At 48.4% G+C, this 185,558-nt stretch carries 164 protein-coding genes, 7 pseudogenes and 1 other annotated feature (1 of these 172 only partly in view); of the genes and pseudogenes, 132 read left to right on the forward strand and 39 right to left on the reverse strand.

Features of this window, described 5'->3' with window-relative positions:
* Together FPZ49_RS03375 and FPZ49_RS03380 are read right to left on the reverse strand one after the other, a co-directional pair.
* A protein-coding gene (locus FPZ49_RS03375) for an alpha-amylase family protein (RefSeq protein ID WP_186445582.1) crosses the window boundary here: on the reverse strand, nucleotides 1-452 show its start. 1,597 nt of this gene lie to the left of the window's left edge; the window shows 452 of its 2,049 coding nt (coding positions 1-452); its start codon is at nucleotides 450-452; its stop codon lies off the left edge, out of view.
* A 20-nt stretch (nucleotides 453-472) separates the two neighbouring features.
* Entirely contained in the window at nucleotides 473-1,189 is a 717-nt protein-coding gene (locus FPZ49_RS03380) for a cyclase family protein (protein WP_144843183.1), read from the reverse strand.
* Between the two features lie 369 nt (nucleotides 1,190-1,558).
* Here FPZ49_RS03380 and FPZ49_RS03385 point away from each other — a divergent pair, with 369 nt between their 5' ends.
* The 15 genes from FPZ49_RS03385 to FPZ49_RS03455 all read left to right on the forward strand — a co-directional run bounded on the left by FPZ49_RS03385 (nucleotide 1,559) and on the right by FPZ49_RS03455 (nucleotide 24,827).
* Entirely contained in the window at nucleotides 1,559-2,440 is an 882-nt protein-coding gene (locus FPZ49_RS03385; protein WP_144843185.1) for an NAD(P)-dependent oxidoreductase, read from the forward strand.
* A 146-nt stretch (nucleotides 2,441-2,586) separates the two neighbouring features.
* Complete coding sequence (gene yicI, locus FPZ49_RS03390; protein WP_144843187.1) at nucleotides 2,587-4,917, forward strand: alpha-xylosidase; 2,331 nt, start codon at nucleotides 2,587-2,589, stop codon at nucleotides 4,915-4,917.
* Between the two features lie 292 nt (nucleotides 4,918-5,209).
* A complete protein-coding gene (locus FPZ49_RS03395) occupies nucleotides 5,210-7,216 on the forward strand; it encodes a family 10 glycosylhydrolase (protein ID WP_144843189.1) in 2,007 nt (668 codons plus the stop codon).
* Between the two features lie 63 nt (nucleotides 7,217-7,279).
* Nucleotides 7,280-8,203, forward strand: coding sequence for an ABC transporter permease (locus tag FPZ49_RS03400; protein ID WP_315899158.1), 924 nt, complete (start codon nucleotides 7,280-7,282; stop codon nucleotides 8,201-8,203).
* Between the two features lie 15 nt (nucleotides 8,204-8,218).
* The gene (locus FPZ49_RS03405; RefSeq protein ID WP_144843193.1) at nucleotides 8,219-9,100 is read left to right on the forward strand and encodes a carbohydrate ABC transporter permease; all 882 of its coding nucleotides are present in this window, start codon (nucleotides 8,219-8,221) and stop codon (nucleotides 9,098-9,100) included.
* Between the two features lie 113 nt (nucleotides 9,101-9,213).
* Entirely contained in the window at nucleotides 9,214-10,761 is a 1,548-nt protein-coding gene (locus tag FPZ49_RS03410) for an extracellular solute-binding protein (RefSeq protein ID WP_144843195.1), read from the forward strand.
* Nucleotides 10,762-10,781: 20 nt separating this feature from the next.
* Nucleotides 10,782-12,809 carry a hypothetical protein gene (locus tag FPZ49_RS03415; RefSeq protein WP_144843197.1) on the forward strand — a complete coding sequence of 676 codons (2,028 nt, stop codon included), beginning with the start codon at nucleotides 10,782-10,784 and terminating at the stop codon, nucleotides 12,807-12,809.
* A gap of 159 nt (nucleotides 12,810-12,968) precedes the next feature.
* The gene (locus FPZ49_RS03420; RefSeq protein WP_144843199.1) at nucleotides 12,969-15,284 is read left to right on the forward strand and encodes a helix-turn-helix domain-containing protein; all 2,316 of its coding nucleotides are present in this window, start codon (nucleotides 12,969-12,971) and stop codon (nucleotides 15,282-15,284) included.
* A 98-nt stretch (nucleotides 15,285-15,382) separates the two neighbouring features.
* Complete coding sequence (locus FPZ49_RS03425) at nucleotides 15,383-17,098, forward strand: sensor histidine kinase (protein ID WP_186445583.1); 1,716 nt, start codon at nucleotides 15,383-15,385, stop codon at nucleotides 17,096-17,098.
* A gap of 116 nt (nucleotides 17,099-17,214) precedes the next feature.
* Nucleotides 17,215-18,183, forward strand: a complete 969-nt coding sequence (locus FPZ49_RS03430) for an ABC transporter permease (RefSeq protein WP_144843203.1) — start codon at nucleotides 17,215-17,217, stop codon at nucleotides 18,181-18,183.
* Nucleotides 18,184-18,212: 29 nt separating this feature from the next.
* Complete coding sequence (locus FPZ49_RS03435) at nucleotides 18,213-19,082, forward strand: carbohydrate ABC transporter permease (protein ID WP_144843206.1); 870 nt, start codon at nucleotides 18,213-18,215, stop codon at nucleotides 19,080-19,082.
* A 41-nt stretch (nucleotides 19,083-19,123) separates the two neighbouring features.
* Complete coding sequence (locus tag FPZ49_RS03440; RefSeq protein WP_144843209.1) at nucleotides 19,124-20,677, forward strand: extracellular solute-binding protein; 1,554 nt, start codon at nucleotides 19,124-19,126, stop codon at nucleotides 20,675-20,677.
* Between the two features lie 26 nt (nucleotides 20,678-20,703).
* Entirely contained in the window at nucleotides 20,704-21,993 is a 1,290-nt protein-coding gene (locus FPZ49_RS03445) for a hypothetical protein (RefSeq protein WP_144843212.1), read from the forward strand.
* An 84-nt stretch (nucleotides 21,994-22,077) separates the two neighbouring features.
* Nucleotides 22,078-23,538: a response regulator transcription factor gene (locus tag FPZ49_RS03450; protein WP_144843215.1), complete on the forward strand. Its 1,461-nt coding sequence runs from the start codon at nucleotides 22,078-22,080 to the stop codon at nucleotides 23,536-23,538.
* Nucleotides 23,539-23,552: 14 nt separating this feature from the next.
* Nucleotides 23,553-24,827 (forward strand): hypothetical protein, encoded by a 1,275-nt coding sequence (locus FPZ49_RS03455; protein WP_144843218.1) that lies wholly within the window; start codon nucleotides 23,553-23,555, stop codon nucleotides 24,825-24,827.
* A gap of 91 nt (nucleotides 24,828-24,918) precedes the next feature.
* On the opposite strand, the gene FPZ49_RS03460 is transcribed toward FPZ49_RS03455, so the two are convergent.
* Nucleotides 24,919-25,248 (reverse strand): nuclear transport factor 2 family protein, encoded by a 330-nt coding sequence (locus FPZ49_RS03460; RefSeq protein ID WP_144843221.1) that lies wholly within the window; start codon nucleotides 25,246-25,248, stop codon nucleotides 24,919-24,921.
* 178 nt (nucleotides 25,249-25,426) lie between these two features.
* On the opposite strand from FPZ49_RS03460, the gene FPZ49_RS03465 reads away from it, so the two are divergent.
* Nucleotides 25,427-26,389: a DMT family transporter gene (locus FPZ49_RS03465; RefSeq protein WP_144843224.1), complete on the forward strand. Its 963-nt coding sequence runs from the start codon at nucleotides 25,427-25,429 to the stop codon at nucleotides 26,387-26,389.
* A gap of 124 nt (nucleotides 26,390-26,513) precedes the next feature.
* Nucleotides 26,514-27,860: a sulfatase family protein gene (locus tag FPZ49_RS03470; RefSeq protein WP_144843227.1), complete on the forward strand. Its 1,347-nt coding sequence runs from the start codon at nucleotides 26,514-26,516 to the stop codon at nucleotides 27,858-27,860.
* Here the strand turns inward: FPZ49_RS03470 and FPZ49_RS03475 are convergent.
* Complete coding sequence (locus tag FPZ49_RS03475) at nucleotides 27,838-28,629, reverse strand: helix-turn-helix domain-containing protein (protein ID WP_144843230.1); 792 nt, start codon at nucleotides 28,627-28,629, stop codon at nucleotides 27,838-27,840. The genes FPZ49_RS03470 and FPZ49_RS03475 overlap by 23 nt on opposite strands.
* 142 nt (nucleotides 28,630-28,771) lie before the next feature.
* Here FPZ49_RS03475 and FPZ49_RS03480 point away from each other — a divergent pair, with 142 nt between their 5' ends.
* The 10 genes from FPZ49_RS03480 (at nucleotide 28,772) to FPZ49_RS03525 (ending at nucleotide 41,357) form a co-directional block, all read left to right on the forward strand.
* The gene (locus FPZ49_RS03480) at nucleotides 28,772-30,238 is read left to right on the forward strand and encodes a sulfatase family protein (RefSeq protein WP_144843232.1); all 1,467 of its coding nucleotides are present in this window, start codon (nucleotides 28,772-28,774) and stop codon (nucleotides 30,236-30,238) included.
* 102 nt (nucleotides 30,239-30,340) lie between these two features.
* Nucleotides 30,341-31,738 carry a sulfatase family protein gene (locus FPZ49_RS03485; protein WP_144843235.1) on the forward strand — a complete coding sequence of 466 codons (1,398 nt, stop codon included), beginning with the start codon at nucleotides 30,341-30,343 and terminating at the stop codon, nucleotides 31,736-31,738.
* Between the two features lie 48 nt (nucleotides 31,739-31,786).
* Complete coding sequence (locus FPZ49_RS03490; protein WP_144843238.1) at nucleotides 31,787-32,806, forward strand: response regulator; 1,020 nt, start codon at nucleotides 31,787-31,789, stop codon at nucleotides 32,804-32,806.
* A complete protein-coding gene (locus FPZ49_RS03495) occupies nucleotides 32,803-34,656 on the forward strand; it encodes a cache domain-containing sensor histidine kinase (protein WP_144843241.1) in 1,854 nt (617 codons plus the stop codon). The genes FPZ49_RS03490 and FPZ49_RS03495 overlap by 4 nt, the downstream gene beginning before the upstream one ends.
* A gap of 50 nt (nucleotides 34,657-34,706) precedes the next feature.
* The gene (locus tag FPZ49_RS03500; RefSeq protein ID WP_186445584.1) at nucleotides 34,707-36,260 is read left to right on the forward strand and encodes an extracellular solute-binding protein; all 1,554 of its coding nucleotides are present in this window, start codon (nucleotides 34,707-34,709) and stop codon (nucleotides 36,258-36,260) included.
* 72 nt (nucleotides 36,261-36,332) lie between these two features.
* Nucleotides 36,333-37,307: an ABC transporter permease gene (locus FPZ49_RS03505; RefSeq protein WP_222429855.1), complete on the forward strand. Its 975-nt coding sequence runs from the start codon at nucleotides 36,333-36,335 to the stop codon at nucleotides 37,305-37,307.
* A gap of 56 nt (nucleotides 37,308-37,363) precedes the next feature.
* Complete coding sequence (locus FPZ49_RS03510; protein WP_144843652.1) at nucleotides 37,364-38,188, forward strand: carbohydrate ABC transporter permease; 825 nt, start codon at nucleotides 37,364-37,366, stop codon at nucleotides 38,186-38,188.
* A gap of 36 nt (nucleotides 38,189-38,224) precedes the next feature.
* Entirely contained in the window at nucleotides 38,225-39,709 is a 1,485-nt protein-coding gene (locus FPZ49_RS03515) for a sulfatase family protein (RefSeq protein ID WP_144843247.1), read from the forward strand.
* Between the two features lie 18 nt (nucleotides 39,710-39,727).
* A complete protein-coding gene (locus FPZ49_RS03520; protein WP_186445585.1) occupies nucleotides 39,728-40,735 on the forward strand; it encodes a Gfo/Idh/MocA family protein in 1,008 nt (335 codons plus the stop codon).
* Between the two features lie 97 nt (nucleotides 40,736-40,832).
* Nucleotides 40,833-41,357 carry an NUDIX hydrolase gene (locus FPZ49_RS03525; RefSeq protein ID WP_144843253.1) on the forward strand — a complete coding sequence of 175 codons (525 nt, stop codon included), beginning with the start codon at nucleotides 40,833-40,835 and terminating at the stop codon, nucleotides 41,355-41,357.
* On the opposite strand, the gene FPZ49_RS03530 is transcribed toward FPZ49_RS03525, so the two are convergent.
* Nucleotides 41,340-42,395 (reverse strand): substrate-binding domain-containing protein, encoded by a 1,056-nt coding sequence (locus tag FPZ49_RS03530; protein ID WP_144843255.1) that lies wholly within the window; start codon nucleotides 42,393-42,395, stop codon nucleotides 41,340-41,342. The genes FPZ49_RS03525 and FPZ49_RS03530 overlap by 18 nt on opposite strands.
* A 212-nt stretch (nucleotides 42,396-42,607) precedes the next feature.
* Here FPZ49_RS03530 and FPZ49_RS03535 point away from each other — a divergent pair, with 212 nt between their 5' ends.
* The 10 genes from FPZ49_RS03535 (at nucleotide 42,608) to FPZ49_RS03580 (ending at nucleotide 52,599) form a co-directional block, all read left to right on the forward strand.
* Nucleotides 42,608-43,879, forward strand: coding sequence for a Gfo/Idh/MocA family protein (locus tag FPZ49_RS03535; protein WP_144843258.1), 1,272 nt, complete (start codon nucleotides 42,608-42,610; stop codon nucleotides 43,877-43,879).
* 16 nt (nucleotides 43,880-43,895) lie between these two features.
* Complete coding sequence (locus tag FPZ49_RS03540) at nucleotides 43,896-44,885, forward strand: ROK family protein (RefSeq protein WP_186445586.1); 990 nt, start codon at nucleotides 43,896-43,898, stop codon at nucleotides 44,883-44,885.
* Between the two features lie 27 nt (nucleotides 44,886-44,912).
* Nucleotides 44,913-46,064 carry an N-acetylglucosamine-6-phosphate deacetylase gene (nagA, locus tag FPZ49_RS03545; protein WP_144843264.1) on the forward strand — a complete coding sequence of 384 codons (1,152 nt, stop codon included), beginning with the start codon at nucleotides 44,913-44,915 and terminating at the stop codon, nucleotides 46,062-46,064.
* A gap of 48 nt (nucleotides 46,065-46,112) precedes the next feature.
* Nucleotides 46,113-47,357 carry a Gfo/Idh/MocA family protein gene (locus FPZ49_RS03550; RefSeq protein WP_144843267.1) on the forward strand — a complete coding sequence of 415 codons (1,245 nt, stop codon included), beginning with the start codon at nucleotides 46,113-46,115 and terminating at the stop codon, nucleotides 47,355-47,357.
* A gap of 27 nt (nucleotides 47,358-47,384) precedes the next feature.
* A complete protein-coding gene (locus tag FPZ49_RS03555) occupies nucleotides 47,385-48,662 on the forward strand; it encodes an ABC transporter substrate-binding protein (RefSeq protein ID WP_144843270.1) in 1,278 nt (425 codons plus the stop codon).
* A gap of 183 nt (nucleotides 48,663-48,845) precedes the next feature.
* Nucleotides 48,846-49,730: a carbohydrate ABC transporter permease gene (locus FPZ49_RS03560; RefSeq protein ID WP_261381233.1), complete on the forward strand. Its 885-nt coding sequence runs from the start codon at nucleotides 48,846-48,848 to the stop codon at nucleotides 49,728-49,730.
* Between the two features lie 71 nt (nucleotides 49,731-49,801).
* Nucleotides 49,802-50,635, forward strand: a complete 834-nt coding sequence (locus tag FPZ49_RS03565; protein ID WP_144843273.1) for a carbohydrate ABC transporter permease — start codon at nucleotides 49,802-49,804, stop codon at nucleotides 50,633-50,635.
* A 197-nt stretch (nucleotides 50,636-50,832) separates the two neighbouring features.
* Entirely contained in the window at nucleotides 50,833-51,306 is a 474-nt protein-coding gene (locus FPZ49_RS03570; protein ID WP_144843276.1) for an MgtC/SapB family protein, read from the forward strand.
* A 25-nt stretch (nucleotides 51,307-51,331) separates the two neighbouring features.
* Nucleotides 51,332-52,201: a sugar phosphate isomerase/epimerase family protein gene (locus FPZ49_RS03575; RefSeq protein WP_186445587.1), complete on the forward strand. Its 870-nt coding sequence runs from the start codon at nucleotides 51,332-51,334 to the stop codon at nucleotides 52,199-52,201.
* A gap of 146 nt (nucleotides 52,202-52,347) precedes the next feature.
* Nucleotides 52,348-52,599 carry a YolD-like family protein gene (locus FPZ49_RS03580; protein WP_144843282.1) on the forward strand — a complete coding sequence of 84 codons (252 nt, stop codon included), beginning with the start codon at nucleotides 52,348-52,350 and terminating at the stop codon, nucleotides 52,597-52,599.
* Between the two features lie 47 nt (nucleotides 52,600-52,646).
* Here FPZ49_RS03580 and FPZ49_RS03585 read toward each other — a convergent pair.
* The 4 genes and pseudogenes from FPZ49_RS03585 to FPZ49_RS03600 form a co-directional block, all read right to left on the reverse strand.
* Nucleotides 52,647-52,777: pseudogene (locus tag FPZ49_RS03585) on the reverse strand (SDR family NAD(P)-dependent oxidoreductase); the annotation flags it as partial.
* A complete protein-coding gene (locus FPZ49_RS03590; RefSeq protein WP_144843285.1) occupies nucleotides 52,777-53,316 on the reverse strand; it encodes an NAD(P)H-dependent oxidoreductase in 540 nt (179 codons plus the stop codon). The gene FPZ49_RS03590 and the pseudogene FPZ49_RS03585, both read right to left, overlap by 1 nt.
* A gap of 101 nt (nucleotides 53,317-53,417) precedes the next feature.
* Nucleotides 53,418-53,690, reverse strand: a complete 273-nt coding sequence (locus FPZ49_RS03595) for a hypothetical protein (RefSeq protein WP_144843288.1) — start codon at nucleotides 53,688-53,690, stop codon at nucleotides 53,418-53,420.
* 92 nt (nucleotides 53,691-53,782) lie between these two features.
* The gene (locus tag FPZ49_RS03600; protein WP_144843291.1) at nucleotides 53,783-54,217 is read right to left on the reverse strand and encodes a MarR family winged helix-turn-helix transcriptional regulator; all 435 of its coding nucleotides are present in this window, start codon (nucleotides 54,215-54,217) and stop codon (nucleotides 53,783-53,785) included.
* A gap of 192 nt (nucleotides 54,218-54,409) precedes the next feature.
* On the opposite strand from FPZ49_RS03600, the gene FPZ49_RS03605 reads away from it, so the two are divergent.
* The 7 genes and pseudogenes from FPZ49_RS03605 (at nucleotide 54,410) to FPZ49_RS37245 (ending at nucleotide 61,571) form a co-directional block, all read left to right on the forward strand.
* On the forward strand, nucleotides 54,410-55,420 hold the full coding sequence (locus FPZ49_RS03605; RefSeq protein ID WP_144843294.1) for a LacI family DNA-binding transcriptional regulator: 1,011 nt from the start codon (nucleotides 54,410-54,412) through the stop codon (nucleotides 55,418-55,420).
* 133 nt (nucleotides 55,421-55,553) lie between these two features.
* Complete coding sequence (gene hisD, locus FPZ49_RS03610; RefSeq protein WP_144843297.1) at nucleotides 55,554-56,843, forward strand: histidinol dehydrogenase; 1,290 nt, start codon at nucleotides 55,554-55,556, stop codon at nucleotides 56,841-56,843.
* 359 nt (nucleotides 56,844-57,202) lie between these two features.
* Nucleotides 57,203-57,886, forward strand: coding sequence for a YjjG family noncanonical pyrimidine nucleotidase (locus FPZ49_RS03615; protein WP_144843325.1), 684 nt, complete (start codon nucleotides 57,203-57,205; stop codon nucleotides 57,884-57,886).
* Nucleotides 57,887-58,045: 159 nt separating this feature from the next.
* Nucleotides 58,046-58,310: a binding site (T-box leader), on the forward strand.
* An 81-nt stretch (nucleotides 58,311-58,391) separates the two neighbouring features.
* A complete protein-coding gene (gene leuA, locus FPZ49_RS03620) occupies nucleotides 58,392-60,059 on the forward strand; it encodes a 2-isopropylmalate synthase (protein ID WP_144843328.1) in 1,668 nt (555 codons plus the stop codon).
* A gap of 67 nt (nucleotides 60,060-60,126) precedes the next feature.
* A pseudogene (locus tag FPZ49_RS37400) lies at nucleotides 60,127-60,249 on the forward strand (GNAT family N-acetyltransferase); the annotation flags it as partial.
* Between the two features lie 159 nt (nucleotides 60,250-60,408).
* Nucleotides 60,409-60,804 (forward strand): MerR family transcriptional regulator, encoded by a 396-nt coding sequence (locus tag FPZ49_RS03630; protein ID WP_144843331.1) that lies wholly within the window; start codon nucleotides 60,409-60,411, stop codon nucleotides 60,802-60,804.
* Nucleotides 60,801-61,571 (forward strand): carboxymuconolactone decarboxylase family protein, encoded by a 771-nt coding sequence (locus FPZ49_RS37245; protein ID WP_186445588.1) that lies wholly within the window; start codon nucleotides 60,801-60,803, stop codon nucleotides 61,569-61,571. The genes FPZ49_RS03630 and FPZ49_RS37245 overlap by 4 nt, the downstream gene beginning before the upstream one ends.
* A gap of 306 nt (nucleotides 61,572-61,877) precedes the next feature.
* Here FPZ49_RS37245 and FPZ49_RS03640 read toward each other — a convergent pair whose 3' ends face one another.
* Nucleotides 61,878-62,342, reverse strand: coding sequence for a RidA family protein (locus tag FPZ49_RS03640; RefSeq protein WP_144843337.1), 465 nt, complete (start codon nucleotides 62,340-62,342; stop codon nucleotides 61,878-61,880).
* Between the two features lie 34 nt (nucleotides 62,343-62,376).
* Nucleotides 62,377-63,513, reverse strand: a complete 1,137-nt coding sequence (locus tag FPZ49_RS03645) for an alanine racemase (protein ID WP_144843340.1) — start codon at nucleotides 63,511-63,513, stop codon at nucleotides 62,377-62,379.
* Between the two features lie 331 nt (nucleotides 63,514-63,844).
* Here FPZ49_RS03645 and FPZ49_RS03650 point away from each other — a divergent pair, with 331 nt between their 5' ends.
* Nucleotides 63,845-64,888 (forward strand): acyltransferase, encoded by a 1,044-nt coding sequence (locus FPZ49_RS03650; protein ID WP_144843343.1) that lies wholly within the window; start codon nucleotides 63,845-63,847, stop codon nucleotides 64,886-64,888.
* Here the strand turns inward: FPZ49_RS03650 and FPZ49_RS37405 are convergent.
* Nucleotides 64,872-65,039: a DUF3973 domain-containing protein gene (locus FPZ49_RS37405; protein ID WP_186445589.1), complete on the reverse strand. Its 168-nt coding sequence runs from the start codon at nucleotides 65,037-65,039 to the stop codon at nucleotides 64,872-64,874. The two genes, FPZ49_RS03650 and FPZ49_RS37405, sit on opposite strands and share 17 nt — an antisense overlap.
* Before the next feature lie 133 nt (nucleotides 65,040-65,172).
* Between FPZ49_RS37405 and FPZ49_RS03655 the strand changes: the two are divergent.
* A pseudogene (locus tag FPZ49_RS03655) lies at nucleotides 65,173-65,394 on the forward strand (DapH/DapD/GlmU-related protein); the annotation flags it as partial.
* 54 nt (nucleotides 65,395-65,448) lie between these two features.
* On the opposite strand, the gene FPZ49_RS03660 reads toward FPZ49_RS03655, so the two are convergent.
* The gene (locus FPZ49_RS03660) at nucleotides 65,449-66,942 is read right to left on the reverse strand and encodes a peptide MFS transporter (protein ID WP_144843346.1); all 1,494 of its coding nucleotides are present in this window, start codon (nucleotides 66,940-66,942) and stop codon (nucleotides 65,449-65,451) included.
* 174 nt (nucleotides 66,943-67,116) lie between these two features.
* On the opposite strand from FPZ49_RS03660, the gene FPZ49_RS03665 reads away from it, so the two are divergent.
* From FPZ49_RS03665 to FPZ49_RS03680, 4 genes and pseudogenes are all read left to right on the forward strand, one after another.
* Nucleotides 67,117-68,487, forward strand: a complete 1,371-nt coding sequence (locus FPZ49_RS03665) for a TrkH family potassium uptake protein (protein ID WP_144843349.1) — start codon at nucleotides 67,117-67,119, stop codon at nucleotides 68,485-68,487.
* Between the two features lie 149 nt (nucleotides 68,488-68,636).
* Nucleotides 68,637-69,551, forward strand: a complete 915-nt coding sequence (locus tag FPZ49_RS03670; RefSeq protein WP_144843352.1) for a cation diffusion facilitator family transporter — start codon at nucleotides 68,637-68,639, stop codon at nucleotides 69,549-69,551.
* Between the two features lie 295 nt (nucleotides 69,552-69,846).
* Entirely contained in the window at nucleotides 69,847-70,914 is a 1,068-nt protein-coding gene (gene nagZ / locus FPZ49_RS03675) for a beta-N-acetylhexosaminidase (protein ID WP_261381226.1), read from the forward strand.
* Between the two features lie 61 nt (nucleotides 70,915-70,975).
* A pseudogene (locus FPZ49_RS03680) lies at nucleotides 70,976-71,850 on the forward strand (SDR family oxidoreductase).
* Nucleotides 71,851-71,891: 41 nt separating this feature from the next.
* On the opposite strand, the gene thiM reads toward FPZ49_RS03680, so the two are convergent.
* Complete coding sequence (gene thiM, locus FPZ49_RS03685) at nucleotides 71,892-72,692, reverse strand: hydroxyethylthiazole kinase (RefSeq protein WP_144843358.1); 801 nt, start codon at nucleotides 72,690-72,692, stop codon at nucleotides 71,892-71,894.
* A 204-nt stretch (nucleotides 72,693-72,896) separates the two neighbouring features.
* Between thiM and FPZ49_RS03690 the strand changes: the two genes are divergently transcribed.
* From FPZ49_RS03690 to FPZ49_RS03720, 7 genes are all read left to right on the forward strand, one after another.
* Nucleotides 72,897-73,361, forward strand: a complete 465-nt coding sequence (locus tag FPZ49_RS03690) for a phage tail protein (RefSeq protein ID WP_144843361.1) — start codon at nucleotides 72,897-72,899, stop codon at nucleotides 73,359-73,361.
* Between the two features lie 264 nt (nucleotides 73,362-73,625).
* Complete coding sequence (gene ppsA / locus FPZ49_RS03695; protein WP_144843364.1) at nucleotides 73,626-76,226, forward strand: phosphoenolpyruvate synthase; 2,601 nt, start codon at nucleotides 73,626-73,628, stop codon at nucleotides 76,224-76,226.
* A 46-nt stretch (nucleotides 76,227-76,272) separates the two neighbouring features.
* A complete protein-coding gene (locus FPZ49_RS03700; RefSeq protein WP_144843366.1) occupies nucleotides 76,273-77,208 on the forward strand; it encodes a phosphotransferase family protein in 936 nt (311 codons plus the stop codon).
* 164 nt (nucleotides 77,209-77,372) lie between these two features.
* Nucleotides 77,373-77,807 carry a hypothetical protein gene (locus FPZ49_RS03705; protein ID WP_144843369.1) on the forward strand — a complete coding sequence of 145 codons (435 nt, stop codon included), beginning with the start codon at nucleotides 77,373-77,375 and terminating at the stop codon, nucleotides 77,805-77,807.
* 364 nt (nucleotides 77,808-78,171) lie between these two features.
* A complete protein-coding gene (locus FPZ49_RS03710; RefSeq protein ID WP_144843372.1) occupies nucleotides 78,172-78,651 on the forward strand; it encodes a DUF2975 domain-containing protein in 480 nt (159 codons plus the stop codon).
* 10 nt (nucleotides 78,652-78,661) lie between these two features.
* Nucleotides 78,662-78,880: a helix-turn-helix domain-containing protein gene (locus tag FPZ49_RS03715; protein ID WP_144843375.1), complete on the forward strand. Its 219-nt coding sequence runs from the start codon at nucleotides 78,662-78,664 to the stop codon at nucleotides 78,878-78,880.
* 280 nt (nucleotides 78,881-79,160) lie between these two features.
* Nucleotides 79,161-79,859, forward strand: a complete 699-nt coding sequence (locus FPZ49_RS03720; protein ID WP_144843378.1) for a DUF7002 family protein — start codon at nucleotides 79,161-79,163, stop codon at nucleotides 79,857-79,859.
* 217 nt (nucleotides 79,860-80,076) lie between these two features.
* Here FPZ49_RS03720 and FPZ49_RS03725 read toward each other — a convergent pair whose 3' ends face one another.
* A complete protein-coding gene (locus FPZ49_RS03725) occupies nucleotides 80,077-80,445 on the reverse strand; it encodes a hypothetical protein (protein WP_261381227.1) in 369 nt (122 codons plus the stop codon).
* A gap of 201 nt (nucleotides 80,446-80,646) precedes the next feature.
* Between FPZ49_RS03725 and FPZ49_RS03730 the strand changes: the two genes are divergently transcribed.
* From FPZ49_RS03730 to FPZ49_RS35335, 6 genes are all read left to right on the forward strand, one after another.
* Nucleotides 80,647-82,173 (forward strand): NAD(P)H-hydrate dehydratase, encoded by a 1,527-nt coding sequence (locus FPZ49_RS03730; protein ID WP_144843384.1) that lies wholly within the window; start codon nucleotides 80,647-80,649, stop codon nucleotides 82,171-82,173.
* Nucleotides 82,174-82,317: 144 nt separating this feature from the next.
* Nucleotides 82,318-83,691, forward strand: a complete 1,374-nt coding sequence (locus FPZ49_RS03735) for a spore germination protein (RefSeq protein ID WP_391563802.1) — start codon at nucleotides 82,318-82,320, stop codon at nucleotides 83,689-83,691.
* Nucleotides 83,688-84,851: a Ger(x)C family spore germination protein gene (locus FPZ49_RS03740; RefSeq protein ID WP_144843386.1), complete on the forward strand. Its 1,164-nt coding sequence runs from the start codon at nucleotides 83,688-83,690 to the stop codon at nucleotides 84,849-84,851. The genes FPZ49_RS03735 and FPZ49_RS03740 overlap by 4 nt, the downstream gene beginning before the upstream one ends.
* Nucleotides 84,848-85,945, forward strand: a complete 1,098-nt coding sequence (locus tag FPZ49_RS03745) for a GerAB/ArcD/ProY family transporter (protein ID WP_186445590.1) — start codon at nucleotides 84,848-84,850, stop codon at nucleotides 85,943-85,945. Before FPZ49_RS03740 ends, FPZ49_RS03745 begins: the two co-directional genes overlap by 4 nt.
* A 155-nt stretch (nucleotides 85,946-86,100) precedes the next feature.
* Complete coding sequence (locus FPZ49_RS03750; protein ID WP_144843392.1) at nucleotides 86,101-88,056, forward strand: GTP-binding protein; 1,956 nt, start codon at nucleotides 86,101-86,103, stop codon at nucleotides 88,054-88,056.
* Between the two features lie 37 nt (nucleotides 88,057-88,093).
* Nucleotides 88,094-88,231, forward strand: a complete 138-nt coding sequence (locus FPZ49_RS35335) for a hypothetical protein (protein WP_186445591.1) — start codon at nucleotides 88,094-88,096, stop codon at nucleotides 88,229-88,231.
* Nucleotides 88,232-88,314: 83 nt separating this feature from the next.
* Here the strand turns inward: FPZ49_RS35335 and FPZ49_RS36335 are convergent, their stop codons facing one another.
* The 3 genes from FPZ49_RS36335 to FPZ49_RS03760 are packed head-to-tail and all read right to left on the reverse strand — an operon-like array spanning nucleotide 88,315 to nucleotide 90,308.
* Entirely contained in the window at nucleotides 88,315-88,941 is a 627-nt protein-coding gene (locus FPZ49_RS36335) for an MFS transporter (protein WP_222429856.1), read from the reverse strand.
* Nucleotides 88,860-89,702 carry an MFS transporter gene (locus tag FPZ49_RS36340; protein ID WP_222429857.1) on the reverse strand — a complete coding sequence of 281 codons (843 nt, stop codon included), beginning with the start codon at nucleotides 89,700-89,702 and terminating at the stop codon, nucleotides 88,860-88,862. Before FPZ49_RS36340 ends, FPZ49_RS36335 begins: the two co-directional genes overlap by 82 nt.
* A gap of 33 nt (nucleotides 89,703-89,735) precedes the next feature.
* On the reverse strand, nucleotides 89,736-90,308 hold the full coding sequence (locus tag FPZ49_RS03760; RefSeq protein ID WP_144843395.1) for a cysteine hydrolase family protein: 573 nt from the start codon (nucleotides 90,306-90,308) through the stop codon (nucleotides 89,736-89,738).
* Nucleotides 90,309-90,424: 116 nt separating this feature from the next.
* Here FPZ49_RS03760 and FPZ49_RS03765 point away from each other — a divergent pair, with 116 nt between their 5' ends.
* On the forward strand, nucleotides 90,425-91,045 hold the full coding sequence (locus FPZ49_RS03765; RefSeq protein ID WP_144843398.1) for a TetR/AcrR family transcriptional regulator: 621 nt from the start codon (nucleotides 90,425-90,427) through the stop codon (nucleotides 91,043-91,045).
* Between the two features lie 59 nt (nucleotides 91,046-91,104).
* Here FPZ49_RS03765 and FPZ49_RS37410 read toward each other — a convergent pair whose 3' ends face one another.
* On the reverse strand, nucleotides 91,105-91,332 hold the full coding sequence (locus tag FPZ49_RS37410; RefSeq protein WP_391563803.1) for a TetR family transcriptional regulator C-terminal domain-containing protein: 228 nt from the start codon (nucleotides 91,330-91,332) through the stop codon (nucleotides 91,105-91,107).
* A gap of 109 nt (nucleotides 91,333-91,441) precedes the next feature.
* Between FPZ49_RS37410 and FPZ49_RS03770 the strand changes: the two genes are divergently transcribed.
* The 3 genes from FPZ49_RS03770 to FPZ49_RS03780 all read left to right on the forward strand — a co-directional run bounded on the left by FPZ49_RS03770 (nucleotide 91,442) and on the right by FPZ49_RS03780 (nucleotide 94,323).
* Nucleotides 91,442-92,863 (forward strand): PAS domain-containing sensor histidine kinase, encoded by a 1,422-nt coding sequence (locus FPZ49_RS03770; RefSeq protein WP_144843401.1) that lies wholly within the window; start codon nucleotides 91,442-91,444, stop codon nucleotides 92,861-92,863.
* A 56-nt stretch (nucleotides 92,864-92,919) separates the two neighbouring features.
* Nucleotides 92,920-93,246 (forward strand): hypothetical protein, encoded by a 327-nt coding sequence (locus FPZ49_RS03775; RefSeq protein ID WP_144843403.1) that lies wholly within the window; start codon nucleotides 92,920-92,922, stop codon nucleotides 93,244-93,246.
* 177 nt (nucleotides 93,247-93,423) lie between these two features.
* Nucleotides 93,424-94,323, forward strand: coding sequence for a polysaccharide deacetylase family protein (locus tag FPZ49_RS03780; RefSeq protein ID WP_144843406.1), 900 nt, complete (start codon nucleotides 93,424-93,426; stop codon nucleotides 94,321-94,323).
* A gap of 98 nt (nucleotides 94,324-94,421) precedes the next feature.
* Here the strand turns inward: FPZ49_RS03780 and FPZ49_RS03785 are convergent, their stop codons facing one another.
* Both FPZ49_RS03785 and FPZ49_RS03790 read right to left on the reverse strand, forming a co-directional pair.
* Complete coding sequence (locus FPZ49_RS03785) at nucleotides 94,422-95,465, reverse strand: aromatic ring-hydroxylating oxygenase subunit alpha (RefSeq protein ID WP_144843409.1); 1,044 nt, start codon at nucleotides 95,463-95,465, stop codon at nucleotides 94,422-94,424.
* A 239-nt stretch (nucleotides 95,466-95,704) separates the two neighbouring features.
* The gene (locus FPZ49_RS03790; protein ID WP_186445593.1) at nucleotides 95,705-97,210 is read right to left on the reverse strand and encodes a sulfatase family protein; all 1,506 of its coding nucleotides are present in this window, start codon (nucleotides 97,208-97,210) and stop codon (nucleotides 95,705-95,707) included.
* Between the two features lie 242 nt (nucleotides 97,211-97,452).
* Between FPZ49_RS03790 and FPZ49_RS03795 the strand changes: the two genes are divergently transcribed.
* The gene (locus tag FPZ49_RS03795) at nucleotides 97,453-98,850 is read left to right on the forward strand and encodes an MATE family efflux transporter (protein ID WP_144843415.1); all 1,398 of its coding nucleotides are present in this window, start codon (nucleotides 97,453-97,455) and stop codon (nucleotides 98,848-98,850) included.
* Between the two features lie 374 nt (nucleotides 98,851-99,224).
* Here the strand turns inward: FPZ49_RS03795 and FPZ49_RS35350 are convergent, their stop codons facing one another.
* Nucleotides 99,225-99,371 carry a hypothetical protein gene (locus tag FPZ49_RS35350; RefSeq protein ID WP_186445595.1) on the reverse strand — a complete coding sequence of 49 codons (147 nt, stop codon included), beginning with the start codon at nucleotides 99,369-99,371 and terminating at the stop codon, nucleotides 99,225-99,227.
* A gap of 203 nt (nucleotides 99,372-99,574) precedes the next feature.
* Here FPZ49_RS35350 and FPZ49_RS03800 point away from each other — a divergent pair, with 203 nt between their 5' ends.
* From FPZ49_RS03800 to FPZ49_RS03840, 8 genes and pseudogenes are all read left to right on the forward strand, one after another.
* On the forward strand, nucleotides 99,575-100,426 hold the full coding sequence (locus tag FPZ49_RS03800) for an aldo/keto reductase (RefSeq protein ID WP_186445596.1): 852 nt from the start codon (nucleotides 99,575-99,577) through the stop codon (nucleotides 100,424-100,426).
* 443 nt (nucleotides 100,427-100,869) lie between these two features.
* Nucleotides 100,870-100,998: pseudogene (locus FPZ49_RS03805) on the forward strand (VOC family protein); the annotation flags it as partial.
* A gap of 653 nt (nucleotides 100,999-101,651) precedes the next feature.
* A complete protein-coding gene (locus FPZ49_RS03810) occupies nucleotides 101,652-102,143 on the forward strand; it encodes a CBO0543 family protein (RefSeq protein WP_144843421.1) in 492 nt (163 codons plus the stop codon).
* An 80-nt stretch (nucleotides 102,144-102,223) separates the two neighbouring features.
* A pseudogene (locus FPZ49_RS03815) lies at nucleotides 102,224-102,454 on the forward strand (SDR family oxidoreductase); the annotation flags it as partial.
* A gap of 129 nt (nucleotides 102,455-102,583) precedes the next feature.
* Nucleotides 102,584-102,943 (forward strand): DoxX family protein, encoded by a 360-nt coding sequence (locus tag FPZ49_RS03820; RefSeq protein WP_144843424.1) that lies wholly within the window; start codon nucleotides 102,584-102,586, stop codon nucleotides 102,941-102,943.
* A 142-nt stretch (nucleotides 102,944-103,085) separates the two neighbouring features.
* Complete coding sequence (locus tag FPZ49_RS03825) at nucleotides 103,086-104,093, forward strand: hydroxyacid dehydrogenase (protein WP_144843427.1); 1,008 nt, start codon at nucleotides 103,086-103,088, stop codon at nucleotides 104,091-104,093.
* Nucleotides 104,094-104,367: 274 nt separating this feature from the next.
* On the forward strand, nucleotides 104,368-105,294 hold the full coding sequence (locus FPZ49_RS03835) for an AEC family transporter (protein ID WP_144843433.1): 927 nt from the start codon (nucleotides 104,368-104,370) through the stop codon (nucleotides 105,292-105,294).
* Nucleotides 105,295-105,343: 49 nt separating this feature from the next.
* Nucleotides 105,344-106,159 carry a polysaccharide lyase family 7 protein gene (locus tag FPZ49_RS03840; RefSeq protein WP_144843436.1) on the forward strand — a complete coding sequence of 272 codons (816 nt, stop codon included), beginning with the start codon at nucleotides 105,344-105,346 and terminating at the stop codon, nucleotides 106,157-106,159.
* 68 nt (nucleotides 106,160-106,227) lie between these two features.
* On the opposite strand, the gene FPZ49_RS03845 is transcribed toward FPZ49_RS03840, so the two are convergent.
* Nucleotides 106,228-107,136, reverse strand: coding sequence for a helix-turn-helix domain-containing protein (locus FPZ49_RS03845; protein ID WP_144843438.1), 909 nt, complete (start codon nucleotides 107,134-107,136; stop codon nucleotides 106,228-106,230).
* A gap of 231 nt (nucleotides 107,137-107,367) precedes the next feature.
* Here FPZ49_RS03845 and FPZ49_RS03850 point away from each other — a divergent pair, with 231 nt between their 5' ends.
* The 8 genes from FPZ49_RS03850 (at nucleotide 107,368) to FPZ49_RS03885 (ending at nucleotide 115,869) form a co-directional block, all read left to right on the forward strand.
* Nucleotides 107,368-108,060, forward strand: a complete 693-nt coding sequence (locus FPZ49_RS03850) for a GntR family transcriptional regulator (RefSeq protein ID WP_144843441.1) — start codon at nucleotides 107,368-107,370, stop codon at nucleotides 108,058-108,060.
* A 13-nt stretch (nucleotides 108,061-108,073) separates the two neighbouring features.
* The gene (locus tag FPZ49_RS03855) at nucleotides 108,074-109,234 is read left to right on the forward strand and encodes a Gfo/Idh/MocA family protein (protein WP_144843444.1); all 1,161 of its coding nucleotides are present in this window, start codon (nucleotides 108,074-108,076) and stop codon (nucleotides 109,232-109,234) included.
* A gap of 23 nt (nucleotides 109,235-109,257) precedes the next feature.
* Complete coding sequence (locus FPZ49_RS03860) at nucleotides 109,258-110,337, forward strand: Gfo/Idh/MocA family protein (protein ID WP_144843447.1); 1,080 nt, start codon at nucleotides 109,258-109,260, stop codon at nucleotides 110,335-110,337.
* A gap of 23 nt (nucleotides 110,338-110,360) precedes the next feature.
* Nucleotides 110,361-111,461, forward strand: coding sequence for a mannonate dehydratase (gene uxuA / locus FPZ49_RS03865; RefSeq protein WP_144843450.1), 1,101 nt, complete (start codon nucleotides 110,361-110,363; stop codon nucleotides 111,459-111,461).
* A complete protein-coding gene (locus tag FPZ49_RS03870) occupies nucleotides 111,437-112,285 on the forward strand; it encodes an SDR family oxidoreductase (RefSeq protein WP_144843453.1) in 849 nt (282 codons plus the stop codon). Before uxuA ends, FPZ49_RS03870 begins: the two co-directional genes overlap by 25 nt.
* A gap of 39 nt (nucleotides 112,286-112,324) precedes the next feature.
* A complete protein-coding gene (locus FPZ49_RS03875) occupies nucleotides 112,325-113,284 on the forward strand; it encodes an ABC transporter permease (RefSeq protein WP_144843661.1) in 960 nt (319 codons plus the stop codon).
* Nucleotides 113,285-113,296: 12 nt separating this feature from the next.
* Entirely contained in the window at nucleotides 113,297-114,157 is an 861-nt protein-coding gene (locus tag FPZ49_RS03880) for a carbohydrate ABC transporter permease (protein WP_144843457.1), read from the forward strand.
* Between the two features lie 95 nt (nucleotides 114,158-114,252).
* Nucleotides 114,253-115,869 (forward strand): extracellular solute-binding protein, encoded by a 1,617-nt coding sequence (locus FPZ49_RS03885; protein ID WP_261381229.1) that lies wholly within the window; start codon nucleotides 114,253-114,255, stop codon nucleotides 115,867-115,869.
* A 100-nt stretch (nucleotides 115,870-115,969) separates the two neighbouring features.
* On the opposite strand, the gene FPZ49_RS03890 is transcribed toward FPZ49_RS03885, so the two are convergent.
* Nucleotides 115,970-117,058, reverse strand: coding sequence for a Gfo/Idh/MocA family protein (locus FPZ49_RS03890; RefSeq protein WP_144843463.1), 1,089 nt, complete (start codon nucleotides 117,056-117,058; stop codon nucleotides 115,970-115,972).
* Between the two features lie 175 nt (nucleotides 117,059-117,233).
* Entirely contained in the window at nucleotides 117,234-118,472 is a 1,239-nt protein-coding gene (locus FPZ49_RS03895) for a multidrug effflux MFS transporter (RefSeq protein ID WP_144843466.1), read from the reverse strand.
* Nucleotides 118,473-118,766: 294 nt separating this feature from the next.
* On the opposite strand from FPZ49_RS03895, the gene FPZ49_RS03900 reads away from it, so the two are divergent.
* From FPZ49_RS03900 to FPZ49_RS03910, 3 genes are read left to right on the forward strand one after another with little or no spacing between them, the layout of a single operon-like run.
* Entirely contained in the window at nucleotides 118,767-119,483 is a 717-nt protein-coding gene (locus tag FPZ49_RS03900) for a (Fe-S)-binding protein (RefSeq protein ID WP_144843469.1), read from the forward strand.
* Nucleotides 119,484-119,496: 13 nt separating this feature from the next.
* Nucleotides 119,497-120,921 carry a LutB/LldF family L-lactate oxidation iron-sulfur protein gene (locus FPZ49_RS03905; RefSeq protein WP_144843472.1) on the forward strand — a complete coding sequence of 475 codons (1,425 nt, stop codon included), beginning with the start codon at nucleotides 119,497-119,499 and terminating at the stop codon, nucleotides 120,919-120,921.
* Between the two features lie 2 nt (nucleotides 120,922-120,923).
* Nucleotides 120,924-121,634, forward strand: coding sequence for a LutC/YkgG family protein (locus FPZ49_RS03910; protein WP_144843475.1), 711 nt, complete (start codon nucleotides 120,924-120,926; stop codon nucleotides 121,632-121,634).
* A gap of 75 nt (nucleotides 121,635-121,709) precedes the next feature.
* On the opposite strand, the gene FPZ49_RS03915 is transcribed toward FPZ49_RS03910, so the two are convergent.
* On the reverse strand, nucleotides 121,710-121,919 hold the full coding sequence (locus FPZ49_RS03915; RefSeq protein ID WP_144843478.1) for an alpha/beta-type small acid-soluble spore protein: 210 nt from the start codon (nucleotides 121,917-121,919) through the stop codon (nucleotides 121,710-121,712).
* Between the two features lie 237 nt (nucleotides 121,920-122,156).
* Nucleotides 122,157-122,774, reverse strand: coding sequence for a nitroreductase family protein (locus FPZ49_RS03920; RefSeq protein ID WP_144843480.1), 618 nt, complete (start codon nucleotides 122,772-122,774; stop codon nucleotides 122,157-122,159).
* Nucleotides 122,775-122,998: 224 nt separating this feature from the next.
* Here FPZ49_RS03920 and FPZ49_RS03925 point away from each other — a divergent pair, with 224 nt between their 5' ends.
* Both FPZ49_RS03925 and FPZ49_RS03930 read left to right on the forward strand, forming a co-directional pair.
* On the forward strand, nucleotides 122,999-123,586 hold the full coding sequence (locus tag FPZ49_RS03925) for a DUF421 domain-containing protein (protein ID WP_144843483.1): 588 nt from the start codon (nucleotides 122,999-123,001) through the stop codon (nucleotides 123,584-123,586).
* A gap of 76 nt (nucleotides 123,587-123,662) precedes the next feature.
* Nucleotides 123,663-124,550 carry a fructose bisphosphate aldolase gene (locus tag FPZ49_RS03930; protein WP_144843486.1) on the forward strand — a complete coding sequence of 296 codons (888 nt, stop codon included), beginning with the start codon at nucleotides 123,663-123,665 and terminating at the stop codon, nucleotides 124,548-124,550.
* Between the two features lie 73 nt (nucleotides 124,551-124,623).
* Here FPZ49_RS03930 and FPZ49_RS03935 read toward each other — a convergent pair whose 3' ends face one another.
* Entirely contained in the window at nucleotides 124,624-125,535 is a 912-nt protein-coding gene (locus FPZ49_RS03935; protein ID WP_144843489.1) for a hypothetical protein, read from the reverse strand.
* 115 nt (nucleotides 125,536-125,650) lie between these two features.
* Nucleotides 125,651-126,439: a phytanoyl-CoA dioxygenase family protein gene (locus FPZ49_RS03940; protein ID WP_186445597.1), complete on the reverse strand. Its 789-nt coding sequence runs from the start codon at nucleotides 126,437-126,439 to the stop codon at nucleotides 125,651-125,653.
* 175 nt (nucleotides 126,440-126,614) lie between these two features.
* Between FPZ49_RS03940 and FPZ49_RS03945 the strand changes: the two genes are divergently transcribed.
* Nucleotides 126,615-127,376, forward strand: a complete 762-nt coding sequence (locus FPZ49_RS03945) for a helix-turn-helix domain-containing protein (RefSeq protein ID WP_222429858.1) — start codon at nucleotides 126,615-126,617, stop codon at nucleotides 127,374-127,376.
* Between the two features lie 153 nt (nucleotides 127,377-127,529).
* A complete protein-coding gene (locus FPZ49_RS03950) occupies nucleotides 127,530-129,590 on the forward strand; it encodes a family 10 glycosylhydrolase (protein WP_222429859.1) in 2,061 nt (686 codons plus the stop codon).
* Nucleotides 129,591-129,644: 54 nt separating this feature from the next.
* Here the strand turns inward: FPZ49_RS03950 and FPZ49_RS03955 are convergent, their stop codons facing one another.
* A complete protein-coding gene (locus FPZ49_RS03955) occupies nucleotides 129,645-130,016 on the reverse strand; it encodes a GerAB/ArcD/ProY family transporter (RefSeq protein ID WP_144843500.1) in 372 nt (123 codons plus the stop codon).
* A gap of 147 nt (nucleotides 130,017-130,163) precedes the next feature.
* On the opposite strand from FPZ49_RS03955, the pseudogene FPZ49_RS37415 reads away from it, so the two are divergent.
* The 10 genes and pseudogenes from FPZ49_RS37415 to FPZ49_RS04005 all read left to right on the forward strand — a co-directional run bounded on the left by FPZ49_RS37415 (nucleotide 130,164) and on the right by FPZ49_RS04005 (nucleotide 142,197).
* Nucleotides 130,164-131,040: pseudogene (locus FPZ49_RS37415) on the forward strand (aldo/keto reductase).
* A 157-nt stretch (nucleotides 131,041-131,197) separates the two neighbouring features.
* A complete protein-coding gene (locus FPZ49_RS03965; protein WP_144843503.1) occupies nucleotides 131,198-132,364 on the forward strand; it encodes a murein hydrolase activator EnvC family protein in 1,167 nt (388 codons plus the stop codon).
* A gap of 170 nt (nucleotides 132,365-132,534) precedes the next feature.
* Nucleotides 132,535-133,329, forward strand: a complete 795-nt coding sequence (locus FPZ49_RS03970) for an SDR family NAD(P)-dependent oxidoreductase (protein ID WP_144843506.1) — start codon at nucleotides 132,535-132,537, stop codon at nucleotides 133,327-133,329.
* Between the two features lie 18 nt (nucleotides 133,330-133,347).
* A complete protein-coding gene (locus tag FPZ49_RS03975) occupies nucleotides 133,348-134,124 on the forward strand; it encodes an SDR family oxidoreductase (protein ID WP_144843509.1) in 777 nt (258 codons plus the stop codon).
* A gap of 46 nt (nucleotides 134,125-134,170) precedes the next feature.
* Nucleotides 134,171-135,166, forward strand: a complete 996-nt coding sequence (locus tag FPZ49_RS03980) for a zinc-dependent alcohol dehydrogenase (protein ID WP_144843512.1) — start codon at nucleotides 134,171-134,173, stop codon at nucleotides 135,164-135,166.
* A gap of 49 nt (nucleotides 135,167-135,215) precedes the next feature.
* Nucleotides 135,216-136,730, forward strand: coding sequence for a sulfatase family protein (locus FPZ49_RS03985; RefSeq protein WP_144843515.1), 1,515 nt, complete (start codon nucleotides 135,216-135,218; stop codon nucleotides 136,728-136,730).
* A 200-nt stretch (nucleotides 136,731-136,930) separates the two neighbouring features.
* A complete protein-coding gene (locus FPZ49_RS03990) occupies nucleotides 136,931-138,265 on the forward strand; it encodes an ABC transporter substrate-binding protein (protein ID WP_144843518.1) in 1,335 nt (444 codons plus the stop codon).
* A gap of 114 nt (nucleotides 138,266-138,379) precedes the next feature.
* Nucleotides 138,380-139,279, forward strand: coding sequence for a carbohydrate ABC transporter permease (locus FPZ49_RS03995; protein WP_144843521.1), 900 nt, complete (start codon nucleotides 138,380-138,382; stop codon nucleotides 139,277-139,279).
* Nucleotides 139,280-139,325: 46 nt separating this feature from the next.
* The gene (locus tag FPZ49_RS04000; RefSeq protein ID WP_391563804.1) at nucleotides 139,326-140,126 is read left to right on the forward strand and encodes a carbohydrate ABC transporter permease; all 801 of its coding nucleotides are present in this window, start codon (nucleotides 139,326-139,328) and stop codon (nucleotides 140,124-140,126) included.
* A gap of 610 nt (nucleotides 140,127-140,736) precedes the next feature.
* Nucleotides 140,737-142,197 (forward strand): sulfatase family protein, encoded by a 1,461-nt coding sequence (locus FPZ49_RS04005; RefSeq protein ID WP_144843527.1) that lies wholly within the window; start codon nucleotides 140,737-140,739, stop codon nucleotides 142,195-142,197.
* A 99-nt stretch (nucleotides 142,198-142,296) separates the two neighbouring features.
* Here FPZ49_RS04005 and FPZ49_RS04010 read toward each other — a convergent pair whose 3' ends face one another.
* Nucleotides 142,297-142,782, reverse strand: a complete 486-nt coding sequence (locus FPZ49_RS04010; RefSeq protein WP_144843530.1) for a hypothetical protein — start codon at nucleotides 142,780-142,782, stop codon at nucleotides 142,297-142,299.
* Between the two features lie 218 nt (nucleotides 142,783-143,000).
* On the opposite strand from FPZ49_RS04010, the gene FPZ49_RS04015 reads away from it, so the two are divergent.
* The 8 genes from FPZ49_RS04015 to FPZ49_RS04050 all read left to right on the forward strand — a co-directional run bounded on the left by FPZ49_RS04015 (nucleotide 143,001) and on the right by FPZ49_RS04050 (nucleotide 151,864).
* Nucleotides 143,001-143,453: a VOC family protein gene (locus FPZ49_RS04015; RefSeq protein ID WP_144843534.1), complete on the forward strand. Its 453-nt coding sequence runs from the start codon at nucleotides 143,001-143,003 to the stop codon at nucleotides 143,451-143,453.
* Nucleotides 143,454-143,582: 129 nt separating this feature from the next.
* Nucleotides 143,583-144,905 (forward strand): MATE family efflux transporter, encoded by a 1,323-nt coding sequence (locus FPZ49_RS04020; protein WP_144843537.1) that lies wholly within the window; start codon nucleotides 143,583-143,585, stop codon nucleotides 144,903-144,905.
* 86 nt (nucleotides 144,906-144,991) lie between these two features.
* The gene (locus FPZ49_RS04025) at nucleotides 144,992-146,179 is read left to right on the forward strand and encodes a cation:proton antiporter (RefSeq protein WP_186445600.1); all 1,188 of its coding nucleotides are present in this window, start codon (nucleotides 144,992-144,994) and stop codon (nucleotides 146,177-146,179) included.
* 333 nt (nucleotides 146,180-146,512) lie between these two features.
* Nucleotides 146,513-147,079, forward strand: coding sequence for an alpha/beta hydrolase family protein (locus FPZ49_RS04030; protein ID WP_144843543.1), 567 nt, complete (start codon nucleotides 146,513-146,515; stop codon nucleotides 147,077-147,079).
* A complete protein-coding gene (locus FPZ49_RS04035; protein WP_144843546.1) occupies nucleotides 147,072-147,521 on the forward strand; it encodes an alpha/beta hydrolase family protein in 450 nt (149 codons plus the stop codon). The genes FPZ49_RS04030 and FPZ49_RS04035 overlap by 8 nt, the downstream gene beginning before the upstream one ends.
* A gap of 148 nt (nucleotides 147,522-147,669) precedes the next feature.
* Nucleotides 147,670-148,989, forward strand: coding sequence for a phytoene desaturase family protein (locus tag FPZ49_RS04040; protein WP_222429862.1), 1,320 nt, complete (start codon nucleotides 147,670-147,672; stop codon nucleotides 148,987-148,989).
* Nucleotides 148,979-149,890, forward strand: a complete 912-nt coding sequence (locus FPZ49_RS04045; RefSeq protein ID WP_144843552.1) for an RNA polymerase sigma-70 factor — start codon at nucleotides 148,979-148,981, stop codon at nucleotides 149,888-149,890. The genes FPZ49_RS04040 and FPZ49_RS04045 overlap by 11 nt, the downstream gene beginning before the upstream one ends.
* A gap of 309 nt (nucleotides 149,891-150,199) precedes the next feature.
* Nucleotides 150,200-151,864, forward strand: coding sequence for a CehA/McbA family metallohydrolase (locus FPZ49_RS04050; RefSeq protein WP_144843555.1), 1,665 nt, complete (start codon nucleotides 150,200-150,202; stop codon nucleotides 151,862-151,864).
* 574 nt (nucleotides 151,865-152,438) lie between these two features.
* Here FPZ49_RS04050 and FPZ49_RS04055 read toward each other — a convergent pair.
* From FPZ49_RS04055 to FPZ49_RS04065, 3 genes are read right to left on the reverse strand one after another with little or no spacing between them, the layout of a single operon-like run.
* Nucleotides 152,439-153,539 (reverse strand): GerAB/ArcD/ProY family transporter, encoded by a 1,101-nt coding sequence (locus tag FPZ49_RS04055; protein ID WP_186445602.1) that lies wholly within the window; start codon nucleotides 153,537-153,539, stop codon nucleotides 152,439-152,441.
* Nucleotides 153,523-154,632: a Ger(x)C family spore germination protein gene (locus tag FPZ49_RS04060; protein WP_144843561.1), complete on the reverse strand. Its 1,110-nt coding sequence runs from the start codon at nucleotides 154,630-154,632 to the stop codon at nucleotides 153,523-153,525. The genes FPZ49_RS04055 and FPZ49_RS04060 overlap by 17 nt, the downstream gene beginning before the upstream one ends.
* Nucleotides 154,625-156,082 (reverse strand): spore germination protein, encoded by a 1,458-nt coding sequence (locus tag FPZ49_RS04065; protein WP_261381236.1) that lies wholly within the window; start codon nucleotides 156,080-156,082, stop codon nucleotides 154,625-154,627. Before FPZ49_RS04065 ends, FPZ49_RS04060 begins: the two co-directional genes overlap by 8 nt.
* Before the next feature lie 236 nt (nucleotides 156,083-156,318).
* Between FPZ49_RS04065 and FPZ49_RS04070 the strand changes: the two genes are divergently transcribed.
* The 8 genes from FPZ49_RS04070 (at nucleotide 156,319) to FPZ49_RS04105 (ending at nucleotide 164,341) form a co-directional block, all read left to right on the forward strand.
* Nucleotides 156,319-156,774, forward strand: a complete 456-nt coding sequence (locus FPZ49_RS04070; protein WP_144843566.1) for a MarR family winged helix-turn-helix transcriptional regulator — start codon at nucleotides 156,319-156,321, stop codon at nucleotides 156,772-156,774.
* Between the two features lie 106 nt (nucleotides 156,775-156,880).
* A complete protein-coding gene (locus tag FPZ49_RS04075; protein ID WP_144843569.1) occupies nucleotides 156,881-157,834 on the forward strand; it encodes a ring-cleaving dioxygenase in 954 nt (317 codons plus the stop codon).
* Complete coding sequence (locus tag FPZ49_RS04080) at nucleotides 157,831-158,439, forward strand: alpha/beta hydrolase (RefSeq protein WP_144843572.1); 609 nt, start codon at nucleotides 157,831-157,833, stop codon at nucleotides 158,437-158,439. The genes FPZ49_RS04075 and FPZ49_RS04080 overlap by 4 nt, the downstream gene beginning before the upstream one ends.
* Nucleotides 158,440-158,477: 38 nt before the next feature.
* Nucleotides 158,478-159,089, forward strand: coding sequence for a flavin reductase family protein (locus tag FPZ49_RS04085; RefSeq protein WP_144843664.1), 612 nt, complete (start codon nucleotides 158,478-158,480; stop codon nucleotides 159,087-159,089).
* A 260-nt stretch (nucleotides 159,090-159,349) separates the two neighbouring features.
* A complete protein-coding gene (locus tag FPZ49_RS04090) occupies nucleotides 159,350-160,477 on the forward strand; it encodes an NADH:flavin oxidoreductase (protein ID WP_144843575.1) in 1,128 nt (375 codons plus the stop codon).
* 303 nt (nucleotides 160,478-160,780) lie between these two features.
* A complete protein-coding gene (locus FPZ49_RS04095) occupies nucleotides 160,781-162,190 on the forward strand; it encodes an FAD-dependent oxidoreductase (RefSeq protein ID WP_144843578.1) in 1,410 nt (469 codons plus the stop codon).
* Nucleotides 162,191-162,239: 49 nt separating this feature from the next.
* On the forward strand, nucleotides 162,240-163,652 hold the full coding sequence (locus FPZ49_RS04100) for a hypothetical protein (protein WP_144843581.1): 1,413 nt from the start codon (nucleotides 162,240-162,242) through the stop codon (nucleotides 163,650-163,652).
* 107 nt (nucleotides 163,653-163,759) lie between these two features.
* Entirely contained in the window at nucleotides 163,760-164,341 is a 582-nt protein-coding gene (locus FPZ49_RS04105) for a histidine phosphatase family protein (RefSeq protein WP_144843584.1), read from the forward strand.
* Between the two features lie 17 nt (nucleotides 164,342-164,358).
* Here the strand turns inward: FPZ49_RS04105 and FPZ49_RS04110 are convergent, their stop codons facing one another.
* Entirely contained in the window at nucleotides 164,359-165,177 is an 819-nt protein-coding gene (locus tag FPZ49_RS04110) for a helix-turn-helix domain-containing protein (RefSeq protein ID WP_144843587.1), read from the reverse strand.
* 151 nt (nucleotides 165,178-165,328) lie between these two features.
* On the opposite strand from FPZ49_RS04110, the gene FPZ49_RS04115 reads away from it, so the two are divergent.
* The 13 genes from FPZ49_RS04115 to FPZ49_RS04175 all read left to right on the forward strand — a co-directional run bounded on the left by FPZ49_RS04115 (nucleotide 165,329) and on the right by FPZ49_RS04175 (nucleotide 177,300).
* Nucleotides 165,329-166,636, forward strand: a complete 1,308-nt coding sequence (locus tag FPZ49_RS04115; RefSeq protein ID WP_144843590.1) for an ABC transporter substrate-binding protein — start codon at nucleotides 165,329-165,331, stop codon at nucleotides 166,634-166,636.
* Nucleotides 166,637-166,708: 72 nt separating this feature from the next.
* Complete coding sequence (locus FPZ49_RS04120) at nucleotides 166,709-167,593, forward strand: sugar phosphate isomerase/epimerase family protein (protein ID WP_144843593.1); 885 nt, start codon at nucleotides 166,709-166,711, stop codon at nucleotides 167,591-167,593.
* Between the two features lie 109 nt (nucleotides 167,594-167,702).
* The gene (locus FPZ49_RS04125) at nucleotides 167,703-168,476 is read left to right on the forward strand and encodes a Cof-type HAD-IIB family hydrolase (protein WP_144843597.1); all 774 of its coding nucleotides are present in this window, start codon (nucleotides 167,703-167,705) and stop codon (nucleotides 168,474-168,476) included.
* Between the two features lie 160 nt (nucleotides 168,477-168,636).
* The gene (locus FPZ49_RS04130) at nucleotides 168,637-169,245 is read left to right on the forward strand and encodes a DUF1349 domain-containing protein (RefSeq protein ID WP_144843601.1); all 609 of its coding nucleotides are present in this window, start codon (nucleotides 168,637-168,639) and stop codon (nucleotides 169,243-169,245) included.
* A gap of 106 nt (nucleotides 169,246-169,351) precedes the next feature.
* Nucleotides 169,352-170,359: a DUF3231 family protein gene (locus FPZ49_RS04135; protein ID WP_144843604.1), complete on the forward strand. Its 1,008-nt coding sequence runs from the start codon at nucleotides 169,352-169,354 to the stop codon at nucleotides 170,357-170,359.
* Between the two features lie 351 nt (nucleotides 170,360-170,710).
* On the forward strand, nucleotides 170,711-171,943 hold the full coding sequence (locus FPZ49_RS04140) for a serine hydrolase domain-containing protein (RefSeq protein WP_144843667.1): 1,233 nt from the start codon (nucleotides 170,711-170,713) through the stop codon (nucleotides 171,941-171,943).
* A gap of 249 nt (nucleotides 171,944-172,192) precedes the next feature.
* The gene (locus FPZ49_RS04145; RefSeq protein ID WP_261381230.1) at nucleotides 172,193-173,218 is read left to right on the forward strand and encodes a DUF3231 family protein; all 1,026 of its coding nucleotides are present in this window, start codon (nucleotides 172,193-172,195) and stop codon (nucleotides 173,216-173,218) included.
* Between the two features lie 29 nt (nucleotides 173,219-173,247).
* Nucleotides 173,248-173,664, forward strand: a complete 417-nt coding sequence (locus FPZ49_RS04150) for a hypothetical protein (protein WP_315899157.1) — start codon at nucleotides 173,248-173,250, stop codon at nucleotides 173,662-173,664.
* A gap of 759 nt (nucleotides 173,665-174,423) precedes the next feature.
* Nucleotides 174,424-174,876 (forward strand): MarR family winged helix-turn-helix transcriptional regulator, encoded by a 453-nt coding sequence (locus FPZ49_RS04155; protein ID WP_144843611.1) that lies wholly within the window; start codon nucleotides 174,424-174,426, stop codon nucleotides 174,874-174,876.
* A gap of 25 nt (nucleotides 174,877-174,901) precedes the next feature.
* A complete protein-coding gene (locus FPZ49_RS04160; protein ID WP_144843614.1) occupies nucleotides 174,902-175,420 on the forward strand; it encodes a GNAT family N-acetyltransferase in 519 nt (172 codons plus the stop codon).
* Between the two features lie 73 nt (nucleotides 175,421-175,493).
* Complete coding sequence (locus FPZ49_RS04165; RefSeq protein ID WP_144843617.1) at nucleotides 175,494-176,105, forward strand: FMN-binding negative transcriptional regulator; 612 nt, start codon at nucleotides 175,494-175,496, stop codon at nucleotides 176,103-176,105.
* A 194-nt stretch (nucleotides 176,106-176,299) separates the two neighbouring features.
* Nucleotides 176,300-176,716 (forward strand): hypothetical protein, encoded by a 417-nt coding sequence (locus FPZ49_RS04170; RefSeq protein ID WP_144843621.1) that lies wholly within the window; start codon nucleotides 176,300-176,302, stop codon nucleotides 176,714-176,716.
* 137 nt (nucleotides 176,717-176,853) lie between these two features.
* Nucleotides 176,854-177,300 (forward strand): cell wall hydrolase, encoded by a 447-nt coding sequence (locus tag FPZ49_RS04175; protein WP_144843624.1) that lies wholly within the window; start codon nucleotides 176,854-176,856, stop codon nucleotides 177,298-177,300.
* Between the two features lie 491 nt (nucleotides 177,301-177,791).
* On the opposite strand, the gene FPZ49_RS04180 is transcribed toward FPZ49_RS04175, so the two are convergent.
* The 3 genes from FPZ49_RS04180 to FPZ49_RS04190 all read right to left on the reverse strand — a co-directional run bounded on the left by FPZ49_RS04180 (nucleotide 177,792) and on the right by FPZ49_RS04190 (nucleotide 181,890).
* On the reverse strand, nucleotides 177,792-179,762 hold the full coding sequence (locus FPZ49_RS04180) for a glycoside hydrolase family 127 protein (protein ID WP_391563801.1): 1,971 nt from the start codon (nucleotides 179,760-179,762) through the stop codon (nucleotides 177,792-177,794).
* A 303-nt stretch (nucleotides 179,763-180,065) separates the two neighbouring features.
* The gene (locus FPZ49_RS04185; RefSeq protein WP_144843627.1) at nucleotides 180,066-181,121 is read right to left on the reverse strand and encodes an SGNH/GDSL hydrolase family protein; all 1,056 of its coding nucleotides are present in this window, start codon (nucleotides 181,119-181,121) and stop codon (nucleotides 180,066-180,068) included.
* A 163-nt stretch (nucleotides 181,122-181,284) separates the two neighbouring features.
* On the reverse strand, nucleotides 181,285-181,890 hold the full coding sequence (locus tag FPZ49_RS04190) for a class I SAM-dependent methyltransferase (RefSeq protein WP_144843630.1): 606 nt from the start codon (nucleotides 181,888-181,890) through the stop codon (nucleotides 181,285-181,287).
* A gap of 345 nt (nucleotides 181,891-182,235) precedes the next feature.
* Here FPZ49_RS04190 and FPZ49_RS04195 point away from each other — a divergent pair, with 345 nt between their 5' ends.
* Nucleotides 182,236-182,517, forward strand: a complete 282-nt coding sequence (locus FPZ49_RS04195; RefSeq protein ID WP_261381231.1) for a hypothetical protein — start codon at nucleotides 182,236-182,238, stop codon at nucleotides 182,515-182,517.
* Nucleotides 182,518-182,617: 100 nt separating this feature from the next.
* A complete protein-coding gene (locus FPZ49_RS04200; RefSeq protein WP_144843635.1) occupies nucleotides 182,618-183,757 on the forward strand; it encodes a M20 metallopeptidase family protein in 1,140 nt (379 codons plus the stop codon).
* Nucleotides 183,758-183,965: 208 nt separating this feature from the next.
* Here the strand turns inward: FPZ49_RS04200 and FPZ49_RS04205 are convergent, their stop codons facing one another.
* Nucleotides 183,966-185,063, reverse strand: a complete 1,098-nt coding sequence (locus tag FPZ49_RS04205) for an S-layer homology domain-containing protein (protein ID WP_144843638.1) — start codon at nucleotides 185,061-185,063, stop codon at nucleotides 183,966-183,968.
* Nucleotides 185,064-185,558 lie beyond the last annotated feature (495 nt).

Genomic DNA, 185,558 nt, shown 5'->3' on the forward strand with positions numbered 1-185,558 from the left:
ATAAACACTCCGTCAATCGGGTATCTGGAGGCGGCTTCGGTCATCATTTGGATCGAATAGTCCTGCTGATAAAAGCCGTTGAGGCACGTATGTACTTGCCCGTTGTAGTTGACGATGCCGCCCTCCAGGCTGCGGTACAGCCATTCGGGATGAGACAGCGCAATCGCCTCGTTTAACCGGCTAAAATCAAAGCGGGCGATTACGCGCATGCCCTCGGCGTGGGCACGCTGCAGGATCTCGCCGACGAAGTCGTTCACCAGCAGCGGGTTCCGATATTGAAAGGCCAGCTCGGTCGGATAGTTCGCTACTATCCCGCCTACATTGAGCAGCAGCACATCCGCCGCGAAGGGCTTCAAGCTGCCGATGAATTCGTCCGGATCGGTCTGGACGTCAATTTCCCGCAGGTTCGTTTGAATAAGACGCATCGGCTTTTCCAGCCACCATTTGTTCATCTCGGAGCACCTCGTTGGGTTCATTTGAATGCCAAAGCACGAATAGGGGAGCCGGAGCCCTCCTTAATTTTTAGCGGGAAGGCAAAGACGAAGGATTCGCCTAATATTTGCTCCAACCGAGTTAGGTTCTCGATGATGTTGACTCCGTTGCCCAGGAGCGCATAATGCGCGGGTGTACCGCTTGCAAAGGAGCTATCGATCGCCAGCGTATCGCAGCCGACCGCCTTCACGCGTTTGCCGGCCAAGTATTCCGCAGCTTCGCCGCCAAGCCCTGGCCAGCTTTTGGTATATGGGTGGTCCACCGTGCGTGGTGTCCAATAGCGGTCCCAGCCGAACCGGAGCAGTACGATGTCACCGGTCTCGATTGAGCCGTTCTGCTGCTCCCACGTGACGATTTCCTCTAGGGAGACGGTATCCTTTGCCTCGTAATGCGAAAAATCCAGCGTCAGCGCGCGGCCAAAAAATTGGGTAATCTCCGTTTCCGCCATATAGCGGTGTGCGGGATGTCCCTCTTGGATAAAATGGGCGGTGGCATCCATATGGGTGCCGGTGTGCTCGTTCAGGATCAGCTGGTAGACGAGCGCACGGCTGCCTTGATCGAAGTGGTCCCACAAGGTGTGAAAATACCGGGAGTGCGTCGGATAGGAGGGCATATTCTCCTCGAGCGTATGGGACAGGTCGATCACTTGCAGATCGTTTAACAGTGCAGACAGCATTTTGGCAGAGGATAAGGACATGGTTGTTACTCTCCCTTCGTGTAAAGGTCTTTCACCGTAAGCAGATTCACCATCGGCTCGCCGCTGTGATACGCTTGCACGGTATGAGTTTCTTTTTGCGGCGTCTTGCTTAAACACACTCCTTCGGATGTTTTCGATCAGGGAATAGACCTTCCATCTTCCAATATTAACAAACCAAGCTCATTGGCATATATAGACAATTCTTGATCTCACACTGTAGCTATGAAAATTCGCAGCCGGATATCGGACTATTTTTGACTAACCCTCCTTACGCAAAAAATGTCTCTACACTGCTTGTTCCGGGCATGGTTTAATCGATAAACGGAGTATGATCATTCCATGAATTGAAGTATTGGAGGAGAAACGAGAATGGCATTGAAACCAGGCGTTAGTGAGATCGGTTTTATCGGAATCGGCGTGATGGGGAAAAGCATGGCCAAGCACATTTTGGATGCGGGGTACAAGCTGCATATTTATACCCGAACACAGGGGAAGGCGGCTGAATTGATCAGCCAGGGGGCGGTTTGGCATGAAACCCCGGCCCAGTTGGCTGCATCCTGCGATGCTGTCATAACGATGGTCGGATACCCCAAGGACGTGGAGGAAATCTATTTCGGGGAACAGGGACTGCTTGCGAATGCCAAGGAAGGCGCTTACCTGATCGACATGACCACTTCGAGCCCCCTGCTTGCAAAGCGGATTGACGAGGCTGCGATCCAACAAGGGCTTCATTCGCTGGATGCACCGGTATCTGGCGGGGATGTGGGAGCTCGCGAAGGCAGGCTTTCCATTATGGTGGGTGGCAGCGTAGAGGATTTTGAAGCGGTACGTCCGATATTCGAGCTTCTTGGCACGAATATCGTAAGGCAGGGGCAAGCTGGCGCTGGTCAGCATACGAAAATGTGCAATCAGATCGCCATTGCTTCCAATATGATGGGGGTATGCGAAGCACTGGCTTATGCGAAAGCCTCCGGCTTGGATCCGGAAACGGTGCTGACCAGTATCGGAACGGGCGCGGCGGGCAGCTGGTCGTTAAGCAATCTGGCTCCGCGCATTATCGCAGGCAATTTCGAGCCGGGCTTCTATGTGAAGCATTTCATCAAAGATATGGGCATCGCCCTTGACGCCGCCCAAGAGATGGGGCAGGACCTGCCGGGGTTAAAGCTGGCGGAATCGTTATACCGGCGCTTGGCGGACCTGGGTTACGCTGAAAAAGGCACACAAGCGTTGTACAAGCTGTTACAGCCGTAATGCGGCACCAAGTAAGCAAAAAGAACCGTTCGGGCGTATGGTTGCGCTTCGGACGGTTTTTGTTTGAAGTTTAATCCGTTGCAGGAAAGACCAAAATATGGATGCAGACCATCTCATAAATAATCCATGAAACTGAGGGATCATCATTGAAGTTTACGGACGGGTACTGGCAAGTACGAAAAGGTGTCGATATTCAATATCCGATGGATGTGAGGGACATCCAAATTAGCAGTGATCTAGTCAAGGTGTACGCTGCGACAAGACCGATTAAGCGAAAAGGGGATACGCTGAACGGAGCATTGCTGACGGCTGGGCTAAGCTCGCCGATCCCGAATGTGATTCGCGTCCGTTGGGCGCATCATACGGGTCATGCTAGAATTGGCCCGGAGTTCAGTATTCATGTGGAGCAAGGCATGAAGCTAACCATTGATCGAACGGAGGAGGGGGTGAAGCTGCAGAGCGGGGAGCTCTCCGCCGTCGTGCGCAAATCGCCTTCCTGGGGACTTGAATTCGTATATCAAGGCAGAAGGTTGACGGGAACGGTCAACAAAGGTGCGGCTTATATCAAAGATGCGGATGGAACACCCTATTTTCGGGAGATGCTGGATCTTGGCATTGGCGAACAAATCTACGGCTTAGGCGAGCGGTTTACCCCTTTTGTGAAAAACGGTCAGACGGTCGATCTCTGGAATGAGGATGGAGGAACGAGCAGCGAGCAGGCTTATAAAAATGTACCCTTTTATTTGTCGAGCCTGGGTTACGGCGTCTTCGTCAATCATCCGGAGCGAGTATCGTATGAAATCGCCTCTGAGGTCGTGTCCAAGGTCGGCTTCAGTGTGCCGGGGGAGTGTCTGGATTATTTTATTATCGGCGGGGATACCTTGAAGGATGTGCTCGACAACTACACGAAGCTTACAGGAAGACCTGCGCTTCCACCGGCGTGGTCGTTCGGACTTTGGCTGACAACCTCCTTCACTACCGATTACGACGAGGCGACCGTGACCGGCTTCATCGAAGGCATGGCGGTGCGCCAGATTCCGCTGCATGTGTTCCATTTTGACTGCTTCTGGATGAAGGAGTATCAGTGGTGTGACTTTGAATGGGATGCGGACATGTTTCCGGATCCCGAAGGGATGCTGCGCCGCTTAAAGGAGCGAGACTTGCGTATTTGCGTTTGGATCAATTCGTATATTGCCCAGAAATCGCCTCTGTTTGAGGAAGGGGCAAGAAACGGATACCTGGTGATGGCCAAGGATGGAGGCGTTTGGCAATGGGATCTTTGGCAGGCCGGGATGGGGCTGGTAGACTTTACGAACCCTGCTGCGGTCCAATGGTACCAGAGCAAGCTGAAGCGACTAATGGATATGGGCGTCGACTGCTTCAAAACGGATTTTGGCGAACGCATTCCAACCGATGTCGTGTACTATGACGGCTCGGACCCGTACAAAATGCATAACTATTATACTCACTTATATAATAGGGCGGTATTTGAAGTGCTAGAGCAGCATCGCGGCAAAAATGAAGCTATGCTTTTCGCGCGGTCTGCTACCGCTGGAGGCCAAATGTATCCCGTTCACTGGGGAGGCGACTGCTCCGCGAACTACGATTCCATGGCGGAAACGCTGCGAGGCGGACTCTCGCTCGGGCTGTCCGGCTTTGGCTTCTGGAGTCATGATATCAGCGGGTTCGAACGGACGGCGCCGCCGGACATCTATAAGCGCTGGGTCGCCTTCGGGATGCTATCCTCGCATAGCCGCTTGCACGGCAATGAGTCGTATCGGGTGCCTTGGCTGTTTGACGAGGAAGCGGTGGATGTTCTGCGCTATTTCACGCAGCTTAAATGCCGCCTGATGCCCTATCTGTTCAGCCATGCCGTTGAAGCAGCACAGAAAGGGCTCCCCCTGATGCGAGCCATGGTGTTAGAATTTGCTGCCGATCCGACGTGCCACTATCTGGACCGCCAATATATGCTAGGGGAGAGGCTTCTGGTTGCGCCAATCTTTAATAAAGAAGGAACGGTCTCTTATTACGTGCCAGAGGGACGCTGGACGAACCTCCTGAACGGCGAACCAGTTAACGGGGGCAAATGGCACCAGGAGAAGCACGGCTACTTGACACTGCCGCTGCTGGTCAGGCCGAACTCCTTGATCGCTATTGGCAGCAATCCAGAGCGTCCGGATTACGATTTTGCGGATCAAGTCGCCTTCCATCTGTTCGAACTCGAGGACGGGGCGACAGCTGCCAGTGTGGTGCATAACTTGGATGGCCAGCCGGTGCTTCGAGCCAAGGCAGTGCGTACGGGAACGACGATCGAATTGAACGCAGCCGGTGCCGAGAAGGCTTGGCACATCGTATTGCGGGGCGTGCACAAGGTAGCAGCGATTCGAGGTGGAGAGGCGACAGACAGACAGGAAGGTGTTAGAATCACACCTTGGGCTGGCTCAGCTACAATCACTGTTGAACTGACCGCACCATAACGACCAAGACATAGAAAGACGACCGAACAGTGCAAAGACACTAGAACCGGTCGTCTTTTTTCTTGTCGCCGAATGAAGCGCTGGACGGACAATTATCGTACACGCCTCGGAGTGAAATGTCCGGTATTCCGTTGACGTAGCGCCATTCGCCAACTGTCATCCGTGGATCGGGTCAAAATTTGCTTGTCTTTCGCGCCCGAGCACAACGCAAATATTGTCTGTATTTTGCCATTGGGCCGCTCGCTATAATTTGACCTGAAGACGACGAAAACGAAAGCGGGAGGAATTGAGGATGAACTGGTGGGACGGCAACAACCTTCGACTGATTCAAAATAACCTCAGAGAGATCGACGCCGATATGAATGTCGACCGGGAGCTTGACCGGCTGCAGGAATTCGGTGCCAACACGTGGATGATCAATGCAGGGGGCATTTTTGCTTTTTATCCAAGCCGGCTGGGGTACCAGTATGTAACGCCATATCTGAAAAAGGATTTGCTGCGCGAAGCGGTGGACAAGGCTCATGCCCGCGGGATTAAGCTGATTGCCCGGTTCGATTTCAGCAAGGCGCATGAGAGCATCTTTGCAAAGCGACCTGAATGGTTTTACCGGAGCAAAGAAGGCACGGAAGTCAATTACTATGGCATCGTGCACACCTGCATTAACGGATACTACCAGCAGGAGTATTCGCTTCAGATGATTGAGGAAGTGCTGACGAATTACGAAGTGGACGGTATTTTCTTCAATATGTTCGGGTACACCCATTTCGACTACAGCGGCAACCGTTATGGTCCTTGCCACTGCGATAGCTGCCAAGCGCGTTTTCGCTCGATGTACGGGAAGGAGCTGCCGGAAAAAGAGGGCGATCCATCGTATGCTGACTATCAGGAGTTTAAGGCTGCGACGACAGCCGAGCTGCTGAAACGGGTGCGTGAGGTCGTGAAGCGGCTTAGGCCGGAAGTGGCGATCAGCACTTATTTTACCGAAGGGATCGACATCGTGCGGGAGGAGTCCAACACCGCCTTGAAACGACCGCATCCGGTGTGGCTGTACTCCGCTTCGGAGAACGTCAAGGCGGTGGAGGATTCCTGGGACGACAAGCTGATTAGCAACTGCTGTATCAATGCGATCGATTTAACCTACCGGTTCAACGCGGTGTCGAAGCACGAGGTGGAAATTCGACTGTACGAAAGCATCGCCAGCGGCTCGGGGCTCGATTTTTGCATCATCGGCACGTTCGAAGGGTATCCGGATCGTGACAATTTCGATGCAGTAAGAAACGCGTTCCGCTTCCATCGGGAGCATGAACGGCACTTCGGGCATTTCCGTTCCATGGCCGACGTGATTCTAGTCAAGCCGGACGGCCCAGGAGCAGTCGGGCTGCAAGAATATCATGGCCTGTTCAAAATGCTCAAAGAAAGCCACATCCTGTTTGATGTGGTCGTTCAATCCCAGCTGCCGGCGAAGGCGGAGAGCCTGTCCGGCAAAAAGCTGCTGCTGCTCCCCGGTAACGTCCGCTTCAATGAACCGCAGCTCGAGGCGCTGAAGAAGCTCCATGAGCAGCACGGAGCGGCACTACTCGCCACCGGACATGCGTTGACAGGGGACGAGCGAAGCCGAAAGGCGCTCGGGGACATGTTCCGCACGGAAATCACCGGTTCCCTGACCGACACGTATGCCGCGTATGTTAAGGTGGACGATAAAAAGCGGTTTGCGAGCTTGGGTGACCGGGATTGGGTCGTCGTCAGCGGGACGTTTGATTTTACGAACCCGGATAAGGATAATCGGAAGCTGCTGCCGCTGATCTCGCCAGCCTCGTTCGGTCCGCCGGAAAGAGCGTACGGCCATGAGATTTCCGCTTATTATGGCGTTAGCGTGACCCCTTCAGGAGCTGCGTATATGCCTTGGGAGCCCGGCACGTTGTATTACAAGCACGGCTATGAGGACCATAAGCGCCTCGTAACCGGCCTGATCGGGCACCTGTTGGAAGAAGGTTCAAGCGGCGCGGCAAACCGGCTTCAGCTTCAGACCAATGCGCCGTCCTCCGTGGAGTTGTTTTTCGATCAGGTCGACGAAGGCTATTTGCTCCAGCTGCTGAACCTGTCGGGCTTTAACGGGGTCACTTATGCGGAGCCGATTCCCATGCATGAGATCCGCATCACCTTGAGCGGAATTCCGATTGTTAGTGCTGCAAGCTTGAAAGGCAGCACTGACCTTAGTCTTGGTCGGGACGGCGAAGCCTATATCCTGGAAGTGTCCCCACTGCAAAGCTATGAAGCTATTCTAATAAAATCTACCTGAGGAAGGGAAAGGAGCAGCATCTGAATGTCCCAAGTGACCGCATTACCTGACGCCTCCCTCACCATGCCAGCGAAAAAGTCCCGTTCTCGGCTTTGGATCAGTGTTAAGCAGTACAAAACGATCTATTTGTTGGCTTTGCCGGGTATTCTTTATTTCATTCTGTTTAAATTTGTACCGATGTGGGGGCTGCTGCTTGCCTTTAAGCAGTATAATCCGTACGCCGGCTTCTCTGGCAGTGAATGGGTTGGCTTCAAGTATTTCCACGAGCTGTTTACCGACCGAAACTTTTATATTATGCTGAGAAACACGTTTGCGATCAATTTGTTCAGCCTTGCGTTCATGTTTCCGGTGCCGATTTTGCTCGCCCTAATGCTCAATGAGATCCGGCACGAGGTCTTCAAACGGGTGAACCAGTCGATTGTCTATGTGCCACACTTTTTGTCGTGGGTCGTCGTGGTCAGTATGACGCATTTCATTTTATCGTCAGAAGTCGGTATTATTAACAAAGTATTGATGCAGCTCGGCTTCGAGCGGATCGCCTTCTTATCGAACCCGAACTATTTCTGGGGCCTGATCACTGCGCAGAGCATGTGGAAGGAAGCAGGGTGGGGGACGATTATCTTCCTCGCAGCGATTGCCGGTGTCGATCCTCAGCGCTACGAGGCAGCTGTTGTAGACGGAGCAGGACGTTGGCGGCAAATTTGGCACATTACGCTGCCGGCCATCCGTCCGACCATCATCATTTTGCTCATCCTGCGGCTCGGTCATATGGCCGACGTCGGCTTCGAGCAGCTGCTGCTCATGATGAATCCACTCGTCAATTCGGTAGCCGAGGTATTCGACACCTACGCCTATAGTATCGGCATTTTGAAAGGGCAGGTCAGCGTCGGCATTACGGTCGGCATGTTTAAAGGCGTTGTCGGACTCGTGCTGGTACTGATGTCCAATTATGTGGTCAAAAAAATGGGTCAGGAAGGCATTTACTAAGGAGGAGGGCCGCCCGTGAGCTTTGTCGCTACCAAGAAACTAACTGCGTTCGACTATGTCAACTACACTTTATTGGCACTCATATCGTTGATCAGCATTTTTCCGTTTATCTATGTGTTCAGCGTCTCCTTCACCGATCCGAAGGCGTACATCCCGCTGAAATTTTATTTGGTCCCTGACCAATGGTCGCTGTCCGCGTACAAGTATATTTTGTCGACGAACAGCTTCATGAACGCGTTAAAAAGCACTGTATTCGTCACGCTGGTGGGGACCGTGCTCAACATCATCGTCTCCTTCACCTTCGCCTACGCGCTGACCAAAAAAGGGCTGCCCGGCCGCCCGGTTATGCTGGGGGCCGTCATCTTCACGCTCGTGTTCAACGCAGGCATCCTGCCGAGCTACCTGCTCGTAAAGCAGCTGGGGCTGCTGAATTCGTACTGGGCTCTTATCTGGCCAAGCTTGACCAGTGCCTGGAGCCTGATCGTCATCAAGAGCTTCTTGGAATCGCTTCCGGCCGAACTGGAGGACTCCGCCCGGATTGACGGCTGCTCCGATCTAGGGGTATTCCTACGGATTGTCATTCCGCTGTCTATGCCAGCCATCGCGGCGTTTACGCTGTTTTTTGCCGTATCGCATTGGAACACGTATTTTAACGCGCTCATTTATTTAAGTGATTCGAAAAAGTGGACGCTGCAGGTGCTCGTCAAAACGCTCGTCATCGATTCCGATTCGACCGGCGTCGGTCAGGCAGGGGCCGGTGGAGATGACCGGATTGTGCCGCAGGAAACGATTCGCATGGCTTCCATCATGCTCGCAATGGCGCCGATCCTGGCGGTGTATCCGTTTCTGCAGAAGCATTTTGCCAAAGGAGTCATGTTGGGCTCGATCAAGGGCTGATGTGAGCAGGACAAAATATGTGTTCTACCTCGCAAGCATGAATTGTCTCTTTTACGCCGTTTGTCGGTAAGCTACGATCATTACGAAATCAACCATTTCAAGGAGGAAGTTCTATGAAGAAGACGCTTTCAGGGTGGGCATCGGCTAGTTTGACCGTAGTCGTAGCCGCGTCTATGGTCGCTGGATGCTCAACCGGAGGTCAGGAGGCCGGCAAGACAGCAGCTCAGCAGCAGCAGGGGGATTCAAACAAAGACGCCAAGCCATTAACGATCAAAATGTTCGCCGGGCTCTATAACGATGTGCCGGACATGAACAACGCGTACTGGAGTGAATGGCAGAAGCGGACGAACACGAAGCTGGATGTAGAATGGGTGCCTGACGGAGACCTGAATACGAAGCTCGATTTGCTGCTCGCATCGGGAGATCTGCCGGAGGTGCTGGCCTCGCCTACGTCCACCCGGCCAACACTGCTCAACGCGATTAAAAACGGTGCGTTCTGGGATTTGACGCCGTTCCTCGGCGACTTCAGCCAATATCCGAATCTCAAGAACAACATGGCGAAGGACGCATTCAAATACTTAAGCATGGACGGCAAAATTTACGCGGTGCCGCGTTCCCGTTCCCGAATCGATCCCGGCATCAAGATCCGCAAGGACTGGCTGGACAAGTTGAGCATTCCGGTGCCAACAACGCTTGACGAATACGCAGCGGCATTGAAGAAAATTGTGAACAGCGATCCAGACGGAAATGGCAAAAACGACACGCTCGGCCTGATCGGTCACGCTGTCATTGTCAATGACGGTGATGAAAGCTTCGCCGCCGGCTTCGGTGCACTCGATCCAACCTATAATGCCGAAGGCGGTCTGCTGCACTGGCAATTGACGCCGCAATATGCCGACATGGTGGGCTGGTTCCGCGGTCTGTATCAGGATGGCGTTTTGCCCAAGGAATTTGCGGTCATGAAGAAAACACAGGCTGAAGAGCTGTACAAAACGGGCCGTGCGGCGTCTTATGTGCGCAGCGTTTGGTGGGACGACGAATGGGAGAAATCGAATGCTAAGACGCAGCCGGGTGCGAAAATTCTCAATCTTCAGCTGAAAGGTCCGAAAGGCGATGCTGTGGCGCTGCAAACTGGTGTGTCCGGCGGCTACTACATTTCGAAGAAGGTTCCCGAGGCGAAGGTCAAGCAGCTGCTCAAGTATTTCGAATACACGGCCTCCAATGAAATTACCGATTTCGCTTATTACGGGCTGGAAGGCGTGCACTACAAGCTGGTCGACGGTCAAAAGGTGCTGACCGATCAAGGGGTCAAGGAAGTCAACACGACGAGCAAAGGTGCGGGCGTGCTTGCTTATGCGAAGTGGGGCAAGGTAGAAAGCGCTGGCGGCACGAAAGCGTTCAACGACGCCAAGAAGAAAGAAGTGGAAAAATTCGACGAAATCGGCAAGGTCAATCCGTTTGCCTACACTACTTCGGACACCTGGAACAGCACTTGGCCTAAATATGAGAATGAATGGAAATCGATGGTGACCAAAGCGATCGTAGGCCAAGTGTCCATGGACGAATATAAAGCGTATGTCGATAAAATTGTCAATCTGCCGGAAATGAAAACCGCATTTAAGGAATTCGCAACGGCCTATAAAGGGTTTGGTGGTAAATAAAGCGGGGGAGGGAATCAAACATGGCATTGTCTAAGAGACTCTGGTGGCAAAAACCGCTGCGGGTGATCCAGCCGAACCTGCAGGTGAGAGACACGGACCGCATCGATCCCGAACGGCTTGCGCAGCAAATTAAGGATATGGGCGGCAATACGATGGTCTTTAACGTCGGAGGCATCTATGCATGGTATCCGACCGAAGTGCCGTACCATACGGTGAACGAGTTTTTGCCTAAAGATTTCGATTTACTGCAGGAAGTGATCCGTGCTTGTCATCAGCAAGATATCCGCTTTATCGCCCGTTTCGACTTCAGCAAGGCGGCGGACACGACGTTCTTGCAGCGCCCGCAATGGTTCGTTCGCGATGCGGAAGGGGAACCGCACATCCTAGGGGCGAAACGGCCGGGCGACTGGTCGCTGCTGATGTCCACATGCATCAACGGAGCCTACCGCAATGAAGCGGTGGCAGCTCCAGTGCTGCAGGAGGTCATTCGCCGCTATGACATCGATGGTATTTTCTTCAACGCTCCTGGCTTTGTCCCATGCAGCTGCGAGGGCTGCCGCAGAAAATACAAAGCCGTATACGGTTTGGAGCTGCCAAAGGAGAAAGCCGGCTATGAGCCGGACTGGGCATCCAGGTGTATGCGCGATAATATGGACTTGCTATACGGGCTGATCAAGGAAGAAAAGCCCGATATGCCAATGATTTTGTATTACAATCTGTACCGCGACAACATTTTTGACCGTGCCGAAACGACGGATATGCTCTGTACAGAGCCGCAGGATATTTTATCGCTCGGTCATCATCATATCCCTGAATTCTGGAAGCCGGCACTCAGCATTAAGCTTGGCCGATCGCTGCCGGACCGTCCGGTCCCGTTCGGTATCGTGCATTCTAGCCCAGGGATGGACTGGCGTCATACGGGGCTTCCGCCGGCGGAATACCGGTTCTGGCTGTCGCAAATTCCGGCACACGGAGGGAGCATCTGGCATTCGCTGACCGGTGTGCCGGATACGATCGGTGACAAGCGCATCCTTGAAATTGTTGGTGAGTTCAACCAGCAAGTGGCCAAGGTCGATCCTTACATGGATGGGGCAGAGCCGCGCTCGGAGGTTGCGCTCATGTGGACGGCGGATGCGTCCAGCGAAGGCTGGGCCGACGGGCTGATTAACAAGCAGCTGTTATTCGACGTGCTGCTGACGGAGCAGGCGGTGCCGGAGCGGCTCGCGCGCTACAAGGTGCTTATAATTCCTGAAGGGATGAAATATACGGATGAATTTACGGCAAGCCTCTGCGGTTTTGTGCGCCAAGGCGGTCATGTCGTGGCCGAAGGCAGCCTGCCGCAGCGTTCGGAGCTCTTAGAGCTGTTCGCGATTTCTCCAGAACTGTATACGAGCGAGCCGCTGGTCGCGTCCTACCTGCGATTCGAGGGCGAAGCCAATCCGCTGCAAAAAGGGCTGGAATCGACGGAGCTGATCGCTCACCGCGGCCGCGTCGTCTATTGCCAGCCGGAGGGCTCCGGCGCCGAGCTGCTCGCCACGCTGGTTCCGCCGTTCTCGCCGCTGGAAAGCGTCGGAGCTCCGCCGGAGCGGGCATCGCTGCCGGTCAGCCGCACCGATCTGCCGCTTGCTCTGCTAAGCCGGCAAGGGGAAGGAACGGCACTATATCTGCCGTTCTCGCTCAGCCAGCTGATCAATGAATTTAAGCTGTTCGAGCACTATCAGCTGCTGGGCAACGCCATAGAGCTCGGGCTCGGCGTAGGTCCGGAGCTGAAGGTGACGAACTACCAAGGCTTGCAGGTCACCCAGTTTGCCACGGACAAACACCGATTGGTTCACCTTGTCAACGGAGCCGGCCGCCGGCCGCTGTCGAGAAGTCTCCCGCTGCATCAAATTGAGGTCGAGCTGCGCGTCCCTGACAATGTGAAGGTCAAGCGGGTACATCAAATTATTTCCGATTCCCCGCTGGAATACCAGCTGAAGGAAGGTAGACTTTTCTTGACCGTGCCGCGGCTTGAGGTCTGGGAATGCTTGCTAGTAGAGTGGGAATAAACGAATAGCAGGTCCGTTAATTACAGACATTTTTTGGCTTGCCGTCATGCTGACAGGCAGAGCAAGAAATGTCTGTTTTTTGTCTGCGCAAATTTCGGTACAATGTGGCTATAGCAGCAAGTCATAATTTCCCATCTCGTTATACGAAGGAGACGTACCATGAGAAACGGTTTTACCTGGCTAACCCGTATTTTGACTTCCTTTTTTCCCAGGGCGAACTATTTGAAACGGCTGATCTGGTTCGGCTGTTTATCTGTGTCCATCCCCGTCGTACTCGCAGGATCCACATATTATCATTTTTCTATGAAGGAACTAACTCAGCAAATTACGGAAAACAACCAGGCATCGCTCGTACTGCTGAAGGATCGGATGGAGAACGTCCTGTTCAACATCGAGAATGATTCCTTGAAAATCGCGGTCCATCCGTCCATCAAGGAAAATTTAGGCCGCAGCGGCTTTAGTACCGACTTCATTACTCAGATGTCCATCTTGGATGCCCTGACATTACATAAGAACGCGAACAGCATGATCAGCGAGATCATTTTTTATGATAAAAAGGAACAGTTTGTGCTGTCCAATGATTACGGCTATAGTCCGATTGATCGATTCGGGTATAAGCAGGACATTGAGGCCGCTATGAGTCAGAAGGAAACGGTCAAGTGGACGTATCTCCCTAGAAGCAGCGGAGAAGGGGATATCTCGTTCGTCCGTTTGCTGAATGCGGGTGAAACGCAGGGCGTGGTCATCATTAACGTCAAAGAGAAAACGCTGCGAAGCACGCTGGTCAACTACTCGACCAACTCGAAAAATCAAGCCTTGGCCGTGCTCGACTCCTCAGGCCGCATTCTGCTGCATTCGACGGACCGGAAGCTGCTGGGGCTGCCGGCGCAATCCGTTCCCGGACTGAAGGAGGCGGCGCTAAACTCGGAGCCTTCGGCGGACAACGAGCGGGTGGAAGCGGCGGACGGACAAAATTTGCTCATGCAGTTTAACCGCACGACGCTAGGACGAACCTATGTTTCTTTAGTCCCGGAAAGCGACATGCAGCGTCAGCTCCTGTGGATTCGCTGGGTGATTGTATTTTCCATCGGTGTGTTTTTATTCGTCGGCATTCTTTTGAATCTGATCGTCACGCGCCGGGCCTACAATCCGATTGAGCAGCTGATCCGGTACGGGGAGCATCTGCAGAAGGGCCAAATTACGCCGCAGGGCAACGAAATCGAATATATCAAATCGTGTCTCAGTTACTTGAACGAGCAGGCTACCACGCTGGAAGGGTACTTAAAGCGTCTTCAGCCCGGACTTCGGGATCAGCTGCTCATCAAGCTGCTTAAGAGCTATGTCGGCCGTAAAACGACCATATGCGAGGAATGCGAACAATACGGAATTCCGCTTCAGGGGCGCTTTGTCGTTCTGGTCGCCATCGTGGAAAATATTTTTAAGGAAAAGCGTTTTCTTCCAAGCGAAGGGGCCATCGTTATGTTCGCGGTCACAAATGTGATGAACGAGCTTTTGGCGAAGTCGGCACTTCAGGGCTATGTAGTCGAGCATGGCGAACGGGAAGGCGTAGCCATCCTTCATTTTCCCGAAGGAATAGAGACTGCACAGATCACTGCCAAGGTCAAAGCGTTCGCCGAAGAAATTCGCAGCGCGCTGCAAACGTATATGGCGTTTTCCGTCGCGGTTGGGATTGGCGGACAGCGTGAGGACGTACTGCATTTAAGCGAATCCTATCGTGAAGCTCAGCGCGCGCTGCAGCACCGTATCTTTGACGAAGCACAGACGGTCATTTCCTTTGAGGAGCTCGATCAAATCGGCAAACAGACCCTGTTCACGTACCCGCGCGATCAAGAACGTCTGATCATTGAAGCGCTGGCTAGGGGAGAGCTCGTTTTGGCCGAGCAGGAGCTGAATGTATTTTCTCAGAATGTCAAAACGTCGGAATCCTATAATATGATTTTTCAATGCTATCATGTGCTGCTAACATCGATTATTCAATCCCTGGAAGAAAAAGGGCCCGGCGTCATTGATCAGCTCGGTGATAATTGGTTTGATCAGTTGAAGGCAAGGCAGACGTCCCGGGAAATTTATGAATGGTTTATCGAAGTCATTTTTCCTCTGTATCAGCAGATTACTGACGAAAGCCGGAAGATGGGAGCACGTGTTGTCGTCCATAAGGTATGCCGTCACATCAAGGAGCATGGAGGCGCGAACCATTCGCTCGTCGAATGCTCGGAAATGGTGGGCATGAGCCCGTCCTATTTTAGCCGCTTGTTTAAGAAAGAAGTCGGGCTTTCCTTCGTGGAATACGTGATGGAATACAAGGTGGAGCATGCGAAGCAGCTGCTGCGCGATACCGACCTCAACGTGATGGAAATCGCCGAAAAGGTCGGCTATTCCGAACGAAACCTGAACCGTGCCTTCCAGCGGTACGTGAGTATGACGCCTAAGCAGTACCGGGTGTCGTTAAGGTAATCTGATGCTATAGATACAAGCGCATAAATGCATTCATTCATTGCCGCGGATAACGCGGTTTTTTTGTTCCAAATCTAAACGGAATGGTGGAGAAGCTAATGTTAAAGAAGCTGGAGAAAATGCAGCTGAAATCTCAGCTCCTGCTGCTTGTCTGTGTGTCGATCGGCATCATTATGTCACTACAGGCGATTTACTTCCTTTGGTTCAAGCATCTCAACACCAAAAACTATTCCGAGTTCCTGAATGACACCTTAGTACAGCTGGAAATGAAAGCGGTATCTTTTTCGGCGGAAATGAATAATATCGCGAATCTGATCTCTTACAACGATCTCACGTATCAGTTTGTAAATTCCGCGGATATCGAGGAGCGACTTCGACTGAAAAACAATATGCAGGTGATGATCGATTCGATCATGCGCTCGAATAAAAACATCAACGACATTATCATCTCCGATCTGGACATGATCAACATCGGCGCGTACCGGGTAGAGGATTTTTGGGTGGTGCATGAGGTCAGCCAGCTGTATAAAAATGGGGCGATCCCAACAGGTCCCGTTCATTATGTGTTCGACGGCCATGACCGAGGCAAGCCGTTCTATGTCTGTGTCACGAAATCGTTTTCCTCCACAGAAACGAAAACGGAGATGGTGACCATTCTGATTTACAATGTGGACAGCTTCGTAAAGACAGTTTCGAGCATGCAGACGAACGACAACCCGCAGCAGCTCGCGATCGTGGATGCCAAAAATAATTTAATAGCCGGCAGCCGCAGCAAGGACCTGCTGCCACCGAACCCTCAGCCATTCGTCTATCAACGGACGGTGTCGGGTTTGGATTGGCGGGTAATCGGCGTGCTGCCGGATATCGAGCATACACAGGATTTCACCGCGCTCAAGCAATTTGGTACTTTAACCGGCGGGATCGTAGCATTGGTTCTCCTAGGCTTCTGGTTTGTGATCCATAAAAGCATCACCAGCCCGATCACGAAGATTGCCCAGTTTATGAATACGCTTGGACCGAATTACAGCACACGCCGATTGACCATCACCAATCATAATGAGATCAGCTTGCTAGCCAGAGTGATGAATAAGATGCTCGATAATATCGATGATATGAACACAGAGGTGGTCGCCTCGAAGGAAAAGCTGTATAAATCGGAGCTCGCGAAGAAAAACGCCCAATTTTCAGCCTTCCAGAGTCAAGTGAACCCCCATTTCCTGTACAATACGCTGGACTGCATCCGAAGCATTGCGTTAAGCCGAGGGGTTCCCGAAATTTTCGACATCACCACCTCCATGGCCAAAATTTTCAGGTACAGCATCAAGGAGAACAATTACGTAAAAATCAGGGACGAGCTGGGCTGCATTAAAGACTATTTTAAAATTATTCAAATCCGTCAAGGCAACCGGTTTTCGGTCATGTATGAGGTGGAGGAAACGATCGAGGACTGTGTCATTCCCAAAATGATTTTGCAGCCCATTGTAGAGAATGCTGTTTTTCACGGGCTTGAACAAAAAAAGGGACCTGGTACACTTTATCTGCGCGGAAGCTTATCGGACGGATGCATTCGGTTTGAAATCGAGGATAACGGAAAAGGCATCTCCCCGGAGACGCTTGAGAAGCTGCGGGAGAGTCTTGCGGCCTGGAATTCCTCGGACGATAGCACCAACGATTTGGAGAGAAAAAGCATCGGTCTGCTCAATATTGATCGGCGGATTAAGCTGCTCTATGGGGAGCCTTATGGAATTGTACACGTCGATAATGGATCGGAGGGAGGAGCCCTGGTCGTCATTCAACTGCCGAATCATCACTAACCGAAAATCGTCTGAACATTCCGAAAACAGTACATTTTAAGCGCTTACACGGAGCGGTACAATGATGACAAGAGTTCAGGACGTGGACGTGACACAAAACCGTGAGGAGGTACCGTATGCAGCTGGGAGAACGAACCCTTACTACCAGGAAATCGACCTTCACTACCTTAAGATCTGCGTGGAAAGTCCAGAAGAGCCTGTATTTCAAATATCGTTACGCCTATGTGCTGGTGATGCCCGGCGTCCTCTATTTTCTACTCTTCAAGCTGGCTCCGATGTGGGGGCTGCTGCTGGCCTTTAAGGATTACAGTCCGTTTGCCGGGTTCTGGCACAGCGAATGGGCTGGATTGAAATACTTCAAGGAGTTTTTCGCCAGCGACTATTTTTATCTCATGTTTCGCAATACCACGGTGATCAGCCTAATGAATCTGGTGTTTTATTTTCCGGCTCCCATCCTGCTGGCGCTCCTGATTAACGAGGTGAGACTGGAAAAATTCAAACGGCTGAATCAGACGATCATCTATATGCCGCATTTTTTATCCTGGGTTGTGATCGCTGGAATGACGTTCTTTATGCTTTCTTCGGATGTAGGGCTAGTCAACAAGATCGTGGTCAATATGGGTGGCAAGCCCATCGCGTTTCTCTCGAATCCGGACCTGTTCTGGTGGGTGCTGCTGCTGCAAAATACATGGAAGGAAATCGGCTGGGGTACGATTCTATTTCTCGCTGCGATGTCCCAAATTGATCCGACGCATTATGAGGCCGCAACGATTGATGGGGCGACCCGCATGCAGAAGATTTGGCGGGTGACGGTGCCATCCATTATGCCGACGATCATCGTGCTGTTTATTTTACGGCTGGGGCATATGATGGACGTCGGCTTCGAGCAGGTGCTGCTGATGACGAACCCTTTTGTTCGCGATGTAGCCGAGGTGTTTGATACCTACAGCTACAATCAAGGGATTAACCAAGGGAACTTCAGTATTGCGGTTACCGTCGGTATTTTTAAAAGCATCGTGGGGTTGATTATGGTCTTGATTGCTGACCGTGCCGTCAAAAAAATGGGCCACAGCGGCATTTATTAGAATGAGCAGCGGATAAAGGAGTTCGTGCCATGAACACTAAGAAGCTCTCGCTAGGAGATATCATCGTATACATCGCGGTCAGTTTGATCTCGTTAATCTGCATTGCCCCGTTTATTTACATCATCAGCGTTTCGCTTACCGACCCGTCCGTTTACAAGCCATTCAAGCTGTACTTCATTCCCGAGAAGATGTCGTTCATCTCCTACACTTACATCTTGTCCAATGACAATTTTCTCCGAGCGGTCAAAAATACACTGTTCATCACCGTTGTCGGTACCGCACTGAACGTGATTTTCACCTTTACTATGGCCTACGCCTTGACGAAGAAGGAAATGCCGCATCGCAACTTGTTTATGGGCATCGTCATCTTCGCACTGCTGTTCAACGCAGGGATCGTGCCGAATTATTTGCTCGTCAAGCAGCTCGGTCTGATCAACTCACCCTGGGCGTTAATCCTGCCGGTGCTTACAAACTCCTGGAGTCTCATCGTCGCCAAAAGCTTTATCGATTCGCTGCCCGCCGAGCTCGAGGAATCCGCCAAGATGGACGGCTGCACGGAAATCGGTGCTTTTTTTCGCATCATCGTCCCTCTGTCCATGGCCTCGATTACCACGTTAACCTTGTTTTTTGCGGTGGGGCACTGGAATACCTATTTCAACGCTTTAATCTACTTGACGGATTCCAAAAAAATGACGCTGCAGGTCTACGTGAAAACACTCCTGGTGGATTCCTCGACCAACGGCGCAGGCACCACAGGGATGGTTGACTTGCTCAACATTCCGACCGAAACGGTCCGCATGGCTACGGTGGTTCTCGCTATGCTTCCGATTATGGCCGTGTACCCATTCGTGCAACGATTTTTTATCAAAGGAGCTATGCTCGGTTCCATCAAGGGCTGAGTGATTGCCATAAATATTCTAAAGGAGGATACGGCTGCGCTATGAAAACAAATCGACGAAAGAGATTAGTTACTGGCGTAAGTTTTCTCATCATTAGCTCGGTGCTTCTAAGTGCATGCAACTCAAGCCCACAGGCGACGGAAAGCAATTCCCGGGGAGCTCCAAGTGGAACGACGACGACAACCGAGCCTGCCAAAAAGCCCGATCCGGTGCAGATTAAAGGGATCGCCAACCTGTACAATCAGGCGCCTGCCAAGGACAGTGTGTTCTGGAAGCAGATGGAGAAGGAGTTCAATGTCGATTATTCAGTCGATTGGGTGCCGGCTGACAACTATCAGCAAAAGCTGGATCTAGTGCTCGCGTCCGGCGACATCCCCGATTTGATGCAAATTACGAATACAACCGCGCCCAGCGTCTTAAAAGCCGTCAAGGCCGGGGCCTTCTGGGACCTGACGCCTTATTTGGGGGACTTCAGCAAGTATCCGAATTTTAAAAAATACACGAACCAGAACGCCTGGACCTTGAGCAAGGTAAGCGGGAAAAACTATTTTGTGCCACGGACTCGCGGGAACCTCGATTCGGCTGTTTTTATCCGTCAGGATTGGCTGGATAAGCTCAACTTGAAGGCGCCTACAACCCTTGAAGAGTTCGCAAACGTCGTGAAAACGATAGCCAAGAGCGATCCGGACGGTAACGGGAAGATCGATACGATCGGTGTCATTCCTAACGCCGGATACTTTGCGGCCGCCTTCGGAACCCGCGATCCGGTTCGGGACAGCAGCGGAGGTATTATTCATGCGAACCTAACCTCCAATTACGCCGATTATGTGGCTTACATGCGGGATCTGTACCAAGCCGGGGCGATTCCTAAGGAATTCGCGCTCATCAACGGCACCCAGCAGGAAGAGATGTTCATGACCGGCCGTTCGGCGACCTTCGTCAAGAATGCTTGGCACAAATACCGCATGGAGCAGGAGAATCAGAAAACGCAGCCGGGGGCCAAGGTGACCTTGCTGCCTTATCTTAAGGGGCCTAAAGGCTTCGCTCACATTTACGATTTGGGCTATTTCGGCGGAATGGCGATCTCTAAGAAGGTGGACGAGAAGAAGATGCTGCGCATTTTGGACTTCCTCAATGCCACGTCCGATGAGAAGTACTATAATTTCGTCAATTTCGGGATTGAAGGCGTCCATTACGTCCTTAAGGACGGTTTCCCTTCGCTGACCGACGCCGGTAAGAAGGAAGTGAACAGCTCGTTTAACGCACCATTTATTTTCTCCACAGCGGAATTTGCCAAAGTGGACAGTCCGCTGGCCCCTATGAGCTACAACCTGCAAACCCGTGAGGAAATGAAAGTGCTGTATAAGATTGACGCCAAAATCGAGCTTTTCAACGTCCTGCAATCCGATGCTTGGAGCACCGCTTGGTCCAAGTTCAAGGACGAGTTTGCCTCCATGGAGGCCAAAGCCATCAGTGGTGCCATTTCGATGGATGACTTTAAGGCGTTCCAGGCTAAAATGCTGGAGAATCCTGATGTGAAGAAGTCCGCAGGGGAATTCGCTAAGAGCTATGAGGAGTTTTTTGGTAAAAAGTAATTTAAACGACAGGAGACGAAGTAGCTATGTATATCAAAGAAGTCGCTTCAAGCCTTTATCCTTGGGATTTGGCCGATGAGGGAGTAGCCACCTGCGTCGATAACGTGGTGGAGCACAGCTTGGTCAACAGTGTTTATTTGGTCGGGATTATGCATAAGGAAAAACGACCGCTCACCAATTTGTATTACACGCACAATCCGAAGCGGAAATTTTATTTGCCGGAAGACAGCCGCATCTATTACCGGATGGATGAGAAGAACTTCGCGAACACCCCGCTGAAGCCGCTTTATTCGCAGCGAGATTTTCTTCAAGGGAAGGATTGGCTGGATGAGCTCACAACCTATGGGCGAAAGCGCAATCTGAAAACGGGAGCGGAAATCTCTCATACCTTCTTTGACTGCGAGGTTGCGAAGAAGGAGTTCCCGGACGTGCTTCAAAAAAATATTCACGGTGATATCATCGAACGTCACTTCTGCTGCAACAACGACCACGTCAAGGAATATATGAAAGCGATCTTCTACGATACCGTCAAAAACCACGATGTCGACTTCGTTCAGACGTGCATGATGCTGTTTGCGATCGGGGAGCCCGTGAAGGCCCCATGGTTCATGGAAAACGATCCTGAGAACAAGGTTGGCGCCGTGCTTGGCGTATTGAAGGGTGGCTGCTTCTGCCATCACTGCAGAGAGAAAGCCATAAAGCTTGGCTACGACTGGGATAAGATCGTCAGCGATCTGAAGCAGCTTGAGCAGATGGTTTATGCGACAGCCTATAATAATCTCGACTCGGTTATGGACAATCACGTGCTGATGGGCAGTGACCTGCTGGAAACCGGTTTGCTGCTTGAGAATCCATCGTTGTACCAATTCTTGGAGTTCCGAATGAAGTCGATTGCGGCCTTGTTTAAGGAAATCCATGTGTCCGTCAAATCCGCCAATCCTAATGTCGATTTCCGCTACAACAATTATTTGAGATATCCTGAGCTGGCGGGGCTGGACTTCGCCGCCGTGAAGGATTATCTGGATTCCGTCCGGGACTCGGATTATTCGGAGCAGACGGGAGCTCTAGATAAGTTTAAGAGAAAACGCAACACGCTATTAAAGATTAGAAGGGGCATAGGCTACGATAAGCCATTGATCGCTGCCCTTGCACCAAGACCTAATGCGACACCTGAGCTGATTCGGGAGAGCATTAAAGTGCTCAGTACGCTAGGTGTTGATGGCCTCTCCTTAGGCCACTACGACGGGGCAACCTTTGAGCTGCTCGATGCGGTGAAGCAGGGCATGCTGGAGGCAGGCATAGAAATTCTTAGGTAAACGGCCACCATTCCACTTAGTCGCGTGTCCCGCCCGTTTGACCTTTCAGGCGGACGGGGCCGCTGCTGGGGCAGGAGGAAATCCATGTACACGGTGCTGCTCGTCGATGATGAGATTTGGTCCTTGGAAGGTCTACGTAAGCTGTTCCGCTGGGAGGAGCTAGGCTTCAGCATCGTCGGCGGAGCGACTGATGCAGCCGAAGCCTTCGAAATCATCTGTAAAGTGAAGCCAGATTTGATTGTTACGGACATCCGGATGCCCGAGATGTCGGGTATCGATTTGCTTTGTATGACAAGAAAACAGGGAATCGATAGCGAGTTTGTCATTGTCAGCGGCTATGCTGAATTCGAATATGCCAAGGAGGCCTTACGGCAAGGCGCTTTTGATTACCAGCTGAAGCCGATCGACCCCGAGGAAGCCAATACGATGCTCGGAAGACTCCGCCAGCAGCTGGATACCAAATACATACACCGTAGTAAACAGTTAAGGGAGCAGCTATTAGCAGAAGCATCTGATCCGCTAGGACTGCTTTCCGAAGAGCTGTCTAGAATGGACGGCGATTATTGGCAGGTGGTTTCGTATGCTTCGGAAGCGGTTATCGATCGCATTCAGCTAAACGCCAGGTTCTCCGAGATTCCCCATTTGCTGCTTCAATGGAGCCCGTTGACGGCGATGCTGATCGTGAACGGCGGTCCAGGGCTTTACGCGGGGGTAGGAGCTGTACTCGAACGTTCGGCATGGAGCGGCGATATTCGAATCGGGCTCAGCAGCGTTTCTGATCGTGCAGGTGATTTGTCGAGACTGATCAGAGAATCCGAAATGGCTGCAGCGAATCATTTCATCGATGGACGGCACACCATGATACAGTATCAGGAAAAGTCGAGCTCCAAGCTGGAGGGTGCGGTCCGAAAGCTGGAGAAATGGATTATGCTTCGGAACTATCCGGAATTCCGCATAGTAGTTCAAGGGTTGCCCGAGCTGTTTGTGAAAGAGGAGCTTGGAGTTTATCACGCTTTGTCCTTGTGGAACCAGGTTGTCTCAATAATGAAAAAAAGAACAGAGTGCAGCGAGCGACAATTGTGCCGCTTGGAATTTTTCGATTACGATCAGCTGCTGAGCCGCTTCGATAATTTGCAGGAGCTTTGTTATCACCTGAGTGAGCTAGTCGAAAAGATCCTCATAGATGCCAACGTCGGTGTTGAAAAGCAAGGAAGCTGCAACGAGAATTTTAAGGCGCTGCTGAACTATGTTAACTCCGCTTATGATGGCGATCTTTCGCTCAGCGAGCTGGCGGAGAAGTTCTATATCAATATGACGTATTGCAGCGAATTGTTCAAGAAGGTCACCGGCTATACCTTCAGCGATTACGTCACGAAGCTGCGCATGGAGAAGGCTGCGGAGATGATGGAATCCGGCCAGCATTCCATTGATGAAATCAGTCTGCGAACCGGCTACCACGACTATTACTATTTTAATAAAATTTTCAAAAAATTTTACGGCGTTACGCCTTCTCAATTCGCGGGACGGATCGCCAAAAATTCATGATGGGTGGGTGTGCCATGTATTGGAAGGAATTGACGACCGGGATATACCCGTGGGATATGCATGACGAAGGCATCGAGTCCATTCTGGATAATCTCCAGGAGCATGCCGGCAACAACGCTGCTTACATGCTGGCAATCATGCACCATGAGAAACGTCCGCTTCACGATAATTACTACCATCACAACCCTGTGCGCAAACGATACTTGGCGGAGGACAGCCGGAGCTACTTTAAGATTCACCCTGAGTCCTACAAGCATTCAAGGATCAAGCCGCTGCCGAGTGACCGTGAATTTCTTAAAGATGTAGACTGGCTTGATAAGTTTACGACTGCCTTAAGGAAACGGGGAATGGGCCCCGGTGCTGAAATCTCGCATACGCCGCTCGATTCGGTGAGAGGGGCGGGGGAGTTTGCTGACTGTATCCAACGCGACATTTACGGCAATCCTCCGGCACATGGGTACTTTACGAATCAACAGCTCTGCTGGACGAGTCCAGACGCACGCGCGTACATGTGTGCGATCGCGACAGACCTTGTGACCCACTACGACATCGATATGATTCAAACCTGCTCGTTCTTGACCAATCAAGGGCAGCTGCAGCTGCACCCTTTTCTGGGCGTAACCCTTGGCGGGTGCTTCTGCGCGAACTGCGAAAGAGAAGCTCGAAAAGCCGGGCTCGATTGGGATTTGATCCGCAGCACGGTCCGCCATTATGCGGATATCATGAAACGGGCCACCCTGCAAGCCAACGAAGACTGGCATTTGCTGAATCGTGGCAATTCTTCGGCGGTTATGTTCCTGATCGAGCATCCGGAGCTGTACGACTGGCTGACCTTCCGCTGCCAATCCATCACCAGATATTTCAAGGAGCTGTCGGAAGCCATTCATGCGGCGAATTCGAAGGTCGACTTCCGATTTAACACGTGCTGGCCTGAAGCCGAATTCATTGGTCAGAATTTGAAGGAGATCGGCAAGTATGTAGACTCCATCCGAATTATGGATTACGCCGAGCAGACAGGTGATGAAGAGAAGGTTCTGAATAAGGGCAAATGGCTGTCCAATGTAAGGAGACAAGTAGGAGAGGAGAAGGTGATCATCGACTCGATCGCCCCCCGTGCGAAAGCGACACCTGATCTGATCAGGAAAGGGATCCGCACAGTCGCCCTCGGCGGTGCCGACGGACTAGCTTACGGCTTCTATGACGGAGCAACGATTCAGCGGCTGAAAGCGATTCGAGAGGGTATGGATGAGTGCGAAATTCAGTTAAGGTATTATTCCAGCAGGGGATAGAGAATAAAAAAAAGCGGCAGTCCATGGACGTATGTCCTGGACTGTCGCTTTGCGTTTTTACTTCGCTAAGATCGGCTACCTTCACATTTTTCTACCGAATAAACCAAACCTTAGTAATCAAGTCATGTTCAACTTCATATATGGCCATTAAACTATTGGATTCTCCGGTTAGACCATTCGTTGCAATTTCCCAGTCAATGACCTTGTTTCCGACAATGGATCGATTGTTAATGTGGGCATGCATCTTTTTTTTGAAGGTTTCTGTGTACCGTTCGACTAGTGCTTGTTTACCGCTAAAAATGATCGTATTATCAGGGAAGTTATATGCTGTAATATCATCGGCATATGTACTTGCGAATCCTTCCATGTCCTGATTATTATAAAATTCAATTTGCTGCTGTACCACGTGTTCAATCGACATCACATTGGCTCCCTATTTATGGTGTTTTTATCATATTAGAATACTGTGTTTATTTTGTAAACTTTCGGGGGAGATTTAGCAGTATAGCTAGATAAACGATGTGATGCTAATATTATTGCATGGTCGATTTCTTATTTTCCATCATCAAGGCTCCTTTCAACAAGTTGAGGTGAAACGATTGCGTTCGATTGTATTAGGGATTTTTGCTTCGTTCTTTTTTGCCGTTACCTTTATTTTAAATCGAGCCATGTCATTAGCAGAAGGGAGTTGGATTTGGATTGCTTCCCTTCGATATCTATTCATGATTCCGTTTCTTTTGCTAATTGTCATCAGTCGAAAAAATTTAAGGCCGCTTTTGCAGGAAATGAGACTATATTGGGTGAAATGGATGATATGGAGTACAGTAGGGTTTGGATTGTTCTATGCCCCATTATGCTTTGCAGCTGCCTATAGTCCCGGTTGGCTGGTTGCGGGTACTTGGCAAATCACGATCATCTCGGGTTCGCTGCTGGTTCCCTTATTTTATGAAACCGTTCAAACCCCCTACGGGATGGTAAAAAGGAGAGGAACGATCCCATTCAAGGGACTTTCCATGTCTCTCATCATCCTGATGGGCATAGCGTTAATGCAAGTGGAGCAAGTCCATCACTTTTCGGTGAAAGAGTTTAGTTTCAGTCTATTCCCGGTCATTATTGCTTCGTTTGCTTATCCACTAGGGAATCGAAAAATGATGGAGCTATGTCAAGGCCGCTTAGATTCTTATCAACGCGTCTTGGGCATGACCCTTGCAAGTCTTCCATTCTGGCTGCTAATTTCCATCGTTGGTCTACTTACGGATGGACTTCCGAAAGTTGGACAGATGCAGCAGTCTTTCATCGTGGCCATTTCTTCAGGGGTTGTCGCTACCATCCTATTTTTTCGCGCTACCGATCTGGTTAAAGACAACATGCACAAGCTAGCGGCTGTGGAAGCAACCCAATCATTAGAAGTATTGTTTACTGTGGTGGGGGAATTAGTCCTGTTGGGGAGTCCAGCTCCCGCAGCATTATCTTGGATGGGCATGGTGCTTGTTATTATAGGTATGATTTTGCATAGTTATAGTTCACAGAAAAAAGCTCCAGTCAATGTAACGACAGCTTGATGTGATTCTGTAGAAGCAAGGGTTCTCAGTGTGAGCTGTGGGCCCTTTTTTTCATAGGCATTTTATTACCTCGTCCGAATTAGAATAATAACATAAAAAAACTTCAAGAGAGGGTGACCTAGCATTGAAGCCCAATGTGCTGCTGATTACGGTGGATGATATGAACTATGATTCTCCGGGGATGGCCGGCTGCTCTATTCCCGGTATCACGCCGAATATTGACCGGTTAGCTGCCGAGGGGATGCAATTTGTAAACAGCCACGTGACGATTGCGGTCTGTCAGCCGTCGCGATCGGTGCTCATGACCGGAAGGTATCCTCATCGCAATGGGGCGCTTGGCTTTGAGCCGATTGCGCAGGACGTAACGACCCTGCAGGAGCAGCTGCGTGCCGCCGGCTATTGGAATGGGATTATCGGGAAGGAAGACCATCTGGCTCCCTTGGAGAAATACTGCTGGGACTCCTGCATAAGTACGATGAACAAGACGAGCGGTTATGGGCGCGATCCGAAGGTTTACTACGAGCAGACGAAGTTCTCGGTGAGACAAGCTAAGGAAGCAGGCAAGCCTTTTTTTCTAATGGTCAACTCGCACGATCCGCATCGTCCGTTTGCCGGCAGCAGGGATGAATTGGCACGCTACGGACAGCATACGCCGGTTCGAAGAACGATTGCGCCGGAGGAAGTCGATCTGCCCGGTTTCCTGCCTGATCTGCCGAAGGTTCGCGAGGAGGTCGCCGAATATTTTACGTCAGTACACCGAGCGGACGAGACGGTGGGTGAAATTATGCGCGCGCTGAAGGAATCCGGGGAAGAGGACCATACGCTGGTCATGTTTCTGAGCGACAACGGAATGGCGTTTCCGTTTGCCAAAACGAACTGTTACTTGAACAGCACACGAACCCCCTGGGTGATTCGATGGCCCAACCACATACAACCGGGCAGAGTGGACAGCAAGCATTTTATTTCGGGTATCGATTATATGCCGACCGTGCTGGAGGCCGCAGGGCTGCCGCCTGTCGAGGGCATGGATGGCCGATCTTTCCTGCCGCTGCTCACGGAAAGCGCAGAGCAACCCGAACGGGATCATGTTTTTACGATGTTTAACCGGACCTCGGGGAATAAGGACTATCCGATGCGCTGCATGCAAAACGTGACCTTCGGCTATATTTGGAACGATTGGTCGGACCAGCAGACGGTATTCAAAAATGAGTCGCAGGATGGCTTGACGTTCAAAGCAATGGTCGAAGGAGCGAATGAGAATCTTGAAATTGCGCAGCGAGTGCAGCTGTTTTTGTACCGCGTGCGTGAGGAGCTTTATGATTTCTCAACGGACCCCGATGCGTTTCACAACCTGATCGACGAGCCGGGCTATGCAGACATTGCGAATGATTTACGCCGGCGTTTGTTCGAAGTGATGCAAGCCTCGGACGACCCGAGAACGGCAGCTTTTAAGCGAGAGGTTGGTTTCTAACCGCAGAAGGCGGGTAACCCATCTGACGCTTAAACACCCGAAAGAAATAAGAGGAATCGTAAAAACCGAGATATTCCGCTATTTCGCCATGGGTCATACGAGTGTGGTGCAGCAGCTCGTGCGCCTTGGATATACGCAATTGGAGCATGAATTCGAGAGGGGTCATCCCGGTCGTTTCTTTAAACAGAGCAATCACATAATTCGGCGATCGGTCGATAATGGCGGCGAGCTCCTCCAGCTTAATGGCTGTGCGGTAATGCTGCACGATATATTCCTTCAATCGGTCGGACAATCTTACCTTGACCGGAGAAATATGTCTAGTGGTTACATCACGCTGAACGTAGCTTAGGATTTCCAGAAAAATTCCACTGGCTAAAATCTCATAGTATGGCTGCTTTTCAGCCCAGTGCTGGTATAGAGTTGAATATCGCTGCTTCAAATACTCAAAATTGGAGCATTTAATGATTTGATTTCTATGCTGGGTCAAAAATGGAAGCCGTTCATGAACGGACTCGTCAGCCTGAAAAATTACGGCATATTTCTGGTGCAGAAGATCCGGAGCATTGCTGGCCGCACGCAAGGTACCGGCAGGAATATACACGATGTCGGCTTTCTCCGGAAATAATGAAGTGCAGTTCAGCGAATAACGGAGACGTCCGTTCGTGACGAGCACCAGGATATGATATTGTACATGGACGGGAGCATTGCTCCAATTCGGATTCTGATCGTCCCAGTGCACGGATTGAATATCAATGATAACGGATGCCAACTCCTAAATATCAGAGTGAAATGATACCAAAATCATAACATAGTACATAGGCGGTGCGATACAGAGTATCTATAATGAAAAGGAAGGACATGACAGAGCTTCGCAGGCTTTTCACTAATATATCCAGCCAAGGAGAGTTGATATGAGGATACTGCTATTGGATTTGGATTCCACCCGCCCGGACCACTTGGGATGCTACGGCTATCATCGCAACACCTCCCCAAACATTGACAAAATCGCGCGCGAGGGCATTCGGTTCACGAATTACTATACTTCAGACGCTCCTTGCTTTCCGTCTAGAACGGCCCTGATGACTGGACGGTTCGGCATACATAACGGAGTGGTCGGACATGGGGGCACTGCAGCCGATGTTCGTCATGAAGGCATCGACCGTAAGTTCAAGGATACCCTCGCCCGTGAGAGCCTGCCTTCGCTGTTCCGTTCGGCCGGCATGCGTACTGCACTGATCAGTCCATTCGGCGAGCGTCATTCCGCCTGGACGTTCTATGCGGGATTCAATGAAATACATAATACCGGCAAGAGCGGCATGGAGTCTGCCGAGGAAGTGACTCCGACGGTGCTGGATTGGGTGCGACGCAATGCAGCGGACGATAACTGGTTCCTTTACGTGAATTATTGGGACCCGCATACCCCATACCGTGCTCCACTGGAAGCTGGCCATCCGTTTGAGCAGGAGCCGCTGCCGGAATGGATTACTGATGACGTTTTGGAACATCACATCAAAAAGGTAGGACCGCACAGCGCCAGCGAAATTAACATGTACGACAGCAACACGAATCCGAAATACCCGCGACATCCGGGAGAAATTACCGACCGCGCTTCGCTACGGCGCATGATTGATGGATATGACACCGGAATTAAGTTTATGGACGATAACGTCGGCATGATATTCCAAGCGCTGGAGCAGCAAGGGGTGATGGAGGATCTGATCGTCATTATCACGGCGGACCATGGGGAGAACCAAGGGGAATTAGGCATCTATGGTGAGCATGGAACGGCGGATCAAGGCACCTGCCGGATTCCTATGATCATTCGTTGGCCGGGTAAAACGAGTGGCACCGTAGATGAAGGATTCCATTACCATCTGGACCTGAACCCTACGCTCGCCGAAATGCTAGGCAAGGAGCCGATGCCGAGCTGGGACGGAGAAAGCTATGCAAACGCGATCACAGGCGATACGAGTGCTGCGGACAGCAGACCGTTTTTGGTCATCTCCCAGTGCGCCCATGTGTGCCAACGGAGCGTCCGTTTTGGAGATTATTTATACATCCGCACGTATCACGATGGGTACCACTTGTTCAACAAAGAGATGCTGTATAACCTGAAAGAGGACCCGCATGAGCAGGTGGACTTGGCGCAGGACAAACCGGAGCTATGCAAGGAAGCCGTTTATTTATTGAACGAGTGGCACGATGACATGATGAGCACCATGAAGCACGATGTAGACCCGCTGTGGACCGTCATGAAGGAAGGAGGCCCCTTCCATGCCAAAGGCTTTCTTCCACGCTATGTGGAACGGCTCGAGCAAACCGGCAGAGGTGCGGCCGTGCCTGAGCTCAAGCGACGCCATCCCCAGGAATTTGCTTAAGTTAGCTTAGCTTGGAAAAATAGGTTGAATGTGGATCGGGTGGCCGTGCGGTACTGCACTACACTCGATCTTCTTTTCATATATGGAGGAGTGAAGCTAAGAATGAAGCGGCCTAATATTGTCTTAATTTATACAGACCAGCAGCGATGGGATGCTCTTGGAGTGAATGGGAATACAGAAATCATTACCCCCAATTTGGATCGATTAGCTAAGCAAGGCGTCAATTTCAACCGCTATTTTGTAAACAATCCCCTCTGTATGCCGAGCCGAGTCAGTATGCTGACCGGACAATATCCGTCGACCCTCAAAATCACTCACATGGGAGTTCCTGTACCGGACTCTACTGTGACCGTAGCCCATATGCTCAAAAATTACGGCTATATTACCGCCAATATCGGCAAGCTGCATTTTCTTCCTCATGCGAATCGCGACCATCGGACCGTTCATCCCTGCTATGGCTTTGATCATCTCGAAATATCGGATGAGCCCGGCAGCTATGAAGATGCTTACCGTGCTTGGGTGCGGAGGAAGGCGCCCGAGGAGCTGGACAAGATCAGCCTTGGCTTACCCCCAGCTGCGGCGGTATGGCAGAAAACAATGGGCGTTCAGGACGGAATTGTACATCCCGTACGCGAACCGCGCCATGCGCAAGCTTTTGCCTCCAGAGACGATCTGACGCATTCCGCGTTTGTCAGCGAGCAGACGATCGAGTTCATCGAGCAGCATCAGAACGAGACGTTTATGTGTATAGCAGGATTTTACTCTCCACATGCGCCTTGGATTGTCCCGCAGACCTATTTGGACTTGTACGATCAGGAAAAGCTCAGCCTGCCGCAATACCCCGAGGATATCAATAGTAAGCGTACAGGGGAGCGATTTTCCGATGAGGAGCTTCGTTCCGTGAAGCACGGCTACTATGCGATGATTACGGAGGTTGATCATTATGTCGGAAAAATCATGGAGAAGCTGGAATCACTCGGCATTGCCGATAATACCTTAGTGGTATTTACTTCGGATCACGGCGAGTTTCTAGGCGAATACTTACGCTATGGCAAAGGCTACCCAGCACCGGATTGCGTCAGCCGAGTCCCGCTAATCATGTCCTGTCCTCAAGGCAGCAGCGCGCACGGTACGACGACTTCACAGCTGGTGGAAGGGGTAGATATTGTCCCTACCTTGCTGGAAGCGGCTGGTATTCCAATGCACCCACAGCTTCAAGGGCAATCGGTGTTCGGTGTGCTTAGCGGTCAGTCGGTGAAGGAGAAAGCGTGCGTCATAACGGAATTCCACCAATGGAAAAGCATTCGTACCGATCGTTTCCGTTACATCGCGGAGGTCAGCGGCAAGGAGAGTCTGTTTGATTTGGAGCGCAGTGCGCTGGAATACGAGAACCTGGCCGAGGAGGCTGAGTATCAAGAGGTGATCGCCGAGATGCGCGGATTGCTGTTGAAGAAGCTTTTGCAGATCGAAGCGCCATTGCCGAGAGACTGGGCTTACTAGCTCCAAGTTAACTCCAAGCCTACGCTGCTTAGAATAGGGGGAATCCGGGTGTATCAAGTGCTAATAGCCGAAGATGAAGTATGGATCCGCAGTGCGCTTACCGAAATGATTGAGCGCTTGGACGCCCCCTTTACGGTGGTTGCCGGAGCTGCGAACGGTGAAGAAGCCTGGCGGCTGCTGAATGTATACTGGCCTAATATTGTAATCACGGACATCATGATGCCGGAGAAGGACGGCTTGTGGCTGGTCGAGCAAATTTACGACGGCCAGCTGCCGGTCGTCAGCTTAGTGCTAAGCGGCTATGACAATTTCCAATATGCCAGGCAGGCGATGCGGTATGGTGTAACGGAGTATATGCTGAAGCCGGTGGACGAAGAGGAGCTGCTGGGTGCTTTAAACCGGTCCCTGAAAAAGCTTGAGGGGCTCGCGGACGCCCATGGGCGCGTGGTGCTGCTCCAGCGGTTTCTGGATCGTCTCCCCGAGCTGGACCAGCAGACCTTGATGCGGGAACAAAGCGAGCTGCTGGAGCAGTTAAATGCTAAGACGGCTCACCCGGCGGTCGGGAGAAGTCTCATCCGGATGCTGTCCGTCAAGTGGAACGCGCTGCTGCAGGAGATGGATCCGCAGTTTGTACGAATTCCGTTCCCATGCGAATGCACGGACGAGAAGATCCATCAGCATACCAAAGAGCTTGCTGAGCATTGGATTCGAAGCTCCTCCCGGCATTTGGATTCAGCGGTCAAAGCATCGATCAAAAAAGCAAGCGATTATTTGCAAAAGCATTTCAAAGACGAGGTCTCGCTTTCCGTCGTGGCTGGGCATGTCCATATGAGCGTCTCTTATTTCAGCATGATCTTTAAAAAAACGTCGGGCGTGTCCTTTGTTCAATATATCAATCAGCTGCGGTTGAATGAAGCGAAGTCGCTGCTGCTAAATCCAGAGCTGAAAATTTACGAGGTCGCGGAGCTGTCAGGCTTCGTGTCCTTGCCTTATTTTAACCGGACCTTTAAACAGATGGAGGGATTATCGCCGGGGGATTATCGGAAACGGATGGGGATTTGGACATGAGATGGCTGCAGCAGGCGTCGATCAAACAAAAGACGGTGGTGGCGTTTCTGAGCGTCACTTTGCTTGCTGTGCTTCTCATTACGGCCTTTACACAATATTCGTATGGTAAAGAAGTGGAAAAAGACTTTTTCCGCATTTCACACGAAGCGGCGTCCAGACTGAACTATCATATGGATTATTATTTTAGCCAGCTGGAGCAATCGACCGTTTCGCTCATCCAGAGCGATCAAGTTCAGGATTGGCTAGTTCACCCGGACAACCCCGATCTGGAGACGGAAAATGAGCTGAGCAAGGCGCTGCGCAAATATTTGGGAATGAACCACCAGGAAATCGTAGATATGTTTCTTGTGGCCAGCAACGGCTATGTGATCGCAGGCAATGGAGCAACAAGAGGAAGCTCCGCTTATGTGAAAGAGCCATGGTACGCGCTCGCCGATGACGGTTCCGCTGCCGTACTGCCTTCGCATCAAGCCTTTTATCCCCAGAGCGGGAGAGGGATCGTGCTTTCCTTGGTGATTCCCATCTACAGCAAAGACAATCTAGCCTTGATCGGACGAGTCATCGTCGACATTACGCTGAAGGAAATCGCGCGTACGTTCGCCAATTCCGGGCTGGCCGACCATGGCGCTTATTTCATAGTGGACGGGAGCCGGCTGGTGATCTATCATCCGAACTTGCAATGGATTGGTTTGCAACAGGACCAAACGGGACTGGCAGGCTTGGATCTTACGGAGCTGGGGAGGACTAGCGTTCAGAATTGGCAGGGCAGCAAGCAGCTGATTGCCGTAGTGAAATCACAAAGCACCGGGTGGTATATCGTAGCACAAGTTCCTTTTGATGAGATGGCGGGCGGTCTGCTGGCAGCTCGCCGATCTTCCATGATGGCCCTTACGGTCATTATTCTTGTCATTTTTCTTACGGTGCCTCTGCTGTCCAATCGGCTGGTCGAGCCCATCAAGCGGCTGAAGCGCAGCATGGAGCTGGTCGCTCAAGGACGATTGGAGGTTCGTGCGCCCATTCTCCCCGGATCGGATGAGTTTCAGCATTTGAACCGGAGCTTCAATCAGATGGTGGAGCGGCTGAACGAGCTGATGGACGACGTGGCCGAGCTCAAGCTGCGGGAAGCGCGGCATGTGCTGCTGCAGAAGGACGCTTTCATCCGGGCGCTGCAAAATCAGATCAATCCGCACCTATTGTATAATTCCCTCGATATTATCCGGAGTATGGCTTACTTGGAGAAGAAGGACGCAGTTATTGTCATGGCTAAAAGCTTAGCGGAGGTCTACAGATATACTGCGAGAATGGATCGGAAGGAGGTCGCCCTGAGGGAGGAGCTGGAGGTGCTTAAGAAATATTTGAACATTGTGCATATCCGGTTTCCGAAGCACTTTCAGAGCACGATTACCGTCCATGAAAAATATCTCGAGCATGCCATCGTCAAGCTGACCCTGCAGCCGATTGTTGAGAATGCGGTTAAATACGCGGTGGAGCCCAAAGCCGGAAAAGCGGCGATTATCATAAGCGCCTATGAGGAAGGAACCGACCTGTGCATCGAAATTGCCGATAACGGACCCGGTATTCCTCCCGAGCGTTTGGATGAATTGCAGAAGAAGCTGGAGGCGCTAACCCTTCGAACCAGTGAAAATTACGCGGAGCAGGAGTCTCTAGGGATCGCCAATGTTCACGCGCGCCTTGTCCTGCAGTATGGAGTACCCTACGGCTTAAGTGTCGTTTCCTTCCCAGGCAGAGGGACGGTCATTACCATTCGCCTTCCTCAGCAAGAGATAAAATTTGGTCAACAAATCGATAATTTGGTTAAGGAATCGGGTTGGAGCCGAATGCTATACTGAAAGAAAGCGTTATCAGATCATAGCCAATCGATGACAGGGGGATGATGGGGTTGTCCAAATATGTACAAGGGACGTTGGCAGCCATTCTAATGGCAGGCATGTTAGCGGGCTGTTCCAGCAGCAGTGACAAGCAGCCTGACAAGCAGCCGAGTGCATCAGGTACGGGGCCTGCAAGCGGGAATACTACGGCGGCGGCAGACGGCATGAAAGACAAGCTGAAAATAACGATGATGACCACTAGCTACGTCGGAGGAGGCTGGCCGGAGAAGCATCCGATCCTGGACAAAATCAACGAGAAGTTCAATGTCGATTTACAAATGCTGTGGGTGCCCTCGGATAACTATGTGGAAAAGCTGAATGCAATTGCCGCATCGAATGATTTCCCCGATGCCTTCACGGTCAATACGGATCAATTCAAGAAGTGGCGGGATAAAGGGATTTTTCTAGATGTGAAACCGTTGCTTGGCAGCTATCCTAATTTAACGAAGTATATTTCGGAAGCCGACTATAAATTGCTTAATCCGAAGGATAAGTATTTAGGGGTACCTTACTATTCGATCGAAACCCGGGACGCGCTGGTCATTCGCAAGGATTGGCTGGATAAGCTCGGGCTGAAGGTGCCGACAACCTTGGATGAGCTCTATGAAACGGCCAAGGCATTCACCCAAAAGGATCCGGACGGAAACGGCCAGAACGATACCGTTGGCTTGTCGCTTAACATTACTCCCTCTTTTGATATGCAGGATATTGACTATGCCTCCTATGCCTTCGGTTTGCCGAATCAATGGAAGAACGACGGCGGCAAGCTCGTCCCGTCGCTTGGCATGGCTAAGGAGTGGAAGGATTTTGTCGGATTTTTGAGAAAGGCTTATGCGGAAGGCGTGCTGGATAAAGATTTTGCCGTCAATAAAAACAGAGATCCTCTCAATAAATTTGAGGCAGGCAAGCTCGGGATTTCGTATATTAACCCCAATGAATTTCACTCCAATACGATGGCCACACTGCTCAAGACGAATCCAAAAGCTGAGGTCATCCAGATCGAGCCCCCGAAAGGTCCGACCGGCATTCAGGGCTCAAAGACATTTACGAGCGGTTCAACCAAAATCGCCATTAACGCGAAAATCGACAAGAAAAAGCAGGAGCGCATTCTCAAGGTCCTGGATTATATGCTATCCGATGAAGGCGATCTCCTAACGAAGAACGGAATCGAAGGTGTGCATTATAAAAAAGAGGGGGATAAATATACGAAGCTGGATGCCTTCGATAAAGACCGTCCTTCCTTGCTCTCCATGTGGCTTATCCGCAGAAACGATCCGCTGATTCAAGTGCGAAAGTGGGATGATCAGAAAAAGGTCGCAGAAATCAGCTCCTTCTACAAGCTCAATGATAAATTCCCGATCCGCAACCCTGGAGCCGGACTGGATTCCGAGACCGATGTGAAGCAAGGAACCAACCTTAAGCAGAAATTTATGGATGGCATGGTCAAGATTGTGGCTGGCAAAGACCCGCTCGATAACGTGGATAAGGTCGTAGCCGACTGGAAATCCGGCGGGGGAGACAAGATTACGGCCGAAGTGAATGCGGAATTCGCTAAGTTGAAATAAGCTGTGGGCCTCTCTGCAAAGAGGGGCCTGATTCATCCTTTCCCATTATTAGTTGAAAAGGAGACCCTGCGGATGAAAGTGAATCGCAACCCTTCCGCTTCCGTTGCAGCAGGCCATACGGAACGGCTTCCCCAGCGGATCGCGAGCCAGAACAAAAAACTTTGGATGCGCGGTATTCCGCTCTACGCCATGATCCTGCCGGGCTTGCTGTTCTTCCTCGTGTTTAAATACGTACCCATGGCCGGCATCGTCGTTGCCTTTCAAGACTATGATCCGTTTCTTGGTTTTGCCGACAGCCCCTGGGTGGGAGTGGATCATTTTGTCCGTCTGTTCACCGATCCGGATTTCTGGATGCTGCTTCGAAATACGTTGGTGTTGAGTGCTTTGAATTTGTTTCTGTTCTTTCCGGCACCGATCCTGCTGGCCGTCCTGCTCAATGAAGTACGCAGAGCCTGGTTTCGCAAGGTGGTTCAGACGCTGGTTTATATGCCGCATTTCTTATCCTGGGTTGTGGTGGTCGGCTTGACCGTGCTGTTATTTGCCACCCAAGACGGGGGAATTAATAATCTGCTGGCGACGTGGGGGTATAATCGGATCGAGCTGATGACGGATCCTTCGTACTTTCGCATGCTCTATACCGCGCAGAACATCTGGAAAGAAGCCGGGTGGAACGCGATTATTTTCCTTGCGGCGCTGGCCTCGATCGACCCTACGCTGTATGAGGCGGCCGTGGCGGATGGAGCGGGACGCTGGAGACAGATGTGGCATATTACACTGCCGGCGCTGCGTTCGACGATTGTCGTTTTGTTCATTTTGCGGCTGGGGCATGTAATGGATATTGGCTTTGAGCATATTTTTCTGATGCAAAATTCACTCAATCGGGAAGTGGGCGATGTGTTCGATACGTACGTGTACCGGACTGGGGTGCTTCAAGGGGAGTTCAGCTACACGACGGCTGTAGGATTATTTAAGTCGGTCATCGGTCTGGTGCTGATTGTTCTGTTCAATCGCGTATCCAAAAAAATCGGCGAAGAGGGAGTGTACTAAAGTTGATCAAGACCCGTCGCTTCGATTCCCGCGGGCACGCCCCCGGCTTTGGCTTCATGGTTCATTTGATGCTGTGCGTGATCCTGCTGATGGTGGCTCTGCCGTTCATTTATGTCGTATTCAGCTCCTTTGCAAGCAAGCAAGAAATATTGACCCGGGGCTTTTTTTTACTGCCTAAGGTATGGGTGATTGATGCTTATGGCTATTTACTAAGCAATGCGAACTTTTTATCGGCCTTCCGCAACGCGGTCCATATTACGGTGGCGGGAACGTTCATTAACATGTCGATGACCTGCTTGATGGCTTACGGGCTTAGTAAAACCTGGCTAAAAGGACGGCGTGTGCTCAACTTTCTGGTTCTGTTTACGATGATATTCGGGGGCGGGCTGATTCCGACCTATCTGGTCGTCAAAGGGCTGCATTTGCTCAACAGCTACTGGGCGCTTTTCTTGACTGCGGCGATCGCTCCGTTCAATCTGATTGTGATGCGCAGTTTTTTTCAGAATATTCCGGGGGAGCTGGAGGAAGCGGCCCGCATCGATGGCTGCAGTGAGCTGGGGCTGTTTCTGCGGATTGTGCTTCCGCTCTCCATGCCTGCGGTAGCTACGTTCACTTTGTTTTATGCAGTCCAAAACTGGAATACGTACTTTAATGCCATTCTTTATTTGAATGACTCCGCCAGATGGCCGCTGCAGGTGTTTCTACGCCAGATGCTGATTCAAGCCGTGATGAGCATGGAGCGCGAAGCGGGCGATTTCGAATTCGGCCCGGCCGTCAAGATGGCCGCGGTTGTCTTGACTGCACTGCCGCTGCTGGTCATCTATCCATTCCTGCAAAAATATTTTAATCAAGGTATGCTGCTGGGCTCGGTCAAAGGATAGACGGCTGCCCATGGCGATTGAAACGGAGGATTACAGATGGCGGGAACCAAAAATATCATTTTGCTCATGACCGATCAGCTCCGGCTGGATTACGTCAGCTTTCACGGAAAGGGCAAGCTGCATACGCCGAATATTGACCGAATCGCCGAAGGGGTGGGCTTTACCCGCTGCGTCAGCGTCAACCCGATCTGCACGCCGGCTCGCTGCGCGCTTTTGACAGGCAAATACACGCATCAGATCGGCATGCTGTCGATGTCAGGCGATCTGAGCTTGCAGCATCCCACCTATGCGCAAGCCTTGCAGAAGGCGGGGTATTACACGGCGGGCATCGGCAAGTTTCATTGGCTGCAGGGCTGGCCGTTTAGCACGAAGCGCGGGCAAGGGCATGATCTGGTGGGGTTAAAAGAAGAAATCCGCCGCTATGGCTTCGATACGGTATGGGAGGTCGCGGGGAAGCAGCTGGCTCAAAAAAACTACTGCGACTATTGCCATTACTTAGCGGACAAAGGCCTTCTGGAGCACTACCGCGACTTTGTTCAAGCCTACGGCAAAAACGAAAAAATGGCCGAAAAGCAGCAGTTTATTGGCAAGCCTTCACCGCTGCCGGAAGAGGATTATGTAGATATCGTCATCGGAGACCACATTGTCAAGCAGATTGAGTCGCGTCCTGCGGACCGTCCGTTCTTTATTTTCGGCTCGTTCGTTTCGCCTCATCCGCCCTATGATCCGCCGCAGTCTTATTTAGACCGCGTGGCTTATGAGGAGACGGATGATTTTATCCCAGACGGACCGCAAATGTTGAGTCATGAGGCTAAGCAGCGCCTGTACAGCTTGCGGCAAGCCTATAAAGCGATGATATTGCTCATCGATGATCAGATCGGAAGGATTCTAGCCAAGCTGGAGGAGGAGCAGCTTCTGGACGATACCGTGATCTTGTTCACCTCGGATCATGGGGAAATGATGGGGGATCATATGCGAGTAGCCAAGCAGCTGCCGTATTGGCAATCCGCCACCGTCCCTACGGCCATCCGTCATCCGGACTACTTGCAAGGCCAAGTGACGGATACACCAGTGGAGCTCATCGATCTGACCGCAACCATCTTAGATATCGCGGGGCTGGATCCGAAGCAGGCGCTTAGCAAAGCTTGGCCAGCCTATCACAGCGTTGTTCCAGCGCGGTCGCTGCTGCCGATTATGACCGGAGAGCAAGAGCGGATTCGCCCTTATGCTTTTTCGGAATCGGACGGTCCCGGCGGGCGCTGGCAAATGGTTCAGAACGAAGCCTGCAAATACGTTCGCTATTTGAACTATGAGTGGAGTGAAGGGGGAGAAGGCAGCGGTCCGGTGGAGCTGTTCTTCGATCTGGTAACCGATCCCCAGGAGGAAACCAATCGAATCGGGGATCCAGACTATGCGGCGGAGATCGCCCGCTGCCGTTCGTACCGCGAATATATTCTGGATACGACGCCTCCGGCACAGCAGCGCTGGGCGCCGGTGTTGGATCCTACGCAGACGTTGTAATAAGAAAGGGAGATCAACGTGACCTTTAAAATTTGCACTATTGGATGCGGTTCCTTAGCTTCCCGAGTCCACGGGCCCTCGTACCGTAAATACGCCCAGGATTATTCGGACACCATGCTTGCAGCCTGCTGCGACCTGGACGCCAAGAAGGCTCAAGCATTCCAGGAGAAGTTCGGCTTTCACAAGCATTATACCGATTTCAAAGAAATGCTGCGGGCGGAGCAGCCTGATGCGGTATGCCTGGTCGTGCCCGAGCCGCTTACGGCCGCGATGTCGGTGCAGGTCATGGAACTGGGCTTCCCGCTGATGATGGAAAAGCCCCCGGGTTTAAGCCGCGAAGAGGCGATCAGCATGATCGACGCCTCCGATCGGTACAGCGTTCCACATCAGGTTGCCCTCAACCGCTGGCATGTGCCCATCGCATTGGAGGCGAAGGTCTTAATCCGCTCACAAGTTGCTAAGGAAGACATTCACTTCATCCGCTACGATTTCTCACGGCTTCACCGGGTGGAGCATGATTTCGAAACGACGGCCATACACGGGATCAGCGGTGCGGCCTTTTGGGCCGATTCTCCTTACCGTTACGTCCGGTTTCACTATCAGGAGCTGCCTCATCTCGGCGACAAGGTATCGAATATTTTCATGCACTGTGAATTCGAATCCGGCGCGGTGGCGCACATCAACTTCACACCGGTCTCAGGCATTTCGATTGAGAGGGCAACCGTTCAAGCTTTGGGACATACCTTTTTCATGGAATTGCCGATTTGGTCTGCCTACGACCACCCGGGACGGCTTGTTCACGTACATGGCGGAGAGGTGAAGCTGGACCGCTCCGGGGAGGAAATTTCCGGAAGCGAGGAGCTATTCATTACCAATGGATTTTATGCGGAAAATGAATCCTTCTTTAACGACATTCGGGGCGGACGCAAACCGCAGTGCGACACACGGGCCGCGCTGCAATTCGTCGAGCTTGCCGACTGCATTCGGTTAAGAAAAACTGAATACGTGCGGGGAGACTACCAGTAGCAGCAGCTTGTTTGCTTTTAGTGCGGGGAATGGGGTTGCGTGGTAAAATATAGTAATTCGAGCATGCGAAAAATATTCTTGATTCGAGGTAAACACTTTGCACCTGATCAACCAAATAACAGACAGTGACTTTATCGGCGGTACCCCTGAATTCATGGATCGCGTTACGCGGTACGGGGCAAGGGGAGTTCTGGTCGATGACCAGCTCCACGTTGCCATGATGTATATGGCGAAACATAATCTCTACAAGCTTCCAGGCGGAGGCGTAGAAGAGAACGAGCCCGCTGAAGTCGCGTTTCTGCGTGAAATCAAGGAAGAAACAGGCTATGAAGCCGTAATCATTCATGAGCTTGGAATCATCGAGGAGCATAAGCTCAGGAATGATTTTATGCAGCTCTCCTATTGTTATATCGCAAGAGCACAGCATGAAGCTCGTCAAGTAACTCTAAGCGAAAATGAAAAGCAGCTTGGGATGAGGGTCAAATGGATGCCCTTAGAACAAGCGTTAGCATTGATGAATGACTCCATGACCCATTGTACAGATTACTCATTTAAGTTCATGATTTTGCGGGATAAGACGATCCTTGAACAATCTGTAGACCTCTTATCGCTGAAACGTTGACGACTGCCGAGCAATCACTTGATAAGGCATGAGCATTTTGAACGGCAGCGGATACGCTCCTTGCAAATAATCGATCAACGTTTTGGCGGCGACCATGCCGATTTCAGCTTTAGGAATATGAATCGAAGACAACGGAGGGCTGGTATATTGCGAAAGCTCGATATTATCCAGCCCGATGAAAGCCATGTCTTCGGGGATGCGAAGACCAATCTCCGTCGCCGCCCGCATGGCCGGCATCGCCATCATATCGCTCGCCGAAAACATGGCCGTTGGCAAGTCTTGATTGCGCTTAAACATGTCCAGCATACCGCTGTAGCTTTTATTAACATCCCATTCGGCATTGATGACCCAGTTCGGATTCAAGTCCAGCCCCGCCTCCTGCAAGGCCAGCTTATATCCTCGGTATCGTTTCTCCCGTTCCATCTCTCCGGTGAGTCCAGCTCCCCCTATGAAACCGATTTTCTTGTGCCCTTGGTCAAGCAGATGACGAACCGCAGACGAAGCCGCAGCTACCCGATCATAAGCGATGACAGGAACACTGGAATCGGAAATATCAATCCCTACAATATAGGGAAAATGCTTCTTAATCAGCTCATAAACCTCCGGCTTAATGCCCTCCACTACAATCATTCCACGAATATGCTTGTAATCGTGAACCATTTTTTGCAGGATCGCCTCATTCTGAATGTCGTCCAAATTATGCATGAACGCAAGCGAATACCCGAATTTGGCGAGCCCTTTCTCAATCCCCTCCAGGATGGGGGAGAAATAGGGGTACATATGTTTACTGGAGATCGAAACAGAAACGATGCAGCCCACTTGGTTATCGGAGGGAATGTCTGTTGTCCGGTCACCTGGAAGGGATGGTTTGGTTAAAAAAGCGGCGCCCCCGACACGTTCAACACCTGCTTTGCTAAGCTCCGTCAGATCTCTACGAATGGTCGCTGGGGAAACGTTCAATTGTTCGCTAAGCTCATGGATTTTCATCATCGCATGCTTTTTGAGCAGCTGAAGGATTTCATTCTGTCTTTCGTTCATCAAGAACCCGCCCCTTAGCCTAATCTTTTGTGACCATAATCTTACAATAAAAACAGAAGTTGTTCGATGTCAAGCAGGCGTCGGATGTTCTTTTTGTCCCCTACAAGCAATATATTGATGATAAGAACCGAACATGACATGCTCATTAAATTCCACAGATAAGCCACTTCGTGTTCACCCATTTTCAAAACAGCAAAGGAGCAGGACAACGTATGATTAAGGCTGCCTTAATTGGAGCAGGGCGCAGAGGAATATTTGCCTATGCCTCCTACGCGCTGAAAAGACCGGACGAAATTCAATTTATTGCCGTCGCTGAACCTAACGAGGAACGGCGCAGCTTGCTGGCAAGGGAGCATGGCATCCCCCCGGAAATGCAATTTACATCTTGGCAGGAGCTGTTAGACCGCCCTCAGCTGTGCGATGTCGTGCTCATCTGCACGCAGGACCGTGAGCATTATGAGCCTGCCATGAAAGCGCTGGAGCGGGGCTACCACATTTTGCTCGAGAAGCCGATGTCCCCGAACCCGCTGGAAACCATACGATTGGCGGAGGAGGCGGAGCGCAGAAATCGGATCATGACGGTGTGCCATGTGTCCCGCTACGATACCTATTACAGTACGCTCAAGCAATTGCTGGATGCCAAGGTGATTGGAAAAGTGATGACGGTGCAGTGGACGGAAAATGTCGGCTTCTGGCACCATTCGCACAGCTTCGTTCGCGGGAACTGGCGCAATTCCGATGAAACGAGCCCGATGATTCTGCAAAAAAGCTGCCATGATATGGATATGCTGCAATGGCTCATTGGAGGGAACTGCGTAGAGGTATCCTCGTTCGGAAAGCTGTCTTATTTCAAGCCCGAGAATGCTCCGGCGGGCTCGACCGAGCGATGCACCGATGGCTGCGCGGTGGAGCATGAATGTCCATTCTCAGCAATTAAGCATTACTATAACGAGAAGGACAGCGGCTTTCCGATGGCGGTTTGTTTGACACCGACGCTCGAAGCCAGATTGAAAGCCATTAAGGAAGGGCCTTACGGCCGGTGCGTGTTCCGCTGCGACAATAATGTGGTCGACCACCAGGTGGTGAACCTGATCTTTAACAACGAGGTCACCGTCGCTTTTACAATGACAGCGTTCTCAACGGAGAATACGCGTACGTTTAAGATCATGGGCACGGAAGGTGAAATTAAAGGGCATCATGAGAACAATGAAATTGAGATTAACTATTTTTCGGGGAAAAAAGAAATCATTCGCCCTGAGCGTTACGAAGGCGGGCATGGCGGGGCGGATTACTTGACGATGCGAGATTTTGTCCGGCAGGTCGCGAGCAAGGATCTGGCTGGCAAAACGTCCGCAGCCGTCTCGGCCAGAAGCCACTTGATCGCGTTTGCGGCTGAGCATTCTCGGATCACCGGCAGAACGATTCAGTTGAACGAATACATCCAAGAATTGAAGCGTGGTGAACGTCATGCAAGCCAAGCTTAAATCCGAGGAGAATCACATGAAGCAGGCCGTTATTGGAGTGGATATCGGAGGCACCAATACTGTAATCGGCGTTTTTGACGAGGCATCAAATGGAAATGGGACGTCCAGGCTGCTCACCAAACGGACGATCCCCACGCTGAAGCCGGATTTTCCGAACAAAACGAGCCATCCCGCCATTTTTTTCGACGCCTTGACTAGAGCTATTGAACAGCTGGCCGAGGAGGCAGGTTACGCAGGACGCATTTCCAAAGTCGGAGCCGGCGTGCCGGGTAGGGTGGACCCGATCCAAGGCATGGCGCTTGGGGCATCTAATCTTGGCTGGGTGAACGTACCGTTCTCGGACGAGATGAGCCGAAGGTTAGGTGGAACTCCGGTTTACATCGACAACGATGTGCGAATCTATACGCTGGGGGAGGCTATCGCAGGGGCGGGGAGAGGCTTCGCTAATCTGATCGGCCTCACGCTCGGTACGGGAATCGCCGCATCGCTGTTCGTTGACGGGCGAATGGTGCGCGGGAGCAGCTTTTATGCCGGCGAAATCGGCCATGACACGGTTGCGGGCGAGCACTCCCCCTGCAACTGCGGCAAACGCGGCTGTCTCGAGACGATCGCGTCGGCCTCCGGCATTGCCCGATTGGCGAAGGAAGCCGTTGCCTCGGGCAAGGATACGTGCCTTCGTGACTTGGAGCAGCCGATTACATCTTATGACGTCTATCAGGCTTGCTTGAAAGGCGATTCCTTTGCGCAGCAGCTGTTCCGCGATGTGGGAACGACGCTCGCTCATAAGCTCATGACGGCGATCTTTCTACTCAATCCCGAGGTGATCATCATTGGAGGTGGTGCAGCGTCGGCGGGTGAATTTTTGCTTGCGCCGATCCGCGAGACCATTGAAGCGCAGTATCCCGCGCTGCTTAAACGACCGCAGGTTTGCCTGGGTGAACTGGGAGATTCGGCCGGACTTATCGGGGCGGCGGCCTTTGCAACACGCCAGTCGGAATTCATTTGAAAGAAGGCAAGGGAGGAAGGACACTCAATGAGCACGCTTTATGTTAACGGCAGACTGTACACACCGAACGGCATTGTGGAGAACGGCCGCATCCTTGTAAGCTCAAATGGACAGATCGAAGCTATCGGTGGACCCGAGCTCGAAGCAGCCCCAGGCGCTGTAATAGAAGATGTAGCTGGCGCTAGCGTGCTTCCGGGCTTTATCGATGTTCATGTGCACGGCGGCAATGGCTTCAACATGATGGAAGGCACCTTGAACGATCTGAATGAAATGAGCACCTTTCATGCCGCTCACGGGACAACGTCGTTTCTGGCCACCACTTCAACGAATGCCAAAGAGAAGACGATCAGAGCGCTTCAATGTGCGGCGGAAGCCCACACAACCGGCCTTTCCGGTGCCGACCTGCTGGGCGTTCATCTGGAGGGACCCTTCATTAACGACAAGCGGCGTGGGGCGCAAAAAAGGGAGCACATCCGTCTGCCGAGCCCAAGTGAGCTTGCCGAATATATCGCTGCCTCAGGGAATACGATCCGCTTGGTTACGCTTGCACCGGAGGTCGAAGGCGGCTTCAAAGCGGTGGAATGGCTCGTGAACCGCGGGATTTCCGTTTCGATCGGGCATTCGGATGCAACCTTCGAGCAGGTAGAGCGGGCCGTCAAGCTTGGCGTCAACCATACGACCCACCACTTCAACGGCATGAGTCCTCTGCATCATCGCGAGCCTGGGGTCGCCGGTGCGGGACTTATTTTGAATGAAATTACGACCGAGCTGATCGCTGATGGCATACATGTTCATCCTGCTGTGATTAAGCTTCTTTTTGAAACGAAGACGCCTGAGAACGTGTGTATGATTACCGATGCAGTTACCTGTGCCGGCCTGCCGGATGGAGAGTACGGGCATGTCACCATGACGAACGGGCAAATTTATTTGAAGGATGGAAGCAGCTTGGCAGGCAGCTCTCTTACGACGATTCAGGCGCTAAAAAATGTCATGCAATTTACCGGTTATCCGATGGAGCACATTCTCCCTTCGTTAACGCTGGTCCCGGCCAGACAAATTGGGGTTCAGGACCGGAAAGGCTCCTTGGAAAAGGGAAAGGATGCGGATTTTCTACTGGTGGACGACGAATTGGAGATCCAAGCTACCTATGTGAAAGGCCATGCCGTCTACAGGAAGTAAGTAACCATTCTACATACATAATGAACTGACCTAAAGGAGAGTGTGGAAATGATACAAGCCGCTTTAATCGGTGCAGGCAGCAGAGGGATGTTCGCCTACGCTTCGTACGCGCTGAACAGGCCGGATGAAATCCAGTTTGTGGCCGTTGCGGAGCCGAACGAAGAGAGACGAGCGTTATTTGCCAAGCTGCATAATATCCCGCCGGAACGCCAATTCTCTTCCTGGCAGGGGCTACTGTCACAGCCACAGCTGTGCGAAGCTTTGCTCATTTGCACGCAGGACTCGCAGCATTATGAGCCTACGATGGCTGCCTTAGACAAGGGGTATCAAATTTTACTCGAAAAGCCGATGTCTCCCCATCCTCGTGAATCGCTGGAGATGGCGGAAAAGGCGGAGTCCTTGGGAAGGCTGTTAACGATTTGCCACGGCATGCGGTATTCCACCTATTACAGCACCTTAAAGCAGCTGATGGATCAGCAGATCATCGGCAGAACGATGTCGATCCAGTGGACTGAAAACGTAGGGTTCTGGCATCAGGCGCACAGCTTCGTTAGAGGCAACTGGCGGAACAGCAAGGAATCCAGCCCGATGATTCTGCAAAAGAGCTGCCACGATATGGATATGCTGCAGTGGCTTGTGGGTGGCGAATGCGTGCAGGTCTCTTCCTTTGGGAGCCTGACACACTTTACGGAGGCGAATGCCCCGGAAGGCTCGACGGTTCGATGTACGGACGGCTGTAAGGTGGAGCATGAGTGTCTTTACTCCGCGCTCAAGCTTTATTATCACGATAAAGACGAATGGCCAGCCAAGGTCGTCGCGCTCGAACCGAATCGGGAAGCCCGATTAAAAGCGCTTAAAGAAGGCCCGTACGGCCGATGTGTGTATCACTGCGACAACGATGTAGTGGATCACCAGGTCGCGAATTTACTCTTTGATAACGAAGTGACCGTCGCGTTTACCATGACTGCGTTTACGAACGAGATTAATCGCACCTTCAAAATCATGGGGACGACCGGGGAAATTCGCGGCAATCATAAGCGCAATGAGATTGAAATCCATCATTTTTCGGGCAAGAGACAGGTGATCACTCCAGAGCGGGTGGCCGGCGGGCACGATGGGGCAGACACGCTGATCATGAGAGATTTTATCAAGCAGGTGAATCGCCGATCGACCGGTAGAACCTCGGCTATGGTTTCCGCCAAAAGCCATTTGATCGCCTTCGCTGTAGAGCACTCTCGCGTTACGGGGAAAACGGTAGTCTTGGAAGACTACATCAATGGATTAAAGAGCTAGATCATAAAAGCAGGGGAGTGGTGCGCAATGAAAAAGTGGATTTCCATGCTTACTGTCGCGGGAGTAGCTTTGGCCATGACAGCGTGCTCTTCGTCGTCAACACCCAGCGGGAGTAAGGATAAGCCGGTTGAGCTTTCCTACGGGCTGTGGGATCAGAACCAGGCGCCGGCCATGCAGGAGATTGCGAAAAAATTTACGGAATCCCACCCGAACATTACAGTCAAAATTGAGGTCACGCCGTTTGACCAATACTGGACGAAGCTGGAAACGGCAGCGACAGGCGGTACATTGCCGGACGTCTTCTGGATCAACGCCGCCAATTTTGTTAAGTATGCCTCGAACAAAATGCTAGTTCCTCTGTCGGATAAAGCGAAAACGGATAACATGAGCTTAGATAATTATCCCAAATCGCTTGTCGACCTGTATTCGTTGAACGGAACCCTCTACGGGATGCCGAAGGATTTTGATACGATCGGACTCTGGTACAACAAGAAAATGTTCGACGATGCAGGAATGAAATACCCTGACGATACTTGGGACTGGAAAAAGCTACAGGAAGCGGCGCAAAAGCTGACGAACCCATCCAAAGGCGTGTGGGGCATGGCGTCCGCGTTGGCGAAGAGCCAGCAAACCACCTTTTATAATACCATCCTGCAAGCCGGCGGCTATGTGATTTCACCTGATAAAAAAACGTCCGGCTACGACAAACCGGAGGCGATTGAGGGCCTTAAATTCTGGTCGGATTTGATCAAAAATCAATGGTCGCCGACCGTTGCGCAAATGACCGATACCGCTGCAAGAAACTTGTTCGAATCCGGCAAGGTCGCGATGCTGATGGATGGCTCCTGGACGCAAATTGAATTCAACCAAAACGAATACACCAAGGACAAAGTCGATGTCGCTCCGCTGCCGCAAGGCAAGGTTCGTGCTACGGTCATTCACGGCTTAAGCAATGTTATGGCTGCCAGCTCAAAAAAGCAGAAGGAAGCCTGGGAGTTCGTGAAGTTCCTGGGCTCCAAGGAGGCTGCCGACATCCAGGCTAGAACCGGTACCGTAATCCCCGCTTTTAATGGTACACAGGATGCTTGGGTGAAATCCAATCCGAATTTCCATCTTCAAGTGTTTATCGATGAGCTGAAATATGCGGTGCCGTACCCATCCTCTAAAGAGACGGCCAAATGGCAGAATGAAGAAAAGGCTACTTTCAACAAAGGGTTGTCCGGGGAAATTCCGATGGAAGAAGCGGCCAAGCAAGTAGCAGCCAAAATGAATGCCATCCTCAAGGAAGAGCAAAACAGCAAATAAGCGCGTGCCCGGCCCTGGCTTGACCCATACCTTAGCACCTTAATCCCGAGTACCCTAGGGCGGGGCACCCCAAATGAACGACCTTTGTAAGGAGGCCGCGACGTGAATACTGCTGAAATGGACACCAACACGAATCAAGCCGTCCCGCTCAACGGAAGCCAAAAAGTGAGAAGCCGGCTGCGGATGAATCCAAGAACAAGGGGAGACCTGTTCTGGGGTTATTTAATGATCGCTCCTACGGTACTCGGTCTGGCTATATTCCACATTTGGCCGGTTTTTCAGACATTCTACTATAGCTTTACTACGTGGGGAGCCTTCGGCAATTACGAATGGTCAGGACTGAACAATTACGAAACGATGCTGACCGATCGTCTGTTTTGGATTTCGCTCAGAAACACGCTGGTATACACCTGTTTAACGATCCCGTTCGGCGTTTCATTATCCATCCTCGCTGCTGTGCTATTGAATCAAAAAATTCGTGGGGTCACCGTCTACCGGACGCTCTACTTTCTGCCGGTAGTCACCATGCCGGCGGCGATCGCTATGGTATGGAAGTGGCTGTACAGCGCTGATTACGGGCTAATCAACTACTTGCTGAGCGTGGTCGGCATCAAAGGCCCGGCGTGGCTGACCGACCCTGATATCGCTCTTTATTCCATGGTTATCGTTGCGGTTTGGGCAGCCATTGGACATAACATGGTTATTTTTTTATCCGGCTTGCAGGGCATTTCGTCCACCTATTATGAAGCCGCTTCGATGGATGGCGCCGGACCCTACACGAAATTTTTCCGCATCACGATGCCCCTGCTTACTCCGACCATTTTTTTCGTGACGGTCATCTCGTTAATTGGCGCCTTCCAGGTGTTTGATCTGGTCTTTATGATGATCGGGCCCGACAGCGTCGTCATTGAGCACACCCAGTCGGTCGTGTTTCTCTTTTACAAAAACGCGTTCATGCTGAATAACAAAGGTTATGCTGCAGGGATCGCCATGGTTTTATTCGTCATCATTTTAATCATTACCGTCATCCAGATGAAGCTGCAAAAGCGATGGGTTCATTATGAATAGCAGCTGGATATTGTCGACAACCGACATCGGATTTACCCGCTGTAACGGTTGCGACGAAGGAGGTAACCGTCTTGAGCGTGAAAACGTCTCGATCCGCTTATAAGCTGGGAGTTCATATCCTGCTGATTGCCGGCGCATTGTTTATGATCGGGCCCTTTCTATGGATGGTTCTAACATCGGTGAAATCGTTTGGTGAATCGACCCTCGTGCCGCCCGTCATCATTCCGGCCAAATTTCAATGGCATAACTTTGTGGATGTAACCGCTGTTTTGCCTTTTCTGAACTTTTACTTTAATACGGTTGTATCCTCCTTATCGAAAACGGCGGGGCAGCTGCTCTTTTGCTCACTGGCTGCTTATGCGTTTGCGCGGATTGAGTTTCCAGGACGTCATTTGTTATTTGTACTGGTGCTGTCCGTGCTGATGGTTCCGTCGCAAATTTATATTCTTCCGCAATATATGATCATGAAGCATCTGGGCTGGCTGAACTCCATTGAAGCGTTGATCGTACCCGGCTTATTCAGCGCCTTCGGAACCTTCCTGCTGCGCCAATTCTTTATGACCATGCCGAAGGAGCTGGAGGAAGCAGCAAAGCTCGACGGCTGTAATCAATTTCAGATCTATTCGCGAATCATGATGCCCATGGTTGTTCCCGGTCTGATCGCTTTGGCGATTATGACGATGCTTTGGTCATGGAACGATTTGCTATGGCCGCTCGTAGTTAACAATTCCCCTGACAAAATGCCGCTGTCTGTTGGACTGGCCACCCTGCAAGGAGAAAACCTAACGAACTATCCCGTCATCATGGCCGGAGCCGTGCTGGCCACGTGGCCTATGATCGTCATGTTTTTGCTCCTGCAAAAATACTTTGTCGAGGGCATCACATTAACGGGTACGAAAGGATAAGCAGGTAAGCCATGCGTCTAAATTCACTCTTGTATATCTAGGAGCAATGCATTATGATAAAAAAATACTCGGGATGAGACGATGAGAAACCCAAGGTAACTAACTACTTTTTTCATGAAAGTAGTCCGGTTATCTTTTTTTTGTGCCCATTTCAATGCCTTAAAGTTGTTAGTTGATCTTGCGATGGAGATGAGTGTATGGCTACCGTATGGGATTTGAGTCATTTGGAAGTAGTTGGTAGAGTCTTGCTTGCCGGGGCACTAGCAGCTTGTGTTGGATTTGAGCGAGAGTGGAGGGGGCAGAGCGCGGGCTTTCGCACGCATATCTTAGTCAGCATTGGCGCGTGCCTGCTGATGCTCTTATCGATTTACGGGTTCGCTGCGTTCGATATGGATCCTAGCAATCATCCAAGTGATCCAAGTATCGAGCCGAATTTACTTACCGATCCGGCGCGCTTGGCCGCACAGGTCATTAACGGCATTGGGTTTCTGGGTGCAGGAGCGATCATGGCAAAAGGAAAAGGCCTAGCGACCGCTGCCTCGTTATGGATTGTGGCTGGTATTGGCCTTGGCGTTGGGGCGGGCTTTTATTACGGCTCCATTCTTATAGCTGTACTGGTGCTGTTCATTCAGATCATCTCGGATCGATTTGAAAAGACAGAGCGCCATTAAATCCAATATCGAAAGGATGATTACAATGCAGCTTTCGACATCGACGAATTTTTTTGGCTACAGATTGGATGGGGGGTACACGTCTTATAAGGAATCGCTGAACCGATGCAAGGCGGCGGGCTTCCGTGTGCTGGACGTCAATTTTTGTGCAGCTTTAAATGGCTTATCCGATCTTTCGAAGGATCATTGGCGTGAGCTGATCGAAGATTTACGGAACGAGGCGGAAAAAGAAGGCATCATCTTCACCCAGTCGCACCCGGTGTTTACCCGTCGTGTCGATGCATTGCCGGAGGAAAAGCAGGAAGTCTATCACGAAATGATGAGGCGCTCGATCATTGCCAGCTCGATCCTCGGCGTCAAGTGGGCGATCCTGCATCCCGCACCGGGCAGAGATGGCGAAGAATTCGACCTAGATGCGTGCGTAAAAGAGAATCTGGAGCTTCATGCCCCCGCACTAGAGCTTGCAAAAAAACACAATGTCGGCATCGCCTTCGAGAACATGATCGAAAAATCGACACGGCGTTTTGCGAGCAGAGCTGCGGATCTGGTGGCCCTCATTGACGCTTGCAATGATTCAGGCATCGGGGCTTGCTGGGATTTCGGGCATGGCAATTTCATCTTTAAGGATCAGCGAGACGAGCTGCGCATCCTTGGCAAGCGGCTCAAAGCGACGCATGTGAACGACAACAATGGACACGAAGACGGGCATATGTTTCCCTTCCATGGTACGGTAAACTGGCAGGAGCTGCTGCCTGTACTGGCTGAAATCGGCTACGAAGGCGACTTCACCTTCGAGACGCATAAAGAGTTCACGCGGCTTCCCGACCCTCTGAAGGATCTGGTAGCTCAATCAGGCTATGCCATCGGGCGCTATTGTCTATCATTAATCAGCTAAAACTATAAGACTCACAAATAGGTTCATTGTGTTTAGAGAAGCCAGATTTCGGTCTGGCTTTTTTGTGTTATAATGAATTTCATGAGAGTAGGGCGCTTGGAAAGACTAAAGCATGGTTCTGCTGGTAACTAAAAAGGGGAATGCTTGTGGCAAAGCAAAAAGTAGCAAAACGACCGACGCGTGATGAATTCGTACTCGAAGAGATTGGGAATCAGTTAGCTGAAGCTAAGTATGAAAACTCAGAGATCATGCTAACGGTTTGGGGCTGGGAGGAACCCGTTCGAGGGGTAATTGATTCAATGGATCCTAGAACCGGGAAGGTACATATTAAGCAGCAAAGCGGGATCATTAAGGTTCCGTTTATGGATATCATGAAGGTGGATTATCCTAGAGATTGAAATGGCTCAGTCCAACACTGAGCCGTTTTTCTTTCTCTGATCAAGTTCTACCACGGTATAGTTCCGTTTTTATCAAGAATTTTTCCATTATAATTTGTTTCGCTTAACCTCCGGGAGCATTTTCATTGAGGTCTGTTGTGGTAAAACCAGGTGTAACGCCGAATATTTCGGGTACGTTTAATTAGCTTTAATTAAGGATGGCTGAAGAACGTGATTAACATACATTTTTGCATTTTCTTCAAGTTGTTCATCAGTAACATGCATAACACCGTTTAATACAAATAACGGCATAAAGCGGGTACCAATGAGATTGCTTGTTTGTTGTAAGGGAGTTGTTAAAGTCTCCATGGTAAAATGATTGTAGCCAGTAGGCTGATAAGAATCCACTGGTCCAAATGTCGAAATCGCAAGACCTAGTTCTTTACCGTGCAGCCTGTCGCCTCCTGGTCCATATGCCCAACCGTAGGAGAGAACTTCATCCTGCCATTGTTTTAACAAAGAAGGCGTGCTATACCAGTAAAATGGAAATTGAAGAATAATACGGTCATGTGATTCTAATAGACTTTGTTCGTATGCCACGTTTATTTTTCCGTCGGGATACGATTGATATAGCGTGTGGACCGTAATTTCTTCGTGTTTTTTCAATTCCTGCATCCAAGTACGGTTAATTCGGGATTGTTCCAAGTTAGGGTGAGTAATAATTACAAGAGTTTTCATTGTAAATCTCCTTTTGTTTTATTTTTTAGTTTTGATTTTATTCATAATTTCATTCAGAAACGATTTTATAGTTGTATATACAAATGTTAATTTAAAAAAATTTATTTTTCTTCAAACATAATTTCTGTTTCAGTTCGATTTTCGTACATACTATAAAATGTATTTGCAATATTTTCAGGTGAGAAATAAGTTCCTTCTTTTACGAATCCATTAATTGTTAATGTTCCAACATAAATTCCTTTAGGGCTTAATTCTTGGTGCAAACTGTACGCTAAGTTGCGTATACCGGATTTCCCGATCGCCAAAGAAGAATAATCAGCGTATGGATAAAGGGCTAACCCGCCGCCTGTAAACAAAACCGTACCATTTTGCATATGGGGAATCACTTCTTTTACACTGCTAAGGCTCCTGCTCTGGCATAAACACAGCCTCCTTATTTGTATATGCAAATGAATGGTTAAAAAAATTATGTTTCCCTTTCTATTTTATTGCTCGCTTCGTGTAAAGTCTTACTTAGATCTTTACTGAACTCAATACCTAATACCTCGGAATAGCTGTTAAACAAATTTTTTAATGAAACCCGAAACTGTAGGTACACTTTTTCTCCCTCAGCAGTTAATGAGATCAACGTTTGTTTTCCATCCATTTTTCTGGTGACAAGCTTTAATTTTTCAAGTTTATCAATAAACCTTGTACTTGTGGAAGGCGCAATTGATAACTTGTGGCATAGTTCCTTCTGTGTGATTTCCGGATTGAACTTCACAATCATAATCATGTAAAGATATGAAGGTGCTAGGTCTCCAAAATCAAATGTTTTTTCTGCTAATTTTGTAATACTTCGAGCAAACCGACTAGCGGTAAAGTAAAGACAGTGAATTAATACCTGTTCTTCTTCATTCATTGGATCAAATCCTTTTATTCATTTGCATATACAAATTAACACGGAAATTCGATAAGGTCAACTAAATTAATTTTACTGTTTCCATCCGAAGCAGTTTTAATTAATCATTGCTTTGGAAGTGGATTTTCGCAACAATTATGATAATTCTAGCTTTTTTTATATATATATGTTTTTGAGCAGATGGAGGAGATCATGGTGCAAAAGCCGGTTACAGCGCACGATATTGCTAAGCATTTGGGGGTTTCCCAATCCACCATTTCCAGAGTGTTCACTCCCGGTGCATCCGTTTCGGAGGATACTAAAAAGCGTGTTCTCGAAGCCGCAGAGCTATTGGGCTACCGGCCGAATTTGCTGGCTAGAAGCTTGATCACCAAAAAGACGAATATGATCGGACTGGTCATGGGGGATATCGATAATCCTTTTTATCCAGAGGTGTTAAGCAAATTATCCGGTGAGCTTAAACAACGAGGCTACAACGTCCTATTACTGAGTTCGGAGAATGACAACCTTCAGAGCGAGGAATTATCCCCGTTTCTGGCCTATAATATCGAGGGCTTGATTGTGACGGACGTGCTGCTATCGTCATCCGTTGTTACCCATCTCACGGAGCTGGATATGCCGATGGTGCTGTTTAACCGTTATCATCCAAGCTCGCATGGCCATACGGTTTGCTGCGATAACGTGGATGGTGGATATCGGATTGGCGAATATTTGATTCAGAGCGGTCATCGCCGTCTGGCCTTTATCGCGGGAAACCCTAATACGTCGACCAGTCAAGACAGGGAAAAGGGATTCCGTGAAGCGTTGACGAAATACGGCCACAATCTGATCATCGATCACGGGGGCTATACTTACGAAGGAGGCTTCGAAGCAGCCTCGCGGTTGTTAACGAGCGTGGAGCCTCCGGATGGGATTTTTTGTGCCAATGATATCATGGCACTGGGCGCGATGGATGCCGCGAGAAAAATCGGCGTACACATCCCTGACGACGTTTCGATCATTGGCTTCGACGATATCAAGCCCGCTTCTTGGGCTGGCTATGCTTTAACGACATGGACGCAGCCGGTGGAACAGATGATTCAAGCAGCCATCGATTTATTGCTGGCAAGCATTGAAGAGAAGGGGCAGATGCAGCAGCAGGGCGTATCCCAATGGATCAAGGGACAATTGGTTGAACGGGAGACGGTGAAGCATAGGAAATAATTGACATAAACACGAGTTCCTGATTATATTGATATTAGAAATGCATACGCTGTCATGAAAGAGGTATTTGCTTAATACCTTTTTTATATGTTATTAATGCATACGTATGCATGGATAAATGGAGGCCTAATACATGTCCAGATTATTGAAGACGGGAAAGAGCTCCACTGAAATTGCCCAGGCAGATGCGCAAGTTAGAATTGCCGTGCAGAACATGCTTGAAGATGTACAGACAAGAGGGGACGAAGCCGTTCGCGAGCTGTCCGCCAAATTAGATCAATGGGCGCCCGAAACCTTTAAGCTGAGTCCAGAACAGATCGCTGAGCTCATCCGAAGTTTACCCGAGCAAACAATCGCGGACCTGAAGTTTGCCCAAGCCAATGTCAGGCGGTTTGCTGAAGCGCAAAAGTCAGCTCTGAAGGATATTGAAGTGGAGACCTTGCCAGGGGTCATCCTGGGACATAAGAACATCCCGGTGAACAGCGTAGGCTGCTACGTACCGGGAGGGAGATATCCTATGGTGGCTTCCGCACATATGAGTGTGCTTACCGCCAAGGTTGCAGGCGTGAAACGGGTGATTGCCTGTACGCCACCGATCAACGGACAAATCCCGGCCGCGACGGTGGCTGCCATGTCCTTTGCCGGAGCGGACGAAATCTATATCCTCGGCGGAGTTCAGGCGCTGGCAGCCATGGCGTTAGGCACTGAGACGTTGGCACCGGTCGATATGCTGGTCGGACCGGGCAATGCCTATGTAGCCGAAGCAAAGAGACAGCTGTTCGGGAAGGTCGGGATTGATCTGCTGGCGGGCCCAACAGAAACGCTGGTGATTGCCGATGAAACCGCAGACGCCGAGATGGTGGCTACCGACTTGTTGGGGCAGGCCGAGCACGGTCCAACATCGCCCTGTGCGCTGATCACCACCTCAGAGAAGCTGGCTATAGAGACGCAAGCGGAAATCGAGCGTCAGCTTAAGCTTTTGCCTACCGGCGAAGTGGCCCGCATGGCATGGGAGAATTATGGGACCATTATTCTGGTCAATAGTCAGGAAGAAGCCTTAGCGGAAGCAAATCAGTTAGCGTACGAGCATGTAGAGGTACTGACCAGAGAACCGCAGTATTTCTTGGATCATATGACGAATTTTGGTGCGCTTTTCCTTGGCCCAGAAACGAATGTCGCATACGGAGATAAGGTGATTGGCACCAATCACACCCTTCCGACGAAAGGAGCGGCACGATATACCGGGGGACTGTGGGTTGGGAAGTTTATCAAAACCTGCACGTACCAGAAAGTGAAGCCGGAAGCCTCGGCAATGATTGGCGAATATTGTGCGCGGCTGTGTGAAATCGAAAATTTTGCAGGGCATGCCGAGCAAGCTAAGCTGCGTGTGCGTAGATATGCCAACGTTACGCAATCATTATAATACCTTTTCATTATCGACTGTCGCAACCTAGCGTTGTGGCGGTCGATTTTTTAACTTATCATAAATCTGGACAAACTCCAGCAAACAAGATGTCACACATTGAAGCCGCGGATTGTCTTATTTAGTGTAAGAAGAAACGATCTTGAATATACTAATTGACAAAAAAATGAAGGGAAAATGACAATATGGAAATGAGACTCGATTAGAAAGTTCGTCCTGATTCTTTGCAAACCCTTTTCGGAAGCCGTAACCAAAATTTCGGATGCGGGCGTGCCACAGGATTTGTTAACAGATCGCCAAATCGAACTCCTTGTGCATTCATGTACGGGGAGCTATCGTATTCAGTGACGGGAGGAACCATGAGCTACAAGATCCTGCTATTTGATTTAGATGATACACTGCTGGATTTCGGTGCGAATGAAAGGGAATCGTTAGCCCAATTGTTCCAGCAGCACGGATATGCTTTTACGGATGAGTTGTTTCAGCTCTACAATTCTGTCAACAAACAATTATGGACCGAATACGAAAATGGAAATATGGCACTAGACGCCGTGCTGAACTCCAGATTTTCAGAAACGATGCTGAAGCTAGGGGAAGTCGTCGATGGGATGGTATGGGAGTGTGAGTATCGGGAACTATTGGGTGAAGGAAACCAGCTGCTGATCGAAGGCGCTTTGGAAGTCTGTCAACGTTTATCTGCTACCCATCGGCTGTTTGTAGTCACGAATGGTGTATCCCGCACGCAGATCAAACGATTGAAGCAGTCGGGGCTGTATGATTTTTTTGAAGACATCTTTGATTCACAAAGCATCGGCCATCAAAAGCCTTCTACTAAATTTTTTGATCACGTGATGAGTCATATTTCAAATTTCAATAAAAAAGAAGCGCTTGTCATTGGAGATTCGTTAAATACGGATATTAAAGGCGGACTTCGGTCAGGCATTGATACTTGCTGGATCAACAGAACGATGAAGAAAAGCCCGGCAGACATTCAAAGCACGTATACGATCTCGAGCTTAGCGGAGTTATTTACGATCCTGTGAAGAACATAGCTATTATTCGTGTACACATTCATTGCAGTATTAAGCGTAGTAATTATGTTAATAGGCATGGAGCTTGTTCCTTTCAGTATGTTTTGATGAAGTTTGTACTTATCTACTTGACACGAATGTATGGGTGGTATAACATTAACACAAATATTTCAAAATACGTTGAAAAGGAATAGTATGGTTTTCTAAGCGAACAGAGAGCTGTTGGTCGGTGCGAAACAGCCGTGGAGAAGATCGGAACTCGCCTTGGAGTTGCTCGCTGAACTGGTTCAGTAGGTGGAGCCGGAACCTGACCGTTATCATCAGGAGGATACAAGGGTTGTCTGTTTTTATAAACCCGTATCCGTAGAGTGCATGCCGGCGATGGCATGAATTCGGAGTGGTACCGCGTAAGATATCAAAGTCTTTCGTCTCTGTATATTGGAGATGAAGGGCTTTTTTTGTTACCTCCGATCATTTCCGGGTCGGCGCAGATAAATTGATGAAGGGAAGAACATTCATGAAAAACGTTGATAAGTACGCAAGAGGCTATTTTATGCCGCCGAAGACCAGCTTGAAATGGACGACGAAGGAATATATTACAGAGGCTCCGACCTGGTGCAGCGTTGACCTTCGTGACGGCAATCAGGCGTTAATCGTTCCGATGAATTTGGAGGAAAAGCTGGAGTACTTCAAGCTCCTTGTAGATATTGGATTCAAAGAAATCGAAGTGGGTTTTCCCGCAGCATCGGAGACGGAGTTTACCTTCTTGCGCACCTTGATCGAGCAGAACTTGATCCCGGATGATGTAACCATCCAAGTGCTCACCCAATCCAGAGAGCACATTATCCGCAAAACCTTTGATTCGCTCAAGGGTGCAAAAAAAGCCGTAGTGCATTTGTACAACTCGACATCCGTAGCGCAGCGTGAGCAAGTATTCCGTAAATCCAAAGCAGAAATTATCGACATCGCGGTCAGCGGCGCGAAGCTGCTGAAGCAGTGTGCGGAGGAAACCGAGGGTAATTTTCAGTTCCAGTACTCGCCGGAAAGCTTTACAGGGACCGAAATCGATTTTGCACTGGATATCTGTAACAGCGTGCTCGACGTATGGCAGCCGACGGCAGAGAACCCGGTCATCATCAATCTTCCTGCAACGGTATCCATGTCGATGCCTCACGTCTACGCCAGCCAGATCGAGTATATGAGCGAGAACTTGAATTTCCGCGAGAATGTTATTGTGTCGCTCCATCCGCACAACGATAGAGGAACCGGTGTGGCGGATGCCGAGCTGGGCGTACTGGCTGGAGCTCAACGCGTCGAAGGTACATTGTTTGGAAATGGGGAAAGAACAGGGAACGTAGACATTGTCACACTGGCTTTGAACATGTACTCGCACGGAGTCGATCCAAAGCTGAATTTTGACAACATCCCTGGAATCATCTCCGTGTATGAGCGATTGACCAAAATGAGAGTGAGCGAGCGTCACCCGTACGGCGGCGAGCTTGTATTCACCGCGTTCTCCGGTTCGCATCAGGATGCCATTGCCAAAGGGATGAAATGGCGCGAGGACGAGAAGCCAGCCAATTGGTCGGTTCCTTATCTGCTGATCGATCCGAAAGACATCGGCAGAGAGTACGAAGGCGATATAATCCGCATTAACAGCCAGTCTGGCAAAGGCGGCATCGGATACATTCTGCAGCAAAAGTACGGCCTTGATCTCCCAGCGAAAATGCGTGAACACTTCGGTTACTGCGTGAAAAACGTATCGGATCAGCAGCAAAAGGAACTGATGCCGGAAGAAATTCAAAATATTTTCATGAAAGAATATGTAAATATCAACCAACCGGTCGAGTTTGTTAAATACCGCTTTAGTGACAATGAAGATTTCCAAACCATCGTCACGATCCGAACTGGCAATGAAGTCAAGGAAATTACCGGCACTGGAGACGGAAGACTCGATGCGATCAGCAATGCGCTGCAAACCGATCTTGGGTTGAATTACTCCGATTTGGTCTATAAGGAGCACGCCTTGGAAACCGGCTCTAAGTCACAAGCGGTTTCTTATATCGGAATTAAAGCTTCCAACGGCAGCGTATATTGGGGCTGCGGCATCGACGTAGATATTATGACCTCCTCGGTAAAGGCTCTGTTCAGCGCTGTGAACCAAATGAGCCGCTCCAACGTGTAGAGATGTTTTAATGAGCCCATAGCTTTATGGGCTTTTTCTTTTTTGTATAAAGCGCACAAAACAGGGCCATGGATTTTCTGGAATCAAACTGTTATCGCATCCGAGCTGCGAAAGTGCTCACAAGTTCTATGAAAAACGCGGGTACGAGTTTACAAAAGACCAGAAAAATTTTATAAAAAGGCTATGTTAATTCTTATTGTTAATAATTGAGAGTCAGAGTCAGTAACGGAGAACACTTTAGCTGAAATACACGCCGCAATGGCGTTTTTTTTTTGTGGCTTAAGTGTCTTTGCATCGATTTTGCATGTTTTATTGACTTAGAGCGCGCTCTAAGATGTAAACTTATTCTATGGAAAAATATTTAAGCATACAAGCTATTTCTGACCTTACCGGCATCACCGCACACACCTTGCGTTACTATGAGAAGAACGGTCTGATTCATGCGATTGCCAGGGGGTCTAACGGTCGCCGCCAATATTCTGCAAACGATCTAGCGTGGATTCGTTTTTTGGTAAGGCTTCGAACAACAGGAATGACCATTCGGCAAATGCAACGGATCGCTGACTTAAGAAGACAAGGTTCCTCTACAACCAAAGAAAGGAGAATTCTGCTGGAAGCCCACAAGAACAAGTTAGCGGAACAGATCGAGAGGCTTCAAGAACATTATGAAGTCATTAACGAAAAAATAGAAATTTACCGTCAATGGGAATTAGAAAACCTACAACTGGAGGTAATGGAACCATGAACTCATCGTATGAAATCGGAAAAAAACGGTTTCAAGAAACTGATGAAGCAGGTATCCAAGGTGTCATAAATGGTTTAAGTGACGTATCCCCTCACATCAGTAGATATATTATTGAGATTTTCGGGCAACTTTTTAGTAATCCCGTACTAAGCTATCACCAAAGAGAAATGATCGTGATTTCTGCGTTAATCTCATTAGGTGATACTCCAAGTCAACTCAAATGGCACATGAACTTCGGCTTAAAAGTGGGGCTTACGCCGAACGAAATTATAGAAATTGCCACACATTGCATTCCGTTTTGTGGCTTCCCTCGTGCTCTAAATGCGGTTGGCGTTGCAAAGCAGCTTTTTGCTGAACAAAATATCGAAGTAAACATCGAGGACGAGTTACTACAAATTATAGAAGAACGACGAAAAAGAGGCTTGGCAAAGCTTCAAGAAATTGACGGCAAACATGGCGAAGCTGTTGCTGATTCGCTTGCCGATATTGCCCCTCTATTAGCAGAACAGATCATCGATTTTACATTCGGTGAAATCTATAGCCGCTCAGGATTAAATCCTAAACAACGTCAACTCGTTACTTTAGGAGCCTTAACCGCTCAAGGTGGATGCGAGCCTCAGTTGCACGTACATATCAACGCCGCTCTTCGTGTAGGTTTAACGAAAGAAGAAGCGGTTGAAGCCATACTACAATGCTCACCTTACACGGGCTTCCCAAAAGTTTTAAACGCGATAAAAGTTGCGAAAGAGATCTTCTTCTCGCATTAACTCTTTCACGAATGTTAGGTCCGATAAGAGCTTCCATGCGGCGATCTCAATAGAGCAGATAACGAAAACTAAATTCCATGAACCAATGACATTTTTCCATTTATATCTTATTTGGCGATTCTCATATGCATTGGCATATTCATGTATGCGGATGATGTGAAACCCAATGATGAAGTCCTGAAGACCATGAAGGAACGGTTATTCATTGAGCTGAACAAGTTAACTAACGGACAACGGTAACAATAAAACAGCTGCTGTCTAAGGACTTTACTTTCCAGTCCAAGACGGCAGCTGTTTTTATACAACTTAATCGCGAATCTCCACAATCAGCTCGATTTCCACCGGCGTGTGAAACGGAAGCTCGCTGGTGCCGATGGCCGAACGAGCGTGCCTTCCGTTTTCACCGAATACATCCACGAGCAAATTGGAGGCCCCGTTCATGACGTACGGCTGATCGGCAAATCCGGGCGCGCTGTTCACAAACCCCAGCAGCTTCACAATGCGGACGACGCGGTCCAGATCGCCAAGATAACCCTTCATCACAGCTAAGCAGTTGATAATCGTCTGCCGTGCGGCGGCTTGACCTTGCTCAATGGTTATGTCCGTCCCGAGCTTGCCCTCATACATCAGCACGCCTTGAATGCGGCAATCTTGCCCAGACAAATAAATCAAATTACCAGTACGGCTGCAGGGGATATACGTAAACCTAGGTTCGGGTGCAGGTGGGAGCTCAATTCCTAGCTCCAATAATCGTTGTTCGATACGTGCCATAATGGGACGTACACCTCCATAATGTGATATGCTGCTATTCGAGCATCCCGCGTGCAAGCACGGGAACGGTCTCCGCCAAATCCCCTCGAACAAGGATGACCTGATTGTGCAAATTGACGGTGCTGCAAATGTGATTCGGGATAATGCGCAGCGTATCGCCAACGCGTATTCCGGCATCCTGCGCAAGCGGTCCCAGCCGGAGCATCCCGTGCTCCTCGGTCATCCGCTCAAACACGGCATCCTCGAAGCCGATCACCTGACCGAAGCCGGTCAGCTTTAAGGGCTCTGTGTTCGGCTGCACGTCGGTGGCGAACGTTTTGCTGCCGCCATCGATGATCGCCAAGTCAGCCGTAGGCCGGCTGACAACCGTCACCAGGACGCTGCCAGCGCAGTCCTCAAGGGCACAAACCCCGTACTTGACCTGCATCCGGTCATGAAACACGTACGTGCCGGGGCGGATCTCCGTCACGCCCTCAACTGCAGCGGCGTAGGCCGAAGTCGGCGTCGAGCCGACACTGACATCCGCGATCGGGATGCCCTCCGCACGCAGCTTCTCGGCCAGAGCCGCCATAACGCGGCCTTCTTCTTGGCCGGCCGCAGCCCGATCCAGTGTCGGTCGACCATCGAGGAGCGGCCCGCGGAACGTGTAGGTGCCCGTGAGCTGAAGATGAGGCAGCTGATGAATCTGTTTCGCCAGGCCTACGGCCTGCTCGTATGGGATGCCGGTTCGGTGCAAGCCCGTGTCCACTTCAAGCCTGACCTGCAGGACGTGGCCGAGCCGAGCGGCAGTCTCAGACAAGCGAACCGCTCCTTCATAGCTGTCGACGCCTAGAATCAGCTCGATGCTGCGGCTTAACGCTACCGCACGCTCAATCTTGGCAATAGCAATAAGCGGGTAGGCGATAAAAATCCGCTGCACTCCATGGCTCGCCATTACCTCGGCCTCTGATACTTTCGCCACCGTGATGCCGCATGCTCCAGCGTCCAGCTGCATCTGGGCGATCCGAGGGATTTTGTGCGTCTTGGCATGCGGCCGAAGCTTCACGCCATGCTGCTTCGCTACCTCGGCCATGGTTTGGATATTTCGTTCCATGGTCTCCACATCGATAAGCAAACAGGGCGTATTTAATCCATCCAATGTCATGCTGCTCACCTTATCCACTCCTCTCATAATACAGACTCCAATCGTTTAGTTACGGACAGGCTCTAGCAGAACAGATATACCCCTTACTTAAAAGGATAGTTGCAGCTGTAATAATATGTCAAGCGTGCTGAAAGACAAAAGCGTTAATTGCTTCCGAATCCATAAGAGGGACAGAAGATATCTCATAAAATGTCAAAAAGTCGAACTCCCAATTGGAGCTCGACTTTTTTATGTTTTAAAGAAAGAAATTCTAAGCTTTTATTTATAAATGGAAAATATGATAAATAAAATGTATTTATAATATGATGAGGTTCAGTCTCAAGCGATCGAATCCGTTATAAATGAGGACTGATATCATATGAGCTATCCCAGCTTAAGGGAAATTGAAGTCTCCAGAGGAGTCGCAATCCTGGGCGTTCTGATGATCCACGTCACTGCACAAGCGCTAATGGATACGCCGATTGAAAGTCGGACATACGCTATTTATGCAGCTTTGAACCGAGGGGGACACTTTTCCGTTCCGACCTTCATCTTCTTGAGCGGACTCGTTTTATTTTATCGTTACTTTGAGGAGTGGCAGAACGACCAAATCTTCGCCTTTTACCGGAAAAGGCTAAAGTATGTTTTCATTCCGTATGTATTCTGGTCCACATTTTATTTTTTCTTTAACCACGCGTTTGAACCCAATGGCAATGGGTCCCTACGCGCGTACTTAATGGATTTGCTCACGGGGAGAGCCGAGTACCATTTGTACTACATCATCCTCATCATTCAATATTATTTGCTGCTTCCCGTACTTTTTGCGCTGCTTAAAAGGGTGAACCTTCACTACAGCCTGCTTATTATCGGAAGTGTGGCGATTCAAGCCCTAATTGGCCTTTTGAATCATCAGTATCATTGGATTGAAAACGAATCGATCGTATTTACTACGTATCTCGAGGCCTTTGTCGTCGGATGTATAGCAGGCAAGAACTATCAGGCCGTCAGTACCTGGATTCGAACTTATTCTCCTTGGCTTCTGTCATCTGCACTACTCTTTATGCTGCTCCACCTGATCATCGCCGAACTGGAACTAGCAGGGCACCCAATACATGCTGCGATCAAAGAAATCGTTGTGCACTTATACTCCATACTCGCGGCACTAGCTGCCATCTATATTGGAGCTTTAACTTGGCCCAAATCATCTACATTATTAAGCGCGTATGGCAAGTGTTCTTTAGGAATATACTTTATGCACCCGGCTTTACTTTTTCTGGCGAAGCAGTATATGCAGTTTCCATACTCATCGGCGTTATATCATCCAAGCATTGGGATCAGATTACTGATCATTCTAACCGTTCCTTTAGGCTTGGTGATCGCATGCAAAAGGGTGAAATGGGCATGGCTTATCTTCGGAAAGTAAGAGCATCCTTAGGTACGTGGGAAGCGTACTTCTGACGGCATAAGCCAGCCGGTAATTTTCGATTCTCCACAAAATGGAAGCCTGTCAAAAAGATATAATCTTCTTCGGTAGCAAAATAATGAATTTTATTACAATTCAAACAATAAAACACGAGAAATCACTCCAAATCGATATAGTTCCGCTATCATAATTATTCGACAATAAACGACGATTTGTGACTTAATTAACAAAGGGATGTAATGAATTTTGGAAATGAAGACCGAGAAACAAAAAATGTTAGCTTGCACCCGCTAAATCCATTCGAACGTGTAGCTGGGGCAGAGTATGGAAAACCGGTAACGATTGGCAGCAATGTATGGATCGGAGGAAGGGCAGTTATTAATCCAGGGGTTACGATCGGAGATAACGTGGTTATCGCTTCCGGAGCCGTAGTAACCAAAGATGTTCCCGACAATGTCGTCGTAGGAGTCAATCCGGCCAAAGTAATAAAGCACATCGAGCTCTAATCGATTTTGTTAACGAAAAGCCGCCTTGCGACATCTCGCAGGGCGGCTTGGTTGTTATCGTAGACCCTTCATATAGCTTTGAACCTTCGGGGCAAGTAGGATCAGGATGAAACCAAGAATGATGGAGATCACTCCTATGCTGCCGAAGTAGCCCATTTCGTTCGCGGGTGTGTAAAATTTAACAATCTGTGCATTCACCGCCTGAGCAGCCGCGTTGGATAAGAACCACAGGCTCATGCTCTGCGCGTAGAAGGCCGCGGGCGCTAATTTGGTCGTAGCGGAGAGACCCACAGGGGATAAGCATAATTCACCGAGCACGCAAGTGAAATAGCTCAGAACGAGCCACAATGGATTCACCAAGGACCCGGCTCCGCCAAAGTAAGATGGTAATAGAATCACCAGGAAGGACAAGCCGGAGAACAATAGGCCTAAGGCAAATTTGACCGGGATGGAGGGCTGGCGTTCTCCAAGCTTTACCCAGAGCAAGGCGAATAGGGGCGAGAAAATGATCACACACAGCGGATTTAGAGATTGAAACCAAGCAGGGGAAATATGGATGCCTGCAAAGTCCAGCTGCGTGCGTTCATCGGCATAATTGGCCAGGATCGTGGATCCTTGTTCTTGAATTGCCCAGAACATAACCGAGGCAATGAACAGCGGGATGTAGGCTAGGATCCTCGAACGTTCGGTAGCGGTCGTTCTAGAACTATTGTACATGACAATGAAATATAGAGTTGGAATGAGAATCCCGAGAATTCCTACTAATTTAACAAATGTACTAAAGGAAAACAGCCCCATCGGAATAACAATCGCCAGTACGATAACCACTAGAACCACACCCAGGCCAATTCGGAGGAACACTTTAGTCCGTTCGGCGGGAGAGAGCGGATTAGCGACGAGCGTGCCGGCAAGACCGAGATTGTTTTTCTTGGTTAGTGAAAAAATGACGAGCCCCAGGAACATCCCTACTGCCGCAATAGCAAAACCAAGGTGGAAGTTATACTTGGTGCCCAGAGTTCCGACAACGAGTGGAGAAAGAAACCCGCCGAGGTTAATCCCCATATAAAAAATGCTGAACCCGGCATCGCGGCGATTGTCTTTTTCACCGTAAATTTCGCCTACGATACTGGAAACATTAGGCTTTAACAAGCCTGTCCCCAGTACGATGAGCACCATGGAGACAAAGAACAGAGTGACGCTGCCCGGCACTGCAAGCACGATATGCCCAAACATAATCAGGATCCCGCCGTAAAATACGGCTTTGGAAGTGCCGAAAATTCGGTCGGCCAACCAGCCGCCGATGATGCCGGACATATAGACCAACGAACCGTAAATGGACATAATCGAAAGCGAAAGGGTTTTATCCAGTCCCAGACCGCCCCTGGACACCTCATAGTACATATAAAACACAAGAATGGCCCGCATGCCATAATAAGAGAACCGCTCCCAAAACTCGGTAAAGAAGAGGGTAAATAACCCCTTGGGGTGCCCGAGAAAGCCATGCTGGGGGACACTCTCGACAATTTTTTGCTTCGTGGTATCCGACATCACAATAACCTCTTTTGCTTTTTCTACTTATTGCCAAGGTTATTCATTCCCAGGTCGAGTTTGATTTATGTAATTCAGGTTATCCCGAAAGAATATTCAACCGGATTTGGGCGAAAAATGGGATGTAGCCTTTTTGCATCAACTTGTGAATGGAAGGGAGGAGCCGTTGAAACCATGCGCACTTCTACGAAATTAAAGCTTTGGATCGAAAAACGATCTCCTGCCCAAGTGATTGCCGGCTATTACTTTTTGGCGATGGCCATTTCCGTCCTCTTATTCAGCATTCCGGCTGTGCGTAAGCCAGGTGTCCATGTGTCCTTTTTCGATACGGTCTTTACCGCCGTAAGCGTAGCCAGTGATACGGGATTAGCCGTGTTCAATGTCGCCGATACGTACAGCGTATGGGGGTATGTCGTCATCATGATCGTCTTGCAATTCGGCGGGATCGGCATTATGGCGATGAGTACATTTTTCTGGCTCCTGCTGGGCCGGCGAATCGGACTGCGCCAGCGCCGCCTGATCATGATGGATAATAATCAGTTCGAGCTATCGGGACTCGTTCATCTGATGAGAGAAATCTTGGTGATCACCCTGCTGACCCAGCTTATTGGAGGAGTAGTCTTAGGCATCCGTTTCTTGAGCTATTATGAGACCTGGCAGGACGCATTGCTTCAGGGCTTATTCGCCTCCGTCAGCGCTACGACGAATGCCGGTATGGATATCACAGGACAGTCCTTGACTCCGTATGCCAACGATTACTTTGTACAGCTCGTAACGATCGTTCTAATCATTTTTGGCGCCATCGGGTTTCCTGTATTAATAGAAGCCAAGGCCTACCTAACTCATCTTCGCAAGGGGGATGCACGAGCATTTCGCTTCTCGCTGTTTACCAAAATCACGACGGTTACCTATGCTTTTCTGCTGGTGCTCGGCACAATCCTGATGCTGTTATTCGAAAACGAACGCTGCTTCAAAGACATGTCCTGGCACGAAAGCTTCTTCTACGCGCTCTTCCAAACCGCCACAACTAGAAGCGCCGGACTGACGACGCTCGACATTAACCAGTTATCGGTGCCGACCCTCCTCTTAATGAGCATCTTTATGTTTATCGGCGGCTCACCAAATTCCGTAGGCGGGGGCATCCGTACGACGACATTTGCCTTAAATATGCTGTTTATTTACCAATATGCGAGAGGATACCAGTCCATTAAACTCTTTCGACGGGAAATTCATCAGGAGGATATTTTGAAGGCTCTTGCGATTACGCTTCTTGCGACGGTGATGTGTGTCGTCTCGGTAATTGCAATAAGCCTAGCCAACCAGCATCTGCCGCTCATTGGTATTATCTTGGAGGTCTGCTCTGCCTTCGGCACCGTAGGCTTATCTACTGGAATTACGCCGGAGCTCGGTACATTTTCGCAAACCATTCTTATGGTGTTGATGTTTCTCGGACGAATCGGCTTAACCACTTGCTTCTTTTTCCTTCGCGGGAAGCAGGAGGATGCCAAATACCATTATCCAGTGGAACGGATTATGACGGGGTAAGCGTTAGCCTTTATTCACAGAATTTGGACGGGTTCAACTTTGTTTCCCCCTCCTTACATTTAAGGGTCATTACAAAACTGTTTCTCTAGACCCACACGGTCTACATCGATTATGATATTTGTCGACATGTGATTGGGGGTAAAGGGAAGTTGAATGGCGAAGAAAGTAAATCTAATGTGGTAGCAATTTGGATCAGCTTAATCAGCAATTTACTCTTGACCGGCATAAAGCTTGTAGTGGGCTTCCTATTCAAAAGCCAAGTTTTGATCGCGGATGGGATTCATAATGCGGGAGATGTCATTGCCACCATTGCCGCTTTAGGGTCAGCCAAAGTGGCTCAGAAGCCTGCCGACGAAGATCATCCCTACGGGCATGGCAAAAGCGAACTGATTGGTTCGGCCACCGTGGCCATTGTGATGGGTTTGGCAGCTGTCTATATCGCGTATTATTCCTTCGAATCTTTTTTTTCGGTGGCAGCCGAAGCAAGTATGGTTGCATTGATTGCTGCATTGATCTCTTTAGTATGGAAGCAATGGCTGTATCTGTATTGCATTAAAATTAGTAAAGTGACCAGCAGTAAAAGCCTGGAAGCCACTGCCTATGATCATCTCGCCGATGTGTATGCCTCAAGTGCAGCCGTCCTTGGGATTGGCGCAGCACTGATTGGAGACAAGTATGAGATCGCCTTTTTAAGCTATGGAGATGCGGCGGCAGGGATTGTTGTAGCTTATTTTGTATTAAAGCTGGCTTATCAGATGGGGAAAGAAGCCGTGGATATTTTGATGGAAAAAACGGTCCCCTCCGAAATTCTTACAGATTATCAGAATCTGGTCTTATCCATTCCCGAGGTCAAACGAATTGATCGGATCCGCGCACGAGCGTTCGGCAAATATGTGATGGTTGATGTTCGGGTAGGGATACCGGCGCAGCTGAGCGTGCAGGAAGGACATGACATCTCCCGCAAAATCAAACAAATCATTATGGCACAGCATAATGATGTAGAAGAGGTGCTCATTCATCTGAACCCATGGTACGATGAGGAGACGCTGCTTCCTGGGAAATAATCCAACGAGAAATGCATACCAAGATGGTGTGCATTTTTTTGTCGTTACGGAATAATGAGCCCTATTCTGGTTAGAGTGTTAATGTTATAGGAGAGGAGATTTGCTTATGAAGCTTCAGCGGATGTTATTGATCTATGCCATTATAATCGGTATCCTCATAGTTCTGGTCGGATGCAGGACCACGCATACAGCGCCCGCTGCTTCACCGACACCCACACCGACGTCAGAACTCCCTCCCGCATCTCCCACACCGCAGCCCCCTGCTCACGATCAAACGATGGACGTCTTAACTCAAATGAGCTTGACTGAAAAAATCGGCCAGATGGTGTTGGTCGGCATGGACGGCACCGCGGTGCAGCCGGAAATCAGCTCGCTCATCAAGGAACGGAGCGTTGGGGGAGTCATTTTATACAGCAACAATGTTGAATCGGCCAAACAGCTGTCCCAATTGTTAAATGGACTTAAACAAGTGAACCGCGACGCCAAGTCCAAGCTGCCGCTGCTGCTGAGCGCCGATCAAGAGGGAGGACGCGTATCCCGTTTACCGAAGGAGATCAAGGCTTTTCCAGCCAGTATGACCGTTGGGAGCACGAACGATCCTAAGTATGCGTACCGCGTCGGCTCAGCGCTCGGAGAAGCGATGAAGATGGCTGGGTTCAATACCGACTATGCTCCGGTGCTGGACGTCAATACGAATCCAAACAACCCGGTCATCGGCGACCGTGCGTTCGGAACTACCGCGAACAGGGTAACGTCCATGGGCGTTCAAGAAATGCTGGGCATCAAGTCACAAGGCGTGATTCCGGTCGTGAAGCATTTTCCCGGTCATGGTGATACCTCCGTTGATTCTCATTATGGGCTGCCTGTGGTAGAGCATGATTTGCAGCGGCTTCGAACCACCGAATTTGTGCCTTTCGCAAGCGCGATCCAGAAGGGGGCTCCGGTCGTGATGGTTGCGCATATTCTGATGACCAAGCTGGACCCGAATACGCCGGCTTCGATGTCTCGCATTATCATACAAGATTTTCTCCGTGGCGAATTGAACTTCGGCGGCGTTGTCATCTCCGATGATATGACGATGGAGGCCGTCGGAAAAACCATAGCGATCGGGCCCGCAGCGGTGAAAGCTGTCATGGCTGGTGCAGATATCGTACTCGTCGGACACGACCCTGAGCAACAAAAAGCCGTGCTTGACGCACTCACAGCCGCTGTTCAAAGCGGAAAAATCCCTCAAACAACGATTGACGCTAGTGTCACTCGAATCGCCAAGCTAAAGTCGGATTTCCACCTGTCCGATCAACCGACAGCGCCTGCAGATGTTCACAAGGTCAATCAGCTGATTGAAGCGGCGTTAAAGAAATAGAGGAAATATTTTCTTTATGTCGAATCCATTATTTCCTAAGGAGCTGATAACGATCATGACCATGGAAGAACAACCGCTGCTGAACCAGATTGCTTTAGTCTCAGGAGCAACGAGAGGAGCGGGGCGGGCGATTGCGGTTGAGCTCGGACGCGCCGGAGCAACAGTCTACGTGACAGGCCGTTCAACGAGGGCTGAGCGCTCTCCGATGAACCGTCCGGAGACGATTGAGGAAACCGCTGAGCTCATCTCCAAGGCGGGAGGCAATGGCATTGCCATCCGTGTTGACCATACCAAGGAAGAAGAAATTCAGAAGCTGTTCGAGCGCATTGTCTCCGAGCAGGACGGACGGTTGGATATCCTGGTCAATGATGTGTGGGAGGCGATCCGCTTGCGGAGTGGGGCAAAGGCTTCTGGGAGTGTTCCTTATCCAAAGGACTGCTGATGCAGCAGCAAGCTGTACATTCTCACATCATGACGGCGCATTATGCCGCACCCATTATGATACAACGCAAAGCTGGACTTATTGTAGAGATTACCGATCGCATCGGGTATCACTATCGAGGCAATTTATTCTACAGCTTGGCCAAAATCGGTGTATCCCATTTAGCGCAGGCGATGGCGGTCGACCTCAAGCCGCATGGTGTGACGGCGGTTGCTGTGTCCCCCGGATTTCTTCGCTCCGAGGCGATGCTGGAATATTTCGGCGTGAAGGAGGAGAATTGGCGTGATGCGGCTGCACAGGATATTCATTTTCTGCAGTCGGAGACGCCATACTTTGTGGCTAGGGGAATTGCAGCCCTTGCGGCCGATCCTAAGGTTTCTGATAAATCCGGACAACTGCTAAGCTCCTGGGGGCTGTCGGACGACTACGGCTTTATCGATATCGACGATCGCCGTCCGCATTGGGGGAAGTATGCTGAAGAGAATGGTTTTTGATCCTAGAGGGTGAGGGAAGGGAGGAGCTGGCAGCTCCTCTTTTATTTGATGTGCCCTAAGCGCAGCACATCGTCGGCCGATACTAACGACAGCTGGTTCAAGAACTCGATCTGGAAGCTGCCCGGTCCTTGCTCCTTTGTTCGGTTCGCCGCGATTTCCGCCGCTACGCCATAATAGACGAGCGCCGCAGCTGCAGCCTGCACGCCATCCGGCTCAACCGCCGCGAAAGCGCCGATTACTGCGGTCAGCAAGCAGCCGGTTCCAGTCACGCGGGTCAGAATCGCGTCGCCGTTATGAATCTCATAGGTGTGCGAGCCGTCGGACACATAGTCTACTTTTCCGGTAATGACTGCGACCGTGTTGCATTGATGAGCCGCCGTCCGTGCCAGCTCTGCAATATTGCCTTCGACTGCGCCAGCGTCCACGCCCTTGATCTGCCAAGCATGCCCGATAACGTTCGCTACTTCCGCTGCGTTGCCGCGAAGGATGGATACCTTCAGTTCGCTCATTAAATCCCGGGACACTTGGGTACGGTACGCCGTTGCCCCCGCGCCTACCGGATCGAGAATCACCGGTACGCCTTGTTCGTTTGCCGAAGCACCGGCCAGCTTCATCGCCGCTACTTCCGTTTCGTTCAATGTCCCAATGTTGAGCACGACGGCTCCGGAAATCCGCGCGATGTCGGCTACTTCTTCTTTTGCATACGCCATGATCGGTGATGCCCCTAAAGCGAGCAATCCATTAGCCGTAAAATTGGTTACCACCACGTTAGTCATGCTATGTACTAGCGGATTGCTGGCTCGCACTTTGTCGAGCAATTCTGCAACATATTGCAAATTCATCGGTATCTGCCTTTCTCCAACTGGTTTACTCGGACTACGGCGAGCAGCCGTACCCTCAACCGCTTCCTCGGTTACGATAAGTGTAATCAAATAGGACCAAAATTACAATGAATTACCTCTAGGAATCGAATCAGACTGGCTCAATTCATACGTTTTTGGCAACACTGTGGGGTAGAAATTCAAGAGAAAAAAGGAGAGAAAGGAATGTCCTATATCGTTGATTTTAAAAAGGTGTCCACGATTGGTTTGGAATCATCACCAGTAGCGGAAGCGCTTGCCGGTTTACGTGCGAATGAGGCTCGTTACTTTATGAACAAATACAAGCATGAATTCACGGTTGTACCCGCCAGCGAAAGCCAGGGGACCCTGGATTATGTGAACGGCATCTTGAAAAAAGAACGGGATCTTGCGTTTGCGGCCAAGCCTTTAGAGACGTCGCAGTTCCAAGTGGAAAATATTAAAATGGCCTACGTCTTTTATGAGAGTGGTCTTGAGGTTAACGTCATGTATACGGTGGATGACCCCAAGAAGCGGGCCGTTGGGTTTAAGCTCTCTGAGGGAATGGAGGTACCAGAGGAGCTAGAAGGCAGGTTTAAGTTTGCTAGGCAGAAGTCTGCGCTGGCCGGCACGATTCGCGGTTCGTTTTTTGTCATTAAAGGCGAGTATTAAGCTGCATAAACAAATTCGTATGCATGGTATATTGCAGAGGCACAGTGCTTACAATAAACAAAAATAGCGGAGAAAATCAAAAAAGAACCTGGATCATATCGCCAGGTTCTTTCATATTGCACATTTAAAGACTCGATGATATAATCAAGTCACGACTGTGATTTAATCATTTAAGCATAGTTGATCCATCTTATACTTTTATTGTAGCATGCCGGTTAGCTCTTGTCAAATGCTTTCTCAATTTAATGGTTAGGAGAGATGTGAATGAGCTCGTTTGTTCTCGGCTTCCACGAAATCGAAAAAACTCAGCTTTTGCTCGTTGGCGGAAAAGGGTTAAATTTAGGGGCATTATCCAAAATTCAAGGACTACAAGTGCCTGAAGGATTTTGTGTTACCACCCTGGGCTACCAAAAAGCGATCGAACAACACGAAGCTTATCATGCTTTGCTGGAGCAGCTGTCAGCGCTAAGAGTAGAAGATCGAGATCAAATTGGCGAAATCAGCAGGAAGCTGCGACAACTCCTATTGGAAGCTGAGATTCCTTCCGAGGTTGAGAACGCTGTTACTCACTATCTGTCCCAACTGGGCGAGGACCATGCTTATGCGGTTCGTTCAAGTGCGACGGCTGAAGATTTGCCACATGCCTCTTTTGCCGGTCAACAAGACAGCTATTTAAATATCATAGGCAAAAAAGCCATCTTGCAGCATATCAGCCAATGCTGGGCTTCGCTGTTTACGGATCGCGCGGTAATCTACCGGATGCAAAATGGATTCGACCACCGTCATGTGTATTTATCCGTGATCATTCAAAAGATGGTTTTCCCGGAGGCTTCGGGGATATTATTCACGGCGGATCCCGTCACCTCGAACCGGAAGGTGCTATCCATCGATGCTAGTTATGGACTGGGAGAAGCACTGGTGTCTGGCTTGGGATCTGCCGATAGTTATAAAGTCAAGGAAGGGAAAATCGTCGATAAGAGAATAGCGACCAAAACCTTAGCTATCTATGGACGGAAAGAAGGCGGAACACAGACTCAGCAGCTCGATCCGGCGCAGCAGAAGTCACAGACGCTTACTGAACAGCAAATTTTAAAACTGGAACGTATTGGAAGACAAATTGAAGCTTATTTTGGCTCTCCACAAGATATCGAATGGTGTCTGGCTCAGGATACATTTTATATTGTCCAGAGCCGTCCCATCACGACGTTATTCCCCATCCCTGAGGCAAATGACCAAGAAAATCACGTCTACTTATCGGTTGGCCATCAACAAATGATGACCGATCCCATCAAACCACTGGGCTTATCGTTTTATCTATTAATCACTCCTGCGCCTATGCGCAAAGCTGGTGGACGGTTGTTTGTTGATGTTACACCTAGACTAGCTTCACCTGTCGGCAGGAGCATGTTAATCGATGTTTTGGGAAAATCCGATCCGCTCATAAAAAATGCACTGACGACCATAGTAGAGCGAGAAGATTTTATTAAATTGCTGCCAGATGATTCAACAACACCGAGTCCTCGTAAGAGCAGTACAGATGTGCATGCTCCATTCGAAGACAATCCCGCCATCGTTTCTGATTTGATTACTCGAAATCAAGCATCGGTGAATGCGTTAAAACAAAATATCCAAACGAAGTCCGGATCCGAGTTGTTTGATTTTATTCTGGAAGACATTCAGGAGCTGAAGAAGCTCTTATTTGACCCGCAAAGCACGGCTGTATTTATGGCCGCTATGAATGCTTCAGCATGGATCAATGAGAAAATGAACGAGTGGTTAGGCGAAAAAAATGCGGCCGATACGCTTTCTCAATCTGTACCCAACAATATTACTTCAGAAATGGGTCTGGCACTAATGGAGGTTGCCGATGTGGTACGTCCTTATCCAGAGGTCATTCAGTTTTTGCAGCATGTGAAAGAGGAAAGCTTTTTGGATGAACTGGGTAAGTTTGAAGGTGGACAGGAGACTAAAGACGCGATCCATGCGTATCTTGCTAAATACGGCATGCGGTGTGCCGGAGAAATTGATATTAGTAGAACGCGTTGGAGTGAAAAACCGATGACCCTCGTCCCTATGATTCTCAATAACATCAAGCACTTTGAGCCTAATGCTGGCCATCGAAAGTTTGAGCAAGGGCTTCGGGAAGCGTTGGCCAAAGAACAAGAGCTACTAAATCGTTTGAAATCATTATCGGACGGTGAACAAAAAGCCGAAGAGACGAAGCGAATGATCAGCCTCATCCGGAATTTCATCGGGTATCGTGAATATCCGAAATACGGCTATATTAACCGCTACTTTGTATATAAGCAGGCTTTATTGAAAGAAGCCGAGCAACTCGTTCGTGCCGGCGTAATTCATGAAAGAGACGATATATTTTATCTCGCGTTTGAAGAGCTTCACGAAGTCGTGCGTACCAACCAGCTTGATTATCAGATCATCAGGAAACGAAAAGAGGATTATCAATTTTTCAACAAATTAACACCTCCAAGGGTAATGACGTCGGATGGTGAAATCATTACAGGTGTGTACAAAAGTGATCATCTGCCGGCTAATGCGATGGTTGGTTTACCAGTTTCTTCTGGAGTTGTAGAAGGGCGGGCGCGAGTCATCTTAAACATGGAGGATGCGAATCTCGAGGACGGAGATATTTTAGTCACCGCCTTTACTGATCCTGGCTGGACACCATTGTTTGTATCGATCAAAGGATTAGTCACCGAAGTGGGTGGATTGATGACCCATGGAGCTGTTATCGCGCGTGAGTATGGCTTACCAGCTGTTGTCGGGGTGGAAAATGCTGCCCAACGGATTAAAGACGGGCAGCGCATTCGCGTGAATGGAACAGAAGGGTACATTGAAATATTGTAATGGACGATCCTGTCGGCTTATATTAATTAATAGGAGAGGTGAAACCATGGTTCCAATCAACGACATCATTGCCATTCGTAGACATATTCCCGCTCTGAGGCAGGCGAAAGCGATCACGCAGATTCATAAAGGGTACTCAGCGGACGGGAAGTATTTCATTCATCGCAAGGAGGAGCAGCCCTCCTATGTGCTGCGTACGGCTCCAATACAGCAGTCGGAGAAAAAGAAAGAAGAATTCGATATGATTCGCCGCGTCTACGAGCTAGGCGTATATACGTCTGAGCCGATTGCTTTTGGGGTCGTTGAGGAGTGGGGCATCTGTTATCTTGTCCTGGGCTATGTGAAAGGCGAGGACGCGGCGGAATTACTGCCAGGCCTGACGGAAGACGAGCAGTACGTGATCGGGCTAGAGGCTGGCCAGGAGCTGAAGCTCATTCATAAAGTAATGGCACCGCTTCACATGAAGAGCTGGAACGAGAGAAGGAGCAACAAGTATCTGCAGCAGCTCGCCGAATATCAGTCCTGCGGCGTAAAGCTTCCGGAGGAAGACATGGTGCTGCGTTTTATAGACGATCATCTGAAGCTGATGGACGGGCGGCCTAACCGGTTCCAGCATGATGACTTTCATCCTGCGAATCTCCTGATCTACGAGCGGCGCTATTCCGGTGTGATCGATTTCAACCGGTTCGACTGGGGCGATCCTTATGAGGAGTTCCAGAAAGTCGCTTATTTCACCCGTCATGACAGCATTCCGTTCTCGGCAGGCCAAATCGACGGCTACTTTGATGGAGATGTACCGGAAGATTTCTGGCCGTTATATTCCCTTTACACAGCCATGACCATGCTTCCGTCGATCACGTGGACCTTAAAGGTTGTCCCGCAGCAGCTAGAGCTTATGCTGGGACGAATACGGACGATTTTGGAAGATCACCATCAGTTTGAAAATGTAGTGCCAAGCTGGTACGCTGCCGCTAAACGATAATCTGCTGCATAAGCTGAAAGCTTGAAAGCCTGAAACTCTGAGGGAATCACTCGGATGGTTTCGGGCTTTTTCTGTTTGTGAACTTTTCTAGCAGACGTTTCGATTTTACTATAATTGGAAATCATAAGTATAAGAGCATGTTGATAGTGATAGGGGGATGGATCTTGAGAATCGAAGCCAAAGGAAAAGGGAAAAGCATCGAAATCTCGCTACTCGACCGGGTGATGTGGGTACAACATTTTGGAGAAGAGGAAGTGGAGTCATTCATTGCTTTTGCCTATAAAGCACTAATAAAAGAAGAGTGTGGAGACCCGAAGGATGTCCCGAAAATTGTTGACTTTAAATTACACGGCGACATATGTATCGAACTGCGCATGGTAACTGAATACGGCTGCTTCTTTTTTTCAGCTGCACCTTATGCGATATATGGGGACTCGTTCCCTAAACCAGACGACCCAAGTAAAAAATACCACTACAGCTACTATTATATGCCACACGATGCGATCAAAAGCTTCAATAAATGGCTTGATAAGATTGAAGGACCGATCCAATTGGAGGAACGACGTAGAAGATATGCCTTGAAGCTAAACCAAGAATAAATCTTGAAGGAGATGAAGCGAGTGGAGCAGCAGCTGAGAGTGATTAATAAGTTGAAAGAAACTCAACGGCCCATTCAAGTCATAAGCAATGCTAAAAGGTCAGATCCCGTTCTTGAACAATTCTATCGTGCTCAGAGAGAAATGTTGTCTTAAGGCATGCAACCATTTGATTGTTAATAGCGTTAAACAAATAAGGGGAAGCCGCTTACTGCGGTTTCTTTTTTTATATCCTTTTATATTTGTAGAAATTAAAATGAATAATCAATAACAATAATAATATGATATAAAACAATGTGTATTTATTGATGAACGATAAATATTGTGCTAAAATCAGGTTGTCATTAAATATTGTGAGGTGTTTATTTTGAGAGAAGTCACCACTTTGTTTTTAAAAATAGCTGTTTTTGTTATAGGGCTAGCGGTTCTTGCTTTATGTATATTTTTGGTGCCCCATATAGCGAATTTCGCAGCAGAATTGTATCCCAATATGGCTTCAATGAAATATCTCGTTTTCATCCTAATGTATGGAGCGGCTGTGCCTTTTTACTTTGCTCTTTATCAGGCTTTCAATCTGTTACGGTACATTGATGGGAACGCAGCGTTCTCCGAATTATCTGTAAAGGCATTAAAGAACATCAAGCGCTGTGCGTTTATAATCAGTGGTTTGTATGTAGTAGGTTTGCCACTCTTTCATTTAATAGCGAAAAAAGTTGACCCTCCGATTGGATTAATAGGACTTATCATCATTTTTGCTTCGTCCGTTATCGCCATTTTTGCTGCTATCCTTCAACGGCTTCTACAAGAAGCGATTAACATAAAATCAGAGAATGATTTGACGGTCTGAGGTGGATGATATGGCGATTATTATTAATATTGATGTGATGTTAGCAAAACGAAAAATGAGTGTAACGGAGCTTTCGGAGAAGGTTGGAATTACTATGGCGAATCTTTCTATTCTGAAAAATGGGAAAGCGAAAGCGGTTCGTTTTTCAACATTAGAAGCGATCTGTAAGACTTTGGATTGTCAGCCTGGTGATATTTTGGAATATAAAAGCGATGACAACACTCAATAAAAACAGACAACAAATTGATTTAACGGGAGTCGATTGAGAATTTAAGGGATAGCTATTAAGCTATCTCTTCTTTGCGTTGAGTATTGTATTGAGTTATTTTCGAGATTACTACGCCCTCTAGCTATCACATTTTGAAATAACGGGTATTGAATCTTTTCATAACTACATCAAATTTCATTGTGGTAACATAAGCTGCATAGCAAACGTACTGTATGAACCTTGTGACAACAGGGGATGATAGAATGCCTAAGAATGGAGATCCGATAAGAGGTATCAAGGTATGAGTGATCCGGTACTAACCAAAATAACGAACAGTCCGAAGCGGAAGTCGCTATTTCATTTTACGAGAGTCCGAAACTTGCTTTCCATGGTGCAGCAAGATGCTTTGTACTCAAGTCATCAGGCTGATCCGGCTTGGTCGAATGGAAGACGGGAAGTGCGAAGAGAAATTCATTTTCACGGCCAAGTCTATATAGCCAATGCTCATCTGCGGATTGCGGATCAAATGATGGCCGCCAATACAACGCATCAACAATTTTATCATTATTTGGATCAGCACGTATTTTTTTGGCCGACGTATCGCGACTGTCTTAAAATGCTCGAGATGTATTCAAAACGAGAACCTCAGGAAGCCTTCGCCATCCTTCAACTCGATGCCTATTCGCTGCTGTTTGATTACCACAACAGAGTGAAATTGTCCAAGTACGATTCCGGAAGCTCGCCTCGGTACGCGAATCGTTGTTCCTATAAAAAGAGTCTTCAAATGTTTTTGCCGCTAGAGCAGTTCGAGATGGTACGGGAAAATGATGTGCCTACGAAGCCTTCAGAGATCCGAGAGGTGCTTGTGGAGGAAAAAGTAACGAACCTGTCCCGTTATTTACAGGCCGTTTACTGCAATGAGATGAAGGAGATACCCGATGGTTGGAGGATGTACGCACAGTCACTACAGGATTTTAAGAAAGGGGAACTAATGAAATGATTTGGAGCATTCTAAAATCCCGAAGCTTTTTGCTCGCATATATTTTAGTCATTCTGATGCTTAAGGATGCTCACATCTGGCCAAAGTGCTGCGGCGATCCTTCAAGAAATCATCGAACAAGCGCAAGATATTCTAAAATAATCGTAGAGTACGTCTAAAGTCCGCGTAAATATCCCGCGGACTTTTTTATTTTCATCTCAATCTGGAAAATCATCAATCAAGGTTCTAAACCCCCATTGAGTAAGACTGTTGTTAAAAAAGCTCCGACTGGCGGCAACTCTTGACTCGGAATCGGAGTGCCTGTGAGTCTCGTATTTGTTGTTGCAATCCAGGTCCCATGCTCACCTGCTTGTATTGAGGGAGGCTTCATAAGAAGTGTTCCATTTAGGATATAATGCCGCACTTTAATGGATGCATCATCCAATATACTTAAATGACCAGAATACGATGCATAAGGGGAGTCCATTTTTAATTGCTTGGCTCCCTCATCCCACGTTCCATGGATCGGGATCTCCGAACCACGAAAATTAATACTTCCCATTACTCGGTTACCAGTAACCGAATTGATGCTAAATGTGCCAAACACAACGGGTCTACCCCCTGCATTAGCTTGGATACCCCACCGTGAGGGGGACGGAATACTAGCCATCTTAATCGCTCCTTATTCAATGAGACCGTAGGTATTTGTCATACTGAATTCATTTTATGTAGGTGGATCACCATGTGTCTGTACGGATGCCTATCAGGTACAGTAAGATGAAATAAAGTATTACAAGGGGGATTGACTATGCATGTAGTTACGGCCGAGGAAATGAGACGCATAGATTTTGATACCATTCAGCGCATCGGGATCCCAGCATTAGTTCTGATGGAAAATGCAGGGCGCGCCGTAGCGGAAGAAATCATCGGTATGGCTCCTCAGGTTGGCCGGCGCTGGCTGATTCTGGTCGGCAAAGGCAATAACGGCGCTGATGGGCTGGTCACCGCACGTCATTTGCTGGAGGCAGGAGTGGAAGCGACGGTCGTTTACACCGTTGATCCGGCATCGCTTACAGGCGACGCAGCCGTGCAGCGGGATATTGCCGCGAAGCTGCAGATCCAGGCTATGCGATACGGGATCGACACTCTCGATTGGCGCGACTATGACGGAGTTGTCGACGGTCTGCTTGGCACTGGATCAAAGGGTGCGCCTCGCCACGTTTATGCCAAGCTTATTGAACAAGCGAACGCCAGCGGGCTCCCGATCGTTGCCATCGATATTCCCAGCGGGATCAACGCGGATACCGGAGAGATCAACCAGCCTTGTATCCGTGCGACCAAGACAGTAGCATTGGCCTTCAAAAAACGCGGACTCCTGCAGTTTCCTGGTGCCGAGTGCGCAGGGGAGGTCGTAGTGCGCCCCATTGGAATTCCTGTCGGGCTTGCCGACGAACACGAAGTCACCACGTTCGAGTTGAACGATAAGGCACTGGAACGAAAGCTAGCTGCCTCTTCTGCTTTACGACGCGCCCCAGACGCTCACAAGGGGACAGCCGGCCATGTGCTTGTAGCCGCTGGATGCCGCGCGTATAGCGGAGCGGGGCTGCTCGCTTCGACGGCTGCTTTGCGGGGTGGCAGCGGCCTCGTAACTTGGGCAGCACCTGCTGCACTTGTTCCCACTCTTGTCGGGCACCAGCCGGAGCTGATCCTTGTCCCTGTTAGCGATAACGGGCAAGGGGATTGGGATGGCACAAGCATTCAAGATTTACTAAAGCTGATAACGGGCAAGCAAGCGCTTGTCGTGGGGCCGGGCATGGGGCGTTGGAACGGGGATACCGAGTGGCTTCGCGAGGTCTGGGAGAGCACCACCCTCCCGCTCGTTATCGACGCCGATGCGCTGAACATGATCGCGGATGCGCCTGACTTCCCGGAATGGCGAAGAAGGGAGGAGGCTACGATAATGACGCCTCACCCGGGCGAAATGGCGCGGCTCGCCAAGCTGCCGACGAAGGAAGTTCAGCGAGATCGCATCGAACTCACTCGTCGCTATGCAGCCGAGCACGGCGTTACGCTCGTGCTCAAGGGAGCCCGCACGGTGTGCGCCACCTCGCATGGCGAGGTGTACATCAACGTCACCGGGAACGCGGGAATGGCCACGGGCGGCTCCGGCGACGTGCTCGCCGGCCTCATCGGCAGCTTGCTCGCCCAGGGGTGTTCCGCCGCACAGGCGGCTGCACTAGGCGTTTATCTCCACGGGGCAGCGGGGGACAGAGCTGCGGCTAAACGCCCATCGACCAGATCTCTGATTGCAGGCGACATTGTCGATGAGCTGTAGAAGGAAGCACTGCTGCGAAAGCGGTAGTGCTTCCTTTTCTATTTCTTGGAATAATGCAGCATAAATCCACACAAAATAAAAATCGAAAAATTGGGAAAGGAGGGAAGTGCCATAGAGCTTAGCAAGCCAACCCTTCCACTGGACGTGAGCGAACGTGTTAACGTCAACTCCGATGCATTGCGACATATTTTTCATAATTGTGCGGATGTCGTATTTAGACCTTTAAAATTTATGGATCAGTCCGATCTGCTGCTCGTGTACATTGAAGAGCTGACAGACTCGGATAAATTGGAACAGATTATTACAGCCTGTTTGCTTTCTCAGGATGTTGATCGGCTGAAGCAATATCAAATGGTGAATCAGCTTTCGGAAATTGTAGCCAAAGTGTTGAAAGGCAGTACAGCCATTTTTGTAGACGGAAAGCCTTTTGCTTATGTAGCAGACCTGACCGATTTCAAACAGCGCGCCATTAATGAACCATCGAATGAGGCGAATATTCGAGGACCGCGTGAAGGATTTACCGAGGACCTCAAAACTAATTTAAGCATGATCCGAAGAAAAATCAGTCATCCGAAGCTCAAATTCGAGAAGCATCAAGCCGGAGAACTGACGAATACGGAGTTTGTTGTGGCCTATATCGAAGATGAGGTCAAACCCGAGCTGCTGCAAGAAGTCCGTAGAAGACTTGAAGCGTTTCAAACGAATCAGCTGCTGGATTCCGGATATATTGAAGAATTTATCGAGGACAAGACCTTATCCTTTTTTCCGCAAATCCAAAATACCGAACGTCCGGACACCGTATCCTCGAGTCTTTTGGCAGGCCGAATAGCGATTATCGTCGACGGCTCTCCCAATGCACTATTAGTGCCGATGACCTTTTGGGCGGGATTTCAAGCGGCGGAAGACCATTATGAACGATTTTTATATGTTTCGGCTGTGAGGCTTTTGCGGTTCCTGCTTGCCATGATGTCCTGTTTACTTCCCTCTATTTATGTTGCACTTACGACATTCCATCCCCAAATGATCCCGCTTGCTGTCATGCTCAGTATTTCGGTATCTCGAGAAGGGATTCCGTTTCCCACCGTGATCGAAACGTTGCTCATGGAGCTCATGTTCGAAGGGCTGCGAGAAGCCGGTCTACGGCTGCCTAAAGCCATCGGTTCAGCCGTGAGTATCGTAGGGGCACTGGTCATTGGAGAAGCCGCTGTCCAAGCTGGGTTTATCTCAGCTCCCATCGTGATGATCGTTGCAGGTACCGGAATTGCTTCATTTGCGTTTCCGAGCTATAGCTTGGCACTGCCCTTTCGAATATTGCGGTTTCCACTTCTAATATTAGGTGGATTCATGGGGCTGTATGGGGTCGCGATTGGAGTCATGTTCGTCATGATTCACCTTGTGACACTGAAATCCTTCGGTGTCCCCTATTTAAAACCGTTAACTCCGATCGGCCAAAATATCTGGAAGGATACGCTATTACGAATGAATAAACGGTACATATCGGCGCTGCGTAAGCCATGATGAAGAAAGTCGGTCTAATGATGTGCTTGATACTGACCACGCTATTGACGGGCTGCTGGGATCGAAATGAAATTAATAATTACGCGTTCTGGATTGGAACGGCCCTGGATTTGTCGGAGGATGGAAAGCTTGTCAAAAGCGCTCAGGTTGCCGTTCCCGCCGATTTCAAGAGCAAGCAAGGGGGCGGGGGATCCGGTAAACGAGGAGACATTGTTCTGACGGCTACCGGAACGTCCATCGTTGACTTGACCCAGCAAGTTCAAGATAAGCTGCCCCGCAGGGTGTTTCTAGGTCACCGCAGATCCATTTTCATTGGTGAAAAGCTTGCCAGAAAAGGGTTAGTCGAGATCATGGATCAGTTTACACGGAATACCGATACGCGGATGCGCACGGATATCTTCGTTGTGAATCAAGGAGAAGGCAAAGATGTATTAAAAATTAACAGTCCCTTTAATCAATTCTCCGCCATCGTCGCTGTAGATCAAGACCGATACTGTCGTTTAGGGGACACGGCTCTGCGGGATGTTTTACTCGATGTAGGATTGGATGGCATCCGGCCTTCCATGCCGATGGTCGATATTTCACCGAATAATGAACAAGAGAAAGCGGAAATCATGGAAGTGAAATCGGTTGCGATCTTTAATAAAAACTTGCAAATGGTCGGTAAAGTGTGGGGGAGAGAATCGCTGGAGATGTTCTGGGTGAAAGGGGTATTAAAAGAACAATTCATCACCGAAGAAATCGAGGAAGGCAGCATCTCTTTATACGAATCCAATTTAAAGAAATTCGTTCGTACAGAAATTAAAGGTAATCGAATTAAAGCTTTTGTACAGCTTGAGGGAACGGGACGAGTACTGGAAAACAACACGAATATTGATGTTTCCGTAACCGCAGAACGTGTTCCGCTGGAGCGTAAGCTCAATGAAATCAAAGCCAAGAAGGTCGAAGCTACGATTAAGAAGCTGCAGCAGCAGTTTGGACAAGATGCGGTTGGAATCGGAGAAGAAATTCACAAAGAGCATCCGTACCAATGGAAACAGCTTCGGGGCAATTGGGATCAGCTTTTCCCGACGGTTGAGGTATCCGTGAAGGTCAAATTGAAAATTCAGAACACGGGGGATATCGGAAGGCGTATCCCAGGGATTGGAGAACGAAAGTGAAAATTACACCTTGGCAGTTGTTTTGGACGCTCACTACGTTAGAAATTTCCATGAGTATTTGGCTCACGGTATCTCCTACGATTGAAACTTCTAGACAGGACGCATGGATTTCCCTTGCCGTGGCCGGTGTCATTGGATTTGTCGTGACTCTGATTTACGTTCAAGTGTGTCAGCGGAATGCTTCTCAAACCCTGGTGGAGTTTGCGCAGACGCTCTTGGGAAAATGGGTCGGAAAGCTCATCGCTGTGTTGTATATTTTAATGTGGTTTACGGTGTCTGCCGATATATTGAGAATCTTCTCCTTGTTTATAAAGCAATTTCTGTTTCACGATACGCCGATTTGGGTGATTGCAATCCTTATGGTCGCCGCTATGGTGTACATCAACTACGCAGGAAGCATCGAAGCCATTGCTCGCTTCAGTGAAATGGCCGGACCGCTGCTTCTAGTCGGCATTATCATAACGTTCGGATTAAATGTACCTAATCTGCGCCCCTCGCTCCTTTTGCCTATATATGCAGACTCTGGGGCCATAGCCATATTGAAGGGGTCATTCGTGAATGCCTCATTCCTGGGAGAGTCGATGATGATCATGATGTTAGTGCCGTTTATTACGAATTCGCAAAAGATGCTGAAGCCCACTTTACTCGCGATTTGTGTTCCGTCCTTGATCGCCGTCTTTACGGCTATTTTTGTCATTATGACCTTCGGGACCAATGTCGGCTCCACTTTAATTTTTCCCTATTTTAGTATGGTGCGCTTTATCAATTATCTAGAATTCATTCAAAACATGGATGTTTGGATTATGTTTATATGGATTTTCGGCGTTTTTGTAAAGCTAGCCATTTACTTATTCATCAACAGCTTCGGAACCGCGCAATTGCTCGGCATCAAGAATTGGCGAGCAGTGATCGGATTTGCAGCAGCCGTCATTTTCACGATGTCCCTCGTGCCCGCAAACATCATTGGACTATTGGATTATGCCAAATTCGTATGGATCATTTACATTTTCCCTATATTCATTGTAGGCTTACCAATTATTTTATGGCTTGTAAGTCTTCTCAGAGGCCAAAAGCGGGAGGCCAATCTAATATGACCAGATTAAAAGGAACCATTGCCATAGGGGCATCATAGTCGGGCCGCGAATTTCGCGGCTCTTTTCTTTTATGGGTTAGTAGCTGTACTTGCTCCTGATGCTTGTGTTTTAATGAAAGGTGAGATTTTAGATGAAAGCTGCGGAAGTGGGATGTTATGAAGCGACTAACGATTGGCTTGTTAGCCCATGTGGATGCGGGCAAGACAACTTTTGCCGAACAACTGCTTTACCATACGAATAGCATCCGCTCGCGGGGGCGGGTGGATCATAAAGATGCCTTTTTGGACAGCCACGATATCGAGAGGGCCAGGGGGATTACAGTGTTCGCCGATCAGGCGGTGATGGAATATAAAGGTGATGTGTTTTATTTGATTGACACGCCTGGGCATGTCGATTTCTCCCCAGAGATGGAGCGAGCGATTCAAGTCATCGATTACGCCATTGTGATTGTCAGCGCTGTGGAAGGTGTCCAAGGCCATACCGAGACGGTTTGGCAGCTGCTGCACAAACATCGGATTCCGGTGTTTTTCTTTATCAACAAGACGGATCGGATCGGAGCGGATGTTGCACGAGCCGAAGAAGAAATTCGTCGTCATTTGACCGGGGAGATCTGCTCCATCACGGATGGCTTTGGGGACGGTATCGTCAGTGAGGCGCTGCGGGAGGCTATGGCTGAGCGGGATGAGTTTCTGCTGGAAGCGTTTCTGGAGGGAAGGGAGGATCCCGTCTTCTGGCTGGAGGCCTTGCAGATGCTGGTGCGAGACGGCCGGCTGTTTCCCTGTGCCTATGGCTCTGCGCTGCAGGATACGGGCATTATTGAATTTTTGGAGCAACTGCATCAATTGACGACATCGTCTTATGACGAATCAACGCCGTTCGGGGGGCGAATTTATAAAATTCGGCACGATGCAAACGGAATGAGGCTAACGTTCATCAAAGCGCTGAGCGGTACGCTAAAGCTGCGGGAGCAGCTCGGCTATGAGCAAGACGGACTGCGATACGACGAGAAGATTACACGAATTCTATTGTTTAACGGTATGAAAGCGCAGTCGGTAGAACAAGTGGCCGCCGGCGATTTGTTCGCGGTTGCTGGTTTATCTGCCGCCGAGGCAGGACAAGGCTTAGGGCTCTATTCCGACAAGTTGGCCTATGAGTCGGAGCCGACGCTGCAGTCGAAAGTCCAATTCGACGATTCATTGCATGTACAGCAAGTGCTCGGTACATTTCGCATTCTGAATGCGGAGGATCCGTCTTTGAATGTCGTCTGGGAAGAGAGCCTGCAGGAGATTCACATTCGCGTCATGGGTTTGATCCAGCTGGAAGTGCTGCAGCAGCTCGTCAAAGAGCGATTCGGCTTCGCAATCTCTTTTAGTCAACCTGAAATTCTATATAAGGAAACGATCCAGTCCGTTGTGACCGGCTATGGGCATTTCGAGCCGCTAAGGCATTATGCGGAAGTGCACCTCTTGCTTGAGCCGGGGAAACGAGGAAGCGGGATCCAATTCGAGAGTGCATGTCATCCAGATGTATTAGGCTTTAACTATCAGAATTTGATTCGGACGCATCTCTATGAACGCGAGCATCATGGTCTGCTGACCTCCATGCCCGTGACTGATTTGAAGATTACATTGCTAAGAGGCGCCGCACATAACGAACATACGCATGGCGGCGATTTCCGCGAGGCCACCTTCCGCGCACTGAGGCAGGGACTGGAGAAAGCGGACAATTTGCTGCTGGAGCCCTATTACGACTTCAAAATCAAGGTGGGAATCGACGAGATGGGCCGAGTTCTGTCCGATATTCAGCGTGCCTCAGGTACGTTCGAGCCGATGCAGACGCTTGATACCCATGCAGTCATTACGGGAAGGGTGCCCGTCTCGACATTTATGAGCTACAGCACGGAGCTAGCTTCTTTCACCCATGGACGCGGCAGCATCCGCCTCAGGTTCTGCGGCTACGACCGGTGCCATAATGCAGAGGAAGTGATCGAACGGCTAGGCTACAACAAGGAAGCCGATCCTCTCTATACCTCCTCCTCAATTTTCTGCGCAAAAGGGGCTGGCTATTCGGTGCCGTGGTATGAGGCGGAATCCAAGATGCACTTGCTCTAAGTGGAGCTAATGATATTTTATTGAGCTATGGAGAAGCATGGTGGATTACCAAGCGATGCGTGATGATCCGAAGCCGCTGCCGTATTTTCAGGAACCATTGAAGTTGGCTACCTTTGAACCGGGGATGTATAAGGTCGTCAAAACCTTTGAATCAACTAAGGTGGGACAAGCTTAAGCTGAAGCGGGAAAGAAAATAACCCAAAAAGGTCGCGTATTAATTAATTTGCGGCCTTTTTGGGCTGTGTGATAAAGCTTGTTTCAAGCATTTGCCCTGGCCGCTTTCGCAGATTCTCGGAGCCGTCGATCCGTGAGGGTCATGACAAGCGCTATTATGCTGATGGCGATCATGATCAAGGCGATATGATGCATTCCTTCATCTGAAACCTTCTGGTGAAAGACGATGCCGATTAAAGCCGAAGAAGCGATGGAACCGATATACCCGAAGGTGCGAAAAAGACCCGACGCGGTTCCGATCTGATCCGCCGTGACCTGAGTGTACAGCGCAATCTGATTTCCGCTCACCATTGTGCCCATAGTAATGCCGAAAATAAAGGTGATCGTCAAAATCCAAATCATCGGCGTGCTTGCTGTGAGAAAGAGAACGCCGATCGAGGCGACAATGGAAGCTAAGGCGGAAACCATGAGCGGCCCAAGGATTAGATTCCGTTTCGAGATCGGTCCTACCACGACGGCCGAGAGTGCGCTCATCGGCAGCAGCATCAGACCGGATTCCATCGACGACATGCCTCGAGCCGTCCCGATCCACTCCGTCACACCGTAAAGCACCGTGTAGATGCATAACGTCAGTGACGCGAAGCGCAAGTAGGTTCGGGTAAGGGCAAGATTCGACGCAAGCAGGCGTACGTCAATAAAAGGATGCTCCACGCGCAGCTCTTACCCGATGAAAGCACCGCCAAGTGCAAGAGCCAGTACGAGAGCAATCCAGGATGGATCCGGCAGTGAAAACAAAAAAACAGGAGGGAGGTTATAGCGGCGGCGAAGCCGATAATGCCGGCCAAGTCGATTCGCGTGGCGATCCTCCGGAAATTCAATTCTCCTTTAAGCGACTCGTCCCGGGGAATCCAGCGGGCGGCCATGTACAGCGCCGTAAGCGCAAAGGGAATATTGATCAAAAACGTTGTACGCCATCCCCACGCGGCCACGAGCACACCGCCAAGCGGGAGTCCCTCAACAGACGTGGAGACACCTGCAATCTGAAGCGCGCCCAGCACGTTTCCGGGCGGCTTGGACATCCCTGCCGCTTCGGCTCTTCGGCGGATCAGGAGCATGGCTGACGGATAAGCAGTCGAAGTGCCGATGCCGATGAGTATCCGCGAAACGGCCAACGCAATCAAGTTCTGCCCCATCCCGCCCGTCAAGCCGCCAAGCAGTACCAGAACAATGCCGGCAAGGAACACCCGGCGGGGGCCGAACACTTCGGACAGTTTTCCGGCAGTAGGCTGAGCAATGGAGCTCGCCAGATAGAGGGCTGTGACCAATAAGGTTGTTTGTGACACTGGGATATGCAAGTACGCAGCAATCGGCACCAGAGCGGTAGCGATCATGGAGCTATTAATCGGGTTGAGCGTCGATCCCATATACAGCGGCGCCGTGAATTTCCAGGAAAAAGGGGTTCGATCGGACATTGATGATTTCGCTCCTTTCTCTGTTGACTGCCCTCAATCGTTCGGAAGGCCGTTAACCCAATCGTCGACCGTGGACACCTCTGCTTGACGAGGAAACACTTTCTCGGTGAGCACGCGATGAACTTCAGGATCAGGGTCGCCACATGCGTCCGAGAGCACGCGGATGGCATAATCCTTATCGGCCGCTTCCCGCAGCGTCGACAGTACAACGCCGCTCGTGGAGATTCCGGTCAAAATCAAGGTATCGATTTGCTTGGAGCGGAGAATGATTTCCAGGGTGCTCCCGGAAAATGCGCTGACCCGGTGCTTGGTGACAACCGGTTCCCCGTCTTTGGGCTGGAAGGACTCGTGAATTTGCGTCGCTTCGTCCAAAACCGTCATGCCGCCCATTTGACGGATGGCAGAGAATGTCTTGTTTCTGGGACTTACTTCTGGGTAGCCTTCGCTGAACGCGACGCGGACGAAGATGACCTGAATGCTGTGCCGTCTTGCGGCTTCTACCGAACGCCTAACCGCTTGCAGCACCTCCTGATTGTGCTGAAAGCGTGATACGATGCCATTCTGCATGTCCATGACCAGCAAGGCTGTGTGTTCTTGATTATTCATCGGTTGTTACTCCTTTGGAATTGGATTATAATAAGCGGAGAGTTCTCCACTAAATAATAAACGGAGAAGTCTCCGTTTGTCAAAGCTTTGTAATTTAGAGGTGGGGATTTGATCATATGAAGAACAAGGGAGAACTCCAGACCCGGCCAGAACGCCGCGATGCGGCGGAGAACCGCCAGCGTATCCTGGATGCGGCGCTGAAGCTGTTTGAGCAAACCAGCGTGGAGCAAGTCAGCATGAATCAAATAGCAATCGAAGCTCAAATCGGACCAGGAACCCTGTATCGCCGTTACCGAAACAAGAGCGAGCTGTGTTTGGATTTGATCAAAGACAATCTGGTGCTGCTTTTCGACGATATTTACGCCTACCTGAAAGAGCGCGAGGCGGATTCGCCCGAGCAACGGCTAAGAGGAATCATCAGCTTGTTTATCCGATTCCGCGAGCGGAAACTGGAGCTGCTAAGAGGGGTCGAGGAGGGGGCGCTGCCGGCGTCGGGGAAGAGTACACGAAGCCCAAGCCCGGTGTATCATGAGTTGCATGAAATCTTCTGCGAGTTGTTCGGCGAGATGACCGCCAGCGAATCCGCTGGCCCTGGGAATGTGTTTAAGGCCGACATGCTGCTGATGGCGTTGAAAAATGAATCTTATGTGTTTCAACGCGAGGTTCGCGGCTATTCACCTGACACGTTTTTGGAACAGCTGTGCTCGACCTTTATTCCGACCTTCGAACAGAGGTAAACGAAGAAAAGCCTGCTCACAGCCGCGCAATGACGGTAGATCAGGCTATTTTTGCTTATTCAATGGATTTTCATGCAAACTTGCTGCAGGTAGGCCGAGAAACTGGCCATATTCATTTTCATGAATCGATTGTCACCTTCAAGCTTGCTCAACATAATGCCACCTTCCAGTAACGTAAAGGCAAACGAAGCTAATGCGTCCTGGTCTAGATCTTCCTTGAATTCCCCGTTTTGTATCCCATCATCTACGCGGATATCGTCGAAAGAATAGTTTTTTTGTAGTATTATTTCATATAAAGACCGTCATGATGATACTTTATATCATTAAAGGGTTTTGATAGCTGAATAAAGAATATTGAAAAAACAGCATTGAGACTAGGGTTAGGGGTACAGTACCATGTGGCGGAAAGAATATCTAATCGATTCTCTTATGAATTTAACTTCTGACGGATTGATTCTCGTCGACGTAAATGGAAAAGTGCTGGAAGTGAATAAGAAATTCGAAGAATTACATGGATGGAAACGTGACGAAGTGGTTGGCACCGTGCTGCCAATGGTTCCCGATCAATATAAAGATGAGGTCTTCAAGCTATATCAGTCACTATTAGATGGAGCACAACATTCGGATTTCGAAGCGATTAAATTGCGGAAAGACGGATCTACGTTTCATGCGAATGTAACCGTCTCTCCAGTCAAGGATGAGCAAGGTACCGTCATTGGATTTATCGGGGTGGAACGAGATATTACCGAAAAGAAACGGGCGGAAGAAGAGCTCTTAGAACGAGAGAAGCAATATCGCAAATTAATCAAATTAAATCCGGAACCGATTGTTTTACATATGGATGGAATCATCCAGTTTGTCAATGATGTCGGCTGCAAGCTTTTGGGAGGACATTCAACGGAAGATTATTTAGGGGCATCGGTGTACGATTTCTTTTATCCCAAAGATTGGGAGCGCGTACGAAGACGAACCAAACAGGTCCTCGAGTCGGATGAGTATACAGAGTTTATGGAGTTTCCGCTGCGAAGAATCGATGGTGTCTCGATCGATGTAGAGCTGTCGTCTATTTATGTACACAGAAACCTCGGCTCCCCCGTTGTACAGACGGTTATTCGAGATATTACCCAGCGAAAAAAGTCTGAAGAAATGATCATAAGAGCGGAAAAATTATCGCTTATTGGTGAATTGGCAGCGGGTATCGCACATGATATTCGCAATCCTCTCACGTCACTAAAAGGGTTTGTTCAATTATTAAAAGCAAAAAACACAGACTACGTCCAGGTCATGCTGGAAGAGTTGGAGCATATCAATTACGTTGTGAATGAATTTATGACGCTGGCTAAACCGCACCTGAATCATTTTATGGAGAGCCAGGTTCAACCGCTATTGGAGAGTGTGGTCCATTTTATGATGCCACAAGCTCGTCTGTATAACGTCCAAATCCAAATCGAGATGTATCAAGACATACCCGCCATTCAATGTATTCCGGACCAAATCAAACAGGTGTTAATTAATCTTTTAAAAAATGCCATCGAATCCATGCCTCAAGGTGGTGTTATCCAGGTAACGATCCGAAAGGAGCAAAATCATAGTATCCGTATTTACATCCAAGATCAAGGATCGGGAATATCCGAGGACATGTTATCCCGATTGGGCGCGCCGTTCGTTTCTACCAAAACTAACGGAACGGGACTAGGGCTGATGGTATGCAAACGAATTATCGAATGTCACGGAGGAACGCTTTCGTTTCACAGTGAGCTGAATCAAGGCACGTCTGTAGTGATTGAACTGCCGATGATGCAAGTTACTCAGCAATAGTAGAAATTTCTCTTCTGGAGATACTAAGTTTTAAAAAACCTCCGGGAGAAATTACGATGGTTAAAAAATTAACAATTTTACTCATCCTTGGATTGGTGTGCTGCCCAATCTTTCTATCGAAGCTAACAGCAGAAACTACGTTTCAACCTCACGACAGTTCAGGAGGTCCTTACGGAAGAGCAGGATTTTCTGGCTCTGGATATACTGGAAACGGTTATTATCCTTCTTTAAACAGCGTGAGAAGCTATGAGATTTATGATCCTACGATAACCTCCGCGCACATTTTAAGCTCAACTGATAATAAAGTGCAGCGGAATTGGGAATGGCTTGGATTTGTCGGACTTTTAGGGTGTTTAGGCATCCTATACCGACGTAAGGCCTGAGAAGTCAAAAGGAGAAACAGCTGTCACACAAGCTTCAACCGTGACTAGCTGTTTTTTCTTTGTATCCTGTCTAGATTTCCTTTCTCGCTAGAGTTGGCGTATAATCCAGTTTAGATAGGTGGCACATATAGCATTTTTTGTGGCACATGTATGGAGTGAAAGGTTAAGGAGAAATCAATGAAGAAGAAATTGTTGGTTGGCGTTATAACTTTCGTCGTACTCACTGCATGCTTATACGCTAATACGATTAAATCAACGAAGTATGAAAATAAAGTTGCCGTCCTGGAATACCACCATATTGATCCGGAAGAATCCGAATTCACCATTTCGCCGGAGCGGTTCTCTGACCAGCTGAACGCCTTGAAAGAACAAAACTTTCATGTGATCTCCATGGAGGATTTCGTTTTATTTCTTAGAAACCAAAAGCCAGTACCTCCTAAGGCGGTAGTCATCACATTTGACGATGGCTATGAATCCTTTTATAAGTATGCGTATCCAGAGCTCAAGAAGCAGGGAATGAGCGCAACCAATTTTTTAATTGTCGGCTCAGTGGATAAGACCGAAGAAACGCCGCCCTTTATGACATGGGATGAAATCATGCAGATGCACGAGCAAGGGTTCAGCTTTTACTCGCATACGTTCGATTCTCACGACTTTCGTGAGGGGAACAACGGGAAGCAAGTTTCCCCTGTGACGAACCCAATCTACTTGGATAAGGAAGGACGCTTGGAAACAGAAAATGAGTATAAGCAGCGAATCCAAACTGACTTGCTTCACGCGCAGGAAGTGCTCCATGATCGGTTAGGAGATCCGTTTTCGTTATTATGTCTGCCGCACGGAAGATATACTTCTAAATCGATCGACTACGCCAAAACAGCGGGAATTGAGTATTTCATCACTGGAGATTATGGAATGAATGCCTCCGGCCAAATCCTGATTGATCGCATTTCGGCAGGCGTTCCTACGTTGACCGGTAAGCAGCTGGTTCAAAAAATCTACTGGGAGAATACGTGGATCGGGGCAGCCGAGGATTTGGCCAAAAATATAGTGCTCAAAATTCGATATACTTTTTTTTAGCTTTGGAGAAATCGCTGAGTAGTCGATGGGGAATAGATCTCGAAAAAACCAAGGAGCTACGAGTTCTCGCTTCACTCCTTGGTCCTTTTTGCTCCTAATTATGAGGTATAACTCCGCCCTAAACCAAGCTCCATCAGCAGCTGCCGGTAGGCGATAGAGGTTCGATCTGCAGGAATGTGAGCCTCGGCCGTCAGATCTAGAGGCAGATCCTCAGGCGTTTGCGCTTCGACCATTTCGCAATCTTCTTGAAATACCTGTAGGTTGAACTTTATCGTATCTTCAACAGGGACGCTTTTGTCGAAATTTCTTGAGATTGGACAGAACAGGCGAGTAGATCTTGCTGAGACAGGCGAGGCGCAATTCAGGATCATCAGTCTGCCGTCGTTAGGGAAATGAACGGTTAATGATGCTGCAAAAGGTGCGAATACCCGGAAGGCTCGCAACCACATAAATCCTTCTGGAGCTGGGTTTTCTTGACCCTTACCATAGTTGCTAACAGTGCTCCAGTAATCAGCCAATAAAGTAGGGCCTTCTCTACTTACCTTATATTGCGGTACCTCCGTGTTATTCCGATCCCCGAATGTCTCCGTGTGCACAAAGGCAAAGTGCGATACGTCCAGGAAGCCTTCCATTTGACGTCCTGCAGATCCTGCGATATCGAAGCTGGGCGGCAAGACATTCAAATACTCCGGGTCGTCCCAACCAGGGAAATCTGGTAGGTTCACTTCCGTTCCAGCAAGGGAAGTCCAGATCAGTCCAAACCTTTCTACAGACGGATAAATCGTTAATTTGAGCTTAGGCGAGATTTTACTATCAGGGTGAGCGGGAACTGCTGTACAGACACCTTCACAATTATAGCGAAAGCCATGATACGGGCATACGATTTCATCCTTCTCTACCCAGCCCTTGCTAAGCGGAGCACCGCGATGAAAGCAAAGATCACGGGCAACGATTACTTGACCGCGGCTGCGATAACAAACCAGGTTTACATCAAGAAGCGTAGCTGAAACTGGCTTATCCTTGATTTCTTCTGCAATCGCGACAGGATACCAATATTGGGCTAGGACTAACCAATCAGATGGTGAAAATGTGCAGTCACGGGGAAGTTGAATTTGGGGGGCATCTTTCTTGATAAGGGTCATCCGAACCACTCCTTTTGTAATGAATGAATCGCAATAAGCCCCTTCACGAGCTTATCTAAGTGAGTAACATGTTATATAAAGTGACATAAATAGAATGTTTTCATATTAATATAAAAATAATGTCCGGTCAATGATAAGTAATATTACATTTACATTTCTCGGCATTAAAAAAGAGTTAAGTTCATGAGCACGAGCCATCATGAGCTTAACTCTTTTGTTTGTGGGGCGGGGCGTCAGCTTCAGCCATGCGTCGAATATGGCGCCAAGTAGTTTCTTTCCGCCCTCTTATAAGAGTACTGTCCGGGAAGGGGGAGGGGATCCTGGCTGCGCATCATCCAGATGACGAGCTCGCGAAGCAGCATCGTCTCCATCTCTTTCGTTTCCGGATCGCCGATCCGATTGTTCAGCTCCAGAGGATCTTCGCTGATCCGATACAATTGAACGGTGCCCTGCATACTCATGTTCAGCTTCCAATCCCCTTTGCGGATGGTACGCATAAAGCCGGCCTGAGTTACCGTGTTAAGCTCATCGAACCGGATAATCGTGCCTTGCTCGGTTTCAACTCGCTTGCCAAAGCGGCTAATATCCAAGTGATCGTCCTCCGAGTACTCCAATCCGCCGAAGCCATGCTCACCGTACACGCTGGAAAATTCCTGTACCGGATAGTCCTGCCCGGTTAGCATCGGCCAGAGGCTCCTGCCCTGTACGCCAATGGGAATGTCCGCGCCGATCGCTTCACAAAGTGTCGGCATGATATCCGCCAAGGAAACGTGCGCAGCATGAGGCCCATCGTTGCGCTGAATGCCTGGACCAAACCAGAACATGGGAATGCGCAGCAGGATGTCGGGCAGCTCTGGGCCTTTTTTGATCAGCCCGTATTCTCCCACAAAATCTCCATGGTCCGACACAAACACAAGCATCGTATTTGCCATTAGGCCTTGTTCTTCCAGACTAGTGACCAAACGGCGCAGCTGATCGTCGATCAGGCGCAGCATGCCGAAGTAATTGGAGCGTACACGGTCGATGTCGGCTTTGAAGTTAGGATTGAAATGCTCGCCCTGCGTCCGGCACCATTGCCATTTGAAGCCTTTCGTTTCCAGCGCTTGCGTAGTAGCTTGAAGCGGTGGCAGCGAATCGGGAGGGAACATCGAATAATAAGGCTCGGGTGCTTGATACGGATTATGAGGCTCCGGAAAGCTTAACCAAAGAAAAAAGGGATTTTCTTTTACTTCCTCAATCCAATCCAGTGCTTCCGTAACTCCACGGTATGGATTTTGGCATTCAACTGGAAAAGGGGTAGGCTCCGTTTGGTTGACCGAGCAGCGGCCGAGCCATTCAATAAACGTTCGTTCATCCTCATTGCGTAACGGCCCTGCAGCTCCATAATGCTCCATAGGATAGTAATAATCGACAGACTCATCATCCGGCTTCAGATACGAATGATTTTTACCGATTAGCCCGGTTGAGTAGCCTTGCTCCTTCATGATGCCAAATAGGTCCTGTGTATAGTGGATATGCTTAACCCCTCCGTTCTCCCGGACACGGTGGGCGCTGGGGTAACGGCCCGTCAGCAGACTGCAGCGGGCGGCCACGCAAATAGGGGACGTCGTATAGGCTTTATCGAACCAGACGCCTTGGCGGGCAAGCGAGTCCATAAACGGGGTCGTATCCAAAGGAAAGCCTTCCCTTGCGCTTACGTCCGCTCTTTGCTGGTCCGTCATCACGAGAATAATATTCGGTTTCATGGCCATTCCCTCCAACATAAGTCTTACCTTTACTTTACAATAAGCGGAAGCGTTTGGGGCTGCACATTTTTGACCTAAACCGGATGGGGGGAGCAAAATTGTATAGTACAGGCCCATGTAGTGGGAGGTTTTTTAGAATACGGTCAGCTTCGCCGCAAAGAACGCAGGATTTGCCTATTGGCGCGTCTAATATTTCAATAATGCATGGATACTACACTTTCAAAAAAAGAAGGGTTCGGATCATGAGTTTATTTGTGCGGGAGAAATCATTTTACAAAACATTCTTTACACTGACCGCTATCATTGGTTTGCAAAACATCATTACTTTCGGAGTCAATCTATCAGACAATCTTATGATCGGCGGATTTAGTGAATCAGCGCTTTCCGGTGTCGCGATCGCGAATCAGATTCAGTTCGTGCTGCAAATGCTTGTCATGGGTGTAGGTGAAGGCCTGGTGATTATGGCTTCTAGATACTGGGGCGCGAAAGACATCGAATCGATCAAGAAGATTTCCAGTATCGGTATGCGGCTTTCCATTCTGGTAGGATTGATGATGTGGGTGGTTGTGTTTCTCTTTCCTCAAGTATGTTTGTCGTTGTTTACCAATAATGAAAGTGTAATTTCAGAAGGGGAAAAATTCATCAAGATCATTAGCTTTTCTTATTTCTTCTTTTCTATTACCAGTATCTTGCTTGCCACCATGAGAAGTGTGGAGACGGTCAAGATCGGATTTATCCTGTCATCGACCACCCTCATTGTCAATGTGTGCCTGAATTATCTCCTCATCTACGGGCATTATGGCTTTCCAAAGCTAGGAGTGCAAGGGGCAGCCGTCGCTACCTTGTCAGCAAGAATCATCGAACTCATTATTGTCTGTATTTATGTGAAATACTTTGACCGAAAGATTCAGTTGAAATTACGTGATTTCTTCAAAATGGAGCTGCCATTGTTTAAACAGTATCTCAGCTTGGGATCACCTATTTTGATGTCCAACTTTATCTGGGGACTCGCCATGGGCACACAGACAGCCATTCTGGGGCATATGGGAGCAGCGGCCATTGCAGCCAACAGTATAGCGACAACTGTTTTTCAAATTGTATCGGTGGTTGTTTTTGCCTCGGCTAGCGCAACAACGGTGGTGATAGGTAAAACGATAGGTGAGGGGCATATAGATAAAATTAAAGCCTATGCCAAAACCCTCCAGATCCTGTATCTCTTCGTCGGTGTATTTACCGGTATTCTTCTGTTTTTTACCAAGGACCATGTCCTCGACTTTTATACGATTTCATCGGAAGCAAGGGTTCTAGCCCTGCAGTTCATGACGGTGCTGTCCATCACTGTGGTCGGGACTGCCTACCAGATGCCGTCTTTAACAGGGATCGTACGCAGCGGCGGAGATACGAAGTTTGTTTTATACAACGATACGATTTTCATGTGGCTTATCGTTTTACCAGCTTCAGCCTTGAGCGCATTTGTGTTTGATTTGTCACCCTACATCATATTTATCTGCTTGAAATCGGACCAGATTCTGAAATGCTTTGTGGCAATTGTAAAAGTCAATCGCTTCAAATGGATCCGCGGGTTTGAACCCCTTAGGCCCGACTCGAAAAAGCCGGGGAAGACGATTGCAACCAGATGAATATGGGAGATTATTGGAAAGGTGCTGATGTGCGGTGTCAAAAGAGCGGAGCACCCCATAGCTTTTTGGGATATCAGGACCTTAAGCGCTCTTTTGTAGAGGAATTGAAAGAACGGGCGCGAGCTTGGCACCAAGCCAATCTTACCGCGAGTGAAGATATGGAGCGCAATTAAGGCTTGTGTATGCGGTACGATAAAAATAAAGACAAAACGGCAGCCGTTGTTATTCGTGAGGGAGCCAAGCTCAAACCAGAATTGGATTTCCGTAATTTTGCGCCACAGGTTCAGCAAACCTTATCGGAACTAACTGATCAACTCACACGGATGCGTCGTAATTGGAAGGTAGCGTTAGCGGTCCTATCCTGATTCAAAAGTTTATCGTGACCTTTGACGCATCTCATTTAACTCCTTTAGGATCTGGTTTTGCTTGTTGATTATGGTTTTGGTTTGCCAAGCACTAAAACCAACAGCGAATGCCGTTAATATTCCCACTTGTATCCAGTTCGTCTGTTTTTGATTCATGTTTTCCGCCTCCTATGCTACTTTTTAGTAGAATCCCCAACGCATCAAATTAAATACTTCTTAAGCGAAAATTTACTGGGCTAAATATTAATAGGGTAAAGCAATATTAATGGTTCCCGTTATATAATATATATAGGCATTATCCTATATCGGTTCGATGGACGTGACCGAATATCGAAATTAAAATAATGGAGCTGATTTTCATGGAATACAGAAAGCTTGGACGGACCGGTTTAAACGTATCCTCCATTGGCTTTGGCGGCGCCCCGATGGGGATCAACAATTACCTTGAAGCCTACGATGCCGACAATAACCGGGGCGAGGTTGCAGCTGCGCTTCATACTGCTCTTGACCAAGGTATCAATTATATTGATACGGCACCGGGTTATGGCCAGGGGCTTGGCGAAAGTATTATCGGAGAAGTATTAAAGACGCGCCGCAAGGAAGCGTATGTTGCAACAAAGGTTCCGTCAAAGCTTGCCTATGACGAAGTAATGCGCTCTGTAGACGCCAGCTTGCAGCGGTTACAAACCGATTATATTGACGTCATGCAGTTCCACGGCGGGTACTTGACGGAGGATGATTATAAGCGTCTAGTCCAAGACGGGCCGCTGGATGCGTTAAAAGAGTGCCAAAAGCAAGGGAAAATACGCTACATCGGAATCACGAACGAAAATGCGGACCATACCCTACTGTGGGCAATTCAATCCGGACATTTTGATGTCATTCAGGTTCGTTACAATTTGTTTTATCAAGGAGCCGCAGATCCACTTATTCCAGATGCCGTCAAAAACGATGTTGGCGTCGTTGTTATGAGGCCGCTGACTAGCCAAGCCTTTACCCGATTTATGCGACGAATCGCACCAGAGGCGTTGGACCAAATCAATCCGCAGCAGATTGCTTTGGATTTCGTGCTATCTCATCCAGGTGTAAGCGTTGCCATCTGCGGGATGAGAACAGCTGCCGAAGTGCTGGACAATGTTAATGCCGTGAAGAATCAGCATTATCGAATGGAATTCAAGCTCGACCGCGGACAAGGTGGCGTTCAATTTTAAAGCACAAAAATTATTACACTGCCACATCATCACGAAGCTCACATAAATAATGTAGGCTCTTTCCTTGACGGAACGGGCTTTTTTTGTTATTACAATCTATATTTTGACAATTGTAGCTCTCATGTGACAGCGCCTTATCCGGGACATCGACATTTCATATCTATTATTCTTAATTTGAGATCTAACCGAAACTAGTAAAGCTGTGGGGGGAACCAGATGAATGTATTACGAAACTCAAAAATGGAGAAAATCGGTGTTGGAAGTATTGTTAAGTCAACGGAGGAATTTAACGAGAAATGCAAGAGCGAAGAACAGGATAGTGGGTACTATGTTCCGTTCAAAGGCGTTAAAGTTAAATACATAAGCGCAGGGAATGTAACGGTATTTGCTAACGGCTATGATCGAACCCACGCTGTCAAATGGGTTGAACTGGATAAATAAGAAATGAGACGATTCAGCATCTTGAACATCTTGGTGTGCCGCTTGCAAAGAAAGAAGAGATTAGTGAATATGGAAAGTTTATTTGGATTGAAGATCCCGAAGGCCGACTGGTCGAGCTTTGGGAGAGATAAGATATCGGCTTCTTTGGCTTGGAACTTCCGCAGCATCCGTTCAAACCTGACGGTCAAAAGGTCCTCCAGTTCTTGTTTGATCGTGGCGAGTGGCGGAGATCCTTTGGTTTCCAAAATAGAAACCTTGAGGTTCAGCCTGCTGATTAAAATCGCTTTGTTCCCCTCGAAAGTGCTGTCGTGAGAGAGGCTGTCGCCTACAATCAACAAGGATGCATGATTCATAACCTCGATTTTCCCCTGCGTACTTAACCCAATAAACGCATTAAACAACAGTGTCTCGTGCGAACTTAATCGTTTCCAGTATTTCCTACAGGGTTATTCCTTATTCTTACAACGAACTTCTAAAAGTGGCTCTCTTATGGATAAAACATCCATTTAAAGTAAATAGTAAATGCTGATATATCCCTTTTTTCATAATGATTTTTGGAGGGAAGGGCTACCTTTTGATTTTGTTCTGTAATGGAGTTTTTTTATTTGCGGATATCATTTCGGGGGCCATTAAAAAATGGCATATTTATTATAAAACCGTTCTATATTTGTGTTTTCTTAACCTTCTCTAAAACCTGCTATGTAGAGACTATTTGACCTACGTTAGTAATTACCATTTTACTGCTCCTGAAATTTAAAGTACCCATTTGGAAGTAGGAACCCCCATGCTGCTGATGCTAACTACAGTCATCGTATTCAACTTGATTGTCCTTTTTATGCAAAAGCGTATTTCGAAAATTGAAATGTACGCTACAGCGCTGTTTGCTTTATGTTTTGCTATTATCACGGATGTGGTGCTGGATATAAAGTTCCATCTGTATGAATATTTTGAAGAAGGAGTTCAACTCAAGTTCTTGATCGGAGCTATTGGCATTTACCCTTCGACAAATATCATTTTCCTGAATTACTTTCCCTACAAAAAATCAATAAAAGCGAAGACGATCTTCATTTTGGCTTGTTCTTTGTTTGCAACAGGGTACGAGTGGATTGCGGATGAATATTCTAATTTCTTTACTCACAAAGGATGGAAGCTGTGGCACTCCGCTATTACATATCCATTCCTATTTGTCATCCTGTTAGTAAACTATAGATTCGTTAGATATTTGCTGAAGGCAAGTGTACATGGGATCGAGAGTAAAAGTGCTAACGATGAATGATGATCCATAGTCGCGCATGATCGATCCACGCATCTGTTCAACCGGAACGACCGATAGGCCCACTAAGGAAAAAGGTGTAGGAATTCGGTCCCAAGGACATCGTCATCAATTGCATCGCACCCGGGCAAGTGGCGACCGATCTGTTTCTGAACGGCAAATCGCCGGAGCTAATCGAATCGTTCCGTCGAATGAACGCGTTCGGCCGGCTTGGCGATCCGGAGGACATCGCGAATGCGCTCGATCTGCTCGTCAGCGACAAAGCCCGTTGGATCACGGGTCAGACGCTTCGTGTAAACGGTGGGTTTAATTGAATCTGTAGGGTCACACAGTTGCCGCGTTTATCGCGGCTTTTTTTATTTGATGTGAATCCCAGCCCTATTCTCGAGTATCATGTCCTAATACCCTGCAGCATAGGTTGTACAATATAGGGGGGATGAGGGATGAAGGTTCAAAATGTTGATCTTTCTACGTTTTTGATTCGAATCGTATTAGGAGTTATTTTTTTAGCACATGGTCTTAAAAAAGTAAAAGGGATGGATGCAACCGTTCATCATTTTCAAATCGATTTTGGATTGCAAGGATATATCGCTTATTTGGTCACATTTATTGAAGTCGTTGGAGGAGCATTGCTAATTCTTGGAATTTTTACACGAGTGGCTTCAACTGGAATCTCTATAGTTATGATTGGGGCTATTTATACGGTTACTTGGAACAAGGGGTTTATTAACGGATATGAATTTGATTTAGCATTGCTTGCAATGGCGATTTCATTAATAATTAAGCGAAATAATGCTAGATAGGTTACGTTGAAGTAAGTAAGTTTCAAATATCTCAGTAATTTCCAATCAATGCAAGCTCATTTATACTTGAATGTAGAATACGGTAAGATGTGACTCGGTACGGATCAAACGATGCTATGATCGGTGAGGTGAGGGGCTCAAGATGAAGAAGATGCAGGCGATGTTTATAGGTAGGGCAGAAACCATACAATCGGTCTATAGGCCCGGTGTTCGTGATGAACTACACCAGCTAGCGGATTTTTATCCGATAGTGATTAGCAGGGAAAATTTAGCGGAGCATGGCAGTGCATTGAAATCGATGGAGGTCGCATTTTCCACCTGGGGCATGCCAGCATTGGAAGAGGATGAAATCCGGCATTATTTGCCGAATTTGAAAGCGCTTTTTTACGCAGCTGGCAGCGTGCAATCATTTGCGCGGCCTTTTCTGCACTGCGGCGTCACCGTGGTCAGCGCTTGGGCCGCCAACGCCGTACCCGTGGCAGAGTATACGGCCGCGCAAATTGTGCTTGCCAACAAAGGCTTCTTTCAAAGTGCCCAACTTTACAAACACCAGAACCGTCAAGAAGCAGCGGGTTATGCTAATGCGTTTCCCGGCAATTACAACGCAAAGGTCGGCATCATTGGAGCCGGCATGATCGGACGTAAAGTGATCGAGCTGCTGAAGCCTTACGAGCTTGAAATCTTGGTATTTGACCCCTTTTTGTCTGATGAAGTGGCCGCACGGCTAAACGTCACCAAAGTTGGTCTGACAGACCTCTTCTCTCAATGCCAGACGATCTCCAATCATTTGGCAAATCTCCCCGAAACGGTAGGGATACTGAACAAGGAACAATTCGACCGGATGCTGCCGTATGCCACATTTATTAATACGGGCAGGGGCAAACAGGTGGTTGAGCCCGATTTGATCTCTGCGCTTCGTGACGTACCTACTCGAACCGCTATACTCGATGTCACATTTCCGGAACCCGTACATCGGGAGAGCGAGCTGCTCAAGCTAGACAACGTCATTTTGACGCCGCATATCGCAGGTAGTAACGGCACGGAAGTCGAACGCATGGCCAAATATGCGATGGAGGAGTTCAGGAGATACGTACAGGAGGAAGCGATGCAATACCAAGTTTCGCTCAAAATGCTGGAGACGATGGCGTGATGATTAAGGCTTTGACCTTATGGGTTGAAGCCTTTTATACTTGGTTGTATATAAAGAAGAAAGGGCGTACTGAAAGATGGAGTTTGGGTATTCCTTCATACCGGAGATCCAGTGTCAATATGACATCGAAAAAGGTACGGCTTTGCCGTTTCACCGGAGCCGTCGCGAAACGAGGATTTGAGAGACTCCTGGCCATTCGTATGGCGGGGATTGAGCCGTTCGGGCAGTATCTAAAGATCCAATTTTCTACTTTCTAAAGAGGAGCCGTCAGGATATGATTCAGACTGTATTTACTACTTTATTTCAAGTCATCGTACCTCTTTCCATTCCGGTCATTGCAGGTGCTCTCCTAAAATATTTTAGGGATTTGGATACGAAGCCTCTCACCACACTTTTTTTATACTTTCTAAGTCCCGCGATTATTTTTGATACGTTGATGAAAGCTGAAATTTCTTATGGGGAAATGTACCACACTTTAGCCTTCTGTATCTTAAATCTGCTGATTCTCTGGACGGTAGCCAGGATCGCCGGCAAACTAAACCAACTCGCTTCTCCTGAGCTGGCAGGTCTAACTCTCATATCCAGTTTGACAAACAGCGTCAATTACGGCCTTCCGCTTGTGATGCTTTCCTTCGGGCAGCTCGGTTTGGATCGAGCATCGGTCTACGTTGTCATCCAGATGATCATTACCAACACCTTCGGTGTGTACTTGGCCGCCCGATCCCAGTTTTCGTTCAAAAGTGCAGTAAAATCCGTGTTCACCCTTCCAGCCATCTATACCGCCATGCTGGCCATTGTGCTGCGAGTATTTCATCTGCACCTGCCGGCTGGCGTTCAAACGGGGGTCACCATGGTCGCCGGAGCATTCTCACCTGTCGTATTGGCCATTCTGGGGGCACAAATGGTGGGCGTGAAAAATGCCAATCTGGACCGGAAAGTCCAGACCAGCTTTTGGACAGGGATCACGATCCGGCTTTTGATCTCGCCGCTAATCGCTTGCTTGTGTTTGTATGTTTTGAATATCAAAGGTATTTTGTTCTCGGTTCTCCTTATTTTGTCTTCCATGCCCGTTGCTGTTAATGCGGTAGTTTTGGCCGAAAAGTTCAATGCTTCACCCAAATTAGTATCCAAAAGCATCTTATGGACCACCTTGGCTTCGTTCATTTTACTGCCGATGCTTATTGTTTTAGTGAAGCAATGACCCCACGGATCTCGACGTAACCGGCGCAGAAAGGCAGGAATTTCTAAGCATGAATAGAAGAAGCTTACGGATGCTTTCGAGTATTACAGCTATTTTGCTTATATCCGCAATAACCGTCGCCTGCAGCACAAAGCAGCAGCCGAGCCTTGCGGCAGAGAAGAGTGTTGATAAAGACACGACCAAGCTCAATCCGAGTTTCGCTCCCGGTGGCAATTTCGATCTTTCGAAATGGGAGCTTCAGCTGCCGACAGGCTCTAAATTTACAACCATTTCTTCAGGGAAGCTCCAAGGGCCGAGCGGTTATCAAGATCTTTATTTCTATACGGACAAAACGGACGGATCCATGACGTTTATGTGCCCGACCACGGGAACCACTTCCTCAGGTTCTTTGCATCCCCGTACAGAGTTCCGTGAAATCACAAGCGGCTGGGCAACGAGCGGGACGAATATCATGACCGTTATCGAAAAAGTGACCCAAGTACCCGGCAACACGGCTATAGGGCAGATCTTCCAAGCCCCGCCCTCGCCAAGCAAACCGCTGCTCGAGGTACAGTACACGAAAGACGGCAGCTTGAAATTAATGCTTGAGGATACCAATAAGGGCGGGAGCTCAACGATTCATCCGATTGGTAATGTGCCGCTGGGGAAGCCATTCACCTATTCACTTTCACTCACGGGAACTACAATCACCGTCACTATCGACGGCAAGGCCAGCACCTTCACGATGCCGCCAAGCTTTGAGGGAGAACACTTTTACTTTAAGGTCGGCAACTATGACCAGACGGCTAAAGCAGGCGCTCCGGGAGCTACCCCAGGTACAATAGTTCAAGTTTATTCGTTGAATGTTACTCATCAGCCGTCCTGATTCGTTATATCATCTCACGAGTGGCCGCGTAAATCGCGGCTTATTTTTTTTGATAATCCGGGGCCGCTTTATCGTTCGTTCGGGCTTTCAAGCTGTGTACTGTTTCTGTACCCGCTCGGGGTCATGGAAGTCCAGCGTTTAAATTGGCGGCTGAAATGCGCGCTTGTTTTATACCCGAGCATCATGGCTATATGATCTATGGACAGGTCTGACTGAAGCAGCAGGCGCTGGGCCTCGCTTAACAAAATCTCCGACATGTATTGGCGGGGAGCTTTCCCATAAACCTGATGAAATATTCGATTCACATGGGACGGACTCAAGTTTAAGGAATCGGCTATATCTTGGACGAAGGTTCTTTCGCTGTCTTCCAATTGGCCATGAAGCAGACTGCTTCGGATCGAAACCTCAATATATTCGGAAATACGGGCGGCCAGTAATTCCTTTTTCGTACGAACGACGTCGTCGGTTTGTGACAGCTGCTCCACCAGCGTTCCCAAAAGCTCAAACACGGCTGCGTATACCCTCATGCTCTTTGCGGCGGAAAGCGATCGACTCCTGTTTTCAGTTGCAAGATTGCATAAGTTCGTTAGGAAGGGGACCAATTTTTTGACAAGGGGAGAGGCGGCTTCGTAACAGACGGCTTGATGGCGCTCCAGCTCCTTGGAGAACACGGGATCGGCTACACTGAAATGCACGCAAAAAAAAGTGAAGCCATGCGAGCCTGACGACTTGCATGAATGCGTGAGACCCGGACGTATGAACAGCAGGTCTCCTTTTTTTTGATCGTAAATCTGGCCTTCTACGACCATCTGCATGTCCCCATCGATCATCCAATGCAGCTCGTACATAGGGTGTTCGTGAGATGGATAGGTCCAGCCGGAACCGACCTCGCGAACATGGAGTCCCATCAGATGAAAGGACATTCGAACATCGGGAAGCCTGCCCAGCTCAACGGAATCGGCGATCATAACAGACATGTATACGTCCCCCTTGTTCATCCGAATCTATTCCAAATCCATTATACAGCGTTTTCATTTGGGAGCAAATGCAAGAAATGGGTAAATGTTTATCTCGATTAGCGCATCGTCAAATCCTCTCTAGTGGTGGTATGTTAGTATTATACTCTAACTAGTATACAAGGATACTTAGTCATATGAAAGCGCTTAAAGGACTATTGACGGATCGTCTATCCGCGGGCAGGAGGTCTTATGAGTATACAGATTGACGCTTTAAGGGACAAAAGAGGACTCATACGGGATTTCGTGTACGACACCTTGAAGAAAAACATCATGGAGCTGCGGCTAGAGCCGGGCCGGTCTATCTCGGAAAAAGAACTGGTCGAAATGCTCCAAGTCAGTAGGACGCCGATTCGTGAAGCATTGGTTAAGCTCTCTCAGGAGGAATTAATCGAAACCACCCCTCAGAAGGGCTCCGTCATATCGCTTATCGATTTGCAGCATGCGGAAGAATCCCGGTTTCTCAGAAAAACATTGGAATCCGCTGTTGTTCGGGAAGCATGTGAGCTGCTCGGCAAGGAACAGGTGCTTCACCTGCAAAATCTCGTCTCACTGCAGGAGCTGTGTGTATCCGAACAGAATTACGGGCGACTGTTTGAGCTCGACGAGGAGTTTCACAAATCGATTATGATCGGCTGCGGCCGAGCCCGTACGTGGGGACTAATTCAACAAATGGCAACGCATGACAACCGCATCCGGTTTTTACGGCTTGCTTCCGATTCCAACTGGCAAATCATCCTTGCCCAGCATCGTGGAATTGTAAGCGCCATCAAGGAGAAGGACCCCGACCAGGCGGAAAAAATGCTAAGGGATCATCTGGAGCTCGTAGTGATTGAAAAAGAAAATTTAAAACAAAAATACGCCAAATTTTTTAAATCTATCTAAGGAGTGAAAGACAATGTTGAAAATAGCTGTAATCGGTACAGGCGGGATCGCCAATTCGCATCTGGAGGCTTATGCATCCTCGTTTAAGGGAAGATGCCAAGTTGTTGCGTTATGTGACATTTACGAGGAAAAGGCCGTCCGATATAAAGAGAAATTCCAGCTCGACTGCAGAGTCGTACAAGACTATCATGAACTGCTCGACAGCGATATTGATCTGGTGTCGATCTGCACCCCACCGTATACGCATGCACAAATCGCAATCGACTTCTTGCGCGCTGGAAAGCATGTACTGGTCGAGAAACCAATGTCTTCCTCCTTGGAAGAATGTGACCGCATGCTGGAAGCGGCTTCCGAGTCGAATCGCATTTTGTCCGTCATCGGTCAAAACCGGTTCAGGGATCCCATCATGAAGCTGAAGCGCACGCTCGACACCGGAAAGGTAGGCAAAATCGTACATGCACAGGTCGACTCCCACTGGTGGAGAGGGCACTGCTATTACGATCTGTGGTGGAGAGGCACTTGGGAAAAGGAAGGCGGAGGCTGTACGCTCAACCACGCCGTTCATCATATTGACATGCTGCAGTGGATGATGGGGATGCCGGACAAAGTTCATGCGGTGACGACCAATACGTCGCATGACAACGCGGAAGTCGAGGACCTTTCCGTAGCGATTCTTTCTTACGGCAACGGAAGCCTGGCGCAAATTACAAGTTCGGTCGTGCATCACGGAGAGGAACAGCAGCTTATATTCCAAGGGGAAAAGGCAAGAATATCCGCACCTTGGAAGGTGTATGCGTCCACCTCTAAGGAAAACGGATTTCCGATTCGGAACACCGCGCTCGAGGAGGAGCTTGAGAACACATACAACAGCATGGAGGATCTCCCGTATACCGGGCACGCTGGACAAATTGACGATGTGATGAAGGCGATCGAAGGCGGCACGCTCGAAGTGCTCATTGACGGCCGCGAAGGACGCAAAACGCTGGAGCTGATCACGGCTGTCTATGAAGCGTCGGCTACAGGGAAGAGTGTAAGCCTGCCTTTAACGAAGGACAATTTGTTCTATTCGAGAGACAGCTTGCTCGCGAACGCACCACACTTTTACGAGAAGACTTCATCGGTCGTTTCCTTCTCGAAGAACGAGATTACGCTCGGCAGCGAGTATAAGAAATAAACAACAAACAGGAGATGAAGGCTATGCAAACACAAGACGGCATGAATTACGCACCGAAAGGAAAGCCTGCCCCGGTTTGTGAGAAGGGAGCTTTCCCGTTCGCGGCGATCGGTCTCGATCACGGGCACATTTACGGAATGTGCAACGGGCTTATTGAAGCCGGTGGACAGCTGAAATGGGTGTACGACCCGGACCCGGCTAAGGTGGACAAATTCATTCAAACGTATCCTGAAGTCCAGGCGGCAAGGTCCGAACAGGAGGTGCTGCAGGATCCGACGGTGAAATTGGTTGCCGGCGCGGCCATCACGTCGGAACGTTGTGCCCTTGGAATGCGCGTCATGTCGCACGGAAAGGATTACTTTACGGACAAAGCGCCGTTTACAACACTCGCACAACTGGAACAGGCCAAGCAAAAGGTTGCGGAGACCGGCTTGAAGTATGCGGTTTATTACAGTGAGCGACTGCACGTGGAAAGCGCGGTCTATGCCGGGCAATTGATCGAGCAGGGCGCGATCGGGCGTGTGCTGCAGGTGAGCGGATATGGACCGCACCGGATCAACGTGCCGTCCAGGCCGGATTGGTTTTTTAACCGCGAGCAATTCGGAGGCATTCTGTGCGATATCGGCAGCCATCAATGCGAGCAATTTTTGTATTACACCGGTTCCAAGGACGCGAAAGTGGTGAACAGCCAGTTGGCTAATTACAACCACAAGCAATTTCCGACGTTCGAGGATTTCGGCGATTGCAACTTGGTGGGTGACAACGGTTCCACGGGATACTTCCGTGTCGATTGGTTTACGCCGAACGGCCTCAGCACATGGGGGGACGGCCGTACGATTATTCTGGGCACCGACGGTTATATCGAATTGCGCAAATACGTGGATATAGCCAGAGAACAAGGCGGCGGGCACGTGTACCTTGTGAATCATGAGGGTGAGTATCATTTCAACGTAAAAGGCCAGATTGGATATCCGTTTTTCGGGGAACTGATTATGGACTGCCTGAACCGCACGGAGATCGCTATGACGCAGGAACATGCCTTTAAAGCGGCTGAGCTTTGTTTGGTAGCGCAGCGCGATGCCAAAATCATTGAAGGCTTGTAAAGTAGAGCTTGGGGGAATCAGCGATGAGAATGGTATTCAGATGGTTTGGAGAAGGCAACGATACGGTAACCCTCGGCCAAATCAGACAAATTCCCGGTGTGGAAGGCATTGTCTGGGCGCTTCACGACATCCCTGCAGGGGAAGAGTGGCCGCTTGAAAGAATGCTGGAGCTCAAAAAGCAGGCTGACGAATACGGCTTTCACCTTGAGGTTGTAGAGAGCGTCAACATCCATGAGGATATCAAGCTGGGCCTGCCGACTAGGGACCAATATATCGACAACTATAAAATAACAATCGAGAGGCTGGCCAAGGTCGGCGTGAAGGTTATTTGCTATAACTTTATGCCGGTGTTCGACTGGATCCGTACGAATTTATTTGAGCCGCTGGAGGACACATCCACTGCGCTCTTTTATGAAAAGGCGAAGATCGACAGCATGAATGATCCGGCGGAGCTGGTCCGCGTCATCAACGAGAATCCAGACTTCTCGATGCCGGGCTGGGAGCCGGAGCGAATGAAGCGTCTGCCCGCGCTTTTTGAGGCGTACAAGAACGTCGGGGAAGAGGACTTGTGGAGCAATCTCCAATACTTTTTGGAGCAGATCATTCCGGTTTGCGAAATTAACGACATCAAAATGGCGATTCATCCGGACGATCCGCCTTGGTCACTTTTCGGGCTGCCGAGAATTATGACGAACCGGGACAGTATCCACAGACTGCTGAAAATGGTGGATAGCCCTTATAACGGCGTCACCTTGTGCAGCGGGTCGCTTGGCGTAAACCCGAGCAACGATATCCCGGGCATGGTTAGGGAATTTGCAGACCGCATTCCATTCGCCCATATCCGAAACGTGAGGCTGTACGAGAACGGGAATTTCATTGAGACCTCTCACCGAGCCCAGGATGGTACGGTCGACATCTGCGATATTGTATCGGCGTATCACGAGAAGGGCTTTACCGGCTACGCCAGGCCGGACCACGGAAGACATATTTGGGGCGAGCAGTGCCGTCCTGGATACGGGCTGTATGACCGGGCTCTCGGCATTATGTATTTGTGGGGCATTTGGGACTCGCTTGAAAGAACAAAACAGGAGGCCGCAGCATGCTTACAATCAACGACAATTTAAAAGGTAAGGTAGCGGTTATTACGGGAGGCAGCGGCGTTCTTTGCTCCGCTATGGCGCGGGAGCTTGGACGGCATGGCGTGAAGGTGGCCATCTTAAACCGTACGTTGGAAAAAGGAGAGCAGATTGCGGCGAACATCAGGGAAGCCGGCGGGGAAGCGATCGCCGTGGCCTGCAACGTGCTGGATGCGGAAAGCGTAAAGGCGGCGGAAGAAACCGTGACGCGCCAGCTGGGCGTTTGCGACATTCTCATCAACGGAGCGGGAGGCAACCATCCCAAGGGCAGCACAACGAATGAAACCCTGAAGCCGGAGGATCTGGGAAATAAGGAGATTACAACGTTTTTCGATCTGACCGAAGAAGGCTTTAGCTACGTGCTCGACTTGAATTTCCTCGGGACGCTCATCCCAACACAGGCCTTCGCCAAAAATATGATCAACCGCGAAGGCGCGGTCATCATCAATATTTCCTCGATGAGCGCTCCTAGCCCGATGACGAAGGTTCCGGCCTACAGCGCTGCGAAGGCGGCGATTGAAAATTTCACGCAGTGGCTGGCCGTTCATATGGCGGATGTGGGTATCAGGGTGAACGCGATCGCCCCGGGCTTTTTCTTGACGGAGCAAAATCGAAGGCTTCTGACGAACGAAGACGGCTCCTTAACCGCCCGCTCTCATAAAATCATCACCCATACGCCCATGAGAAGATTTGGAAAGCCTGAAGATCTGCTGGGCACGCTAGTGTGGCTTGCGGACGATCAGATGTCGGGTTTTGTAACCGGTATCACGGTACCAGTAGACGGTGGGTTTATGGCCTACTCGGGAGTATAGCAGGGAGGCTCTATAAGGAGGTTGTAGTTCATGAAAGCAATGAATAGTACGGTTGCTCTGGATAAAAAGGATAGCATCGGAAAGCCGTTGGTAAAAAAGAAGGGTCTGCTTTTCTATATCAAATACGATTATATCCTATACCTTATGTTGATTATCCCTATTGCGTATATCTTGACCTTTAAATATGCTCCTATGTATGGCATCCAGATTGCTTTTAAGGATTACAACATTTTTCAAGGCGTCAGCATGAGTCCGTGGAATCACTTTGCAACCTTTAAGCAAATTTTCTCATCGCCGCAATTTTTTCAGGTGGTTAGAAACACTTTGATGCTTAACTTTTTGGATTTGATTGTGGGATTTCCAGCACCGATCATTTTGGCCCTTTTAATCAATGAGCTGGTATGGAATAAGTTTAAAAAGGTAAGCCAGACCATTCTGTATCTGCCGCATTTCCTTTCCTGGGTTATTATCGGCGGAATTGTTACTCAGCTGCTTTCTCCTACAGGGATGTTAAACTCCTTACTTACCCATATGGGTAGTCAAGCGTTACCTTTCCTCACCGACAAATATGCATGGGTGGCAACTTATTCTTTAGTCGGCGTATGGCAGAACGCAGGGTGGGGTACCATTTTGTATCTTGCTGCCATGACGGGTATTGACAAGCAGCTGTATGAAGCGGCTGACGCAGATGGAGCGGGAAGATTCCGGAAGATTTGGCATGTTACGTTGCCTGGTATCAGACCAACCATTGCGATCCTTCTGATCCTGCAGCTCGGTAATATTATGGCGATTAACTTCGACCGTCCATTCAACATTCAGAACAACCTTGTTATGGACTTTGGCGACGTTATCAGCACCTATGTTTATCGTGTAGGTATTCAATCAGCGAACTTCTCAGTCGGTGCAGCTGTAGGCCTGTTCCAATCTATTATTTGCTTAATTTTCCTGGTAACTTCCAATTTTATTACACGCAAATTAGGCGAAAATGGAATATGGTAGGGGGATTGACCTATGTCACATAATCTAAAAAATAGAATCGTTGACTATTCAGCAGCATTCTTTGTTGTCATTGCGGTTTTTATATGCCTGGTTCCGTTTCTCTATATTCTTTCACAATCCCTTAGCTCCAATAGGGCGATTATATCCCAGGCGGTGACCATCTATCCTATAGACTTTAATATCGAAGCCTATAAGGTGGTATTCGGGGATGCCGGTATGCTGTACTCCTTGGTTTATACGGTGATCCTGACGGCTGTATTTGTACTCATTTCATTGGCGGTTACCATACTGGCGGCGTACCCGCTGACGAAAAAAAGACTCAAGGGCAGAAATGCACTATTGCTAATCATGCTGTTTACCATGTATTTTAGCGGTGGTTTGATTCCGGATTATCTGAATGTAAAGAATCTGAGTCTTTTGAACACTCCCATGGCACTGGTTCTTCCGGGGATGATGAGCGTGTACTATATGATCATCCTGAAATCGTTCTTCCAGAGCTTGCCTGAAAGCCTGGAGGAAGCCGCGCACCTGGACGGATGCAACGAGCTGCAGATTCTGCTAAAGATTGTGCTGCCTCTTTCCAAGCCCGCACTGGCCACAGTCAGCTTGCTCTATGCCGTATTCCGGTGGAATTATTTTCAGGATGCGCTGTTCTACATTACAGACCAGCATTTATATACGATTCAGCTCAAGCTGTACAATGTGATCAATCTTTCACAGCAAATGTCTGGCGAGAATGTCAATGTAAATCTGCCTTCGGAGGCATTGAAGGCGGCGAGTATTATGTTTGGTACGGTTCCGATTCTTCTCGTGTATCCTTGGCTCCAGAAATACTTTGTATCCGGGATTATGATCGGTGCGGTTAAAGGTTGATATAGGTACGCGAAATGGATGATATTTCATCGATTTCGCGAATTTATAGAAATAAATTAGTATTAATATCAAATTTACAAAAGGAGAGGGTTTCTTTGAAGGTAAAGGCAAATAGATCGATCTGTGTTTCTTTGGTAGCGCTAACAATTATGTCTACTTTGGCTGCGTGCCAGAGTAATACGACAAGTGGCACACCAAGTGGTGCAGCAAGTGGTACAACAGGCGCTGCAAAAGAGCATCGAACATTAACGGTCGAAGTTTTCGACCGAGGCAAACCCGGACAGCCGGATTTGAATAATAACTTCTGGACAAAGTATGTCAACGATAATTTCGGCAAGCAGTTTAATGCCACAGTAAACTATGTTTCCGTTCCTAGAGCCCAGGAAGTAGACAAGTTGAACGTATTGATGGCAGCCGGTCAGGCACCTGACATTTCCTACACCTATACGCAGGGTGTTGTCTATAATTATGTACAGCAGGGTGGTTTGGCAGAGCTTGATCCAGTTCTCAAGCAGTATGGAACTACGCTTACCAAGTATCTTGGCGATGATGTATTAAAGTACGGTAAATTTAATGGCAAGCAGTTCGCTGTACCGGGTAAGAGGACGGTTCTCGCAGGTAACAATACATTTATCCGTAAAGACTGGCTCGATAAACTGGGTCTTCCAGTACCTACGACACCGGAACAGTTCTATAACACCATGGTGGCATTCAAAGAAAAGAATCCCGGAAATGTAAGCGGTGTCATTCCTTATGGTTATTCCCTGCAACCTTCAGGTCCCGGAATGGGCTATATACCAGAAGCCTTTAAGCCATCTAACCTTACGGAAGAACAGTTTGCTACACTTCAGCCTCAAGCGATCTGGTCGACAAACTGGAGTATGCCAGGGTTTGATAAAGCGGTTCAATATATGAACAAGATGTATAATGCAGGCCTGATTAGCCCGAATTTCGCCACGGACAAGGATGGAAAACTGCTGGACGCAGATATATCCAATGGCAAAGTCGGAGCATTTCAGACGAACTGGGATGGTCCGTACAGGACGGCTCCCGGCACCTATGCCAACCTTGCAAAGAACGTTCCTGGTGCTCAGCTTATTCCTATTGATCCATGGCAGAATGATGCAGGCAAACATCCTAAGAACGTGTACAGCCCGAATGGGATGTATATCATTATTCCTAAAACAAGCAAGAATGTGGACCTTGCCATTCAATACCTCAACTGGATGGCGGATCCTAAGGTAACTCTCTTCCTCCAGAACGGTCAGGAAGGCGTGGACTACAACATGGTTAATGGAGTTCCAAAACAGACGGGAACAACCAATACCGGCGAGAAGATGATGACGGTTGCAAATAACCTCGACTATGATATCCTTTCCAACGGTATCGAGCTTGGTGATCAGCAGAAGAATACGGCAGCCATTTCGGCAGGATATCCTGGTTATGAAAAGGATGCAGAGAATGCTTTAAAGGTAGGTATGGTGGACAATTATACAACCTACTTCTATTCAACACCGAATGCAGCTGATGCAAAAAGCAATACAGAGCTTAAGAATCTCTCAGCTCAAATGCTGGCCAAACTAATTGTTGCTAAGCCAGCCGAATTGGATGGCCTGTATAAATCATTGGTTCAACAGTACATGACTCAGGGCGGCCAGGCCGTTCAAGACGAGTATGTAAAAAATTACAAGGCTCAGAAGGGTAGTAAATAAGTTAGTCTTGAAGCCGTTTCATTAGGGAACGGAACAGCGCCGTACGTAAGGCCGCCGGATGTTGGCAGCCTCATGTACGGCGCTTGTTTGTTTATTACATTTAAAATTCCGAGATGATGATGTCAACTTCTTTGCCGATTTCGGATGAACGAAGTATCCCGTCGATAATGGCTTGATTGAACAGAATTTGCTCGGCTGGGATCGGTGCTGGCCGATCTTCACGGATCGCTTGGACGAAATCGTTTACTTTTTCAAAAAAACGGTCCACCTGATGCTGAAGTACAGGAATGTTGGTTTCGACATGTCTGCCGATTTCATCATGATACATCGTAATTGAACCTACTCCGCCGTCCCAAACCCCGTTCCACGGGCTTCCGTTATACGGTGCGGTGACCTTCAAGCCGGCGTCCGTTCCAAGAAAATAGGAAGCGCCGAGCGTGTCCATATGCATCGCCCATGAGATTTTGAACTGAAGCGTAATGTCTCCTTCGAGACGAATGAAGGCGGCTCCAAAATCCTCGACCTCAAAGCTTGCCGCTTCTTTGTGATACTTCGGATTCGTCCCGAAGTAATTGGAGGTTACGGCCGATACGGTAAGCGGCTTCGGATACCCGAGCGCATTCAGCGCCATATCTAGTGAATAGCAGCCGATATCGGCCATAGCGCCAGCGCCGGCGAGCTCTTTCTTGATGAAGGTGCCTCCCGGCATACCACGGCGACGCCCGCCTCCGGTCTCGACGTAATAGATCTTGCCGAGCTTACCGGACTGGACCAGCTCTTTAATCGCAACCATATTGGGGTCATAGCGGGGCTGGAAGCCGACGCTTAGCATTTTGCCTGTTTGTTTGGAAGCTTGAACCATCTCAACGCCCTGCTGCAGCGTAACTGCAAGCGGCTTTTCGACCAGCACGTGCTTACCTGCATGCAGCGCGTCGATGCTTGCCCGATGATGGGCCACATTCGGCGTACATACGCTAACTCCGTCCAGGTCCAGCTCCAGCAGCCGGTTATGATCCTCGAACGCCGCAGCGCCTTGAATTTCCTGGTCGGCGATGAACTGCTCTGCCTTACCGGGAACCACGTCCGCAATGGCGACGATTTCAACGCCAGGTATTTTTTTGTACGCTTTCGCATGGGCACGAGCAATGCCGCCGCTGCCGATAATGCCGATTCGAATACTCGATTTCATTCATAACGCCTCCTGTCTCTTAATGGGATGCTCTCTTCATTATAACGTAGGGGGGAAGAACGGGTAATCCGAGGAGGCGTCGTACGAGGTGCAAAAAAATGACGTTTAGCAACGACAAAAAAACAGCCAACACCTTGATTCCGTGTCTGGCTGTTTCGTTTCATTTATTTGTGCTTCAGAATTGCTCCACTTGTTTCTTTACTGCGAAGCTCTCTGCTTTTTTAGTCGAAACTCGTTTCACTAATAGGAAGTAGGAGAGCATCGCTGCTGCGCTTGTCGTCAAAATAATGACACCGAGCGGAACAGCTGTGTGTTCCCCGGCAATGCCGACTAGCGGAGAAACGACCGCACCAAGCAAAAAGGGGATGACACCCATCAATGCAGCCGCACTACCAGCCATATGGCCTTGGCTCTCCATCGCAAGAGGAAACGCTGCAGTGGATGTAATACCGATGGCCGCTACGAAGAAGACGAGCGGAATCACGAGAGCGTACAGCGGCCCGTGGAACATCGCAACCAATAAGACGGCGATGCTGGCAGCACCCGCGAGCAATAGACCGAATAACAGGAAGGTCTGTTCCGATACACGGTGTGCCATTCGACCGACCAATTGCGAGCCGATAATCAAGGTGATGCCGTTGGAGCCGAACAGCAAAGCAAATACCGTAGGGGAAACTCCGTAAATATTTTGATAAATAAAAGGAGTGCCGGAAACATAGGCGAATACCCCCGCGATCATGATCCCCTGTGCGAGCATATAGCCCGTAAAGGAGCGATCACGCAAAAGTGAGCCATAGTTTCGCAGCTGCTGAGTAAAATTACTGGGACTGCGGCGTTCGACAGGCAGTGTCTCTTTGAGACTCCATTTGGTCATGGCAAAGAGGTAAATGCCGAGCAGCGCTAGAGCAAAAAATACGCCAACCCAGCTTGAGAGCGCTAGAACACCGCTTCCGGTGACCGGTGCTACAAGCGGGCCCAAATTTCCGACAAGCAAAAGAAGCGAGAAAAATTTGGTGAGCTCGTGACCACTAAACATATCGCGAGCAATGGCACGGGAGATAACGATCCCCGCCGATGCAACAAACCCCTGCACGAGCCGCGCCAGGATCAGCAGCCAAATATTCGGGGAGATCGCACATGCTAATGCTGCCACAACATAGATGGCCATGGAAATGAGCAGCGGCTTGCGCCTGCCATAAACGTCGCTAAGGGAGCCCATGACCAGTTGGCCGATGCCAAGTCCCAATAAACAGGCGGTCAGACTGAGCTGTACGAGGGAAGCTGTCGTACCGAATTGCTCAACAATTTGTGGAAAAGCAGGCAAATACATATCGATGGTAAAAGGTCCAAGCGTCGAAAATAAACCAAGCAGCAGAGCAAGTCTGACGGCTGACTGGCTGTTCTTGTTAGTCATTGTATAAGTTTCTCCTATTCTTCATTCCATATCCGGAACTCTTCTCTCTATGTTGTTACACCATATCATAACTGTACTTGTTTTGACAACAGTTATTAGTTACTAAAGAAAAACGAAGGGGAAGGGGATAAAGGAAAGAAAAGATTGTGGATCGGAACAGAGCAGCTTTTATGTATGAAGAAAAAAAGGTATAATGATGGAGTGAGATTGAGAAATATGTATATCGTTTATTTTTTATTCAAGTTGTCTGATAACCTGATCACATGACATGTAGGCAAAAAGGAGAGTTGTTTTATGAAAGTATCGTTATTTGTTACTTGTTTAGTGGACATGTTCCAGACGAATGTAGGAAAGTCAACCGTAGAATTGCTTGAACGTTTAGGATGCGAAGTCGAATTTCCAGAATCACAAGTGTGCTGCGGGCAGCCAGCTTATAACAGCGGATATGTAAAAGAGACGATCGACGTCGCTAAAAATATGATCCGTACCTTTGAACATGCCGAATATGTAGTCACCCCCTCTGGATCCTGTGCGACCATGTTTGTTGAATATCCTCATCTTTTTGAAGACGATCAGGAATGGAAGAAGCGTGCGAAGGCCTTGGCCGATAAAACCTACGAGCTCACGCAATTCATCGTCGAAGTCCTTAAGGTAACGGATGTAGGGGCCAGATTATCTGGAAAAGCAACCTACCATACTTCATGTCATATGACACGGTTGTTGGGGGTTAAGGATGCTCCTTTTGTACTTATGAATCAAGTGAAGGATCTAGAACTTGTACCGCTTCCCAATGCCCAAAACTGCTGCGGCTTCGGAGGAACCTTCTCTGTGAAGATGACTCCCATCTCAGAGCAAATGGTAGATGAGAAAGTGGATTGTGTAGTAGATACGGATGCTGACTATTTGATAGGTGCGGATTGCGGATGCCTGCTGAACATTGGCGGTCGAATGGAACGGTTGGGGAAAAACGTGAAAGTCATGCATATTGCTGAGGTCCTGAACAGCAAATAAGGAGAGCATAGCCATGTCAATGAAAATAAGCGAGAAAAAGTTTAATGAGCGGATGGGTGAAGGGATTCATGACGAGGTGATGCGCCGCTCGGTATCGTCCGCGCAAGAGCGGCTTCAAACTCGAAAAATGGCCGCAGCCGAGGAACTCGGTAACTGGGAGAAGTGGCGAGACCTTGGAGAACAAATCCGCCAACATACATTGGAGAACCTGGATTATTATTTGATGCAGCTGAGTGATAATGTGGCCAAGCGCGGAGGTCATGTCTTTTTCGCCAAGACGAAAGAAGAGGCCGCTCAATATATTCAACAAGTGGCAGAGCGTAAGAGAGCGAAAAAAGTCGTGAAATCGAAATCGATGGTCACGGAAGAAATCAATATGAATCAGGCGCTCGAAGCCATTGGCTGTGAGGTAGTAGAAAGCGATCTTGGCGAATATATTCTTCAGCTCGATGATCACGATCCGCCCTCACACATCGTTGCTCCTGCCCTTCATAAAAATAAAGCCCAAATCCGTGAAGTTTTTCAAGATAAGCTGGGGTACGGGAATACCGAAGATCCTTACGAAATGACGAAGTTTGTAAGGAACATCTTGCGTGAAAAATTTATGGAGGCTGAGATCGGGGTTACCGGCTGCAACTTCGCAGTGGCGAATACGGGTTCGCTTTGTTTGGTGACGAATGAAGGGAACGCGGATCTGGTTATGGCCATTCCTAAAACGCAGATTGCCGTCATGGGTATGGAACGTCTCGTCCCTACAATGGAAGAGCTTGATGTTTTGGTCGGTTTGTTGTGCCGCAGTGCAGTAGGTCAGAAGCTGACCAGCTATATCACGGTTGCAGGTCCGATCGCCGAAGGAGAAGGAGACGGGCCGGAGGAATTTCATTTAGTCATCGTAGACAATGGCCGATCTGAGATTCTGGGATCTGAGTTCAGATCCGTGCTGCAATGCATTCGCTGTGCGGCGTGCATTAACGTCTGTCCGGTATATCGCCATATCGGCGGGCACTCGTATGGTTCCATTTATCCAGGCCCGATTGGAGCGGTATTAACACCACTCTTAGGGGGATATGATGATTATAAAGAATTGCCTTATGCATCGAGCTTATGTGGAGCATGTACTGAGGCTTGCCCTGTAAAAATCCCGCTGCATAATTTGCTGCTCAAGCATCGTCAGGTGATTGTAGAAAAAGAAGGCCGTGCGCCTTTAGCAGAAAAATTAGCGATGAAAATGTTTAGCATGGGAGCGTCCTCTGCCGCAATGTATCGCGTGGGTTCTAAGCTGGCCCCTTCTGCAATGAGTCCTTTTACAACGGGCGATCGCGTCTCCAAAGGGGTTGGACCTTTAAAAAACTGGACGGACATTCGAGAGTTTCCCGCGCCAAGCAAAGAAAGGTTCCGGGATTGGTTTAAAAATCATACAAAGCAGGAGGGAGAGTAATCATGCCGGGAACAATCCAGAACAGAGATTCCTTTTTAAATCATATAGCAAGCCAGCTTGGACGAGAGCGTAAGACTGGCGGGGTCACGCGGCCTGAATGGAAGCATAACGTCAATTGGGATGTTCTTGCGGAGTACAGCAACGATGAGCTTGTTGAAGTGTTTAAACAGCACTGTAATAAGATTCATACGACCGTTATTGAAACCACTAAGGCTCAATTATCTGACACTCTAAAGAAGCTTGTTGCTGAACAGGGTGGCGGGCCTATCGTAGCTTCTCAAGATCCGCGTTTTGAGGAATATGGCTTAACCTCGCTGCTTCAGCAAGAATGGCCCGAAGAAAACATTGATGTCTATCAATGGGACGCAGCCAAGAAAGAAGAGAACTTTCACGTGGCCGAAAAAGCCAATTTCGGAATTGTCTTTAGTGATTATACGCTTGCGGAATCCGGGACGATCGTTGTTAAGACGTGGGAAGGGCAAGGGCGGGCGCTTCATTTCTTGCCTACCATTTATGTAGCGATCATTCCACGAGAGACGATTGTGCCGCGCATCACACAGGCCGTCCATGACATGAATCAGCAGGTTGAGATGGGGAAAGCCGTTCCCTCATGCATCAATTTTATTTCGGGACCAAGTAATTCCGCTGATATCGAAATGAATCTCGTCGTAGGAGTTCATGGACCGCTTAAGGCGTTTTATCTTATCGTTTGAGATCTGCGAATGAAAAAGACTGCCCATTTCCATGACGGAAAGGGCAGTCTTTTTCGTGTTGGCTAAAGATCTTGATTATCGTTTATAGCCTTGCAGCTGCTGTTCGGCAATTTGAACCAATTTTCGAGTGATGTTACCACCAATTGATCCTGCATCGCGTGTTGCCAGATTCCCGTTGTAGCCCGGTTGTAATTGAATCCCCAGCTCTTGTGCAACTTCATACTTCATTTGATCCAGAGCAGCTTTAGCTTGTTGAACGACCAGTTGATTACTTCTGTTTGCCATTGTAAGCACTCCTTTTTAATTGGGGTAATCTTATTTTGCCAATGAAAGCGATTATTATTCAGCGGTTTTAGATTTCAGTATAGCCTTAGAATTTTGTTCAAAACCGTTGATAAAATCATGCCGAAACAGCAAGAACAAAGACTATGAAATGATGAAAAAGCCCGAATGCGTGCTCAAACACGTAGTCGGGCCTTTTCCGTTTAACATAATAACGCATTGTTGGATCGGAGAGATGGTCTACGGATTAGAGATGGACGCACCGAAGCGGCCCTCGTGCAGCAGCTCGGCCAGAGGCTTGCGGCTGCTCGGTTGCTCGCGCGCCTGCAGCGCCTCCGGCAGCGCTTCGCGCTCGCCACGGTAGCCGATCGCAACGACCGCGTGCAACGCGTAATCGGCCGGCACGCCCAGAGTCTCACGTGCCTTGTCGCGCTCAAAGCCGCCCATAGCATGTGCGATCAGCCCTTGGCGGCCCGCTTCCAGTGCGAGGTAGCCCCAGGCGGCGCCGGCGTCAAATGCGTGCGAGCGGCTCTCGGCACCGCGCGAGTTGATCATGGCCGAGGCGACGAGCACGAGCACCGGAGCTTTGCTGCACCACGCGGCGTTGCTCGGCGCGATAAACGACAGGAACGTCGCGCGGTCCTCCATCGTGCGGGCGATAATGTACCGCCACGGCTGCTCGTTGTTGCCGGAGGGTGCCCAGCGCGCCGCCTCGAACAGGCGGTACAGTGCCTCGTCCGGTACCGGCTTCTCCTTGAAGCTGCGCGGCGACCAGCGGTTCAGAAATTGCGGGTCGATCTCGTGGTCGGCATGCCGGTGCTCGGTCGCCTCGGATGTTACAGATGAATGATAAGTCATTATGGTCTCTCCTTATGCTTTTTATTTTAAGTTTGCTTACTTTATATTAGCGAATTATTAGAATGAAGCCAAGGGGGGCATACAAAGAATACCAGCAGGGCAATTTGACGAAATTAAGCACGGGTTATTGATATGATTCAGTGGAATCCCTAATGAAAGTTCCCATTTATGGTAAAAATAATCGTGTCAACAAGTGGTTGTCATCAGAGGGGGTATGAGTCTTTATGGATCTTGAGTGGGGGATCTTATTAAAAAGCGCAATTGTCGTGATCACTGGTGTATTTCTAGTCCGTCTGTCAGGACGGAAATCTATTTCTCAGATGACCGTCGCTACAACCGTAGTCATGATCGCGACTGGAGAACTATTAGCCCACAGCATTGTTGGACAGGAAATTTGGCGCTCCCTTGCTGCAGTCGCAGCGTTTCTGCTTACTTTGCTCGTTCTAGAATGGTTAACCTTGAAATCAGACCGGCTTCAATGGTTGATAGCAGGCAAACCTGTGAAAGTTATTGAGGACGGAAAAGTCGACTTAATGCAGCTTAGAAAGCTTAGGATGACGATTGAACTTCTTGAAATGAGACTACGGCAAGAAGGTATTAGCAGCATGTCCGATGTTAAGAATGCCACAATTGAGATCAATGGAGAGCTCGGATATGAGCTGGTAAGGGAAAAGCAATCTCTGACGGTTGGAGAATTTGAAAAGTGGATGGAACAATGGTTACGTAATCCGGAGCCACCACCAGCTGATGTCTCGTCTCCATCGATGTTTTCCACTCGGGTGCTATTAGACCATCCTAAAAACCTACAATGATGCTGTAATAAAATCATCGGAACCTGACCGATTTGATGTAAAATAAAAAAAACGCATTCTAGGAGGAACTTCGTACATGAACAATAAGCAGATGGAACGAATTCGCACGGGTCAAGGGTTCATTGCAGCGCTGGACCAAAGCGGAGGGAGCACGCCGAAAGCGCTTCAGCAATACGGCATCAAGCCGAGCCGTTATTCTAGCGACGAAGAGATGTTTTCCCTGGTGCATGAAATGAGGACTCGCATCATCAAGAGCCCTGCATTTGACGCGAAATACATCCTCGGGGCCATTCTGTTTGAGAACACCATAGACCGAAAGATTGATGGGATGTTTACGGCCGACTACTTGTGGGAGAAGAAAGGGATTGTGCCTTTTTTGAAGGTTGATAAGGGGCTGGCAGAATCCGACAGCGGCGTGCAGGTGCTTAAGCCGATTCCCGATCTGGAAGGTTTGCTCCGGCGGGCGGTCGAGCGCAATGTCTTCGGAACGAAGATGCGTTCGGTCATTCATGAGGCGAATCCGGAAGGTATTCGCAAGGTAGTGGAGCAGCAATTCGAGCTTGGTAAGCAAATTTGGTCTATGGGACTTGTCCCCATAATCGAGCCCGAGGTCGATATTAACAGCTTGGACAAGCGGGAATCGGAACGGATCTTGAAGGACGAAATCTTCAAACAGCTGTCAGCTCTTGCACCCGATGTGACCATTATGCTGAAAGTCTCGATTCCAACCGAGGACGATTTCTACCGTGATTTGATGGCGGAGCCGCACGTCGCTCGGGTCGTCGCACTGTCCGGCGGGTACAATCGAGAGGAAGCCAACGAGCGGCTGGCCCGCAATCATGGCTTGATCGCCAGCTTCTCCCGTGCCTTGGCGGAAGACCTGTCTGATCAACATTCAGACGAACAGTTCAACGAGATGCTGACCCGTTCCATCCAGTCCATCTACGCGGCGTCGATCACCTAATGCAAGCGATAGCGGAGCCCGCGCTCGCGAGATTAAAAACAAAAAAAGCACTGGCTCAGCGCCAGTGCTTGAATTATTTTGCTTCCTCTTGGTGAACGGATGGGCTTAATGCGTATAGCGTAGTCCGCAACGCAGTAGAGAGATCCTCCGTTTTTTCCCAATAAATTGTATTTAATTGATTCGTTAGTCTAGGCAGTGCTTCCCGCAGGCTGTACGGTATGGTGCTGATAACATGAATCCCTATCCCTAATGCATAGCCAGCGGCAAAACACCCCCTAGAGGTATCATCAGACAAATCTGCGACTAACAGCTTGCACTCTGAAATGAGTTCTAAGCTTTCATTTAAATTCGATGTCTCTACAAAACGGGCGTGAAATCCGTATTGCTTCAATAAAGGGGGGACTAAGTCCCGCCATATTTGCTGCAAGGATGTTTTGTGCAGCAATATCACACATGGCTCCGGTGCTATTTTTGCCATTCTTGCCGCAGTTTCGTCCCAGCCGTCTTTAGTGAGCTGAAAAGTGGTTCCGGATCTCTCGATCCATTTTTTATCCCGAAGCCGCTCAATTATATAAACAAATTCTTGTAAATTACGTGAATAGGCTAAATTATAATGCTCCGATAGAGGTCGGATGTGTATAGGTTCATCAGGCCCCGTGCATTGCTTATACAAATAACGAAGTAATAAGTATTCCTTCTCTTCGATCGTCACTGGAATATCCGCAGAGTTGCATATGGTTTCCAGATCCTCAAAAGACACATCAACCTTTTCACCGCAAACGGTCGAATTTCTTATATATCCGGAAATGATTGGAAAAGCCTGGCGTGATAAATCTAGAGAAAGGGACGCAAACGATGCATAGCTTTCTACTGTTAGGCTGTAATTACTTTCAGGGGCGCAGCAGCAACCGGTATAAATTTCCTTTTCGTCCTTTACTTGAAAAGAAACTATTTTGTTGCAAAATAAACAACGTTTTGTATCCATTCCTCTTCACCTCTATCAGTATGATTCGCACATACCGTCTAGTATAAGGGGGCATGAGGTGGCTACCATTATCGCTGCCACGCCCGGGAAATCGCTGCGCCTGTTCGTGTTTGAACTAAGCGTCGTCCCGTATGGCTAGCAGCGGAAAAAGACGACCGCCTAGAGGTTCTCCTTCCCGAAACGAAATTTCATCCGTCACGACATGCTTTCGTTCTAGAAATGTTGTGCCATCCGGCATATAAATGATAGCCAGCACCCTTCTCGGCTTATCAGTCTGGTTGGCGAAGGCGTAATGGAACGTCAGGCCGTGGTGGAATGTGCAGCTGCCTGCCTTCATCGGTACGACAACAGCCTTTGATGGCTCGTTCCCGTCGTCGGATAAATAATCGAACAGACTTTCAGGCTCGGTGAGGCTGATCCCTTTCAGCTTGCCGACATTGTGCGATTTGGGCACGAACATCATGCATCCGTTCTGTTCGTCTACGTCGTCCAGCGTAATCCAGATCGACAGCGGCCCGGTCTCCTTCATCGGCCAATAGGGGGCGTCTTGATGCCAAGGCGTCGGTTTCGAGTCTCCGGGCATTTTCCACAAGGCGTGATCGTGAAACAGCCGAATGCCCGAGGCACCTGACAGCTCCAACGCGATTTGCGCGAGGCGCGGATGAAGAACGAACTTGCCCATTGCTGCCGAATCCCTCCATGTGTTCACCTTCTGATTCAGCATCTTGTAATAGGCGCTGTCCTTGACCCTGGAGAACGACCGCTCGCTGTCGACCGACATTACCTCATCAAGCGCTTCCCGAAGCTCGGCCAACTCCTTCTGCGACAGCATGCTATCGAACTTGACAAACCCATTTTCCCTGTAAAAACAAATCTTTTCCTCCGACACGACTTGATTAGTCATTGTTTTCTGCTCCTTTATTTGTTTTGATATAGTTGTACCAAATTGGACTCCATCGGAGCTAGGGCAATCCGCTGTACCATATAGACGATCTGCTAAATGAAAGGGGATCCGCGCGATATGACCGGTCATCGCATTCTTTATGGCACGCATTATTTCAAGACAGGGGGAGATTGTCGTGGATCCGAACGAATGGATGAAGCGTGCTATGGAACGCAAGCACAGCGGCTATATCTATCAGTATTATGAGTCGGAGAAATATATTAAATTAGCCCTTGAAAAAGGGGATATTCATTTAATACGAGATGTATTGCATAAGTATAAAATATCCGGGCAGCCGGACCGTATGTCTAAGGAGGAAGCGATTTTCAATGACCGCGCCAATGTCATTCGCTTCATCGACACCGCTATGCGTGTTGCCATTGATCATCATGTGGATAGTGAAAAAGCCTGCGCGCTAGGTGAAATCATCATATCCGATATCAGCACTGTAACGGACCGCGTAGAGCTAATCGATGCTCTTGAAAAGGCCATACAGTTGTTTATCCGATTAATCAAAGAGGAGGAGAAGCATGCTTACTCTCTTCACGTAGAAAAATGTATCCGCTACGTCCAACAGCACATTTTTGATAATCTGAAGGTAAAGGAGCTTGCAATCCAACAGCAGATTAGTCCGGATTACCTATCCAACCTGTTTTTTTGTGAAACAGGCACTAATCTTTCTACTTTTATCCACAAGCAAAAGATCAAAGAAGCAGAGCTGCTGTTTTTATATTACCCTGCATACTCTATCAATGATGTGGCGACCATGTTATCTTTCAAGCATCTTAGTCACTTCTCAGCCCTCTTCAAAAGGTATACCGGAATCACCCCTAAAGAATATAAAAACAAACATATTACAACTGCTGCAAAAAACAGAGGGGCTGTCAGGTTAAGGTGAAGGTAATAGAGAGAAGTATAAATCACTTAGGAATATAGTAAGTTATTACAGTTTTATATAAATATCCTGAAAATGATGATGCTAATATAAAGCTACAAGCAATAGAAAGCGTTTGGACATTGCTTGAAAAACAATTTCAGGATGGTGCTGGAGATGACTTCAGAACGGTTATGGTGGCAAAAGCCGCTTCGGATCATACAGTTCAACTTACAGCAGAAGGACGCCCCCTTGATGGACGCGGAAAAAATTGCGCGCGAATCGGAAGAGATGGGCGCCAATGTTATTGTAATCAACGCTGGCGGCATCGTGGGATGGTATCCTAGCCAAGTGCGTTTCCATCATGTCAACGAATATATGGAAAATGGAAGGGATATTCTGCGTGAAATATTGGATACATGCCATGCTCGAGATATCAAGGTGATTGCCAGATTTGACTTTGCTTTGGCCGAGGACTATATCTATCATCAGAACCCTCAATGGTTCGCCCGCAATCCGGATGGAACGGTCATTTCACGGGGGAATGACCGTCCTGGTCTATGGCGGCGGCTTTACACGACCTGCATTAATAACGGCTATCAAAATGAGGCGGTAGGCCTCGCCGTACTTAACGAAGTTCTGGACAACTACGATGTTGACGGAATTTTTTGGAACGGTGGCTACTCTTCGCCTTGTTGGTGTGGTGTATGCCAAGAAAAGTACCTGACCAAATATGGAAAACCCATTCCTGAAAAAGCTTCTGAATTTGAGGCGGATTGGTTAGCCTCCTGCAACACGGAGAGTACGCAAAAATATTGGGATTTGATGCGCACAAAGGCTCCGGACAAGCTTTTTACACGCTATTATTTTCCTTTTAACCTCGATTTAGGACACAATATGACCTTACCTGCAGATAATATCAATGAGCGAAGCCGGACGGGGAATATGCTTTGCACCGAAGCGCAGGACGTGCTTTCTAAAGGTCAAAAGAATATCCCAGAATGGAGCGAGCCGGCCATTCGTATGAAGATGGGGCGGACTATGGAGGAGCTGCCTTCTCCGATCGGTATTATCCACGCCTGCCCGGGAATGGATTGGCGGCATGTGGGGCTGCCGGTGCCGGAATTCCTTTACTGGTCGGCGCAAATTAAGGCCAATGGAGGGTCGCATTGGTCCACGCTTACGGGAATTTGCGACACCATTGAGGATAAACGAATCCTGGACGGCGTTACCCAACTGAACCAGATGATCAAAAAAGTTGAAGATGACATGGATGAGGCCAAGTGTGCGGCTCAGGTGCTGTTGCTTAGTGACGACGGCACGTACGTCCAAGGTTGGGCAGATGGACTGATCAGCAACCACATTGAATTCGAAATGATGGCACATTATCAGCTGGACCTTGAAAAAATGAAACGCTACTCCGTCGTAGTCATACCTAAAGGCTTTGCTTTTCCTGAAGGGGCGAGCAGGTTGTTGGAGGAATATGTGAGCACTGGCGGGCATCTGATTGTCGAAGGTACTTCCGGTATCGAGCTCAGTCCCGTACTCCACCTGCTCGGAATTGAAGGGCAGATTGTCTGCAGCGAGCCAATGGTAGCAGCCTATCAGCGGATTGAGCCTGCGGGCAGCGTGCTGCATACCAAGCTCGGGAATACGGGACTAGTTCCGCTTCGCGGAAAAGTAGGGTTTTGTGTTCCGAAATCGAATACGGAGATCTACACCACCTGGGTTCCCCCTTTTGCTCCTGCAGATTCTGTTGGTGCCCCGCCGGAGAGGGCCAGCTTGCCGGCAGCTCAAACTCAGGTACCCTTAAGTATGATAAGTAAATTCAAAAGTGGGAAGGTCATGTATCTGGCCTATGAGCCCAGCCGATTGTATAGAGAATATGGGCTCAACGACTTCTGTAAATTAATTGGTGCCTATATCGACATCATGTTGGGAGAAAAGAAGCAATTGGAAGTTCATGCCCCTCATGGGGTACAGATTAGCCTGTTTAAAAAAGACAACCTCTATATGCTGCATTTGGTCAATGGTGTTGGACAACGGCCGATTAAGGAAAGCATTGCCTGCCATAACATCAAGTTTTCATTGAAGCTCAAGCCCGGTCAGCAGGTAAATAATGTAGAAGCCCGTATATCAGGCCGACCTGTTCCCTATGAAGTCAGGGATGACGTTTTAACGGCAGAGCTTGAAGAGTTAGGTGTGTGGGATATGGTCTGCGTTGAGTTCTTGTCATAATATAATAGATCAACAAAGAGATTCTGGAAAATTTCCGGGGTCTCTTTGTTTTAATTACAACCTATCGGCAGTTGTAGCTAGTTTTCTTATTAAAGCGGTTATTACCAAGAGTAAAGGAAGCACAAATTCAATAGTATAATTGAAAAAAACATTGGAGGGGAATAAGAGAAGCGGATAATCATTTAGCCTAGACCATTGGGCGGATCCAAGCGCAAGGGCATAATAATAAACCGAAAGTTTCAAAAAGGCCCCGGCCACCCAAAGAGCCATCACAACCGACTCCAAACGGGTCAAGAAATTGCCTATACTGATATAACTTGCAGCGCCGATAGCCGGATACGTCAGCGACGATGTGATGTTACCGAATAATAATACATTAATGGTTAGCTGCCGCTGGCGGCTTTGGCGACTCAGCGAGCTGCTCACCGGTGTAAAACTCGATTAAACAAAAAAGTTAGCATATTTGATATCAGAATTGAAAGACTATAAGGACAGAGGTGAGAAATACCATGAAAGTTGTTGGTTTAGGATCACAGCGATTGAAAGTCAGCCAAGAAGGCTGGCTGTAGGGGAATGAGCACATACATTTACGGACCAAGCGATGATAAAGAAAGCTTGGCTACGCTGCATCGGGCAGTCGAACTAGGCGTAACGTTCTTTGACACCGCAGAAACCTATGGAATGGGGCACAACGAAGAATTGCTTGGCCGCGCGTTCGCTGGTTATACGTGAGCGTGTAGTGACCGCAACTAAGGTTGGCTTTGGCTTTGCGGAGGATGGTAAGGTCAAGATCGTCGATGGCAAGCGCGTAGTGGACGGAAGTCCAGAGCATGTCGTTGAAGCTATCGAAGGTTCGCTGCGCCGCCTAAAAAGGATTACATCGATCTGGTTACCTTCACCGTGTATCGACCCAATCGTGCTCATTGAGGAGACGATCGCGGCGATGAGTAAACTCGTTGCAGAAGGCAAGATCGGCCCTATCGGCTTGTCCGAAGCTGCATCCAATACAATTCGGCGTGCATATGCCATTCACCCTGTTACTGCCGACAGATTTGATGCCATTGAGAGAAGGATCGTTTTGGTTCTGAATCAGTTAGATGTCGAACAGGTAAACTGGCATCCTAACGAGTCTAGTAATAGCATAACCAACTTGATCATTCATATTAATGGCAATATTAACGAGCGTATAGGCAAGGGAATAAATCATAAACCATTCACAAGAGATCGCGATAAGGAATTTGAAGCACAATTTAAAACAAAGGTCGAATTAATCGAGATGATCCAATCTTCACTTGGAGTGGTTAAAGTAGCTTTAATGACATTGAAAAACGAGCAATTTTCAGAAGTTCAACAGATAGGAAACCGTGAACAAACGAACTTAGAGATGTTTATTCAGAGTGCGACACACTTTTCGGAACACAATTCCGTACCCAATAAGAAACCACTTTAAACAAGAATTTTTCCGGTAACACTGTTCGTGGGCTTAGCCCCCTAATGGTGCAATAAGGTGAAACGTGGTAGGGATCCATTAAGTTCCCAATGACACTATGAGAGTCTGCTTATATATTTAATATAAAGACATCATAGAGCTAACAGAGGGAACAACGATGATATCCATAAAACGAATCATTCAAGCATTCATGATCATTTTGCTGCTGTTGCCCAGTTATCGTATCGCTCATGCTGGTGTTGATGACCCTAATACAAAAGTAAATAGTATGATAGATACCTATGACCAGCGACTGAAGGACATCCAACAATTGGAAAGTCAGCAAACCGAATTGTATGGTCAGCTTTCTACCATTAATCAGCAAATTTTTGAATATGATCGATTGGTCAAAGAATTACAACCGAAGATCGATGAAGTTACAAAAAAGATTCAGTCCTACCAAACGGAGATTGACAATGCTCAGAAACGGATGGAAGACCGAAACAGTCTTCTGAAGACTCGACTTCGAAACATCTATATCGACGGAAGGGTTTCTTATTTGGATGTTCTTTTTTCTTCAACGAATTTTAGTGATTTTATCGACCGCATGACTTACTTGACAATGATCGTAATGAAAGATCAGAGTCTAATACAAACCATTAATGATGAGAAAGCAAATCTGGATGGCATTCAGGAAGAGCTGCAGCAGCAGAAGAGCTTACTCGTGGAGCAGCAAAATACATTCACTACGGCGAAAGCGGATCAACAAAAAAAGAGCGATGAACGCCTAAGCATTCTGGCTCAGCTGCAGCAGAAGAATCAAGAAGAGAAGGGGGCTGCTGCAAAAGAAGCCGAAGAATTATCGGGGATTGATGCGCAGCTCGCTCCTGCTGTGGAAGCGCGGCTAAAGGAAACCTTAGTACAGAAAATTGATGGATCTGATGCATGGGGCTGGCCCGTTCCTTCCTCGCATGAGATCACTTCCGATTTCGGTTCTCGTGCTGATGGATTTCATGCAGGAATTGATATCGGTGCTCCTCTGGGGACATCGATCGTTGCTGTCGATAACGGGATTGTACTGTTCGCCGGGCAAGCTAACGGATTCGGCCATTGGGTCGTGATTAAACACGCTAACGGGTTAATGAGCGTATATGGGCATATGTATGGTGACGGTATTTATGTTACTGCTGGCCAAGAAGTAAAACGGGGGCAAGTCATTGCTGTCGTTGGAAGTGACGGGGAGTCCACAGGCCCGCATCTTCATTTTGGCGTCGCAACCGGAATTACTGGAACTCACATGGACTATATCGATCCCCGTACTTATTTAGGATTGGTGACTCATTAAAAGTGAACAAGGGCGCACTGGCTATCCTCGCCAGCAGCGCTCTTGTTTTTTTACCCACCATTCCCTGAGCTGGATTTGACTAACCCAAAACACGTTCGTATAGTTTAGAGTGGAGGACCAGGAAGATCTCAGTCGATTCGGAGAAATAACGCTAGGAAGGAACGAAGAACATGCTCAAAGGTAAAATAACCTTGATCACCGGTGCGGGAAGCGGTTTGGGTAAAGACATAGCAATCGGTCTTGCATCCGAGGGGGCAGAAGTTATATTGGTTGGACGACGAGAGCCGATGCTCAAACAGACGCTAGAGGCCATCGAAAGAGAAGGCGGAAAAGCCGCTCTATACGTGACAAACGTAACGGATAAAGATGAGGTCAACATACTGGCACAACATGTGTTAGAGAAGCATGGCGTACCTGCAATGCTAGTCAATTCTGCAGGCACTTATGGGGAGATCAGCACGATTGCGGACAGCAACCCTGATATTTGGATCCATACCCTTATGACGAACACGGCCGGTTCGTACTTAATATGCCGGGCGTTTGTCGGAGCGATGGTCAAAGAAGGTTGGGGGAGAATCGTTAATATAACCTCTGCCGCATCGCTTTCCAAGCCGAATCCGAAGAACAGTGCGTATGCCGTCAGCAAAGCGGCGTTAAATCTGTTCACCAGACAATTGGCTGCAGAGGTGCAGGGTACTGGCGTTACGGCAAATGTGCTGCATCCAGGCGAGGTGATGACCGAGATGTTTGATACTATAAGAGCCACCTCCGCCTCCAGTGGAGATATGACGGGTTGGGTCCAGTGGGTTCAGCAGACGGGTGGGGACTCACCGGATAAGACCGTAAGGCGGATCCTTGACTTGACCAAACCCGAATCCTCCGAGATCAACGGTCAATTTCTGTGGATTAAAGATGGTCTCAAACAGCCTTTACCAAGCTGGGAAGTGGATGATTCATTACAATAAAATAGGAGGAATCGGACCATGGGGATTTTAGAAAAAATGCGATTGGATGGAAAGAAGGCATTAGTTACAGGAGGCGCAAGAGGCATCGGAAAGAATATCGCAATCGCTTTAGTTGAGGCAGGGGCAGAAGTTGCTATCGTGGACATTGATATGGACGAGGCCAGAAAAACTTCAGAAGAGCTAGCTGCGAATGGTGCCAAAACAATGGCTCTTCAAACGGACGTCACATCACCTGAACAAGTGGATACAATGATTAAAGATATTGTTAGAGCATTTGGAAAATTAGATATTGCATTTTGTAACGCGGGAATCTGTATGAATATTCCAGCATCTGAAATGACTTTTGAACAATGGAAGAAAGTTATTGATATTAACCTTACAGGCGTTTTCTTAACTGCTCAGGCAGCCGGAAAACAGATGATTAAACAAGGCAAGGGCGGTTCGATTATTAACACTGCTTCTATGTCGGCACATATTGTTAATACTCCACAGCCACAATGCTCATATAATGCATCAAAAGCAGGCGTAATACAACTTACAAAATCATTGGCAGTCGAATGGGCGCAACAAAATATTCGAGTTAATAGTATTAGCCCTGGTTACATAGGTACGGAATTAACCTTGAACTCCCCTACACTGAAACCTTTAATTGAACAATGGAATGCCATGTCCCCGCTGCACCGTATGGGGCGCCCGGAAGAGCTGCAAGCAATCGCTGTATATTTAGCTGGAGATACGAGTCACTTTACTACAGGGGCAGATTTTATTATTGATGGTGCATTTACTTGCATCTAAGTAAGTTGGTTTATGTGTTCTCTAACACATTAAAGGTGGGATATCATTGCTGGAATTATTCTTAAATAAGCCGAAGCAAATAGAACTAAAAGCTATGGCAGCGCTGCCCGCCTTGATGGACGACGAAGTGAAGATTCAATTGATCTACGGCGGGATTTGCGGATCCGATCTTAGTGTGTTTCTTGGGAAGTTGTCGCATGCTGCTTATCCACTTCGACCGGGACATGAGTTGCTCGGACGAATCATCGAAGCGGGAAAAAACGTACCTTATGAAACGGGTACAAGGGTTATCATTCAGCCAAATTCGTATTGTGGCAAATGCCGTAGCTGTATGGATGGCAAGACCAATATTTGTCCGGAGAAGAAATCGATGGGCGTTACAGTAAATGGCGGCTTCTCAGAACAATTCGTTATCTCGTCAAAGTATGTCATGCCGGTCCCAGACGACCTTCCCGATAAAAAAGCGATACTAGTTGAACCGTTTGCCGTGATAGTGCATGCATTTAAGAAGGTTCATATTGCAAAGGGGACCACTGTTGCTGTTATCGGGTCTGGAAATGAAGGCATGCTCGCCGTCGCACTAGCTAATTATTTAGGCGCCGATGTAACTGCTATAGACATCAATCCTATCAAGCTGGAGCTAATAAAATCGTTTGGGGGCATCAGGGCTATCCATCCGAATGAATTGAATGGGGAAACATTTGATATCGTCATAGAGGCGGCCGGGGCACAAAGTGCTTTTGAAACAGGGCTGCAGCTTGTAGCGCCGGGTGGACAAATGGTTCTGATCGGACTCACGCCAGAGGCCACCATACCAGTTGTTAGGGTAGTCAGAAGCGAAATCACCATACATGGATCAATCATCTACAACGTTCCCGATGACTTTCAGCAGGCGATGGTATACTTGCGGGATCAAAACTTTAACATTCAACCCGTTGTATCCAAAATCATTCCATTTACTGACTATAATAGCGCATTCGAAGATGCATTGTCTGGTAACTATGGGAAGATTGTAATGGATTTTGGGAAAAACCCAGTTTAGTTCAATTTACAGAAGATAGGATGATACATAAATATCGGAGGCCCGCAGCATGAAAAAGAAACCTGACATTATTTTTTTAATGACCGATCAGCAAAGATGGGATTGCATCGGCCGATTTAACTCGCAAATCATCACACCCACCCTTGACAAGCTGGCCGAGCAAGGGATTACATATACGCAGGCGGTCTGCCAAGCCCCGATGTGCGTGCCGAGTCGCACCTCGATGATGTTCGGGTATTATCCCTCCCAGCTGGGTGTCAGAACCAATTACGGCGGGTTGTTTGACGAGGATAAGCTTCCTGGGGATCCGCTCCCGGAACTGCTTCGCAAGGCGGGGTATCAAACGGCGGGCTTCGGCAAGACGCATTGGAACCACGGACTCAAGGACTCCAATCCTTCAACACGCGGATTTGAAGTACGGGCCGTCGGATTGGCGAAAGATAGCGGACATTACGAGCAGGGAGCCGTAATGATGGGAGACGACGATCCGGAAGGGCTGCGGGCTTACTACGAGGAAACCAAGGATTACGGCGGAGGGGAGGAGAATTCCAACGGGTATATCGGATGCACCAGCCAAATTTCCATGGAGAAGCATCGGGACGGCTGGGTGGCCGAGAAATGCTTGGATTTTATAGAAAACGGATTGGATCCTGAGAGGCCGTTGTTTTTGTATTTATCCTTTTTAAAGCCGCATGCAGGCTTTAACGTACCGAAGCAATTTGAGGATTTATACAATCTGGATGACATTCCGGATATCCTTCAACCGCCGTGGGAAGCTGAGGCAGACACCCATCTGGAAGCATCCGATGAAGTCAGCAGCACCAGCAGGGAGCAGTATTGGGAGAAAAGACGTGTTTGGGAGGGCATGACGCGGGACGAACGCAAACGGACAACCCTCCGTTACTGGGCCAACTGCACTTGGCTGGACCATTACTTCGGAAGAGCGCTGGAGAAGCTCGAGCAGCAGGGCAGGCTGGATAACGCGTTGATCGTGTTTGTATCCGACCACGGAGAAATGCTGGGGGAACGAAACTTCCGATTCAGTAAATACTGCTTGTACGAAAGCAGCGTCCGGGTGCCGATGATCTTATCGGGCTCTTATATCCCGGCAGAACAAAGAGGAAACTTGGACGACAGGCCGGCCGAGCTGATCGACCTGATCCCGACCTTGGCACCGGTGGCCGGATTCGAAGCGGATCCCCGGCTGCCCGGGCTCGATTTGCTGGGCGAGAGGAAGCGCGTGGGCTCGTTCTGCGAATTTCACGGCAAAGGAGCGCCGGTCGAGCATTCCGCACCTGCCCTGATGTGGAGAACGAAGGAGTGGAAGCTGATTCTTTACCTTCCCGGGTCCATCGCCGATTCGGTAACGCGAGTGGGCGAGTACTCAGGGGAGTTGTATCATCTGAAAGAAGATCCGAACGAGTTGAATAATGTGTACCGTGAAGAACGCTTTGCGGCCGTCAGAGAGCGAATGACCGCGGAGCTGCTCATGCATCTGGCTTGCTCGTGGGCGCGTGGCCCGTTCTTTAACGATAAGCGGGGTTACTCAGCATTGGGAGGTTGACGTTAAGCGGGAGGTCTTAAGTGGCCTCCCGTTTTATTACTTTTTTAATTTAATGATGATTTAATTTCAACAACAAAAAAGTCGGTTATTTGAACAAAAAAGTCGGTTTTTTATATTCCTGTCCATCCATTTTTTGTATACATTAATAATGTAAGCGCTATCAATTACAGGCAGAAAATCCAATAGGGAGGCAAGGTACTATGAAAAAAGGCTTGACGCTTCTGCTCACAGCCGCATTCGCACTTTCATCAGTCGCATGTTCAAATGGGGGAGGACAAAACCAAACGGGAGGGGGCTCTACTGCGGCTCCCAAAAATGAAAGCGCTTCATCTTCCTCCGACAAACCTGTAACCTTACGCATCGCTTGGTGGGGCGGACAAGCCCGGCACGATTACACATTAAAGATTTTGGAGCTTTATTCGCAAAAGCATCCAAACGTAAAATTCGAGCCGGAATACGCCGCTTTCGACGATTACTGGAAAAAGCTCGCGCCACAAGCCGCAGCGAACCAGCTGCCGGACATTATTCAAATGGACGACGCATATATCAGCCAATTTGGCGGCCGCGGTCAGCTGGAGGATTTGGGCCCATATATGGACAAGGGTTTACTCGATAAATCAAACATTGCCCAGGGCTTCCTGAAGATCGGCCAGTACGACGGCAAGCAATACCAGATTACTTTAGGCGTTAACGCTTTGGGCCCTATCGTGGATGTGGATATGTTTAAAAAAGCCGGAATCGATGTGCCTAAGAACGACTGGACTTGGGACAATATGGAGTCCGTAGCTCAAAAGCTGAAAGCAAACGGCAAAATTTTGGCCGACCGCTTGGACGTCAAAACGTACTTCCCTTACTACCTGCGCACCTTGGGCCAAACCATCTATACCACGGACGGCACTGCGCTCGGCTACAATGACGACAAGCCGTTTATCGATTATATGACGCGTTACCAAAAATGGTACGATGCCGGCTATGTGCTTCCACTGGACAAAATGGCCTTGAAGAAGCTGACGCCGGAAGACGATGAAATGGTTTTGGGCAATGCCGGCATGAGCTTCACTTGGTCCAACCAATTTATCGCCTGGACGTCCGCCGCGAAGCGTGCTACCGATTTGATTGCCCCTCCGGGACCTAACGGTACCAAGGGACTTTTCCTCAAATCGAGCCAAGGGCTCTCCTTGACCAAAAACTCCAAGAACAAGGAAGAAGCGATCAAGTTCATTAACTTCTTCATCAACAACCTCGACGCTCATAAGATTATGAAAGGCGAGCGGGGCGTGCCGATCAACTCCATGATGCAGGAAGGGCTGAAGCCGCTGCTTTCTGCGGATGAGAAGAAAGTTTTCGACTTCGTCGCTTGGGCGGAAAAGAACAGCAGTCCTAACGATCCGCCATATCCGCCAGGCTCGGTGGAGGTTATGAATTTGCTCTCGGATACGATGGAGCAGATCCTGTACAAGAAGACATCGATTGAAGCCGGAGCGGCTAAATTCCGCAAGGATGCCAACGCCATTCTCGCGAAAAACAAAAAATAACTTCGAAGAGAAACGGGTCAGGACAACAGCTGCGTGCTGCGTGCTGGCCCTTTTTTCTCTGACGAGGGCAATGGGCTAAACAGCGCATATCACTAGGCGGGGGTTGATTTTTCCATGAAACTGCGGGATAACGACAATATTGTCGGTTATGTATTTACCGCTCCATTCATACTGGGTTTTCTCATTTTCACCATGTTTCCGATTATTTCATCTTTATACTACTCGTTCACGGAGTACAACCTCATGGAAGCTCCAAGATGGGTTGGCTTTGATAATTATCATAAGATGTTTACCGATGACGACAAGCTCATCAAATCGCTGCAGGTGACGTTTACGTACGTGTTTGCCAGCGTCCCGCTCCGGCTCGCCTTCGCTTTGTTTGTAGCGATGCTGCTGAATAAAGCGATTTCGGGGATCAGCTTTTACCGCTCGGCCTTCTATTTGCCTTCATTGATCGGCGGAAGCGTTGCCGTTTCTATCATGTGGATTCAAATTTTCGGTGACAAAGGGCTGCTCAATTCGTCTCTCGGCTTAATAGGTATCCATACCGACACGTCATGGATCGGAAGTCCGGGGACCGCATTATGGACCTTGATCGCATTATCCGTCTGGCAATTTGGTTCGTCGATGCTCATCTTTTTGGCCGGGCTAAAAAATATCCCGGTATCGTATTATGAAGCGGCGGGGGTTGATGGCGCTAACGGGTGGTACCGTTTTTTCAAAATCACGCTTCCTCTGCTTAGTCCGATCATCTTGTTTAACCTGATCATGCAAACCATCGGGGCTTTTATGACCTTTACTCCGGCTTACGTCATTTCCCGGGGCGAAGGCGGGCCTTTGGACAATACATTACTGTATTCGCTTTACTTGTACCGCCGTGCGTTCGTGTTTTTCGAGATGGGCTACGCCTCTGCGATGGCGTGGGTTATGCTGATCATCATTGGCCTCATTACGCTTGTCATTTTCAAATCCTCGAAGTATTGGGTGCACTACGAGGCGAAAGGGGACAAATAATATGCCGCTGAACAGACGGTTTTCCGCTTCGCTCATCACTCACACGATGATCGGTATCATTGCCGTGTTAATGCTGTATCCGATCATTTGGCTGGCGGTCAGCTCACTGAAGCCTAATACGGAGATTTTCTCCACTGCCTACAGCTTAATCCCCAGTAAGCTTGAATTTAAAAATTACAGCAGCGGCTGGAAGGGCTTTGCCGGGAACACGTTCAGCACGTTCTTCAAGAATTCGTTCACCCTCGTGATTTGGTCCACCATCGGGGCGGTTTGCTCTTCCGCGCTAGTCGCTTATGGTCTGGCACGGATTCCGTTCCGCGGCCGCTCCTTCTGGTTCGGCTGCGTTATGATGGTGCTGATGCTGCCGCACGACGTGACGGTTATACCGCAATACGTCATGTTCTCCAAGCTTGAATGGCTTTCTTCATTCAAGCCCATCATTGTACCCGCTTTTTTCGGGATGCCGTTCTTCATCTTCCTGATCATGCAGTTCATTCGCACGATTCCGCCGGAGATGGACGAGGCCGCCAAGATGGACGGCTGCAGTAAATATTCCATCTTCTTTCGCATCATCGTTCCTTTGATCATTCCGGCGCTCGTAACCTCTGCGATCTTCTCCTTCTACTGGAGATGGGACGACTTCATCAATCCGCTTCTGTACTTGAATCAGCCGAAGCTGTATCCGGTATCGCTGGCATTGAAGCTTTTTCTAGATGGCGACTCGCTGAACAACTGGGGGGGCATGTTCGCGATGTCCACGTTGTCGCTCGTGCCAATTGTCGTAGTGTTCTTCGCTTTCCAACGGTTTATCGTTGAAGGCATTAGCACCAGCGGCTTGAAGGGGTAGAGCATAGAAACAATTGACAGAATTTTCTACCGATGGTATGGTGAAGCTATCCAAAAGACATTCCGTTTTAACAAGCGGAGTGTCTTCTGTATTTCTGAGGGGAATTTACATTAAATGTATCTGGTTCCCAGTGGAGGAGGTGAGTGACATGTGCTACTGCAGCTAGAGACAACTTGAAAACGAGGTGATCTTAGCTTGAAGTCAAGCGTTGAGGTATTTTTTTGGCTGGTGTCAGTAATATCTACGATGTGTATTTGCATCTTGTTGGTTTATTCATTAATCAAAATTATTAATTCCAAGGGTTACTTTTTAAGTCTTTCTATTTTAGCAGGAGGAATGTAAATGAGACACATGAATCCATGTTGCAATCCGATTACTCGGGGGAACATCTACGACGAGCCATAGTAATTTAAAGCTTAAAGATTTAGGCAACCAGTCTGGACTAGTCACCTTTCTGCTTGATTAACAGCCGAGCTGAGTTTCTCATAAATGAGTTGCTCGGCTCGTCCTTGTGGTATGAAACCAAGGCAAAATGTTTTTGAAAGGATATCCCTAGCAATTATTAGATTGGATCGTTGCCTCAACACATAAATAAGTAGGGGGATTTGTAATGTCTGATAAAAAAACGAATATTTTATTCATCATGGCCGACCAGCATCGTTACGACTGTTTGGGGGCTTATGGAAACAAGGATATACAGACACCGAATCTGGACGGGCTCGCACAGGACGGTGTAACCTATGAGAACCATTTTTGCAATGCACCGTCTTGCACCCCTTCCCGGTATTCCAGTTTGACCGGCTTATACCCGCACCAGCATTTGGGCTGGTCCAACCTGTGCACTGTTCAACCGGGCTTGGACACTTATCCAAAAGCACTAAAACGAGCCGGTTATACTACAAAAGCAATAGGCAAAATGCATTTGACGCCAACTTACCAGGATGTCGGCTTCATGAGCATGGAGCTTGCCGAGCAGAACGGCGATGGCAGGTTCGAAGACGATTATCACCGTTATCTCCAGGAGCGGGATCTTGTCGACCATGTAGATTTATTGGATCAGGTCAATGAATACCGCGTTCAAGCTTACAGCCATTATTGGGAGTCCCGGGGGGCGATGGTGTCGGATTTGCCAGAGGAGCATCATTCTACAGCATGGATCGGCCGCAAAGGTCTACAGGAAGTGCAAGAGTGGAAGGATGAAGGAAATCTATTGTTTTTGAGCTTCGTAAAACCGCATCATCCCTTCGATCCACCGGCTCCATGGAGTGACATGTACGCTCCGGAGGGTCTGTCCCTATTGCCTGGATGGAAAGAGAGCTGCATTGCACGAGACCTACAAATGCATCCCGGCTTTTTTCCGCATGAGCAGCTTACTGAGGAGCAGCTTCGGCAATGTATGGCTTATTATTATGCCTCCATCTCTCATATTGACCACTATATTGGGCAAATCCTGCAATTGCTGAAGGATAAAGGGCTTTATGATAATACTTTAATCATTTACACCAGCGATCACGGTGAATATATGGGATTCCATCATCTGCTGCTGAAACAGAATTATATGTACGACCCGCTCGTAAAAGTGCCACTAATCGTTAAATATCCGGGGCAGAGCATGGCGGGGGAACGCAACGCCGAGCTGAGCAGCAGTATCGATATTGGCATTACCTTGATTCAGGCTGCCGGACTACAACCGGGAGTAGACATGCCGGGGCGCAGTCTTGCGGGTTCCGGAGATCAGCGCGATTTTGTTTTTGCCGAGAATGCAAGAGGCAATCAGTACATGGTGCGATCCCGGGAGTACAAGCTGATTCTTTGTAAGGACGACGTGAAATCGGTATTTTTCGATTTGCGTAACGATCCTCTGGAATTTAACAATCTATACGGAGATCCGATGTATCAGGAGGAAATTGTGCGGCATCGGAACGCGCTGCAGCAAATGATTCTTTTCGACGCTCCATCGCCAGTATTTCTGTTTGAAGATGCCAAGCGGATTGATACGCCTAACGCAGCGTTGAAAGAAGATTTTAAGATCAACTTTGCAAATTGGGTAAGGAGAAAAATGGAGCTCTAATATGAAATGCACGTGCGGCGTGAAACCGGAGGGACTGCTTGCTCGCGGAGCTGCCCCAAGACAGCTCCTATTTGAAATCATTGGAGCTTATAACGCCTGTTAACACAAAACTATAATTCTATAGGGTGTGGTTTGGGCGGGGATACTTTTTGTGGTAGGCCCATAAATAACAATTAGATCTCGGTTTGCAGGAGGTCTTGAAAATTGCTGCCCATTTGTTAATACGATTTGAGTAAATGGAGTAATATTTAATCGTAATCGTCCATCACTACTCTCCAGCTCAGAATTAAAATAATCTACTTTTACATTCTGATAGGGGCTATTTTTTACCATGACAATTGCCTGATATTGTGGAGGATAAATTAAAATAGCAGGTGCATTTCCGTCATAATATCCAGTCACTTGATCTCCTACTGACACCATTACATGGTCTACAAAATAAGTATTGGGTGACACCACGAAATTTACTAATGCTCCCAATCCGTTGTCTACAGATATTAATTTATAACATCCTTCACCATTTGGACCTGTAAAAAAATCATTAATCATAGTGATCGTCCCGTGAAAAGAATAAAATTTTGTCATACAATACCTCCGTTTGTTTGATAAAGATAATGCACTATTCGAAAAGTCAACCCTGTTTTACAGTATGTAGGTTAATAACTATATGTGCAGTGCCTGATATCAAGCCGAAGCTGCCAGTTTAAAAAACCGAACATCCATTTGCATAAAGACGATCACGAAATGTAATATATAGATATGAAGGTTGGTCAAAAATAAGCGAAAGGAGTTTTGATGAGGATATGACGGTATATATGTTCCCTTTCCTAATGTTCGATGGTAATGCCACTGAAGCGATTGCGTTTTACAAAGAGGCACTGGATGCAGAGCAGTTATTTATCTATCGATTGGGGGACCTACCAGGCAAAGTCCCGGAGCATAAGAAACATTTGGTGGCGCACTCGGTACTCAAAATTGGTGAGACCAGCATCATGATATCAGATACGCTCCCTGGCATGTCTCATAGAATCGGGACCCAAGTCAGTGTCTGCATTAATACCGATGAACTTGAGAAGACGACTCAATTTTACGAAAATCTGAGGCGGGAGGGTCAAGTCGTGATGCCTCTGCAAGAAGTACCCTATGGTCCTGGAAGTGCCATTGTCACAGATAAGTTCGGCATCTCCTTTTTGCTCACAACGATGAGAACGGAAGAAGCAGCCAAACGAGGTCATCAAATGGAAATGAAAAGATGAGTGGCGCCCCATAGCCCGTTGCTATGGGGAATTTTTTTGTCATTAGGTCAGAGGGATTAGCGTTACTTATTTTCAAGTTATCGAATAAGGCGTAAGATAGGTGTAGTTCAAGAGGAGAGTGCATTATACATGTTACCTGCCCCCGCAAAGAGAGTCGCATCTATCGCCATTCCTGCAATCGGCGAAGCCTACTTACAGAGCCTTCTCGGTGTTGTTGACGCCTGGTTTATCGCTAGAATCGGGCTCGTCGCCGTGAACGCGGTCGGCGTGACGAATATTTACAGCCTTACATACATCGGTGTCTTCACTGCCGTTTCCACTGCTTTATCCGTGTTTCTATCACGTGCCGTGGGGGCCAAAGATTTCGAACGGGGACGTTCTGTTGTCTGGCACGGCTACGTGGTCGCCTTGGCGTTAGGTCTCATCCTGTCGTTAATATCCGTCTTTTTTTCGGTTCCACTCTTGCACACCATCGGGGCGTACGGAGAGCTTGAAGAAATCGCCTTGCCGTACTTTCAAGTTGTGCTCGGCATCTCCCCGCTCATCGCAATGTTTACCGCTCAATCAGCGGCGTTTCGCGCCACGGGGGATACCAAAACGCCTCTCAAAGTCGCTCTTGAAATGAACGTGCTTCACGTCGTACTAGATTACGTTCTAATTTTCGGCATCGGGTCGTTCCAAGGGATCGGCTTGGCTGGGGCGGCGTGGGCCATGGTTATCGCACGGCTGTACGCGATGCTTCGATTGTGGTGGAAATCCAGAAGCATGGAAGCGATCCGCTTGCACAAAGAGGAGTTTATATGGCAGCTGCCGCTTTTGACCGAAATGATTAAATTTGCCGTACCCGCTGCTGCTGAGCGGCTTTCCATGCGGCTTGGGCAGGTCATTTACTTTGGTCTTATAGTGCGAATGGGAATTAACGTCTATGCGGCACATACGATTGCTGGAACGCTGACGGTATTTGCCTCAACCGTCGGGGCGGGGTTTGCTACGTCCGCAAGCGTTACTATCGGGCTGGCCATCGGCAGCAAGGACCTTGCTGCCGTGCAGTCGTACCGACGCTGGAGCTATATTCTGTCGGCTGCCTCGATGACCAGCATCACCGCGCTCATTTGCAGCTTCACGCCTTGGATCGGGCGGCTGTTTACGGATAACCAACAGGTTATCCAATTGCTGCTCATCGTGCTGGCCATCGACACCGTTTCACAGCCGTTTTTAGCCTCCACACTAGTGGATACCTCCGCAATCCAAGCAGGCGGGAACAGCAAATATCCGATGATTGTGACAACAATCGGCATCTGGGGGATCCGAACGCTCGGCGTATATGTTTTTGCTTGGAATATGGGGTGGGGATTGCCTGCCGTCTGGGCCAGCATTGCGGCCGATAACGCGTTGAGGGCAGTTTTGTTTGCAAGGTACCGAAAAAGACGAGGTGTGATGCTGCACAAATAGAATGGTAGGTGTTATTTTCACATAATAAAAGTGATAATCACCAATTGGACTAGCATACCTTATAAAGAATGGGGGGACTCATGATTATGGGGCATGGTGCGTTAATACCTCTTTTTTGGTTGTATCTATGTATATTTGGTGTGCAATTGCTACTAAACAGAATGAAAACATTCCGTATCCCATCTATTTTGGCGTATTTAATATTAGGACTACTCCTTTCCTACTACGGTAAAGGCTTGTTTCATGAAGAGCAAATCAAGTGGTTGGACGGTCTGAGCGAGTTTGGACTTTATTATTTAATGTTCCTGTCGGGAATGGAGATCGATTTAAACTTACTACGCACCAATCAAGGGAAGAAGCTCTGGCAAACCCCTTTAATGTTCGGTTTTTTTGTTTTTTTGGGAACTGCGTTGTTGGCATTTCTGCTTGGGACTAGAATCCATCAAATTGACCCCGCTCTACATTCCTGGATGATTATGCTTATACTTTTAACCACTTCACTAGGAATTGTGATGCCGGTGCTCAAGGAAGCTGGTGTCATTCAAAGCGAGTATGGGCAACTGCTTCTAACGTCTGCCATTCTAGCCGATCTCATAACCATGATCGTGCTCTCCATCATCGGAGGATCTTATCAAACTGGATTTACGTGGCATCAGGCTTCCGTAGGGCTGCTTCTGCCATTATCCATCGTTATTTATCAAACCATCATCAGATTGAGGCAAACCTCACTCTGGAGACTGGAATTCCAAAAAAATGCCGTTGCCCGATTGCAGGGGCTTCTTGCCATCCTTGGTCTATACGGTATTATCACCGACATGACAGGTTCAGAGGCTATTCTAGGGAGTTTTTTGGCCGGTTTTTTACTAGCAAGCTTTCGTCTTCATGATAACCATCCGTTTAAAGAACAGTTAGAAGGAATAGGATACGCCTTGATTATTCCTATATTTTTCGTTATGGTCGGATTTCGTTTTAATGTCACGGAATTTATTCATTCCCCCCAATCCTTAAGATGGGTCCCGCTTCTTCTTTCTACGGCCTTTGTCGTTAAAGTCCTTCCAATGATGTGTCTCTCGCCAATCCTCGGAATGCGAAGGGCTCTAGCCGGAGGCTTCTTACTGTCAGCACGAATGACGTTAATTGTTGTTGCGGCATCCATCGGTATAAGACTCGGAGTGATAAACAAAGAGATTCAAGATGCTGTGATTGTGGTCGCCATAATTTCTTCTTTGTTATCTCCTCTCATCTTCTCTATGAACATGAAGAATCTTACCTAAAACGTCTAGGCGGGCCTAAACAAGATACGCTGTCTCCCTAAAGAGAAGCTGTATCTTGTTTTTTTTCTACAGCGGAATAACACGGTTATGCGGTGGAGAGCTGGCGGCACCGAATGGATCCTTTACATGGGTCTAATGACGCAAACACGCCATCGGTTGCTCGCAAACGTCTGGATGCCGTTTCGACCTACTCCATTCCACCTCATAATCATTAGAGAGCCACTTGGGGCTGCAGCATAAAATTTGAAAAGAAACAGTTTATAGTTCCCTTTGATTGATTTACAATTTACTTCGAGATTTGTCGATGAGAATGTCAAGAGGAGGAGCTTTGAAATGAAATGGAACCCGGACGAGTTTCTGGAACAGCTTTACAGCGAGCCCCGGCAGCTGTCGTTCCAAGCCGCATCGCAGGCGGAATGGGCGGAGTGGAGGGCGTCTCTAAAGGCCGAGCTTTTGAAAGCGTTGGTGCTGCCTACGCGTGATGCAGCACCGCTTGAGCCCGTAACGGTAGAAGCTGTCGATTGCGGAGAATACACAAGAGAGCTCATTCAACTGACGACAATGCCAAATTTGCAAATGCCGGCTTTCTTGCTGCTGCCCAAAAACGGAAAGGGGCCTTTCCCGGCTGTGCTCACCTGCCCCGGTTACGGCTACGGGAGCAAGGATCTGGGCGGCCTGCTGCCGGACGGCAGCATCCGTACGGAAGAACCCGGAATTTATAAGGATTATCCGGTAGCATTGGCGAAGCGCGGGTTCGCGGTGATCGTTCCCGAGCTGATGGGCCTCGGCTACCGGAGGCTGAAGCAGGACGAGGACAAGCCGCCCAAGGAAAATTCCTGCTTCCGGCTGGCGACCAACCTGCTGATGGCCGGCCGGACGCTGGCCGGTTCGTGTGCATGAGATGATGCGCTGCATCGATTATTTGCTGTCCCGAGGCGATATCGCGCCGGATCGGATCGGATGCTTTGGCTTCTCGGGAGGCGCCTGGGTGTCCGCCTTGACGGCTGCTGTGGATGAGCGCATCCGCGCTTCTGTAATCAGCGGTTACACCAACACGTTCCAGGACAGCACGATGGGCAAGCCGCACTGCTCGGATAATTACATTCCCGGGTTGTACCAGTACGCCGACATGCCTGAAATCATCGGGCTCATTTCTCCTCGCCCGCTGCTAATTGAAACAGGGGAAGGGGACCCGGGGTTCCCGCTGCACGGTGCGCTGAAAGCGTTGGAGCAGATGAAGGTTATTTATCGGATCGCGGAAGCGGAGCAACATCTTGAGCAGGATATTCACCCTGGCAAACACGAGGTGTCCGGGGTAAAGCATACGACTGGCTCGCGGTAAAGCTGAGCGGCTAATGGTCTGCGATAACACAATGACGACGGGAAAGCTGGAATATTGTTCCTCCTTAATACTCTGGATGATGTTGTGTTGTCACAAACGGATTCTGTTAATCGTCATGTATGCATTAAACCGAAAAGGAATGATATACATGAAGCAGAATCACAATGAGCCGAAATGGGATGTTGCCATTATTGGAGCAGGTATCGCTGGATTAACAGCCTCAATTTTTTTGGCAAAAGCAGGCATGACTGTACTGATACTCGATAAAGGATCGCATGCCGGAGGCAGGGCTGCTTCGACCGAGATCGCATCCGCGCAAGTAAACTTGGGAGCTCATGCTCTCTATAAAAGCGCACTTCCCATTTTGCGGGAGGTGGGCGTTATACCTTCCGGAGCGGCACCGAAGCCGCTAGGCACTTTCGTGTTTGAGGAAGCGGGCGGTGGTAAGAAGGCAGTGCCGTTCGCGCAGCTTTTGCTCGGGTCGTTCTTGAAGTGGCATGAGAAGACCCAATTGCTTCGCTTCTACAGTCGTTTTCGCAACGCAGACACTTCCACCCTACACAGGGTTAGTTTGCAGGATTACTTGGAATCCCAAATCAGCAGTCCGAGAGTGCGCAGTGTCGTGCTTGCGTTCGTTCGCGTATCCACTTACTGTGACGCCCCCGAGCAGCTCAGCGCGGGCGCTGTAATAGACCAGCTTAAGCATGGCCAGGTTATGTACGTGGACGGAGGTTGGCAAACTCTTGTGAGTGCGCTGAATGAACAAGCGCTGCTGGCGGGCGTGTCGATCCGCATGAGCGCGCCAGTCCGAGAGATTGCCGGCAGCTACCCCGAAATGACAGTCACACTAAAGGACGGAATGCAACTCACCACTAGTCACGTACTGTCCACTGCTGGACCTACTGATACGCTGGCTCTCCTCAATCCCTCCCTTACTCCTGAAGAAGCCGCTGTATATAAACAGCTTATTCCTGTACACGCGGTGTGTCTTGATCTCGTCGTATTAGGTATGCCTCAACCACATACAAAATTTGTATTAGGCGCCGATTATCCATGGTACTACTCCAACCATTCCGCAGCAGCGTCGTTATCTGATCATCCAGGTCACCATGTCGTCCACGTCATGAAGTATTTGTCAGATCCCAAAGGCTCGGACGCCCAACAAGACGAGCGTGAGCTCAATGGTTTTCTCGACTTCATTCAGCCAGGGTGGCGCAAGCATGTCATTGAAGAGCGTTTCCTGCCGCGTATGCTCGTCTCACATGGCGTCGTCACCGCCAATAGCGGCGGACTCTCGGGCAGACCCGGGTCTGCGGTTGAAGGCAGGCCCGGTCTGTATGTTGCCGGCGATTGGGTCGGAAGTGAGGGGATGCTGGTTAACGCATCGTTGGCGAGCGCGAAAGAGGCCGCTCGAGGTATAATAGCTGGTAGTGATCAAGATAAGGAAGGGATACATCGTGGAGCTTGATTCCGTATACCGAGCGTACAGACCGCTTCTTCTTTCCATCGCCTACCGTATGCTAGGTTCAATTACGCATGCCGAAGATATAGTGCAAGACCTATTTATTACGGTACAGCAGCAAAACATCCACAAGGAGGGCGGGAGCGTCCGCAACCTTAAAGCGTATCTATGTAAAATCGTTACAAATCGATGTCTCGATTACTTGAAGTCCTCGCGAAAAAAAAGAGAAGTATATGTCGGCCCCTGGCTGCCGGAGCCTCTCGTTCAAGAATATGCGGTCGCTTCAGGTGCAGCCTCCGCCGAAGGTCAAGACCCGCTCCAAACGATCATGCTAGAGGATACCATATCTTATGCCTTCCTCGTCCTGCTCGATCGGCTAACCCCGATCGAACGTGCGTTATTCATTCTTCGAGAAGCCTTCGAATACGACTACTGCGATATTGCCGACTTCCTAAACAAAACGGAAATCGGATGCCGCAAGATTTACAGTCGCCTCAAACGAAAAATCCAAGATATGCCGCCCACTGAGCTCACTCCGAACTCCCAGTCTGATCAACTCGTCCTGCGTTTCCTACACGCCACGGCTACCGGCGATATGGAAGGGCTGCTCGCGATGCTCTCAGAGGATATCGTGCTCTACAGCGATGGAGGTGGTAAAGTCATGGCGGCGATTAAACCTATTACATCGAGCCGGCGTGTCCTCGCATTCATTCAAGGCCTTGCATCCAAAGGCGACAGCTCAGGTGCCGTTCGCCTTGTAAAGGTGAATGGACAGCTAGGTTTTGTGTTAAGCAGTTCATCCGAACCTTTTCCGACCGTCGTTAGCCTGGCATTTAGAGATAACAGAGTTCAGCAGATTTATCTTATACGTAATCCTGATAAGTTGCGGCATTTGAATCTGCGGTGAGGGGAATTTGAATGGAGGAGAGGACCTTCCATTCGCTTGTGGACGAAATCGTTTGTCCTGATGACGTGTGGAAACCTGTCCTGTTTATCGCCTTCGACATGCTGTATCCGACGCTGCCGCCGTTCATCAGGCGGTTTTTTTTTTGGAATCTCATATTCGCAAGACCAAAAGTCGAATAAACAATAATATTGTAGATTTATATAATTTATTTATTATTATATAGCAATTAACTTCGACTATTATATATTTAGCAAAGGATTGAATTAAGACTTGAATGTAACCAACCGATACACAGGAGGACATAATCATATGGTCATGAAAAAGTATTTGCAAGCAGCCAGCAGCATTATGCCAAACGAAAATGGCTTGCCACGTTATTCGCCGCCAGCTCTGTTAGAAGCCCTTCAGTTTTTGGAAGAGGAGCTAACTAACAGAGGATTCGTGTTTCAACCAGAGACTACTCCGCAAGCTCAAGGGACGCTTAAGTTGACCATAACTGATACAAATGGTAACGGAATGATCGCACAAGTAAAGCTGTTTCCGATGCTCACTTTCGAAACGATGGAAACCATCTCTCAGGCAAACAATAGAATCGATTTTATCCGTGAATATACCTTGCCGGATGGGACTGTTACTTTGCCCCTTCCTTTAAACAACGGAAATAACGGTCGTTATATGCTCGAAGTTTCCAAAGGCCCAGCTTACAAGATTGTGAAGCAGGAAATTATCATTCCCGCTAATGGGGAGCTGGCTTGTCAAATCTGCATTCCGCAAATGGCGGATTGGAGTGGAGAAGGCTGGTATGCTGGAGATCTACATCATCACAGCGTCTACTCAAGTCCACTGCACGGCGGTACGGATGACGTCATTGAGTCGCCTCAACAAGTGGCATTTTCTATGCAAGCCGCAGGACTTGCTTATGGCGCGTTAAGCGATCATCACAATATTAAAAATCATCAAGATTGGCTCGCTACGGCTACCGACACGTTTTTACCCATTGTTTCTAAAGAGATATCTACTACCAATGGACATGTACTATCATTAGGTGTACATACAGACGTGATTTACAAAATACCGAAACAGGAAGAGCGAACAGAACTATATTTGCGGCAAGAGCATATTCGGACTACGGATGAGATTAGAGCATGCGGTGGGCTTCCGCAGATCAACCATCCACGTGACAGGAATCCTGCGATTTCGTTGGATCCGAAGTTTACGGATATGGTAGAAATATTTGATACGATTGAAGTATGGAATGGCTCCAACCCGATGATCCCAGGTACGCCTAACTATGACGCCTTTCAATTCTGGATGTCTCTGCTTGAAGAAGGGCGTTTTGTTGCCGCTACTAGTGGTAGTGATACCCATAATATATGGGTAGATGACTTCCACGGACTACTTGAAAAATTTTCATGGATGATCGCTCATGGCAGTGATTTAGTTGACTCTCTTCCAGCTGAGCGACAGGATGTCCTTCGCTATCTCATAGAGGTGCTTCAAGAAACAACGCCTATTATGGAGGAATGGGCAGAAAATCGCTTAGGAAGCGGTTGCGTGCAAACGTATATCCAAGTAAAGCAGGCATTGACGGTGGAGTCCATTTTGGACGCGCTACGCAAAGGGCATAGCTATTTAACAAGCGGCCCGCTGCTTCGCGTATCTTTGGACGGCAAAGGCCCTGGGGAAACACTTGTGACCGAAAAGACGTTTCTTACCGCTGATGTTACGCTTTTGTCCAACGTACCACTGGAGAGACTGTGCTTGTACACGAATGGCGAGCAAAAAACATACATTCCGCTTACGAATCGACTTGTGGACACAGAAAGCGAGGCTCAAAGCGCGGAGCCTGTCTATGATTATAGTTTGCAGCTTCCGAGCATTGCAGTGGATCAAGTTAAATGGATCGTGGTAACTGTAGAAAAAGACAGGGAGATCAGAGCGATTAGCAACCCTATATTTATTAAGGCAGTATGAAGAGAGATTCGATTTACGGGTATATGACGTTAATTAAAAGTGGATCATGGCGGCCGCATAGCCGACGATCCACTTTTTTTCTAATGGTCGCTATCGAAATTTGAAATAACAGGTATTGAATCTTTTCATAACTAAAATAATCGGACCACTTTCCACCACGTGCTCGCTTGACGAATCAGCTATTGAAAGCCCCTCCCACTTGTCATCTACAATCGTATAATCCTTCCAGCTGTTAGGAGTGAAACGAAAGCCATATTGGGTGTTCTCATATACTATGGAATCGGCTTTAGCTTGACCCGTTGGACCACCGGCTGGTATCAACGGTTGGCTGCTTCCATCCCTTGGAGTATCGCCGAATGAATCCGATGCCGGAGACTGACTCATGCAGGGCGGATGTACTTGAGAGCGTTATAAATCATACGAGACCTTGCGATTGAAGAGAAATAATTTTATCTTTGGCCGCAACCTGCTCCAAATCAGTGAAGGTTGAGGTTGCTGCCAGACTTTGACCTGCTATGGAAAGGGATAATACGGCAGCTGCGGATATGCTTAAATTAAAGCTGGTCAGCTCCAATCAAGCTGTATTCAACTTAGCTTTTTTCATACTGCGGATCAAGTAAAGAATAAACAGCAGTGGGATATAGGCGAACACGAAATAAAATCCAATTTCGGCAACGAATGAGCTTAACTCATTGAACTTTACACGATCGTTGAATTGAACGACTACAATGAAGAAAGTCAGCAGAATCAAAGCCAACGAGATACGTGGTTTGAGATGCGTTACTCTTTTTATTATTCTTATACAACTCCAGATGGAGAGGCAAAGCGACGGAATAATAATGATAAGCCAACTAAAAATAAATATATACTCGAATCTCTCTAAGAATTGGAACTCAATAATCTTGGTAACCACTATGGCGGGATAAAGCGTGTTTATTAGCAGACCTTGACTAAAATACATCAGGGTGCTAACGATGCTTGCAGTGAATTGAAGCGTATTGAGCAGCAAGCCTAAGTGAGCCCATTTTGCATTTTTTTCAGCTGATTTTATGAAAGGGAAGTAAACGAGCAGCGCTTCAAATCCAATAAATAGGCCATAAGAAACTTTAGATGCTTTGAGCAAATCACCAACGGAATGATTATTAATCGGCGTCAGATGAGAAATATGTCCAAATCTAATCGGGTAATAAATGAGGAGATATACTAACACAGAGGTTCCAACAGCGAAAAAAGCAAGTCCAGTTAAAACCCTAAAGCCTCCGGATACGAGATAATAGATTAAGCAAAGAAGTACGACTGTAAATTCCCAAGTTGTAATGCTCGGAAATATCCATACCTGCAAAACATCAATGTAAATTCTGAAAACATACAGAGCTGAAACGAAGTAATACCCGATCATAAGCAGCGAAACAGCATTGCCCAAGAAACGTCCGAAGAGCATTTGATGCAGGTCAATGACATCTTTGGTGGGATTGCCCAGCATCTTAAAAATCATCCAAATAATCAAATGTAGACTTAAACCCATGATAAGAACCGAGATCCAAGCATCATTACCCGCGTCTTTAAAAATTCTATTTTCAGCAGCTATTGCTCCAAAGCCAGTTTGAGATGCGTTGAGTAAGAAAAACACTAAAAATCCTGAAATCAAGTAATTCTCCTTAACGCTTTTCTGCACCAATGCCAACTCCCGATTGCGAAATAATGATCTCCGGTTTTACTTCGAACTTGATGTTTGGGTATGTTTTAGTCTTAAATTCCCGCTCGTTCCAATTTCTATCCTTGCTTCTATAGATCTCACCAAAGCCAATGGGATCTACTGCGTTCATTTGGAATTTTTTCAACAATGCACGAATTTCGCTTGCGAAATGCTGTTCGATTTGTTGCTTAATCTCAAGTAAATCGCCCTTGTCCATTGAACTTTTTGTTTTCGGAAGATCTTTAAGATCGATAGCTAGTTTTAAGGAAATGACTGCGGTGTCTTTCTGCTCAAGCATGATGTTATGTTTTCCATGTAATATTTTCAAATTAATGAGTTCCTTTTGTTTCGTCATAAACTCATAGGTGCCGGTCATCGTTTTCGATATGTCTTTGAGAATTTTTAGGAATAATGCTTCTTTATCGGATAGAAATAAATGTAACTTATCTTCCTTGAATACACCGACGCCATCCATGTGAAGAACACCGTTTTCGTCTTTATCCAATACTGGTAAATACATATCTTGACCCTCTCCATAATATTGATCAAGCAACAGATGGGTATTGGACAATGGTGTATTCGCGTTCACCATGTTCTGTTTGATTAGATCCGATAAATAGAAAGGAGGATTTTTTACGGTTTCGGACAAAATCGAGCTTATCTCTTGTTTCGTTATGATAACATAAGCACGATTGCTGACTAGAGGACCTCGAAGAAGATTGCTGGCAAGCTCTTGAATGCTTTTTCTTGCATACTTTTCACTAATGACAAATGTCCTCAATTGTCCGATTACAACTAGCTCATCCGATTTAGCATTAAGGGAATGCACTGCCCCGTTAAATGATTGTGCTTCACCGGTTAATAACTGCGATCGCTCATTCTTCTCATATGAAGCGTAAGAGCCGCTGGACTTAATTGTATCTCCTTGGATGTCTATACCGAGGCTTTGCAAAATTTTTATCCGATCGATAATTTCATTTTTTACACATCCGGATAAAAGGAGGCTTGCGAGAAGAAATGATACAACCATTTTCATGATGCTGATTCCTTTGCGACGAAGAAATTTATTCATTATTGAGATCGTCTCCGATATCTTTGTGCTTTTGAACCGTATATCTTCTAGCAAAGAGCGGGCGTAAATAAGGAGGTCTAACCCAAGTTTGGCTATAATTGAGGCGTATGGCTTCTCTAAAACCTTTGTACCGAAAAGGGAATACAGGAACGATGTAAGGCATACCAAAAGATTTCAAACGCAGCAGATGACCCAATAGAAACAAGATGCCGATCGTAATACCTAAACCGCCCCATAAGGCCGATAATCCGATGATCGGAAATCTGAGAAATCGTATCGTGTTTGCCATTTTGAAAATCGGCGTTGTAAAGGAAGCCAACGCGGAAAGCGAAACAATAATAATTAAGATAGTGCTCGTCAAACCGGCTTGAACCGCTGCTTGCCCGATTACGACACCGCCCACGATCCCTAGCGTTTGACCGACTTTTGACGGCAGTCTGGCACCAGCTTCACGTAACAGCTCAACCGTTATCTCCATAAGGAGTACTTCCAAAAAAGGCTGGAAGGGCACATTCGCTCTGGATTCGATAATCGGACCTAATAGTGATTGTGGAACAATGGAATGATGAAAAGTCATGACCGAAACATAAATGGATGAAGCAAAGACGGAAAATACGACCCCTACATAACGTATGATTCTAACAAATGAACCCAGAACCCATGGCAAATAAAAGTCCTCCGGCGAGTAGAAGAAATCAAACAAGGTGGTGGGACCTGATATTGCATAAGGAGACCCGCTGCTTAAAATAGCCACATGCCCGCTCAGAAGGCTAAATTTAACCCGATCCACACGTTCAGTTGACATATATAAAGGGAAAGGTGTATTGCCGTTGTCTGCGATAATCTGGGATAGTGTAGAACTATCAAAGATCACGTCAAAGTCCAAATCCATGAGTCTTTGTCTTACGGTGTTTAGATGCTGCGGATTGGTGATCCCGTCGAGATATACAATAACGACTCTTGTTTTAGATAGAGAGCCTTTGATTTGTTCCTCAAATACCAGCTTGTCCGATATCATTTCCTTTCGCAGTAAATTCAGATTGGTATCGAGATCCTCGACGAAAGCTACTTGCGGACCGATCACGCTGAACTCGTTCTCGGATAAGTTATTTGATCGATAGCCCTTTTCCATATCAGCAACATTAACTAATAAGCCTTCATTTAGATTGGAGTCCAATTGAACATAGATAAAGCCCTTAATCAAACTAAGCGAGATCTCATCCAGGTTTGACGACAATTTGATTCCATCAATAGAAATCAAATTTTTTAAAGTATTCAAATCATGAATTTCAACTTTAGAAAGCTGAATCATGGTTAATAGATCACGATGAATCATTTCATGATTTACAACGGAATTGTAATAGGAAAAATGAATAAGTGTATGATGGATGGTCATGGCGGACTGAATAAAATCATCCGACTTTGAAGCTTCTTTTAAAGCTGCATGTATATTTTACATTTTTACGATACCGCCTTGTTAAAACTTTACACATATTATGCAAGCTAAAAAGGAAAAATATTCACCAAGCAATGCAGAGAGGGAAGATGATACCGGGGTGCGGGTAAGGTGATTTCCGTCCGCTTTTCCCCAAAAAAAATTGTGTGTTGACTATTATCTCAAAATAGAGTATCTTAAATTTAAGATTAAAACAAAACGAAAACACAACAACTTGTGAGGTGAAGATAATGAGCGATGTCATTAATTCCGATAAAAATATTGCACTGGATTTGTACATCGCACTGTCTAGGGCAAGCGAGTGGGTGAACGCTCACGGCGACCGCGATATTCGGAGGCACGGTCTGAATCGCACCGAATTCGGTGTTCTCGAGCTTCTTTACCATAAGGGCCCGCAGCCGATACAACAAATTGGCAGCAAGGTGCTGATGAGTTCAGGGAACATTACTTACGTGGTCGATAAATTGGTGAAGAAAGACTATGTGGTCCGCAACACTTCGGCGGAAGACCGTAGACTCATTTTTGCCGAAATTACGGAGCAAGGTAAGCGATTTATTGAAGATGTATTCCCAAGTCACACGAAGATCATCGAGCAGGCCGTCGCGGGATTAACGCATGATGAACAGAGGGTCGCGAGTGCGCTTCTTAAGAAGTTGGGCAAATTTGCGCAGGAAGGGTTCAAGTAGATCCTTCTTAACCTCCAACAAGGTGAAATTCGGTATACGGTAAGATCGCTTTTTTTACTAATATATCTTAAAATTAAGAATCTAAAATTAAAGGAGTTGTTCGGTAATGACACAACAACAAACCGCAGGGATCCACCATATCACCGCATTTGTACAAAGTCCGCAAGGCACAGTAGATTTTTATTCAGGAATTCTTGGACTTCGTTTGGTGAAAAAAACAATTAACTTCGATGCGCCGGAAGTGTACCATCTATATTTTGGAAATGAAAGCGGAGGCCCTGGCACAATTATAACATTTTTTCCATGGACGAACTCCCGTAGAGGATGCATCGCCGGCGGCCAAGTCGGTATCACAACCTATGCCGTGCCGGTTGGCAGTCTTGGCTTCTGGGAAGAGCGCCTGAACAAATTTAGCGTTGTATTCGAGAAAACGGAACGCTTCGGCGAAACCTACCTGCAGTTCTCGGACCGGGACGGTTTGCAGCTGGAGATCGTGGAGCGCGCTGGCGGTGCGCCAAGCCAATGGGCTTTTGGCGGGGTTCCGATCGAACACGCAATCAAAGGCTTCGGCGGTGCAGTGCTCTACAGTACAGCACCGGACAAAACGGCTCATCTCATTGAACACGTGATGGGGCTGCAAAAAATCGGGCAAGAAGATGCCTACGCCCGGTTCAGATCTTATGGTGATATCGGCAACGTGATCGATATTAACGTGACGCCGATGGCGTATGGCGCCGGCGGTGCAGGCACAGTTCACCACATCGCATGGCGGGCAAAAGACGACGCTGAGCATGCGCTTTGGAGAAGTCATGTTGAGAGTCAAGGCTACCATCCAACGCCGATCGTAGACCGTCAATACTTCAATGCGATCTATTTCCGCGAAGAAGGTGGTATCCTATTCGAGATCGCGACAGATCCTCCAGGTTTCGCTCGCGACGAAGCGCCGGAAGTACTGGGTGAAAAAATCATGCTGCCAGCATGGTTTGAAGAACACCGTGAACAAATTGAACGCAATCTGACTCCGATTGCTGTGCGAGTATTGAAGGAGGATGCACAATGAGACATATTTTTCAACAAGGATCGGACCCTGCAGCACCAGTTCTAGTACTATTTCATGGCACAGGTGGGACGGAGATGGATCTCCTCCCGCTTGCCCAAGCGATCTCTCCTGCATCCTCGGTGCTCAGCATAAGAGGGAATGTGCTGGAGAACGGTATGCCGCGATTTTTTCGCAGGCTGGCAGAGGGGATCTTCGATGAGGAGGACCTCATCTTCCGTACGACCGAGCTCTACAATTTTCTCGACCAAGCTGCGGTCGAGAATGGGTTTGACCGTCGCAATCTAGTGGCGGTTGGTTACTCCAACGGTGCGAATATCGCCGGCAGCTTATTGTTCCATTACCCAGATGCGCTGCGTGGGGCGATTTTGCTCCATCCGATGGTTCCGCGGCGCGGCATTGCGCTGCCGGATCTGACGGATGTGCCGGTCTTTATCGGCGCTGGGCGTAACGATCCGATCTGCTCACCGGAGGAAACCGTCGAGCTGGAGGAATTGCTCAGCACGGCAGGTGCAAATGTCCACGTCCACTGGGAGGCTGGCGGCCATCAACTGACGCGTTCGGAAGTTATTGCTGCTGCCGAATGGATGAAAGACAGTTTGCAGTAAGGTACAAGACTTTGAAAGGAGGATGATGTGTTATGTCGATGATCGCGATAGATCCGTCTTCGCAAAGCGAGCGTGACAATTATAAGCTGCTGACCGGCAGCATTATTCCAAGGCCGATTGCATTCGTGACGACGTTATCGGCAACTGGAGTGCTGAATGCGGCTCCGTATAGCTACTTCACCATTGTCACCGCGGATCCGCCCATGGTCGCGGTGTCGGTTCAGCGTAAACAAGGTGTCCGCAAGGACACCTCGTTCAACGCGGTCACGACAGGGGAGTTCGTCGTGCACATCTCCGATGAGTCCTACATCAGAGCTATCAATACCGCCGCCGCGCCGCTCCCTCCAGAGGAGAGCGAGGTGGCGCTAGCTGGGTTGACATCAGTACCCAGCCGCGTCGTCGCCGTTCCCGGGATCGCTGAAGCGTCCATCCGCATGGAATGCCTGCTGGAACAAGCGATCCCACTGGGTGGCACCACGGATGCGCCGGCGGCCGATCTGTTAATCGGCCGAGTCGTGCAGTTCCACATCGCGGAGGGGATCATCGATTCCCGAAAGCATATCGATGCTGCCAAGCTAAAGCCGGTGAGCCGACTCGCCGGCAATGACTACGCGATGATCGGCGAGACGTTCGTCCTTGAGCGACCGTGACCGCGAAAATGGGATTGTTGACAAAGTCTTTTTCAAAATAAAGCGCTGGTGATTCACTACAATATATAGTGGATCACCAGCTTTTTTAGTTCCAGATGGTGTGACTAGAACTTTATCTCACTTCCGACAGGTATGTAAAAAGTAGTGCTATTGCAAATAATATGGTATAGTAAATTCGGAAACTGTAATAAATTATATTGCAGATTGAGTGGCGAGGCTTTATGATAGCAGAATTTATTCATAATGGAGGTAATGCTTAAATGAATAGTCAAAAAACCCAGTCTGCCTCCAAGCTAGGACCTTTATTCGAGTCCTTCAAGCTTGGTACGTTGAAGCTAAAGAACCGCGTCGTCATGGCTCCAATGACAAGAGCCTTCTCTCCCGGAGGAGTGCCGGGTCCTGATGTGGCTGCTTATTACCGTCGCCGTGCCGAGAACGGTGTAGGGCTTATTATTACGGAGGGCACCCTGATCAACGATCCGGCTGCCACCAATAATCCGAATATTCCGAATTTCCATGGGGAGGAAGCGCTGAAGGGGTGGGCTCGCGTAGTCTCGGAAGTACATGCAGCCGGCGGGCTGATTATGCCGCAGTTGTGGCATATCGGAACCGACCGTAAGGTTGGAGTGGTTCCGAACCCGGAGGAGCTGCCGATCGGACCTTCAGGCTTGGATCTTGCGACCGGGGAAAAAGTCAATGAGCCAATGAGCCAGGAAAGGATCGATTCCGTCATTGCCGCGTACGCACAAGCGGCGACGGATGCCAAACGGATCGGTTTTGACGGAATTGAGCTTCATGGCGCTCACGGCTATTTGATCGATCAGTTTTTTTGGGAGAAAACGAACCAGCGCACCGACAGCTATGGCGGAGATCTTGTGAAAAGAACCCGTTTTGCGGCTGAAATTATTGCCGCTTGCCGTCGCGCCGTGGGACCCGATTTCCCAATCCTACTGCGGATATCGCAATGGAAATCAAGTGATTACGAGGCGAAATTGGCAGCCAATCCGGATGAGCTGGCCCAATTTCTTGCTCCGCTTGTAGAAGCGGGAGTTGACGTATTTCACTGCTCGACCCGCCGCTTCTGGGTACCGGAGTTCACCGGTTCCGATCTGAATTTCGCAGGCTGGGTAAAAAAATTAACAGGCAAACCGACAATCACTGTGGGCTCTGTAGGTCTGGATAATGAGTTTATATCTTCGTTTAGAGGGGAGAGCGCAGGTACGGCGAACGTGGATACCTTGACCGAGAAACTTAACAATCAAGAGTTTGATCTGGTTGCAGTCGGCCGAGCGCTGCTGGTTGATCCGGCATGGGCGGCTAAGGTCCGGGAGGGCCGGCTGGACGAGCTGAAGCCTTTTACCCCGGAAGCGCTGCGTACGCTTTCTTGATTCTGCTGTGATTCTACCTTCTTGATTAAATATCGGGCACTCCGAGTTAGTGGGAGAGCCCGATTTTTTTTTTGTAATATCAGAATTTATTAGTTTTCAACGATCAGATATTAATAGCTTTATGATGGATTGGTTTTCTACTTTGTTCGACCTTTGGTTGAAACAAAGTACATCCCTCATGAAGTAATATTGCATGTTCAGGCCTTAGTTCGCTTCGTATAATGTAAAAGAATGATCAATCTTGCACGAGTTAGTTCATTTCTTGCTTATACACTTATAAATTGAACAGAAAGAAGGTCTAGTATGGAACATAATTCAACAAGACAAATCATTAATACGCAGGTGCTGGTGCTTGGCGGAGGCGCCGGGGGCGTAGGTGCAGCCCTTGCGGCCGCACGGGAAGGCGCAGAGACCATCCTGGTCGATCGTCAAGGCTTTTTAGGCGGGAATATGACCATCGGCTTGCCCTTACTCGCATTCTTGGACGCCCAAGGGCGTCAGGTTACCAGAGGTCTGCCTCAGGAGCTGGTGGATCGCTTGATTGAATTAGGAGGGTCATTCGGTCATAGAGAATGCCCGCTGCATAATTCAACGACGGTCATTGACCCCAATTTAATGAAAATCGTAGTGTTCGAGAAAATAAAGCAATACGGGGTACGCCCATTATTACACTGTGAAATCATTGGCACCACGGTTGTGAACGGAGAGCTGAAATCCGTCATTCTCAAGGGCAAGGGAAAAGAAATTGAAATCTTCGCCGACGTCTTCATTGATGCGACGGGCGACGGGGATGTGGCCTACATGGCCGGTGCGGAATTTGAGAAGGGGCAATATGCCAATGGAGAGACGCAGCCGCCAACGTTGATGTTTACGGTCGGAGGCTTCAATCTGGAGAAGTTCATGGATCATCTGGAAGCGCATCCGCAGGAATTGAAGCATGGATCCTCGATGAAGATTCGACCGGGGTATACGGCTGAATTTTTGCGTGCGAGTGAGAATCATGTGTTCGTCGGCTTGAAGAATACGATCTCCAAGCTCCGGCAGGAAGGCAAGTGCCCGATTGACCGCGATACGATCATTTATATTAATTTGCCAAGAGAAGGGTATATTGCTTTAAATTGTATTCGTATCTTGAATTTCGACGGCACGAAGATTGAAGAGCTGAGCCGAGGCGAGATTGAGTCGAACCTTCAAATTCTCCCTCTAATTAATATGCTCAAAGAGCATATCCCGGGCTTTGAGAATATTTACTTATCCTCCATTGCACCGTTCTTGGGTATTCGTGAGACACGCCGGATTAAAGGCTTACAGATGATCAGAGAAGATGCGGCAGTGAACGGGGTCATTCCTGAGGACACGATCGCGCTCGGTTCTTATATCATTGATATCCATAGCGGTACGGGCGACTCCACGCTGATTAAGTCACTTGCCGGGCCTTATGGCATCACCTACGGAGCTACGATTTCTAAAGATGTGAAGGGGCTTATGCTAAGCGGACGCTGCATCAGTGTGGACCCGGTTGTGTTCGGTTCCTCGCGAGTGATGCCGACATGTATGTCGGTTGGAGAGGGCGTGGGCATTGGGGCAGCCATAGCCGCTCAACAGCATATTGCGCCTGAAGAGGTTGACGTACAGCTGATTAGACAAAAATTGCGTCATTATGGAGCCATCATCTCCATGGAGGACGTTGTTCCTACGGTAGCGAAAAGTTAGAAGGTTCCATTCTTACTCAAGGCATCAGGACAATAAGGAGGAGATCGTTTTGCAGGGAGGGCAATTGACATTCTTTGGAGGCGTAGGCAAATCCGGGGGCGTACAGGTCTTCTACGGCAAAGAAGGGCAGGCGGTTTTATTCGACTTCGGTGTCGAGCACAGCAGCCTGCTGTTCCCTAAGCAGCTGACGCTGTACGAGCCGGTGGGCGCTACGCCTGGGCGTGAGCTGCGCCAGTTTCTGCTCGGCGGCATGACCGCTCCGCTGCTCGAGCTGTATGATCCAGAGCACATCCAGGGACTGAATGTAGCCAAGGTACGGCAGGTCTGGGGTGAACGGGAATTTCCGCAATACGAGCGTATTAGTCTGTTTATCGGACATATGCATACCGATCATATGGCTGTACTTCCGTATGCTCACCCGGACTTGCCTGTGTATATGAGCTTCGACTCCCATTCGTTATTCCGGGGAATGGTAGCGGGTGGACATTGCCCCGATACTAAGGCTCGAATTAACGCCTGCGATGATTTGAGCGTCATCCATTTCGGAGCATTCACGATGCAGATTGTGGAGATGGATCACAATGCGACTGGTGTCGCGGGCATTATTATTGACGACGGCGTGCATAGAATCGCCTATACAGGGGATTGGCGCCGCCAAGGGAAGCATCCGGAACGGATCGACCGGTTTATTCAGCTATGCCACGATAAGAAGATAGACCTGCTGATCACCGAAGGAACTCGCCTGACCGCTGATCCGTCGACGGTTACCTACCAGATGACGGAGAATGAGCTGCTCTCCCGTTACTCAGACATTGTTTGCGAAGCAGAGGGATTGGTGTACCTGCAGATGTCCCCTCGGGATCTTGAACGAATGGCGAACATGATTGCTATTGCGGTTCAGAAGGGGAAAAAGATCGCCATGGAAGCTTCTCATGCCGCCATCTGGCATGCTGCCAACCGGGAAGGCTTGCGTATTCTCGAAGGCCATCCTGCACATGCTGCGACTATTCAAGTCGTCGATGCCACAATGACGGCAGGCCTGTCGGTGCCTTATGAACCCATCTCCTTAGAGGAGCTTGCGGAACGGAAGGGCGAGTACGTCTACTTCTTCAAATTCCCCGATCTTGCGCAGATGATTGAATTGGAGCTGCTGGGTGATATTCAGGGACAGTCGCATTACATCCAATCGGATTACAGCGTGAAGCTGGATCATGCCGATGTGGCAAAGTATTTGAATAAATTCGGCATTACGGGTCATACCTTGTGCAACGGGGGACACGCACATCCCGAGGCGCTATCTGATATGATTGAAAAGATTGCACCTAAAGCGGTAATTACCTTGCACAGCCGTTTTCCAGAGTCGCAAAATACGCGGGGCGTGAAAGCCTATTTTCCGAAAAAGGGCGAAACGGTATCGGTATCTTCTGTTATTCAAGCGGCTGATAGAGAAGAAAACGGATAACAAGGCAGCAGCTTAGGCAGCAATAATAGTCCGGTGAGCAGCGATTCGTTCTAGCAGCGGTTCGTAGTCACCGGACTCTTAGAGTCTACAAAGGGAGAAGAGATGAGATGGCTACGATTACGTTCGTCAGACACGGCAATACCGATCACAATGTGGAGAAACGAGCTCAGGGACACACTTCCAATCCGCTGAATGAACGGGGGAGAGCGCAGGCTGCGCTAGTAGCGAAGCGGCTCGCCGAGGAGCCGTGGGACGTATTTATTTCCAGTGATTTAGTACGGGCGCACGAAACCGCCGAGTTTATTTCTGCTGCCACGGGGAAGGCCGTTGATTTGTTCGATGAACGACTGCGCGAGAGGGACACAGGCAAGATCGCCAATACGATTGAAGCCGAAAGAATCGAACGGTGGGGCGAGCATTGGAGAGAGCTGGATTTGGGTATAGAAACGCATGAGTCGATGCGTGCCCGGGGGATCCACTTTATTGAAGAGATTGCGTCGAAGTTCGCAGGCAAGAAGGTGCTCGTTGTCACGCACGGCTATTTTCTGGGCCAAACCTTGAAGGAGCTAATGCAGGACGAGTCGACGGGCCATGATCTGCGCAATACGTCCGTAACGACGGTTGCCCGCCAGGACGGGAAGTGGACCTACCTGCTGTATGACTGCGTCAAGCATCTGCCGGAGCAATAGTGAGTTGATCCTCTACCTTACACCCGGTTCAGTTCACGGAATTTCGAGGGACTTACGCTCATGAGCTGAGCGAATACCCGGCTAAAGTAGAAGCCGTTCTCGTATCCGCAGTGGGCGGCGATTTGATCCAGCGTCATGTTGGTCTCGAGCAGCAGTCCTGCCCCTTTGCGGATGCGCAGCGCCTTGACAAAATACGATGGTGTCATCCGGAACGACTTACGGAAGCGGCGTGTCAACTGTACAGGGCTTAGTCCAAGGGAGCGGGACAGCTCGCTCATTCCGAATGGGGTATAGGCATGCCGGTATAGCCACTCCGCCGCCTGGTTCATGAGCGAATCCTCCGAATCCGCGAAATTAGACAGCTCCTGCTGCTGCTGCTCTCCTTCCCAATTCTCACATGCGAGCTGCCATAGATCGTTGAGGATCATTTGCTTCCGATGAAAGCTGCGCGGGTCGGTCGTGAGATGAAGCTTGCGTAAATAGGCATAGTTGGAAGCTAAACGTTTGCCGTCCAGCGGATGCGAAAGAACAGTAGGAAGCTGCAGCGCGGGCATGAAAGGCTGGCTGCCAGCGATGTTAAAGTAAATAAAATGAAGCTCCAGCGGAGATAGCATCTCGCGCTTGAACGTGCAGCCCGGCGGACAGAAGATTAAATCCCCGGGGCCGGCTTCCCCGCTCTGCTCACCGATCCAGAAGCGAAATTTGCCCGCTGCTAAGCCGAACAGCACCCAGACGGGATAAGTGTCCTCGCTTTCTTCGAAAAATTCTTTACGCTGGAAGTAGGTATGAGAAACCATAAGCAGCTGTTGCTCCCAATATGTTGTTAGCGCTTCCACATATACCCCACCCGTCTCTTTTGATGAAATAAAGTATATTGTACATGAATAAATGCTGTATGTTCAATAACTATTTTTGTATGTACGATGAAATCAATTACGGTTGCAATCGTAAAAAACTAATTTTATAGAAGAGAAGGGTGGGTTCTCATTGAAGATCAGATCTGCATTTATTGCATTATCCTTGATGATGATGTCGGCAGGCTGCACGAACGAAGCAGCGGAGCAGAAGGGCGCTAGCGAGCAGCCTCCATCGAATCCGGCGAAGGTAGTAGACACGTCGCCCGTTACACTCAAGTTTGCCGTACATCTGCCCATTAATGATGAGTTTAAGCAGCTGTATATCGAGCCGGTCACGAAGAAGTATCCGAATATTACGTTAGAGCTAATCAGCGCCAATTCCTTCAAGCAATATGACCAGTTCATCGCAGCCGGTGAGCTTCCGGACCTCTACATTTCTTTTAACGGTAACATGCCGGGTCTCAAGGATCGCGGAATAAACATGGATATGAAGACACTGTTTCAGAACAATAAAGTGGATCTAAGCCGATTCGGTCAAAATTATCTGGATGATATCCAATATTCGGCGACGGAGAAAGGCGAGCTGTATGGCCTGCCCCTGGAGGCTGGGTTCCATGCCCTGTATTACAACAAGGAGATCTTCGATAAATTCGGCGTTCCTTATCCGAAGGACGGTATGACGATGGAAGATGCCCTGGTGCTTGCCAAGAAGGTGACACGTCTGGATAACGGCGTTCAGTATCGCGGATGGGACCTCGGAAGTATCGTCCGAATGGGGCAGCCCCTCGGGCTGGAATACATCGACCACAAGACGGAGAAAGCCATTACGTCCAGTGAAGGCTGGAAGCGAGTGTTTGAATTGGGCAAGCAGATCTATTCGATTCCCGGTAATGAGCCGTCGAAAGATGCCAATAAGAACGGCGTGAACGGGTTCGCCAAAGACCGTACGATCGCGATGCTGAATCAAACCAACATATTTTCTCAGCTCAAACAGGCGGAGCAGGAAGGGTTGAAGTGGGATGTCGTACAGCATCCATTCTATAAGGATGTGCCTAATACGTACGGCAACTCAACCGTGTATATGGTAGGAGCTGTACCGACGACCAAGCATATGGATCAGGTGCTCCAGGTAATGGAGGTGCTGACCTCGGACGAGGTACAGATGAACGTATCCAAAGCCGGCCGTATTTCCCCGCTGAAGAGCGACGCTGTGCAAAAGGTATTCGGGCAGAACGATCCTTCGCTCAAAAATAAAAACGTTAACGGTATCGTCAAGAGCAAGCCGGTCAAATATCCGATCTACTTATACAGAGAAATCGCCGAGCCTCTTACGATTAATAAGTTCGATGAACTGTTGAAAGGCACGAAGGATGTTAACGTATCGTTAAGAGAGCTGGATGAAGAGATCAACCAAGCGGTGCAAATCGAGAAGAAATAAGTAAAAATCCTATCGAAGTCGTTACCAATCAAAAATTATAACTTCTGATGTTATCGGGAAGGGTGAAATTACGTGAGATTATCCACGACGACAGGCACGTTCAGCCTTCGATTGGACGGCGGTTACACGCCGTATAAGGAATCGATTAGAAGGTGCAAAGCGGCAGGGTACGATGTGCTGGACATTAACTTTTGCCGAGCATTGACGGGTCAGACCGATCTGGTGAACGACAACTGGGTGCAGCTTGTGCATGAGCTGAGAGATGAAGCGGAGAAGCTCGGTATTGCCTTCTCGCAATCCCATCCGGTATTCTTGCCTGCGCATCCGAACAATACTTCTGCAGAAAAGCTTGAGGTTTATAACGAGATGATGCAGCGTTCGATCGTGGCCAGCTCCATCCTTGGCGTCCAGTGGGCGGTTGTTCATCCGCATGAGGATCGGGCGAAGACGGCTTTGGATTTTGACGCTTGTATAAAGGACAATGTGGAGCATTTTTCCCCGTACGTGGAGCTGGCCGTCAAGCACAATGTCGGCATTGCCTTCGAGAACATGATTGAGCGACCGACGTCGATGAGGCGGTTCTGCAGCCATGCCACCGAGCTTGCGGCGATGATCGATGTGTGGAACGAGCCGAAGGTGGGCGCATGCTGGGACTTCGGCCACGCCAACTTCCTGTATAAGGACCAGCGCTCGGCACTTCGTACGTTGGGGAAAAGGCTCAAGGCGATGCATGTGAACGACAACTATGGCAGCTCCGATGAGCATATGTTCCCCTTCCACGGGAGTGTCGACTGGCCGACCCTGCTGCCCGTGCTTGCTGAGATCGGATACGAAGGTGATTTTACGTACGAGACGCATAAGGAATTTAACGGCCTCCCTGAAGCGATTAAAGACAGCTTGGCCAAGATTGGCTATGATATTGCCGAATATTGCTTGAGTTTGGTGAATCCTTCGTAGAGGATGTGTAAAAAGCTTTACGAATTCCCTCGTTTTGTTGTTTACTAATAGGATAAGAGAAGCGGCGGCTGGCAGTGATGCCGGGCGGCTGCAGATGGGGGAGAGAGACATGGCATACAAAATTGTGTTTTTTGACATCGACGGCACATTGATTAATGAAGAGAAGCAAGTACCTCAGAGTACGCTCGAGGCGGTTAAACGGTTAAAAGAAAGCGGCGTTGAGCCGGTCATTGCGACAGGGAGAGCCCCTTATTTTATTCAGCATTTGACCGAGCAGCTTGGGATTGAATCGTATGTATGCTTGAATGGCGGGTATGCCGTTTATCGTGGCAAGCCTGTGTATAAACGTGCAATAGATAGAACGAGCATTGAAGCGCTAGTGACACTAGCGGCAAAGCACGGTCATTCGCTTGTGTTCGAGGGGGAGCACGGATATTATGCAGACAGAGCGGATCACTTTTTTATAACTGAAGCCGTTACCTCTCTGAAGGTGAACTTGCCGGGTGTTGACCCAGATTTTTGGAAAAACAACGAGGTGTTTCAGCTGTTCCTGCATTGTGAGCAAAGCGAAGAGCACCTCTATGAGGAGCTGGTGCAGGAGCTGACGCTCATTCGCTGGCATACGAAGGCGATGGATGTGCTGCCGGCTGGCGGCTCCAAGGCGCAGGGCATTGCCGCAATGCTGAAGGAGCTTAGCCTGAAACCGGAAGAGGCGGTTGCCTTTGGCGATGGGCTGAATGATAAAGAAATGTTAGCCTATGTCGGCCTCGGTATCGCAATGGGGAACTCCCATCCGGATCTGCTTCCGTTCGCGGACAAGGTTACGACGCATGTGAATGAAGATGGCGTGAAGAACGGCTTAGTGATGGCTGGACTTATCTAAAATTAGAGCCCCGCAGATAACCATGACGGTTGTTTTGCGGGGCATAGTTTTTACGAAAAGGGTAAGAGGATTTGAACAAAATCGTTTTCTCCTCTGATATAATCACACTAGATATACACTATGTTATATATTCTATATGGATAGGTGGCGATGGTTAGGGATGAGCCTTTTTAATAATTGCGTGGGGAAGAGTCTAAATGCTTCTCTTAAATGGATTAATGAACCGCATGAATGGGGATTTTCTGAACAACATTCACTTATGATTACCGCGCCACCTCGTGCAGACTTCTTCCATAATCCAACACAGGAAAGTAGAAAGCATTCTGCTCCATTCCTATATACGACAACAAATGAAAATTTTATTTTAACCACACGGGTTAGCGTAGACATCCGTGACCGGAATGACTCCGGATGCCTTATGGTAATGGCAGACGAGAATAACTGGGCCAAGTTATGCTATGAGGATTTTAGAGGTCGACCTTCCATTATTAGTGTTGTAACTAAAGAGATTTCGGATGATTGTATCGGTGACTATATCGGGAATACAAACCCCTTCTTAAGAGTATCTCGATATGATAATTGTATAGCTTTTCATTATTCGCTTGATGGGAATGAATGGGCATTAGTGCGGTATTTTGGTATGAATAACATGCATAGTTTAAAAGTCGGTGTAGTTGCCCAGAGTCCAGTTGGTGATGGATGTGTAGTGCAGTTTGATTACTTACACCTCCTTCCTAATACGAATATAGATGTAAGAAATATAAAATAAAACAAATCTTTCGACATTGGAATCAGATTTCCAGAATTTTGTATAACAAATCTCCCTAATGGAAAAATAAACTTAGCTAATACATGCTAAGGAGTGCTCGATGAGTATGGACCATAATCCAAAGCTAACATCATCAGAACTGGGTGTTTTGTGGAATGCATATATGCAAAACACGGCAGTTCTTTGTTTCGTTAAACATTTTGACAAAAATAATGAAGATCAAAGTATTGACGCCTTGATAAAAACAGCACTAAATAATATTCAGTTTGCCGTTGAAGGATCAAAACAAATTTTTGAGATTGAAAAGTCACCTGTTCCGTTCGGATTTAATGAGAGTGATGTAAATCTAGAGGTCTCACGTCTCTATTCGGATCTATTTGCATTACGTTATATTAAATATATATCTGCAGTAGGAATCGCCGCTGCAGCGGTATCACTTGAGCTATCTGCAAGGACAGATGTAAGAACGTATTTTACAAAGATTATCGAGTCGCTATCTTCTCAATATAATTCTGCTTCTGATTTGCTTTTGCAAAAAGGGGTGTTCATTCGTTCGCCTATTATCCCAGTTCCTGAGAAGGTCGAGTATATACAGGAAGAGAGCTTTCTATCCGGGGTTTTCGGTCGCCACAGACCAATTACCGCTGTAGAGCTTTCTCATGTCTCGAAAAATTTGGAAACCAATTCGATTGGACGGACATTTATTTTGGGATTTTCTCAAATCGCTCAATCGATTGAAGTTAAGGAATATTTCACAAGAGGCAAGGAAATTGCGGAAAAGCATGAGGACATTTTTAGAGAAATACTCTTAAAAGATGATCTGCCTTTACCAAGCGTATGGGATTCCACTATCTCCCATACGACTACCCCAATATTCTCCGACAAGTTAATGATGTTCCATGTGGCTACATTAAATGCCACGAGTGTATCGAGCTATGGAGGAGCCATTGCGGGCAGCTTAAGAAAAGATTTAGGCGTTCAGTATATGAAATTGTTAACGGAAGTCATTGAATATGCGGATGACGGGGTGAAAATAATGATTAAAAACCAATGGCTGGAGCAACCGCCCCAAGCTCCTGATCGTGTAGCCCTTCGAAGGAATATGACAATTTAATTCGACAATTCTGGTCTTTGTCAAAAAAGGAGCGCCTCTGTATGATGGGTTTGTCCATGGGTTTGAAACCCAACACCATCAAGGGAGGCGCTCTTGTCATGAGGTTTAAGCGAAGCAGACGGACCAATCAAGGGATAGAACAAATTACCAAAAACGTTTCATGCAGAGGGTCAATATATATGAAATGGAGATTAATTATGAAAAGGGTGCTGATCACCGGGGCAATACGGGAAAATATTGGGACATCGCGTATGTCGACATATCATGTCAATCAATTAAGCCTATACTCATATTGCTATATTCGGCAACTATTGCTACCATTTTCTGGAACGAATAAAGGAGGTAAGGATGATGGGACAAAGCAACAGCGGCTTCTCCGAAAAAGGACTATGCAGATTGCGCGACGTGCTGAAACGGCATGTTGAATCAGGGAAGATTCCTGGGCTTGTCGCCCTGGTCAGCCGATACGGTGAGACGCACGTCGAAGCGATCGGCACGATGCGCCATGATGGTGGCGCGCCGATGCGCCGGGACACGATCTTCCGAATGGCCTCGACTTCAAAACCGGTTTCAATCGCAGCGGCGATGATCCTGATCGACGATTGCAGGCTGCGGCTGGATGACCTGGTAGAGACGTGGCTGCCTGAACTCGCCGACCGGCGGGTGCTGAAGCGGATCGACGGCCCGCTGGACGACACCATGCCGGCGCGGCGGCCGATCACCGTACGGGACCTGCTGACCTCCACATTCGGGCTCGGCATGGATATGACCTCGCTGGGCACTCCGATCATGGGCGCGATCTTCGAGCAGGGGCTCACGCCCGATCTACCGGAGCCGATGCCCGAGCCAGATGAGTGGATGCGACGACTTGGCAAGCTTCCGTTGATGCACCACCCCGGAGAGCGCTGGCAGTACCACATTAGCAACGATCTACTCGGCGTGCTTGTTGCCAGGGTCACGGGCGAGTCGTTTGAGACGTTCCTGCGCAAACGCATCTTCGACTCCCTGGGCATGAAGGACACCGGTTTCCACGTGCCCGTCGACAAGATCGACCGGCTGCCGCCCCTTTACGCCCCCGATTCGCAGACCGGAGAGTTCATTGTGTGGGACGAGGCCAGGGGAGGACGCTACAGCCAGCCTCCGGCGTTTCAAGGCGGCGGCGGTGGGCTGGTCTCCACCGTTGATGACTACCACGCTTACTTCCGGATGCTGCTGAATCACGGGATGCACAAGAGCGAACGGATCTTGTCCCGACCCGCCGTCGAGCTGATGACCACCAACCGCCTCACGCACGAGCAACAGGCCGCCCGAAACGCCATGGCCGCCAACAACGTCCATGTATCATTCGGCCAAGGGCAGCACGGAGGCTGGGGCATGGGGATGGCGGTGCGCACCTATCGCGGCGACTACGCGTCCATCGGCCAGTTCGGCTGGGATGGCGGAAGCGGCACCTCGACCTACGCCGATCCGGACAACCAACTCACTGGAATCCTGCTCACCCAGGTCGGAATGTCCACCCCGGATTCAGCACGGCTTATCCATGACTTCTGGACCACGGTCTACCAGGCAATCGACGAAGACTGACATCGAGACCGCACCTGGAACGGCTGCCCCCAGTTGCCCTTTTAAATATTAATCTTAGCCTCGTAGCCCGTTGCTGCGGGGCATTTTTTTGCCATTGAATCAAAGGGCAGGAGAACGCAGGCAAGCAACAAATGATTTGTTGATCATGCGTTGCGTTATGACAATTCCATTAGAAGATATTACATAATAAGTTCAAAATCATGGAAATCTAAAATAAACTGGATCACCCTGATAGGAGACCAAAGATAAATGAACCGAGATGAAAAAATAATGGAAAGTAAACACGATATTCGATTAACTTCTGGTGAACTCACACCCTTATGGACAGGTTATCAAGGCGATAGTATGGCGAATTGCGTGCTCAAATACTTTTTGAATAAAGTTGAAGACGCGGAAGTGAAACCAATTGTTGAGTATGCACTTGGATTGACCGAGGAACATATGGAATTTAAAAATTCACTATTTAGAAATGAAAAGTTTCCTATCCCTCTTGCCTTTACTGATAAGGATGTTAACATTGACGCCCCAAGACTATTTTCGGATGGTTTTATGCTGCTTTATCTAAGACATATGGGTATTGCTGGTTTAACAGCATATTCAATGGTATTAGCAAGCAGCTCAAGAAAAGATATACGCGTATTCTTTAATCATAATTTGAAGACCGCCGCTGAGCTGCTAGAAAAAGCAACCACTACCCTCCAATCTAAAGGTTTACTTCCTAGAAGTCCTTATATTCCGTATCCTGATTCTGTTGAGTTTGTACAAAAAGAAGGCTGGTTAAATGGGGTATTGGGTGACCGTAGACCCCTTAATAGTTCAGAAATAACACATCTCTTTTTAAATATAATGACTAACAGCGTAGGTCAAGCATTAATGCTAGGTTTTTCTCAAGTAGCAAAGTCAAAGGAAGTTGTTGAATATATTTTGCGCGGCAGAGATATTTCCTCTAAACACATTGAAGTATTCAGCTCAGTATTACGCGATGACAAATTGCCGGCACCTATGACTTGGGAATCAGATATATCCAATTCTAAGGAAGCTCCATTTTCCGATAAGCTTATGCTTTACCATACGGTCTTCCTTACAGCCTTAGGTTTAGGGAATTATGGAGCAGCTCTTGCAGGAAGCACTAGGAGGGATTTAGCAGCTTTATACCTGCGGCTTACAGCAGAAATAGGAACATATGCAGATGACGGTGCCGAACTCTTGATAAAGAATAAATGGATGGAGAAGATGCCAGGTGCGATAGAACGTGATGCCCTTCTATCCGTTTAACGGTGATGTATATGGTTAGGGGACAGAAGTTGGAAAGGCTTATGTGGAGCATCGCACTTCCCGGTTTTGGACAATTATTGAATAGGAAGTATATTAAGGGTGTATTATTGATTGCACTAGAAGTAATGATCAACCACCAATCTCATTTAAATAAAGTAATACAAAGTAGTTTTACAGGGGACATCGCTGGAGCCATCGCAGAGGCGGACTATCAGTGGCTGATGTTCTACCCTTGCGTTTACATGTATGGAATTTGGGATGCTTACCGTGATGCAGACGAAGAACCAAAGCCATTCGCCTTTTTTCCATTCGTTTTTGCTGCTTTTTTTGCAACTGTGGGCTTGATCTATTCTCCCTATTTGTTAGGACCAGTGTGGCTAACATTAGTTTTCTGTTTTATTGGTGTGGGAGTGGGGATTTTTCTTGAGAAAATGTTCAGCCAATAAGGGCGTTACTTGGCATTGAGCTAAAGTACGATAAAGTAATTCAGGGGCTGCCGCGACAACGAACGGCAGCTTTATTGTGCTAAATGGCAGGATAACGTAACCTACATGTGAAAAGTCGTAAAACTACTGCGAGGCTGACCGAAAGTTACCAGGATGTTAAACCCAGACATTTGCAACACTAGCAGGTGCCTAACGGTGAGTCGGAATTCAATCTGAAAAACGATATTCACGCAGCCAATGTCGTGTTTGGCTCCCCGATCCAGTTATGGCAGGTTCCTCGCAACGTGTATGGCAAGATGCGGGTCAGTCTCGCGGAATTAAACGAAGAGTAGCGCCATGCGGCGCCATCGGTCAATATTTATATCGCCAACTAGAAGAAATGAATGAAAGCTGGGCGAACAATCGGCATTGGCCTAGAGGAGAAATGTGGACCCTGGGGGGATTCACCTGCCGTGGGATTGCTGCTGCACGATCTGCCCTATGATTATGATTGGATGCCTGCACCCCGCATAGCTTCGGACATGACCTATGTCCATGGTCAAACCGATAGACGAATAGCGGGAATCAATACGAGGTATGCGTGATTGAGAAGTAAACGGTAACGACAATTGAATACAACACAACATGGAGCCGCCGCAAGGTTAGCTCCTCTTTGACGTTCATCGAATATTTTATGTTGCAAATGCAACAATAACACATTAAATTTAGTGTATGGTTATTTATTGTATTTGCAACAAAATATGAATATAGGAGTTAATTATGAAGGAAATCCTACGTGAAATCGGGATGATTGCAAGGGCGTTAGACTCCATAAGCAATATCGAATTTAAAGAATACGACCTGACAAAAGGGCAGTATTTGTACCTTGTTCGAATATGTGAAAACCCAGGAATCATTCAAGAAAAATTAGCTGAAATGATTAAAGTAGATCGAACTACCGCAGCTCGTGCAATTATTAAGCTTGAAATGAACGGCTTAATTGAAAAGAGAGCTGATGAACATAACAAAAAAATAAAAAAATTGTTTCCGACGGAAAAAGGGAACGCTGTATTTCCTTTTATCAAAAGAGAAAATGATTATTCGAATAGCGTTGCATTAGCGGGATTTTCCGAAAGTGAAGCAGAAACCATTTTTTATCTTCTTCAAAGAGTGAGAAAAAATATAGAAATTGACTGGGATTTTGTAAAGAAGGGGAACAAGCGAACTTATTGATTTGGTAAAGGGGAGATATTCCAAATTGACTGTAAAATTAAAACAATGCACTAGTGAAGATTTAAAAATACTACAAAATATAAGTATTGAGACATTTTACGATACGTTTAAAGATCAAAATTCACCTGAAAATATGGAAGCTTATTTGAAAAGAGCATTTAACTTAAATCAGTTGGAAAAAGAATTGTGCAATGTCTCTTCGGAATTTTATTTCATTTGTTTCCATGAAGAACTTGCTGGATATTTAAAGGTTAATATCAATGATGCCCAAACCGAAAAAATGGGTAATGAATCACTCGAAATAGAGAGGATTTATATTAAATCCAATTTTCAAGGAAACGGACTTGGAAAATACCTGCTAAACCAAGCGGTGGACATAGCCATCGGACAAAACAAAAGGAAGATTTGGCTAGGCGTTTGGGAAAAGAATGAGAACGCAATTGCCTTTTATAGAAAAATGGGTTTTGTTCAAACGGGAGCTCACTCATTTTATATGGGTGATGAAGAACAAATCGATTTTATTATGACCCAAACGCTGATCTAACGAGCAGGTTATTAAGTAAACGAAGTGCAGTGACAGATTGGTACATTTAAAATAATGAGGAGGAAAGGACCATATGTATATACCTTCGCATTTTGAAATTAAGGATAGATCCATTGCCTACAGGATAATGAGGGAAAATAGTTTTGCTACATTGTTCTCACAACATGACGGAGCGCCCTATGCTACCCATTTGCCATTAATTCTTGATGAAAATCATATGTACCTATACGGGCACTTTGCTCGTCCCAATCCTCAATGGAAGGACATTGGGAATCAAACTGTGCTAGCTGTATTTCATGGTCCTCATTGTTATATCTCTCCTTCTTGGTATGAGACGAATTTGGCCGTTCCAACCTGGAACTATGTGACTGTCCATGCATACGGGGAAGTCGAGCTTATAGATGACGAAAATGAGTTAATGGTTTCCTTAAATGATATGGTATTGAAGTACGAATCTCCTAATAGCTCCTACAGCTTGAAGGACATAGACCCCGGTTTTCTGAGTGGTTTGTATAAAGGGGTTCAAGGCTTTAAATTGAAAATTAACAAAATAGAAGGGAAAGCAAAGCTAAGCCAAAATCATTCCATCCAACGTCAGGAATTGATTATTCAACAGCTTGAAAGAATCAAACATACAGACGAGCAAAAAATCTCATCTCTGATGAAACAAAGTCTAGGACATTAAGCGGATCCGATGGCTTCTGACATGTAAGATAAGAACATGAAGCGAGAGGAAGGTAGCGTTATTTGGTCTTATACGGTCGATTTATTCCGTGATTTATCTCCGGGGGCGCGATAATTACCACTACACAGCTCATTTGAGTACCAGGACTGACACATTAGAATACGCGTGGAGAAGAGTGGGGGAGGGGATCAACAATGAAAAATAAAAAGTGGGCAATATTGGTTATTGTCGCACTCTTCATTGTAACTTCAACTGGTTGCTTTGGGTCTAAAAAAAATGATGACTTTTCGGAAATAAGTAAAAGTTTAGCCCAACATTCTAACCAATTGAAAGATGAGCTAGGCGTAACATTAGTTGGTTATGCCGCTGACCCAAAAGAGAATGTATTCAAAATTGGAATAGGCTATGACTCGGCATTGACAGAAATAAGATTAAAACAAATCATTGAAGAATATCTGTCTAATTCCGTTTCGACAATCCAGGGAAGCGACTGGCATCAAAGACTCAAGCCCTATAACCTGATAATTGAACGTATAGGAGATGTTAAAACAAACTTCCCCATTTTAGCACATAAAAATGAGCGAGAGACTGATTTGACCTGGGTGAACTGAAGAAAGTTAACTAAATTACTTGAATAAGACCACACAAACCTTGGCTGGCACGGCGATGATTACTCTCTAATTTGCCAGAGTAACACTTCCGCTTCATCTACAATATGATGAAACTAGAAATCTAAAGAGGTGAGCCAATGGCAGTCGTAAAAGCCAGAAAACAGGATATTGATATGTTGGCAAGGTTGCTTCGAGCTGAAGCTGAGACCGAAGGCGAAATGGGCATGCTCCTTGTTGGAAATGTTGGCATTAACCGAATAAGAGCGAATTGCTCCGATTTTAAAGGAATCCGGACAATTCCTCAAATGATCAACCAGCCGCATGCATTCGAAGCGCTGCTTCATGGGATGTACTATCAAAACGCAAGAGAGAGGGAACGCCGTCTGGCGCAACGGGTTGTGAATGGGGAGCGGAATTGGCCAGCCGAATTCTCCCTATGGTATTTCCGTCCAGGAACGTTCGAAAATCCCGGACCATGTCCGCCAACTTGGTATAATCAGCCGAACGTGGGACGATGGAAGAAGCACTGCTTTTATCAACCGACCGTGAAAGAATGTGAAAATGTATATAATACGTTTGGTTGACAAGAACTTTATCACATTAAGTGCCGCGTAAATGGGACCGTTGACAAAGTCCTCGGCTAATTAAAACGCTGATGATTCACTACAATATATAGTGGATCAACAGCGTTTTTAATTCCAGATGTTGTATCATCCAAAGATGAATTGCCCTTTGTCAACAGTCCCTAAATCGCGGCTTTTTTGGTTTTAGTGGAAGTTGAGCCTGTCGATCGACGAGCATGTCAAGTAGACAGTGGCAGGAATCACCATGAACAAAGGGCCTTAGTCCGGTAGAAAACCGAACTAAGGCTGCATAAGGATCCTTCTTAAAAACTGTCTACTTGACGGGGGGAAGTTCAATATTAGCTGCTGCACAAATTGTGATGAATCAAAGTATAAAGTTTCCCGAGTCTACCGGGACGAGGAATCATAAAACATATTTAAGGGCACCTTCTATGGGTGCCCTTGTCTGATCTCAAAGCGAATTGAAGATTCACCGACTACACCGGTAAGTCTCATTCATGGCAAGTGCGGATCCAGACGGACATTTCACCGGGCGTCCGATTTCCCCACAAATAATAAGGTACTGCCTTTATTATCACAGGTTCGGCTGAACGCGATTGCGTGAGCGGACGGTATGGCGTATCCGCCTGCCAGGAGGTTTGATCATCGAGACGGCCTTTCGCTTCGACGAGTATTGCCCCGCCAAGCAGTTCGTTGTCGAAATGGGATTGGAGATTCGCTTCACGAATAACGGATATAGATGAGAGCGAGCCTCCATTGTCTGTTTCCTCCAAACAATAAATAAACGGACCGCGCTCAATAGCGGCTTTACCTGCATTGGCCCGAATCTGTGGATGCGCGGCTATCCATTGTGCTTCGAGAGCAGGTTCCCATTCTACGATGTCACCTTTGTTCCAAAGTCTGTTGACAGTTGCATAACCATTTGTAACTTCATAGCTCGATTCAGCGCCGTTAATTTTCATTACAGCCTTCCCGTAGCACCATGATGGAATACGCACTGCGAGTGTAAAAGGGGCCCCCGTTACGGCGGCTAATTCCAGTTTCACATAGCCTTCCCAAGGCAGGCGTGATTCCTGCTTCATAGCTACCTGACCTGCGGCTAGCTTGAACTGCGCCTCGCTGCCAATGAATAAATGCGTATAAATCGCATTATCTTTGGTGGAAGCCGTGTAGATATATTCGTTCAAAGAGCTAAGCAACCGAGCAACATTCGGCGGACAACAGGAGCAGCCGAACCACTTTTGTCTCACTGCCTTCACATGACGACGGCCCGGGTTTTTCTCAGAGGCTTCAGGCCACACTTCTAGCGGATTGACATAAAAGTAATGCTTACCGTCTTGTGACATACTTCCAATGACATTGTTGTATAGCGCTCGTTCCAGAACATCAGCATACTCGCTCTTCACTTCCAGCTCCAGCATGCGGCGTGCGAAGAATATAAGACCTATAGAAGCGCATGTTTCCGCATATACAGTATCGTTCGGTAAGTCATAATCGAAGGAGAATGCTTCGCCGTGATGGGTTGAACCGATCCCTCCGGTTATATACATTTGCTTTTTCGTCATGTTTTCCCATAAACGGCGACTCGCTTCGAGCAGTCCTTGATCATTCGTTAAATGTGCAAGATCAGCCATTGCGGTATACATATACACCGCACGGACGGAGTGTCCAACCGCCACTTCCTGCTCACGGACGGGCTTATGTGCCTGATTGTAGGATAGCTGCTCGACGGTAGGTAGCTTTATCTTTTTATCTGCCCAAATGCTGTACCCGTCCCTCTGTTTGCATTCTTCAATTAGATAGTTCGGCGTGGTACCACGTTCATTAATGAAAAACTGTGCCAATTTCAAATAACGTTGTTCACCTGTCGTTTTAAACAGTTTCACAAGTGCAAGTTCGATCTCTTGGTGACCATCATATCCTCGCAGTTTACCTGGTTCGCCACCAAAAACAGTGCTGATATAATCGGCTAATTTACAAGCCACGTCAAGCACCTTCCGTTTTCCCGTAGCTGTAAAATAGGCTACTGCCGCCTCTATCATATGGCCAGCACAGTACAATTCGTGAGCTTCATATAAATTTGTCCACTGGTTGCCTGGTTCTTTAATCGTATAATAGGTATTTAAATAACCGTTCGTATGCTGGGCTTCTGAAATCAGTTCAATCAACTCATCCGCAATCCGCTCTAGAATAGGGTCAGGGTGATTAGCGAGCGAATAACCTACTGCTTCAAGCCATTTTGCCACATCGCTGTCCTGAAATACCATACCTCCATATTTACCTTCTTCTCTTCCAGCTGCAATCCGGAAATTACGAATCGCATAGCTTGGCTCAGCATCTGGTATCCGGTCGTTGAGGGCCTCCCATTGATAGGGGATCACTGTCTCACGAACCAACGCTGTAAACCGGTTCCAAAATCCATCCATTATTCGAACTTGCTGCACGCTTGTTGGAAGCTCCAAATGTATTCCCTCCTGACAACTCAAATCATTTTTTATGACTTTTGATAGCTGTGCTCCTTTAGTTTATCTTTGAAATAACTGATAAGCTATAAATTAAACCAACCTCTTTTTTATAAAATTTAACACAGTATAGGAGAATGTTAGCGAGTGAGCGAACAGGGCTTCAACTGCAGGGATATCACCATTAAAGTTCAGGAAACAATATTCACCATAGTTGCCTTAGCTGCTCTAAGTGGATATGATGAGACCTTGTCAGGGGGCAGCTTTCCCCGAAGATTGATTTTTCGGGATAGGGTGCTAGTCCTATCTGCTAAGAAATGCGCTCATACGTTTGGCCAAATTTTCGCCGATGAGAATATGACCGTAATCGGAAGGATGAATCAAATCCGCCGCCAATGCGGAAAAATCGGGAAGCAAATCATGGCCCTCGATCAAATGCAGATTCGGCAGTTGAAGTTCACGGTGTAGGCGGCGAAGTACGTCCGCAAATTCGAGGTTAGCTCTCGTTAAGATGTGGTTCCCTGCAACAAGCCGGTCAGAAGAGTTCGGAAACAGGGTGATCAAGAAGACAGGCTTGCCGGGATGGGCGGCGGTCATGCTTCTCACCAAATAATGAGCCCTCTCTGCAAATTGCTCTGTCGTAAATATTCCGCGCATATTCACACCCAGTTCGAGAGTCGCGACATCCCACCCTTGATGGTCGGTGAAAAAGTCTGCGGTTTCCTTTTCACAGAAGCATGAACCTCCGAGGCCTTTGTTCAACACATCGAAGCCGAGCCGCCGGGCTGCCTGCTGGATATAACTGTTGTGATTGACTGTCGCTCCGGAGCCATGGGTAATGGATGAGCCGTAAGCGAGCCAGCGGATAGCGGGGAGTTCCTCGGACACGGGAGGTCTAACGGGGTGGCCGAACGTTTCCAGATGGTGGAATACAACTTGAAATCCGGCGCCTGCCACATAGCTACGGCTTACGAAGATACGCCAGACATCGGGGGAAAATCGCCCTGTTCTTAATGACTCCCCGGTCACTTCAGCAAACTGTTCGTTTCTCTCCAATTGCAGAGTATGTAACCGTCCGGATTGGAGACGATGCATTGAATGAAAAAAGTCCCCATTGTAAACGACGATGTCTCCTTCATCCATCGGAGCGGAAAGCGTGATTCTCACACGACCAGAGGTGGTAACAAAGCGCATTTCGCATCCGGTGGACATGGATGATACGTAACGGCCTCTTTCATCGTATCCTTCACCTAAACGGTCCCTCACTTTTTTCGGATAACGCTGCAAAACAAATCCGGCCATTCCCGGCAGCTGCTCAAGCTCCTCCACATTATGAAAATTAATTTTATCGTGTACCATGAGAACTTCACTCCTTATGCTCGGATGTTAGTATATTCTAAAAAGAATTCTTGTTTCCTGCATCCTGCTTAATGTGACTTAACAGAAAAGAGTTCAACCTGTAAAAACAGGCTGAACTCAAATAAGCTTTTGAATGTGGCCAACGTTTGCGTTTTGGCAAGCTTTATTGCTTTTGAAAGATAGCATGATTCCCTCGTATAACCACTTTTTTATACCATCCTGGTAATTGTTCAGCCAATAAGGTGGGCCCAGGCCAGCTTGGAACATCGTCAAAAATCATATATCCCCCGGAAGCGACGAATGGACTCCAAAATTCAAAATCCCGCCTTACAGACAAATAATCATGGGCTGCATCAATGTAGATCATACCTATACTTCGTGATATCGGCCATCGGCGCGAGGCCTCCATACTATCCATCGGAATGGGCTCTATATAATCCAATAAATTTAAACCTCTCATATTTTCGATAAACTCATTGTATAGCTGGCCTTCTTTAAAGTGCTGCAGCATCCCTTGATGCTCTTCTGAGCCTTTCCACGTATCTACAGCATATACACGCCCCTCCCCCCGGTCTTTTATGGCAGAGGCTAAACATACCGTTGATTTCCCTCGCCATGACCCTACTTCCACGATATTTGGCACAGGGGCTTTTAGGGCGTATCTATATAGATTCTCGACCCCGTCATCGTTTAACCATCCATGTATGGAACCAACCGCTGGTCTAATTTGTGCTATACGCGTAGAAATCTCATTTTCCGAAAGCGTCATCTAATCAGCTCCTATTCTATGATTTTACAAGTTATTCAGTTTACGAGAATTGCGATACTACGAAACACCTAATTTTTTGACAGTTGCAAAGATTTCACGTCTGCAAATTCGCAAGCGATGCGATGTTCTTTTGGTTTGCAGAGTAACACATTCTCAACAATAAAAGTCAGATAATGACAGCAATCTTCGAGCACATTTTCTCTAGTGAATTGGTAACCTATTGATTGATTAAGAGATTTCATTGTCAATTGCGAATAAATCAAATGCGAGAAAGAGGGAACGATGGCGTAACAGGAAAACAACGGGACAGCTCTTAATCAGAAAATTGAAAAGGAGAAGACTATTATGCAAATCAAAAAGAAAATCGATATTGATATGATCTTGGACAATTTCTCCTCGATAGCTCAATGGGACACTCTAGGCCAAAAGCATTATTTCGTTTTTGAAGACCGTAAACGTGGTGGCCAATGGACATTAATGAGTTATTCTAATGAGAGATTTAGTGTTCACGGAATCGGAGAAAATTACTTCGATGAAAGTGAGTCATTTTTTGAAGATCGCAATGACGTATTGTCGTTCTTATGGGAGCACCGTTCAGCTTTCAATTACTCCTCAAAACAAGGGTGAAGGGGAGTTAACGGGCAGAGCTCAGTAAAGACCCCCTGTGGGTGCCGCGGGGATCCGGATCGTAAGAAATGGGAGTTGAAGTGAATGGAGGGGGACGAAGATGGGCTTGGATTTGATTGCAGTTCGGCGGGACTTGCACATGCATCCAGAAACTGCCTTTCACGAGCACCGTACAGCGCAAGTAATCGAAGAGCATTTGCATCGAATGGGTTTGGAAACCCGCCGCTGTGCTGGGACAGGAGTCGTAGCCGACATTGATGGGTTGAAACCGGGGCCGACGGTGGCGCTGCGTGCGGACATCGACGCACTGCCAGTGGAGGAAGCCACGGGCTTCGATTATGCAAGCCTCATTCCCGGCAGCATGCATGCCTGTGGCCACGATGCACATACTGCCATCGTCCTCGGTGCCGCAGAGCTACTCCTGCAGAGACGTTCCGAGATCAAAGGAAGGGTACGTTTGATATTTCAGCCTGCGGAAGAAGTTGCGGAAGGTGCAAAGCTTATGATCGAGCAGGGGGTTCTGGATGGTGTCAACGTCATCTACGGGTTGCACGTCGCCTCATTTTTGCCGTTCGGCAAGATTGCATTCAGAACAGGGATGGGACAGATGGCAGCGGCGGATCGGTTTACCGTAACCATTGGCGGAAAGGGGGGCGCCGCCGGATTGCCGCATCTGACAACAGATCCTCTTGTGGCGGCTGCGGGAGTGATACTGGGGCTTCAAACTGCGGTCAGCAGAGCGATCAACCCTGTCGAACCGGTTGTAGTCAGCATTGGACGACTTGCCGGGGCTGACGCATACAATGTCATTCCGGAGCAAATCGAGCTGGAAGGCACAACCCGATATTTCAATCCACAGGTCGGAACTGCGCTGCCTGCCTTGCTGCAGACCATCGCTTGTAATATAGCTTCAGGCTACCGCTGCACAGCGGAGCTCCATTATTGGAGTATGTGTCCTCCTGTTGTCAACGCGGATCGTCCGTCGCGACTAGCACGGAGAGCGGCCGTTCAAATCGTTGGGGAATCGAATGTCTTGGAATCGCCGCAGATTATGCCAAGTGACGATTTTGCCGTCTACCAGCAGCACGTGGATGGGTGTTATGTTTTAGTTGGCGCGGAAGGCCCTTACGCTCACCATCATCCTAAGTTTACTATTGATGAGCGATGCTTGTCCGTCGGAGCCGAGTGGATGGCGAGGGCGGCGCTCGAATCGTTGCAAGAAGTATGGGGCACGACATGACGATGCCGATTACGTGTTGTGGTTAACCCAACAACAATTGACTACCGGAGAATGATAGCGGAGGAGCTTGCGACAGCAGCTCCTCCTTGGTTTTGTTGAAGTAACGGGCCGACAAGGTTGGGCCAACCCAGATGTTCTGTCAAGAATGACTCATGGGTCGGCCCTTTGGAAGTTCATAGCTGAGGTAACTATAGGAGCACCTAACTGTCTAGAAGCTTTGTGTCTTCTCAGGCAAATATCTAACTAGTAATTCCTTCAGCAAGCCTTGAGACTTCGCCTCATGCGCGACGAGCGAAAGCTCCTCTACCCATCCGAATGACCAAGTGCTGCGTTTCACATCAGGCCAATGCTGAGTCACCTTCGTTTCCCCATCAAGCAGCTCGCCGCGTGTCAGTGCCAGGGCCAGAAGCTTGGCCGCATCCTCCCGATTCACGGAGCCGCTCGGATCAAATTTCCCTAGTCCTACGCCGCCTACAAATCCGAGAGCTTCAGCGGTACTGATTTGATTTTTCGCCCAGTGATCCTTCACGTCGTTGAAATCGTTATCAAGAGGAAGCTCATGAATACCGCGAACGCGCAATAGAAGAGTTACCAGCTCGCCGCGCGTGATTGGATCATCCGGATGAAAACCATTGCCGTCACCCGACATCCATCCCGCTTGTGTCATCTTCTGCACATAAAAATAAGCCCAGTGGTTCGCAGGCACATCGCTGAAAACCTCTCCCGGCCCGGCGGACTGCGGTTCGCCGAGGCGGGTCATAATGGCCGCAGCCTCCGCACGAGTTAGCTTTCCGTTCGGGTGAAAGCCGCCGTCCGGATAACCATTGAATGCAGGCTGATGGATCTCCGTGCCCACTTTGACATGGACCGGCGGAGCCTTAATTCCTACGCTGTCGTCGTCACTGCTTTCGCACTCCACAGCGATATCATCCCCGTTGGTTACGGTTCCTTTTACCTTCAGGTTCAAGTGAATGACACCGGCCCCTTGTGCCTTAAGGTCTTTCATATTCCACTGGATCGTTCTGGACACCGCATCCCAATTGCCTCCCGATAATTCGGTTACATCGAGTTTTTCGGAGATTTTGAGCTTGATCCACGATTTCTCCATATTTTTGTTGCTCACATTATGGTAGAGGATGTGGTACGAAATCGTACCGTCAGCGGCGGCGCTCTTCTGATCTGAAATGCATTGGATCTCCAGGTTGGACCGCGTATCCGCGTAAGCTGCTGGCGCAGCCAGCATTGATCCGAGGGCAATCGATAAGGCCATAGCCCTAAAACGTGCAGATGGAATCCATTTTATCATGTCAAGAATCCTCCTTATGCATGGATATGCTGCGTAAACATACCTATGTGAGAGAGTCCTGCTTTATACCTAATAGGGATAAGAATTCCTTGATCTTCGCCTAGACAAACACGGTGTTCTCTAACCGTCTGCCGTGAATCAGGAAGGGCTGAGTATGGGGTGTGTAGTAGGGTGTTATTTCTGGTGGGTGTAAAGGAGTTCTGCATAAAACTCACTGCAAATAGTACTTACGTCAATAAAGGATATCGTAAGGGCAATGTCATTTAGTTAAGGCATAGTGTCCAAAATCAAGAACAAGAGCAGGTTATCGAAAAGATAGCCCGCTCTTTTTTTGCGCAAAAATGCGAAATAGGTATTGACAAGCAGTTAAAAAAATGTGGCGAAGCCCCTTGAAAAACGAGGAGGTTTTGTCATTGGAATTGTACGCGAGCTCTTTAAAAGAAACGCTGACATCCCTTATTCGAGAGATGTCAGTGGCACCCGAACTTTATGTTA

The organism is Paenibacillus cremeus, from assembly GCF_007786445.1.
GTDB lineage: Bacteria > Bacillota > Bacilli > Paenibacillales > NBRC-103111 > Paenibacillus_G > Paenibacillus_G cremeus.

Excerpts from the sequence above, each read along its gene's own strand:
- FPZ49_RS03380 (WP_144843183.1), bottom strand. The coding sequence starts at position 1,189 with ATGTCCTTATCCTCTGCCAAAATGCTGTCTGCACTGTTAAACGATCTG.
- FPZ49_RS03385 (WP_144843185.1), top strand. The coding sequence starts at position 1,559 with ATGGCATTGAAACCAGGCGTTAGTGAGATCGGTTTTATCGGAATCGGC.
- FPZ49_RS03395 (WP_144843189.1), top strand. The coding sequence starts at position 5,210 with ATGAACTGGTGGGACGGCAACAACCTTCGACTGATTCAAAATAACCTC.
- FPZ49_RS03400 (WP_315899158.1), top strand. The coding sequence starts at position 7,280 with ATGCCAGCGAAAAAGTCCCGTTCTCGGCTTTGGATCAGTGTTAAGCAG.
- FPZ49_RS03410 (WP_144843195.1), top strand. The coding sequence starts at position 9,214 with ATGAAGAAGACGCTTTCAGGGTGGGCATCGGCTAGTTTGACCGTAGTC.
- FPZ49_RS03415 (WP_144843197.1), top strand. The coding sequence starts at position 10,782 with ATGGCATTGTCTAAGAGACTCTGGTGGCAAAAACCGCTGCGGGTGATC.
- FPZ49_RS03420 (WP_144843199.1), top strand. The coding sequence starts at position 12,969 with ATGAGAAACGGTTTTACCTGGCTAACCCGTATTTTGACTTCCTTTTTT.
- FPZ49_RS03425 (WP_186445583.1), top strand. The coding sequence starts at position 15,383 with ATGTTAAAGAAGCTGGAGAAAATGCAGCTGAAATCTCAGCTCCTGCTG.
- FPZ49_RS03430 (WP_144843203.1), top strand. The coding sequence starts at position 17,215 with ATGCAGCTGGGAGAACGAACCCTTACTACCAGGAAATCGACCTTCACT.
- FPZ49_RS03435 (WP_144843206.1), top strand. The coding sequence starts at position 18,213 with ATGAACACTAAGAAGCTCTCGCTAGGAGATATCATCGTATACATCGCG.
- FPZ49_RS03440 (WP_144843209.1), top strand. The coding sequence starts at position 19,124 with ATGAAAACAAATCGACGAAAGAGATTAGTTACTGGCGTAAGTTTTCTC.
- FPZ49_RS03445 (WP_144843212.1), top strand. The coding sequence starts at position 20,704 with ATGTATATCAAAGAAGTCGCTTCAAGCCTTTATCCTTGGGATTTGGCC.
- FPZ49_RS03450 (WP_144843215.1), top strand. The coding sequence starts at position 22,078 with ATGTACACGGTGCTGCTCGTCGATGATGAGATTTGGTCCTTGGAAGGT.
- FPZ49_RS03455 (WP_144843218.1), top strand. The coding sequence starts at position 23,553 with ATGTATTGGAAGGAATTGACGACCGGGATATACCCGTGGGATATGCAT.
- FPZ49_RS03460 (WP_144843221.1), bottom strand. The coding sequence starts at position 25,248 with ATGTCGATTGAACACGTGGTACAGCAGCAAATTGAATTTTATAATAAT.
- FPZ49_RS03480 (WP_144843232.1), top strand. The coding sequence starts at position 28,772 with ATGAGGATACTGCTATTGGATTTGGATTCCACCCGCCCGGACCACTTG.
- FPZ49_RS03485 (WP_144843235.1), top strand. The coding sequence starts at position 30,341 with ATGAAGCGGCCTAATATTGTCTTAATTTATACAGACCAGCAGCGATGG.
- FPZ49_RS03495 (WP_144843241.1), top strand. The coding sequence starts at position 32,803 with ATGAGATGGCTGCAGCAGGCGTCGATCAAACAAAAGACGGTGGTGGCG.
- FPZ49_RS03505 (WP_222429855.1), top strand. The coding sequence starts at position 36,333 with ATGAAAGTGAATCGCAACCCTTCCGCTTCCGTTGCAGCAGGCCATACG.
- FPZ49_RS03510 (WP_144843652.1), top strand. The coding sequence starts at position 37,364 with ATGGTTCATTTGATGCTGTGCGTGATCCTGCTGATGGTGGCTCTGCCG.
- FPZ49_RS03515 (WP_144843247.1), top strand. The coding sequence starts at position 38,225 with ATGGCGGGAACCAAAAATATCATTTTGCTCATGACCGATCAGCTCCGG.
- FPZ49_RS03530 (WP_144843255.1), bottom strand. The coding sequence starts at position 42,395 with ATGAACGAAAGACAGAATGAAATCCTTCAGCTGCTCAAAAAGCATGCG.
- FPZ49_RS03535 (WP_144843258.1), top strand. The coding sequence starts at position 42,608 with ATGATTAAGGCTGCCTTAATTGGAGCAGGGCGCAGAGGAATATTTGCC.
- FPZ49_RS03540 (WP_186445586.1), top strand. The coding sequence starts at position 43,896 with ATGAAGCAGGCCGTTATTGGAGTGGATATCGGAGGCACCAATACTGTA.
- nagA (WP_144843264.1), top strand. The coding sequence starts at position 44,913 with ATGAGCACGCTTTATGTTAACGGCAGACTGTACACACCGAACGGCATT.
- FPZ49_RS03550 (WP_144843267.1), top strand. The coding sequence starts at position 46,113 with ATGATACAAGCCGCTTTAATCGGTGCAGGCAGCAGAGGGATGTTCGCC.
- FPZ49_RS03555 (WP_144843270.1), top strand. The coding sequence starts at position 47,385 with ATGAAAAAGTGGATTTCCATGCTTACTGTCGCGGGAGTAGCTTTGGCC.
- FPZ49_RS03560 (WP_261381233.1), top strand. The coding sequence starts at position 48,846 with ATGAATCCAAGAACAAGGGGAGACCTGTTCTGGGGTTATTTAATGATC.
- FPZ49_RS03570 (WP_144843276.1), top strand. The coding sequence starts at position 50,833 with ATGGCTACCGTATGGGATTTGAGTCATTTGGAAGTAGTTGGTAGAGTC.
- FPZ49_RS03575 (WP_186445587.1), top strand. The coding sequence starts at position 51,332 with ATGCAGCTTTCGACATCGACGAATTTTTTTGGCTACAGATTGGATGGG.
- FPZ49_RS03590 (WP_144843285.1), bottom strand. The coding sequence starts at position 53,316 with ATGAAAACTCTTGTAATTATTACTCACCCTAACTTGGAACAATCCCGA.
- FPZ49_RS03595 (WP_144843288.1), bottom strand. The coding sequence starts at position 53,690 with ATGCAAAATGGTACGGTTTTGTTTACAGGCGGCGGGTTAGCCCTTTAT.
- FPZ49_RS03600 (WP_144843291.1), bottom strand. The coding sequence starts at position 54,217 with ATGAATGAAGAAGAACAGGTATTAATTCACTGTCTTTACTTTACCGCT.
- FPZ49_RS03605 (WP_144843294.1), top strand. The coding sequence starts at position 54,410 with ATGGTGCAAAAGCCGGTTACAGCGCACGATATTGCTAAGCATTTGGGG.
- hisD (WP_144843297.1), top strand. The coding sequence starts at position 55,554 with ATGTCCAGATTATTGAAGACGGGAAAGAGCTCCACTGAAATTGCCCAG.
- FPZ49_RS03615 (WP_144843325.1), top strand. The coding sequence starts at position 57,203 with ATGAGCTACAAGATCCTGCTATTTGATTTAGATGATACACTGCTGGAT.
- leuA (WP_144843328.1), top strand. The coding sequence starts at position 58,392 with ATGAAAAACGTTGATAAGTACGCAAGAGGCTATTTTATGCCGCCGAAG.
- FPZ49_RS03630 (WP_144843331.1), top strand. The coding sequence starts at position 60,409 with ATGGAAAAATATTTAAGCATACAAGCTATTTCTGACCTTACCGGCATC.
- FPZ49_RS37245 (WP_186445588.1), top strand. The coding sequence starts at position 60,801 with ATGAACTCATCGTATGAAATCGGAAAAAAACGGTTTCAAGAAACTGAT.
- FPZ49_RS03640 (WP_144843337.1), bottom strand. The coding sequence starts at position 62,342 with ATGGCACGTATCGAACAACGATTATTGGAGCTAGGAATTGAGCTCCCA.
- FPZ49_RS03645 (WP_144843340.1), bottom strand. The coding sequence starts at position 63,513 with ATGAGAGGAGTGGATAAGGTGAGCAGCATGACATTGGATGGATTAAAT.
- FPZ49_RS03650 (WP_144843343.1), top strand. The coding sequence starts at position 63,845 with ATGAGCTATCCCAGCTTAAGGGAAATTGAAGTCTCCAGAGGAGTCGCA.
- FPZ49_RS03660 (WP_144843346.1), bottom strand. The coding sequence starts at position 66,942 with ATGTCGGATACCACGAAGCAAAAAATTGTCGAGAGTGTCCCCCAGCAT.
- FPZ49_RS03665 (WP_144843349.1), top strand. The coding sequence starts at position 67,117 with ATGCGCACTTCTACGAAATTAAAGCTTTGGATCGAAAAACGATCTCCT.
- nagZ (WP_261381226.1), top strand. The coding sequence starts at position 69,847 with ATGAGCTTGACTGAAAAAATCGGCCAGATGGTGTTGGTCGGCATGGAC.
- thiM (WP_144843358.1), bottom strand. The coding sequence starts at position 72,692 with ATGAATTTGCAATATGTTGCAGAATTGCTCGACAAAGTGCGAGCCAGC.
- FPZ49_RS03690 (WP_144843361.1), top strand. The coding sequence starts at position 72,897 with ATGTCCTATATCGTTGATTTTAAAAAGGTGTCCACGATTGGTTTGGAA.
- ppsA (WP_144843364.1), top strand. The coding sequence starts at position 73,626 with ATGAGCTCGTTTGTTCTCGGCTTCCACGAAATCGAAAAAACTCAGCTT.
- FPZ49_RS03700 (WP_144843366.1), top strand. The coding sequence starts at position 76,273 with ATGGTTCCAATCAACGACATCATTGCCATTCGTAGACATATTCCCGCT.
- FPZ49_RS03715 (WP_144843375.1), top strand. The coding sequence starts at position 78,662 with ATGGCGATTATTATTAATATTGATGTGATGTTAGCAAAACGAAAAATG.
- FPZ49_RS03720 (WP_144843378.1), top strand. The coding sequence starts at position 79,161 with ATGAGTGATCCGGTACTAACCAAAATAACGAACAGTCCGAAGCGGAAG.
- FPZ49_RS03730 (WP_144843384.1), top strand. The coding sequence starts at position 80,647 with ATGCATGTAGTTACGGCCGAGGAAATGAGACGCATAGATTTTGATACC.
- FPZ49_RS03740 (WP_144843386.1), top strand. The coding sequence starts at position 83,688 with ATGATGAAGAAAGTCGGTCTAATGATGTGCTTGATACTGACCACGCTA.
- FPZ49_RS03750 (WP_144843392.1), top strand. The coding sequence starts at position 86,101 with ATGAAGCGACTAACGATTGGCTTGTTAGCCCATGTGGATGCGGGCAAG.
- FPZ49_RS35335 (WP_186445591.1), top strand. The coding sequence starts at position 88,094 with ATGGTGGATTACCAAGCGATGCGTGATGATCCGAAGCCGCTGCCGTAT.
- FPZ49_RS36340 (WP_222429857.1), bottom strand. The coding sequence starts at position 89,702 with ATGTCCGATCGAACCCCTTTTTCCTGGAAATTCACGGCGCCGCTGTAT.
- FPZ49_RS03760 (WP_144843395.1), bottom strand. The coding sequence starts at position 90,308 with ATGAATAATCAAGAACACACAGCCTTGCTGGTCATGGACATGCAGAAT.
- FPZ49_RS03765 (WP_144843398.1), top strand. The coding sequence starts at position 90,425 with ATGAAGAACAAGGGAGAACTCCAGACCCGGCCAGAACGCCGCGATGCG.
- FPZ49_RS03770 (WP_144843401.1), top strand. The coding sequence starts at position 91,442 with ATGTGGCGGAAAGAATATCTAATCGATTCTCTTATGAATTTAACTTCT.
- FPZ49_RS03775 (WP_144843403.1), top strand. The coding sequence starts at position 92,920 with ATGGTTAAAAAATTAACAATTTTACTCATCCTTGGATTGGTGTGCTGC.
- FPZ49_RS03780 (WP_144843406.1), top strand. The coding sequence starts at position 93,424 with ATGAAGAAGAAATTGTTGGTTGGCGTTATAACTTTCGTCGTACTCACT.
- FPZ49_RS03785 (WP_144843409.1), bottom strand. The coding sequence starts at position 95,465 with ATGACCCTTATCAAGAAAGATGCCCCCCAAATTCAACTTCCCCGTGAC.
- FPZ49_RS03790 (WP_186445593.1), bottom strand. The coding sequence starts at position 97,210 with ATGAAACCGAATATTATTCTCGTGATGACGGACCAGCAAAGAGCGGAC.
- FPZ49_RS03795 (WP_144843415.1), top strand. The coding sequence starts at position 97,453 with ATGAGTTTATTTGTGCGGGAGAAATCATTTTACAAAACATTCTTTACA.
- FPZ49_RS35350 (WP_186445595.1), bottom strand. The coding sequence starts at position 99,371 with ATGAATCAAAAACAGACGAACTGGATACAAGTGGGAATATTAACGGCA.
- FPZ49_RS03800 (WP_186445596.1), top strand. The coding sequence starts at position 99,575 with ATGGAATACAGAAAGCTTGGACGGACCGGTTTAAACGTATCCTCCATT.
- FPZ49_RS03810 (WP_144843421.1), top strand. The coding sequence starts at position 101,652 with ATGCTGCTGATGCTAACTACAGTCATCGTATTCAACTTGATTGTCCTT.
- FPZ49_RS03820 (WP_144843424.1), top strand. The coding sequence starts at position 102,584 with ATGAAGGTTCAAAATGTTGATCTTTCTACGTTTTTGATTCGAATCGTA.
- FPZ49_RS03825 (WP_144843427.1), top strand. The coding sequence starts at position 103,086 with ATGAAGAAGATGCAGGCGATGTTTATAGGTAGGGCAGAAACCATACAA.
- FPZ49_RS03835 (WP_144843433.1), top strand. The coding sequence starts at position 104,368 with ATGATTCAGACTGTATTTACTACTTTATTTCAAGTCATCGTACCTCTT.
- FPZ49_RS03840 (WP_144843436.1), top strand. The coding sequence starts at position 105,344 with ATGAATAGAAGAAGCTTACGGATGCTTTCGAGTATTACAGCTATTTTG.
- FPZ49_RS03845 (WP_144843438.1), bottom strand. The coding sequence starts at position 107,136 with ATGTCTGTTATGATCGCCGATTCCGTTGAGCTGGGCAGGCTTCCCGAT.
- FPZ49_RS03850 (WP_144843441.1), top strand. The coding sequence starts at position 107,368 with ATGAGTATACAGATTGACGCTTTAAGGGACAAAAGAGGACTCATACGG.
- FPZ49_RS03855 (WP_144843444.1), top strand. The coding sequence starts at position 108,074 with ATGTTGAAAATAGCTGTAATCGGTACAGGCGGGATCGCCAATTCGCAT.
- FPZ49_RS03860 (WP_144843447.1), top strand. The coding sequence starts at position 109,258 with ATGCAAACACAAGACGGCATGAATTACGCACCGAAAGGAAAGCCTGCC.
- uxuA (WP_144843450.1), top strand. The coding sequence starts at position 110,361 with ATGAGAATGGTATTCAGATGGTTTGGAGAAGGCAACGATACGGTAACC.
- FPZ49_RS03870 (WP_144843453.1), top strand. The coding sequence starts at position 111,437 with ATGCTTACAATCAACGACAATTTAAAAGGTAAGGTAGCGGTTATTACG.
- FPZ49_RS03875 (WP_144843661.1), top strand. The coding sequence starts at position 112,325 with ATGAATAGTACGGTTGCTCTGGATAAAAAGGATAGCATCGGAAAGCCG.
- FPZ49_RS03880 (WP_144843457.1), top strand. The coding sequence starts at position 113,297 with ATGTCACATAATCTAAAAAATAGAATCGTTGACTATTCAGCAGCATTC.
- FPZ49_RS03890 (WP_144843463.1), bottom strand. The coding sequence starts at position 117,058 with ATGAAATCGAGTATTCGAATCGGCATTATCGGCAGCGGCGGCATTGCT.
- FPZ49_RS03895 (WP_144843466.1), bottom strand. The coding sequence starts at position 118,472 with ATGACTAACAAGAACAGCCAGTCAGCCGTCAGACTTGCTCTGCTGCTT.
- FPZ49_RS03900 (WP_144843469.1), top strand. The coding sequence starts at position 118,767 with ATGAAAGTATCGTTATTTGTTACTTGTTTAGTGGACATGTTCCAGACG.
- FPZ49_RS03905 (WP_144843472.1), top strand. The coding sequence starts at position 119,497 with ATGTCAATGAAAATAAGCGAGAAAAAGTTTAATGAGCGGATGGGTGAA.
- FPZ49_RS03910 (WP_144843475.1), top strand. The coding sequence starts at position 120,924 with ATGCCGGGAACAATCCAGAACAGAGATTCCTTTTTAAATCATATAGCA.
- FPZ49_RS03915 (WP_144843478.1), bottom strand. The coding sequence starts at position 121,919 with ATGGCAAACAGAAGTAATCAACTGGTCGTTCAACAAGCTAAAGCTGCT.
- FPZ49_RS03920 (WP_144843480.1), bottom strand. The coding sequence starts at position 122,774 with ATGACTTATCATTCATCTGTAACATCCGAGGCGACCGAGCACCGGCAT.
- FPZ49_RS03925 (WP_144843483.1), top strand. The coding sequence starts at position 122,999 with ATGGATCTTGAGTGGGGGATCTTATTAAAAAGCGCAATTGTCGTGATC.
- FPZ49_RS03930 (WP_144843486.1), top strand. The coding sequence starts at position 123,663 with ATGAACAATAAGCAGATGGAACGAATTCGCACGGGTCAAGGGTTCATT.
- FPZ49_RS03935 (WP_144843489.1), bottom strand. The coding sequence starts at position 125,535 with ATGGATACAAAACGTTGTTTATTTTGCAACAAAATAGTTTCTTTTCAA.
- FPZ49_RS03940 (WP_186445597.1), bottom strand. The coding sequence starts at position 126,439 with ATGACTAATCAAGTCGTGTCGGAGGAAAAGATTTGTTTTTACAGGGAA.
- FPZ49_RS03950 (WP_222429859.1), top strand. The coding sequence starts at position 127,530 with ATGACTTCAGAACGGTTATGGTGGCAAAAGCCGCTTCGGATCATACAG.
- FPZ49_RS03965 (WP_144843503.1), top strand. The coding sequence starts at position 131,198 with ATGATATCCATAAAACGAATCATTCAAGCATTCATGATCATTTTGCTG.
- FPZ49_RS03970 (WP_144843506.1), top strand. The coding sequence starts at position 132,535 with ATGCTCAAAGGTAAAATAACCTTGATCACCGGTGCGGGAAGCGGTTTG.
- FPZ49_RS03975 (WP_144843509.1), top strand. The coding sequence starts at position 133,348 with ATGGGGATTTTAGAAAAAATGCGATTGGATGGAAAGAAGGCATTAGTT.
- FPZ49_RS03985 (WP_144843515.1), top strand. The coding sequence starts at position 135,216 with ATGAAAAAGAAACCTGACATTATTTTTTTAATGACCGATCAGCAAAGA.
- FPZ49_RS03990 (WP_144843518.1), top strand. The coding sequence starts at position 136,931 with ATGAAAAAAGGCTTGACGCTTCTGCTCACAGCCGCATTCGCACTTTCA.
- FPZ49_RS03995 (WP_144843521.1), top strand. The coding sequence starts at position 138,380 with ATGAAACTGCGGGATAACGACAATATTGTCGGTTATGTATTTACCGCT.
- FPZ49_RS04000 (WP_391563804.1), top strand. The coding sequence starts at position 139,326 with ATGATCGGTATCATTGCCGTGTTAATGCTGTATCCGATCATTTGGCTG.
- FPZ49_RS04005 (WP_144843527.1), top strand. The coding sequence starts at position 140,737 with ATGTCTGATAAAAAAACGAATATTTTATTCATCATGGCCGACCAGCAT.
- FPZ49_RS04010 (WP_144843530.1), bottom strand. The coding sequence starts at position 142,782 with ATGACAAAATTTTATTCTTTTCACGGGACGATCACTATGATTAATGAT.
- FPZ49_RS04015 (WP_144843534.1), top strand. The coding sequence starts at position 143,001 with ATGACGGTATATATGTTCCCTTTCCTAATGTTCGATGGTAATGCCACT.
- FPZ49_RS04020 (WP_144843537.1), top strand. The coding sequence starts at position 143,583 with ATGTTACCTGCCCCCGCAAAGAGAGTCGCATCTATCGCCATTCCTGCA.
- FPZ49_RS04025 (WP_186445600.1), top strand. The coding sequence starts at position 144,992 with ATGGGGCATGGTGCGTTAATACCTCTTTTTTGGTTGTATCTATGTATA.
- FPZ49_RS04030 (WP_144843543.1), top strand. The coding sequence starts at position 146,513 with ATGAAATGGAACCCGGACGAGTTTCTGGAACAGCTTTACAGCGAGCCC.
- FPZ49_RS04040 (WP_222429862.1), top strand. The coding sequence starts at position 147,670 with ATGAAGCAGAATCACAATGAGCCGAAATGGGATGTTGCCATTATTGGA.
- FPZ49_RS04050 (WP_144843555.1), top strand. The coding sequence starts at position 150,200 with ATGGTCATGAAAAAGTATTTGCAAGCAGCCAGCAGCATTATGCCAAAC.
- FPZ49_RS04060 (WP_144843561.1), bottom strand. The coding sequence starts at position 154,632 with ATGAATAAATTTCTTCGTCGCAAAGGAATCAGCATCATGAAAATGGTT.
- FPZ49_RS04070 (WP_144843566.1), top strand. The coding sequence starts at position 156,319 with ATGAGCGATGTCATTAATTCCGATAAAAATATTGCACTGGATTTGTAC.
- FPZ49_RS04075 (WP_144843569.1), top strand. The coding sequence starts at position 156,881 with ATGACACAACAACAAACCGCAGGGATCCACCATATCACCGCATTTGTA.
- FPZ49_RS04080 (WP_144843572.1), top strand. The coding sequence starts at position 157,831 with ATGAGACATATTTTTCAACAAGGATCGGACCCTGCAGCACCAGTTCTA.
- FPZ49_RS04085 (WP_144843664.1), top strand. The coding sequence starts at position 158,478 with ATGATCGCGATAGATCCGTCTTCGCAAAGCGAGCGTGACAATTATAAG.
- FPZ49_RS04090 (WP_144843575.1), top strand. The coding sequence starts at position 159,350 with ATGAATAGTCAAAAAACCCAGTCTGCCTCCAAGCTAGGACCTTTATTC.
- FPZ49_RS04095 (WP_144843578.1), top strand. The coding sequence starts at position 160,781 with ATGGAACATAATTCAACAAGACAAATCATTAATACGCAGGTGCTGGTG.
- FPZ49_RS04105 (WP_144843584.1), top strand. The coding sequence starts at position 163,760 with ATGGCTACGATTACGTTCGTCAGACACGGCAATACCGATCACAATGTG.
- FPZ49_RS04125 (WP_144843597.1), top strand. The coding sequence starts at position 167,703 with ATGGCATACAAAATTGTGTTTTTTGACATCGACGGCACATTGATTAAT.
- FPZ49_RS04130 (WP_144843601.1), top strand. The coding sequence starts at position 168,637 with ATGAGCCTTTTTAATAATTGCGTGGGGAAGAGTCTAAATGCTTCTCTT.
- FPZ49_RS04135 (WP_144843604.1), top strand. The coding sequence starts at position 169,352 with ATGGACCATAATCCAAAGCTAACATCATCAGAACTGGGTGTTTTGTGG.
- FPZ49_RS04140 (WP_144843667.1), top strand. The coding sequence starts at position 170,711 with ATGGGACAAAGCAACAGCGGCTTCTCCGAAAAAGGACTATGCAGATTG.
- FPZ49_RS04145 (WP_261381230.1), top strand. The coding sequence starts at position 172,193 with ATGAACCGAGATGAAAAAATAATGGAAAGTAAACACGATATTCGATTA.
- FPZ49_RS04155 (WP_144843611.1), top strand. The coding sequence starts at position 174,424 with ATGAAGGAAATCCTACGTGAAATCGGGATGATTGCAAGGGCGTTAGAC.
- FPZ49_RS04165 (WP_144843617.1), top strand. The coding sequence starts at position 175,494 with ATGTATATACCTTCGCATTTTGAAATTAAGGATAGATCCATTGCCTAC.
- FPZ49_RS04170 (WP_144843621.1), top strand. The coding sequence starts at position 176,300 with ATGAAAAATAAAAAGTGGGCAATATTGGTTATTGTCGCACTCTTCATT.
- FPZ49_RS04175 (WP_144843624.1), top strand. The coding sequence starts at position 176,854 with ATGGCAGTCGTAAAAGCCAGAAAACAGGATATTGATATGTTGGCAAGG.
- FPZ49_RS04185 (WP_144843627.1), bottom strand. The coding sequence starts at position 181,121 with ATGGTACACGATAAAATTAATTTTCATAATGTGGAGGAGCTTGAGCAG.
- FPZ49_RS04190 (WP_144843630.1), bottom strand. The coding sequence starts at position 181,890 with ATGACGCTTTCGGAAAATGAGATTTCTACGCGTATAGCACAAATTAGA.
- FPZ49_RS04195 (WP_261381231.1), top strand. The coding sequence starts at position 182,236 with ATGCAAATCAAAAAGAAAATCGATATTGATATGATCTTGGACAATTTC.
- FPZ49_RS04200 (WP_144843635.1), top strand. The coding sequence starts at position 182,618 with ATGGGCTTGGATTTGATTGCAGTTCGGCGGGACTTGCACATGCATCCA.
- FPZ49_RS04205 (WP_144843638.1), bottom strand. The coding sequence starts at position 185,063 with ATGATAAAATGGATTCCATCTGCACGTTTTAGGGCTATGGCCTTATCG.